Genomic DNA, 230,686 nt, shown 5'->3' on the forward strand with positions numbered 1-230,686 from the left:
TTACATATTACTTTAGAAAAGAGATGCTTAATTAGACTTCAATTAAGCATTAGCTATACTTCAACTAATGCCCTTTTGGATGTCAAATAACGCTTAGTTAGAATGCTGTTAAGCATCAACAGAATTCCAGCTTGTGCAGTTATTTGACAAAAAAATGGAATTTGGGGATTTAGAAACAAGGATATTACATTCCATATTAATATGTGTTTTCAGACAGGGATTGTATAATATATATGTGAGCTCATAGAAACAGATAACAATCTCACAACTGTCAACAATAGAATCCCAAAACTGTTATGCAAGTCGGCAATATTTTTTCAAGTAATAAAAAGGGTTCTTCCGTTAAATGTGTGGACACTTTTCGTATAGCTTTAACAAAAGAACAAAAGTTATGCATTAAACAAAAACATAGCCAAGACAGTCTTGGTTGTCTACTTTATTATCATTCTCCAATGCAGAAAACCTTTTCATGTTAATACTTTTAAAATCGCAGACAATGACTTGAAAAATCATGACATAATTTCAGGTAAAACACGTACAAATAAAGGCAAAAACACGTATAAAAGGCAAGTTTGCAACCAACAGTAAATCAGTTAGTTATAAAGCCGTACAAGAAAAGGTGCTTAATTGGACTTCAAAAGGGCGTTAGTTGGACCTCAAAAGGGCATCTATTGCAAGTCAATCAGGCGTCTTTTCAAAGCCAAAAGACCATGTGTTAGCTTTGAACTGCATGAAAATAGTTTACAAACATTGGTGGGTATGGGAATAAGTTGTTTGTAGAAGACGGAAGGACATGGCATCTGTTTGCCTTTTCTGCATTTATTATCTTGTTCTTTATCCCCCATTGTAAGACCGTCTGATTTTGGATAATAATACCATACAGGTGTATAAGCCTTTATTCTGTTTCCAATCTACGCATTTAACGGAAGAACTAGAAAATACCCTATACAGACTGAAATTTGCACCTTAATTCAGCTGTTAATCAACAAATATTATCTACCTTTGCATATGAAATCAAAAAACATATCTGATGAAGAGATTATTCTTGTTGCTTCTGTGTTTAGGAGCCATTGTTACACATAGTTTGGCACAGAACGCCAAACAAGCACAAGATACTACAAAGGTTTATTATGTTGCTGCAGATGCAATGCCAAAGTACCCGGGAGGCTATGGAGCATTACGCGCCTACCTCACTTTGACGCTGCGTTATCCTGATGATGCACAGAAAGCTGGTGTAGAGGGAAAACTTTTGATGTTATATACTGTCACGAAAGATGGCAGCATAAAGAACATCTCCGTCAAAGGATGTTCATTGGTTACCCCTGATGGTCAAAGATGTGATAAAGGCACTGGGGGCAAACTGTGGAAACAGAATAAAAAGTATGCGAAAGCCTTTATTCAGGAAGCCAAGCGAGTCATCAGCCTGATGCCTAAATGGGAACCGGCAATGCTGAATGGGAAGGCGGTAGAAGTAGCTTATTCTTTGCCACTCAACTTCAAACTTCGGTAAACACAGCAGGCATGGGAATGAGCTGTATTGCTCTTCGGTTTCATAAGTGAGTTAAATAAAAAAGGTAATTCTTATAGATTTACCCCTTTAAAGCTTACAAAACAAAAAGAAAACTCCTTTAAAGATATGAACAACAGATACATGATGCGCGGCGTAAGTGCTGCCAAGGAAGATGTGCATAACGCCATCAAGAACATTGACAAAGGTCTTTACCCACAGGCTTTCTGTAAGATTATCCCTGATATTCTTGGTGGAGATCCAGAGTATTGCAACATTATGCACGCTGATGGTGCTGGCACAAAGTCTGCCTTGGCTTACATGTATTGGAAGGAAACAGGCGACCTTAGCGTATGGCGCGGTATTGCACAGGATGCTATCGTTATGAACACAGACGATTTGCTCTGTGTGGGTGCGGTAGACAATATCCTTGTTAGTTCTACTATCGGTCGAAACAAGATGCTTGTACCGGGCGAGGTTATCTCTGCCATCATCAATGGCACTGATGAACTCTTAGCTGATATGCGCGAGATGGGTATTGGTATCTATCCTACCGGAGGTGAGACTGCAGATGTTGGCGACCTTGTTCGCACAATCATCGTCGACTCAACAGTTACCTGTCGTATGCGTCGTGAGGATGTGATTGACAATGCAAACATCCGTCCGGGTGATGTGATTGTAGGTCTTTCTTCTACCGGCCAGGCTACGTATGAGACACGCTATAACGGTGGTATGGGTAGCAATGGTCTTACTTCTGCACGCCATGATGTGTTTGCAAAATATCTTGCCGAGAACTATCCGGAAAGCTATGACCATGCTGTACCTGAAGAACTGGTCTACAGTGGCAAGTATAAACTGACCGATTCTGTTGAAGGAAGTCCTGTCAATGCAGGTGAGCTGGTGCTCTCCCCTACCCGTACATACGCTCCAGTCATCAAACGATTGTTAGATGAATTGCGCCCAGAGGTGCATGGTATGGTACATTGTACAGGTGGTGCACAGACCAAGGTGCTGCACTTCGTAAATGAGAACTGCCGTGTTATCAAGGACAATATGTTCCCAGTCCCCCCACTTTTCCGTGCTATCAAGGAGTGTAGCGGTACAGACTGGAAGGAAATGTATCAGGTATTCAACATGGGACATCGCATGGAAATCTATGTCCGACCGGAGGTTGCTGAGCAGGTTATTGCCATCAGTAAATCGTTCAACATCGATGCACAGGTTGTCGGACACATCGAAGAAGGCAAGCGCAGCTTGACGATTAAGAGTGAGTTTGGCACATTTGAATATTAAGATATTATGACAATAAAAGAAGCCATACTGGTAAGTTTAAAGGATTTTCCTAAAGGAGCACTTTCGAAGGAGGTCTATCAAAACATAATAGATAAAGATATCTTTAAGTTTAACAAAAAAGCTAAGACACCTGACGCAACTGTATCTGCTAATTTGGTTACAATGGCTAAGAAGGGGGACACTCGTATTGGGCGTTTTAAAAATGAGAGGAATATATACTGTTATTACCTTAGTGAATATTCTAAGAATATAGGAAATATCGCCTCCTCACAAACTCAAAAGAATACAATATCTGATGTAACATTTCATGAGCGAGACCTTCACCCTCTTCTTTGCTGTTTTTTACAGCATCAAGGAATTATGGCAAAGACCATCTTCCATGAGAAGTCTAAGAAAGATGATGAGCACCAGAAATGGATACATCCAGATATCATCGAAGCAAAGTTTGTTGAACAAACAAATACTATCAGTAATTCATTGTTTAAAGCAATAAGTAAGAAAGATTCTTTACGACTATATTCATATGAATTAAAACGCAAGATTGATAATGATTATGAACTTAAAAAATGTTTCTTTCAGGCTGTTTCTAATTCTAGTTGGGCTAACAATGGATACCTCGTTGCTTTCGAAATCAATGAAGACCTTAAAGATGAGCTTGCACGTCTTAATCATTCTTTTGGTATTGGTTTCATTCTACTGAAAGCTAATCCATACGAGAGTCAAATTTGGTTAGAAGCTAAAGACCGACAGATAGACTTTAAAACAGTTAGTAAACTTTGCGAAATTAATCCAAACTTTAAAGATTTTATTAAATCTGTTGAGGCGACATTAACAGCAGACGAGACGCATTTTACAGCATCGAAAGCCGCATTAGAAAATATCTGTGACAAATTTCCAAAGTCGGATGGAGATATACAGAAACACTGTATAGATAAACATATCCCAACTAACGAAGAAGAGTTTACAGAAGAAATATAATAAATTCTCTAAAAGATTATGATAGATAATAACAATATACTACAGAAGCTCGACGGACTTGAAGCCCGTTACGAAGAAGTATCAACGCTTATCACTGACCCTAATGTCATTGCTGACCAGTCACGTTATGTGAAGCTGACAAAGGAATATAAAGACCTTGGTGACATTATGGATGCTCGCCGCCGTTATATCAACTGTCTTACCACGATCAAAGAGGCAAAGGATATTATTGCCAACGAGAGTGATACAGAGATGAAGGAGATGGCACGTGAGGAATTGTCAGAGAACGAAATTCTCCAGCCGGAACTCGAAGAGGAAATCAAGTTGTTGCTTGTACCAAAAGACCCGGAGGACGCTAAGAACGTTCAGATGGAGATTCGTGGTGGTGCTGGTGGTGACGAGGCTGCACTCTTTGCGGGCGACCTCTTTAATATGTACAAACGCTATTGCGACAAGAAGGGATGGAAACTCTCTATCACAGCCGTATCGGAAGGTACTGCTGGTGGCTTCAAAGAGATTGACTTTGCCGTTGAAGGTGACAACGTCTATGGCACTTTAAAGTATGAGTCAGGTGTTCACCGTGTACAGCGTGTGCCTGCTACCGAGACACAGGGGCGTATGCACACATCTGCTGCGACAGTAGCTGTACTGCCTGAGGCTGATAAGTTCGAGGTAAACATCAATGAGGGTGACATAAAGTGGGACACTTTCCGTTCCAGTGGTGCCGGTGGTCAGAACGTAAATAAGGTTGAGTCTGGTGTTCGTCTGCGCTATCCTTGGAAGAACCCTAACACTGGTGAGGTTGAAGAAATCCTCATCGAATGTACCGAGACACGTGACCAACCAAAGAATAAGGAGCGTGCGTTGAGCCGTCTTTATACTTACATCTATGACCACGAACATCAGAAGTATGTTGACGACATTGCAAGTCGTCGTAAGACTTTGGTTTCAACTGGTGACCGAAGTGCCAAGATTCGCACCTATAACTTCCCACAGGGACGTGTTACCGACCACCGTATCGGGTTTACAACTCACGACCTTCAAGGTTTTTTGAATGGTGAAATCCAGGATATGATAGATGCTTTGACAGTGGCAGAGAATGCTGAAAAGCTGAAGGAAACTGAGTTGTAATACCTTAAATAAAGTAGAACAAAATAGTATATTAAACTTTGTATCTACAAGAAAAGCAATATCAAAGTATAGGGGCACATGGTTCGTATATCTGCATTACACGTTATTCATGGAAACAAGAGTCATGTGCTCCTGCAAATTACTACTGATAATCATTAAATATTCTCTTTTGATAAATCTAAAAAAGACAATCTTTATGAACAGACAACAGTTAATAAATGAAATCTTCACAAAAAAGACATTCTTGTGTGTGGGACTTGACACGGATATAAACAAGATACCAGCATATTTGAAGAATGAGGATGACCCCATTTTTTCTTTCAACAAGGCAATCATTGATGCAACAGCACCTTATTGTGTTGCCTATAAACCCAATCTCGCTTTTTATGAGTGCTATGGTCTGAAAGGTATTTTGGCATTTGAAAAGACCATCCAATACATAAAGAAAACCCACCCGAACCACTTTATCATCGCTGATGCTAAGCGTGGTGATATCGGCAACACGTCAAAGATGTATGCCCAGACTTTCTTTGAAGAGTATAATCTTGATTCTGTTACCGTTGCTCCATATATGGGCGAAGACAGCGTAAAACCATTCCTTGAGTATGAAGGAAAGTGGGTTATCCTGCTTGCACTAACGAGTAATAAAGGTAGCCATGACTTCCAACTGACAGAGGACAAGCAGGGAGAACGTCTCTTTGAGAAAGTCTTGAAGAAGTCACAGGAATGGGGAACAACTGATAATCTTATGTATGTTGTTGGTGCAACACAGGGTAAGATGTTTGAGGATATTCGTCGTATGGCTCCAGAACACTTCTTGTTGGTACCTGGAGTTGGTGCACAAGGCGGAAGTCTTCAAGAAGTTTGTAAGTACGGAATGACTAAGGACTGTGGTCTGCTTGTCAACTCATCACGTGGCATTATTTATGCAAGCACAGACACTGACTTTGCTGAGGTAGCAGCAGTAAAAGCAAAAGAGTTGCAGGAAGAGATGGCTGTTGAATTGGAAAAGGTATGCAAATAAGTTTCTCTGTCGATAAATCACAATTGCACAGAAAGCGTTTGCTTCGCATAATAAAGCATCAACAGTCAGAGGGAACGTTTTAAACTCGTTCTATTTTCATATATTAGAGATTATTGGTGACCGATAAACTTTTCTCCATATAAGTTATTGTCAGTGTCTTACGATTATTATTGTTATGACAATAATAGACCTCTCGTCTCATTTTCAACCAATGTGTTGTTGCCCATCACAAGTGGTGTTATTGGTAAAAACCAATCGTGTTGAGTGCTAAACACCTTGCAATATGTTGCTGGGACAGAATCAACTTGTTATTAGGTAAGAGTTGTACTACCAAAAGTAAACAAAACTCGTCTGATTAAGAGGCTTACTTTTACAAAGATAACACGATATTATATATTTAGCGTTTACATAGAGGAAAGCATAAATCATACTTCCTGCTGCATCGTTCCACAGGGGCTATACAAAGCAATAAAAGAAAAGCAGGAGATAAACCTTTATCATAGAGGCTTATCTCCTGCTTCTTATACTTATTTATTTTAGATTCTCATTCCTTTCAGAATCTCATTCATTTTCTGTTTTGTTTCAATGCGTGTGGGAACCAGAGGAAGACGTAGAACATTCTTAATCATCCCCATATCACTTAGCAGAGCTTTACAGCCGGCAGGATTACCGTCAACAAACAGGAGCTTGTAAAGTTCAGTAAACTGATGATGAATCTTGCGTGCAGGCTCATACTCACCATTAAACTCCAGACGTATCATGCGGGAGAACTCCTTAGGCAGTGCATTACCAATAACCGAGATAACACCTACCGCACCACTTGCTATCATCGGGAAGGTTAATGCGTCATCGCCACTGATAACCTCAAAGTGCTTTGGTTTGTTCTTGATAATCTCGTCAACCTGTTCCAAGTTGCCTGATGCCTCTTTAATAGCAACAACATTGGTGAACTCTGAAGCAATGCGAACTGTTGTTTCTGCGGTCATATTGACACCCACGCGACCTGGCACATTATATAATACAACAGGAAGAGAGCTTGCCTGTGCTATTGCCTTAAAATGCTGATAAAGTCCTTCCTGACTGGGTTTGTTATAATAAGGACAGATGCTGAGAATACCGTCAATACCACTCCAATCAGTCGTCTTGATTTCTTCTACAACAGCTGCAGTATTGTTTCCACCACAATATTTCAGAATTGGCACACGTCCATTGACAACTCGTTTGATAACAGCGGTCAGCTCATTCTTTTCTTCATGTGTCAAACAAGGTGCCTCACCTGTAGTAGCAAGAATGCAGAAGAAGTCTGCACCATTATCCAGATGATAGTTAACCAGGTTTACAAGTGCATCATAATCTATACTGCAATCTTCCTTGAATGGAGTTATCAAAGCTATACCTAATCCATGAAAAACATTCTGCATAGTAATTATCGTCTTTAAGAGACTCACGGTAAAGACTCCTCGGGGAGTAAATGCGTAGTCCTATTCATATTAAACGCTGAAAGTGCGTCTATCAATATCGTTGCAAATATAGCAAATATTTATCAATAACCAAAGACTTTTACCCTTTATCTTAATGGGGGACGCTTGAACTTAGCGTGACCCAATCCAGAGGAATATCATTCCAAGGAGGACAAAACACAGGTCGAGTGCCTTTGCCTTTAAATTCTTCTCTCTAAACAGTACTGCACCACATAAGAACGACACAAGTACCGAGCCACGACGTACCATTGACACAATGGAAATCATTGCTCCAGGTAATGAGAGCGCATAGAAATAAGCAAAGTCTGCCATTGACAGGAATATCGAAATCAATAGGATTGACCATTTCCAAGAGAAACGAGCTGTTCGTTCTGTTTTCTTGCGCTGTTTGACGATATAGATAAGGAGAACAATACCCATCATAAGACATTGATAGATGTTATACCAACTTTGTGCCATCATGCGGTCGAGTCCTACTCCACTATTTTCAGGACCTGTCATAAGGTATTTATCAAGCAGACCACTACAAGTACCCATCAAAGCTGCCAATACCAGAAAGAATATCCATTTGTTATGTTTGAAGTCAATGCCCTCTTTCTTGCCGCTTCTTGCCAATAAAAACAGGGAAATCACTGCAAGACTGACACCAATCCATTGCCAGCCGTTCAGTCTTTCACCAAAGACAAGCATTGCACCAACAAGTGTCATGACTGGTCGTGTGGCGTTAATCGGACCGACTATCGTCAAGGGTAGCTGAGCAATAGCAAAATAGCCGAATACCCAGGAAAGAAGTACAATAACACTCTTCAATATTATCCAGCGGTGCATTTCCCAACCACCTGAACCAACATGGAAGATACTGGAATCAAGTACGTTTGTGTATTGGGACAATAATATCAACGGCAGGAAGATTGCCGAACAGAAGAGCGTGTTGAGAAATAATACAGGTATGACATCATTTCCACGAAGAGAAAACTTCTTCGACGTATCATAGAGTCCCAGCAATGTTGCTGAGACAAAAGCCAAAAGAATCCACATAAAGCTCTTATCCTAATACTTTACTTCCCAAAGGAAGAGAGCGTTACCGGGCATACTTTCGCCAGCATCGCTTCTTGTACCTCCATCAACAATCTTCTTAAAATCATCCAATGACAGTCTATCTCGACCAACATCAACCAATGTTCCAACCACAGCACGTACCATGTTACGCAGGAAACGGTTAGCAGTTATAACAAAGCACCAATTTGTGATGGTACCACCTGATGTCAAAGCAAATTCTTCATTGGCAGGAATCCACCGTGCCTCAGTCAGATTACAAATAGTAGTCTTCACATCAGTTCCACTCTTGCAGAAACATTTAAAATCTTTCTCTCCTATCAAATAGGCTGCAGCCTTATTCATCTTATCGAAGTCCAAAGGGTAACGAAGCTCACACGAATACTGGCGTGAGAAGGGTTGCTTACCCGTATGAACATAATAATGATAGGTGCGTGAAGTCGCAGAGTATCGTGCGTGTAGACCTCCCCTGACAGGCTCAATCCTGCTTATGGAAACATCACGTGGCAATAATCGGTTTACTTTATACACAAGTTGTTCACACTCAAAAGGCATCTCAGTATCAAAGTGAGCAACCATCATTCTGCCATGAACACCTGCATCGGTGCGTCCTGCACCTGTTACGGTGATTGTCTCTCGCAAGAGTGTAGACAAAGAACGCTCCAATACTTCCTGCACAGAAATTCCATTAGGCTGTATCTGCCAGCCATGATAGGCTGTACCATCGTATGAAAGGGTGATAAAATATCGTTGCATAACTATCTGCAAAGATACAAATAATTACTTAAATTCTATCTTCTCTGCGAAAAAACTCCATAACAACCATACAGTCATCAACATGATATAGTAGATAATCAGTTGCAAAACTGTGACATGCAGATTGTCAATGCTTGCCCCGGGAATGTTTGCAAGCCAGTGAAGAGATGCGTTCAACCATTCTGTGATAGTACAGATAAGTTTTCCAACCAAAGAAGATAATGCCGGTAAAGGATTAAGAAGCAACATACAGAGTGTTGCAGAAACTATAATCATTGTTCCAGGTACAGCGATGAGGCTACTGATAGCAAAGACCAAAGATACTCTGTTGAAGTAAAAGGCAACCAATGGAGCTGTTCCTAACTGTACTGCCATAGAGACTGCAACCATTCTCCATAACCATCTGATTACCAAAAGACTCTTTGTTTGTGGTAAAGGTATAGCTTCATATATGAGTGGATAGAACAGCATGATTGCCCATACCGACATGAAAGATAATTGAAAGCCTACATCGAAAAGATTGAAAGGATTGCCGATGAGCATAATGACGGCTGCCAGTGCTAATGTGTTTACTGATAAGCGTTCTCGATTCAGAAGCGTAACGAAAGAATAGATGGTCAACATTACTGCAGAACGCACAACAGAAGAGGACATTCCGACCAGAACAACATAGCTCCACACTGCCAACAGAATGAGAAGCTCACTTACACCTTGCCTGAACGTCCTTGGTAGTAATCGTTCACACCAACTCATCAAGAGCATCAGCAAGCCATACAATATAGTTAGATGTAAGCCTGACAAGGCAAGGACATGACTTGCACCTGTTATAGAATAATCTTCCTTTATATCTTTGTTTATCAACTGCTTGTCCCCAAGTGTCATCGCAGAAACTATGGCTAAATTACTTCCATCAAGATTATTCTCCAACTGCTTCATCAGCTTCTGTCTGTAGATGCCAGCAGCTAAGGATGTTCGTTGAAGAAAACTCATCGGTCGAAGGTCCACCTTCACTTTCTGCCATTGGTCATAGCGGATAAATGTCTCAGCAGCATATCCATGGAACTTCAACCATCTCGCATAATCAAAGGTTGCATCCGAGAAGTTCATAGGTTCTTCAAGATAGGCATAAGCCTCTATACCATCTCCTATGTGCAGTGATTGGTAATGATTTGTTATTGTGTCACGAAGGATGGCAGCCTTGACCTTCATCGGCTCCTCTTCACCCATTATTATTAAGTCAGTCTGTATCACTTTTCCATGAACAACAGGATTACTGAGAAGAACTGCCTTGAATGTTATCGTTTGGTTTGGAAGCCTTATTTGCATAGTTTGTTTCTTCATTGATACAGATGTAGCCCCCATCAGAAAGACAATGAGAAGCAGTAGCAGACTTTGAGTATACTTCCACTGCCACACAACAAATGTTATAATAACTGTACATACAGTCATTATCCACCACCACGCAGGCTTAATGTCAACAATATCCCCCACCGTAATACCCAATACCAAAGGGGTGAGTAGCTTTACAGAGGGATACATCAGTAAGTCCATCTTCTTCTTCACAGCATCAATGTTTTCATGTGTCAGCTGCAAATGTAAGAAAAAGAACTGAAAAAAAACAAGAATGTAACTGCTTATCTTGCAAGATTTACAAATAATCAGTATCTTTGTCGCCATGATATTCTACTTTTCTGGTACAGGTAACAGTAAATGGGCTGCAAAGACGTTGGCTTTGGAAACAGATGACATGCTTGTTTCCATCCCGAAAGTAATCAACAGTGATTGTTCTTTTACTTTAAAGAAAGATGAACACGTTGGCTTTGTCTTTCCTATACATGGTTGGAGAATTCCCCGTATCGTAAGAGAGTTCATTGATAAATTATCACTGAAAACAGAACAAAACGAGATTACATCCGTTAAGCATTATTGTTTCTGTATGGTTACGGCTGGCGACTCTGTTGGCAAAGCTATAGAACGCTTCCAACAATTGTTGACGAGCGTATCTGTAGGTAAGGATTTATCACTTGAGGCAGTATGTTCTCTGGTTATGCCAGAGTCGTACGTTGGTTTGCCTGGCATGGATGTTGATACGAAAGAGAAGGAATTATCAAAGAAAAAGGCAGCTTCGGAACAGCTGAAATCATTTTCAAACGCTGTAACACGGCATTTATGTGCGGATAAAGGCCAGCCATGGGGATGGGAACATGTTAAACGAGGTCCTGTCCCTGCCTTCTTCTCTGGTCCAGTTGGGGGATTCTTTGAACGTTTCCTCATCACTGACAAGCACTTTCATGTAGAGAGCAGTCGATGTGTCAAGTGCGGTATCTGTGCTAATGTCTGTCCTGTTGATGATATCAAAGGTGGCTTGGGCTATGAGCCGGAGTGGTTACACAATGACAAATGCCTTACCTGCTTCTCATGTTATCACCACTGTCCACACCATGCTATTGAGTATGGTAAACGTACACAGACGAAAGGACAGTATTTCTTTAATAAATTAAGTAAACTAAGTTAAGTAAACAATATGGTAAAAACAGTAAAACAGCTATTTCTTATAGCATGCTTCTTGCTTTGCTCCCTTGGCTCTTGGGCAGCAAAGGCACAATCTTTTCCTGTACAAGTAAGACAGGCAGACGGAACAACCATTACCGTCATCTTGCGAGGTGACGAGCATATCAACTGGTACACGTCACTTGACGGCGTACTGCTTGTGCAAGGCGCTGACAATAGCTATTATGTGGGACATGTTGCAAATGATGGAAGACTTGTTGCAACTAAGCAGCTTGCACATGAAACAATATCCCGTTCACAGGCAGAACGTAACTTGATTGGCAAGCAGGATAAGGAAAAATTCTATTCTTATGTTAATAAGATTGTAGAACAATCAGAAAATTCATACGAGAACAGTCCGCTTACAAGAGGTGTTACAGTAGGCACAGGATATAACGGTGTACCCTATTTCCCTCACACAGGAAGCCCAAAAGCACTTGTTATATTGGCAGAGTTCCAAGACACAACATTTACCATCCAGGACACAAAAAAGATATTCACAAACTATTTAATGAATGAAAGTCATTTCACAGATACCCGCTATAGCCAGAACCAAAACTACAAAGGTGTACGTGGCTATTTCAAGGATTGTAGCTATGGGAAGTTCACCCCTATCTTTGATGTCGTAGGACCTATCAAATTACCAAAGGAACATGCTGTCTATGGGGCAGATAATGATAGAATGGACTTACTGCTTGCTGATGCTTGTAGTGCTGTTGATAGAATGGTAAACTTTGCAGATTATGACTCAAATAATGATGGTATCGTTGACTTGGTTTATATAATCTATGCTGGACATTCTGCCAATTTTAAAGATAATAAAGTAACAAATATCTGGCCTAAGTCTGGAACTATTAATATCTCAAATAAGTTTGACGGTAAAAGTATCCGACGCTATGGAGTTAGCAATGAACTGAATGGAAGCGATAAGACGTCTAAGAATAACAAAAAAATTAATGGCATTGGATTATTCTGCCATGAGTTCTCCCACACTCTCGGTCTTCCAGACATATATGCTTATCATACTGACGCAGAAAACCAAGATGACCAAGGTATGGAATTCTGGGATATTATGGATGGTGGAACAGGAGTACGTGGCGGACGTGTACCTTCGTCTTATCTTGCTTGGGAACGTGAAGTAATGGGCTGGATGAGCATTGACGAACTGACAAAAGACTGCCATGTTGATAAACTAAAGAGTATCGACAACGGTGGTAAGGCTTATAAGATTCTTAATAAAGATGTAAAAAACGAATATGTTGTGTTGCAAAGTATTCAGAAAGGAAACTGGAACCAAGGCTGGGGAGACGAAACATACGCAAAAGGTTTACTTGCCTATCGCATCTCATATCCTTCTGACAAAGTAAATATCTTTGATTATCCAAACAATATAAAAGGCAAACCACGTGTAATTCCTATACCTGCTGATGGGAAAATATTGGCAGCTGCAAACGCTGGAGGATCATTGAAAAAATATGCAGAGCAACACAACAATGACCTCTATCCTTATAAGGGGAAGAATCGTATTGCGGGATTTAAAATGTACAATGGCACTATACTGCCCAAAACTGTATTGAACATTGTTGAGAATGATGGTTCAGATTCAAATAACCGCTATGTCAGCTTTGATTTCAAGGAAGGTATTGTCACAGGTATTCACTCTGACCCAATCATTGAAACTAACACATCCGACAACCGTATCTACACCCTCGACGGTAGATTTGTCGGCACTGATGCTTCGGTATTACCTCATGGAATTTATATTCAGAACAAAAAGAAGTTTATGAAGTAATATAAGACTTTAGAACATATAACAAGCTGCCTTTTGATGAATCAATTCTTCAAGAGGCGGCTTTGCTTTTATTTAGTTATTTTACATGAACCTGTAGGCATAAGGCAGGAATGCAGATAAGGTGGTAGTAGATAATGAATGTGAGACTTTCTCTGCCAGTTATATCTCTAAAGTTTCCCACCCTAATAAATAGATAGGAAAATAACAGTTTGTCGAATTTTCTTTGTAAATTAGTAATCGCTAAAGAACTGATTTTAAAGACAACCTCAATTCCGCAGCGTTTTTCCTTGTGAGGCGATTTTATATGTTGAGATGTTTTTTTTGGCTCTATATGTTGACATGAGGCTCTTCGGGGCTTCTTGAGGCTTGCCTAAGCATACCCCCCACCCAAACCAATGGGGAACATGATAACCACAAAGAAATGCTGCTTATTCAAGAATACTTCAGAGTAGTATGCTTTATTTGACCTTATTTCCGCAACATAATTTCTTGTGAGAAACCCAAGTGCCTGAGAAACAAAGTCCTCAAAACACTTGGATATGTCAGAATTTTCACCTATCTTAGTGCTATCAAAATAATAAACAAGCAAAAATCTGACATGACAAAGGTAACAATTAAAAACGAGAATATCACTTCCTTCGGAGGAATTTATCACATCATGGACGTTTTTTCAAGGTTGGGCCTTGAAAAACTTACCGAATCCGTGTTGGGCAGACGCGGAAGCAGCGGCAAGGCTTTCAGTCATGGAAGCATTCCAGACTCTCTCTTCTTCAGCTACCTTTGTGGTGGGGATTGTCTTGAGGACATCAATGCGCTTACAGGACAGTTCAGGCAGAGACCTGGTACGCTGTTACCCGGTGCCGACACCGTGGGGCGCGGACTGAAGGAGCTTGCCGAAGAGAATATTGTCTACAAGAGCGAGACATCAGGCAAGTCTTATAGTTTCAACACTGCAGAGAAGCTGAACATCTTACTTTTACGGATGATACGGAGAATGGGGCTTATAAAGTGTTCTTCCATTAAATGCGTGGACACTTTTCGTATAGCTTTAGCGGAAGAGCCGAAGTTATGCATTATACAAAAACATAGCCAAGACGGTCTTGGCTTCCTACTTTATTATCATCCTCCGACACAGAAAACCTTTTCATGTTAATACCTTGAAAATTGCAGACAACAGTTTGAAAAATCATGACATAATTTCGGGTAAAATACTTGCAGATAAAGGCTAAAACACGTGTAAAAAGCAAGTTCACAACCAACAGTAAATCAGTTGGTTATGGAGTCGTGCAAGAAAAGGTGCTTAATTGGACTTCAAAAGGGCGTCAGTTAGACCTCAAAAGGGCATCTATTGCAAGCCAATTGGGCGTCTTTTAGAAGCCAAGAGACCATGTATTGGTTTTGAGTTGTATGAAAATAGTTTACAAACATTGATTGATATAGTAATAAGTTGTTTGTAGAAGACGGAAAGACATGGTATCTGTTTGCCTTTTCTGTATTTTTATTTTGTGCTTTATCCCTTTATGTGAGACCGTCCGATCTTGGATAGCCATACCATACAAGCGTATAAGCCTTTATTCTGTTTCCAATCTACGCATTTAACGGGAGAACCTTATAAAGGCAGGCAGCCATGTTGACCTGGACTTTGACCACCAGTTTATTCCAGCTTACAAGTTCGACGCAAAGTATTCCTACAGGCAGGATCATGGTTATTTCCCGGGCTGGGCTTCCATCGGGCGCATCATAGTCGGAGGTGAGAACCGTGATGGAAACACCAATGTGAATAACTGGAATATATGCCCTTTTCCCTCATGGCTGAGAACATGGCTTTCATGATGGTTACTGCCATGCTGAAGAACTTCTATCTCTATCTCGTCCGCCATATCAGCGAAAAGGTCAAGCCGTTGAAAAAGACGAGCAGGCTGAAAGCCTTTATCCTGCATTTCGTCAGCGTGCCGGCAAAATGGGTGAGAACAGGAAGGCGGAACGTCCTGAACCTGTATACAAACAAAGCATACTACTCTGAAGTATTCCTTGAATAAGCTGCATTTCTTTGTGGTTCTCATATTCCCCATTGGTTTGGGTGGGGATTTCATGCTTAGGCAAGACTCAAGAAGCCCCGAAAAATCTCATAACAACATATAGAGCCCCAAAAAGACATCTCAACACATAAAATCGCCTCACAAGGAAAAACGCTGCGGAATTGAGGTTAAACTAAAAAGGTACCTGCATGCCCCCTGCTGGACGTGGCGGTAATGGCTCATCATTCATCTTACTTCCAATGATCTCGCCACCTAATGGGTCGTCTGGCATAGGAGCAGAGAAAGCAGCATCCTCAGGATTGGCAAAGCGAGTATACTCACCGCGGAAGTTGAGAAGCACATCACCCGTTGCACCCTTACGGTGCTTGGCAATGATAATCTGCGCCATTCCATGAAGATCATTTCCTTTCTCATCCTGTAGGATATGATAGTATTCTGGACGATGTACGAAAAGAACCATATCGGCATCTTGCTCAATAGCACCAGACTCACGTAAGTCGCTTAGTTGCGGACGTTTACCTTCGACTCCTTCACGTTGTTCTACAGCACGACTTAACTGTGACAACGCCAAAACAGGAATATTCAATTCCTTTGCAAGTCCTTTTAAGGAACGGCTGATAGTTGAAACTTCTTCCTGACGACTGTTGAAACGCATTCCGTTGGCATTCATCAACTGCAAATAGTCAATCATAAGAATCTGGATGTTGTGCTCACGAACGAGTCGGCGAGCCTTTGTTCGCAGTTCAAAGATAGAAAGACCAGGGGTATCATCGACATATATTGGTGCACCCTGCATTTTACGAATGTTTGAGTCGAAACGTTCCCACTCATCAGGTGTCAGCTGACCACTGAGAATTTTATTACCAGGTACAGAGCAGACATTGGAAATCAAACGGTTCACAAGCTGCACATTGTTCATCTCAAGAGAGAAGAATGCAATTGGCTTACGGTAGTCAATAGCAATATTCTTGGCAATACTAAGCGCAAAAGAAGTCTTACCCATGGCAGGTCGACCAGCGATAATAACCAAGTCAGAAGCCTGCCAGCCTGCAGTAATCTTGTCCAGATCATGGAAACCACTCGGAACACCTGTCAGACTACCCTTATTGTTAGCAGCTTTGAGCAACAGCTGGTGCGCCTGTTCCACAACTGTATCAATCTGCACGTAATCCTGCAGCATGTTCTTCTGAGAGATTTCAAACAGTGCCCCCTCAGCTTTCTGCATCAGTTCGTCAACATCAACCGTTTCGTCAAAGGCATCAGTCTCAATCATTGAGGCAAACTGGATAAGCTGACGTGCCAGGAATTTCTGTGCGAGGATATGTGCATGATACTCGATGTGTGCAGATGATGCCACATTAGAACTCAACTCCACGACATAAGCTGGTCCGCCAATTTCCTCCAGCGTACCCTTATGCCGTAGCTCTTCAACCACAGTCATAATATCAACAGGCTTTTCCTGAAGATTCAACGACTGTACCGCCTCGTATATTTTCTGATGACGGGACTCGTAGAAAGTTTCCGGCTTGATGATTTCAGACACGACCGTAAAGGCATCCTTATCTATCATAAGAGCACCTAAAACGACTTTCTCTATATCTGTTGCCTGCGGCTGGAGATGTCCAAATGTTGTGTCAATAGGAGCCTGTTTGGTCCTACGACTACTTTTACTATTACTACTTCTTTCTGGCATACGCCGGCAAAATTACAAAAAATATTCCATTTCTAACATCAATATACTAACCTTTTATTATCTTTGCAAAAAGAATTCTTAAAACAAAATTTTAGACTATGATTACCTTTCCTTGCTGCAAAATCAACCTTGGATTAAACATTGTTGCAAAACGTCCAGACGGCTATCATGACCTTGAAACCATATTCTATCCTGTTCCACTATGCGATGCACTCGAAATAAAGAAGATGGATGAGGAGTTTCCCTCTCCCACCCCTATTGATTTGAAAGTAACAGGTAATATTGTTGAATGTGACGAAAGCAAGAATCTGGTTGTGAAAGCATATAATCTTATAGCACACGACTATGAACTTCCTCGTGTCCATGCACATCTTGTCAAGCGTATTCCTATGCAAGCCGGACTTGGAGGCGGTTCTTCTGACGCAGCTTATATGATCAGGCTGCTTGACGAGCGTTTTCGTCTGAACATGGGGAATGCCGAGATGGAACGCTATGCAGCTCAATTGGGTGCTGACTGTGCGTTTTTTATTCGTTCAGAGATTGCTTTTGCAACAGGTATTGGAGATGTTCTTGCACCTGCAGACGATGAGAACAATAACTTAGAAGGGTATTATCTTACACTTGTAAAGCCAGATGTAGCTGTGTCAACAGCAGAGGCTTACGCAGGTATAACACCTGAGAAACCTGCAAAATGCTGTCGTGATATAGTACGCCAGCCTATTGATACGTGGCGTGCTGAACTGACAAATGATTTTGAGAAATCTATCTTTGCAAAATATCCCGTGTTGGCTGCTATCAAGGAGAAACTGTATGATAGTGGTGCCTTGTATGCACAGATGTCGGGAAGTGGCAGCACTATCTTCGGGCTTTTTGGACAGAAGCCTACGAATATAAACGAGTTGTTCCCAGATATGTTTACATATTGCGTCAGACTATAAATCCCCCGATTATCTAAGATGGAAAAAGCATTAACCGTTTACAAAGCATCAGCAGGGTCGGGAAAGACATTTACATTAGCGTCAGAATACATCACTTTAGTGGTGAAGAATCCACAGGACTATAAGAAGATCCTTGCCGTTACCTTTACAAATAAGGCTACGCAGGAGATGAAAACCCGTATTCTTTCCCAACTTTATGGTATTGCACATAATCTGCCGGATTCGCAAGCATACCTTGAACAAGTGTTGAGGAAGACCGGGCTGCCTGAAGCAACCATTCGTGAAAAGGCAGCCGATGCGCTGTCGCTACTCACCCATCATTATAATGAGTTTCGTGTACAGACGATAGATGCTTTCTTTCAATCGGTCTTACGTAACCTTGCACGTGAGTTGAATCTTACGGCTAACCTCCGCATTGATCTTAATGATGAGCAGGTGGAGGCACAGGCTGTTGACGAGCTAATCAACAGTCTTGAAGAAGGAGAAGAGGTTTTAGGGTGGATTCGTGATTATATTGATAAGAATATCGAAGATGATCAGGGGTGGAATGTCATAGGACAGATAAAGGACTTTGGAAAGAATATCTTTAAGGACTTTTATAAAGACCATAAGTCAGAACTTGATAACTGTTTCAGTGAAAAGTCGTTTTTTAACGATTTCATCACAGATTTACGCAAGAAACGTGCACAGGCTTTAAAGAAGTTGAATGACCATGCAAAGCAGATGCTGCAGAAAATACGTGAAGCTAACGTAGACAATCAAATATTATTCAATGGTAAGTCGAGAGGTATTTATCCATATATTGTCAGATTCACAAAGGATATTCCATCAAATTGCAATGCACCAAAATATGTAAAAACCTGTATAGAGAATGTTGACAAATGGGCATCTGGCGATTGTACCGCAGAAGAGAAAGCTGCTATTATTGAACTTGCTTCAACTTCATTGGGTGCGGATTTGGAACTCTTGGAAAAATATAGAACAGAAGGATGGAAGGAGTATCAATCCTGTAATCTAACACTCAAGCATCTGTCCCAACTCCGCCTGTTGCACGCAATCTCAGAAGCTGTTGATGAGATAAACAAAGACGCAAACCGATTTATGCTAAGTAACACACAATCACTGCTTAGCACACTGATGAAAGACTCTGATACACCTTTTGTATTTGAAAAAATGGGAGCTTACTTGAAACACATTATGATTGATGAGTTTCAGGATACCAGTACAATTCAATGGGACAACTTCCGCAAGTTGCTTGATAACTGTATTGCGCAAGTTGAGTCTCACAATCTGATAGTGGGCGATGTAAAGCAGAGTATCTACCGTTGGCGGCAGGGGGACTGGAAATTGCTGAACAACATCGAACATGACTTCCCTGAAGAGCAGATAAAGATAGAACCGCTTGACACGAACTACCGTTCAGAAGAAAATATTGTCCAATTCAACAATGTTTTCTTTGCACATGCAATAAAACAGACAATAAAAGAATTGGAAACAGATAAAATCAAAGATGCTGACCAGCTGACAGAAGCATATAAGGAAATAGAACAGATATCAAAAAAACAAGATCAGAAAGGCTGTGTCCGTATCAAGCTCTTCTACTGCGGCAAAAATGAGAAAGAATATAAAGAGAACGTTCTCAATGAACTTACCTGTAATGTCCGTAAACTTTTGACATGCGGTTATAGTCAGAAAGACATTGCAATTCTTGTCCGTTCAAAAGGAGTGATACAAGACATTGCTGATAAATTCCAAAATGAATTTGGAAGAGACGTCAGCATTGTCTCTGATGAGGCTTTCCGATTGGACGCATCCTTAGCTGTCAATGTGATTGTATGTGCGCTTCGTCTCCTTACACATCCTGATGACAGGCTTACTGCAGCTAAACTCGTCAAACTATATCAACAACAAGTTTTACAGACAAGGAAAGGCAACAATGATTTGTTTGTTAATAATAATACAGACTTAAATAGTTTGTTACCAAATGATTATATAAATAAATTCGAGTCTTTGTTAAGGATGTCACTTATGGATCTTGTGGATGAAATTTACTCACTTTTCAATCTTGACAGACTTGAAGGACAGAGTGCATACGTCTGCACTTTCTACGACACACTGAATGAGTATCTGCGTGACCATCCTGCAGATATTGACGATTTCATCGAAGAATGGGAGACCACACTTTCAAGCAATACAATCCAAAGCGATGAAGTTGACGGTATACGTTTGATAACCATCCATAAAAGCAAAGGTCTGGAATATGATAATGTTCTGATTCCTTTCTGTGATTGGGATTTGGAGAAGCAAACTGGTAATACGATATGGTGTCCTGGTGAGAATAAGGAGAAACCATACGGAGAATTACCGTTGATTCCTGTGGATTTCTCAAAGAAAAGCATGATAGGTACTGTTTTTGAAGATGATTATAAAGAAGAGCATCTACAGAATACCGTTGACAACATGAACCTACTCTATGTGGCATTTACACGTGCTGGAAAGAATCTTTTTATTACAGGTAAACGGGCAAGCAGTAAAAGGATCAAGGAACTTCAAAGTGGTGACACTGCGTCCAACCGTTCTCAGATTATACAATTAATCATTCATGATATTGTGGAAGAGCTAAGTGGTGCATTCCTTGATGATTCTGGGGAGAAAGAACCGCTCAGTTTTGAGTTTGGTAGTCTGCCGGATAGTGTGCAAGATAAAGAAAAGAAAAAAGTTTCAGATAATCCATTTGAGGTCATTCCAGAGACACACAAGTTGAAAATAGAAACATTCCCCCACCCTGTCAATTTCCGGCAAAGTAATAAAAGTCATGACTTTATAAATTGTGAAGATATAGAGCCAACTGATGCAAATCGTTATATTAAGGTGGGAAATATTCTTCATCAACTGTTTTCAACTATTCTTACCGAGGCTGATATTGAACCACGTTTGAAAGAGCTGGAACAAGAAGGTGTCATATATAATGATGAGATTACATCAAAAGAATTGCAGGATAAAATCACATGTGCTCTGAAGAATGAGAAAGTGAAAGGCTGGTTCAGTCCACACTGGAAGCTCTTTAATGAATGTACAATCCTTGAATACGATGGGAATAGTGGAGAAGTCCATGAGCACCGTCCTGACCGTGTAATGACTGATGGAAAGGAGATAATAGTCATAGACTTCAAGTTTGGAAAACCGAGGGAAGAATACCATGAGCAGGTGCAACGATATATGAAGTTACTTACAAGTATGGGGTATCAGCATGTGTCGGGTTACATCTGGTATGTAGTTAGAAACGAAGTGATTCCAACTCCTCTTCTTCCATTAAGGGATGAATAAAGGGGGGGACTATAGTCTAATTTATTACCACTGTTTGATAATGATTTTATCACTACTTGGTAATACTATTACCAGACATTAGTAACATCACTTCATAACAAATATAAACAGGAATTCTGTTATTTTCTATTCACTAACAGCTGTTTGTGTGCACTTGAAACAGAACTGAAGTGTGATTTACATCTACTTAACATTTCCTCAGTAATGAGGTCTAACATAAAATTATGAATACATTTCTCGAACACGTAGCAGCAGACCTACTGAACAAATATGGCAATGACATGGCTCATGTAGCTGTGGTCTTTCCGAATAAGCGTGCAGCACTCTTCTTGAACCAAGCATTGGCTCGAATGGCTGGTGGTCCTGTCTGGAGTCCTGCATATATTACGATTTCCGATTTCTTTCGTCAACATTCAGAACTCACAGTTACTGATTCAATCAAAAGCATCTGCGACCTCTATAAAAGCTATATAGAAGTAACAGGTAACGGTAATGAGACATTAGACCACTTCTATGGTTGGGGACAGTTGCTTTTGACTGACTTCGATGATATCGACAAAAACATGGCAGATGCACGTTTGGTTTTCTCAAATATCAGTAACCTCAAAGAACTTGATGATATTAGCTATCTGAGTGATGAACAGAAGGCAGAATTACACCGTTTCTTCGCTAATTTTGATGATGGTCCAGAAGGTATAAGAGAAAGATTTGTTACCTTATGGACTCATTTAAATGATATATATAATAACTTCAAGCAAAGACTTAGTTCTCAAAAACTTGCATACGAAGGAATGCTTTATCGTGAGGTTGTTGAGAAGGCACAAATAGAAACAAACTACGAACATTATATTTTCGTTGGTTTCAATGTTCTTCAGAAAGTTGAACAGCTACTGTTCAAACGATTTTTGAAAGAGGGTAAGGCAAGTTTCTATTGGGATTATGACCGATACTATATGAAACCAACCAACGAGGCAAGTAACTATATTCGTCGCTGGCTTGATGTTTTGCCCAACGTTTTGCCCAACGATGACGATGAATTGTATGATAATCTTGGAAAGGAGAAGGAAATAAACATTATTTCTGCCCCAACAGAGAACCTGCAGGCACGTTACATTACAGAGTGGTTGCGGGAGAATGAAAGATATAAGGATGGCAAACGAACGGCTATTGTTCTTTGTGACGAACATATCCTGCAAACCGTTATCCATTGTATTCCTGATGAAGTTAAAACTTTAAATGTGACGACAGGGTATCCTCTACAACAAACACCAATAGCATCGATGGTTACACAGTTAATAGCACTTCAGACAGAAGGCTATTCTGTGCAAGAACAAAGCTACAGACTTCATCACTTGAACAGGGTCTTACGTCATCCGTACGGAAAATATCTGATACCAAAAGTAACTGAAGTCATCGAAAGGCTGAATAGAGAAAGACGATTTTACGTGAAGTCTAAAGAAGGCTCTGTCTTTGAATATCATCCAAGTGACAAACAACATTTACCCGAGCTTGTCAACTGGCTGGCAGAAACAGTCCGTTTCATCGGTGTGAATGGTGCTGCTGACAAAGATCAACTTTTTGAAGAGTCTGTATTTCGCATGTACACTTTACTCACAAGGTTGACAGACTTGATGGCAAATGGTGATCTTGATGCTGACAAGACCATCTTCCGTCGTCTGTTGATACAACTTATCTCATCAACAAGTATTCCTTTCCACGGCGAGCCTGCTCGTGGTGTACAGGTAATGGGAGTACTTGAGACGCGTAACCTTGACTTTGAGCATGTGCTTGTCCTTTCTTGTAATGAAGGTAATATGCCAAAGGGAATAGACGATGCGTCGTTCATTCCTCATCTTATTCGTAAGGCATACAATTTAACAACAATCGACAATAAAGTTTCAATATATAGCTATTACTTTCACAGTATGATTCAGCGGGCAAAGGATGTTACCTTCCTTTATAACAACTCTACGCAAGGTAGTCAGACTGGCGAAATGAGTCGTTTCATTCTACAGCTGATGGTGGAATGGAATCACCCAATCCATCGACTTACACTGCAAGCTGGGCAAGAGCAGATGCGTTGTGGAACTGAAGTGGTAATTAAAGATGAAGCTGTTTTGAAAAAACTCGATGAAATCAGCTATTTCTCTCCAACAGCCATCAATACATACATAAACTGCCAGTTGAAGTATTACTTTAGATATATTGCTGGAATAAAAGAATTTGACGATATAGATGTAGATGATGTTGACAACAGAATGTTTGGTAATATTTTTCATGCTGCAGCACAACTCATGTATGAGAAGTTGCTACCAAGAGATGTTATTACAGTAAAAAATATTGATTACATACTTAAAACTGGTAAGAGTGTCCAGTCAATTACATCAGGCAATGCTGAACTGACATTGGATGACGTTGTTGACGAAGCTTTTGCCATAGAATTGTTTCACCAACAACCGGGAAGCAGGAAGCATCCGAAACTCAACGGACTTCAACTCATCAACCGTGAGGTTATCATAAAGTATCTACACCAATTACTGCGAATTGATCGTCGTTCCGCTCCACTTCGTGTAATAGGACATGAGTTTGACGTGAAGAGATCATTGACAATTAATGTGAACAAATCAGAGAAACAGATAGAAACTGGTGGACGAATAGACCGTCTTGATGAAATTTTCATCGATAGTGACAACGCCCGCCTACGAGTTGTAGACTATAAGACAGGTGGGAAAAGAGCGGAATCATTGAAGAATATAGATGAAATCTTTGATTCCAAGAATATAGATAAAAAGAGTGATTATACTATGCAAGCCATGCTTTATAGTCTCATTGAAGCAAAATTTGATACTATCCGTAATCCTAATCACCGTCCCGTAAGTCCTGCTCTGCTCTTCATCCAGCATGCTGGAGGTGAAGATTATTCCCCTGTTATCTCTATGGGGCAAAAGGAGATTACAGATGTCACGGTATATGAAGAAGATTTCCTCAGGAATCTCACCAGAATACTTGAGGAAATCCATAATCCAGATATAGCCTTTTCGCCGACAGATGACCTAAAACGATGTCAGTATTGCCCATATAAAGAAATGTGTGGCAGGTGATGGATAGGAGGTTATAAGCAATGATAAGTGGTTACAAGTGTTGTAGCAGTAAGTGCTAATAAATACTTATAAGCAATTATAATTACCCATAACGCCTAGAATGGTTACCCGACGACCTTAAACTTGGCGAATTTCAGCAGAAGTTGTTTTCGCCCAGCATTACGGAACTCTACTGTTGCTTTAGCATTTTCACCAGTTCCCTCAAGACTTAGCACTTCCCCAATGCCAAATCGCTGATGCTCAATAGTTACTCCTACACTAAGTCCTGCTACGGAAACTGATGATGAAACAGGCGATGAAGGTGAAGAAACAGGCGAACTATCTGATGATAAGATTCTGCCGCCATTCGTTATTACCGATGACAGACGCTTAAAGTTAGCGCCTTCTGCTATCAATCTGCGTTTTGCACGTTCTGACAACGGGTCGACAGCTGCTTCTGGACGCTTGCGCTCAGTTATCTTTGGTTTTGGATCAGCTCGGAACTGACTTGCAACAGGATTTGCATTCTGCCATCGTGAACCCATCTGGCGATATTCCTGTCCCCAAGGTCTACTACCTGTGTAAGCCCTGTTCGGTTCATACTCACGAAAATCATCTCCAGTATCTTCACGTCTCCAAGTACTTTTTGAGCTATTATCCTCATCCCAAGGCATTTTATGGCATTCTCTTCCAAAAGTACTTGAAGCATTATCTTCTATATGAATCAGTGTTGGGTCAAAGTCGTTGAGGAAGCGGCTGGGATTATCAATCTGCATTGTTCCATAACGAAAACGATTCTTCGCATTTGTCAAAATACAATGCCGTTTGGCGCGTGTAATAGCCACATAAAGTAACCGTCGCTCCTCTTCTATTTCACGTCTTGAGCCTGCGGACATCGGACTGGGGAAGATGTTTTCCTCCAATCCAACGACAAATACTGTAGGAAATTCCAGTCCTTTTGCCGCATGAATTGTCATCAATGTTACTTTTGGAGTATCATCGTCCTCTTTGTCTGCATCAGTATATAACGCCACCTCCTGAAGGTAATCAGTCAGGTAGACATTTTCCTCCCTACCCTCTTCACGCCCCGAATCAACGAAACTCTGCATTGCTGACATGAACTCCTCCAGGTTCTCCCGACGGGCTAAGTCTTCTGGTTCACTGCCAGAATGAATGTCGGCACTAACCCCACTTTTTTCGATAATCTCTCGTCCAAGTTCATAAGCATCTTTCAATGCTACATTCTTGATGAAACCACTGATAAGTGTTCTGAATGCAAACAGCTTTGTCATTGTACCTTTATTTACATCCAGTCCGTACTCTACAGGATTGGCAATTGTATCCCACAGTGAGACAGTATTTCGCTGGGCGCAATCAATGATTTTCTGAACAGTTGTATTACCAATTCCACGTGCCGGATAATTAATGATACGGCGGAAGGCTTCTTCATCATTGGGATTGGAAACCAAACGGAAGTAGGCTATAATATCTTTTATCTCCTTACGCTGATAGAAAGAAAGCCCACCGATAATTTTGTATGGAATTCCCTGTTTGCGGAACTCATCCTCAAAAGAACGACTCTGAGCATTTGTACGATAAAGAACAGCAAAGTTACCATAATCACATTTGTCATTGCGTTTGATACGCTTCAGCTCATTTGTAACTACCATTGCCTCTTCCCTGTCGCTGTAACAAGGCTTGTAAAGCACCTTGTCCCCTTCAGCTTCCTTTGAATAAACATCCTTGGGAATCTGTCGCTGGTTGTGTTTCATCAACGAATTGGCAGCCTGAACGATAAGCTGTGTAGAACGATAATTCCGTTCCAACTTGAAGAGTCTTGCATCATCAAACTTATTCTTGAAGTCAAGGATATTGTCAATGTTAGCACCACGGAAAGAATAAATACTCTGATAATCATCCCCAACGACACAGATACGACGGTGTGTCTCTGCCAGCTGGCTGATAATGCTCACCTGCGCATAGTTCGTATCCTGGTATTCATCCACAAGGATATATTCAAACTGCTGCCCATACTTTTCTCTAATCTCCCTATGATCTCGGAAGAGCAAGTAAGTATAAAGCAGAATGTCATCAAAATCCATGGCATTTGCCTGTCGGCATCTTGCTTCATATGCTTTGTAAATCAAGTGGATTGCAGGCATACGTGCAGTACGGTCACGTTCAATTAAAGCACGGTCTTCAGCATATTCAGTCGCTGTTATGAGATGGTTCTTTGCCATTGAGATAAAGTTATGCACTGATGCCGGCTTATATGCTTTCTCGTCAAGACCTAAGGCTTTTACAATGCTCTTGATGAGTGAGCGGGAATCATTTTCATCATATATGGTAAAATTACTTTCAAAACCAATTGCTTCCCCTTCACGTCTCAGGATGCGTGCAAAGATAGAATGGAAGGTGCCCATGTAAAGTCGCTGTGCATCTCCTGCTGTAGTTATCTGCGCTATTCGCCCTTTCATTTCTCTTGCAGCCTTGTTCGTAAACGTAAGAGCAAGGATATTCCAAGGCGCAAGTCCCTTATTGAGCAAATATGCAATCTTATATGTCAATACTCGTGTCTTGCCTGAACCAGCACCAGCAATCACTAGTGATGGACCTGTGCAATATTCAACAGCTTCACGCTGGTTGTCATTCAATGCAGCAAGAATTCTCTCTTCCCTATCTTTGTCTAACATCTTGTTTTCTTAAAGGAATATTCTTTATAATTTAATTGAACAGAATAATATAAAAACTTAATATTCAACGTTGTTAATGTTCTTCCGGAAAAGATGGAATGAATGTCATCTGATGTTCAATCTGTCCAATTCGCTTGCGCATATAGGGACCAGGATTCTTTGATGAAAAACGGCGTGGGTTTGGTAGTGTAGCCGCTATGAGGGCACAATCTCGTCGGCTAAGCTGTATAGCTTCCATACCGAAATTCTGTTCAGCGCAGGCTTCTACTCCATAGATTCCATCTCCCATTTCAATAGAATTCAAATAAACCTCCATGATACGCTGTTTACTCCATAGCGTCTCAATAAGGAAGGTGAAATAAACTTCCAACCCTTTTCTTATCCATGAACGTCCCTGCCAGAGAAAGACATTCTTTGCCGTCTGCTGGGAAATTGTTGAACCTCCACGTAGTTTCTTGCCTTTCTTAAGATGGTCTTCAGCTGCTTTCTCAATAGCCTTATAGTCAAAACCATGATGGGTAAGGAAACGTTGGTCTTCACTTGCCATCACTGCTACTGGCATAGACTTCGGCATCTTCTCCAAGGGTATCCAGTCATGATAAAGTTTCACCGGCTCTCCCTTTCCTATTTGCTCAAAACAACGGCTGAGCATCAAAGGGGTAAAATACACGGGAATGAAGCGGTAGACTACCACTGCCAGTATTGTTGAAATAAAGGTCAAGGCAAACAGCCACCTTATCACTTTAAAAATCTTCTTAACCATAGGAAATGAGTTTACTGTCTGCAAAGTTACTAAATCTTATCCGATAGCAAGCGGGTAAGAGATAGATTTTTCCTTTTGAAAAGTTTGGACGGAGCACCCAAGTGGGTTAAACTCAAACTGACCCTAATATTTGCTTTTAATCCAAGTTTAACGGTCAAAATTATTTTTCATAAATTTTCAGGGTGTTTTGAGGACTGCCAATACCCTAAGTGTTTGATAATCAGATGTAGCGTTTTCTGAAGATGGTCCAAATCTGATTTGTAGGACATCAGCATATCAATTTTTTGGTTCATACGTTAAATGAGTGTACACTTTTCGTATAGCTTTAACGGAAGAACCGGAGTTATTATTAAATAAAACATAGCCAAGACGGTCTTGGCTACCTACTTTATTATCATCCTCCGACACAGAAAACCTTTTCATGTCAATACTGTGAAAAGGCAGACAATGGATTGAAAAATCATGACATAATTTCGAGTAATACACCTACAGATAAAGGCTAAAACACGTGTAAAGAGCAAGTCTGCAACAAACAGTAAATCAGTTAGTTATAACGCAGTGCAAGAAAAGGTGCTTAATTGGACTTCAAAAGGGCGTTAATTAGACCTCAAAAGGGCATCTATTGCAAGCCAATTGGGCGTCTTTTCAAAGCCAATAGACCATGTATTGGTTTTGAGTAGTTTGAAAATAGTTTACAAACATCGAGCGATATGGGAAGAAGTTGTTTGTAGAAGGCGGAAGGACATAGCATCTGTTAGCATTTTCTGCATTTTTATTTTGTGCATTATCCCTTTTTGTGAGACCATCTTATTTTGGATAGTCATACCATGCAGGTGTATAAGCCTTTGTTCTGTTTCCAATCTATGCATTTAACGGAAGAACCATTTTTTTGTTACTTTGCACCCATGCACGCAAATGTACAGACACGTTTTAACCCGGCAACCGGCAATAAGGCTCCTTATTATAGACTTAAGGAGTCATACCGTGATGTGACCGGACATGTACATTCGCTCATCCTAATCAATATCGGTTTTGAGCCTTCTCTCACAGCCGTGCAGGTGCAGAAGATCGCTTTTGCATTGACAGAGCGTTTTAAGGACAGTGGCACTAATCCTTTGTTCGACAAGCAGCCGGAGGGACTTACCGCATTGGAACAGGCAAAGGCTGATGAGTTGTGGCAGCAGATGAAAGAGGAAGGTGGCATTGACAGGTTCGACAAGAAGGAACAGAGGACAAACACCATATGTTGCCAGTTGAAGCGAGAAGGCGAATCCTGCTACTGGACCGAAACAGTGCGGCGGATGAGAACACAGAAACTTGTAACCACAGAAGGCAGGAACCCGCTGGGACACATCTTACAGATGCGACAATGCGGTAATCCCTCAAAGCTGGCAGCTGCTATTTACGATAAATTGAAATTAAAACATGCACCATTCGGAAAAATAAAAATTTGTAGGACACAGAGTCCATAGCCAAAACTGCTAAAGTGCGATAACAGCGAGATTGTACGATGATAGGTGTTAAACTTGGGCTAATGACCTATTTGAGTTGAAAGAAACAGTTGTCAGAGAAGTGAGTCCTTTGTTGTTGCACTTTCTATACCTGTCCCCCGTTTCACCTAATTAAGCCAACTCTGCCAGTTCCAGCCAACGAAGTTCCAGTTCGTCAAGTTCATCCTTAAGGAGCGGCAGACGCTTGCTCTTTTCTGTAAGCTCATCTACTGACAGACTACCCGAACAGAGTTCTTCTTCAAGGCGTTGCTTTTCATCTTCTAATTGGGCTATTCTGTCCGAAAGCTGTTCATACTCACGCTTTTCCTTGAAGGACATCTTTCGTTTTGTATTGTTATGGTAGTCTTTTTTGGGTTCGTTTGCTGCAGGATTAATGTTTTTAGCTGGCTTTTGCCGTTCTTCTTCTTTTGACTTCATTTTCAGGAACTCACGGTATTGTGTGTAGTTTCCAGGAAAGTCCTGTATTTCGCCGTCACCCTTGAACACAAGAAGATGATCGACAACCTTATCCATAAAATAGCGGTCGTGTGATACCACGATGACACATCCGGGGAAGTCCTGCAGATATTCCTCAAGAATCTGTAAGGTCTGAATATCCAAGTCGTTGGTTGGCTCGTCAAGTACTAAGAAGTTGGGATTTTTCATCAAAACCGTACAGAGATAGAGCTTTCGTCTTTCACCTCCTGACAACTTATACACATAGTTGTGTTGCTCCTCCGGAGAGAAGAGAAAGTGGTTGAGGAACTGTGATGCTGTCATGTGTTTTCCTCCACCAAGATCAATGTAATCGGCAATATCCGTGATGACGTCGATGACTTTCTGATCTTCACGGAACTTTAACCCTTCCTGTGAGAAATATCCGAAGCGGACAGTCTCTCCTATGTCGAACTTACCGTTGTCTGGTGCAACCTCACCAAGCAGCATTTTTACAAAAGTGGATTTGCCAGTTCCATTATTGCCGACAATTCCCATCTTCTCAAAGCGGGAGAAGTTGTAGTAGAAGTCGTTTAGAATAGTCTTGTCGTCAAACTTCTTCGACACATACTGACACTCAAATATCTTGCTTCCGATGTACACGCTGGATGATTTCAAACGCACCTGTCTTTCCTCAATCCGTTGTTTCGCCTTTGCTTCTAATTCATAGAAAGCCTCCTCACGATACCGTGCCTTGTGCCCACGTGCCTGTGGCATACGGCGCATCCATTCCAACTCTGTCCGATAGAGGTTGTTTGCACGTGCCATTTCAGCCCGCATGTTATCAATGCGTTCCTGCCGTTTCTCCAAATAATAAGAGTAATTGCCACGGTAGGTATATATCGTGTTATTGTCTAATTCTAAGATAGTATTACACACATTATCAAGGAAATAGCGATCGTGAGTAACCATGAAGATGGTCTTGTTGCCACGGGAAAGATATCCCTCCAGCCATTCAATCATCTCCAAGTCAAGATGGTTGGTTGGCTCATCAAGTATAAGGATATCAGGTTCCAGAATAAGAACATTTGCCAAAGCTACACGTTTCTGCTGTCCGCCGCTCAATTGTCCCATTGGTTGTTCGAGGTCATAAAGCTTCAGAATGGTAAGAATCTGCTTTGCCTTCAGAATGCGTTCAGGGTTTCCTTCATGGTTGAAACATGCGTCCAGTACGCTTTCCTTTGGGTTGAATCTGGGACTTTGGTCCAACATTCCTACCCGTAGGTCATTACGATAGATGATAGAACCACCGTCATAGCCCTCTTTTCCTGTAAGAATAGAGAGCAGAGTGGACTTTCCCGTACCGTTTTGAGCCACGAGACCCACATGCTGTCCTTCTGCAATGGAAAATGAAATATCTTTAAAGAGAACCTGCGCACCGAAACTTTTAGTCAGATTCTGTACGTCAAGATAAGGAATCTGTGCCATAAATCTTAGCCTAAGTTCTCATTTATCTGATCAATATAGTCCAGCACTTCATCCCTTCCTGCCTTTGTTTCAGAGGAAGTAATGAAGTAAGGAGGGAGAGCTTCCCATCTGTCTTCCAGCTTCTTCATCCATAGCAAGGCATTCGACTTGGCTTTTGCAGGCGACAGTTTATCCGCTTTTGTAAAGATGATAGAGAAAGGAACATTGCTTTCCCCTAACCAATCAACAAACTCACGGTCAATCTTCTGCTGTTCATGACGGATGTCTATCAACACAAAGACGTTAACAAGCTGCTTGCGCTGAAGAATATATTGTGAAATCATCTGCTCCAATTTGTTCCTTACTGTCTTTGAGCTCTTGGCATAACCATAACCGGGAAGGTCGACTAAATACCATTCGTTATTGATGATAAAATGGTTGATAAGCAGCGTCTTACCAGGCTTGGATGAAGTCTTTGCTAACCTCTTGTGATTGCAAAGCATGTTGATAAGACTTGACTTTCCGACATTTGAACGTCCGATAAATGCGTATTCAGCCTTTGTATCTTCAGGACATTTAGATACTGTTGGCGATGATATGGTGAACTCTGATTTCTTTATAATCATATCTTGATGGGTATATGTTATATGTACCTTTTTCTGCAAAGTTACTAAAAAGTTAACAGCTAAGGGTGGTCAGTTGATAGTTTTTTCGTATTTTTGCAGAAATAAGCTGTGCTCGGCAAAGTGGGAACAGGCTGCTTTTGCCACTGTTTGCATTATTTTTGAGAAAACAAAGCGTAAATGAAACAAATTAACTGGGGATTTATCGGCTGTGGGGAGGTTACGGAGAAGAAGTCCGGACCAGCTTTCAATGAAGTAATGGGGTCGCATGTTGTGGCTGTATTCAGTCGTAGCGAATTGAAGGCACGTTCGTATGCTGAGCGTCACGGTATCCGGAAATGGTACACTGATGCGCAGGCATTGGTGGATGATTCCGATGTAAATGCTATCTATATTGCTACACCGCCTTCGGCTCATGCCACCTTTGCCATAATGGCTATGCGTGCTGGTAAACCTTGTTATATAGAGAAGCCATTGGCTGCCTCTTACGAGGATTGTGTGCGTATCAACCGTGTTTCTGAACAGACTGGAGTACCGTGCTTTGTTGCCTATTACCGCCGTTATCTTCCTTACTTTAAGAAGGTGAAGGAGATTGTTGATAAAGGTGAGATTGGCAAGATTCTTACAGTGCAGGTTCGTTTCGCAGTTCCTCCACGTGACTTGGACTATGAACAGAATGTACAACTGCCGTGGCGTCTTCAATCGCATATTTCTGGTGGTGGTTATTTCTATGACCTTGCTCCTCATCAGCTGGACCTTTTACAGAATCTCTTTGGTGTCATAGTCAAGGCGCATGGCTATACAGCCAATCGTGTAGGTTTTTATAATGTAGAAGACACTGTTAATGCTGTGTTCCGTTTTGAGAATGGCTTGACAGGTAGTGGTGCATGGTGCTTTGCCGCACATGAGAGTGCACGTGAGGATCGTATTGAAATATTCGGTACAAAGGGCAGATTATCATTCTCAGTCTACACTTATGCGCCTATCCGTCTTTGCACAAGTGAAGGTGAAAGATACATTGAGGTGCCCAATCCTCCATACGTACAACTTCCTATAATTAAATCTGTTATAGAGGATATGCAGGGATATGGTGCCTGCGACTGTACGAGTATCAGCGCAACCCCAACCAACTGGGTGATGGACCGCATCCTTGGAAAGATATAAGAAGTGCCCGTCGGGGCATGTGTATTCATTTTAACAAATTGCATGAAGCTGACTTTCAATTACTATTTCAGCCTTTGTTTTCTCCTTTTCCTGACAGGAGGAGCCAAAGGGTATGCGCTGTCAAAAACGGCCATATACAATAGTATAGTGGGAGAATGTGACAGCGGGAGCGTGCACCCACTCAGACAATCAATGGATACTGTTCGATGGATGCGTAGGGATACAACATCGAAAAGGGCTAAACGTCAGCAGAACAGAGAAGGGGGATTTGTCCATAAGTTCAATGAAATTGATACTACCTATATTGAGCCACAGAAGTATAACTTTGCCTTTATGTTGCAGAATACAAATACCTACGAGGTGTATCGGCTGAGCAGTTCGAGTGGGCAGAGTATAACCTTCGCTCCGGAAGCCACGGTGCGCATCGGACCTTACTTCGGTTGGCGATGGATTTTTCTCGGTTATACGCTTGATATAAAGCATTTGGACTTCTGGCATAAGAACAACAGTTCCCGACAGGAGTATGACCTGAGCCTATACAGCTCGATGGTTGGTCTGGACATCTATTACCGCAAAACAGGAAATGATTACAAGATAAGACAGCTGTATCTTGGGAAGGATGTCAATACTGACCTTGTACATGGCATTGAGTTTGGTGGATTAGCTTCTATAATCAAAGGGTTTAATCTGTATTATATCTTCAATCACCGTCGTTTCTCCTATCCCGCAGCATTCAGCCAGAGTACGATTCAGCGCCGTTCAGCAGGGAGTCCGCTGTTGGGCATAGGCTATACCCGCCACAGCCTGGATGTCAACTGGGGAGAATTAAGCAGTATCATTACAGACCGTCTTGGATGTCAGCTTGAAAACAATCCGATAGACAGTACGCTGATGTTCAGCCAGGTGAAATATACGGATGTGTCCGTCAGTGGTGGTTATGCCTACAACTGGGCGTTTGCTCATAACTGGCTGTTGGCAGGTTCACTGTCCTTAGCCTTGGCTTATAAGCGCAGTACGGGTGATGTTACGCACCGGAGTTTTTCTTTCAGTGATTTTAAGTTCAATAATATAAACATCGACGGTATCGGTCGTTTCGGACTGGTCTGGAACAACAGCAGGTGGTATGTTGGTACAAGCACTATCCTTCATGCCTATAATTATCGTCGAAGTAATTTTTCTACAAATAATTTTTTTGGAAGTGTAAACCTCTATGCTGGATTTAACTTTGGAAGGAAAAAGAAATAAGATAACAAGGATTTTTGATATGAAACGCAAATATATTCTTATCGGTTTTGCTCTCTTTATCCTCTCTGCATGTGGAGCCAAGACAGAACAAGGCAGACAGCAGCATGTAACAGATGATTCCGTAGAGACATCACGACGCAACTTATATGCTGACCTTACTACTTTGTCAGCACCAGACAGCGATGTTCTGCCTGATTATACCGACGATTATACCAAGGCTGACAGTGTATTGGTGTGTCAGATTTTACAGGAGATTGTACCACAGCGACAGGAGCTTTCTAACGGGCAGCTTGTAATGAAGATTGCACGGAAGTTTATTGGCGTGCCATACGTAGCTCATACTTTGGACAGAAATGAGGAGGAAAAACTGGTTGTCAACCTGCACGAATTGGACTGTACCACATACGTTGAAGCTGTAACAGCTCTGACGCTTTGTGCCAGAAAGGGTGAGACACGTTTTTCTGACTATGTCCGTCAGTTAGAACAGATACGCTATCGTGGCGGCAAGATGAGCTATGTGAACCGTCTGCATTATTTCCACTGGTGGCTTGAAGATAATGAGCGTATGGGCTTTGTCTCGGAAATTGATTCTCCAAATCCGCCTTTCACAGCTGTTCAGACGTTGAAAATCAACTATATGAGTCTGAATGCAAGGCTGTATGATATGTTGAAGAACAATCCCGGACGTGTTGAAGAACTGAAGAAGTTGGAAGATGCTACTAACGGGACAAAGCTGCGCTATATTCCCAAGAGTCTGCTCTGTAACAGCAGACTTCTTCGGGAGGTCATTCATGATGGTGACATCATTGCAATCGTTACCAGTAAACGTGAACTTGATACGACACATCTCGGCTTTGCCATATGGCATAAGGACAGACTTCACCTGATGAATGCTTCTAATCTTAGAAAGAACGGCAATAGAGTCGTTGACCCAATAGAGACCCTCTACAACTATATGATGTCCCGCCCGGCTAATCTCGGAATACGAGTTGCCCGAATCAAGTGATATGTAAAAGAACAAGCTATGACAACGCTGAAACTGATAATGCCCCATACCAACCAATGTTTGTAAACTATTTTCATACAACTCAAAACCAACACATGGTCTTTTGGCTTTGAAAAGACGCCCAATTGACTTGCAACAGATGCCCTTTTGAGATCTTACTGACGCCCTTTTGAAGTCCAATTAAGCACCTTTTCTTGCACGACCTTATAACTAATTGATTTACTGTTAGTTGCGAACTTACTTTTTACACGTGTTTTTGCTTTTATCTGTAGACATTTTACCCGAAATTATGTCATGATTTTTCAAGCTGTTGTCTGCGATTTCAAAGTATTAAAATGAAAAGGTTTTCTGCGTCGGAGGATGATAATAAAGTAGGTAGCCAAGACGGTCTTGACTATGTTTTATTTAATAAATAACTCCAGTTCTTCCGCTAAAGCTATACGAAAAGTGTCCACGCATTTAACGGATGAATCCTTAATTGGCATTCAATTAGTGCCTAGTTGAAGTCTAATTAATGCTTAGTTGCAGTGCTATTAAGCACCTTCTATTTTTCCGTTTACGTAATTGATTGATATAATATTAGTTATATAAGTAAAAAGCAACCGTTCTTTTCAGTGCTTTTGAACAGAACGGTTGCTTTATTTTGCAAATATAATTCAGTACAAATTACCATGCAGAATTAGATGATCAACAGGGGCTGGATTTTTACACAATGGTAAGGCACACTCTGTTTCCAGACCTTACTGTTATCATAAAAATGCTGTCGGACTTGCCCCTGTATGGTTTTATTCTTGCAAAATCCTATTTCTTCATCTTTGCCTTGCGGGCATACTCAAAGAGTGCATTAGGAAGGTGGCAATAGCCGGTAGGGTGTTTGTCAAGATAGTCCTGATGATATTCTTCTGCCTTATAGAAGTTCCTCAACGGTTTTACCTCCACAGCAATCTTCCCGTTGATATGCTTCTGCTCCTCCTCAAAAACTTTCTTGATTGCCGGCAGGTCAGCCGGGTCGGTGTAGTATACGCCTGTTCGATACTGACTGCCACGGTCATTTCCTTGCTGGTTCACACTGGTAGGATCAATGGATTTGAAGTATAAGCCCAGCAGAAACTCCAGACTGATAACCTTTGGGTCGTAGCTGATGTGTACAGCCTCAGCAAACTGTGTCTTGTCTGTACACACCTCTTCGTATGTAGGGTTCTTGATGACGCCGTTAGCATAACCCACTTCAGTAGCTGTAACGCCTTCTATCTGCTTTAGGTAGTGCTCTGTTCCCCAGAAGCAGCCGCCTGCAACATAAATTTCTTTCATAGGTCTGACTAATTTTATATATGCTCCGTAGCCTTTCGCCTTCATTTCTTCGAGCGGAATGAAACGCAATGAAGCACTGTTGATACAATATCTTTTTCCTCCAGACTCGGCTGGACCGTCGTCAAAGACGTGTCCCAAATGAGCCTTGCCGGTCTTGCTCCGCACTTCCGTACGCAGCATGCCGTGTGATGTGTCTGTATGGCTCGTGACAAGTTTCTTGTCGATAGGCTTCGAGAAAGCGGGCCAACCACAGCCGGAGTCAAACTTATCTGTCGACGAGAAAAGCGGTTCGCCGGTTGTAATGTCTACATAGATACCCTCTCTGAACTCGTGGTCATACTCATTAGTAAAAGGACGCTCAGTAGCCGCCTGCTGGGTTACGGCATATTGTTCTTCAGTAAGTGTCTTCCGCAGGGTAGCATCATCGGGGCGTGTGAACTTTGTCTTTGGAGCAATGATAGAATCTGTTTGTGTCATAGCTGTCTTCGTCTTATTTGTACAAGATACTGTTCCCGTCATAAGCAGGCTGCAGGTGGCAGCTTCAACAAAGGTGGGAAGAATCAGTGTACCCAGTATGGATAAAATGTTACGCATAGTTTGTAGTGTTTATAATGTGATTAAAATATAGTCAAGGGATAAAAAGGGTGTATCAGAATCCAGTTCGTCGGATTCCGAAACACCCTTCTTTATATTAATTATGTTTACTGTTTCTGTAAGAAACGGTCAACCTCAATAGCTGCCATCGCACCTGTACCAGCAGCTACGACACCCTGGCGATAGGTTGGGTCTGCCACATCACCTGCTGCAAAGACACCCTCTATGTTGGTTGCTGTAGACTTTGGCTTGGTAATGATGAATCCATGCTCGTCCATTTCCAGCTGACCTTTGAACAGGTCGGTGTTAGGTGTATGACCGATAGCAAGAAAGAAACCGTCAATGTCAATATCGTACTTCTCTTCGTTTTCTTCACCCTTAAAGCGAACGAGATGAGCACCTTCAACACCGTTCTCTCCAAAAAGTCCGAGCGTATTGGTGTTGTAAAGGATTTCGATATTATCCTTCTCTGTCACACGCTTACGCATAATCTCTGCAGCACGCAGATAGGGCTTGCGAACAATCATATATACTTTCTTTGCCAGAGCAGAGAGATACATTGCCTCTTCGCAGGCCGTATCACCTCCACCGACAACGGCTACTGTGCGCTTACGATAGAAGAAGCCGTCGCAGGTTGCACATGCACTGACTCCCTGTCCACGGTATTTCTCCTCGTCAGCCAAGCCCAAGTACTTTGCACTGGCACCTGTTGCGATGATGACAGTTTCAGCTTCAATCTGGTTACCACGTTCGTCTTCGAGAAGGAAAGGACGGCTGCTGAGGTCTGCCTTTACTATAGAACCGTCACGAAGGTCAGCACCATAGAGTTTAGCCTGCTGACGCATCTCTTCCATCAGCTGGTTGGCATCAATGCCTTCATGGAATCCAGGGAAGTTTTCCACGATGGTTGTCGTTGTCAGTTGTCCACCAGGTTGCAGACCAGAGTAGAGTACTGGCTGGAGATTAGCACGCCCGGCATAGATAGCTGCAGTGTAACCTGCGGGTCCGCTGCCAATTATCAGGGTTTTTACTTTTTCCATATCTATATATAATGTGTCTTTTGCCCGTTGTATAGGAGGGTAATCCTAAGATGGGCCGGATTAATACTTTGTACTTATTACAATACAAACATTATGCCAAATAGTCTGCCAAGTCCTTTGAAAAAGTCATTATAAATTCTTTAAAAAAGATGGAATGACTTACAAACAAAGGATAATTGGAACTTTTGATAGGCTGTGATGGAATTATGAAAGGAGATGGAGGGCAGTTGTTAGATGATGATAACTTTAAGCTATAGCTGCCAATTTGTCTCCTTTTCTTTCACTGTCCGATGGTTAGTGACAATCAGCCTGGGAAAGTTGGGGTAGGAAGTTACTCCATCGGGAACAATCCAAAGAGACGGTCATCAATCATGTCAGTGACACGTTTGAAGTCTTGCGGGTTTTCCTGGAAATCAGTTGTGTCGCCATCAACAATCATCAGATGCCCTTTATACGATTTAATCCATTCTTCGTACCGCTGATTAAGACCACGGAGATAGTCTATTCGCATTGTCTGCTCGTAATCACGTCCACGTTGTTGAATATGGTCAATGAGGCGTGGGATAGAACAACGGATGTAAATCATCAAGTCTGGCAGTTTTACCAGCGAGAGCATGAGGTCGAACAGGTCTGTATAATTCTTGAAGTCACGTTCTGACATCAGTCCCATGTCATAGAGGTTAGGTGCAAAGATACGCGCATCCTCAAAAATAGTACGGTCTTGGATGATTGTATCAGTTGACTGCGAAATCTCTACAACGTCACGGAAACGCTTGTTGAGGAAGTATATCTGCAGATTGAAAGACCATCGTGTCATGTCTTTATAGTAATCTTCTAAGTACGGATTGTTGTCAACTGGCTCAAAGTGAGCTTTCCATCCGTAACGTTTAGCAAGCATCTTGGTAAGTGTTGTCTTGCCTGCTCCAATATTTCCTGCGATTGCTATGTGCATAGTGTATGTATGTGAATCCCCACATTTCCAATCTTTTCCTCTCTATGGAGGGGCTATTGATATGTATGGTGGGTTATAGTTTCTTTTTTATATGGTTATGTTAATCCTCTTGTCGGTACTCTGTCTTCTTCCTTATTGAGGAAATCAAGGATTAGAATAGCTGGCTTCTTAAAACAAGCCGAACAGTTCCCTGTCTATCTTGTCAGTAATGAAACCAAAGTCTTTCGGGCGGTGTTGGTAGTCGAGATGGTCGACATCAATCGTCAGAACACGTCCTTTATATTTTTCTTTGATAAACTCATCGTAACGCTTGTTGAGGTTCTCAAGATAGTCCAAAGGCATCTTCTGTTCATACTCCCGCCCACGTTTCTCAATGTTTGAAACAAGGTGACTGACCGAAGAACGAAGATAAATCATGAGGTCGGGGAAACGGACAGCATCCGTCATGTCCTCGAACAGTTCCATATAAGTTTCGTAGTCACGGTCATCAAGGTTTCCCATAGCATAGTTGTTTTCCGTAAAAACGTATACTCCTTCATAGATGGAACGATCTTGTACAACCGACTCGTTACTCCGGCTTATCTCAAGCAGATCCTTGAAACGCTCCTTCAGGAAGAACACTTCCATTGGGAACGACCATCGTTTTATGTCTTTATAATAATCCTCCAGGTAGGGATTGTAGTCTACTGACTCAAACCTTGGCTTCCAGCCATAGCGTTTGGCAAGCATGGTTGTGAGTGTTGTTTTACCGCTACCTATGTTTCCTGCAATTGCAATGTGCATAACATAATGTCCACATGTCCACCTCTGACTTCTTTCTCCAACGGAAGAGTATCAGAGATGTCATGTGGAGAATAGTTGTTTATACTTAAAATTGATTTCTTGCCTTACCTATACAACCATTGGGCATCTGAATATGTAGCATAGCACAGACCGTCGGTGCAATATCTACGATATGTGTCTCAATGCTGGTTGAGCCATGTTTTACGTTCCATCCGAAGAGTACGAACGGGATGTGTGTGTCGTATGGGAATGGCTGCCCATGTTGTGTTCCGCGAAAATCAGGTGAGTCCTTTCCGCCAAAGAACTGCGGACGTGTAACAACACCGATTTCACCCGAACGACCACGGAAGTAACCGTTTTCCATGCGTTCCTTAGTCCATTGAGGCATTGTTGTTTCGGAGACTTTCTCTTCATCAAAAACGTAAAGGAACTGTGGGTCTTTCTTCAACCAGTCTACAGACTCGTCAATCACCACCTGTTTCTTCAACCCTGCTGCTGAAATCACTGAGTCGTTGAGATAGAACTGGTAATTATCTTCACCCATTACCGGGCTTATACCGAACTTTCCTTGCAGATGTTCGTTGAGACCTTTTACCGTCTGTTTATAGTCCCAGCCACCAGCTGGAATACGATGCTCACGCATATAGTTGTAATTGTGGGCAGCGCCATGATCGGCCGTAAGGAAAAGCAGGTAATTACCTTCGCCCACTTCCTTATCAAGAACTTTAAGAAACTGTGCCAAGTCCTTGTCTAACTGCATATATACATCATAGTTCTCTTTGCCACGTGTGGAGAATCTATGTCCGATAATATCTGTTGATGAAACGCTCACTGTGAGCATATCCGTGTCTTTTCCCTTGCCAAGTTTCTCATTTCTCAATGCTGCTTCAGCCATCTTGAATGTCATGGTCACACCCTGCGGAGAGCCCTTGATATCAAACTTGGGGGAGGTATGGTTCTTCGCATTGAAGTCTTCAACCCACTGTGGCAGCTTATCCATGTAGAATGTAGAAGTAACAAAGCGTCCTGCCGATGTATCCCACCAGTAAGCACCATCAGCAGCATGCCCTGCAGGAAGAATTGATGCACGGTCCTTCAAAGCCACACCTATCACCTTTGAGCGGAAGTCTGTGGCTATCTGGAGTTCATCTCCAATCGTAGACGCAAGCATGCGTCGTGGGCTCATCTGCCCTTCAGAACTGTCTGAACCGACACTTTTAACGGTCTTATCACCGCAGCAATAGACACTCTTGTCATCTTGATAAAAGTAGTTTCCGGCAATACCCGTTATTGCTGGAACCGACCCTGTGTAGACAGAACTATGTCCAATAGCAGTTACTGTTGGCGCATAGTTGATATGTGTGTTCTCATAAGAGAAACCTTGGTCGATTAATCGTCGCAAACCATCGTTACCATATTCATTGTAATAGTAGTAGAGATAGTCCCAACGCATTTGGTCGACAACAAGACCAACAACCAGCTTTGGTCGTTGTATCTGTGCATTGGTAGCTGTAGCAATCAGCAGTCCAGCTACAAGAAAAAGCAGTTTCTTCATTTTAGGTCATGTGTTTGAATAATGATGCAAACTTACATTTTTTATACAACTTAACTAATAGATTATCAGTATTTTGTATTTTATAATGTTACCGTTTTTTTTCTTTCCTCTTTTTGTTGTTATTAGTTCAGTAGGACACTGAACGATGTGCAAAGATAATAAAAACATTTCAGACCAACCAAACAATGATAATAAAACTTCTAACCTCATAATATTTATAGTACAGCAACCTAATAATATATACTGTTTGTCTTTATTTCAATAGTCCGTTAAATTTTTGCAGTTTATTAAGTTTTCACCCAAAAGCCAACAGAAATTGTGGCAGAAAACAAATATGATAAGTATCTGAAAAAGAGTAGATTAAACAACAATATATAACATAATAAAATCGGCTATCTCATTGAATTTCAGTAACTTTATAGATGTAAAAAAACAATAAAGTTTATGCTGATAACCAATTTGATTAGCCGATATATGAAGCTCTGCAAAGCAGCATTTAGTGCTGAAGATGGAGCAAAGTTAAACAAAAGTATTCAGACAAACGTCATGGAAATGCTTTTTCTTTTGATGGTCATCCCAAGGAGATGCAATTTCACGCAGATGGGACGCTATGGCAATCGTGGCGAGCAGTGCTATCGGCAGACGGCAGAGCGCAGCGTGAACTGGCTCGAGATGAATATGTGGCTGAGTGCTTTCGCCTTCAAGGAGGGTAAGGGTCGCAATGCCATTGTCATCGATCCAAGTTTCATAAAGAAGTCCGGGAAGCAGACCCCATACGTGGGTACGTTCTGGTCCGGCTGTGCAGGTGCTGTAAAGCACGGTCTTGAGATCCTCGGTATCGGTGTGATAGACGTGGACCTGCATGAGTGTATGATGCTCAAGGTCGTGCAGACCACATTGGAAAAAGGTGAGCAGAAAAACGAGATGAGCCTGTACGACTGGTATGCCAAGGCATTGGAGGACGACATAGTAAGGCTGCAGCGTATCTGCAAGGTTCTTGTTGCCGACTCAGCCTTCTCCAGAAGGTCTTTCATCGACAAGGTAATGAAGATGGGATTCCATGTTGTGAGCCGCCTGCGTCATGACGCAGCCTTGTTCTACACATGGGACGGGGAACCCACGGGAAAGCCCGGCCGTCCCCGTGTCAAAGGTGACAAGATTGACGTGAGGAACATTGATATGTCTAAAGTCGAAATGCTTGAGCTGGAGGAGACCTCCGGCAAGGTCTATGCGCTCAAGGCATGGTGCAAGTCCTTGCACAGGGTCGTTTCGCTTGTCATCCACGAGTTGCCTAATGGCAGTCGGCGCTTGTATTTCTGTACGGATGAGAGCATGGACGGACGCGATGTGGTGGAGTATTACACCACACGTTTCCAAGAGGAGTTCTGCTTTCGCGACGCAAAGCAGTTCCTCGGCCTTACAGATTGTCAGGCACGCGACAAGAGAAAACTTGACTTTGCCTTCAACTCTTCATTCACGGCACTCAATGTGGCCAAAATCATGTGCAAGGAGCTTGGCACGTCCATCGGTCGACTTAAAGCGCAGATGGTCAATGCCTACTATGCGCAACGAATTATTGACGTGTTCGAGAAGAACCCGAACACGACATTAAATAAAGAAAGTATTAATGAGATATTTAGTTTCGATACTGACGCAGCATAAAAATTAACGGAGTATTGATTTATAGTACGGCAACCTAATAATATATACTGTTTGTCTTTATTTCAATAGTCCGTTAAATTTTCGCAGTTTGCGAAGTTTTCACCCAAAAGCCAACATAAATTGTGGCAGAAAACAAATATGATAAGTATCTGAAAAAGAGTAGATTAAACAACAATATATAACATAATAAAATCGGCTATCTCATGGAATTTCAGTAACTTCCTTAATTCCGCAGCATAATTTCTTGTGAGAAATCCAAGTGCCTGAGAAACAAAGCCTTCAAAACACTTGGACATGTCAGAATTTTCACCTATCTTAGTGCAACAAACATAACAAGCAAGCAAAAATCTGACATGACAAAGGTAGCAATTAAAAACGAGAATATCATTTCCTTCGGAGGAATTTATCACATCATGGACGTTTTTTCAAAGCTGGGCTTTGAAAAACTTACCGAATCCGTGTTGGGCAGACGCGGATGCAGCGGCAAGGCATTCAGCCATGGAAGCATCCTGGGCTCTCTCTTCTTCAGCTACCTTTGCGGTGGGGATTGCCTTGAGGACATCAATGCGCTTACAGGGCAGTTCAGGCAGAGACCTGGTACGCTGTTATCCGGTGCCGACACCGTGGGGCGCGGACTGAAGGAGCTTGCCGAAGAGAATATTGTCTACAGGAGCGAAACCTCCGGAAAGTCCTACAGTTTCAACACTGCAGAGAAGCTGAACACCTTACTTTTACGGATGATACGGAGAATGGGACTTATAAAGGCGGGAAGCCATGTTGACCTGGACTTTGACCACCAGTTTGTTCCTGCCCACAAGTTCGATGCAAAGTATTCCTACAAGCAGGATTTTGACTATTTCCCGGGCTGGGCTTCCATCGGGGGCATCATAGTCGGAGGTGAGAACCGTGACGGAAACACCGATGTGAAATTCCATCAGGAGGACACGCTTCGTCGCATTATGGACCGTGTGACCTCCGAGCTTGGTGTGGTGATAGAGCGTTTCCGTGCCGACTGCGGGTCGTTCTCGAAGGAAATCATCCGAACCGTAGAGCCGCGCTGCAACACGTTCTATATACGTGCTGCCAACTGCGGCAGCCGACACGAGGACTTCCGCCAGCTGGAAGAATGGAAGAGCGTTGAGGTTGGTTATGAGAGATACGATGTCACCTCCGTCAGCATGGACGACCTCATCGAAGGAAAGTCATACAGGCTTGTCGTACAGCGTACTCCCTTGAAAGACAAGCACGGCAGGGAACAGACGGATATGTTCGGAGTGATATACACATACCGCTGTATCCTTACCAACAACCGGACATCTGCCGAGAAGGACATCATTACATTCTACAATGAACGTGGAGCGAGCGAAAAGAACTTCGACATACAGAACAATGACTTCGGCTGGGCACATCTGCCCTTTTCCTTTATGGCTGAGAACATGGTTTTCATGATGGTTACTGCCATGCTGAAGAACTTCTATCTCTATCTCATCCGTAATATCAGCGAGAAGGTCAAGCCGTTGAAAAAGACAAGCAGGCTGAAAGCCTTTATCCTGCATTTTGTCAGCGTACCGGCAAAATGGGTGAGAACAGGAAGGCGGAACGTTCTGAACCTGTATACAAATAAAGCATACTATTCTGAAGTATTCCTTGAATAAGCAGCATTTCTTTGTGGTCCTCATATTCCCCATTGGTTTGGGTGGGGGATTTCATGCTTCGGCAAGACCCAGGAAGCCCCGAAGAGCCTCATATCAACGTATAGAGCTCCAAAAGACATCTCAATATATAAAAAAATCTCACAAGAAATTATGCTGCGGAATTAAGGAAGTTTTTCAAAGCCCAACTTTGAAAAAACGTCCATGATGTGATAAATTCCTCCGAAGGAAGTGATATTCTCGTTTTTAATTGCTACCTTTGTCATGTCAGTTTTTTGCTTACTTGTTATGTTTGCAGCACCAAGATAGGTGAAAATTCTGACATATCCAAGTGTTTTGAGGACTTTGTTTCTCAGGCACTTGGATTTCTTGCAAGATTTTATGCTGCGGAATTAAGGTAATAAAAAAAACGGGCTGATTGTTTTGCACATTCAGCCCTTCTTATTTCCTTTGTAGTTGCAAAATTAAACAATGAAATAAGATGAGCAAAAGTACACATTCTATCGGACAGCCGCTATATGCTCAACTGTTAAACTATTTTAATCGTGATGAAATCTTCTCTCTGAGCCAAGCCCTGGGAGGTGAGCACTATATAAAGAAGTTTGACGCATGGCATCATCTTGTCGTCATGCTTTATGCAGTAATGATGCGTTTAGACTCTCTGCGTGAGATAAAGACCTCTCTCTTTGCTAATGTTAATCGCTTTAATCATCTTGGTTTAAAGCATTTTCCTTGTCGAAGTACCTTGTCAGATGCAAACAAACGTCGAGATTCTGAGATATTCGGTTCGATCTATATGGACTTATATGAGAAATACCGCCATGAGCTTTACTCGGACAGCCGAAATTGTGGACAGCCCAAATGGCTGAAGAATCTGAAGATAATAGATTCTACGACAACAAGTCTGTTTTCTAACCTGGTCTTTAAAGGTGTAGGACGTAATCCCAAAACAGGTAAGAAAAAGGGTGGAATAAAAGTACATACAGAGATATTTGCCAATGAGAATGTTCCAAGCGATATCAAGTTCACATCCGCAGCTGGTCATGACCAATTTGCACTTATTCCGGAACGGTACGCCAATGAGGAGCTGATTGCTTTTGACAGGGCCTATATCAACTATTAAAAGTTCTCAGAACTGACGCAAAAAGGCGTTATATATGTAACTAAGATGAAAAGTAATCTTAGCTTTGAAAGAATTGCCGATACGGATTATGAGATGACTACGGATTATGGAGCTGTACGTGTAGAAAACATTCTCTTCCATAAGCATACAAAGGAAAAAGATATCTACCATAAAGCAAGAAAAATCACATATCAGGATAAGACTAAGAAAGGGAAAATCAGATTAATATCTCTGCTGACCAATGATTCTCAGATGTCGGCAGAAGATATTATAGCCATCTATAAGAAACGATGGCAAATAGAGACCTTATTCAAGCAAATAAAACAGAATTTCCCGCTAAGATACTTCTATGGAGAGAGTGCGAATGCTATAAAAATACAGATATGGATTACGCTTATAGCCAATCTGCTTATAACACTAGTGAAGAACAAAATAAAGAGACCCTGGAGCTTCTCAGGCTTGGCAACAATGATAAGGATTCTACTCATGAGTTATGTCTCAATACAAGGATTCTTTGAGCAGCCACATAAAGATTGGGATAGATTGATTACCCAGGTAAAAGCCCCGCCAGAAGAGCTGTCATTATTCTAGGGGGGCTTGGAATTTGAAATCAGAACTAATCATGCGTATTTCAGCAGGATTGAGAGAGAATATTGCAGCATGGAGAGGTTTTATCGGACAGCAATAAAAGAAAGTATTAATGAGATATTTAGTTTCGATGCTGACGCAGCATAAAAATTAACGGAGTATTGAAAAAAGCCTTTGATAGTTTGTTTGCTACTCGGGCGAATTGTAGAACCAGCCGATAAGGTCATTGAAAGGATTAGAACGGAAGTCCGACCGCAAAATGGAACGTAAAGTCGCGTTTCAGATTCGGATGCCATAAGGCATAATGCTCTTCCGTACTTGTATAGGCTGGATTAATTGCCTTCATGCCACCGTCAAAACGAAGAATGAAATAGTCAAAGTTCAAACGTAGACCGAGACCGTACGCGACAGCCAGCTGCTTATAGAAGTCCTTGAAGCGGAACTGTCCGCCAGGTTGATCCTCATAGTTGCGAATGGTCCAGATGTTTCCAGCATCTATGAAGGCTGCACCATCAAGTTTCCAGAACAGATGAGTACGATATTCAGCATTCAAGTCGAGCTTCATATCACCCGTCTGATTGATGAAGTCTATTCGCCCGTCAACTCCACGGAATTTACCTGGTCCCAACTCTCTCACACTCCAACCACGCACAGAGTTGGCGCCGCCGGAAAAATAACGCTTCTCAAATGGGAGTACAGTACTGTTGCCATAAGGAACAGCTATACCGAATCCACCATGCAAAGCTAAAGAATTACGGTCATCAAAGTGTAACATCTGCGTATAATCAAAATCGAACTTTGCATATTGCGCATAGGCAATATTAAACAGTGTCCGCTTTCCCTGACTGTTCTCCTTGAACTTGAATATACTACTCAACCCGTTTAAAAGGTTTCCTGCCAGTTCCGCTTTTGCCCTGAAAGCATGGCTGGAGCTGCTATAATGGACTCCGAAACCTGTACGCATAATGAACAGATCCTGATAATTATATCGAAGAATAGCATTACGTGTTGTTGCATTATCAAGATAATCACGTTTGAAAGTCTCGCTTATCCACGGCATATATACATAACTGAGATTAAGGAGATCAAAGTCATATGTCAGATGGTGTACAGGATTTGTCCAATGATACCTCCATGCTGAAGAGAATACCCGGCGATAGAACTCTGGTCGGTTCTGTAGATTCCAGCCTACAGTAACTTCCGAGGTGGCATTACTCCTCCTCCTGAAGTTCTTGGATATGAAAGGAGCCAGGAAGCGAGGGAACTGCAGGCGTGCCTGTATGCTATACTCCTCATAGTTACTATTCTTATAACCCTCCAGACCTTTGATTGCTTCAAAAGCTGCACGAAACTCCAGACTTAAATGTTCACTGCCTCGGAAGAGGTTACGATTCTGGTAAGAAAGAACTGCTGCAGCACCGAAGTCGCCTGCTGTATTCGTTCCTTCCGGCTGGAAAGAGATAGTGTTGGGCTTATTATTGGAAACCTGAATATCTGCATCCAGATAATGTGTAGAGGATGTTGTATAAGCGAATGACTTTCCAATAACCAGACTATCATAACGGGGAACTTCCCGAAAGTTGATGCTCGTGTAGCGTACAGCACCAAGGCGTGAGAAGTTGTTATAAGTCTTCTGTAGGTCAGTTGCTGAGAAATACTTTCCTTTTTCTATCAAAGTGTTATCTTCAAGAACACCTTTCCGAAGATGAAAGCCCGTGGCATCGCCGGGAATAAAGTTTACATTATTGATAACATACCGTGGATGCAGTGTTGGATTGGCGTTGCTGTTCTCAACATATTTCATCAAGTGCAGTGTTACATTTACATGTTGCCTGCCTTGGGTAGAATCGGCAGTGTAATACATGAAGTCCTTATGAAAACGATAGAATCCCGAGTCATTCAGGATACGGGTAAGACGTTTGCGCTCATCATCCAACGATGTGACAGTAAACTGGCGTGGACGTTCCGTATCTGACATGAGATGAGGAGAAAGCACCTTTGCTATGATTGAATCATCTATGTCATAATTGAAATGGTCAATGATGTAAGGTTCACCCGGATGAAGCCTGTAAACAGCTGTCACTTTCTTTCCCTTGACCTTTCTGTCAAGGTCAACCGAGGCATTCATATAGCCCATGTTCTGCATCGCAACAGCCAGATCCTCACAGGATAAACGTGCCTGTAGTGTATCATATAATACAGGCTCTTCACCCATTCTGCGCAACGTTCTGTTAATCCACTTTGTTGTGTCCTGTCCCGCCATTGCATAGGTCCCCAATGGAATCTTGAAAAGTGAGAACCAACGTGAGTTGCCTTTCTGACGTACATACTGCATTAAAAGAGATGAATTCACATCCTTTTGGTCAGAACGCAATTCAACTTTATCCAACAGGTATTGTCCTTCTGGAATGAATTTCTCTGATGAACATGCCATGACAACAAGCATAATCAGAGCAATAAGAAGCGATGTAAATAACCTATGTAATCTTGAAAACGACATTAATATCCTATTTTTTTAGCGAAAACAACAGTAGCTGGGATAAAAAAAGCATCTTTCTACTTTCCAAACGCAGCTTATTTTATGCAAAAAAATGCAAGTGAGGGCAAAGAAAGCGTGCTTTCAATTTGCCGAGCGCAGCTTATTTTATGCAAAGGTAGTAAAAAGTTAAGAGTAATAGATGGCGACTGGATAGTTTTTTGTAAATTTGCGAGGTGATATCAAAGAATAAGATAAAACTTATCCGCTCTCTCGAGACGAAGAAAGGACGGGAGAAAGCCGGACTATTTGTGGCAGAAGGACCAAAAGTTGTCCATGACCTGCTACACGAGGGATTTGTGGCAGAAGAGATTCTGGAAGATATCGAAGACATCAAAAAAGTCTCATTCCTCCAGCATCCACAGCCTGTACTGGGTGTTTTCCAGATGCCTACAGAAGACAAGGTGAATTCAAATGATTCCTCCAACACATATAACGAACAGATTGATAACCAACTTGTTCTTGCACTTGACGGTGTGCAAGATCCTGGCAACCTTGGAACTATCATAAGAATTGCTGATTGGTTTGGGATTGAAAACATATTCTGTTCGCACGAGACAGCAGACTGCTGGAACCCAAAGGTTGTTCAGGCTACGATGGGAAGCATTGCAAGAGTAAAGTTACATTACTTGGACTTAAACAAGCTGATAGAACATCTCCCCACCGGCTATCCTGTTTACGCCACCCTTCTTGACGGCAATAACATCTACGGTCAGCCACTCACCCAACATGGCATGATTGTAATGGGAAATGAGGGGAAAGGTATATCACCAATGCTTCGGACAAAGATTAACCGCAAGTTACTGATTCCTAATTATCCACCAGAGCGTGAAACAGCAGAGTCTTTGAATGTTGCAATCGCCACATCTATTGTCTGTGCAGAATTCAGAAGAAGATAAGAAGAACGCATCTCAAGCACAAAGTAACATCCTAAACCTAAAATTAACGAGTATGACAGACTTAGATAAATTGGTCCGACCTAATATCCGAGAGTTCCTCTCTTGTACAAATGCAAGAACAGAACAGCCCACCGGGCAATTCCGGCAAATCATGCTTGATGCCAATGAAAATCCATATAACAAGCCGTTCAACCGTTATCCATCTGACTCACAGGAAGAATTAAAAACACAGCTTGCAAAGTTGAAGGGTGTTACAGATAATGAGATTTTTCTCAGCAATGGCTCAACAGAAGCTATTGACATGTGCTATCGCATCTTCTGTCAGCCTCGGGTTGACAATGTTGTTGCCATTGAACCTACATGCGGATTGTACCGACAGTTTGCAGCATTCAATGATGTTGAGTATCGTCCAGTTCTCTTAGATTATGATTTTCAGTTGGATGCGATACGACTTCTTAAAACTTGTGACAGACATACGAAGTTGATTTGGCTTTGTTCGCCTAATACACCAAATGGAAACTTATTGGATACTGTGGAAGTAGAGAAGGTTCTAAAAACATTCAATGGTATTGTAATTATTGATGAAGCATATTCCGACTTCTCCCGTCAGCAGCCTTTCCGTGAACGGCTGGCAGAGTTCCCAAACATGATAGTTCTCAATACTTTCTCAAAAGCATGGGCCAATGCAGCTATCCGCTTAGGTGTTACATGCGCACAGGAAGCTGTCATTGACTTATTCAACAAGGTAAAGTATCCTTATAACATCAATCAGCTTACACAGGAGCAAGCCGTTGATGCCCTCAAACACCGTTATGACATAGAAGACTGGATAAAAATTCTGCTGCTGGAACGCCAACGTATGATGAAAGCCTTTGAGAGTCTGGCTTGCTGCGAGCAGGTTTATCCATCAAATGCTAATTTCTTTCTGGCTCGGATGAAGGATGCACAAGGCGTGTATGACTATCTTACGGAAAAAGGTATTGTGGTACATAATTGCTTCAAAGAACCATTGTGCGACAACTGTTTGCGAATAACAATAGGGGCAAAAGCCGAAAATGCAGAAATTCTTGGAATTCTCAGATATTATAAGCCTACAAAGTAGTCTCATACTATAAGAGACAATTCGTTGACGAATCCTATCCTGATAGGAAAAAAATATCAGAACAGATAACTCTAATACATAAGAACCCTCTCTCCCATCATAAATTTCCTTTTGCATCTTACCTCATTGGTTCGGAGCAGGATAGATTTTTATTGATGAAAAAAGGCTGAAATAGACTGTACAAAACTGTTTGTTTGTCATATTTTTTCCTTGTCTTATTTTGTATTGACGCTCATTTGCATCCTAATTAAGCCCAAATTGAGATTCAAAAGATGCTTAATTGAAGTCTAACTAAGGCTTAATTGAAGCCCAATTAAGCATCTTTTCTTACACGGTCTTATAACAAACTGAAAATGTGTTAGTTACAAACATGGATACAAAGGGTATTCTTCTCTTTATTTACATAACAAAGCCAATAATTTATGTAATGTTTTTTCACAACTGTAAATACGGAGAAAGAGAACCTGTTTCTATTTGATATTAAGGTGGAAAAAACACTGATGAAAAAAGCTGATTATTCTCTTGACTGATTACATCTACAGTAAACTGCATGTCTGAAGTAATTCCTCTGACTGAAGAGAACTGAACCCAACAGAGGGACTTCTACCCTACCTTGCTTCTTCTGACCATTGTATGGACAAATGGGAATGCCAGCCGCAGTTTTCACTTAGCTGCTACGTTTTCAGAAATAAGGCTGTTAGTTGCGAATTATTTTCACGAAAACAAACTCATTCTCAACATGAAAACAATTCGCAACAGTTACTTTGCTTTTAGAAACAGCATATTGCAGGATTCATGGCAGTACATTGGCATCTCGAAAACTGATCACAAATCAGACACTTAGAGTCAACGCATGAACGTCGTCGACTAATAAACACGAGGGCCGAAAATAGTTGTTCCGACACGAACCATAGTCGAGCGGCATTCCACGGCAATATCATAATCATGGCTCATGCCCCATGAACGCTCCTTAAACTCCGAATCCTCAGCGAAAAACTTTGCCTTCAGCTCATCAAAAAGGTCAGCCGCCAAGGTCATTTCCTTCTTGATTTGGTTACGGTCATCCACGTTCGATGCCATCATCATCAAGCCTGAGATATGCACATTCTTGAGTTCCTTCCACTCGCCACTTTCCAATAGTTCACGGCATGCGTCAGGACTGAATCCATATTTACTTTCCTCTTCTGCGATATGCAACTCCAGTAGGACGTTGATGATACGGTCATACTTTGCTGCCTGCTTATCGATTTCCTTCAACAGCTTCAAGGAGTCTACTGCCTCAATCATAGAGATATAAGGAGCTATGTACTTCACCTTATTAGTCTGAAGATGACCGATGAAATGCCATTCAATATCCTTTGGAAGGCTCTGGACTTTACGTGTCAATTCCTGCTCCTTACTCTCGCCGAAGATACGCTGCCCCTCACGATAAGCAGCTTCTATATACTCATTAGGGTGAAACTTACTGATGGCAACCAACTTCACGCCATCAGGAAGATTCCCAAGCACTTCGTGTAAATTATTTGCTACATCATACATAACGGTAAGTTTCTTTCCTTTTTACTGATTTACTTGTCGAACTCTGGCTTCTCTTCCTTCTCGTTCTTCTTGCCGTCACGATGCTCGAAGACATCCATAATCTTCGTTTCAGTGATGGCAGCAATTTCATAATCAATCATAGTTGAGCCCATCACCTCATCCACATGCTTGACTGCACCGTTCACAGAATGTGCCTGTACAAGATAAGTTACAGAAGAACGTTTTTCCTTCTCGGTCTTCTCATCCAGCGTAATAAATGCAAGTCTTGCCTTGAACCACTTATCGTCAGTATCAATATCACTGAAGAAAATCTCACCGTATGGAGCTGGCGAAATTGCTTTCACGTCAAATTCACCGCTGACATAATGTGACATTTCCTCGGTGATAAACTCTTCAGCCTCAGAGAAACTGAAAGCATCTACCACATACTGTTCAATGACCTTCTTGTTCTGACCGTCTTCCATGGCCTTGTCATATCTTACTCTCGTCTCGAACCAGGAACTTGTTCTACTTCTCATAATTAATCTTTAAGTTTTTAAGCCCTGCTTTCCCGTCATCAGACGAAGACGAAAAGGAGAGCAACAGGCGGTTTTTATAGTAGTGCAAAAGTAGTAAAAATTCTGCGTTAATCTGCTAAAAGTGCGGTTAAAATAAAAAAAATGTCTATCTTTGCATCATAGTATAGAATATAAGGGCAGACGGATTTCTGCTCTCTCCATCATCAGGAGAATAAACAAAGTCATTATGCCGGAAATATCAGTTCGTGGGCTTGAAATGCCGGAGTCACCTATCAGGAAGCTGGCTCCACTTGCCGCTGATGCAAAGAAGCGTGGTATTAAAGTTTACCATTTGAATATCGGTCAGCCAGACCTTCCTACGCCGCAATGCGGACTGGACGCACTGAAGAAGATTGATCGTAAACTTTTGGAATACTCACCGTCACAAGGTTACCTTTCTTACAGGGAGAAACTCTGTGACTTTTATAAAAAATTCAACATAAACGTTGCACCAGATGATATTATTATTACAGCTGGTGGTTCTGAAGCTGTGCTGTATTCATTCATGGCGTGTCTGAATCCTGGTGACGAGATCATAGTACCGGAACCTGCATACGCCAATTACATGGCATTTGCTATATCGGCAGGTGCAAAGATAAAAACCATCGCAACCTCCATAGAAGAGGGGTTTGCACTGCCTAAGGTTGAGAAGTTTGAAGAGCTTATCAACGAGAAGACACGTGCTATTATGATATGTAACCCGAACAATCCTACGGGTTATCTGTACACAAGAAGGGAGATGAACCAGATTCGTGACCTTGTAAAGAAGTACGACCTTTACCTCTTCTCTGATGAAGTTTACCGTGAATACATCTATACAGGCTCGCCCTATATCTCATCAATGCACCTACAGGGAATAGAGAACAATACGGTACTTATCGACTCTGTTTCAAAGCGTTATAGTGAATGTGGAATACGTATAGGTGCGCTGATTACGAAGAATGAAGAGATACGTAAGGCTGTTATGAAGTTCTGTCAGGCACGTCTTTCTCCCCCACTGATTGGTCAGATAGTTGCAGAAGCAAGTCTTGATGCACCGGAATCCTATTATCGTGATGTCTATGATGAGTATGTTGATCGCCGTAAATGCCTTATTGACGGTTTGAACCGCATCCCAGGAGTTTACTCTCCTATCCCGATGGGTGCTTTCTATACCGTAGCCAAACTCCCTGTTGACGACTCTGAGAAATTCTGCCGTTGGTGTTTGGAAGAGTTCAGTTATGAAGGAGAGACCATAATGATGGCTCCAGCCAGTGGCTTCTACACAACACCAGGTGCCGGTTACAATCAAGTCCGCATTGCTTATGTTCTGAAACGTGAAGACCTACAGCGTGCTTTAACCGTATTACAGAAGGCATTGGAATCATATCCAGGCCGTGTGGAAGAGGATTGATGAGTAAATAGGTGTTGAATGTTAGGAGATAGATGTTGAAAGTTGAGTGATAATGAATTGTGCTATTCATTGCTATTCTTTTTTCCATACTGTAATTTTCTCCCTCCACCACAGTAATTCATCAACACCCAACACTCATCACCCACCACCCACCACAGCAATTCATCAACACCCAATATTCATCACCCACCACCCACCACAGCAATTCATCAACACCCAACACTCATCACCCACCACCCACCACCCAACATGAACTATCCGCTTTTTATTGCTCGCAAGATATATAACGGAGGAGACAAGACACGAAAGGTATCGAAGCCTGCCATCCGCATCGCTACAGTAGGTGTAGCAATTGGATTGGCTGTTATGATAGTGTCCGTCTGCGTTGTATTGGGCTTCAAGCACTCCATCCGTGACAAGGTAGTGGGCTTCGGAAGCCATATAACTGTGGCTAACTTCCTCACATTACAAGGTTACGAGCAGCACCCTATCCAAATGAATGATTCACTGATTAAGGTTCTGAAGGCCGTTCCTAGTGTAAAACACGTACAGCGATACGCCTACACCCAGGGCATATTGAAGACCGATGACGATTTCTTAGGTGTCGTACTGAAGGGTGTAGGAGCAGACTTTGATTCCACTTTCATTTATGATAATATGGTAGAGGGTAGCCTGCCTCGATTCTCTGATACGGAGAATCAACAGAAGCTGGTCATTTCCAAAACTATAGCCGATAAGCTCAATCTAAAAGTTGGACAACGGATATTTGCCTATTTCATCAACGACCAAGGTGTCCGCACACGTAAATTTACAGTTGCAGGCGTCTATGCAACAAATATGAAGCAGTTTGATGCACAGATATGTTTTACCGACCTGTACACTGTCAACAAGCTAAACGGATGGGAAGCCGACCAATACAGCGGAGCAGAACTGCAGGTTTATGACTTCTCTCAGCTTAATCCTATATCCCTCAACGTGCTTAATAAGGTTAAGAACACGGTTGACCATTATGGCGAGACATACTCTTCAGAGAACATAATAGAGCTGAATCCGCAGATATTCTCATGGCTTGATTTGATGGATATGAACGTATGGATAATCCTTACACTTATGATTGCCGTAGCGGGTGTTACGATGATATCAGGTCTGTTGATTATCATTCTCGAACGCACCAAGATGATTGGTATATTGAAAGCACTTGGTTCACGGAACCGTCAGATACGCCATATCTTCCTTTGGTTTGCTACCTTTATTATTGGCAGAGGTCTGCTTGTAGGCAACATCATAGGACTTGTCATTATCTTCTTGCAGAAGTGGACTGGAACTATAAAGCTCGACCCGCAGACTTATTATGTAAGTACCGTGCCCGTAGAGGTAAACCTTCCGCTGATTGTCGCCCTCAACTTTGCCACACTATTGGTATGTGTTGCTGTTCTGATTGCGCCAAGCTATCTCATCAGCCACATCCATCCAGCCAAGTCAATGCACTACGAGTAAATAACAGAAGCCATACCTTCTGACAGAAAACTAAGTTTTGTAAATTAAAATACAAGACTTGAAAACATATAGATGGTTATTTGCATTCCAATCAAGGCTCAATTGACATCTTATTAAGGCTTAATTGAAGCCCGACTAAGGCTTATTTGAAGTCCAATTAAGCATCTTTTCTTGCATAACTTTATAACCAACTGGTTTTCTGTTAGTTGCAAAGGTGACTCCAAATCTGTTTTTCTTAGATTTTCAACTTATTTGAACAGCTTAGTTATGTAATAAAATTTCAGAATCTATTTATTGCAAGAAAAAGGTAAAAGGAAATCGTAAGGGATTTCGCAAGAAAGAATATCAGTAGGGATGTACTGCTTCTGCAGCTGCATATAACATTTGTTGGAACACAAAATAATATGCTCCCTATACCGTTAGGGTATATGAATTTATATTTATCTGATTATAAAATAAATAAAACAAGGAAACTAAGCTGTCACATTAAGGTTGTTGCTACTTTCTATAAAGAACTTATATAATGGTCAAGTAAAATTAACACATCTGTTAATAAGATTTATAAGCATAAGTAACGCTTTTACCTGTAAGGATTCCCTTAATATGATTATATGTGTAAGCATAGTGACAACCGACAATGCAGATGGGATACCACAGGACTGCATTGGCGGCTGTCAGCAATTACAACCTGTTACCTTCCTTGGGAAATACGACAGACGGCTTAAAGGTCTTTGCCTCCTCAAAATCCATCAGTGCATAGGAGATGATAATGACCACATCGCCTACAACAACTTTCCGCGCAGCTGCACCGTTAAGACAGATGCAACCACTTCCCCGCTCACCTTTGATAATGTAAGTTTCAAATCGTTCGCCATTGTTGTTATTGACAATCTGAACCTTCTCGCCGGCAATCAAGTTGGCAGCATCCATCAAATCCTCGTCGATCGTAATACTGCCCATATAATTAAGATTTGCTTCTGTAACTGTAGCACAGTGCAACTTGCTTTTCAAAACCTGAATTTGCATTTCTATTCTTATCTTCTATATTTAATATGGTCTATAAGCCGGATAGGTGTCTTTCCACAATAAACGGTGATACATCCAACTACATACGCTTCCCACGTGTTAACCTCAAGGAGCGTATTACCATCAACAATCTCAAAATATTCAACCTCAAGCCCGTCAACAGCATTGATGTCAGCAACAACCTTGTCATGTGTCTCTACAACGCTGTGTGTCATGGAGTATTCCACACTTTCACTCAACACTTCAAAGATTCTTGGCGCAATGGAACGCTCATCAGCAGCCAGCAGCATATTACGCGAACTCTTTGCCAGTCCGTCAGCATCACGCACAATCGGACATTCTACGATTTCCAGCACATCTTTCATTCCTATGAAATCGACAAGACGCTTGATGACAGCTATCTGCTGCCAGTCTTTCTCACCGAAATAGGCTCTGACAGGTCGTACTATATAAAACAACCTGCTGACAACCTGACAGACGCCATTGAAGTGACCGGGACGCTTCGCCCCTTCCATCACTGTCGATTGTGGTGGAAACTCATAATGGCGATTATCAGGCTCAGGGTAGATTTCTTCGACAGAAGGTGCAAACACATAGTCCGCTCCACAATCCTCTAATAGCTGGCAATCAGCCTCTAACGTGCGAGGATAGCGCTCCAGATCACCTTTGTCATTAAACTGGGTTGGATTAAGAAAAACGGAAACGACAGTCACGTCGTTCTCTTCAACACTTCGTTTCACAAGTGATGCGTGTCCTTCATGCAGAGCCCCCATCGTAGGAACCAATCCGACAGTCTTGTTTTCCTTGCGACAGTAAAAAAGCTCGTTCTGAAGTTCAACAATCTTTTTAAAAACTTTCATCAGTGACTAATAATTTATCGCTGCAAAGTAACAACAAAATAATTAAATAGACGAGAATTTAATTAAATAATCTCAACGAAAGCGACTTTTTATCTGTTTTCAACTGAAAGCGAGAGCTGTCTCGTTTTTTTTTCGTACCTTTGCACAAAATAAGCTGCGCCCGGAAAAATGAAAACAATCATTCTTTGCGCCCGCTTGCATTATTTGCAGAAATTAAAATTCTAATATTTAAAGAATGAATGGGAAAGAAAGTATTATTTGTTAATCAAGAAATCATGCCGTATGTGCCTGAAACAGAGATGTCTCTCTATGGCTCTGAAATGCCACACAGCATGCAGGATGCTGGATTTGAAATCCGCACTTTCATGCCAAGATGGGGAAATATAAACGAACGTAGAGGACAGCTGCATGAAGTTATCCGCCTTTCGGGGATGAATTTGATTATAGACGATACCGACCATCCACTTATTATCAAAGTGGCAAGTATTCCGCAGACACGCATACAGGTTTATTTCATTGACAATGAAGATTATTTCCAGAAACGTCCTGCCATGACAAAGGATGAACTGGGTAATGACTATCCAGACAACGGTGAGCGTGCCATTTTCTTTGCACGAGGTGTCCTGGAAACGGTCAAGAAGCTGAGATGGACTCCTGATGTAATTCACTGTCAGGGATGGATGTCATCCGTTATCCCGTTTTATGTAAAGACCGCTTACAAGGATGAGCCACAGTTTGCTAACTCCAAGGTAGTGACTTCAATCTTCGCAGAGCAGCCACAGAACAGCCTGGGTACGAACTTCAAGCACTGTCTGGAGTTCCGCGAGGCAAAGGCAAAACACCTGAAGAAGTATGGTGATGACTTTGACTTCATGGAATTGGGTAAACTGGCTATCGACTACTCTGATGGAGTAATCGGTACAAGCAACAAAGCAAGCACAGGACTTGTCGACTATGCCAAGAGCAATGACAAACAACTCCTGGAGCATGCCATTGATGATGCGGAATTAAAGGAAAAGTATTCAGAGTTTTACAATAAACTGTTCTGAGTTTCTCAGGATTTTTACAAGAAAAGTTCTAAATGAGAAGAAAAATCATTGCAGCTTGTATGTTTGCAGCCTGCCTCGGCATTGTATCGTGTGATGATACAACTAATTCACTTGGAGGCTCGCTGATTGACAATGGTGACAAGCTTTCCATAAAAGCAGATACCTTCAGCGTTGCATCTGAAACTATGCTTGCCGGCAGAGTTGTTGCACGCTCTGCAACAGGTTATTTAGGAAGAATGGATGACCCGGAAACGATGACAACTGTTACGGGTAACCTGATGTCACAGTTCCACGTGCTGAGTAATTATGAATTGCCTGCAAAGGATTCTATCATGAGCCGTGATGTTAACAACGAGATTATTGCTGACTCATGTGACATAAGATTGTATTACAGCACTTACTATGGCGATTCACTCAGCCAGTTGAAACTGACCGCATATGAGCTTGCTAAACCTGTAGAGGAAGGTAAGGCTTATTATTCCGATTTCGACCCTGAGGCAAAAGGATATATCCGTACAGCAGCCAAAGGAGGTATAGCAGAGAAGCGTTCTTTTACTTTGACAGACCACACAGAGGCTGACAGCATCAGAAAAAAGAAAGGTTATAATCGCAATATTATTATCCGTCTAAACAAACAATACAAAGACAAAAGCGGTGTAACATACAACAATTACGGTACTTACCTCCTTCGCAAATATCAGCAGAACCCAGGTGCATTCCGTAATGCCTATCGTTTCCTGCATGAAATCTGTCCAGGCTTCTATTTCAAGATAGATGGAGGTTCGGGAGCAATGGCACACATTCAGATGGCACAGCTGAATATTTACTTCAAACATAAGCAAAAAGGCAAGGTAACGGAGATTTCAACTAACTTTGTAAGCACTGAAGAGGTCTTGCAATTGACGAATTTCTCCAATGACAACACCCGTCTGCAACAGTTAGCAAGTGAATCGGGGCATACCTACCTCAAGACGCCAGCAGGAATGTTTACCAAACTGACATTGCCGATGTCTGACATTATGGCAGGACATACGAAAGACTCTATAAACTCGGCTAAAATCGTACTCTATCGGGAAAACAACAGCTCTGCATCCAACTACCTGTTTGGAATACCAAAGAATGTTCTGATGGTATCGGCAGACAGCCTGCAGTCATTCTTTGAGAACAACCGTCTGCCAGATAACAAGACATCGTTCCTTGCTACTTATAATAGTACAATGAATGCATACGTATTCAACAATATCTCTGGTATTATCAACCTCTTCTCCCATAACAAGTCTATGCCTGCATGGGGTAAAGTTGTAATTGTACCAGTTGACCTGCAGACCGTGACACAAGGTTCTGGCAATAATAAGCAGGTAAAGGTGACGAAGGTTTCTCATGACATGGGGCTCTCCAGCACCAAACTGCTTGGAAATACGGCAAATGGAAAGAACATTCTGATTTCTGTTATATACGGTAAATTTAATGGCAGATAACTTCTTAGAGCATCATCGCGAAGAATATGAACAGCGCAAGGCAGCCTGGCTTCGCAAGAAGAAACATCTTGGACGTCAGCCTAAAGTCAGACTACAAAAACCTGATGATGAGGCATTATGAAAGAATATAAATGTAGAATCGGACTTACAACATGCGTGTATGTCCGATTCTTTTGCTTTTGGCACACCTTTTGTTTATAAACACCTACTAATACTGGACATATTGTCCATATATAAAAGTAAAGAAAGGTTAGGATATGATGAATCAATTTTCCCCAAAGGTCTCGGAAATACTTTCATTCAGCAGAGAGGAAGCGGAGCGGCTGACAAGCAAGTCGGTTGCCCCAGAGCATATTATGCTCGCCATTCTGCGAGAGAAGTCGGGACCAGTCTGGGAACTTTTCAACCAATGTAAAGTTGATATTGACAACCTCAAGAAAGAAATAGAAAAGAAGATACAGGAGCAAACAACAGAATCTTCAGCGTCAGTTCCCGATATGCTCTTGAACGAACAGGCTAACAACATCTTGAAACTGGCTGTCCTTGAAGCTCGTTTACAGCATACACAGACAGTGGATATTATCCATCTCTTCCTCGCTATCCTGCACGACTCTTCAAACAATGGTGCAAAAATGGTACTGGAGGACAGTGGATTCAACTATAACAACGCAATATCGATGTTACAACAACACGCAAACCAGCCAAAGAATGGTATTGGCATGGCTGATGAGGACGAAATGGATGACGACATGATGTCTTCATCTGCATCATCTTCTGGAAGTAATGCAAAGACAACACAGGCACCCCGTACGAAGTCTAAAACGCCAGTACTTGACAGTTTTGGAACTGACCTTACACAAGCTGCTGCCGATGGAAAGCTCGATCCTGTAGTAGGAAGAGAGAACGAAATCATGCGTGTAAGTGAGATTCTCGGACGAAGAAAGAAGAATAATCCAATTCTAATCGGTGAACCTGGTGTTGGCAAGAGTGCTATAGTTGAGGGGCTTGCACAGCTTATCATGAAGCACCTCACCTCTCCCATCCTCTTTGACAAACGTGTCATCACGCTCGACTTGACAGCTGTGGTTGCTGGTACGAAATATCGTGGTCAATTTGAGGAGCGTATCCGTGCGTTGATTAAAGAAATTGAGCAGAACCCTGACATCATTATTTTCATAGATGAGATTCACACGCTGATTGGTGCTGGCTCTTCACCTGGTTCAATGGATGCAGCTAACATCCTGAAACCAGCTTTGGCAAGGGGAACAATACAGTGTATTGGTGCAACAACCTTGGACGAGTACCGTAATTCAATTGAGAAAGATGGAGCCTTGGAGCGTCGTTTCCAGAAGGTACAGGTTGAGCCGACCACAGTTGAGGAGACACTGCAGATTCTTCAAAATATCAAAGACCGCTATGAAGCGCATCATCATGTAAGCTATACAGAAGATGCACTGAAGGCTTGTGTGAAGTATGCAGAAAGATATATTACAGACAGATTCTTCCCAGACAAGGCGATAGATATTATTGACGAGGCAGGTTCACGTATCCATCTGCAGCACGTTAAGGTGCCGCAGGCTATCCTGGATATTCAGAAAGAGATTGAAATGGCACAGGATAAGAAGCAGGCTGCCGTGAAGAACCAGAACTTTGAACTGGCTGCAAGTTTCCGTGACAAGCAGACTGAACTTGAACAGAAGCTCAAGGATGAACAGGAGAAATGGCAGAAGGGAGACTCTGAAGACAAGGTTGAAATCAGTGAAGAAGACATCGCTGACGTTGTTTCAATGATGACGGGCGTGCCTGTACAGCGTATGAAGGAAGCTGAAGGTGTCCGGCTGAAGAATATGGACGCAGAACTGAAGCTGGTTGTCATTGCACAGGATGCCGCCATAGACAAGATGGTAAAGGCTATCCAGCGTAATCGTGTAGGACTGAAAGACCCTAACCACCCCATCGGTGCCTTTATGTTCTTAGGTCCTACAGGTGTTGGTAAGACTTATCTTGCCAAGCGACTTGCAGAGATGATGTTCGGTTCTTCAAAAGCATTGATTCGCATTGATATGAGCGAATATACCGAAAGCTTCAATACTTCACGCCTTGTTGGTGCACCTCCGGGCTATGTAGGCTATGAGGAAGGCGGACAGCTGACGGAGAAGGTACGTCGCCATCCCTACTCTATCGTCTTGCTTGACGAGATAGAGAAGGCTCACGGTAATGTATTCAACATGCTTCTGCAGGTGCTTGATGAAGGTAGATTGACTGATGGAAACGGACGATTGATAGACTTCCGCAATACGGTAATTATCATGACATCAAATGCAGGTACACGCCAGCTGAAGGAGTTCGGACAGGGTGTTGGTTTCAAGGCAGCAAGTTTGAACGGTCTATCACAGAGTGAGGGCGATAAGGAACGTGCACGTGCCATTATCCAGAAGAGTCTTAGCAAGCAGTTCGCACCAGAGTTTCTCAACCGTTTGGACGAGATTATCACCTTCGACCAGCTGGACCTCGAGGCTATCAAAAAGATTATTAACATTGAACTCAAGGGTTTGTTCAAGCGTGTGCATGAACTGGGCTACGAGATGGAGATAACGGATGAAGCCAAGGAGTTTGTTGCTACCAAGGGTTATGACGTTCAGTTTGGTGCTCGTCCATTGAAGCGTGCTATCCAAAACCATATCGAGGATGGACTGAGCGAACTGATTCTCTCAGGCAATATAAAGGCTGGTGATACTATCAAGATAACGAAAGAGAAAGACTGTGAGAAGTTGAAGTTTGAAGTGGTTTCAGCTGAATAACATCAAAGTGTTAGAGAATATCTTACCGTATTCTCACAAAGAATGTCATAAAAAATTCATTCTTCAAGATGAATTGATGCTTACTTACATTCCAATTAAGCCTTAATTGACGTTCAATAGATGCTTAATTGGAGCCTAAAAGGTGCTTAGTTGCAGTCCAACTAAGCACCTTTTCTTATGCTGTTTTAGCTGTTTCTACAATCGAATGAAGTTCAAGAAAAGCGTCTGCTCCGAAGTCGGAACGAAATGTACATGAGTTCTTCAGTTTGATTTTCAGCTTGCGTATTCCCCGTTCGCTTCCATTATTGTCAGAGGGTATCATCGGATTTTCAAGGAAACTGAAAATGTAGTCTCTGCATTTGACCAGGCCTTTTTTGAACGTAATGAACTTTTTACCAAGCCCCTCTATATTCTGTTTGAGTAGATTGTCTAAACGCCGGGTCCATGACACCTTGTCTATGACGTCGTTCGGATTGGCGTTCCGCTCGTGAATGGCTTCACGGAACAGACTGGTTACTTTCCCGGACCACTCCTGCTCGGTGTTCAACTCTGAAAGATATTGCAGTTCGCGAAGCAAGTGGGCAAGACATACCTGATGATTGAGGAAATGGAGTGCAAAGTATGCGCTATGGCGGTCAGTAACGGCAGTCATTCGTTCCAAGCTGTCGCCAAACCTGTCTGCCAATACCTTCGATCCTCTTCCATCAGCACGGAAAAGCAGTGTGTAATAAACTGTCTGTGCTATCCAGGCCCAATCGGGTCTTTTGTTACAGTACAAGCCACTCTCATCGAAACCAAATACTGCTGATGACTTGATATGTTCTTTGATCTTATCAATCACGGGGTGCGCATTTCTCCTTGCCTCATTCACCCGGTTCACCAGCGAGCCTTCACTTGGAGTGAGACCGAATACCTCACGCAAAAGACTTGCTATACGACCGTATGGAAGAAATTGCACGACACTCAGATAAACCACCAGAGCCTTTACGCTTGAATCATATACCACGTTGTCTGACCGCCGTCCCGGTGCCGTCCGAATACGTTCGCCACAGTTCTTGCATACCATCATACAGTGTCGGATTTCCTTGATTACGGGCTTGAACTCTGGAATGGAAATAACCTGAGTCACATAATCAAGTACACGCTCTGCGCCTGACAAAGATTCTCCGCAACGAGTGCAATAGTCAGGTACCTCATCGATTGTCTCGTCAGGTGCGGAAGAGCAAGACAACTTATGCCCATCATGTCCCTTTTGTCCCCCCGGCTTCTTACCACTTGGCTTACGGAGGCTTCCTGTTCTTCTGACAACCTCATCCTTCATACGCTCCTTGCCTGGCGGAGTGCTGCTGTTATTAGAGTTCTTGTCGGGGGCTTCATACTTGGCCAAGCGTTCCCGTAAGTTTGTAAGTTCCGTGTCTTTCTTGCGGATTTGGAGGTTCAGAGCATTTATGTTACGGTTCAATTTGACATTCTCGGCATACTGCCGGTTGACAGTTTCACGCAACAACCGCATCTCTTCCGTCATGTCTTGTAACACTTTTGATATGTCCGTAACTTGCTCTTTCATAGGTATAAAGGTACAAAGTAAATCTGAAATACGCAAGAAAAACGAGCATCTTTATAGCCTTGATACGAAGATTTTAGAGGAGAGAATACAGACTGGTCAATACCGATGAATAGTTACGATATATTCAGCTCAACGGCAACTTAGGAGATGTACCTGTCAGAATCTTCCTCATCAAGTATGGTAGAAACTCCGCATGGAACGTCCTGCTCACCACGGATACTACGATGTCTTTCGTAAAAGCCTTTGAAGTGTATCAGGTCAGATGGAACATAGAGGTGATGAACAAGGAGACCAAGCAGTATCTCGGATTAGGAGGCTATCAAGGTTGCGACTTCAATGGTCAGATAGCCGACGCAACGCTGTGTTACCTTACATATACCGTCATGGCCTTGGAAAAGCGGTTCACAGAATATCAAACCATGGGCGAACTCTTTTCGGACATGGAGGACGATCTCATGACACTCACGTTATGGAAGCGAGTTCTTGCCTGTATCGAACGCATTCTTCGCATTTTAGGAGAAACACTTGGGGTGACACCCCAACAGCTTATGGCTACGATCAGCGGCAACGACAAAGAAATGAGCAAAATCCTTGTAATGACTGAGCATTGGAAAAATGGGATGAAGTATATGGACAGACTACGTAATTCCTGTTAGGCATGTGTTAAAAATCAATGGATATGGGGAACGACAGGCAAAGTAAATGAGAAAAGCCAGTGTTTTAAGGGGTGGGAAACTTTAGTTAATAATAGATTACCTTTAACGGTAAATTATACTTACACAAATTGTTGATATTCTTACTTAAAACAAGGATAAAAGGGTTTTCAAATTCAGAACTATAACTATCACACAATCAGATAGTTGTAAAACTACACAAGAAAAGGTGCTTAATTGGACTTCAACTAAGCCTTAGTTGGGCTTCAATTAAGCATCTTTTAGAGGTCAATTAAGGCTTTATTGGAACGTAATTAGACATGACTAATTTTTAAAAAGATGAAATATTATGACAAAACAACAAAGAAGGTAAAAGAGCAATAACCCTTTTACCTTCTTTGCTTTTATACTTTATATATCTCTCAGTCTTTTAGAAGCGATAGCCGAATGTAAGGAGCAGCTGACTTCTGTTATTCTGCACCTTTGTACCCGTTGCAGTGTTTGACTCAAGCACTTTCGTGATTTTACCTGTAGCGGGATCTTTCTTATTCATTTCAACATTTCTAATATCAGAGAATGGATAGAAATCACCATCCTGTGCACTGTACTGATAAGCCAAATCAACAGTGAACTGCTGGAACTGATAACCAACACCTAATGTAAAACGGTTAATATCCTTCCAGTCAGTATAATCAGTTGTTGAAGAGTATGCAGTTCCGAAAGAGGCAATGCCCGGGTCTTTCTGTCCATCGCTTGAATACATCGGACTTACATAGTTGTAACCCAGACGCAAAGAAAGATTTGTTACCGGCTTGTATTCTACACCTAACTTCAAAGTATTGACAGCCTTCAATACCTGCCGAGTATGTTCGTTCATGTTTCTGTCAGGACTTGATGACTCATAATAATCGCCATAATAGTCATAGTAACCGCCATCGTTGATTCGGCTGTTGATACGACTGTAGTCCTCGCATTCATAAGTTACACCCAAGGCAAGGTAATTACCAACAGTGTGACCAAGAGAGAAACCGAACTTCCAAGGTGTCCACATCTTGTAATCGTATGAATTAGATATGGTCTTGTTAGGATTTACTGCACCATTATAATAAGCAAGACTTGTTACGTTTGATGTCGTCAGGTCATACCATGTTGGAGACTTGACATAAGCACCGATTCTGAAAGGTGATTCGGCAACAGGACGAACAATAATACCAGCTGTTATATCAAATCCAGAACCGGTTATCTTTCTGTCATCAACGACTTTTGCTCCTTTTGAACCGGCAAATCTTTCCATATACTCACTATACGCATTGTAGTGAACATCCTTTATACCGAAGGTAAGACCGAGATAAACCCTGTCATTGAGGTTACCACTCACGGCGAAATCGTAATTACCGATATAACCTGTATGCGAACGGTTAAAATCATACGCTGTAGCAGGTTCATAGTTATAAGTTGGATTGGCAGCGTTATTACTCGGAATCAGTGTGTTCCAGTAAAGGTAATCAATCTGGCTCCATGTGTATGCTACGGATTTGCCAGTTGCATTTACATAACCAATATACTCACCATTCTTGTTCTTGTCAACATAAAAACCGCCGGTACTTTCATCACCAAGCATACCTTTTATATAGGACTGCTTGTTCTGTGAGCTGCCATTAAGCGAGTTGGCAGCATTGAGGATGTAATCAAAGTTCTTCCCCTTATGATAGTTGAAACCGAAATTAAGGAAAGACTTCTGCCCCGTGCGGGTTGTATATACACCACCTATCTGGTCAAAACTTGGATTAGTCTTATTGCCATTGGCAAACTCCTTACCATTTGACTGCATGACAAGACCACCACTTACACTGATGTTGTTACGACGGAACAAACCAAGACCAGCCGGGTTGGTACCAATCGTAGAAACATCAGCACCCAACGCCTCCATGGCTCCACCCATACCAACATAGCGTGCAGTACCGTTCAGGTCTTCTCCTGCTAATTTCGCATTCTCGTATGTCTCCTGTGCATTAGCTGACAATGCTGCCAGCAACGATACGGCAAAGAATATATATTTACTTTTCATAAGGCGATAACAATTATTTAATAAACTCCAAAACTAACTTATCTATGACCACCGAAGCCACTACGTGAAGAACCAAAGCTGCTGCCTCCACCGCGTGAACCTCCAAAGCTGCCACCACCGGCATTACCTCTTGGTGCACCGCCAAAGCTACTTGATGGCTGTGAGAAGGTAGAATTGTTAGGACGTGAGTAAACCTGGCGTGTCTGATTCTCATAACCATTCTGCCGTGCACCACCAAAGCGGTCATGGTAAGTATCCATGTTGCTTCGTGGGGCAGCTGTATTGCCATATCGGTTTACACTGCCACGATGTGTAGAGTAATTCGGTCGTCCGTTATAGTAGGCATCTGACCTTGTCTGAGAACCAAAACTTCTTGGCGAGTTACCCCAGTGATTGGCAGTACCCGTGTGACCATTATAAGCATAATAGCCGCTTCTTCGGTATCCATAATATGGATAACTCCATCCGTAACCATAGTACCTGTTCCAAGGACTGTACCATCCATAACCTCCATAACCATAATAATATGGATAACCTCCATAATATCCATAATATGGATAGCCACCGTAATAACGGTAATGACCATAATAAGGATAACCACCATAATAGCTGTAATACCATGGGTCATCCCATCTGTCATACCAGCCACCATAATAAGGTGAATGCCATCCCCAACCTACATAGACTGATGAACGACCGGCAAACCAAGGGTCATAATAGCCACCCCAGAAGCCTTCAAAGCGGCGCATTCTCCTGCTGTATGCAAAATCATCATCAACACTTTCATACTTGCGGGTGAAGCCCCCGTAGATTGTGTCCAGTACAACAGAGTCGCCATGCAGCGTAGAAATACGTGACATGAAGATGTCGTTTCCTAAAGAATCAACACCAACCTTCTTGTATTTGTACTGTCCACGACGGTTATATTCATCATTGGACTTGCCGATACCGCTATAATAGACTGGGCGGTCATCCTCCATCCTATTCTGTTGATAAGCAGATTGCTCCGCTTTTGATGGGGTAAAATAGAGGTCATCCTGTGCCATCGAGAGCAATGGCATAGCTCCAAACAAAACCGAAAGTAAGACTAATCGTTTCATATACCCTTTTATTTAAATTACACTTGATTTAACACCAGAATATGTATATACACACTCTTTATAATGCAAAAATAAGACAACTTTCATTGCAAATATACGGATTTTCCCTAATCCATAGTAGGTTTTTCCCTATTTTTTATAAATTTGCAGTAGAAATTTAACACCAAGATGAAATATATACAAGTAAAGTTTACAGCAGAACCTGATTCTCAGGATGTAAGAGACATTATCGCAGCTCTTGCAGGCGAAGAGGGGTTTGAATCCTTCACGGATGAGCCGGACGGACTCGTCGGCTATTGCCAGGAAAATCTTTTCAATCAAGAAACACTCGGACACACCTTACAGAACCTACCTGTTCCTAATGTAAAGGTGACATTTACGGCAAGTCATATTGAAGACAAGAACTGGAATGAGGAATGGGAGAAGGGTGGTTTTGAACCTGTTATTATTGATAACCGCTGTGCTATCGTCTGCAAGAACATGGAAGATGAAGCCACTGCTGCACAGAACTCACTTGACACAATTCCTATGAAGATTGTTATTGACGCAAAGCAAGCCTTTGGAACTGGTACGCATGAGACGACACAAATGATTGTCTCTTTACTGCTGAGCCAGGACTTGACAGACAAGAGAGTACTTGATTGCGGTTGTGGTACGGGAATTCTGGGCATTGTTGCAGCAAAGTGCGGGGCAAAGGAAGTTGTATGCTATGACATTGACGAGTGGAGTGTACGTAATGCAGAGCATAATGCTGAACTGAATGGCGTAGAATTAGATGTGCTTGAAGGTGACAAGAGCGTGTTATCACATGTCAGTGGCGTCTTTGATGTCATCATGGCAAATATTAACCGCAACATCATCCTTGAAGACATAGAGGATTTTGTCAGCGTAATGACAACTGATTCAAAAATTATTTTGAGTGGATTCTATGAGCAGGATGCGGAATCTATTCTACAGAAGGCTGCCGAACTCGGTCTGAAAGAGAGTCAACGCCTGTTGAATCATGACTGGTGCTGCCTACTTCTTGAGCGGGGATAACCTCCTCGGGAATAAGCAGTTGCTGTAAATCGTAGAAGCTACCATTGTAGATATCCAGGTCTACATAACCCTTAATACCTGGCAGCTTTCCGGCATCGGTATGCTGCCAGAACTTCCAAGCACCTTGATACTCCATCTGATCCACGTAATAATGTGCTATCCAATAAGGATAATCGTCAAAGCGGGAATCAGAAAGATACTGGTCCTTAAACTTATAATAGGTATAGATAATAGGCTTCACATGATACCTGTCTTCTACGATATGAAGCCACGTAAGAATATTCTGCTGAAACTCTTCCGTACTGATATTCTTGGGCTTGTGCTCCACATCAAGTACAGGTGGCAGGTCACCTGGCTGCAGCTGAACCATGGCAAGAAAGAAATAAGCCTGCCGGCGTGCTGATGAGTTGTTGCTCCAGAAATGGTAAACACCACGTATGAAGCCCGACTCCTTCGCATTATAGAAGTTCTCCCTGAACTTCATGTCAAGATGACTGTCGCCCTCTGTTGATTTAATGATAATAAAGCGAATGGGTGAACGGTCAATCATTGCATTGCGAAGCCTGTTCCAATTAATTGTTCCTTGATAGCGGCTTACGTCAATACCATGAATTGTATAGCCCGCAGGATAGTCCGGGTCGCCATAAATAGCCCGCCATCTGAATCCTGTCGGGGCAACAAAAAAATAATAAAACAGAAAACTGTAAATGGCAGAAAGGCACAATCCTCCAACCCATCTCATCCAACCTGGCGTCTTTGTCCAAGCCTTTAATATTGAATGAAACACTTTGGGGATAAACATTTTCTTCCTTCTTGATAATTTAAAGTTCTATTTTATTGCTGCATTAACATAAACTTTCGCATTTCTTTTCATGAAAAAAACAAATTCTCTTCATGAAAATAAATATTTCTTTTCATGAAAAAAAGAATTTCTTTTCATGTAAATAATTTAGCGTTCTGTCATAATAATCAGACATCAGATATATGTATTCAGATGTAATCAACCACTGTCAAGAGTGCAACTGAAGCGCTGCTTGCATCGCAACAAGTACCTTTCTCTTCAGCGAACTTATATCAGGCAGCTGACCAAAGGATAATCATTACTGATGTGATATTACCATGCAATATTCCAGCATCAGAAACAGGGGTTGCATAAAACAAAAAGAAGAAACAGAGGATATGGCTATCCCCTATTCCTTCTTTATGATTATATTTTACTTAGCCTGCTCCAACTCGAGCGTCATAGTAGTCTGGTCACATACTGAAGAAGAGCCCCAGTACTGGATAGGACCAGGATAAATGTAGCTGGTTTCCTTTGCCCATGTCTCACGCTGTGCAGCAAAAGCCTTGAACGGAGCACCGTCAAGCTCAACGAGAGCCTTGCGGATAACAGGCTTCATCTCACCGTTACGCTTCTCCATGTTCATCATCATTGTGATTGGCACACCTCCTGCCTTCCATTGGTCAGTACCAGCTGTTGTGTTCTTGACAATTGCCATATAACCGGTCTTGCCGTTAGCAATCAGTTGAGCTGCTGATGAACCGAGTGCATAGCAGTAGTCTGCATCGAAGTTAGAAGGAGCTGCACAGCGACCCTCATAACCGAAGAAGTGATGCTGAGGAGCGAAATTGCCAACGAACTTACCTTCCTGCTTCCACTGGTCAAGTTTGGCAGCGACCATTTCAGAGATGAGCTTTTCAGTCTCAATGAGAGAAACCTGTACGTTACCATGTGGGTCACGGTCAAGTGAAAGCTGGCGTGCAACACCCTCTGGAAGAGTCTCAAAAGTAGTCTTATTCTCTGCAGACAGATGTGCAAGGATATAGTTTCTCTGTTCATCCTTATCAAGATCCATGTAGTCTGCACCGTGAGCAGCCAACAAGTCGTTCAACTCCTGAATCAGACGACCAATAGCAGGAACAAACTCGATAAGACCTTCTGGAATCAGAACGACACCGAAATCGTTGCCCTGTGCTGAACGATGAGCGACAACACCAGCGATGTACTCAACGATATCGTTCAATGTCTGGTCCTTAGCCTCAATCTCCTCGGAAATCAAGCAGATGTTTGGCTGGGTCTGCAAAGCACACTCAAGGGCGATGTGAGAAGCAGAACGACCCATCAACTTAATGAAGTGCCAGTATTTACGGGCAGAGTTACAGTCACGCTCGATGTTACCAATCAGCTCTGAGTAGGTCTTGGTGGCTGTATCAAAACCGAATGAAGTCTCAATCTGGTCGTTCTTCAAGTCACCGTCAATCGTCTTAGGACAACCGATAACCTGTACACCATACTGTTTAGCTGCATAGTACTCAGCCAACACACAAGCATTGGTATTAGAGTCGTCACCACCGATGATTACAACAGCCTTGATATCCAACTCACGGATAATCTCAAGACCCTTCTCGAACTGACTCTCCTTCTCCAGTTTGGTTCTACCAGAACCAATCATGTCAAAACCACCAGTATTACGGTAAGCCTGAAGGTTCTCTGCAGTAATCTCGATATAGTCATGGTCAACAAGACCACCTGGACCCATAAGGAAACCATAAAGACGGTTCTCAGGATTCAACTTCTTAATCTCATCAAAAAGACCAGAGATAACGTTGTGACCACCAGGTGCCTGACCACCTGAGAGAATAACACCAACATTCATCTTGGCATTGTTAGCTGAGTCAGCTGGCTCAAACTCAACGAGAGGCATTCCGTATGTATTAGGGAACAACTTCTTGATATCCTCCTGATTGTCAACACTTTGTGTAGGAGCTCCTTCCTTCACCTTTACTGCACCCTGAAGAGCTTTAGGCAACTTAGGCTGATAACTTGCTCTTTCCTTCTGCAATGCGCTAATTTCCATGTGTTTACTTTAAATGATTAAATATAATAATTTACTTAATATTCATTCCGTTCTATTTGTAAATAAAGCCAACAAGAGCAATATGGGTTTATTACCAGTTTGCCGAGTGCAGCTTATTTTCTGCAAAAATAATGCAAACGAGGGCAAAGGAAATTTGTTTCCAGTTTGCCGAGTGCAGCTTATTTTCTGCAAAATTACTTTTTTTATCCGACAATAGAAAAGAAAAGACGGTAAATTAAAAATTTAACTCTATTTTTATGTAAGAAAGACTTGCTTTTCTATTTTTTTATTTATCTTTGAACGATAAATGTAAAATATAGCTATTTAGGATTAATATGAGCAACAAAAGAGATTTGAAACGCACCATCAATTACATTTGTGGTGACTTGTTCACAGAGGGTATCGCAGCATCTCTCTATGGTGAGAATCGTGACACGGAGAACATTGAAGCTATTCTCACTTCAATTCTGGTCATGCACAACAACTACATCAGACGTGTGTCTCATGTTCAGCCAGGCATGCCTGCCAAAGTCTATTTCAAGGACTTAAAGGAGAAATTCAGCAAAGAAGTCAATGAAATTATTGACCAAATCAATAACCTCGCATAATGTTACAGGCTTTCTCTAAGTGGCTTCTTTATAGTTTTATGGGGTGGAAGAAGGATGTCAGGTTTACATTACCTGACAAGGCTATCATTTGCCTTGCACCTCATACGAGCAATCGTGATTTCCTGATTGGTCAGCTTTATGCAAGAGCAGAACGGCAAAGGAGTAACTTCCTTATGAAGAAGGAATGGTTTTTCTGGCCGCTTGGTCTTATCTTCCGTAAACTCGGAGGAATCCCGGTGTGGCGTGACAAGCATACGAGTATGACCGACAGATTAGCCAACTATGCCATAAAGGCAGACTGGTTTCAGCTTTGTATCACCCCCGAAGGGACCCGAAGTCTTAACCCGGAATGGAAGAAGGGCTTTTATTACATTGCACTGAAAGCACAGCTACCCATCTACCTTTACGGCTTAGACTATGAAAAGAAGCTGATTCAGTGCTCCAAGATAATAACGCCATCAGGCAACCTGGAACAGGACATGAAGGAAATCAAACTGTATTTCAAGGACTTTAAGGGTAAACATCCTGAACTGTTTACGATAGGAGAATTAGAGAAATAATGAAGATAAAACTGCTGTGTACCGCACTTGCTGCATTGTCGTTTATGAACACTTATGCACAGACGGGTAAGCCAACATGGGGAAAGACTAACTATGATGATGCTCCATGGGTGAAAAATGTGTCTCGACCAAATGAAATTACAGAGGGACTGCAGAACAAGCATCTCTCTCTTTGGTCATCGCATGGTAGATATTATGATGCTAAGAAAGGTGGATGGAAGTGGCAACGCCCTACTCTATTCTGTACGACAGAAGACCTTTACACGCAGACAATAGTCCTCCCTTACCTTATACCTATGCTTGAAAAAGCTGGTGCCATCGTCTTTACTCCACGTGAGAGGGATTGGCAGAAGAATGAGGTAATCGTTGACAATGACAATCGCAGCAACTACAAGGAAGAGAGCCTGAAGAAAAAATGGGAGAGCACATCCACTCCAGGCTTCGCCTTGCATTATGGCTCTTACAGGGATGGTGAGAATCCATTTACTGCCGGTACAGCCCGACAGGTAAAGGCAAGGAAACGTAAAAGCAAGATAAGCTCTGTGGTCTATCAACCGACAATCCCCCAGAGTGGACGTTATGCAGTATATGTAAGCTACCAGACGCAGAAGAAAAGTGTGGATGATGCAGAGTATATCGTATTCCACAAAGGACAGGAAACGCACTTCCGTGTGAACCAGCGTATGGGTGGTGGCACATGGGTTTACCTTGGTACTTTTGATTTTGACAAAGGAAACAGTATCAACAACTCTGTTGTGCTTACCAACCACAGTTCTCACAGAGGTGTTGTCACTACTGATGCTGTACGTTTCGGCGGCGGTATGGGTAATATTGTACGTGGCGGCACTGTCAGTGGACTGCCCCGTTTCCTTGAAGGGGCAAGATACTCAGCACAATGGGCTGGTGCACCTTGGAATGTGGTCAGCAAGAGTAACGGTTCAAACGATTATAATGATGATATTAACTGCCGTTCATTGATGACAAACTGGCTGGCAGGTGGTTCCTGTTACCTTCCAAGCAAGAAAGACGGAAAGAAAGTACCTATCGAACTAACGTTAGCTGTACATAGTGATGCTGGTGTAAAGGCAGACGGCAGCTTCGTAGGTACATTGGGCATCTGTACGACACAGGAAGGCAACAGTACTTTGGGAAACGGTCTTTCACGTAAGGCTTCAAAGACATTTGCAGAGCAGTTAGTTGCCAATGTAAAGAAAGACTTGGACAGAGCCTTCCACATGAACTGGACAACACGTTCCGTATGGGATCGCAACTATAGCGAAACGAGAATGCCTGAAGTTCCATCAGCCATCATAGAGACGCTTTCTCATCAGAACTTCCCGGATATTAAGTTGGGACAGGACCCTAACTTCAAGTTTACATTTGCACGTTCTATCTATAAGACAATCTTGAAGTATGAAGCAAACATGCACGGCAAACGATACACCGTCCAACCACTTGCTCCGAACAGCTTCAAGATAGAGTATGTATCATCAAAGAAGGTGCGACTGCAGTGGAAGCCTACTACTGACGCCAATGAGACAACTGCAACGCCGACATCATATAACGTCTATGTGGCAATAGGTTCACAAGGCTTTGACAACGGAGTGAATGTGCGTAACCCACATTATGAAATGGAACTACAATCAGGGGTAGTCTATAATTTTAAGGTGACAGCCTGCAACCGTGGTGGAGAGAGTTTCCCGACAGAAACCCTTTCGGCTTTACGTAATGAGGGGGCAAACAAGACAATTCTTATTGTCAATGCCTTTTATCGCCTTTCTTCCCCTGCTGTTGTCAATACAGGTTCGGAACAGGGTTTTGACTTTGAGGCTGACCCAGGACTCAGCTATGGACCTGTTGCTGGATGGTCGGGAAGACAAGCCAACTTCAACAAGGCAATGATGGGCAAGGAAGGTCCTAACGCCTTAGGTTATGGCGGTGAGGAACTTGTAGGTAAAATAATTGCCGGCAATGATTTCAACTACGTCAAAGAGCATGCAGAAGCCCTGCGCCATGCAGGCAGATATAATGTAGTCAGCTGTAGCAGCAAGACTGTAGAAAATGGTGAGGTGAACTTATCCAAATATGCTTTGGTTGACTTGCTCCTCGGCAATGAGAAGAACGACGGGTATAGCTTGTATTATTACAAGACGTTCAAGCCGGCACTCCGCCAGCAAGTTACGAAATATCTGAATGGTCGTGGAAAACTGTTTGTAAGCGGTTCTTATCTTGCATCAGACATGCAAGGCAGCGACGAACAGGATTGGTTAAGAAACAACCTCAAAATAATGTATGATGGTGCCAACACTGACAATTACAATCCTATTGTCAGCGGAATGGGAATGTCATTCGATGTCTATCGCACTGTTAATGAGCAGCATTACGGTGCTTATACACCTGATAACATTCTGCCTGCCGACAATGCCTTCAGCGTATTGACCTATTCTGACGGACACACTGCAGGGGTGGCTTACAAAGGTACTGATAACTGCGTATTCACGCTGTCATTTCCCTTCGAGTGTATCAAGGACGCTGCCACACGTAACAGCATTATGAAGGGTATTGTCAGTTATATGATGAGTAAATGACAATTAAAGAAAATAGAATAATCTAAAAGCATAAAGAATATGTATAAAATTCAAGCAAACGCTTCAGGCACACGAAGCATCGAAGTCAACGACAGCCATCTGGAGACAATCCGTAAGTATTCTCTTCTCTCTGGACTGATTGATTCCAATGGCATTATTGATGAGGACATCCTCGACAAACTGAGATTCAATGTTCGTGGACTTCTCGAGTCTGAACCTGGCAAAGACAAGGATTTACTGGATTTGTGTCTGGATGTCATCTATAATCAGAACATGAAAGCCATCGGACTTGGAAACCTCGTTGCCCTCTATAAACAGTGGGCTGCAGAGCATCAGGAAACAGATGATGCCGACGAAGAGAGCCTTATGGCTGAATAAATATATCGTTCGTCAACATGATTTATTGATAGCAGGAAATAGATAGACTTTGTTAGCTGAGAGCAGGAAAGCAAGACAAAGTACAGCCATTAAATACACCTATGGCAACCCATTTTCAGCGAACAGTTTTACCAACCATTGGTAACTATGTTATTAACAGTTGGCAAAAAATCTTTAATGATGTTTAATAAAGAATACTATCCAGCTATGTTCCATCCGCTTCCATTATAAAGAAACAACAATTAAATATCAAATCATTTGAGTTCACAAAAGCAAAATACAAAAAAAACAAAGCAGAATACAAGAACTGCAATACAGAATACAAAATCTGCATCTCCTGCCCAACGAAAAAACTGGGAGAATGCTTCTGGGAAAGAAGAGAAGATAACTAAGCCTTCAAGATTCCAACTGACCGACTTCCTTCCAACAACAAAGAAAGAAGTGGAACTGCGTGGATGGGAACAGCTTGATATCATCCTCTTTTCCGGCGACGCCTATATTGACCATCCTGCCTTTGGTGCAGCTGTCATCGGAAGAACACTCGAAGCTGCCGGCTATAAGGTGGCTATCGTTCCGCAACCCGACTGGCATGGAGACTTCCGTGACTTCAAGAAATTAGGGCGTCCACGCCTCTACTTCGGCATTTCACCTGGTGCAATGGACTCAATGGTGAACAAGTACACTGCCAACCGTCGTCTGCGTTCTGAAGATGCCTATTCGCCTGATGGCAGACACGACCTACGCCCAGAATATCCAAGTATTGTCTATGCCAATATCCTCAAGCAGCTCTATCCCGATGTTCCTATTATCTTAGGTGGCATTGAGGCTTCACTCCGCCGTCTCACCCACTACGACTATTGGAAAGACTGCCTTCGCAAGTGCATTCTCTGTGATGCCCGTGCCGATACGATTATCTATGGCATGGGGGAAAAGCAAGTGGTAAGCATTGCGAAGGAACTGGAAAACGGAGTGAACATCAAAGACTTGAAGTATATCCCACAGACGGTTTATCTCTGTAAGGAAACAGAGATTCCAGACGGAATTAAAGAGGATGACATCGTACTGCATTCACACGAATCCTGCTTACACAATAAGAAATATCAGGCTGAAAACTTCAAACATATAGAGGAAGAGTCTAACAAGAAACACGCACAGCGTATTTTGCAGGCTGTAGACAACGTGTATGCTGTAGTAAACCCACCCTATCCTACAATGACGACAGAGGAGGTGGATGCAGCTTACGACCTGCCTTACACACGTGAACCTCACCCGAAGTATCATGGCAAGACAATCCCGGCCTACGAGATGATTAAGCATAGTGTGAATATCCATCGAGGATGTTTTGGTGGCTGTGCTTTCTGCACCATCTCTGCACATCAGGGTAAGTTCATCAGCTGCCGTTCGAAAGAAAGTATTCTAAAGGAGGTGAAGAAGGTCATTGAAATGCCCGACTTTAAAGGTTATCTCTCCGATCTCGGCGGACCGTCAGCCAATATGTATGGTATGGCAGGAAAGAACCAGAAAGCGTGCGAACACTGCAAGCGTCCCAGCTGCGTGAATCCGGAAATATGTCCTAACCTTGAAACCGACCATACCAAACTGCTTGAAATTTATCACGCAGTAGACAATTTGCCGGGAATCAAGAAGAGCTTTATCGGATCTGGTGTGCGCTACGACCTCCTGCTGCACAAGAGCAAGGACGAGAAGAGTAATGAAGCTGCCAGACAATACACCCGTGAACTGATAACACGCCACGTCAGCGGTCGTTTGAAAGTTGCACCAGAACATACATCAGACCGTGTATTGAAACTTATGCGCAAGCCTTCATTTCAACAGTTCTATGCGTTCAAGAAGATCTTTGACCGCATTAACCGCGAGGAGAATATGCGCCAGCAGATTATTCCTTACTTCATTTCTTCTCACCCTGGCTGCCATGAGGAGGATATGGCGGAACTGGCAGTGCTGACAAAAGACCTTGACTTCCATTTGGAACAGGTGCAGGACTTCACTCCTACCCCTATGACTGTTTCCACAGAAGCATGGTACACGGGCTATGATCCTTATACACTCGAACCAATCTTCTCTGCAAAAACACCGAAGGAGAAACTTGCCCAGCGGCAGTTCTTCTTTTGGTATAAGCCAGAGACACGTCCTGATATTGAACGGGAACTGAAACGAATCGGTCGTAGTGACTTGATAGCCAAGCTGTATAACAATATACCCAAGCACCATCCACGTGCCGTCTATGACCCTAAAGCCATAGGTAGCAGTCCTGGTATTACGCATAAGAAATGTAAAGGGCGTGAAGAGCAGCCAAGTGATATTCGCAGGAAAACAGCCAAACACAATGGTAAACAGCCAAAGAGTTTCAACCCGAGCTTTTCTGGTAACCATCGTCGCAGACAAAAATAAAATATCTACTGTCTCTGGAATTGAGGTGCAATATGATTAAGACTATATATAAAAGACATCCAGCTGAAAAGCAGGATGTCTTTTGTAGTCGATAGGGGAATCGAACCCCTATGCCAAGATTGAGAATCTTGTATCCTAACCGTTAGATGAATCGACCAAGGTTATTTTATCTCTGTAAAGAGTAATTTGGAAAGTAGTCGATAGGGGAATCGAACCCCTATGCCAAGATTGAGAATCTTGTATCCTAACCGTTAGATGAATCGACCAGAATGCATTTGAGATTATGAGATAAAGCGGAAGGAGGGGGATTCGAACCCCCGGTACGCGAATGCGCACGGCAGTTTAGCAAACTGCTGGTTTCAGCCACTCACCCATCCTTCCAAGATGGTCTATAACCGAATTACCAAACATTATCTCAAATGCGAGTGCAAAGATAGTACTTTATTTTCATACCTCAAAATTTTTCGTTGTCTTTTTCTTTTATTCTATGAAAAAACACAGCAATGCCAATAATATTATTGATAGAAATAGAATATATCTGTTTTAGAATAGAAAATGTAAGTACAGTCTAATCGAATTGAGTTTTCTTGAAAAAAGTTTGCATATATGAAATGTAATAACGACTTTTGTATAACATATTTATTAAGGACGATAGTTTAAACTTCATTTTCTATGCGTTGATTAGCTTCACCTAATTAATCGCCTCACTAAGATAATATAGTGTCTTGAAGAATAAAGAATTGACAGCATGAGGGTAAAAATGATATTACCAGCGTTGCAAGAGGCAGAAAGCCCTTATTGGCGACCAATCAAATACTCGCTTTTCCCACCTTTGGGACTGGCGACACTTGCAGCCTATTTCTCTGATAATGACGATGTAGAGATACAAGATCAACACATTGAGAAACTAAAGTTGGATGATACTCCAGATTTGGTTTGTATTCAAGTCTACATTACTAATGCTTATAGGGCTTACAAGATTGCTGATGAGTATAGAAAAAGAGGTGTGTATGTAGTTATGGGAGGACTTCATGTTACAAGTCTTCCTGATGAAGCTGCACAACACGCTGATACCCTTATATTAGGTCCTGGGGAAGAAGCATTCCCACGATTCATCAAAGACTTGCGCGACGGACATCCCCAAAAACGATATGTGGCAAGTTGGAGAAGCCTTGAAAACATTCCTCCTGTACGTCGTGACCTTATTAAAAGAGAGAAGTATTTCGTACCTAACTCCCTTGTTGTTTCCCGTGGTTGTCCTCATCATTGTGACTTTTGCTATAAGGATGCCTTCTATAGAGAGGGTAAATCGTTTTACACCCGAAAGGTAGATGATGCCTTAGCTGAAATCGATAGCCTGCCTGGCAGACACCTTTATTTCCTTGACGACCATCTCTTAGGCAATCCTCGATTTGCATCTGAACTATTTGAGGGTATGCGAGGTATGGGGAGAGTTTTTCAAAGTGCCTCTACTGTTGCAGCAGTACTAAATGGTAACTTGATAGAGAAAGCAGCTGAGGCTGGCTTACGGAGTCTGTTTTTAGGCTTTGAGACATTTTCTCCAGATAATCTTCGGTCAAGTAACAAACTACAAAACTTATCAAAAGATTATGTAGCAGCTGTTAAACGACTACATAGTCTTGGTATAATGATTAACGGAAGTTTTGTTTTTGGTCTTGATCATGATGACAAAAACGTATTCAAAAGGACTGTTGATTGGGGGATTGAGCATTGCATAACAACAGCCACCTTCCATGTCCTTACTCCTTATCCGGGAACTCGTCTGTTTCAACAGATGGAACGAGATGGACGTATTACGTCTTATGACTGGAGCAAGTATGATACCCGAACGGTTGTGTACAAAACTTTGGGATTGACCGCAGAGGAGTTAAAGCAGGGCTACGAGTGGGCTTATCGTAACTTCTATTCATGGAGTAATATTCTTAAGGCAAGTTTTGGGCACGACAATATAAAACAGCAATTGGCTCATCTCTTTTATATGGGAGGTTGGAAGAAGTTTGAACCTTTCTGGAACTTTATGATTCAATATGGCAACCTCAACCGTATGTTACCCGTATTAGAGAATCTATTAGCCAGTACGAATGGGCATAAAATAAAGAGTAAAATGTCAAGACAAGGCATAGAACTTCTTAAAAAAACCGCATTATAACAACCTGCAATTATAAATATAAAAAGATTATGAGGAAGAAGATTTTATCTTTTTTACTGCTATTCATGGCTATCTTAGGTTTTGCAACATGGCAGTATCGTTTGTTAAGTATCTTACTATTTGTATTGATAAACAAGAACTGGATTAAGTCTCATCCACTGCTGTTACGGTTTAAGCAATCTTATAAATTGCTGGTATCAACACTAATAATAGCCATTTTTATTGCTATCCCAAACTATTATCAGCGCGGAAGAATACAATTAGCATACATTGATAAGACAGGTAAACATATTGCGACACCGATAAATATCTACCTTCTAAACGTAATATTTTCAGAGGAAGAAATAATGAATGTAGGCATGAAAGTTTCTGCAATTATACCTCCAACTGGAGAGCCGACTTTGATTAAAAAACTTGGAGGACGTTTTATCCGTGAGGCTCAAAATGACTTCTGGAGCGGTAAGGCGTTAAGTTTTTACGCTCAATACAATCAATTGTCATGGCAATTCAGCAATCCTGGCTCATTTGCTATAGCCCAAGCGTATAATGAACAGTTTGGGACAAACTACAATGGTATTTATATAACAAAGCCACAACATTACACTTCTTCAAAAAAATACCCTGTTGTATTATTTGCCCATGGGCTATTTGGGCAGTTGGGAACTTTATCAAGGACTTTTCTCAAGTTTGAAAAAATGCTTCATTGTTAGCATTGCAACACGCAATCTTTCAGGTATCTTTAGTAATGAAGACATTAACAGAATATTCAAGTTTTACCTTCCCATGCTTAAAAAAGAAGGATATAGCATTGATGAAAGTCGATTACATTTAATTGGTCTATCAAATGGCGGAAGTGCATCTAACATTGCACTACGAAGTTTTGATAATAAATTTCAGACTATCACATACATTTCCACATCCTGTGATGTCGTTAAAAAGACGCATTCAAAAATACTTTTAATAGGTGGAGGAAAAGATAACAGCTCTAAGAACCTCCCAACTTCTGCAAAACGACTACAAAGATGTGGAACGAAAGCTGTGCTACTTTTTGATGAGAAAGAGAAACACTACATGTTGATACATCAAAAAGAAAGAACAATAGCTTTCCTCAATCATGAATTAGAATTGAATTAAATCATTAACTGTAATAACACTATAAATATTTAACAATACACTCTCTACGATTGAATATAATTAGACAAGTGAACTACTTAAGCAAAGAGGTTATGTTTGATTTGTAACAGTATTCTACTTTTCTAACAACAAAGTCAATACAACAAAGCCATATTTTCTAATGTATTAAACGCCCAACACTATTGGTGCTTACCATCAACACGATATGTGCGAAGCATCAACACACATGTAAAAGATAAGAAACAAGAATTGTTACGGTCATTATAACCTATAGAAAAGATAGGTATGTCAAACCTATGTGAGACATGACTATCAGAAAGGGTTATACCAAACAAGGAAGTAATCTTTATCCCTTTCTATGATACAATTCTATAAAAAAACCAGCCGTAAATGACGACTGGTTTTATCATGTCTATTTAAAAAGTAACTGTAAACCTACAAATTACTTCTTCATACCTTTGTAAGCCTGGTTCATACCCTTAACAACATCGTCTGTAATGTTGTAAGCAGGATCAGCATAAAGGATATTATCACCACTCTTAGCAAGAATGATACTATACTTCTTATCCTTATTATACTCCTTCAGATAGTTATGCACGCTGTCAGAGAGAGCTTTGTTATACTTAGCAACCTCGTTCTGATACTCAGCACCAAGACGCTGCTGTAAAGCATCAGCATCCTGAGCCTGCTTCTGGATACTTGCCTGAATCTGCTGTGCCTGTGCCTGTGTGTATTTGTTTGCCTGGATGTTCTGCTGGAAGTTAGCAGCAGCTGCCTGGATAGCCTTCTGCTTGCCGGCAAGCGTACGCTGGATGTTAGCTTCTTTTGCCTTAATCAGTTTTGTCACGTCCTTCCAATAGGTGTACTGGCTCATGATAGAGTCAATCTCAATGTAAGCAATTTTCTGACTGGCAGCTGCAGGAGCGGCTGTTTCAGTCTTGCTTGCTGTCGTGTCATTCTTTTGCGGCTGGTTGTTGCATGCAATGAAAGCGAATGCTGCCATGGCAAGCACTGCCATATTGCCAAATGATTTCTTCATTATCTAATAGTATTTTTAATTAATTATATCTGTTTCAATATGCTTTATTTTTCATACGGGCTTCCTTGTCCTGCTCAATGACGCAATGGATGCCTATTTCTTTCAGATAGGCATTATCCGATACGTGCTGCGATTGAAATTCCCCGTCTTTCTCGAATAAGACACGTACTCCGAGGAGCAGCATGGCTATAGCAATTATTAACAATGTGAACAATAAAGTTACAAACATTTTCTCTATCTTTGCATTTATATTGACCGCAAAGGTAATATAAAACAGTAAGATTACAAAATAAAATATTATTAAAAATGGCAAATGTAGAATTAAAACCTGCTTGTGTCTTCGAGCAGTTCGCTAAAATCAACCAGATACCACGACCATCTAAGCATGAAGAGCAGATGATTACTTATTTACAGGAGTTTGCAAAGGATCGCAACCTTGATGTAAAGGTTGATAAAACCGGCAATGTGCTTATTTCAAAACCAGCAACAAAGGGCATGGAGCATGTACCGACAGTGGTACTTCAGAGCCACATGGACATGGTCTGTGACAAACTTGTTGATATCGAATTTGATTTCCACAAGGATGCTATCCAGACCTATGTTGATGGCGAATGGCTGCATGCCAAAGGTACTACGCTCGGTGCTGATGATGGTATCGGCATTGCCTACGAGCTGGCACTCCTTGACGCTGACGATATTGAACACGGTCCTATTGAATGTCTCTTTACACGTGATGAAGAAACTGGACTTACAGGCGCATTTGGTCTGGAAGCCGGCTTCATGACAGGAAAGTATCTTATCAATCTTGATTCGGAAGATGAAGGGCAGATTTTTGTAAGCTGTGCAGGTGGCAACAGTACGACGGCAACTTTCCGTTTCGACCGTGAGGATGCACCTGAAGGTTATTTCTTCATGGAAGCAAGCCTGAAAGGTCTTGTGGGTGGTCACTCTGGCGATGATATCAATAAGAAACGTGCCAATGCAATCAAGTTGCTTGCTCGCTTCCTTTATGCCGAGCAGGCGAAGATGGATCTCCGTCTGAGTCAGTGGAATTCCGGCAAAATGCACAATGCTATACCTCGTGACGGTAAGGTTCTCTTCGCTGTTCCTTCAGCAAACAAAGAGACTGTTAAGGCAGACTGGAATATCTTTAGTGCAGAAGTTGAAGACGAGTTCCATGTTACTGACACCGCAATGGTATGGAACCTTGAAAGTGCAGATGCAGCACCAGTTATGCCAAAGCAGATTTCTCATAATGTTATCCTTGCTTTGCAGGCACTTGACAATGGTCCATTGACCAACTGTCAGGATGAAGCCTTAGCTTATATGGTTGAAACATCAAGCAATGTTGCAAGCATACAGACAGAAGAGAACAAGTTAACAGTTGTATCATCACAGCGTTCAAACGTAATGAGCAACTTGGCAAACATGACTAATACAGTTCGTGCTTGTTTCGAATTGGCTGGTGCAGAGATTGTAGTTGATGATAGCTACCCAGCATGGAAGATGAATCCTAACTCAGAGTTAGTACATGTTGCGGTTGAGCAATATAAAAATATCTTTGGTAAGGAACCACTCGTTCTTGGAATCCATGCTGGTCTTGAGTGTGGTCTCTTCTCAGAGAAGTATCCACAGTTGGATATGATTAGCTTTGGTCCAACACTCCGTTATGTTCATACACCAGACGAGTGTCTCCTTATACCTACTGTTCAAATGGTATGGGATCATCTTCTTGCTGTTCTTAAAAACATCAAGTAATAGGAAATAGCTATAATATAAAAACACGAGGGTGTGTCAAAATTGACACACCCTCATGTTTATGCTCATGAAAATAAATCAGAAATTACCCTCTTTTCACTGTAACGAAGATAATAAAACGGTAACAAAAGGTGGGTTTACCTTTCTAAAAGACTAACATATTTACAGCCAACAAACCTATTCTTCCATGCTATTATACCCATTTTATTACAGGGCAAAGTAATGAATTCATAGAAAGACAAACCATACTCTGCAAATTCAAAGAGCAATAAAAAATGTCCACAGCAGAGTAATCTGTTCCGCTGTGGACGAATATTAGAACAACTATGAAAAGGAACATGTCAGCCTGTTCATAGAGCTAAATTTGTCTGAATATTTATTTTACTGTAACACGACGCTCACGAATCAGCTTTATCAGACGCAATAAGTCGTTGTAATGAAGGAGGTCGATGCCTTCACTCTGCATCGCCTGTGCTTTGCAGAACTGTTCGACTGTATCCAGATGCTGCATAAGATAGAGCATAATGTCTGAACTGTTTGCACGGTCAGCAGCCGTAGGTTTCTCTTTCTGAATAGGATTGAGAAGACAGTTCATCTGGTCAACATAGCTGCGCTCAAGCAATCGGCGTGTACGCACCTGCATGTCATTGAGCCCTACCAGCGGCTTCCATACACTACGGAACATATCACCCAAATAGTCCTTGAACTGGTATGCACCTGCTGAACGCTGGTCTTTATAGATTTTATCCATAATGGTGCCACCCATGAGAATCCTCAAGATACGATCCTGATAACTGCTTATCTCACCTACTACATCAGTACCTGCAACATCAGTCATTGATGAAGGATAGAGCCAGAGCGGTGCTTCAAACACATGGCGACCAATATAATCAACAGCATCCCTGCCTTTGCTGGCTGGTGCAATCTCGTATGGTTTCTTTCCAGGCATGTTGTTCAGGTATCGTCCACCAATATTCTTCAAGACATGATTAGTGTAACGTCCATACTGGCCGACAACACTTCTCCACATTTCCATGCGGTCATCATACTGGTCATTAGGCTGGTTTGTCCACTCTGGCAGTCCTGTAATGATACGTTTGAGGTTCTTTATACCATAATCACTTGCCTTCACATTGTCATCACCAAGGTCTTCTGTCTGTGCACGTGGGTCTTCATTCTTACCTTCACCACCAAACCACAGACGTGGATTCTTGGCAAGGATGGCTGTTGTCTCGGTCATCAGCTTCTCCTTTTCGTCCATCTCGTCCTTAAACTCGGGGCGATACTGATACCCCCAACGGATTGCCCACTTGTCGTAATCATTCACCCGGGGGAACAAACCTCGCTCTGAGATTCCGTCTTCGGGTTGTGCAACATAGTTGAAGCGGGCATAGTCCATGATACTGGCTGTGTGTCCGTGCTCCTCAACCCACTTCTTGTCGCGCAGCTTCTCTACAGGAGTAGCATGACTGGCGCCCATATTATGACGTAAGCCGAGCGTATGTCCCACCTCGTGACTTGACACAAAGCGAACCAACTGTCCCATGAGCTTGTCATCCATGTGTACTGTACGGGCACGTTTATCCAATGGGCTGCATTGCGTGAAGTACCACTTTGTCAGCAGATTCATCACGTTATGATACCAACAGATATGACTTTCGATGATTTCACCACTACGCGGGTCAACAATACGTGGGCCGTATGCGTTCTCTATCTCAGCCGGAAGATAGCGCAGGACATTGAAACGTGCGTCGTCAACACTCATCGTCGGGTCGTCAGGCCATTCCCTTGCCTGTATAGCATGCTTGAAACCTGCTTCCTCAAAAGCAACATTCCAATCCTCGATACCCTGCATCAGATAGGAAACCCACTTTTTGGGCGTTGCCGGGTCAATGTAGAATATGATGGGCTTGACAGGCTCTGACAGCTTACCCTTTGCGTATGCCTTCTTGTCTTTAGGCTCCAGACGAAAACGGGAAATGAACTGTTCTCGGTCGGTCTTTGTCTGTTCATCACTGAAGATGGTGTATCTGTTGGTGAAATATCCCACACGGCTGTCCCACACACGCTTACGCATCGGCACCTTGGGCAGCAATACAACACTGGTATTCAGTCCGACAGTCATCGAACCGGTCTGTGAAGCAGGAACGGAGGAAGGTGTACTGGCATAGGTACGTGTGGTAGCTATTTCCACATTGATTGGATAAACCTTCATCGTATCAATGAAAGTACGATCAGCCTGTAGCCCTCCTAACTTCAGCTGTTTAGAGTTGTTGGAGGAGAAGCTGAGTATAGCATTGTCTTTCGAAAACAACGGCGTGACATCAATCATCTGTGCCTGTGTGTTCTTGTTGCGTCCGATAACCTTGAACGAAGCAACAATCGGGTCAGCCGTAGAGGCTTTCAACGTGCGCGAAATGCTACTCTCAGGGTCAGCTTCCTGCGAAAGGACATAGGCACGGAGCAACATAGTCTTGTCATCACGCTGCTCAAAATAAACCGTCTGCTGGTTCACTGCCTCTCCTGCAAACTTACCGAAGTTCTGCGGAACAGCCGTGAAACGGGTCACAGCAAGCAGATAACGTCCGATAATCGTATCTGGAACTTCAAAATACCAATGATCTTCTATGTGCCTTACGGTAAAAAGTCCTTCACTGACACTACCCTTCTTCTTAATCAACTGTTCGTAAGCAGAAGGTTTTTCTTTCTCTTTTTCAGTTGTTTTATCTTTCTGAATATGTTGTTTTGTGGTATCTTTCTGCTGTTCTATAGTATCGTTTACAGCACGATAGCCATACCTGTTACCTGCCACTCCTACACCACATCCGAGCATAAGAACCAACAGGCAGGTTGTTGCTTTTCTGTTGATTGACATAATATTATTTGTAGCTTTGCATAAAAACTTTAGAAAGTACATGTGGGCAACCCAACGACTGCCCTCCTTATTAACTTTACTTCAAAACACTTGCCTTACGAACATGGACATCCGTGAGCGGTCGGTCATTCGCATCAACAGGCTGCTGCTGGATATGTTCAACGACATCCATCCCCTCAAGTACCTGTCCGAAAACCGTGTATTGTCCGTCCAGATGAGGCGTACCTCCCACCTCTTTATATATCCTACGCACCTCAGGCGTCATCTGCACCGTACTGTCTGTATGTGCATTCAGTCGTTCCTGTGCCCAATCGAGCTGTCCGTCTGAAAACCTTATTCCCCATACTATATAAAACTGTGAGGCTGATGACTCCCGCTTCGGATTGACATCATCGCCCTCACGTGCTGCTGCAACTGCGCCACGGCGGTGCAACAGTTCAGGATAATGAATCTCTGCAGGAAGCGAATAACTTTCAGGCGTATCACCCAAAGCCTGTCCCGGCTTTGCCGTCTTCGACCCCATGTCGCCCGTTTGTATCATAAAGTCCTTTATGACACGGTGGAACAACACACCATCGTAGGCTCCACTGCGCACCAACCTTAGGAAGTTGTCACGATGGAGTGGCGTTTCATTATAAAGCTGGATACGGATATTTCCGCTATCCGTTTCCAACAACACCTCATGACGCAGCGTATCTATCTGCGTCTGTGCCTGTATATTGGCTGCTATCAGAGCCAGGAAAAGTGAATATAATATCTTCTTCATCTTTTTCATAAATATTAATTCTCGGCAAAGATAAACATTTAAGAACAAATATCCTAATTGAAAAGCTATAAAAAAGTTGTTGAGAGCACACATATATCAAGGAAAGAACGTACCTTTGCACGCTGAATAAAGATTCTAACAGGTATCTACAGCGAATTATCTTCACGATAAAAATAATTTCTTTTCATGAAGAAAAAGATTTTTTTTCATGAAGAAAAGGATTTCTTTTCATGTAAATAATTCGCTGATAATATATTTGCAAGACTGGAACAAAGGAGTAAAAACCTTTATTGACAACTGGATTTCAATGAGTTAAGATTAGGTGTTCATGAGCGATTACCAAGTATATTCATACCATTATTTCTGTTAGTCTGCCAGTTTGAAGAAAACATATAGGAAGCTATATGACTGATGAACAATGGGGAATGAAGAAAAAACGGACTGAAGATAACAGGTGAAACAAGGACAAAAATAAGAAAGATGTGTATATGCGTTTAATGATGTCCCCCAACTTAACGCCTGTCAAGTATAGAAAAAAGAAAATGACACAAACAAACAGTATATTCCAACGCCCGCTATGGGTAACTGTATTTGCCCTCACTGCTGCTATAGCGTGGGGATGGGCTTATCCACTAATCAAGTTAGGATTTGCAGAATTTGCTATTACATCTGACATGACAGGCTCGAAAATGCTTTTTGCAGGCATCCGTTTCTGTCTCTCCGGACTGATTGTCCTGGGAATGGCGAGTGCTAAAAAACGGGACTTCAAAGTAAGAAAACCTGTCGACTGGTGGTATATTCTGCTCTTCTGCATGATGAATACCACGCTGCATTATGCCTTCTTCTACTTCGGACTCTCACACAGCGAAGGTTCCCGGGCAGCAATTCTCAACTCATTGAGTGTTTTCTCTGTGGTCATCTTCGCTTGTACTTTCTTCAAAAGCGACCGCATGACCGTGAAGAAAGTCATAGGTTGTGTTGTGGGTTTTGCAGGTATCCTCTCACTGAATTTAGGTGGCGCAGAGAGCGGACAGTTCACTTGGTTAGGTGATGGAATGATTATTCTCAATGCCCTTTGCGGTGCAGCAGCTTCTTTGCTCACACGGGGATTAGGCAAACGTGTTGACGTATTTGTCGGCACTGGCTACAGTCTGGCAATAGGTGGTGCGTTGCTGATTGTCCCCGGTCTTCTCATGGGTGGCGAACTTCCGCAGATATCCATCTTGGGAATTACGTGTCTTCTGCTGCTTATAGCCATCAGTACACTCGGTTTTACACTCTACAACAAACTGCTAACCTGCAACCCTGTCGGTAAAGTTGCCATCTATAATTCCCTCATTCCTGTTGTCGGGGCAGTCACCTCCTGCCTTTGCCTCAACGAAACCTTTTATATTAAGTATGCAATAGCAGGGGCATTGGCAGCCGGAGGAATATACATTATCAACAAAAGCTAGAACCCTCCAAACTCGTCAATTCGATGGTCAGCACCCGAATGGGAAAAAGGCGGAAGCTCTCAACACATAGTCAGACTGCTTTTCTATCTTTGTATCTCTCAGAAGCATACAGACACAACCGCAAAGTTTACGTCTATTATCATTCTCACAACAGCAATAATATAGCCCCCTTATATGAAACCAGTCATATAAGGGGGTATAAAGTGCCAAGACGGATAATATTGGATGCTCACATTGAAAACAGATGTAAGACCGAGTAGGTCTTGCGCTATGTAACTATCATTTAATCAACTTGTATGATATAAAACTTATAAAGTGGTGCTTAATTTGACTTCAATTAAGCCTTACTTGGACGTCAACTAAGCATCTATTGGACGTCAATTAGTGCTTAGTTTGAATGCAATTAAGCATCAGTAGTTTTATGGAAGAAGAAATATTTTGTCAAAAGTGTTATGAATTCCTCTCACTATCTCCTTTTCACCTTTCCCGAAGGAGGAAGAATAAATGTCATAATACCGTTACAGATTTCAAAAATACCACCTTTACATTTCCTGTTTTTGCCATTTCTTCAAACCAAGTTCTGAACTCTTTTTGATGCAGTCTTCCCGAAATGATAAAGTGACAATCCGCAAGAATGCACAGCTTGTACATCCCTACGGATTGCCAATTAACAGTATGGTTGACATTTCTTAAGCTGGACAAAGTGTCCAAAGATGTTCCAGCCTGAATAGAATGGAACAGGATTTGAGTATAAAATTCTCACCTTTAGAGAATGATGTTCATGTGGCTTCTCACCAAATTCTTCCCCCAAGATATTGAAAAAGCTACTTCCGCTTATTTGCTTGTAGTCAATCCACTGCGTTTTGGACGCTTGTATGACCGGTAATCATCAAGTTCAATCTCAACATCCGGTTCAGCGAGTTCGCCCACTCTTGGCAACAGGAACTTCATGTACTTGATATTCAGTCCGCGTTCAATCCACTGATTTTCGTAATAGGTGTGTATACCAAGAATCTCACGTGTCTTCTCGTCCATTTTAGCCTCATCCACACTAGCCTCCCCCAGTTCATTCCCATAAAGGTCTTCTGTACGGAAGAGAACAGGAAGATGGTTCACATTGACCATATATGTAGTATAAGTGAAGAGGAAATTAGAATCAGTTTTCAGATGAACGATACCATTGTCCACCAGGAAATGACGATAACGATTCATGAAGAAAGTGGAAGTCAGTCGCTTATGTGCGTTCTTCATCTGTGGATCCGAGAAAGTAAGCCATATTTCCTGCACCTCATCTTCACCGAAAAAACGGTCGATAATCTCAATACTTGTGCGCAGGAAGGCTACATTCTCCAATCCTTCACCCAGTGCCTGTTTGGCACCGGTATAGATACGTGCGCCCTTGATGTCGACACCGATAAAGTTGATGTTCGGGTAAACACGTGCAAGTCCGACAGTATATTCACCTTTTCCGCACCCCAACTCAAGTAGAATCGGGTTGTCATTATGGAAATACTGTTCACGCCAATGCCCTTTCATCTCGAACGGAATCTCACTGATTACGCTGAAAGGATACTGAAAGATGTTCTTGAACGTCTCCATCTCTGCAAATTTCTGTAACTTACCTTTACTCATAGGTGCAAAGGTACAACAAAAATAAAGAATTAAAAGAGTGTATGTCGTATTAAATTCAAATCATCTTTATAGATAAGCATACATTTGAAAAAAATCATTATCTTTGCACCATACGGTCTCAATTCCGCAGCGTTTTTCCTTGTGAGGCGATTTTATATGTTGAGATGTCTTTTTCGGCTCTATGTGTTGTTATGAGGATTTTCGGGGCTTCCTGGGTCTTGCCGAAGCATGGAATCCCCCACCCAAACCAATGGGGGATATGAGAACCACAAAGAAATGCTGCTTGTTCAAGGAATACTTCAGAATAGTATGCTTTATTTGTATACAGGTTCAGAACGTTCTGTCTTCCTGTTCTCACCCATTTTGCCGGCACGCTGACAAAATGCAGGATAAAGGCTTTCAGCCTGCTTGTCTTTTTCAACGGCTTGACCTTTTCGCTGATATGGCGGACGAGGTAGAGATAGAAGTTCTTCAGCATGGCGGTAACCATCATGAAAGCCATGTTCTCAGCCATGGGGGAAAAGGGCTGATGTTCCAGTTATTCACATTGGTGTTTCCGTCACGGTTCTCACCTCCGACTATGATGCTCCCGATGGAAGCCCAGCCCGGGAAATAACCATGGTCCTGCCTGTAGGAATACTTTGCATCGAACTTGTGGACTGGAACAAACTGGTGGTCAAAGCCCAGGTCAACATGGCTGCCCGCCTTTATAAGGCTCTCCCGTTAAATGCGTAGATAGGAAACAGAACAAAGGCTTATACACCTGTCTGGTATGACTATCCCAAAACAGACGATCTCACAAAAAGGGATAAAGCACAAGATAAGAATGCAGAAAAGGCAAATACTTACCATGTCCTTCCGTCTTCTACAAACAACTTTTTCCCATATCACCCAATGTTTGTAAACTATTTTCATGCAACCCAAAACCAATACATGGTCTTTTGGCTTTGAAAAGACGCCCAATTGGCTTGCAATAGACGCCCTTTTGAGGTCTAACTGACGCCCTTTTGAAGTCCAATTAAGCACCTATTCTTGCACTGCTTTATAACTAACTGATTTACTGTTGGTTGCAAACTTGCTTTTTACACGTATTTTTGCCTTTATCTGTAGGTATTTTATCCGAAATTATGTCATGATTTTTCAATCTATTGTCTGCGGTTTCAAAGTATTAAAATGAAAAGGTTTTCTGCATGGGAGGATGATAATAAAGTAGGTAGCCAAGACCGTCTTGGCTGTCTTTTTGTATAATGCATAACTTCGGTTCTTCCGTTAAAGCTATACGAAAAACATCCACGCATTTAATGGTCCTGTAAGCGCATTGATGTCCTCAAGACATTCTCCACCACAAAGATAGCTGAAGAAGAGAGAACCCAGGATGCTTCCATGGCTGAAAGCCTTGCTGCTGCATCCGCGTCTGTCCAACATGGATTCAGTAAGTTTTTTCAAAGCCAGCGTTCGAACTAACGCCCTTTAAGCGTTCAAATAAGCCTTAGTTGCACGTCAATTGAGCCTTATTTTATCAGACAGTAATATCATCAAATATAAGTTGGTAATTTATTAGGTTATCCACAGTTTTATGTGTTTATAATGATGTCTTTATTTCATGTTTATTCTAAGCTTAATGAATATTGTCAAGTATGAAAAGCCCTCATTAGTCTATCTACTTTAGCAAAAGAAAGACAAACGAGGGCTGTTATGAAAATATAGTTTAGAGTTTTCCAATCTCTGACAACAAGTCTGCTACATCTTCAGGGGTGTTGAACTGCATTCCCTCTTCCAGTTCTTCATCTGAGAGTTGATTAAGAAGTTCCTTAGCTGATAATTTATCAAAACGAAACTCACCACTGACATTGGTCTTAGCAAGCAAAATTATGAGAATTTGATGACGATATTCTTCTATTGACATAATTAACTTTTCATTTTATATTTTGAACTTTTATGATATGTATATCTATGAGTCATTGTACACATTCTGCCTTAATATATATTTTTTCAATACTGTATGAGCAAGCCATGTTTTGCCCTTTTGAGAAGGAGGATATGTTCTTGCTGACTGTTTCTTCCTATATCAAAGGGATTAAGGTTTTAATATAAAGTGCGGATGTGCTTCATCTCCATAGTCTTTATGATATAGAAAACTATCATACTCGAAACCAAGGAGATTATAGGGTGATGTAAGTTGGTTGCGGAGTATATAGCTTGTCATCGCACCACGACAGCTCTTGGCATAGACGCTAACAGCCTTCAGACGGATACCTTGATCTACCATAAAGAGCGGCTGGATGACATGTACCTCCTTTAAAAGTCGTTTCCAGTCGAATAGATGCTGGAACTCTTCTGTAGCCAGATGTACAAGGATACCATCATCAGCTTTCACAGTTTCGATGAGTATATCTGTGAGGTGAGGCTTCCAATACGCAAACATATTTTTCCCTTCTGCTGAGGGAAGTTTGGCTTTACCCTCGAGACGATATGGATGAATAAGGTCTAATGGACGTAAGAGACCATAGAGAAAACTTGTTATCCAGAGGTGTTTGTCAGCATAACGGAAGTCCTCTTGGCTAAAATCCTGCGCCTTGAGACATTTATATGCCTGCCCGTAGTAGGCAAGGAGGGCTGGGATAAATGATTCCTCATTGAAGAAGTCCTGATAGCGCAGTTTGTTCTCAAGTGCTATCTTTTCATTACATGGAATGGTTTTGGCAAGGTCTTCGACGGAAAGTTCACCCAGTTCTAACGCCAGCTGCCCCGCTTCCTTTTGGAAACGAGGCAGGTGAGTGTCGGGAGTATGTACCGTTGTGGCACTGTTCATTATCTTAGCGGATGCTAATAGTATCTGCATTTGATTAGAATCTTAGGAGTTAAGGAGTGAAATAGAGTTAAGATAATATTTTTATACTTGCTATGATTTTAACAGCTGGAGGAGTTAAGTCCTTGCCTGCTGTAAGCAGTCCCTACTGTAGCAAGGCGGTATAACTCCTCTGAACTTTTAATATTTCAATCCCATATTATAAAGGATGAAGCCATAGATATCAGCCTGTTCTTCTAATTGCTTAGACAATGGCTTACCACTTCCATGTCCCGCTTTGGTATCAATGCGGATGAGCGTCGGAGTGTCGGCAGCATTGGCTGCCTGTAGGGTAGCTGCAAACTTGAAAGAGTGAGCAGGTACAACGCGGTCATCATGGTCGGCAGTTGTTACCAGTGTAGCTGGATATTTTGTGCCAGGACGGAGGTTGTGGAGTGGAGAGTAAGCACGAAGATAATCGAACATCTCCTTTGATTCTGCACTTGTTCCGTAGTCTGGTGCCCAGTTCCAACCGATAGTAAACTTATGATAGCGCAACATATCCATTACACCTACCTGTGGGATACATACCTTGAAGAGGTCAGGACGTTGTGTCATACAGGCACCTACGAGCAACCCACCATTTGAACCGCCTACGATGGCGAGGTAGTCCTTGCTTGTATATTTGTTCTCGATAAGCCATTCTCCAGCAGAAATGAAATCATTAAAAACATTCTGCTTCTGCATCTTTGTACCTGCAATGTGCCACTCCTCTCCATATTCGCTTCCACCACGTAGGCAAGCCTGTGCATAGATTCCACCATTCTCAATGAAAGGAATACGGATGGATGAGAAATATGGAGACATGGCTATGCTGAAACCACCATAACCATAGAGAAATACTGGGTTCTTGCCATTACGCTTTAAGCCTTTCTTGTAAGTGATGAAGAGTGGTATCTTAGTGCCATCCTTACTTGGATAGAATACCTGCTCGCATACATAATCAGACTCTTTGAACTTGACCTTTGGAGCAGCATAAACCTTGCTGTTGGCTGTGCTGAGGTCATACTGGTAGATAGTGGTTGGTACAGTGAATGAAGAGAAAGAATAGAAAACTTCTTTGCGGTCTTTCTCACCATAGAAACCAGCACTACCCAATGTCGGCAGTTTAATCTCAGAGAGTTGCTTTCCATCCATAGAATAAACATAGACGTGGCTGGATGCATCTTTCATATAGGTGAGTATTATCTTGCCATCAGCGAAAGTAACACCTTCAAGCATATCCTTGGACTCTGGCACAAGTGTCTTCCAATCGCTGAAACCAGGGTGCTTGAGGTCGGCAACCATGAGTCGGTTCTTCGGTGCACCATCATTGGTAAGGAAGTACATTTTATCACCGATGGTCTCAACAAGATTATACTGCAGATCAAGATTGGAAGTCATCTGGATAAACTGGCTGTCAGGCTGGCGGAGGTCACGCACGTAGACTGTGTTACCGGAGCCTGCACCGCTTTCATAGAGGAACATCATCGTTTCTTCTTCATTGACGCTGACAGAATAGAAGCGCATAGGGTTTGCCGGATTCTGATAGAAGAGGACATCTTCAGACTGTGGGGTGCCAATCTTGTGATAGTAAATCTTCTGGACTGAATTCACATTACTGAACTCATGTCCTTTCTGTGGTGTGTCATAGGAACTATAATAGAAGCCATCACCTTGCCACGCTGCACCAGAGAACTTTGCCCAAGTGATGTGGTCATCAAGAAGTTTTCCAGTCTTGGCATCCATAACATAGAATTCCTGCCAGTCACTTCCACTGCGTGAAATAGCGTAAGCAGCATACTTGCCGTTATGAGAGAAGTAGATTCCCTTCAACGCAACGGTTCCATCTGTCGACAATTGATTGGGATTAAGGAATACACGTGCGTTCTTCTCGTCTCCAAGGCGGTCCATTATATAGAGTACGCTTTGGTTCTGTAGACCGTCATTCTTGTAGAAAAGCCACTTATCTATGGGTTTAATATAGGAAGGAGCTGATACTTTCTCATAATTTGCCAATTCCTTCATACGTTTCAGAAGTTTCCCACGGAACGGAATACGAGAAAGATATTCCTGTGTTACCTTGTTCTCAGCAGCTACCCATTCAGCTGTAGCTTTAGAACTGTCATTCTCTAACGGGCGATAAGGATCGGCAATCTGAACACCGAAATAGGTGTCTACAGTGCCATCCTTTGGAGCTTGTGGATACGCCAGCTTCTGTGCCATAATGCTTGTAGCAGACAATAATGCTGCGGTCAGTAATACTTGTTTCTTCATATAGTAAAGATTTGAATGAATGTTAGTTGTTTGTGAATTGGGCTAATTAGGCTAATAAGCCCAATTAGCCTGATAGGAAACCTATTTCAAACTTTCTTGATACCACTCGTAGAGTTTCTCAACACCAGCTCCGATTTCTACTTTGTGCGTCCAGCCGAGACTGTGTAGTTTCTCTACATCAATGAGTTTGCGAGGAGTGCCATTTGGTTTCTCAGCATCCCAGACAATGTCTCCTTCAAAGCGAACAGTCTTCTTAACAAGTTCAGCAAGTTCCTTGATGGTAAGCTCCTTGCCTGTACCAACATTGATGTGGCAGTTACGAATTTCGCCCAATGATGGTATGGCACCACCACGACCTTCAGAATTATTGCGGTCAACTGCTCCGTCAATCTTTGCACCATAGAAAACACTTGAATACTTCTCAATGCCGATGATGTCCTTGAAGTCTACATTCAGCAGGACATGAACACTGGCATCAGCCATATCCTCACTCCAAAGGAATTCGCGTAGTGGACTACCGTCACCCCATAGGGTTACTTTGTTATTCTCGATGCCATAGAAAGCAAGTGCTTTCAAGATACGCTCCTCTGTATTCTTACCATCAACATTACCCTCACCAATCTCAGCACGCAGCTTATCGGTTGGGTTAATTGGACGCTTAGCCATATCGTTACGGATAGCATCCCAGTCATCCTCATGAATAAGCTTAGCAAGATAAATCTTACGCATCATAGCTGGCATTACATGAGAGTTCTCCAAATGGAAATTATCATTAGGACCATAGAGGTTTGTTGGCATGACTGCTATGTAATTAGTACCATACTGAAGGTTGTAGCTCTCACACATCTTCAGTCCAGCAATCTTGGCAATAGCATACTCCTCATTGCTATACTCCAATGGGGAAGTCAGCAGTGCATCCTCCCGCATTGGCTGTGGAGCATCCTTTGGATAGATACATGTACTACCAAGAAAGAGAAGTTTCTCTACTCCATGAAGGTAACTTTGCTCAATGACATTGCACTGCATCTTCATGTTCTGCATGATGAAGTCTGCGCGATAGAGGAAGTTTGCCATAATACCTCCTACGAAAGCAGCTGCGAGAACAACTGCATCAGGTTTCTCTTCATCAAAGAAACACTTTACAGCCTGCTGGTCTGTTAAATCCAGTTCTTTATGACTTCGTCCAACAAGATTCTTATATCCTCGCTGAAGGAGGTTGTTCCATATTGCTGAACCAACCAATCCGTTGTGTCCAGCGATGTATATCTTACTATTTTTGTTCATTGCATATTTTGTCGAATAGACTATAAAAAGTAATAATAGCTGATAGTAAGCGATGACAAGGAATCGCCAACTATCAGCATAAGCGGTAATTACCCCTCACCATAAGAGGGGGATGGAAAAAGAGTTTTACTTAACGATACCCTTCTCCAAATACTCAGCAAGGTTAGTTCTAACCTTTTCAGCTGCACCTTCAGATGCAACCTTAGCCATGTCGCTGTCCACCATAATGTTGACAAGTTCCTCAAAGCTGGTGCTGTTAGGATTCCAACCGAGCTTCGCCTTTGCCTTTGTTGGGTCTCCCCAAAGGTTAACAACATCAGTAGGACGATAGAAGTCTGGACTAACCTCAATAAGAACCTTTCCTGTAACCTTATCGATACCCTTCTCGTTCATACCCTCACCCTGGAATTCAAGCTCAATACCTACACGCTTGAAAGCATAATAGCAGAAATCACGTACGCTGTGCTGAACACCGGTAGCTATGACGAAGTCTTCTGGCTTCTCCTGCTGAAGAATCAACCACATACACTCTACGTAATCCTTAGCATATCCCCAGTCACGAAGCGAACCGAGGTTGCCCAAATAGAGCTTGTCCTGCTTACCCTGCTTGATGCGTGCTGCAGCAAGTGTAATCTTACGGGTAACAAAGGTTTCGCCACGACGCTCACTCTCATGGTTGAAAAGAATACCAGAGCAGCAATACATATTGTAAGCCTCACGATATTCCTTTGTAATCCAGAAACCATACTGCTTAGCTACAGCGTATGGGCTGTAAGGGTGGAATGGAGTGTTCTCATTTTGTGGAACTTCCTCAACCTTACCATATAGCTCAGAGGTAGAAGCTTGGTAGATACGACAAGTCTCTGTCAAACCTAACTGACGAACTGCCTCCAAGATACGCAATACACCTACAGCATCAACGTCAGCAGTGAACTCTGGTGAGTCGAAACTAACCTGTACGTGACTCTGTGCTGCAAGGTTGTAAATCTCGTCAGGACGCACTCTGCTGATTACGCCGATGATACTCATAGAGTCGCCAAGGTCGGCATAATGCAAATGGAAATTAGAACGTCCTTCCAAATGAGCAATTCGCTCACGGAAATCTACTGATGAACGACGGATTGTACCATGCACATCATAACCTTTTTCGAGTAATAACTCTGCCAAATAGGAACCATCCTGACCAGTGATACCTGTAATAAGTGCTTTTTTCTGCATTGTATTTCTTTTAGCGTTTATAATTTTCTTAATGATTGGTACAAAGATACAAATTATAATTTATATTTAAAGATTTTCGATGAATATAATATTTATATATTGTATTGTATATCTTTTAAGAGAATGTAGAATGAGTAGATTATATGCTTAAATGAGACGTTGCAATCCTTTTCTGTGAAACTTTATGAGTGGCTTCACAAATTCTCGTATCAGTTACAGATTATTAAAATACAAGCATGCAATCTATAGCTGTTGGAATAAAAAACAACTACTTATTAACTAAAATCTCCCACTTGTATAAAACCTTACCGTAAGTCTTTGAAATAGAGGCGTAAAAATAAAGAAATGTCGATTATTTTTTGTATATTTGTATTACTAAACATCTGATATACAATATAATAACATTTATGAATGCAAATATACAACAGATTTCGGAATTGGAGAGGGTTCTAAGTGTTAAAAATGCAACAAACTGGTCCTTTCTATCACTCTTCGGCAAGTTTGCCCTTGGCGGAGTCCTGTCCAGACATTCCTTAGACAAGAAGCGTGGTGTAGACATAGTCCAGCTGACTCTCTTGCTCATCCTTTTCCGCATCAATCAGACGACGGTCGGAAGTATATATAATGACCGCTTCTACGATTTGCTTGAAACAGGAAAGAACTGCTACTACCGTCTCACGAACCGTGGCGAGATGAACTGGCGCATCCTCCTGTTAAGTATGGCCTGCCGCTTCTGGGCGATAATGCGGAAGCCCCATTGGATAGCAAATGCTACATCATTGACGATACACAGAGGAAAAAAGAGATTCCATCTTAACCCAAGTTTAACGGTCAAAATTATTTTTCATAAATTTTCAGGGTGTTTTGAGGACTGCCAATACCCTAAGTGTTTGATAATCAGATGTAGCGTTTTCTGAAGATGATCCAAATCTGATTTGTAGGACATCAGCATATCAATTTTTTGGTTCATCCGTTAAATGAGTGTACACTTTTCGTATAGCTTTAACGGAAGAACCGGAGTTATTATTAAATAAAAACATAGCCAAGACGGTCTTGGCTACCTACTTTATTATCATCCTCCGACACAGAAAACCTTTTCATGTCAATACTGTGAAAAGGCAGACAATGGATTGAAAAATCATGACATAATTTCGAGTAAAACACCTACAGATAAAGGCTAAAACACGTGTAAAGAGCAAGTCTGCAACCAACAGTAAATCAGTTAGTTATAACGCAGTGCAAGAAAAGGTGCTTAATTGGACTTCAAAAGGGCGTTAGTTAGACCTCAAAAGGGCATCTATTGCAAGCCAATTGGGCGTCTTTTCAAAGTCAATAGACCATGTATTGGTTTTGAGTAGTTTGAAAATAGTTTACAAATATCGAGTGATATGGGAAGAAGTTGTTTGTAGAAGGCGAAAGGACATAGCATCTGTTAGCATTTTCTGCATTTTTATTTTGTGCATTATCCCTTTTTGTGAGACCATCTGATTTTGGATAGTCATACCATGCAGGTGTATAAGCCTTTATTCTGTTTCCAATCTATGCATTTAACGGAAGAACCAATTTTTTGTTACTTTGCACCCATGCACGCAAATGTACAGACACGTTTTAACCCGGCAACCGGCAATAAGGGTTCCTTATTATAGACTTAAGAAGTCATACCGTGATGTGCCCGGACATGTACATTCGCTCATCCTAATCAATATCGGTTTTGAGCCTTCTCTCACAGCCGTGCAGGTGCAGAAGATCGCTTTTGCATTGACAGAGCGTTTTAAGGACAGTGGCACTAATCCTTTGTTCGACAAGCAGCCGGAGGGACTTACGGCGAGATTGTACGATGATAGGTGTTAAACTTGGGCTAATATTAAAATGCTTATAATGAACCATCAAATATGTATAGAAAATAAAAGACCGCAGGAAAAACCTGCGGTCTTTTTGAATATATCTTTATAGAAATTAATTCTTAAAGAAATCCTTGACAGCCTCATTTGGGACCATCTGCTCATCGAAAACGTAAGCGCCAGTCTTAGGGCTCTTAACCATCTTGATAACCTTTGAATATGCGCGACCATCCGTTGAACCTTCATGGAGGGTAGCGACCGCTTTCTTTGCCATAGTTTAATCTGTTTTAACTATTAACTATACTCTTTGTGAGCGAGCTTACTTAATCTCCTTGTGAAGAGTTACCTTCTTAAGAACCGGATTATACTTCTTGAGCTCAAGACGCTCTGGAGTATTCTTACGATTCTTTGTAGTCACGTAACGGCTTGTACCAGCCATACCACTATTCTTCATCTCGGTACATTCCAAGATAACTTGGACTCTGTTTCCTTTAGCTTTTTTTGCCATGATATTTAGTCTCCTATTACCTTAATGTCCTTCCAGTCAACATAACCCTTGGAAACAGCCTGCTTGAGAGCTGCATCAAGACCTACCTTGTTAATAAGACGAAGACCAGCAGCACTAATCTTCAGCTCAATCCAGCAACCTTCCTCTACATAGTAGAACTTCTTGCTGAAGAGGTTAACATCAAAGCTTCTCTTTGTACGGTGCTTTGAGTGAGACACATTACAACCGAGCTGTGCCTTCTTTCCTGTGATTTGACAAATCTTAGACATTTCTATCTTTGTTTTGTGATTCGTTAATTGATACCTATTCCAAACAGGGTGCAAAATTACAAAAAAGTTTCAAATAAGCAAAACTTTCACTACGATAATTGCTGATTTTAAGCTTTTTTGCAGGTTTATTCGGACTTTATATCCATATCATTCAGGAAATCAAGCATCAAACGAATAGCCTTATTAGTTGCAATGGCAAGGTTAATGTCACGTCCAAAGTCTTCTGTGAGCTTGAAGGTTCTTACCTCATCCTTGTTTCCATAAGCCAACCAGATTGTACCTACAGGATTATCCTTTGTGCCACCACCAGGACCTGCAAAACCTGTTGATGCGATTGCAAAATCCACACCGATTGCTTTAATGGTACCCAGAACCATCTCACGGGCAACTTCCTCAGAGACAGCTGTCTGTTCCTCAAGAACTTCGTGAGAAACGCCGAGTAACTTTTCCTTAACCTCATCGGTATAGGCTACGACACCACCTTTATAATAATCAGAAGAACCAGGAATGGCAATGATTGCCTCACTGATACGACCACCTGTGCAACTCTCTGCTGTACCAATTGTTAGTCCTGAAGCATAAAGGATGTCACCAATCTGTCGAGATATAATCTTACTTTCAAAATCCATAATCTTTATTCTTTATAAGGGGCTTTTACTTTATTATTACTCAAAGGTTACTTTACTGAACACAGGGATATCCATCTGCGTAAAGTCGTTGTCCTTATACTTGAATGTTCCTACACTGGCAATCATGGCAGCATTATCAGTTGTATAACTGAACTTTGGTATATAGATTGTCCAGCCATAACGCTCAGCATGATCATGGAAAGCATTACGCAGACCATTATTAGCCGACACTCCACCAGCTACAGCAACATGCTTAATTCCAGTTTCTTTAACAGCTAAACGCAACTTCTTCATGAGTATGTCAACAATAGCATGCTCAAGGCTGGCAGCAATATCTTCTTTATGATGCTCGATAAAATCTGGATCATCCTCTACCCACTTTCTCATGTTGTACAAGAACGAAGTCTTTAGACCCGAGAAAGAGTAATCAAATCCTGCAACATTAGGTTCGGCAAACTTATACGCTAACGGGTCTCCCTGACGTGCCAACCTGTCAATGATAGGACCACCAGGATACCCCAGCCCCATAACCTTTGAACACTTGTCAATCGCTTCACCAGCCGCATCGTCTATAGTCTGACCGAGTACCTCCATGTCATTATAGGCATTCACCTTGACTATCTGGGAGTTGCCACCAGATACCAAAAGACAGATGAATGGGAACGGAGGCATGTGATTGTCGTCATCAGTTTCCTTGATAAAGTGCGCCATGACATGCCCCTGCAAGTGGTTCACCTCAATCATCGGAATACCCAATGAACGTGCAAAACCCTTTGCAAAGTTCACTCCTACCAACAGACTACCCATCAGTCCGGGACCACGTGTGAAAGCTATCGCCGACAGTTGCTCCTTTGTGATGCCTGCACGCTTCAAAGCCTGGTCAACAACAGGAACCACGTTCTGCTGATGAGCCCTTGAAGCAAGTTCCGGCACAACGCCTCCATAAGCCTTATGCACCTCCTGTGAGGCTGTGACATTACTGAGAATCACACCATTCTTCAACACGGCAGCACTTGTATCGTCACAGCTGCTTTCTATGCCTAATATATATATATTTCTTTCTTCCATTTTCAGTTAGATTCTCTCCGAAGAGAACTAAGGACATTAGTGTGTCAGAATTTCCAATCCATGCTCTGTCATCAGGAAGGTATGTTCCCACTGTGCAGAAGGCTTCTCGTCACCAGTGATGACTTCCCAACCGTATGGATCATCTGCATCAATAAAGACTTTCCAAGTTCCCATGTTAATCATCGGCTCAATGGTAAACACCATACCTGGAACAAGTAACATTCCAGTACCTCTATGCCCGAAGTGAACGATGTCAGGTTGTTCGTGGAACTCAACTCCTACACCATGACCACAAAGGTCACGAACAACACCATACCCGTTCTTCTCGGCATGCTTCTGGACAGCGTGACCTATATCACCGACAAAACAATATGGCTTGGCTGCTTCAGCTCCTATCTCAAGGCATTCCTTAGCAACACGCACCAAACGTTCCTTCTCCGGGGTTGTCTTTCCACCAACGATGAACATACGACTTGCATCTGCAAAATAGCCATCAACTATCGTTGTCATATCAACATTGATGATGTCACCTTCTTGAAGTACGTCTTCTTTCTTAGGAACACCATGGCATACCACCTCGTTGATACTTGTGCAGACGCTCTTAGGATATCCTTCATAATTCAGGCAGGCAGGGATTGCGTTATGATCCTTGCAATACTGCATGCAGATATCATCAATCTCCTGTGTGTTCATTCCCACATGTATAGCATCAGCAACAGCATCCAGACAGCCAGTATTGACCACTCCACTTCTCCGGATACCTTCAATCTGCTCAGGTGTCTTAATCATGTCACGTGTAGGAACCAGTTTGCCCTTCTTCTCGAGAGCCATTATCTTTAAATCCATATCGGTAGGCTCCTGTCCCGGAAGACAATGCCATCTTTTCTTTTTCAACTGCATATCATCAATATTATCTTATTGCAATTATAAAGCAAACAAGTATAAGAAAAAAACTTATCTTCTTATATGCCTACTTAGTCTCTGCAAAAATACTATAATTCAAAGACATAACAAAATAATTCAAGTCCTTTCTTCCATAACAATAGTCCGTTAAATTTTCGCGGTTTGCGAATCTTTCACCCAAAAGCCAACAGAAATTGTGGCAGAAAACAAATATGATAAGTATCTGAAAAAGAGTAGATTAAACAACAATATATAACATAATATAATCGGCTATCTCATTGAATTTCAGTAACTTTATAGATGTAAAAAAAAAATAAAGTTTATGCTGACAACCAATTTGATTAGCCGATATATGAAGCTCTGCAAAGCAGCATTTAGTGCCGAAGATGGAGCAAAGTTAAACAAAAGTATCCAGACAAACGTCATGGAAATGCTTTTTCTTTTGATGGTCATCCCAAGGAGATGCAATTTCACGCAGATGGGACGCTATGGCAATCGTGGCGAGCAATGCTATCGGCAGACGGCAGAGCGTAGCGTGAACTGGCATGAGATGAATATGTGGCTGAGTGCTTTCGCCTTCAAACAAGGCAAGGGTCGCAATGCCATCGTCATAGACCCAATCTTCATCAAGAAGGCTGGGAAGCATACCCCATACGTGGGTACGTTCTGGTCGGGCTGTGCAGGTGCGGTAAAGCACGGTCTTGAGATCCTCGGCATCGGTGTGATAGACGTGGACCTGCATGAGTGCATGATGCTCAAGGCTGCGCAGACCACATTGGAAAAAGGCGGGGAGAAAAAAGAGATGAGCCTGTACGACAGGTATGCCAAGGTGTTGGAGGACGACAAGGTAACCTTACAGCGTATCTGCAAGGTTCTTGTCGCCGACTCAGCCTTCTCCAAGAGACCTTTCATCGACAGGGTAATGAAGATGGGATTCCATGTTGTGAGCCGCCTGCGTCATGACGCAGCCTTGTTCTACACATGGGACGGGGAACCCACGGGAAAGCCCGGCCGTCCCCGTGTCAAAGGTGACAAGATTGACGTGAGGAACATTGATATGTCTAAAGTCGAAATGCTTGAGCTGGAGGAGACCTCCGGCAAGGTCTATGCGCTCAAGGCATGGTGCAAGTCCTTGCACAGGGTCGTTTCGCTTGTCATCCACGAGTTGCCTAATGGCAGTCGGCGCTTGTATTTCTGTACGGATGAGAGCATGGACGGACGCGATGTGGTGGAGTATTACACCACACGTTTCCAAGAGGAGTTCTGCTTTCGCGACGCAAAGCAGTTCCTCGGCCTTACAGATTGTCAGGCACGCGACAAGAGAAAACTTGACTTTGCCTTCAACTCTTCATTCACGGCACTCAATGTGGCCAAAATCATGTGCAAGGAGCTTGGCACGTCCATCGGTCGACTTAAAGCGCAGATGGTCAATGCCTACTATGCGCAACGAATTATTGACGTGTTCGAGAAGAACCCGAACACGACATTAAATAAAGAAAGTATTAATGAGATATTTAGTTTCGATACTGAAGCAGCATAAAATTTAACGGAGTATTGTAGCAGAGAGAGAGGCCTTTATCTCACGCGGAGAGTCTAAACGCATCATTACTGCATAAAGCATGACGACAAGATGATGCCATGCGTCAAACTTCTTTATATAGTGTTCACCTCCCAGGGCTTGGCTCAGAGAGAGGATTTCATCACTATTAAAATAGTTTAACAGTTGAGCATATAGCGGCTGTCCGATAAAAAAATATGATTTCGGTCTAAATGCTTAAATTACAAGGCTCTGCGATAAAACACAGGTCGTATAGGTAACGATTTAGAAATGAGCGAAGTGCACTGATACACAATATTTTGAATAGCCAAAGAACGCTCACTATTTCACTTACAAAGATAACCCTTTTCGAGGAAAAGTGAGCGTTTTTTCATGTTTTTCTTCTTGTCAGTGAAAGAAAAAAGCGATTATAGTCGTTGTGAGCGGTTACGATGAATGAGCTGTTGCCGTACTCGTATCGCCACCTGCTTTTGGTGCATCTTTACTACGGTGCCATCATAGAAGCCATCTTGCGGAGCATCAAACAAATATTGCACAAAAGAGGTAGAAGCTATTAAAAAATCTCTGGATAAAACTTAGCTCCTCTTCATAGACCTTGATTTCTCGTTGTTGTTCTGAGATTGTTTTGTCTTTTCCCTTGATGGTATCCTATAAGAGAATCACCTTCCTACGGATTTCGTTCTTCTCCTTCTCTTTGAGGGGCGTTGTTGTCCTACCTTCTTTCTCTAATTCCGTAATACGCTCAAGTTCAGCGTTTCCAAAGAACGAGTAGAGAGTTCCTTCTACTCGCAGTTTACTTAATGCTTTTATACGTAATTACATTTTCTCTAAATAAATATGCTTCTGACGAACCCAAATCAACCATCCGGTTTAAAATCCAAATATAATCGTCAATTAGTTTTTTGTCGTTTTTGATTTTTGAAATGTGATTGTAGAAAAGTCTTTTAATCATTCTATCTGATGAAACTGATGTCAAAGATAACGAGGTCATAGGATTTGATTTGAAAACATCTGCCAGCCAACTGATACCTTCTGGTAAAAATTCTTTTCCACCAATTGTTGAAAACACATTTATTACTGATGAAGCATTGCTTTTTCCTTTTTCAAGAAATATTTTTTTGTAAAACTCTTTTTTTCCATTCAAAACACTCCAATTATTTTCATTGGGATTACCTTGATAATCCCATAGCAAATATCTAATGTCCAACAGAAGTTTTTGAATTAGCGGGTGTGTTCCATCACTTGGGATTAAATCAAACAGAACTTCCCATAGATTCCAAAAGTTGGTCTGTTGCTGTGAGTATTTTATTTGGTCTATTTTTAAATTTCCATTGTCATATAATTTCAATACAAAATAATCCAAAGTAGTATTCACAAATTGAAACAAATCGTCTCTTCCAAATCTTTGTCTTTGCGTATTTTTTGACAATGAATTGACCAATGTAGTTAAAACAGATTTTGAAAAATCAAAATTTGCGTCCAAAAATAAATTGGCAAGATATTGTTCAATATCTGAAATTGATTCGTGATGAAATTGTCGAGATTCTCTTCCTCTGTTATATGAATAATCTTCTTTTTTAGTTAAGTCGCCAAGAACTATCGGTAATATGTGGTTTATGAAATCTGTAAAATCTTTATCTGCTGTGTCGTATGGCGTAATTACAAAGGCTCTTGCAAGTAAATATCCCTCACACTTTTCTAAACTAATTTCTGAAAGGTCAAACTTTAAATTCTTATTGGATGAAATTTGTTGAACAAATTTTTCTTCCTTGTCCAGCACTTCCTTTAAACTATCTTCATCTTGGTGTCTATGAGATTTAGGATTAGCTTTTTTGTAACAAGCATACTTAATGAGACCAAGCCAAACCCTTTTTGCTTCATTAGGAAATTGTTTGAAAAATACTTCTCTAAAGTATTGTATGATTTTGTCAAATTCGTGTTTAGCAAAGGGGGCAAATAGCATTGAAATTATCATTGCTATTATTCTGTCCCTATCTTCATCACCTTCCACATTTTCCATCAGCAAGTGAAAAGAAGATAAAGCAATATCTTTTTCCAGTATGTTGATGCTCATATTAAGGCTATGTTCTCTGTTAAATTTATATTGTAGAATAGAAACTATTGCATCAGTAATTATTTCTATACACTTTGTTTTTTGCTCTTCATTTATGTTTGTTGAAAAATCTCTCAGTCCTAATACAGCTAACGTAATTGGTCTGTCATAAAGGATATTTAAGGATTTTGATGAAGAATATTGTTCATAGCAAGATAACCAAGATGAAAAATCAATAATTTCTTTCTTTTCGTAAGTTTTTGAAAGTTGTCCTGAAATATTCAAAGACTTTGTATCTGCTTCAAAACTTTCTTTATTGGATTCAATAAACTTTACAACTTCATCATCGTATTCAGGTTGAATAGGAAAACCACCAAGTTTTTCATCATATTCTCCAACTTTTTGGTTTCTGATATCCATTTCAATTAAATTCTTTTTCCATATAACATCTTTACCATCATATTGTGCTTTTAGTTTGTCAATTATTTGGTGAATTTCTTTGTTTAATTTTCTAACATTAAATTGATAGTCTAAAATAAAATCTCGAAGCCCTCTTTGATATTTTTTTCTATGTGGAAGTTGATTTGATTCCAAACGCTCTTTTTGTGCAAATGAAATACGTCCATCCATTGAGGCAAGCACTGAGCTTTCTTGAAGTGCTCGACTTAAATCCCACTCATAAAATTCCTTGACAGACAATAATGACAACATCGCCTCTTCAACTTCTCCGGGATAAGCAATAGCAACGCTCGTTAAAACCGCTATTGGAGCAATATTATTGCTGTTTTTAAGAACATAATCAAATATAAACTTCAAGTTCTCTCTACTAACATCTGTCTTTCTTTTAGCCGTTTCTAATAAAAACTTCTCAAGGCTCATTAGCAATGATTCCAATGCGTAGTTTGTAACGCTTAAACCTCTGTAAGCCGCCCATAATTCCCACGCCGCATATAGTTCTGTTTTTGTTCCGTCATTCTGTTCTATTTCAATTTGAGAAATTTTATGCTTATATTCACAAGTAGCGTTTACATAAAATTCAACCGAATAATTGATAAAATCAATGATGAACTTCAAACCAACGATTGGATGAATCCACAATAAATTGTAAAAAGGCGTTTTGTAAATTCCCGAAGGGAAAAAGGAATGTCTATCTCTTATTCCCCAACATTCTTCATAACTCAAAGAATTCCTTGCCAATATGCCAAATCTATCTTCAGGAAAATCTTCTTTTTGGGGTGGTATATATTTCCAATTTTTCCAAGCTGTTTCAATAATCAATTCAGGCAATTCTTTTATCAAACGCAGGTTTCCTATACCTGAAAGACTACTTTCAATTACATTTTCGTAAAAAGAATTTAATCTCCAAGATTCCCGATTTTCTTTCTTGGTAAATGCTCTTGCAATAAGTTGTTTAATTTCTTCCTTTGAAATTGAAGCCAAGTCAAATAAAATTGAAATCAAGTTTGATGATTTACCTTTGACATTTTCCTCTTGCCAAAATTCTTTTTCTTCTTCAACTTCTTTCAAATAGGTTAGGACAATAGATTTTGCCGCCTCTAATTCTGCGTTTTCAATTTTTTTGTATTGAAAAAGTAATCGGTAATACCAATTAGTGAGAAAATTGAGTATTGTAAGTTTTATTGATTCTAATTGAGTATTGTTCTTTTGAATAAAAAACAATGCTTCTTTCCAACCCGAACCAATCGGCAAAAGCAAATTGCTGTTGTTCGTTTTTTGGTCGCTTTCTTTGCAGCAAGTTTTTATGATATGCAAACATCTATTGAAGAAAACAGAGTTGTCTTCAAGAAGTTCTTTTTCAAAAGAAGTAAAAAATGAATTACTGTTTTCTGACTTAAATACAGCTACCAACAATTCATCTGCCCAATATTTCTCAATAGTTTGGTCAGCAATTGTTACCTTGATCAGTTCATTTATTTTACCATTGTTGTCAATTAAATAGTCTTCCACCCAAAGACGAAATGCTCGTCTAATAGCCGGCTCGTTTCCTAAATTGTTGAAAAAATCTTTTGGATTTGGAAAGTCTTCAAACTTTGAAGAAACATATTTTACTAATGCCCAATCTTCTAATATATCGTGAGTGGGAGAATACTTTCTGTTGTTGTTTTCCTGAAATACAATTTCATCATTTTCTAAACAGGCTATAGCCTCTGCATCAGACTTATCAGGTTTAGTAAAGAGTTTCATTTCCTTTGCTCTCTTTACTGCAATTTCTTTAAAGGCTTCTTCACGTTTAAGTGGAAGTCCATTTTTTGTATTGGTTGAATCTACAACTAATGAATTCCATAACTTGTCTTTAAACTCTGTCTGCGAAACATTAGCATAATCATCGTTTGTTTTACTAATTGCTAAGATTGAGAAGTCCAGATATTTTGGACTTTGCAACAACTTTTTGACTTTGTCGTTTTTTAGAACACTATTTAACTGCGGAAACTTTTCAGCTACAAGTTTTAATTCTTCTTCATTAAGCGTTGGAATGTCAATTATACATATATTGTCTTTATCAATACCAAATTTTAATGTAATTAAATCAATCGCATATTTCCGTGACGAAGCAATTAATTTAATTTCTAGGTGCTCTTTAAGTAACGCTAATAACTGTTTAAAGGCACATTCGGGGTCTGCTTCCAATAGCTTTTCCAAGCTATCAACGAAAATAATTTTTTCAGGAATAAGGGAGATACATGAGAAAATATTTTGTATTGTTTCATTTACCCCTTGACTTGAGAAAACATTGGTGAGCGTAGATTCATTGAATTGGTCTGCTCTGAAAACAAACACACTTGCATTAGGATAATCTTTTTCAAGGATCTCTTTGATTTCAGCTGATTTCCCAACTCCAGGTTTTCCTGTCACAATCGTTAGTTGGGAATTACTTAGACCAACTAAAATTTTTTCTCTTAATTCTGATCGTTGTAAATGAAATTCGTTTTCTCCTTTTCCAATATAAGTTTTTATTGGTCGTAAAATCTCATTGCTGTCTGATTTAAGTTTTTCAACGGCTTTGAAGTATGGAGTTAAATGTGTGTTATCAAAATGCTGAAAGAAATCTTTATCTTTAATACTTTCAAGTGTCACACTTCCACCATTTGGATTAAGCGTAGCAACATAAGCAAAAATACTGTCCCAAATATCTTTTTCGGTTGTTGCCGAATTTTTGTTTTTACTGAGCTTAATCAGATTGAGAAAATATGTTTTATCAATACTCCCTTCGTTTAGGAAATCATATTCCAAAACATCAACACATTTCAAAAACTCCCAAAGTTCTTTATCTGTCAAATATGTATTTTTATTTGCTTCTTTTAGCACCTCACGAAAAACATCTAATCGGTCTTTCTTTCCTTTTATCCTGTTTACTTCGGTAATAAAATCTGCTTCTGTTGCGTGATTTTTTGCCCAATTAAAAAGCGATTTAAGATGATTTCTTTCATCTTTAGTTAAACCATTCTTTATTATAATAAGTTTATCTTTTGATTTGTCAAAAATTGAAGTATTATTATAGTCTTTCCAAAAAGCATTAATTACCTCTTTGAATATTTCATTATCAACAGTAAATGATATATCGTGTTTTACCTGAATCAATATACGATGTTCACCACTTGCTGATTTTGCCGTAACCATAAAATCATCAGTTTCATAGCCTCTGTTAGTTACTTGTAGTGCAACCTCCGATAATTCACCAGAATCAAGACATGGAGCATTACCATGAATGATAAGAGTTGTAAGAAACGCCGTTTGAACGAGTTGTTCAAAGTTTGTCCCACCTCCTCCTTTTTGAAATACGCTTCCCTTTTGTGACATATTAATTTATCCCTTTAGTATCCTCCCCATTTTAGACAACAGGTTGGTGTTTATTTTACTGTTACAAACCTACTTTTTTTCCTTTCCCTTAATTCCGCAGCATAATTTCTTGTGAGAAATCCAAGTGCCTGAGAAACAAAGTCCTCAAAACACTTGGATAAGTCAGAATTTTCACCTATCTTAGTGCAACAAACATAACAAGCAAGCAAAAATCTGACATGACAAAGGTAGCAATTAAAAACGAGAATATCACTTCTTTCGGAGGATTTTATCACATCATGGACGTTTTTTCAAAGTTGGGCTTTGAAAAACTTACCGAATCCGTGTTGGGCAGACGCGGATGCAGCGGCAAGGCATTCAGCCATGGAAGCATTCCAGGCTCTCTCTTCTTCAGCTACCTTTGTGGTGGGGATTGCCTTGAGGACATCAATGCGCTTATTGGGCAGTTCAAGCAGAGACCTGGTACGCTGTTACCCGGTGCCGACACCGTGGGGCGCGGACTGAAGGAGCTTGCCGAAGAGAATATTGTCTATAAGAGCGAAACCTCCGGCAGGTCTTATAGTTTCAACACTGCAGAGAAGCTGAACACCTTACTTTACGGATGATACGGAGAATGGGGCTTATAAAGGGTTCTTCCATTAAAAGCGTGGATGTTTTTCGTATAGCTTTAACGGAAGAAGCTGAAGTTATGCATTAAATAAAAACATAGCCAAGACCGCCTTGTCTACCTACTTTATTATCATCCTCCGATGCAGAAAACCTTTTCATGTAAATACTTTGAAAATGCAGACAAGGGATTGAAAAATCATGACATAATTTCGGATAAAATATCAACAGATAAAGATAAAAATACGTGTAAAAAGCAAGTTTGCAACCAGCAGTAAATCAATCAGTTATAAGGTAGTGCAAAAAAGGTGCTTAATTGGACTTCAAAAGGGCGTCAGTTAGACCTCAAAAGGGCGTCTTTTGCAAGTCAATTGGGCGTCTTTTAGAAGCCAAGAGACCATGTATTGGTCTTGAACTGCATGAAAATAGTTTACAAACATTGATTGATATGGGAATAAGTTGTTTGTAGAAGACGGAAAGACACGGTATCTGTTTGCCTTTTCTGCATTTTTATTTTGTGCTCTATCCCTTTTTGTGAGACCGTCTATTTTTGGATAGTCATACCAGACAGGTGTATAAGCCTTTGTTCTGTTTCCTATCTACGTATTTAACGGGAGAGCCTTATAAAGGCGGGCAGTCATGTTGACCTGGACTTTTACCACCAGTTTGTTCCTGCCCACAAGTTCGATGCAAAGTATTCCTACAGGCAGGACCATGGTTATTTCCAGGGCTGGGCTTCCATCGGGGGCATCATAGTCGGAGGTGAGAACCGTGACGGAAACACCAATGTGAATAACTGAAATATATGCCCTTTTCCCTCATGGCTGAGAACATGGCTTTCATGATGGTTACTGCCATACTGAAGAACTTCTATCTCGTCCGCCATATCAGCGAAAAGGTCAAGCCTTTGAAAAAGACAAGCAGGCTGAAAGCCTTTATCCTGCATTTTGTCAGCGTGCCGGCAAAATGGGTGCAAACAGGAAGGCGGAACGTTCTGAACCTGTATACAAACAAAGCATACTATTCTGAGGTATTCCTTGAACAAGCAGCATTTCTTTGTGGTTCTCATATTCCCCATTGGTTTGGGTGGGGGATTTCATGCATAGGCAAGACCCAGGAAGCCTCGAAAATCCCCATATCAACATATAGAGCCCCAAAAAGACATCTCAACACATAAAATCGCCTCACAAGAAAAAACGATGCGGAATTGAGGTCTTTTATCAAACGCAGGAACTTACGGCTTCCAGCAACATTACAACGCTCACCTACATTGACAAAAGATATTTCAGGAGACAGCCCGGAACTGCTCAAGCCCCGACAGGATCATCTCCTTCGGAGCATCAACAGGCACATGCGTTTTCTTTCCTTCAACTATCCTGGTGTAACCAGCAATGAACTCTTCAGTTGTCCCACAACAGCCGCCTATGATATTTACAAGACCATCATCTACAAAAGCAGCCATCTGTGACACCATTGTGTCAGCTGTCTCGTCATATAACCCCATTGTATTAGGCAATCCGGCATTGGGATGAACACTGATGAAATAAGGTGCTTTAGCCGCCAGCTCTTTAAGATAAGGGCGCATTTGTTCTACACCGAACGAACAGTTCAAGCCAACAGAAAAGATTGGATAAGAAGAAACTGAGGCAAGAAAGGCATCGAGTGTCTGCCCACTGAGTTGTTCTGCCAGAAAGGTCAGTAATCGTCACTGACAGCATGACAGGCAGGTCAACACCAGCTTTCTGCATCTCTGACAATGAAGCATCAATGGCAACCTTTGCATTAAGCGTATCAAAGATTGTTTCAATCAAGACAGCGTCAATCCCACCTTCTATCATTGCAGCGACCTGTTCACTGTAAGCAGCAAACAGGGAATCGTATGTAAGGTCACGCTTGGCAGGGTCGCTGACATCAGGCGACATAGAACACGTCTTGTTCGTAGGACCAATACTACCTGCAACGAAACGAGGCTTATCAGTTGTAGAAAACTCATCAGCACACTCACGGGCAATCCTTGCACCTTCAAAGGCTATATCACGTGAAAAGTTCTCCATGTGATAATCCCCTTGGGAAATACGCTGGGCAGAAAATGTGTTTGTGCTGATAATGTCTGCACCAGCTGCTAAATAGTCGTTCCTTAAAAAGCCCATTTTGTCGAAAAGTCAACCAAAACTGACTTTTCGATGATAGTTTTTGTAAAGCACAAAAGAGCTCTCATAGCTCTTCTGAAGTTATATGCTGCAGCTGCCAGCATTATATTCATAGCATCCCCTTTCACACCTTTATAAAAGTTGCGAGATAATCTGTAATCACTTTTAAGATGTCCTATGGTAGGCTCTATTCCTGCCCGCTTGCAAAACAGTTTGTGTTTCTTTTTCTTTTGATAGTAACTATCTTTGTCTTTAGGGGCTTGTGGTATGAGTATTTTTGTTGTTCCAACCAGATCTGTTCCTCTATATCCTCTGTCTCCTGCCAAGTTATCAATGCGCTTGCCTGTCATTCTTTCGGTTTGTTGTAAGGATGCTTCTATGGTATGCCCATCATATTCATTCCTAAAAGAAACGGCAGCAAGAATAATTCCTGATAGCGAACGGATAAAGGAAGCTTTGTTGCCAAACTCATACTTCTTATGTTCCTTACCCTTACTGATGCATTGTACTTCAGGCTCGTGAAGAGAATATATCTTATTACGACTGTTACGTTTTTGAGAAAGGACCTTATAGAAGAGCTCAAACATCTTTTCATAGCCTTTCCTGTCAGGAAGATTACGGTCAGGTTCTCTGACCAAACGACCGGCTATGGTGCGCAGACTCCGGTCAGCCTTGACAGCCTTCCTGTGACTCCTGGGGTGATTGCGAAAACGTTGGTTGCGAGAGATTGCTTTCAGTGTCCTTTGGTAGCTCTGACGTAAAGGAAGTTTCTTCTCACGAACGATTTTGAGCACTCGATTGATTATCTTTTTATGCAACTTCGCATCCGTTGGGTAAGTGATATTCTTCTCCTGTACCGTAGAATCTATAAAAGCTGTGTTAAAATGATCCTCATTATCATTCTCAGTATTGACACGGATGCTCTCAGCAAGAATGACTTCAATTCCTTCTTCGCCTATACGATTGCGGAAGTGAACCAAATCAGAAGCTTCGCAAGGTTCTTTAGGAAGAAACTCCAGTTGACCACAGAAATACTGATAATAAGCATTTTCACTCCACTGTAAAACAACACTTTCGTCAGAGATATTACGCAAGTGTTTCAAGATTAAAAGTCCGCACATCAAACGAATAGGATGCGCAGGGCGACCATTTGTACTACAATACAAACGAGAGAAGGAGTTTTCAAATCTACGCCAGTTGATTTTATTACCAAGCGTATAAAGGGGGTGATTGTGATTGAGCATATCCTCTAAGGAAGAGAATAATGATAATTGATTAGAGGTCCTTTTTAACATATATTTCTGCAAGTTTTATACTGTAAAGGTACAAAAACTTGCAGAAATATACAAATAAATAGAGAGATAATTAACTGTAAATCAGTATAATATAATGTATTTAAGGAACGACTATGTAGATCAATTAGTTTTAGATATTATTCATAATTATACAGAAATATCTGATATTACACGAGAGATAAAAATGCAACTACTCAGTATTCCGATATTAGATGTAGTTATAAATGGCAAGCGTAGTCCATTAATGATTGCAGTACAACAAACTACAGCCTCACTTGCTAAATGCTTTGCTGGTGAAAGCAAACGCATCAGTTACCCGGAAATGTAAAAGTAGTATGACAGGCTTTGACCGTTTCAGCGAGTACCGAATTATGTGGATTCTTGTATTCTTTGATTTACCAACAGAAACCAAGAAAGAGAAGAAAGCCTATATTGACTTCCGCAAATCTCTTATAAAGGATGGATTCACTATGTTTCAGTTTTCCATCTATGTACGTCATTGTGCAAGTATGGAGAATGCCGAGGTACACATGAAACGAATTCGAGCATTACTGCCAAAGTCAGGGAAAGTAGGAATACTCTGTATAACAGATAAACAATTTGCCAATATTCAACTGTTTTATGGTGAAAAATCCCAAGCTCCCAATGCACCTGGACAGCAATTAGAGTTGTTCTAATCTATACACCTCGAAGTATAAGTATCCAATGCATATATGCCACTACAAAGATAATCCCATTATTTTATAAGCATCCAATATTATCCGTCTTGGCACTTTACACCAAACCAACGATTTTTTTTGTAAGGATACTTCGGATTTCAAACAAAAAAAAGACTCATTCATATTCAATAGGAAAAAGAAAGAACAGCACGCTATCCATCTGTCTTTTCACTTTAAAACTGAAACAATCCGTAGGAATACGCAACTATGCATATCTACGGATTGTCATTTAAAGAACCTTGGCTGACTGATTCTGCATCTCCTCAGCATAACTAAATACCTGTTTCTACATTTAAACACATTCTATAAAATCTTTGGCAATAAATTCTTTTTATGAATGCAGTCAGCTCTTTGTTCTTTTATTTTTACAAACACTACTCATCTGTAGTATCTAAGACAGCGTGAAACATTCCTGCATCTTTAAAAACGATAACCAAATCCAAGATTAAGATAGATGGGGTAAAGCCCAAAACTGATAGTCTTGAACCCACTTTCAAAGATGTCATTGAATGCCCACGTGAGGTCTGCATTTACTGTAAAATGGTTGAAAGCACGCCATGTTGTTCCCAATTGCCCACCCCATTGGAAGTGACGAAGGTTGGAAGAGAAGTCGTAAGAAGCAGTACTACCATCAGTGAAAGAAAGTTTTTCACCTACTGGCGTTCCTTCCCTCAGATAACCGTCACTCACATGACCAGAGAACTCACCGTCCAGCTTGATGGATGAATACAGACCTGCACGCATCTTCCATCGCTCATTGATGCGATAATTCGCCACAAGAGGGATAGTTAAAAGCGTTGTGTTGTAGTTTGTCTTCACATAACCCGTCCAGTAACCAGCCACACGACTACCGTCATTGATAATCTCCATGCTGTAGTTCTTTACCGTCGCTCCTGTTATCATGCCTTTCTCTTCAAACTTCAGTCCAGCAGAAATACCCCACTTCCGGTCATTGCCAAGCCATTTGGTCACCGTTCCTTCCAATGTCCCATTTAACTTCGGGCTGTAACTGTTTATCTTTCTGATTTCTACAGGAAGAGGAAGAGGTGAAACACCACCAAAGTTTATACCAGCTTTTACCTCATATTCCCATCCATTATACTCTGAAACAGTTAGAAGCTGTGTGCGATCCGTCTGTGCCAGAGCTGTAATTGTGTAGCTTAAAGCTGCAATTGCGATTGTTATAATTCGTTGTTTCATTTGTCTTATTTATCATTAATGTCACATTGTTATTTCCGTCCCCCATCTATTCTGAGAACAGCTGCAGCTCGTCAACATATAGCGTACTGCCAATGGCACCATTGAATGTTGCTCCATCTTTACTTGATGACATGATAATCGCAAGACTATACTTACCATTCTTCAGTTTCTCAGTATCAACAGTACGCCCATTCACCGGCTCGAATGGTATGGCGAAACGGACCCAGTCATCAGTCTCCTTCCAGTCTTTGAGCTGTGCAAGGAGGACGATACGGTCACTTGTAAGTGAGTTGGTTCCATCAAGATAATCAACTCCATCACCTGTTTCAAACAATACGGCATAGATTGCCAGACTGTCTTTTCTATCTTTAATTTCCTTTTTATTCTTGTCTTGGAACTTCGCACCGGCCTTATACTTATAGTATCCGATAAGCTGCTTGGGTACTTTATGGAAAGGAAGACCGAAGTGGGTTGACTTTGCGGCATTCTTCAAATCAATCTGAAATGTACCAATAAAGAGATTACCAGCTGCAATGGGAGCACCGAACATGGCACCAAGAAAGCCTGTGCTCACTGTTGTCAGCTTTACGCATTTCCCTTTGTATCCATCTTCCGCCTGGCTTGTAGGAAAGTCAGAAGCATTACTGCTGCCCAAGGTAAAAGCTACACCAGCATTCCCGCTACCCCACTCTATGGTGTTACCATCATAAGTCTTGTCAATGAAAGTATGGTATTTGTTTCCTGCACCTTCCTTGAGCGTCTCAAAGTGATAGTCCGTTGCAACGTCATTGGTTACAAACGCAACCTTGTAGGTCTTCTTCCACTGTCCGTCCTGTGACGTTACCGTATAGTTCTTTGGCTGTGTAAAATCTAATTCTGTACCACTTTCCGGTTCTATCTTAGCACCTTCGGTGATATTGAATTTCGGTGATAGATGGCTCAGGTCTTCCCATCCATTCACGTAGAAAAGTACTTCATTATTCGTTATAACCGGCTTTCGTATAAGCGTTGTTCCATCAACTGTCACTCCAGTGATATCAGCTTCAGAATTTAAAGCCTCTTCCTTGATGCAGGAAGAAAGTAATACTCCTGCCACCATGACAAGAGACATTGATCTAATTAACTTCATTAGATTATCTTATTAAATATTTTAAAACACTAATTTCCTGTGCAAAGGTAAATAAAAAAACTTACGTAGCAAAGAATCACGGGTATATAGCCGTTACTGTAAAACCTGTTACAATTGGATTTAAATACAGGCTTGAAAGCTATATCTCAATATATATGGGTCTTCCGTTAAATGCGTAGATTGGAAACAGAATAAAGGATTATACACCTGCATGGTATGACTATCCAAAATCAGATGGTCTCATGGATAAAGTACAAGATAAAAATGCTGAAAACAAATACCATGTCTTTCCATCTTCAACAAACAACTTATTCCCATATCAACCAATGTTTGTAAACTATTTTCATGCAACTCAAAGCTAACACATGGTCTTTTGGCTTTGAAAAGACGCCCAATTGGCTTGCAATAGATGCCCTTTTGAAGCCTTACTGACGCCCTTTTGAAGTCCAATTAAGCACCTTTTCTTGCACGACTTTATAAATGATTGATTTACTGTTGGTTGCAAACTTGCTTTTTACACGTGTTTTTGCCTTTATCTGTAGGTGTTTTACCCGAAATTATGTCATGATTATTCAATCTGTCGTCTGCATTTTCAAAATATTAAAATGAAAAGGTTTTCTGCGTCGGAGGATGATAATAAAGTAGATAGCCAAGACGGTCTTGGCTGTCTTTTTGTTAAATGCATAACTTCAGGTCTTCCGTTAAAGCCATACGAAAAGCATCCTCGCTTTTAACGGATAAACCATATATATCGGCATAACAGCTGTATCTATCAATTAAAAAATGTAACTTTGCATCCATAATGTATCACCTTGATAAAACAGAAAACAAGTATGAAAAAAGTATTGGTAACAGGTGCAAACAAAGGAATCGGCTACGGCATCTGTAAGTTTTTAGGTAAAAACGGCTGGCAGGTAATCGTCGGTGCGCGCAACAGCAAACGTGCAGAAGATGCAATGAAGACTCTGAAAGCTGAGGGAGCAGACGTGATTGGCTGGCAATATGTGAACCTTTCGGATAATACTTCCTTAGAACAAACGGCTAAGGAGATAAAGGAAAAATATTATGACTTGGAACTTCTGGTAAACAATGCGGGCATTCCCGGTGACATGGAAATGGCAAGTTATGATTCGGAAATGCAGGATGTAGCAGAGACCATACAGGTAAACTATGTCGGTACATTCTGCCTGACAAAGGCACTTACCCCCTTGTTGTCGGCCAATAAAGGGCGGATAGTGAATATTACGGTTCCTTCCGAGGTTAGTCCTTATTGGCATCCGATGTCCTATGTAGCCAGTAAAGCAGCACAGAATGCAATGACAAGCATCATGGCAATGGAGTTTGAGAAAAACAATATACCTGTTGAAATCTTCAATATACATCCAGGTGCAACGACAACTGACCTGAACAATCATTACACCGGACCAGGCTCTCATTCCATAGATGTGGTCAGTGAGAAGATTGCTGCAGTCATTAATGACGGCAAGAAACACCAAGGCGAGTTCATTGAACTATATCCTATTGTAGATGAAGGACGCTAATCCAGTATAAAGAAACTACACTTTCACGGAATTCTTTTCATGAAAAGAAATATTTATCTTCACGAAAAAAAATATTTTTCTTCATGAAAAGAAATATTTATCGTCATGAAGATAATTCGCTGTAACCGCTTTCCATAATACTTCCAGCTTGCCCCGGATAAGCATTAAAAGCTACCTATAGCCTGCCAAAGAGTGTCATTTGGCAAGGGTGACTCTATACATATTGTCTCCTTTGAAACGGGATGGATGAACTCGACACGGTGACTCAACAGACAGATACTACCATCAGGATTAGAACGTGGGGCACCATATTTCAAGTCACCTTTTATAGGACAATCCATATTAGACAGTTGACAGCGGATCTGATGATGGCGACCTGTCATGAGGTTAATCTCAAGTAACGTGTAACGGTCAGACTGATTGATTACCTTATAATGCAGGATAGACTTCTTGGAAGTCGGCACTTGATGATTATAAGCGTAACTCTTATTCTGCCGCTCGTTACGCACAAGCCAGTCGGTCAGTGTTGCCTCCGGCTCGAAAGGCGGACGTGTAACTATTGCCCAATAGGTTTTATGCACCTCACCATTGCGGAACATATTGTTTAACCTTATGAGTGCTTTTGAAGTCTTGGCAAAGATAACCAATCCTGCTACGGGACGATCCAGCCTATGAACAACACCCAGAAACACGTTGCCGGGTTTCTGGTATTTCTCTTTTATCCATCGTTTGACAATCTCAGACAATGGTTCGTCGCCCGACTTGTCACCTTGGACAATCTCGCCTGCTTCCTTGTAGACGATTATAATGTGGTTATCTTCGTAAAGTACTTCCATAGCAAGAAATGTCTTTCCAAAGGATGTGTTAAAATGATAATCGATTTCAAAAAGAGATACACAGCTCCTGTGTCTGTTATCACGCTACAATAGCAGATACAAGAGCCGTATGTCCGTTTTTATATGTTATGCTGTTTGGGCGAGATATACCTTTCAAAGATATAGGCATCAGCATTATAGAGCAAACTGTATCTACATCCCTACAGCTTATATCCTCCTCACCATTCCAATGTCTGATGACCATTGGGCTGGGAGGAAAAGGATTTACATATTCATGCCACCATCAACCTGGATAACCTGACCAGTAACATAGCTTGACAGATCAGAACCAAGGTAAACAGCAGTGTTGGCAATATCTTCAACAGTACCGCCACGACGGAGAGGAATCTTTGAGATCCATTCCTTGCGGATATCCTGTGGCAAAGCCTGTGTCATAGCAGTATCAATGAAACCAGGAGCAATAGCATTAGCACGGATTCCCTTAGGTCCCATCTCCTGACCAACACTCTTTGCCAAAGCAATAAGACCAGCTTTTGAAGCTGCATAGTTAGCCTGACCAGCATTGCCATGAACACCAACAACACTTGCCATGTTGATAATGCTACCGCTACGCTGACGCATCATTACAGGTATGGAAGCGTGAATGAAGTTGAAAGCACTCTTGAGGTTTACTGCAATGACTGCGTCCCACTGCTGCTCTGTCATACGAAGCATAAGACCGTCTTTTGTAATACCAGCGTTGTTTACAAGAATATCGATAGAGCCGAACTCCTCCTTAACCTGCTTTACAACCTCTTCTGTCTGTGCAAAGTCGGCAGCATTACTTGCATAAGCCTTTGCCTTTACACCCTTGGCAGCAATCTCTGCTTCGGTAGCCTTACCGTTCTCATCAATAACGAGGTCAGTAAATGCAACATTTGCACCTTCCTCTGCGAACTTCAATGCGATTGCCTTACCAATACCGCGCGCAGCACCTGTAATAAGGGCTGTCTTACCTTCCAATAATTTCATGTTGTTTTTATTTATATTGTTAGTTTATAAGTTTTAAGTTTACAAACAGACGGGTTGACAAGATACCTGACAAATCAACATGTCATCTGAATATCCTCTCCTATCTCTTTGAAAAAAGATTTATTTCAACCCACTTTTTCCTAATGCACCATATACAACCTTTGCTACAAGTGGACGTGAAGATTCTTCTGTCAATCCATGTCCCAAACGACCATAGATGAACGGAACCTCAAGCCCCTTGATACAATAATGGGTAATGTCAGCAACCAATTCTACGTTATCAATATCAAACTCTCCATCTTCCTTGGCATCAGAATAAACCTTGCGGAAGAGTTCTATCTCATCCTCATCAAAGTTCTTGCGAACTTTCTCCACCATCCAAATATTGCGGAAGAACTCTGCACGTAGGTTACCATTACGCATAACAGTCTCCTTTATCATACTAAGATGTGTATAAATAAGTTCGATGATCTTATCCTGAGGGCTGATTTTCTTTGCTGCAACTTCATCCAACTTGTCCGACAAACGCTCCAACTCCGATTCAATCACGGCATAATACACATCATCCTTACTCTTGAAATAAGTATAAAGTGTGCGCCTGCCCTTTCCTGAAGCCTTCGCAATATCGTTCATCGTCGTGTTGGCAATGCCGTTCTTTGCAAAGAGCTGGCGCGCTACATCAACAAGTTTTTGTCTGGTCTTCGATATTGACATACCTCTTTTATTTATCTGTTTTACGATTTGCACATTACAAATCCTATGTGCAAAAGTATAGATTATATCCGATATTCGCAAATTTAAACGAACAAAAGTTTATCTTTTTTAATCTTTTTATCCAATCAGTTGTTCGTTTTTACGGTTGAAAACATCTGTACATTCTACAGTATCATTTTAGAAACAAAAGCGTCAAGAACTTATATTCAGACGAAATCGCCCAATACGATACACTTCTTCTTACAGTATGAAGATAAAACAGTTTTTGGTTAAGTAATAGAACATTCTGCCACTAATCATCTTAATTGTTTTGAAAAATGCAAAGCTATATGCAGCTTTAAGCTGACGATAGAAAGAAACATATAATAAGTGAAAGAAAAAGATGAACGGAAAGGTTGTCTGACATAAGGCAACATCATAAAGAACAATGTTTACAGTACAGCCTATAATTTGTTTGGGAGCAAAAGACGCTGTGAACAGTATCATGTGCTTATAGGTTATGTAATAAAAAATCATCACAGACAAAAGCGCATTGATGCTTACTTGCGTTCCTATAAAGGCTTAACTGCCGTTCAATTAAGCCTTAGTTACGTTCCAATTAGTGCTTAGTTGCAGTATAATTAAGCACCTTTTCCCATGAAGATTTATATCCACATGATTACATGTTAGTTACAAATCTAATAGGAAAAGCATTTCTATGTAGAGCTTCTGGTTCTTTTATGTGTTTATTTTATAAGGAAATTTCCTCTCTCCTGCCAGTGTGTTACCAGTGCCTGCACAATGATTTTCTTAGACCATAATCAGAACTTCCACTAAATATCAACAACGCCATTCTTTCTTAATACTATACCAAGTCGTAAAAGAGCAGCTTAGCCTGCATGATATTAAAAAAATTATCCCCCGATTCACATCGAGGGATAACAACAACACAAACACAAAATAAAGCAGGATACACCTGCAATACTGTTTTGCTTACTAATCTAGACTTTATTAATCGTAAAAAATGATTCTTACATAACACCGTCAGCTCTCAGCTTCTCTTGCCACTTCCAGGCAGATGCAAGAACGTCTGCCAGCGGCGTGTCAGCCTTCCAGCCCAAGACGGTATTGGCTTTGGTACAGTCGCCCCAAATCTTCTCAATGTCGCCTTCACGACGTGGACCAAATTTCCAGTTCACTTTTACACCAGTAGCCTTTTCAAAGGTATCAACAATCTCCTTGGTAGAATTGCCACTACCTGTACCAATATTGAAATATTCTATCTTCTCAGTGTCTTGGTCAAGTACACGTGCCATGGCAGCAACGTGAGCTTTTGCCAAATCCACAACATAAATATAATCACGGATACATGTTCCGTCTGGTGTGTCGTAGTCGTTACCGAAAATCGTCAACTCTTTTCTGATTCCCATAGCTGTCTGTGTAACAAAAGGAATCAAGTTGTTAGGCACACCGTTTGGCAACTCACCAATCAAGGCAGATGGATGAGCGCCGATAGGATTGAAATATCTCAAGACAATGCTCTTGACATTTGCACCACTATGGATATAATCAAGGATTATCTGCTCATTGATTTCCTTTGTATTACCGTATGGAGAAGTTGCCTTCTGATGAGGTGCATCTTCTGTAACAGGCAGGTTCTCAGGTTTTGGCTGTCCGTAGACTGTACAAGAACTTGAGAAGATAATGCCCTTTACATTATATTCCGGCATAAGCTCCAGAAGATTCACCAGTGAAATAATGTTGTTCCTGTAATACATCAAAGGCAACTGAACACTCTCACCGACTGCCTTGGAAGCTGCAAAGTGGATAATACCCTCTATCTTCGGGTATTTGCGGAAGACATTTTCTGTAGCCTCACGGTCACGAAGGTCTACCTGCTCAAATGCCGGGCGTACCCCCGTTATCTTCTCTATACCATCCAACACTTCAATTTTCGAGTTGGACAGGTCGTCAACAATAACGACATCATATCCAGCCTCAATCAGTTCAACACTCGTGTGTGAACCAATAAATCCTGTTCCACCAGTGACAAGAATTGTTTGTTTCATTTTCTTTAGTTTTTTTACTAGTGATGCAATAATTTTAAATTAAACTTCATATATCCCTTTATTAATAAGGGTTTCAGATCGTTCTTTGATTTTTTGATTTGAAAATGACAGCGTAACTTTGCAACCAAAACTGCATTGTTATGAACGTCGGTCGATATGTGTTTTCACAAGTTGTGAAGTACATACCTCGTTATCAGTTCGACAAGTGCGTGAAGAAGTACCGTGGCGACTGGCATGTCAAGGATTTGACTTGTTACAACCAGCTTCTGCACCTTTTGTTTGGACAGCTGACGAGTTGTGATTCTCTACGGGACATCTGCCTGTGTCTTGGTGCCCACAAGGACATCCTCTACCATCTTGGATTTGGCAACACGGTCAACCAGTCATCACTTTCCCGAGCTAACGACAATCGGGATTACCGCATCTATGAGGAGTTTGGCATCTATATGATAAATCTGGTAAGACCTTTATACACAAGGACCTCGATACCAGATGTCACTATAGACAACGTACTTTACTCCCTCGATTCCACGACCATCTCCACAAGTGTCAAACTTGCGACATGGGCTTTAGGAAGATACAACAAGGGGGCGGTGAAGATGCACACTCTGCTTGACTTGCGCGGGAGCATTCCAGCAAACATCCACATCACGGATGGCAGATGGCATGACAGCAACGAACTTGAACTGACTGCGCCGGAGCCTCTTGCCTTCTATATGATGGACAAGGCCTATGTTGACTTCGATGAGTTCTTTCGCTTCCATTTGGCTGGAGCCTATTGGGTTACCAGACCGAAGGACAACATGAAATACGAGATTATTGGTCATAGAAAAGACTTCTCCCGAGAGGATGGTATTCGAGGCGACTTTACCATTCGCTTGACTCAGCCAAAGACTCATGCACTTTACCCTGAGCCTTTCAGGGCAGTCTGCCACTATGATGAGGAGACGTGTGAAGAAATAGTGTTCATCACTAACAACTTCGAGATCAGCGCAGTGGAAGTGTCCGTCCTGTATAGGCACAGATGGGACATAGAGGTGTTCTTCAAGTGGATAAAGCAGAACATTGTCGTGAAGACCTTGTGGGGGTATTCCGAGAATGCAGTCCGAATCCATCTCTGGGTTGCAGTCATCGCCTATCTGCTTGTTGCAAGAATAAAGGCGGACAACAAAAGCCCATACACCATTACGGAAGTGGCAACGCTGATAAGAGTTTCTGCTTTGGAGAAAACTCACCTCAGAGATTTAATCACTAAGCCGAGAACCTCTGTCATTTACAATCAATATGTCAAAGAACTACCTCTATTTGATAATATGTAAAACTTAACGCGATTTTATCGCATCAGTACTATAGTTTTTTCTTTAGTTAGGCTGATCTGTAACTATCAGTTATGCTGCAAAGATAATGTTTTTTTTATAACCTTCAAAAAAAGAGCGTAAAAAAGTACGTACCTCTTTACAAAATCGAAAACTTTTTGTATATTTGCCATTGTTATAAAATAAATACATACCAAGACATGACAGAGACCGGACAGACTCAGCAACAGATCGAGCGCTTTCTGAAGAAAGTTGCACAGAAATTCACCGCTACAGATTGTGACATGCCTATGACTGATATTCATTTACGTGCTTCACAGGACAGTGGCGATCTTATGGCTTTTGATGACAGTGATGTTGAAATCACCCGCTGTGTCATTACACAATGGATTGACAACAAGAGCGACAACTTCTATCAGGAAGCAGCTGCTACTCTGCGCTCGGAGCTTAATCGGATCAAAAACATTATAGACAATCTTTCTGTCATGAAACCCTATAGTTTCATTCTTGAAGATGATGACAAGAATAATGTTGCTGAACTTTATCTTGTTGATGATGACATTGCCATTATTGGGGGAGACCTCATGGAGGGCTTGGACAAGGAGCTTGACGGCTTCCTGCAAGACTTATTGAGCAGAGAAGAATGAAACAAAGGGTCTTAACATTCCTCTGTTGCCTGGCTTGTCTTTTTCCTGCCTCGGTCTCTGCACAGCGGCATGAGATAAATGATGCGAATATACGCTCTCTGAAGGTGATAGCAAACCAGAAATGGCTGGATTTGCCTGTAATGGTGCTCAACTCGGGAAGAATTAGCATTGACTTCGATGATTTAACGCATACTTATCGTCGTCTGACTTACCGTTTGGAGCATTGTGAGGCGGACTGGAAACCTTCTACAGGACTGTTTGAGAGTGATGTCGTAGATGGTTTCATTTCCGGAAACACAATAGATGATGTCAAGGAATCTACACTGACAAATACACTTTACACACATTATCATCTGGATATTCCCAATGACAAATGCCGTCCTAAGCTGTCTGGCAATTATCGTTTGTATATATATGATGATAACGAACCGGAAGTCCCTTTACTGACGGCTTGCTTCATGCTTACAGAACCTGCAGGACGGTCAATGGGAGTAAGGCTGAATATTACTTCGCAGACTGACCTGTCCATCAACAGTAAGCACCAACAAGTTGAGATGCAAGTGGACTATGGGAATTATACCGTAAGTAATCCTCAGCAACAAATCAAGACTGTTGTAATGCAGAACCGCAACTGGCTTGAGGCACGATGGAACAGTAAACCGCAATATGTCATGGCAAACGAATTGCGTTGGACACATAACCAGGATTACATTTTCCGGGCAGGGAATGAGTATAGGAAGTTTGAGATACTATCAACAGATGTCACGTCTATGGGGGTTGACCGGATTGGATGGGATGGTAAGGACTATCATGCTTATCTCTTTCCCGCATTGCCCCTGCTGAATTATATTTATGACGAGGATGCTGACGGTGCGTTTCTTATCCGCAACTCAGACAACATAGAAGTAAATACCACCAGCGACTACATGCTGACACACTTCCAGCTTAACACTCCCTCACCCTATCCTTACAGAATATTCTTGAATGGTGACTGGACTTACGATCGTTTGCTTCCTGAATATGAGATGACTTATAATTCTACAGAGAAATGCTATGAAGCTGTGGTTCCATTGAAGTTCGGTTATTACAACTACCAGTTCCTTGCCGTAAACGAACAAGGAAAACCTGCTGCTTTCAGCGTAGACAACAGTCATTATCAAACGGAAAACAGTTATCAGGCACTTGTTTATTTCCGTCCACAAGGAGGAAGAACAGACAAACTTGTTGGATATGCAAATGTAAAGTTTATAAAAAACAAAAGCATCGAGGACTAAACGCAGTAATGCTATAATCCCTATGCTGTAAAAGGATATAACACCTTTTATCCGATAGATTATCTTTTAGTGCTGTCCTGTAAACATTTCCCGTATAAATTAGTCATAGGCGTCTTACTATGACATGAATAATCATAATAACCCTTTCTTCCCGTTTTCGGCTGATGTGTTGCTGCCCATCACACGTGGTGGTGTTGGTAAACACCATTGGTGTTGAACACTAATCACTTTGCGATATGTTGCCGGAATACAGACATCTTTTACTTACCAAGCAGAGTTATACTACCAAAAGTAAACAAAACTTATTTGAGATTGTCATCTAAACTCTATTAAGCGAAACACCTCTCCCTCCAAACCTATAATAGAATCAACACCAATCCTCTTTCCGTTGTCCATGAGTATCATGCGCTCACTGTCACGAATAGCCTTGACAACACCTGTAACAGTAAGATAACTTCCACCTTCCTTGTGTGCATCAGGCTGGAAATAAGTAATTGAAACAGTCGGACGTTCTGCTAAATTAGAGAAAAGAATCGAGAGCTTGCGGTCCAGCAGCTCTCGGTCATCCTCCATCATCTCAACTTTCGGACTTGTATAGCGTGCCGTTTCCGCGACAACTTCCCCATAACTGGTAAGGGCTGCAAAGGGTGCAAACTGTGCTGCACGACTATAGAGCCTCATCTGCGGATGCCGCTTTGAAACGTGATGCGGAAGATGGATTATATCATCGTAATTATCTGTCATGCCTTATGTCCTCCTATCTGTTTGTTTCGATCCCTTGCCGTTGACCCTTCATCAAAGTTCAACCCACGGAGCAGAGAATTCTTTCCAAATCTGTTTTTGATGTTGATAATGGTTTCCTGTATCCTTCGTTCACGTACCAACTCAGCTGCTTCTACCTCCTGTTCCCTCCTCACTGCTTCATAATCAGTAAACATATCAAGCTCAACAGGTTTATGTGTCTTTTGTTTCATCCGTTCTTCGCTAATGACGTGATTTGTTGAGATACTCAGTCTTCTGATTAATAATCTTTTGTCAACAACCTCGTCATAAAGTGCAAGAACAGCCTCCCCAATTAGGCGGGCGGAAGACGTAAAGCGATGAAGATTGGCTGTTCCGTGAGCACTCTTCGGCACTTTACGTCCATACCAGTCAACTGCGACAGGACCAGCATATCCCTTTCCAGCTGATGACGTCAAACTTTCACGGTCGTAACCAACGTACAAAACGAGTTGGTCTGTTACACAACGTTTCTCTACCAAGTCCAGCGCAATGGCATCTGCCATCTCCTGCACTACGACTCTTGCCTTACGAAAAGTGTAAGCATCCTGTAGCACCTGACCACTGCTCATCGAACAACTCTCCGGTCGATAAGCCTTGACCATCTCCATCGTACAGGGTTCCCATCCCCAAGCATGATCAATAAGCAGCTCTGCATTTACTCCAAAAAGTTTATAGAGCAGTTCCTCCTGATGGATGGAACAACGTGCAATCTTGCCCATCGTGTCAATACCATAGGAATACAGACGCTGTGCTATACCCCTTCCTACACGCCAGAAGTCTGTAAGCGGACGATGATTCCAAAGTTTCTCACGATAGCTTTTCTCATCCAATTCGGCAATACGCACGCCGTCCTTATCGGCAGGAATATGCTTTGCAACAATATCCATCGCTACCTTACAAAGATACATGTTCGTGCCTATGCCCGCAGTTGCTGTAATACCCGTCTCACGCAAGACATCACGTATCATCTTCCTTGCCAGTTCATGGGCAGTCATCCGATAGCTGTAAAGGTAAGAAGTAGCATCGATAAACACCTCGTCTATTGAATACACATGTATGTCTTCTGGTGCAATATACCGCAGATAGACATTGTATATCTTCGCACTGTACTGGATATAATGCGCCATACGGGGCATAGCTGTCACATAATCGACTGCCCAGTCTGGGTGTTGTTCCAGTTCTTTTGCATCGTATGACTTTCCTGTAAACGTTTTTCCCGCTGAAGTTCTCCGTTCCTCATTGACCTCTCTCAGACGTTGTACGACCTCAAACAGACGTGCACGCCCAGGCAGACCGTATGCTTTCAGAGAAGGTGACACGGCAAGACAGATGGTCTTTTCCGTCCTCCCCACATCAGCAACGACAAGATTGGTCGTCATCGGATCAAGTTCACGTCCCACACATTCCACACTTGCATAGAACGATTTAAGGTCTATAGCAATGTAAGTTCTACTGGATGATTTTCTCGATGAAGACATTGATAGCAGGAGTGAAAGGAAATTAAAGGGGTTAAGATTATATTTTACTGGAAGTTAGAAAGACCAAAGGAGTTATATCGAGTCAAGACAAGACAACAGCTTGTTGGAAGTTAGAGGAGTCAAAGGGAATTAAAAGACTTTAGTCGTTACCTTCTACTTATGAAAAAGACTCAGAAACAAAGTATTGCCCCAACTTCTTTAACTCCTTTACTCCATCAACTTCTCTCACTCACTGTTACACTCCTTTAATAATCCTTCTCAGTGTAAGTTTCATCCAGCAACACCTTCGACGGAGCTTTGCCAGAATGATAAGTATATCTGAAATTGAAGCCGGCATCCTTGTAAGCCTTTGTACCAGGGTCAGCCTTCAAAGCATCGCCTAAGGCTTTCCTTAACTCTGACCTTTTCGCAACAATGACCTGTTCATTGTCAGCCTTGTCCAAAAGTGTATGATAGTAATGAATCGTACGGGAAGAGGCTTCAAACACCATACTGTCCATTCGGGTATCATTAACCACTGGTGTTGGGCATTTCTTCTCCGTGTATTCCTTACATTCCTGTGCCGCCCTTTCCTCCAAGCTACCGTGACAGGCAGTGAGAGAGAGCAGCAGTACACCTGCATAAAATAACTGTTTCATTCTCATTCAACTAATATTAAAAGTGGTTCAGAATACTCATACAAAGAAAACACTCTTTATATATCCCTCACCGAATATCTGTTGCAAAGATAAGAAAAAATAGATTCTTCTGTTAAATGCGTAGACACTTTTCGTATAGCTTTAACAAAAGAACCGAAATTATGCATTATACAAAAAGACAGCCAAGACAGTCTTGGCTGTCTTTTTTATTATCATCCTCCGACACAGAAAACCTTTTCATTTTAATACTTTGAAAACGCAGGCAATAGATTGAAAAATCATGACATAATTTCGGATAAAATATCTACAGATAAAGGCAAAAATACGTGTAAAAAGCAAGTTTGCAACCAACAGGAAATCAGTTGGTTATAAACCCGTGCAAGAAAAGGTGCTTAATTGGACTTCAAAAGGGCGTCAGTTAGACCTCAAAAGGGCATCTATTGCAAGTCAATTGGGCGTCTTTTAGAAGCCAACAGAGCATATATTGGTTTTGAGTTGCATGAAAATAGTTTACAGACTCCGATTGACACGGGAATAAGTTGTTCATAGAAGACTGAAAGACATGGTAACGGGTAGACATCGTTCTCATTTGCCTTTTCTGCATTTTTATTTTGTGCTTTATCCTCCTTTGTGAGCCCATCTGATTTTGGATAGTCATACCATGCAAGCGTATAAGCCTTTATTCTATTTCCAATTCCATGCATTTAACGGAAGAACCAAAAATTAGGTAATTTCTTATTTTAACATTCTTAATTCTCAATAATTATGACTATATTTGCACTTTGAAAATATAGACAAACTGATGAATCATATAAGAAATTTCTGCATTATTGCCCATATCGACCATGGTAAGTCAACCTTGGCGGATCGTCTTCTTGAATACACTCAGACGATTAAGATAACAGGAGGGCAGATGCTTGATGATATGGATTTGGAGCGTGAACGTGGCATTACCATTAAGAGTCATGCTATCCAGATGGAGTACACGTCAGACAAGGAGAAATATGTTCTGAATCTTATTGATACTCCGGGGCACGTCGACTTCTCCTACGAAGTATCACGAAGCATTGCAGCATGCGAAGGAGCTCTACTCATCGTCGATGCAACGCAGGGAGTACAGGCACAGACCATCTCCAATCTCTATATGGCAATCGACCACAACTTGGAGATTATCCCTGTCATCAACAAGATTGACATGCCAAATGCCATGCCAGAAGAGGTTGAGGACGAAATTATTGACCTTATAGGATGTGACCCGGAAGACATTATCCGTGCCAGTGGAAAGACAGGCGAGGGTGTGCCAGAGATTCTTGAAGCCATTGTCAAGCGTATTCCTGCACCAACAGGAGACACCAAGGCACCGTTGCAGGCACTCATCTTCGACTCCATCTTCAATTCTTTCCGTGGTATCATCACACTCTGCAAGGTTGAAAATGGCGTCATTAGAAAAGGCGACAAGGTAAAGTTTGTACAGACAGGAATGGAATACACAGCTGATGAAGTTGGTGTGTTGAAGATGAACATGCTCCCAACCCAACAACTGTCAACAGGTGAAGTTGGATACATTATCTCAGGTATAAAGAATGCAACAGAGGTAAAGGTGGGTGATACCGTTACCCACATAAACAACCCATGCCAACAGGCCATTGAGGGATTCCAAGAGGTTAAGTCGATGGTCTTCGCAGGAGTCTACCCTATTGACCCGAATGATTATGAGGGGCTCCGTGCTTCATTGGAGAAACTCCAGCTCAATGACGCAGCACTTACATTCCAGCCAGAGAGCTCACAGGCACTGGGCTTCGGTTTCCGTTGTGGTTTCTTGGGATTGCTCCACATGGAGATTATTCAGGAACGACTGGACCGTGAGTTCAATATGGATGTCATCACTACCGTACCTAACGTAAGCTACATGGTGTATGACAAGCAAGGAAATGAAAAAGAAGTGCATAATCCATCAGGACTGCCTGACCAGACAATGATTGATCACATTGAAGAGCCTTATATCAGAGCATCTATCATTACATCAAGTGAGTACATCGGTCCTATCATGACACTCTGTCTTGACAAGCGAGGTGAGCTCGTCAGCCAGAACTACGTGAGTGGAAACCGCTTGGAACTCATCTTCATGATTCCATTGGGCGAGATTGTTATTGACTTCTATGACAAGCTAAAGAGCATCTCCAAGGGATATGCTTCCTTTGACTATCATATCGACTCGTTCCGTCCTTCCAAACTGGCAAAACTCGACATCCTTCTAAACGGAGAACCAGTCGATGCACTTTCAACACTGACACACGAAAGCAATGCCGTCGTATTCGGAAGAAGAATGTGCGAGAAGCTGAAAGACCTGATTCCACGTCAGCAGTTTGATATTGCCATCCAGGCGGCAATTGGTGCCAAGATTGTTGCACGAGAGACCGTAAAACAGGTGCGCAAGGACGTTACAGCCAAGTGTTATGGTGGTGACATCAGCCGCAAGCGCAAACTTCTGGAGAAGCAGAAGAAAGGTAAGAAACGCATGAAACAGATTGGAAACGTACAGGTTCCACAAAAAGCATTCCTTGCAGTATTGAAATTGGACTAAAATTCAAAGAAATAAGAAAGGATAGGAAAATGAAAGAATTGGTAAACGACACCAGGGATATTGCACGTGAATTAGCACGTAAATACAGTACGATGACCCATGACGAATTGGATGTACTTGAAAGTATCCTCGTACCAATGAAATTTGCCAAAGGACAGATGATCCTCAGTGAAGGTGAAACCTGCAAGCACTTCTATTATATTGAGAGAGGACTTATACGCCAGTTCTATTTCAAGAACGGGAAGCAGATTACCGAGCATTTAGGAGAGGACCGAAGCATCTTCATGTGTATAGAAAGTCTTTTCCGTGAAGAGCCTACTAAACTACAGGTGGAGGCTTTAGAGCCGACTTTGGTTTATGCTTTGCCTAAACACAAGCTGGAGCAGGTGGCACTTCATAATGTAAACATCCAGATTCTCTACCGTAAGATACTGGAAGAGAGTCTTATCACCTCACAGATTCACGCTGACCTTGTACGCTTTGAGACTGCACAGGCACGCTATAAGCGAATGTGCAAACTTAATCCTCAGGTTGTCTTACGTGCGCCACTGGTCTATATTGCCAGCTACCTACAGATGACACCTGAGACTTTAAGCCGTGTCCGCTCATCAACATTGCTTGATGACTGACCAGGCTGTGTACCAGACAGAAATCATCAAGGAACACCCATAAGAAGTTAGAGGAATTAAGCAATTACCTTATTATCTGCAGATTGAAGCAGATGATAGAAGAAGGTAATGGCTTAATTCCTCTAACTCCTTTTATTCTATATGACACCTTATATTGTTAGGACATGACATGTAAAGAACACTTACAAACCAAACAATCCGTTCTGCCTTACTCTTCCAATGCTCCTGCATAACTGACAATCCTCCCCTCGCTTGTTACACCTTCAATAACAAGGCGATACCCCGAACGACAGACAGAAGGCAACAGCAATCGGAAAGAACGCCCACGCAAAGAAGGCAACCACACTGGGATGCGCTGGTTGGGAGTAAAACATTCCGGAACTTGATAGCCTAAAGTTGTAAATATCTTCGTGTTCGTCAGCGGAACATCATCAGTCTTGAAATCACCTTTCTTTGTCGTTATAGAGATGACACCCATACCACCAATGGCTCCCCAGATAACCGTAGAGCCGCCCTTGAAAACATCTACTCTTTCAACATCCGCCATCTGGATATTGTCTAAGTCATAATCCTCATTGACAAATATCCCATCTATCGCAACCGCTGCGGGACGTCTGCCTCCAACCGTCGCACCACCTCGCACATAACACTTTCCCAAATCCACCGTCACACCGGGAATCCTGCGTAACAGTTCATGCAGACAGGTTGCCCCGATACTTTCAATATCCCGCAACCCAAAGGAAAAATCGGCTGTCCGGGCATAAGCATCGGAACGGGAAGCATACGCCGGTTGGTGGCTGAATACATGAACCTCATCCATCAGGACACCATCTTTCGGCATATCCAGCATAGCATCAACGCGTGTTGTGTCATGCTCCGTCCATTCAAACGAGGGGAACTGCCCTGCATAAGGAGGGAAGTCTTCCTCATCCAGTAACAGCTTCACCCACGATTTTCCAGCCTTTGTAAACGCATTCAGAACATATTGTGTCCCTTCAGGAAAGTCCATTCCCTCAAAAGAAAAGCGTCCTTGCGCATCGGTCTTTGCCATTGCATAAAAACCTTTGTCGGGTGAAATGAGATTTACGACTCCTTCTTTTATCGGTTTATGACCAATCAGTGTCTCAACCCTTCCTCGTATCACAGCCGTTTTTTCTATGCCAATCCGCCCCTTCTTACAGCCTCCTCGGATTACGTCGTCCATTCGATACCGTTTCCAGTTACAGCCGCCAGCCAATCCTTCAGCTTCTTTACTTGACAAAATAGATGCCGGTTCTTCCGGACACCCAGCTACATCCATATCAAACAGCAAATGGGAAAGGATATTCGACCGTCCTTTCACATCATTCATACCTGCATATTCCACACGCACAGAGACATCCATTGTCTCTCCTTCCCGCAATCCATCTGCCGTAATAAGACAAGGAAGCATTCCGTCATCAGTAGTATCTGAAGCATCCCACTTCGCTGAAATCGCACAATGTTCTTTCTCCGGGTACAAAAAAAACAGTTTCTCAACGACTGTTTTCAAGTTTCCGTCAAGAAGTTGAAAAGAGTAAATACCACCTTGGGAAAGACTATCTCTACAGAGAATGACATCCTTTCCTTCACTTATCTTTCCAAAGTAAAGTGGAATGGAACGACAGTGTACAAATAACCTGTATTCGTTCTTTACAATATTATTTCCACTACTAATACTTACTTTAACACTATTACTTAATCTTTTTACATTCAGATATATATCTATTTTACTAAAACTTTCACTTAAAGTATCATCATACTTAAAAGGCAAGAGCTTTCCATGTCCGCCGATAAAGATACTTTTCAGACTTTCATATCCTTCTAAGTTCAACATATTCTGCGTATAGCTACGTAACATATAACGTCCTTTCGCCACCCCTTCCGGAATGTCTATATACCCCACGAAGTCCTGATTACTCCGCAACAGACGTACACGTTTCACAACAAGGCGTTCCGGGTTAAGGAGTTCAACATATACATAACGGCTCATACTATCTGTTTGATGAACCACAGCATTCACCAGAAAGACACGCAGATTAATCCTCTGTCCTGCCTGATAGCTGTCTGCATCGGTAAAGACGTATGTCTTCTCCTGTGGGAACAACTGTACCTGTCGAAGAATACGGCTCAAAAGGACGTTGTCAGTCTGCGCATACAATGCTGTATGAACACATATCAGTAATATGGTGAAAAGTAGTTTTCTCATATACATGGGCATCAGTTAGTCTGTCTCTACATTAGGTTCTCGGTAACGAAAGTAATTGTCTGTAGAGTTTTATGCAAACTTACATAAAAATCTTAAATTAAACATCAGTAAGATGAAAAAAACACGCTCTTTAAAAAAAATATACGAATAATAATAATCAAAACAAACGTTCTATCCGCTCTATACGATAAGAAACAACTGTATTTTAAAGACAGGATAAAGACTATACATATAACTCAGAAATCTACTTCATGAAACATTATTTGTCATAATAAAATCATAACAGGAAATCTGTTGATGATGATTTGCACTCAAATTAAGCCCAAACTGTCGGTCAAAAGATGCTTAATTGAAGCCTAACTAAGGCTTAATTGAGATCCAACTAAGCACCTTTTCTTGCATAGTCTCATAACTGACTGATTAACTGTTAGTTGCAAATTATAGGAATAACCCTTTAAATCAATGTCCTTATAAGAAAACAACAACTTGTTTTGTAAAACAATTTCAAACCAGCATATTACCATCTTTAAGGAGCACTAAAGCAGCTATCAAGCGATAATAGACTTTACTCTAAGCGACATTTGCTACTGTTCCCTCCTTTGGAGGGGCTGGAGGAGATTTTGTTTTGAAAACATCTTCAAAGGTTCTGCCCCCATACTGTCCATATTACAGAAACATTTTGTAAATTTGCAGTTCAAAAGACTGTAGCAGGCAAGACAAATAAGGATTGTGCAACCATACAGGTTGCTTGCAATAACTACACTGCTACAAATGCCTGCAAATAACGCAAAGAGAAGATAAAACAATGATATATCCCAAGAACTTTGAGCAGAAGATTGGTTTCACGGAGGTGCGCTCACTCCTGCGTGCACGCTGCCTGTCGCCTTTAGGCAAGGAACGGATTGATGCGATGAGCTTTTCTACTGATGCCACACAGGTAAATACTTGGATGGAAGAAATCAGAGAGTTTCGTAGAATACAAGAAGGACAGGACGACTTTCCATTAGATAATTTCTTTGATGTACGCGAAAGTGTGGCACGGATTCGCTTGGAAGGAACCCACATGGAAGTGGAAGAACTCTTTGATTTGAAGCGTTCATTAGAGACAATCATTGCTATTGTGAACTTTCTGAGTCGTGGAGAAGAGACCGAACAGGGCGAAGTACGACATTACTACCCTACTCTCTATAATCTTGCAGATGGCATTGCCACCTTCCCATTGCTTGTTCAGCGCATTTCACAGATTATCGACAAATTCGGCAAGATGCGTGACAACGCCTCACCAGAACTGCTCCAGATACGTCGAGAGCTTGCCCGCATAGAGGGAAGTATCTCACGGACACTATACGGAATTCTACGTGCTGCACAGGGAGAAGGACTTGTTGAGAAGGATGTTACACCTACCTTGCGTGACGGCAGAGTGGTCATCCCGGTTGCACCGGGCTTGAAACGTAAGATTTCGGGTATTGTACACGATGAAAGTGCTACGGGTAGGACGGTTTATATTGAGCCTACCGAAGTTGTTGAAGCTAATAATAAGATTCGTGAACTTGAGAATGAGGAGCGAAGAGAGATGATTCGTATCCTCACAGACTTTGCCAAAAAGGTACGTCCGAACGTGCGCGAGATTCTTGACTCATACAATCTTATGGCTTCAGTAGACTTCATTCGTGCGAAAGCTGAGCTTGCCAGACTCTTTAAGAGCTTTGAGCCTCAGGTGGCTGATACGCCTCATATTGATTGGATAAGAGCCATCCATCCTCTGCTTCAACTGTCTTTGGAAAGAAAGAATAATAAGAAGGTAAATTCTTCATTATCTGAGAGTAATGAAGAAATAGATAAAGTTTCTAATGAAGTTGAAAACAAGCAAGAGTACGATACAATATTAGAGGAAGAGAACGAGACACGTAATGTTCCTTCAAGTGTTGTCCCTCTCGACATTCAACTCACCAATGACAAACATCTGTTGATTATCTCTGGTCCGAATGCTGGTGGTAAATCTGTTTGTCTGAAGACGGTAGGACTGCTTCAGTATATGCTTCAGTGTGGTCTTTCCATCCCTGTTGGTGACCGTTCTACAACTGGTATCTTTACGGATATTATGATAGACATCGGTGATGAGCAAAGCATTGAGAATGATCTCAGCACCTATTCTTCTCACTTGATGAATATGAAGATAATGATGCGTCGTGCTTCTGATCGTACGCTTATCCTCATTGATGAGTTTGGAACAGGTACAGAACCACAGATTGGCGGAGCCATTGCAGAGTCAGTTTTACGTCAGTTCTGGCGGAAACATGCTTGGGCGGTGATTACAACCCACTATCAAAATCTTAAGCATTTTGCAGAAGAACATCCGGGAACAGCCAATGGTGCGATGCTCTATGACCGTCACGAAATGCGCCCACTCTTCCAGTTAGCCATCGGCAGACCGGGCAGTTCATTCGCTATTGAGATTGCTCGAAAGACAGGAATACCAGAGGAAGTTATCCGTGATGCATCAGAGATAGTTGGCTCTGATTATATCCAGAGTGACAAATACTTACAGGATATTGTTCGAGATAAACGTTATTGGGAAAACAAACGTCAGACCATTCACAGCCACGAGAAGGAGCTGGAGAAGCGCATCAGTCAATATGAAAAAGATATTGCAGCATTAGAACAAAGTCGTAAGGAGATTCTCAATCGTGCCAAGGCACAAGCTGAAGAGATTATCAAGGAGAGTAACCGCCGTATAGAAAACGCTATCCGTGAAATCAGAGAGAAGCAGGCTGAGAAGGAGGAAACCAAACGTATTCGTCAGGAACTGGCTGCTTATGAAGCAGGATTGACGGATGGAGGCAAGACTGAAAAGGCTGATTCATCCAATAAGAAGAAACTAAAAAGTAGCGGATTACTCTCTGATGACGACTTCCAGAAGAAGGTTGATAAGATCAAGAGCCGAAAAGAACGCCACGAACAGCATCTGAAGGAAAAGACAAGCAAGCAACAAGCAGCTGCCGAAGCATTGAAGAATGCTGTGCGTAAACAGCAAGGTGGAGGTATTGTTATGGCTGGTGATTCTGTGCGGATAAAGGGTCTTACGACCGTTGGAAAGGTTGAATCAATTGAAGGAAAGCAGGCAACGGTGATCTTTGGAGGAATGAGAACAAAGATGGCTGTAAGCCGTCTGGAGCACGTAGACACAGCTACTATTCAGCCTGAACAAAAGCAATTCCAAGCATATAATTATAGCCGTGAGACACGTGAGACCATTGACAAGCATCGCAATCAGTTCCATCAAGAGTTGGATGTACGTGGCATGAGGGCTGATGAAGCCTTGAACCAGGTGCAATACTTTATAGACGATGCCATCCTTGTTGGGGCAAGTCAGGTGCGTGTTCTTCATGGAAAGGGCAATGGAATACTTCGTCAGCTAATCCGACAGTACCTTGGCAGTGTTCCTAACGTTACAAACTATCGCGATGAACACGTACAGTTTGGTGGCGCAGGTATAACGGTTGTGGAGCTATAAGTTAGTTGACAAGTAAACAAGTTCAGGAGTTTACGAGTTGATTGCTTTATTCTATGACAGATAAAAAGTATAGGCAATAAATTGATAGTGCAAGCGTTAGAATATTAATATGAACTACCTAAGGCTTTTACACATACTTCGCAGACAGAGACAGAATCTTCTCTTAGCTGTTGGTGTCACTATGATGCTGACTGCATGCGGTATAGATAGAAACATAAAGAAAGGTGAAAAACACCTTTCCTTGGGCGAGTATTATGACGCTGCGACCCAATTTAAGACCGCTTATCAGCGTACATCACCTAAAGATAGACGTCAACGTGGAGAGTTATCTTTGAAGATGGCTGGATGTTACGAGCGTATTTCGTCATCTCAACGAGCAATCGCTGCCTATAGAAATGCCATTCGTTATAAATTGGACAATGGTGAGACGCATAAGCGTTTGGCTGACAATCTGATGAAGGAAGGTAGCTATGCGGAGGCTGTTAAGGAATATCGAATAGCACTTGATTCGATGCCTAACAATCAACTCATTGCTCAAAAAATGCAGACTGCACCAATAGCTGCAGGCGTGAAAGAGCGTGGTTCAAAGTATATTGTGAAGCGAATGGACGTGTTAAACTCACGCCGACAGGATTATTCACCAATGCTTTTCGGTGATAAATACGAACAGCTGTATTTCACTTCAACACGAAATGAAGCGAAAGGCGACGAATTGAGTGGTATTACGGGTGCAAAGGCTGGCGACATATTCCTTAGTGAAAAGGATGATAAAGGCAAATGGAGTACCCCAAAGGCTATTGAGTCTGCATTGAATACAGAGGCTGATGAGGGAACACCTGCTTTCTCAGTAGATGGTAGGGAGATGTATATCACACAGTGTTTGACTGACCCCAGCTATCCTCGTTATGCCCAGATTGCTGTCAGCAATCGTTCTGATGCAGCCTGGGGAAAGGCTACAAAGTTGGAAATCAGCCGTGACACACTGTCGAGCTTTGCCCATCCTGCAGTTTCACCAGATGGCAACTGGCTTTATTTCACCAGTGATATGCCAGGCGGGAAAGGTGGTCTTGATATTTGGCGTGTACGTCTTACAGGTGGTACAACGGGAGGTGTTGAAAATCTTGGAGAGCCTATCAATACACCCGGAGACGAAGAGTTCCCTACTTTCCGACCAAATGGTGACCTTTATTTCTCAAGTAACGGACATGGTGGATTGGGTGGTCTTGACATCTTTATAGCTAAGGTTGGCTATGACCGGCGCTATCACTTAGAACATCCGGGATTCCCCCTTAACTCGCAAGGTGACGACTTTGGTATGACTTTCGAGGGCATTCACAATCGTGGTTTCTTCTCTTCAAACCGTGGTGACGGGCGTGGCTGGGACCATATTTATAGTTTTGAACTCCCAGAAATCATTCAGACCGTCAAGGGATGGGTCTATGAAATGGATGGTTATGAGTTACCAGCTGCACAGATATTCATGGTAGGTGATGATGGAACCAATAAGAAGTTAGCTGTCAAAGGAGATGGCTCTTTCGAGCAGGAAGTACAACCCGGTGTTAATTATATCTTCCTTGCAACCTGCAATGGTTACTTAAATCATAAAGAAGAAATAAAGGTGGGTACAGTTGAAAACTCCAAGGTACATACGCTTCAGTTTGCTTTAGCAGGAATAAATGTACCTGTATTGATTGATAACATCTTCTATGACTTTGACAAAGCGACACTTCGTCCAGAATCAGAGAAGGCTTTGGATGCTCTTGTTAACCTACTCAAAGAGAATCCAAACGTAACGATTGAACTTTCAGCCCACACCGATTACGTTGGTTCAGCTGATTATAACAAACGCCTTTCACAACGACGTGCAGATGCTGTAGTGGCTTATCTTACCACACATGGTATCGTTAAAGAACGTCTCACGCCTGTTGGATATGGCAAGGAGCGTCCTAAGAAGATTCGCAAGAAGGTCACAGAGAAGTATTCTTGGTTGAAGGAAAACGATGTACTTACCGAAGAATTCATCAAGAAGATCGATAAGGAGAAGCAAGAGATAGCCAATCAATTGAACCGTCGAACTGAGTTTACGGTCCTTCGTACCACATACGGTATGTTTGATGAGAAGGGAAATCTCAAGCAACAACCAAGACCTAAGAAGAAAGACAGTCTCGATGATGATGGAATGATAATTATTGACATTCCCTAAGCGATATGACAAAAGATTATAGCCAACCATATCAGGCAACACAATCTCCTTGTTCTTTTGCCCATGACGAGCAAGAAACAAGAGATGTAGAAGAAGTAGAAAAGAAACTTCCTCTTGCCTTTACGGCTTATACTCGTAACCTTTTCGGAGATGAACTCTATCAAATATTTCTGAAAGGGTTGCAAGCAATTCCTCCTGTAAGTATCCGTCTTAATCCTTTTAAGTTGTCCGAGGGAACGAATAAGATTAATCCTGAGTTAAGTCCTCGACCCATTCCTTGGTGCAAAGAAGGCTTCTGGTTGGAAACAAGACCTAACTTTACGTTCGACCCACTACTCCATGCCGGAGTTTATTACGTGCAGGAAGCATCGTCTATGTTTCTATCTCATGTACTGCAACACTGGGTAAAACAGCCTGTTATGGTACTCGATCTTTGTGCTGCACCAGGTGGGAAAACAACTTGCACACGTACTTCTTTGCCTGCAGGTTCTTTCCTTTTCTCTAATGAACCGATAGGAAAACGAGCACAGATATTGGCAGAGAACGTTCAAAAGTTTGGTCATGAGGATGTTGTTGTTACAAATAATTATCCCCGTGATTATAAGAAATCAAAGCTAATTTTCGATGCCATCATAGCTGATGTACCTTGCTCAGGAGAAGGAATGTTCCGCAAAGACCCACAATCTATTGAGGAATGGACCCCACAGAATGTGGAGAACTGCTGGCAGCTACAGCGTAGTATCATTGCAGACATATGGGACAACCTGAAGCCTGGGGGTATTCTCATCTATTCCACCTGCACCTTCAATGCCCACGAAGATGAAGAGAATATTGCGTGGATTCTCAACGAATATGATGCAAAACTCCTCTCTGTGCCCACAGAAGAAGCATGGAATATAACAGGTTCACTCATCGGTAACCCACTCAAGGATGGTCAGGAGTTTCCTGTCTATCGTTTTATCCCGGGCAAGACACGTGGAGAAGGAATCTTTATGGCTATCATTCGTAAACGTGGAGAGAATCAAGCTCTCAAGTATAAGACAACTGTAAACTCCGACAAAGCTGTCACTGAAGCACATAAACGTCTCCGCATACTTTCACATGGTGTAAAAGAAGGTATACAAAAAGGGAAAACTATCATACCAGACCATACATTAGCTCTCTCCCTCTCAACTGACAAAACTGCTTATCCTAATGTAGAAGTTGATTACCAGACAGCCATCGCCTATCTTCGACACGAGGCCATCGTATTATCTTCTGAAGCCCCACGTGGCATAGTTCTTCTTACTTATAAAGAACATCCAATAGGTTTTGCAAAGAACCTCGGCAACCGTGCCAACAATCTCTATCCACAGGAATGGCGCATAAAGAGTACACATATCCCAAACGAACCTCTGGTGCTTCTGTAACATAAAAGAAGATAAGAATAAACTTAAAAATGATATACCCCTGCAATATCTAAGAAATAAATAGACTATTATGCAACAATATTTAAACCTCCTCAACCGCATCCTTACAGAAGGAACACAGAAAGGTGACAGAACAGGAACGGGAACTTTATCTATTTTTGGTCATCAGATGCGCTTTGATTTGCGCGATGGCTTTCCACTGCTGACTACCAAGAAGCTGCATTTGAAAAGTATTATTTATGAATTACTATGGTTCTTACGTGGCGATACGAATGTGCGCTACCTACAGGAACATGGTGTAAGAATATGGAATGAGTGGGCTGATGAAAACGGAGATCTCGGTCCTGTCTATGGTCATCAGTGGCGTTCATGGCCTGATTATAAAGGAGGTACTATTGATCAGATTAAGAATGTAGTCGATATGATCAAGCATAATCCTGATTCACGTCGTATGTTAGTTACTGCATGGAACCCAGCAGAAGTGGATAACATGGCTCTTCCACCTTGTCACTGTCTCTTCCAATTCTATGTTGCTGATGGTAGATTATCACTCCAACTCTATCAGCGTTCAGCTGACAGCTTCCTCGGTGTGCCGTTTAATATTGCTTCATACGCTCTTCTTCTGCAGATGATAGCACAGGTAACAGGGCTTGAGCCGGGTGATTTTATCCATACTACTGGCGACACACATCTCTATATGAACCACCTTGAGCAGGCTAAACTACAGCTTACACGTGAACCACGTCCACTTCCAAAGATGAAGATTAATCCTGATGTTAAGGATATCTTCGACTTCAAGTTTGAAGACTTTGAACTGACTGATTACGACCCGTTGCCACATATACCGGGAGTCGTTGCAGTGTAAAAAGCCTCCCTCAACCCCTCCAAAAGGAGGGGAGTGCAAATAGGAGGTAGTTTATCTCTTAGCTTTAAAGTCAATTATAGTAGCCAAGAACTTTATATCCTTCACCAACCTGATAGCCTAATAGGCACTCCCCTCCTTTGGAGGGGTTGGGGGGAGGTTCTTAAACACAATTATGGAAATAAATATTATTGCAGCAGTAGCAGCCAATCGCGCCATTGGCTATCAGAATGATATGGTCTATTTCATTAGCGAAGACCTAAAACGTTTTAAACAACTAACAACGGGACACACCGTTATCATGGGACGTAAGACATTCCATTCACTACCAAAAGGCGCCCTGCCTAATCGTAGGAACATTGTACTTAGTAGAACGGAAACAGACTTCCCTGGTTGTGATGTCTATTCTTCACTCGATGAAGCTCTCAAGCATATTGGTGCAGAAGAACAGGCTTTCATCATTGGCGGAGCAAGTCTTTATAAGGAGGCTCTCACCATTGCAGACCGACTCTATCTTACCGAGATAGCAGCTATCCCCCCACATGCTGACGTCTTCTTCCCTGCTTATGACGATGGAAGATGGACTGTAGAATCACGTGAAGAACGCCCTGCGACAGATAACAATCCTGCTTATGCTTTCGTAAATTATGTGCGGAAATAAGCCTCATCCCCAGAGGGTGTGTCAAAATGCAAATTAATAACTTGATAACTTTCAAACTATAAGTATTTTTTCTTAAAAGCAAAGAAAAAGACCATTTCTTTACTCAAAATCGAGTACAGAAATGGTCATTTTTAATGAATTGTTTCAAACTGTAAGATTATCAAAATGGTATATGCATTTAGACACTCCCTCAATAACAAACTGACCCATGATAAGTCAATCAATGAATAAAGGCAGCAGTAACGGAGTAGCCCGTTTACTGCTGCCTTTAAATTATTTGTTAAACTGCCCGTTTAGAACTTTGCCATCTTAATAGCATCGATAGCACACTCATCCCCCTTGTTTCCAAGTCTGCCACCGCTGCGGTCCTTAGCCTGCTGCAGGTTGTCAGTAGTAAGAAGACCATAGATGACAGGGATGTTCTGCGATGCGTTGAGGCGTGCTATGCCGTATGTAACACCTTCACAGATATAGTCGAAGTGAGGCGTTTCACCACGAATAACACTTCCAAGAATGATAACAGCATCAAAACCGTCATTCTTAGTCATCATCTGTGCACCGTAAATAAGTTCAAAGCTACCTGGGACAGTCTTGATATGAATATTCTCTGGGATAGCACCATGCTTCTCAAGTGTTTTTACAGCACCATCAAGCAACGCACCAGTAATCTCCGGGTTCCATTCAGCTACGACAATGCCGAAACACATGTTGCTTGCGTCAGGTACGCTCTGTGCATCGTAGTCGGATAAATGATGAAGTTCTGTTGCCATAACTGCTTAGTTGGAAGCACGCTCAATGTACTTGTCAATATCCTGATAGACAGGAGAGTTGACGTAAGTCTTCTTGATATCCTTGTAGATTTCAAGTGCTTCAGCCTTCTTTCCCTCACTTTCAAGGAGGATGCCAGCCTTGCGCAATGCCAGAGGAGCGATACTGAGGTTGGTATTGTCAGCTGCTTCAGAGTTAGCCATCTTTGCTGCTTTCTTGAAGCACTCAACAGCCTTGTCGTTCTGGTTGTTGTTGGCATAGATGTCACCAAGTGCCATCTGTGATGCCGGACTGATCATCTCATCGTTGGATGTGCTGAACTTTTCTGCATTCTCCAATGCCTTTGCCCAGTTTGGTTTAGACTGGTGAGCATAGCAAAGTGCTACATAAAGGTTTGCAAGATTGCCGGCGTCAGTGCTGCTGTAGTCGCTCTGTACCTTCTGGAAACCGGCAAGTGCCTGGTCATACTGCTGACTGTTGAAGAGCATCTGGCTCTTAGCCAACTCTGTGCTTGCTTCAGCCTCATGAGGAGCAGAGATATAGTTCTTGTAAAGGATAACACCTGCTACGACTACGACGACAGCAACTAAGGCGATAAGGAAAGGCTTCTTGTATTTCAAGAAAGCGGCTTCAGAATTGTTAAGGGTATCTTCGTATGTACCCTGTTCTTTGTTGTTTACCATTTTTATGTTATGATGTTTTTATTTTATTCCAATCTGTAAGGTGCGTATTATAGCGGGACAAAATTAATCAAAAAGTTGCATATATTGAAATTTATCAACGACTTTTTTCTTTTATTGAAAGGAAATGAGTTAACTTTGCAGGGAAAGGAAAGATGTATGTGGATTTTAAGATGTTATAGGATAAAGCCTGATGTTTTTTCAGGGAGGAAGTCTTACCACTGGCTTATCTTTCTGTGTAATTGTAGGGAATGCAGATTCCAATCATTCCCTTGACTCCAAAAGTTATAAAACAAACACGATGCAATTAGACAAGCTATCCATCATAAACTATAAGAACATACAGGCGGCAACGTTGGATTTGTCACCCAAGCTCAACTGTTTCATCGGGCATAATGGTGAGGGAAAGACCAATCTCCTTGATGCTGTTTATTACCTCTCATTCTGCAAGAGTGCTTTCAATCCAAAGGACTCGGAGGTGATGCGCCATGAAGCAGATTATTTTGTGTTGGAAGGCGATTACACCACTGATGCCGGTGAGCATGAGCAGGTGTATTGTGGGATGAAACGTGGTACGAAGAAGCATTTTAAGCGTAACAAGAAGGAATACAGGCGATTGTCTCAGCATATCGGACTGGTACCGTTGATATTTGTTTCTCCTGCCGATGCGACGCTCATTGAAGGGGGAAGTGAAGAACGGCGGAAGCTGATGGATGTTGTTATTTCACAGTATGATACACCTTATATAGAGTCACTCAGTCGGTACAACAAGGCGTTGCAACAGCGTAACAGCCTGTTGAAACAGGAGGAAGAACCCGATTCAACACTTTTGGAACTGCTTGAGATGCAGATGGCAGAGCATGGCGAAGTTGTCTATAGAAAACGTGCAGCCTTTGTGGAAGAGCTTATGCCTGTTTTCCAACGTATCTATCAGACCATCTGCAGTGACCGTGAACAGGTGTCGCTCGAATATGTCTCGCATTGTCAGCGTGGTAGCTTGCTGGATGTTATACAACGTGACCGTGCAAAAGACCGTATCATGGGCTATTCGCTTCATGGTACGCACAAGGATGATTTGGTCATGAAACTTGGAGGATATCCAATGAAACGGGAAGGAAGTCAGGGACAGAACAAGACGTATGTACTGGCTTTGAAGCTCGCACAGTTTGATTTTCTGCGCCGTACGGCTGGTAACAACACTCCGCTGCTATTGCTTGACGACATCTTCGATAAACTTGACAGCAGTCGGGTGGAACAGATTGTGCGCCTTGTTTCCGGGGATGATTTCGGTCAGATATTCATTACCGATACTAACCGTGACCATTTAGATAAGATTCTGCAGGGAAGCGGATTCTGTTATAAACTGTTCTCTGTGGAAGGTGGAGAAATCAATGAAAGGGAAGGGTAAGGCTTATGTTCAGAAGGAAAGTACAGCCATTGGATGATGTTCTCAATCAGTTCCTACGACAGGGGGGACTTGAGTCTCCGCTGTTGCAGAAGCGTGTCGTGGATGCCTGGGATACAGTGGCGGGATCTGCAGTTGCACGTTACACGCAGGAGAAATTTATCCGAAATCAGACCTTGTTTGTAAAGATAACGAACCCAGCCTTGCGTGCTGACCTCAGTATGATGCAGTCAGAACTGGTGCAGAAACTCAATGCAGCGGTAGGATCAATGGTTATAACCGAAGTGAGATTATATTAAGAAAGCACAGATTAAAAATGAAGGATGGAAAAACAGGATAATATTCCTCAATCCCAGCCCTTTTCCCATAGAGGGGAAGTAAATATCATGAGGGTCTCCATTCATTTGGTTCATCCGTTAAATGCGTGGACACTTTTCGTATAGCTTTAGCGGAAGAAGCGAAGTTATTCATTAAATAGAAACATAGCCAAGACGGTCTTGTCTACCTACTTTATTATCATCCTCCGACACAGAAAACCCTTTCATATCAATACTTTGGAAACACGCAAGCAACAGATTGAAAAATCATGACATAATTTCGGATAAAATATCTACAGATAAAGGCAAAAACACATGTAAAAAGCAAGTCTGCAACCAACAGTAAATCAATTAGTTATAATGTAGTGCAAGAAAAGGTGCCTAATTGGACTTCAAAAGGGCGTCAGTTAGACCTCAAAAGGGCATCTATTGCAAGCCAATTGGGCGTCTTTTAGAAGCCTAAAGACCATGTGTTGGCTTTGAACTGTATGAAAATAGTTTACAAACGTTGGTTGGTATGGGAATAATTTGTTTGTAGAAGACGGAAAGACATGGTATCTGTTTGACTTTTCTGCCTTTTATCCTGTGCTTTATCCCTTTTTGTGAGACCATTTGATTTTGGATAACTATACCATACAAGGTGTATAAGCCTTTGTTCTTTTTCCAATCTACGCATTTAACGGAAGAATCATTCATTTGGGGAGTATTATCTTCATTTCAAATCATTTACGTAGATTATTTTAAATCAGAGAGTTGAAAAACCTTTTGGGTTGCTGTTTGATAGATTAGAAGAACAATAGTCACGTTTCAGGAATCCAATAGGATTTATGAACAAATGAAAGCGAATTCTCTTAATGGTTGATTTGGGATTATTACGTCATTGATTGATAAAACATGATTTGGATGTAATTTTAAGCAGCATAGTTGATTTTTTGGAGGGAAGTTAATGCTGGATATGGTTTTATGAGTCTTTGTTTTATTCTGAATAACTGTAACTTTGTCATTGTGAAGTAATAGTTGATTATTTCAATATGAATATACTTTTTTTCTTGTAGTCTAAAACAAATGTCTTTCCCCATAGAAAAGAGGCATTGACACGTGGTTCTACATTTCCATCCAAAACAAAATCTAACAAGAAAATGTTTTGATCGATTTCCATGCTGACTTTTTCAGCGAGTCCCACTTTCTTAATCGTTATTTTGTGGGCTATATCTCCACGCATACTTTCAATTTGCTTCGTTGCTGTAACTCCGAAGTTCATTGGTAGATAATTATGTTTGCTGCCAGTATCAAGAAGTATTCGTGTTTTCTTTCCTGATATTTTGCCATTCAGATAAATAAAGTTCAAAGCTGCATCCTTATAATTCTCGTGGTTTTTCCATTTGATTGCACTTTGGATTTTAGGCAATGTTTTTTTTATGTGAGTTAGAATATTCTTTTTCAAGTCAAAGCACCATAGCTCTTCTTTCAGTATGCTTCCTCCTAAAATGAATTTAGGAGCATGTTCTTGAAATTTACCAGCCAGGTCAATAACATAACATCGTGTTTCGGGGTAGACAAGACCTCCTACAGAGATACTGTCTAAGTTTAAGACAAAAGATTTAATCTTACCTGATGCGTAGCCTATTGCCGCATTACTTTCTGTTGATATGATATGGCATGAGTCCGCTGCAAAGGTAGAGTCTATAACGCAAACTGAAGCTCCAGTATCTATTAATGCCTGAACATTTTGTGTAGTTCCATTATGTGAAACCGTCACATTGGTGTACATAAAGTAGTCTTTTATAGTCAAGGCGTTCTGTGCATGAAGACAAAGTGCCAATGACATAAGCAAGCTAAAGATAAGTAAGGAACGGTATTTCATAACTATATATTTTTGTGATTTCTGCCTAAAGAATTACATCATATTGAACAGGAATAAACAGTTTCACGCCTTTCAGTTACAAGTTTAAGTATAGTTCTGATATTTCTTTCTCAATATATTCAGCTGTTTCATCGGAATAGTTTGCAACTTTTTCCCTTTATGGATATATGAAACCTCGTCGCAGACATCGATCAGGGCAGAGATGATATGCGATGACAGAGCGGTCTTGTTCCACATCTTGATGTTGTTAACTAATGCAAAGATATAAAATTAAAAATGATATATGATGACAAGATAGTATCTTGGTGAGTTGCCGATAAATATTCCACTGATGAAGAATCCAAACAAGACTATCAGTGGAATGAACACTTTTAGTTCTTTTAAAAGCCGTATCAGTGTCCTTAATCGAAGGTGTAGATATAATCCTATCATTTAGTTTGTAACCTGGTTATTTATAGTAATCATCTTGGATAGTACAAAGGTACATTAGATATTTTATGCTTTCCAGGAAAGTATGTTAAATTACATGAACACTGTATGGAAGTTACATTATAATTATGCTATTTCTTTCTGCGGAATAGTTACATCTGTGTTATTTGGTCATATATTGCATAGTGTAGTTGGCTTGGAATGTATATTTGGCATAAGCATATCTTGAAGTATAAGTAACTCAAATCGTTTGTCAGGAGAGCATAAGGTTTAATCAGAGACGAGCTAACGAGCTTTTACAATGCAACTAAGTACTTCTTCTCGTATTAGTTTGTAATATATTGATAGTCTATTGGTTGCAAACTTGTTGGAAAGTGACGTGATAGTTTTTCTGGTTTTATCCTCCAAAATTCTGGAGTGGTATATAGAAGCGAGCTTGTGAGGAACCTTTTTACCCTTTTCTGTTTTTGCTTTTTTACCTTTCTAAAGTCTTCTATTCCATTTTTTTTGTGTTACTTTGCAGTCTATTATTTAAATTTGCTGATGTTTTAATCCTGTCATATAAGGTATATATTCTTGGGAAAGCTATCAATGACTAATGTAATGAACATGAAAAAGGGCTTGAAGTGGCTGGTTGCCATTGTGACAACTCCAGTCATATTGTTTCTTGTCCTTGTTGCCCTGCTTTACTGTCCACCTGTACAAAACTGGGCTGTAAAGCATGTGGCAGCGTATGTTTCAGAAAGTACGGGGATGGAAGTAAGCCTTGAACGCATCACCCTCTCCTTCCCTTTAGACCTCCAGTTGGATGGGTTAAAGATACTTCGGCAGAACGACTCCATTCTGACCAGGAAAGATACGGTGGCTGATGTGCGCCGTCTGGTGGCAAATGTAGACCTGCTGCCATTGTTTGAGAGTAGGGTGGAAGTAAACGAACTGACATTTACACAGCTGAAAGCAAATACAGTCAATCTTATAGGCGACCTCCGTATTCGTGGAGATTTGCAGCGTCTGCACATTGTGAGCCATGCTGTAAACCTTGTCGGTGATTCTATTCGTGTGAACAAAGCCGACATAGAGGGGGGCTGGATAGATATTGCGTTGGGTGATACTGTTCCCGAAGACCCGAACAAGCAGAAACCTCTGTGGCGTGTCAACATAGACCAGCTCAATATAGCCAGAACCGACTTCCACCTTCACATGCCTGGTGACACGATGAGTGTTCGTGCCAATTTCAAGAAGGCAATGGTTCAAGGAACAGAACTCTTGCTGCATGATAACATCTACAAGGTGGCGAATGTGGACTGGCAAGGAGGTGAATTGGACTATGACCAGAATTTTGTCCGCCATACTGGTGCAGGTTTTGATGCAGCACACATTGCCATGCGTGACATTAATCTTGGTATGGATTCTTTTCTGTATGCTGCTCCTGAGATACGACTACGGGTGCGCACTGCCAATATGCGCGAGCAAAGTGGACTTGTAGTGAAGGATTTTCGTGGAGTATTCTCAATGGATTCTACGAGTATTAGTCTACCAGAGCTATATTTCCGTCTTCCTGAAACTGAACTCTCTGGGCGTTTCAAGATGGATATGAACGCCTTTGATGATACGGATCCAGGGCAGTTCTCAACTCGGATGGATGGTTATTTGAGTTTGTCAGACCTCCGACCATTCCTTACCTCTATACCTAAGAATGTTTATCAAGCAATTCCTGCAAGCCGGATAACAGTACAGGGGTTACTTGAAGGAAATCTTCGTTCGGCTTCGTTCCGACAGCTTCGGTTGGCTATGCCTGGTCATTTCGACCTTACGGGTACAGGCTGGGTTGCTGATATGATGGCTGGTACTGGTCATTTTCGTAGTGATTTAAGATTGAAAGGAACGGCAACCGACCTGAGTTTTGTTTCTAAGTTGCTGCCACGTGATATGCGTAAAATGATTGCTTTCCCACGTGGAGTAGGTGTAAATGGTAATATTCATGTCCGTAAGACGCTTTACACTGGTAATGTACTTTTGACGCAAGGTGGCGGTCGCATTCATGTAGATGGTGCTTATAATACGGATACAGAACTTTATCGACTTACAGCTGATGCTACAGCGTTCCCTCTCCAGCTGTTCCTACCCAGCATGGAACTATCAGCGTTCTCCGGGACAGTGAAGACACAAGGTCGTGGAACTGATTTCCTAAATCCGAAGTCATCTACGAACCTCAGTTTATGTATCCGTAGTTTTAAATATGGAAAGTATGTACTTGATGGTCTGAATGGTGATATTTCCAAGCATGGAGAGCTGTTGTCGGCACATGTTAAGAGTACGAATCGGATGTTAGGTGGCGACTTTACCTATAAAGGAAAGTTAAAGTCAAAACTTGTCGATGGACATTTGCGTGGCTGGTTGCATAGGGTGGATCTGCATGCAATGGGACTAATGGAAGAGAAGTATGTTGTTTCCACCTGGGCAGATGTTGATGTGCAATCAGATATGGGAGACAATCATCATGTGGCTGGTCCACTTCACTCGTTCCGACTTTCACAGGAAGGTGGAAAGAAGCCCCGTCTTCTTGCGGCTGGAAATTTTGATATACGGGCTGATGTGCGCTCTGGTAATCTTGATGCTCATGTAAAAGGAAATCTTTCCCAAGCTGATTTGCAGGCTCTTGGATTTATAGATAAGCATTATCTGACCTCAGCTGCAGCTGATCTTTCTCTTCATTCTGACATGAAGGATTACTATGCTGTGGACGGATATGTAGACAATCTTGTGCTAAGTGAACTGCGAAAAGGTGAGAGTGTGACATTGGCAGAAGGAAGTTTCAAAGTAGATGCTACGATGCGTGGCAATCAGATAGACGGCTCTGTCAATGGAGTATTCCCACGTGTAGACCTTTATCAGTTGGGGGTTGTGGACAAGGCTATGTCAAGTAGTTTTACAGCTAACACGTCATTCTCTATGTCGGGGAAGGATGACATGAACGTCCGTGGTATGATAGGAGGCCTGCGTGTTACCGACCAGCATCACACTTATACACCGGGTGACGTGAACATAGACCTTATGAGTCGACGCGATACAGTACATACTGTTGTGAGTGGTGGGGATTTCCATCTCAGTACGGCTTTCAATAGCAGTGTGAATCAGTTGGCAGAGTCGGGACAAAGAATCTACAAGACACTACGGGAACAGCTCACAAACCGTCGCATTGATCAGTCGGCTATACTTCGCCAGTTGCCTACGGGACATTTTACGCTCCATAGTGGGCGTGACAACCTGTTCTGTAATTTACTTACACAGGAAGGATATACTTTCAGTCAGGCTGATATTAATGTTACTTCCTCACCCATGAAGGGACTTGATGGGCGGATAAGTATTGACTCGTTGGTGTATAATGATGTGCATCTTGACAGCATTAGAGCCGACCTTTCCAGCGTTGATGGACAGCTTAATTATACTTTGTCGTTGAAGAACTCCCCAGCTAATATCTATCCTTATCATGGTTATCTGCAGGGTACTCTCTATGAGCATGGGCTAAAGACGCATGCGACAATCCTTGACAATAAGGGAAAGACTGGTTTTGACTTAGCTCTACAGGCTGCAATGAAAGGTAGGGGAATACAGCTTTCAATCACATCTCCCCAGGCAATATTAGGTTATAAGTCGTTTGCTGTCAATGATTCAAACTATTTCTATATCGGGCGTGACCGTCGTCTGTCAGCTAATCTGCGTCTTCAGGCAGCTGATGGGACAGGTTTGCTCGTTTCAACAGAGGATGCTGATACGACCTCTCTGCAGAATGTTACGCTTTCAATGAACCATTTTGAACTGGGCAGCCTCTTTGCAGTATTACCTTTCGCACCGAAGATGTCTGGTGTGATGGATGGTGACTATCACCTTATCCAGACGGATAAAGAACTTACCGTGTCAAGTGATTTGACCATCAGGAACCTTGTTTATGAGAATAGTCCTATGGGAGATGTGGGCACGCAGTTTGTATATATGCCTAAGGGGGATGGTTCACACTATGTTGACGGTATCATAACGCAGGACGGAAAGGAAGTTGGATTGCTCTCAGGAACCTATAACAATGAAGGTGCAGGTCTGTTGGACGCAACTTTGGAAATGAACCATTTTCCATTGAATTACGTGAATGGTTTTGTTCCCGACCAGCTTGTCGGTCTTGAGGGAACAGGAGAAGGAACGCTGACGGTAAAAGGTCCGCTGAACAAGCTGGATGTAAACGGGGAGGTTTACCTTGATTCATCTTACTTGGTGAGCATTCCTTACGGCATAAAGATGCGCTTTGCAGACGACCCCGTCCTAATACGCAACAGCCATATAGCGTTCGAGAACTTTGAACTCTTTGCAAGTAATGGTGCACCACTTGATATTGCAGGGTATTTGGATTTCTCAAGTCTCTATAATATGAAACTTGATGCACGGATGAGAGCAAAGAACTTCCAGGTCATCAATGCAAAGAAAAACCCTCGTTCTGAGGTGTATGGCAAGGCTTTCGTTGACTTCATGGGGCATGTTAGAGGACCTCTGACTAATCTGCAACTGGGTGGTAAACTTGATGTTCTGGGTAATACGGATATAACCTATGTGGTGCGTGACGGTACGTTGACCACTGATGATGAGTTGAAAGACCTCGTCCATTTCACCAACTTCAATGATTCTACGCTTGATGTTGTCAAGCGTCCGGATATTACTGGTTTTACGATGGCTCTTGAGGTAGATGTTGATGAGCAGGCGCATGTGTTCTGTGCGCTGAATGCTGACCAGTCTAATTATGTCGATTTCTTTGGAGGTGGTAATCTTCTTCTGAACTATGACCCGACGAATGGAGTACAGGTCCGTGGACGATATACGCTGAGTGATGGTAAGATGAAGTATTCACTGCCTGTAATACCACTGCGTACATTCAATATTCATGATGGAAGCTATCTTGAATTTACAGGTGATCCGATGAAGCCGACACTGAATATAACAGCTACAGAAGATGTCAGGACGAGTGTGTCCAGCGGTTCGGGCGAAGGCAGAATTGTTGACTTCAAATGTGGTGTAAGCCTTACCAAGCAGTTCCCGAAACCTGGTGTAGAGTTTATTATCAGCGCACCGGAGGACCAGGAAATGCAGAATATTTTGAATACGAAGGGTGTTGAGGAACGTTCAAAACTTGCCGTTACAATGCTGGCGTCAGGTATGTATTTCGATGGTGAGAGTTCGGCAAGTGCCAACACTGCCATGAGCGGTGCATTGGCAGGCTTCCTTCAGACCCAGGTAAATTCCATCACGGGCAAGGCTCTCAACTCTATGGGACTCGATTTGACCGCAAATATGGAAAGTGCTGCGGATGTGAATGGAAACTTGCACACTGACTATACCTTCAAATTTTCTAAGCGTTTGTGGAACAATCGTCTGCGTATTATCATGGGCGGACGTGTTTCGACAGGCTCACAGTTCTCTGAAGAGAATGGTGCTTACTTCGATAACTTCTCGCTCGAGTATCGTCTGAACCAGAAGGAAACAAAGTATCTGAAGCTCTATTACGAGCGTGAGGCATACGATTGGCTTGAAGGTAGCTTGAGCGAGTTCGGCGCTGGTTTTATGTGGCGGCGCAAATTACGTCATTTCAAGGACATCTTCCGTTTCAAAGAAGATACGCCTGTTATGTTGCCACAAACAGAAAAGCCTCGCCGTGATACTTTAATTAATTTTGTGAATGAAAAGAAAAAAGAATGATATAAGATCTATAGGTTGGAAAGATATTATAGGACTGTTAAGTTCTATAGTCTTCCTGTTTGTACTTGCAGCCTGCAGTACAACCTCTGCCATTCCTGATGGTGAACAGTTGTACACGGGCATGAAGTCGACAAAATATAGTAATTATCAGTCGAACAAGCATTTCTATGATGTGAAGGAGGAACTGGATGTGGTGCTGGCAACTAAACCCAATGCTGCTTGGCTGGGTAGTCCCAGTATGCGGTCACCCTTTCCAGTAGGTCTATGGATATGGAATGCTTTTTCACAGGATACGACACGGTTCAGCCGCTGGATGGTACGTGCTTTCGGTTCGTCACCAGTATTGATGAGTTCCACTACTCCTGACCTGCGTGTCACGGTGGGCGAGAACCTATTGCGTAAGCGAGGCTATTTCAATGGAAAAGTGAGTTATGAGAAACTTGCACAGCGTAATCCGAAGAAGATGCGACTGCAGTATTCTGTGGATATGGGACGTCTGTGGAGACTTGACAGCGTGCAGTACACCAACTTTCCTCCCACAGCTGACAGCCTGATAAGGACAAATCTTGACGATGCCGTCATACGTAAGGGTGATGCCTTTGATGTTGCAACACTTGAGCAGGAGCGGAAACGAATAACAGAACTCTTCCGCAACAACGGCTACTATTATTATCAGAACAACGATGCAAGTTATCTTGCTGACACGTCAAAAGTACGTGGCTTGGCTTCCGTTCGTCTGCAGATGGCAGATTCTGTCAGTGATAAGTCATTGAGGAAATGGAATATCGGAACCATAACCATCAATCTGCAGCGTCAGATTATGGATACTCTTACCCAACAGCAGCGTTTCCGCGATGTCATTGTGAACTATAACGGCTCACGTATCCCACTGCGCCTGCGTGCCATTGCCAATGACTTGAAGATATGGCCTGGTACGCTTTATAATAATGAATTATATGAAAAGAGCCAGCAACAGCTGAACAGCAGCGGACTTTTCTCTGCAACCAGCTTTACGTTTACTCCTCGTGACACCACTGATACATGCAATGTCTTGGATATGGCGGTTGATTGTATCTTTGATAAGCCTTATGATTTCTATGTCGAGGCTTACGGAAAAGGCAAGACCAGTGGAAGATATGGACCCGAAGCTGTCATTGGTCTGACGAAACGTAATGCCTTCCGTAGTGGTGAGAAGCTGAATCTGCATGTGCATGGTTCCTATGAGTGGTCATCGAACAGTGATGATGACGGGAAAGACCGCCTCGGGGTGAATAATTACGAATATGGTGCTGAAGCAAGTCTGCAGTTTCCACGCCTTGTCAATCCTTTTATAACGCCACCACGAAAGCGATGGGAACGTGAGGAAAGGAAGATTGCTGCAGCAGCTGAAAAGGGGATTGTCTATACGCCGAGAGCTCCTCGTTCCTATTACATGACACCGTCTACAACTTTGAAGGCATCGGTGGATGTGTTGAACCGTGCCAAGTATTTCAAACGACATGTCGTGTCAGGTGAGCTGACTTACCAGTGGCAACCTAACGAACGCAACAGCTATTCGTTTTCGCCATTGTCCCTTACTTATGAATATATGCATAAGGTAACTGACCGTTATCTTGAGTTGATAGACAGCGTTCCTTATCTTGAGGTGTCGTTGGCTGACCAGTTCATTCCAAAGATGATCTTTCAATATACCTTCATGAGTCCGTCTCGTTATCAAAGTCCTATCAAGGTATGGACAACGGTGAGCGAGGCTTCAAATATCTTGTCAGCTGGTTATGCTGCCTTTGGTAGACATTGGAGTGAAAAGAACAAGCAGCTTTTCAAGAATCCTTATGCACAGTTTGTCAAGGTAGATGCCAATATGACAAAAGTGTGGAGTATAGCCGAGAAGAGCAGTTTAGCTGCGCACGTCAATATAGGCACATTATGGGCATACGGCAACAGTCGTTTTGCTCCTTATACAGAGCAGTTCTATGTAGGTGGTGCCAATAGTATCCGTGCTTTCAATGCCCGACAGATTGGTCCGGGACGTTATCGTTCCACACAGCGACGTCGTTCATACGTTGAGCAGACAGGTGATATTAAGTTCCAATTCAATCTTGAGTATCGTCCTCATCTTATGGGTTCACTTTATGGAGCGGTTTTCCTTGATGCAGGCAATGTGTGGACAATGCACTATGATGATGGTCGTCCGGAAGGTTATTTCAAGATGAAGAATCTTTTTAGAGAGATGGCATTTGGCACAGGTGTTGGTCTGCGCTATGATATTGGCTATTTTATGCTTCGCGTGGATTGGGGTATAGGCTTGCATGTGCCTTATGAAACAGGTAAGACCGGCTTCTATAATATATCAAAATTCAAGGATGCACAGGCTTTCCACTTAGCTATCGGGCTGCCTTTCTAAGTCTGTTCAGTCATAAATCACTTAGCTCCGTTAATTTGATTAACGGGGCTGAATTGTTTTATAAGGATATGTTGATAGGCTTGTAGTAGGGGACAAGTAAGGGAATCTTTTATATATCGAATTCATGAAATTAGTTTTTCATGTAAGTAGAATGCGAAAAAAAATACAATATTTACATGGTTAAATGTGTATTTTTCCTTAAAAACAGGTGATGGTGACGTGTTGGTAACTGACAGATACACAGGTGGTTGTAAAGTCATGCAAGAAAAGGTGCTTAGTCAGCCTTCAAAAGGGCGTCAGTAATACGTCAAAAGGGCATCTATTAGACCTCAATTAAGCCTTAATTTAAGTGCAAGTAAGCGTCTATAGGAATCGGAAAAGTGAAAATATCTGACAAATTATGGAACGGAAAAGGCTTTCTACCCAATTCCTCCCATAGGAATGGGGGGAAGTACTGTGACATTCTGTTAGTTTAGTTGTTCTTCTATGCTATTTGTTGGTTTTTATCATCATCTTTCACATTGAAACTGGATGCACCCTTCCCTGTTGCAAACTTCGAAATATCCTTACATACTTTCCATTATTCTTGGTTGAAAATATGATATTAGAAGAGTAATTTTACATGCACACAACAAACAATAAATCAACAACTTACAGCATATTGTTGACAACAGGTGCTTAATTGGACTTCAATTAAGCCTTAGTTTGGCTCCAATTAAGCACCTATTGGACGTCAATTAGTGCTTAATTCAAATGCAATTAATCATGAATTCGATTTGACAATATGAAATATTAAGACAAAATCACCACACTGATTCTTCGCTGAAAAGAAAATATGTTGCCACTGTAATTCCCTATAAGTTTCATGGAAGATGTCCTTATTTTCTTAACTTTCAAATCTCTCTTTTTCATTTTTAACTTCGTACCCTTCCGACTTTAAAAAGGATGGGATAAAAGGACTATTAGCCTACAGGAGAGGTAACAGTCCTTTACTTCCTTGCTGATTTCATGAATTCATAAAACCATGTCTACTCCTCAATCTACAAGTATATCGCAATTTGTCTACAAGATAAAGAATCGCCTGCCAAACCTTTTCTATACGTACTCTTCACCTTGCAGGAATACCCGCCGTACAATAGGAGTAGTATAGGCGTATGGGATAAATTCAATAGACGGGATTCTATCTGTAATAAAGAAGTTTGCTACCTTCCCACGTGTGATAGAACCATACTCGTTGCTCAATCCCATGGCACACGCTCCGTTCAGGGTTGCTGCGTTGATGGCTTCAGCAGGCATCAAACGCATCTTGATACAGCCAAGCGAAACGATAAACTTCATATCGCCCGACGGAGTAGAGCCGGGATTGTAATCACTTGCAAGTGTAAGTGGCAGTCCTCTATCTATCATCTTCCGTCCTAAGGCAAAGGGCAGATTAAGGAAGAAGGAGGTTCCAGGAAGAGCGGTAGGCATAGTCTGACTATCTTTCAGGATCTTTATTTCTTCCTCTGTCATACTCTCTAAATGATCTACTGACAGCGCCTTATACTCTACGCCGACCTCTACACCACCGGACGACTCCAACTCGTCAGCATGAATTTTTGGTCGCATACCGTATTCTGCACCAGCTTTAAGAATGCGTGCAGTCTCTTCAGGCGTGAAGAAGCCCGTATCACAGAAAACATCAATGAATTCTGCTAAATTATCCGCACCCACTGCCGGTATCATTTCGTTGATTATCAAATCAACATACGCTTCCTGTCTGCCTTTATATTCACGTGACACGGCATGTGCGCCAAGGAATGTTGAGACCACTTTCAGGCGTGTAGTCTCCTTGATGCGACGGATAACACGGAGCATCTTCAGTTCGTCTTCCGTGTTCAGACCATACCCGCTCTTTATCTCTACACAACCTGTTCCTTTCCTAATAATTTCATCAACACGTTTCATTGCCTGCTGATACAGTTCGTCCTCGCTCAATTCATGAAGGCGGTCTGCAGAGTTAAGGATGCCACCACCTCGCTTAGCTATCTCTGCGTAGCTCAGTCCACAGATTTTGTCAACAAATTCTTGTTCCCGACTGCCAGCATAGACAATGTGTGTATGGGAGTCGCACCATGAAGGGAGAACAGTTCCTCCTTCTGCATCAACAACTTCATCGGTACCAGAAGATGGCGGACAATCATTCATCTTACCATAATCTGTAAAGCGTCCGTTCTCTATGACGAGATAAGCATCTGGCAGCGTGTGAAGTTCTGCCATCTCTTTACCTTTTAGGAATAGCTTTCCGTCGTGGTCTATACCAGCAAGTAAACCGATATTCTTTATCAACAGTCTTTTCATTTCAAGTGTTTTCTCTAAGCTATAAAAGTATGGGTATGTAGGAATTCAAATAAAAAAGGGGCTGTACCAAAACTGTTATAAATCTTGATACAACCCCTTGAAACTTGCTTATTTGCGCAGGAACTCAACCGACTTGGCAATATGAGGTGCCATAAACTCGTCTGTATCGATGAAAGGAACATCCTTACGATAAGCCTTGTGGATAGCTTCTATGGTAGGAGATGACTTCAACGGACGACGGAACTCAAGAGCCTGTGCTGCATTGAAGAGCTCAATGGCAAGTACCCATTCGGTATTCAATACAACCTGATAGAGTTTCGTAGCTGCGTTGGCACCCATACTGACGTGGTCTTCCTGTCCCTGTGAAGACGGGATGCTGTCAACGGATGCTGGTGTACAATAAGTCTTGCTCTGGCTGACAATGGATGCAGCCGTGTACTGTGGGATCATAAAGCCACTGTTCACACCAGGTTTAGCCACGAGGAAACTCGGCAGGTTACGTGTTCCAGACACGAGCTTATAGATACGACGCTCAGAGATATTACTCAGTTCGCACAGGGCAATGGCAAGGAAATCCATGGGTTGTGCGATAGGTTCTCCGTGGAAGTTTCCGGCAGAGATGACCAAATCTTCATCAGGGCAGACCGTCGGGTTATCCGTTGCTGCATTCACCTCGACATCTATCACTGACTTAACATAGGCAATAGTATCCTTTGATGCCCCGTGAACCTGCGGCATACAGCGGAATGAATAAGGATCCTGTACATTTACTTTTGGCTGCTTGATAAGCTCACTTCCTTCCAGCAATTCTCTTATCCGTGCTGCGGTGTCAATCTGTCCCTTATGGGGACGAACGGCATGAACAGCATGTGTGAATGGTTCTATACGTCCATCGTAAGCCTCAAGGGACATTGTTCCGATGACATCAGCCCACTGGCTCAAGCGTTCACTCTGTAAGAGTGCCCATACAGCAAAGGCATTCATGTTCTGCGTACCATTAAGCAGGGCAAGTCCTTCCTTAGAAACGAGTTCGATAGTATCCCATTTCATCTTCTTCAAAATGTCAGCACCAGAGAGAATTTTACTTTTATATTCAACTTCACCCATACCGATAAGTGGCAAAGAAAGGTGAGCCAAAGGAACAAGGTCGCCCGACGCGCCCAGAGAACCTTGCATATATACAACAGGATAGATGTCGTTGTTGAAGAAATCTATCAGTCGCTCTACGGTCTTCAGCTGGCAGGCAGAGTAGCCATAGCTGAGTGACTGAATCTTGAGCAACAACATTATCTTTACAATCTCATTAGGAACACGGTCACCTACACCACATGCATGAGACATCACAAGGTTCTTCTGTAACTGTGAAAGACTGTCCTTATCAATGGATATCTTACAGAGAGAGCCGAAGCCAGTCGTCACGCCATAGATAGGCGTCTCTGATTCTTTAATCTTATTGTCGAGATACTCTCTACAACAGATAATACGCTGACGAGCATCTTCTGAAAGTTCAATCTTTGTACCGTTCTTGATAATCTCGCCTATCTGTTCTATAGACAGATGCTCGGCACTAATCTGATGAATTTTGTTCATAGTTTCTACGGATTAGAAAATAGATTTATTTGATTAAAAAGCTGTATTGATAATATCATCATCAACGAAGTTAGGAAGGGTAACACAGAGGTTCGGTGTACGTTCCATCTCTCTGCGGATGGCATCAATAGAGCCTATGTTGCGTGCCCAACTGCGACGTGCGATACCATTATTTACATCCCAAAGGAGCATCTGACGGATATGACGGTCAGAGTCTTCACTACCATCAATGACCATACCAAAGCCACCATTGATAACTTCTCCCCAGCCAACACCACCACCATTGTGAATAGATACCCATGTTGCTCCACGGAAGGAGTCGCCAATGACATTCTGTACAGCCATGTCAGCACAGAACTGTGAACCGTCGTATATATTGGAGGTTTCGCGGAAAGGTGAGTCTGTTCCAGAAACATCATGGTGGTCACGACCAAGGACGATAGGACGGGAAATCTCCCCCTTACGTATTGCTTCGTTGAAAGCCAAGGCTATCTTTGTGCGTCCTTCAGAGTCAGCATAAAGGATTCGAGCCTGTGAACCAACGACTAAATGGTTCTTTCCTGCCTCTTTAATCCAATGGATATTATCGTCAAGCTGACCGATAATGTCTGGAGTTGCAGTCTTGCGCATTTCCTCCAGCACCTCTGTTGCAATACGATCTGATGTTTCCAAATCCTTTGGATTGCCTGATGAGCAAACCCAACGGAACGGTCCAAAGCCATAATCGAAGAACATCGGACCCATAATATCCTGTACGTAAGAAGGATAACGGAACTTACCATCAGCCTTTATGATGTCAGCTCCTGCACGGCTTGACTCCAAGAGGAAAGCATTACCATAATCAAAGAAGTACATTCCTTTGTCTGTCAGCTTGTTAATAGCAGCAACCTGACGGCGTAAAGACTCCTGAACTTTCTCCTTGAAGAGTTGTGGTTCTTCTGCCATCATACGCTTAGACTCTTCTAATGACACGCCAACAGGATAATAACCGCCTGCCCACGGGTTGTGAAGAGAGGTCTGGTCACTTCCTAAATCAACGTGTATGTCTTCTGCTGCCAAACGTTCCCAAAGGTCAACAACATTGCCTACATAAGCCATAGAGACTGTACGCTTCTCTTCAACTGCCTTCAATGCTGCAGGGATAAGTTCATCGAGCGAAGTATATAGTTCATCAACCCAGCCTTGGTCATAACGTTTCTGTGCTGCAAGCGGATTGATTTCCGCCGTAATGCTTACTACACCTGCAATGTTACCAGCCTTAGGCTGTGCACCAGACATACCTCCTAAGCCAGAAGTGACGAAGAGCATGCCTTTAATACTGGTCTCTCCTTCCTTCAATCGTTTGCGTGCAGCATTCAGAACGGTGATAGTTGTACCATGAACGATTCCCTGTGGACCGATATACATATAGGAACCTGCTGTCATCTGTCCATACTGGCTTACGCCTAATGCATTGTCACGTTCCCAATCGTCAGGCTTGGAATAATTTGGTATTACCATTCCATTCGTTACCACTACACGTGGTGCATTCTTATGGGAAGGGAAGAGTCCGAGCGGATGACCAGAATACATAACCAACGTCTGTTCATCTGTCATCTCACTTAAGTACTTCATCACAAGGCGATATTGCGCCCAGTTCTGGAATACAGCACCATTACCACCGTATGTAATCAGCTCATGTGGATGTTGTGCAACAGCCTTATCGAGGTTGTTCTGAATCATCATCATGATAGCTGCCGCTTGTTCAGACTTATGCGGATATTCGTCAATAGGACGAGCATACATTTCGTATGTCGGACGGAAACGGTACATATAGATGCGACCGTATTGGCGTAATTCCTCCGCAAACTCCGGTGCCAATGTCGCATGAAACTTCTTTGGGAAGTAACGCAAGGCATTGCGCAAGGCAAGTTTCTTCTCATCTTGTGTGAGAATATCCTTACGCTTCGGAGCGTGGTTGATAGCTGGATCGTATGCTTGAGGTTCTGACAAACAGTCTGGTATACCAGCACGAATATCTTTAACAAATTCTTCTTTCGTCATAATTGTTTAAGTGTTTTATAGATAAGTATATAGAACTCAAAAACGGGATGTTATATCTAAAATAGGGATGCACGGAATGTATTTCCGATAATGGTTGTTTCTGACAGACACACGAACAGTGCGTCCCTACATTAGAAGACCATGGTTTTAGCACTCCCTTTCAAAAGTTTTATTCTGACAAAACAGACAAAGATGCCTGTCCGATAGACTATAAAACTTAATATAAGGAGAAAAGGTATCAGAGCTTAGCTTCGACCACCTTCATAATCGCAGTCTCTGCTTCATTTGCCAGTACAATCAGCTGGTTTGCTTCGCCAACCAATCGTTCTGCAACAGCCTTATCTTTCAAGCCAGAAGCGTTGATTTTCACGTTCAGACCAGCACCCAAAACAGCTGCACGGGCTGCCAATACGCCAACACCAGCATCTGAAACACTGTTCGGATTGCCTTCTTCTGCCATTGCACTACAAAGTTCAAACACCTTGAACGATGCTTTCATTGTATGTAGAGGAACTTCCGTTGCGAACAGTGTTGCCTCCTGTATGGCTGCAGAGCGCACTGCCTTTTCCTCATCAGTACCTTTAGGAAGACCGAAGGCAGACATGATACGATTGAATGCCTCAGTATCTTCATCAACGAGTACCATCAATTCAGCTTGAATAGCCTGACCCTTTTCAGCCCAGTTGCCGAACTCTTCCCAGCGTGCATCCCAGCCAGCCTTATGACTGGAAAGGTTTGCTACCATTGTGCCTAAGGCTGCACCTAATGCACCCATATAGGCAGAGATAGTACCGCCTCCAGGTGCTGGAGACTCACGTGAAGTCTCATCAACAAACTCCTTGACTGTCAAATCAATGAGCTTAGGTGTCTTGTTGGCATCTTCCAACAGATATTCAATCACTTTTTCACGTGGATTGAAAGGTTTTAAATCATCAAGCCCCATTGACTTAATGACAATCTTTATGATGTCTTCTTCGGGAATACCTGTTGAACGTTCCTGTTTCTTCAAGAAGTAAGTTCCCGCCTCAAGAAGTGTACGCTTAGGGATAAGACCAACTATTTCAGTACCCGTCACACGAATACCACGGTTCTGAGCACAGCGACATACCTCGTCAAAAGCAACATGAAGTGGAGTAACATTGATGTCTGTTATATTCATAGATACCTGTGCGATTCCATATTCATCAATGAACCATCCGATAGCCTTTGTAGCCTTCAACGTACCGGGTTGCATGATAACTTCTCCCTTCTCATTTTTCATAGGCTTACCTACAGGCGAACCGCCTTCACGCATCGGGCGACCTTTCTCTCTCACATCAAAGGCAATAGCATTCGCACGGCGAGTGGAGGTAGTATTGAGGTTAAAGTTAGTAGCAATCAGGAAATCACGTGCACCAACAGCTGTACAGCCAGTCCGTACCAACTGCTCATCCCATTCACGTGCACCATAGTCAGGTGCTTCTGCAGCTTCTGTCATACGCTGGGGAAGGGCTTCATACTCTCCCTTGCGACAAACGGCAAGATTCTTGCGTCCAGGAGTCTTGGCAGCAGCCTCATAGCAATAGCAAGGAATCTGTAGTTCATTGGCGATACGCTCAGCCAACTGACGTGCCAGTGCAGCACATTCCTCCAAGGTGATGCCTGCAACCGGAATAAGAGGACAAACATCTGTTGCGCCCATACGTGGATGAGCACCGTGATGCTGGCGCATGTCAATAAGCTGTGCTGCCTTCTTCACACAACGGAAAGCAGCCTCCACAACCACAGATGGTTCGCCTACGAAGGTGACAACAGTACGGTTAGTTGCTTCTCCTGGGTCAACATCCAGAAGTTTCACGCCTTTCACACGTTCAACTTCATCAGTAATCTGCTTAATTACATCCTTGTCGCGCCCTTCACTGAAATTAGGGACACACTCGATGATTTGTTTTTCTCGTACCATATATACTAAATATAGATTTAAACAATTGAGAGTTTAGGTTTTCGAGTGTAAAAATACAAATTTGTTTTTGTAATACAAAACTTTTAATGCAAAACTATTTAAATTGCATTTTACAAGCAGTATTTTGGCGAACAGGGCATGGATGGACTAAGTATACCCTTACTTTGTAAGGCAAACCAAAGATACAAGCAGGCATTAATTTTAGAGTAAGTGATACGCTGTTGCAGTTAAGAAATTCATTCGTATTGCCTACTCTGAAATATCTTTACACAACTCGCCTTTCATGTTGCCTGAAAACATATACTTCAAAAATCCACTTATGTGCAAGTTAAGATTCAATTAGTCAGCTAATTATAATACAGCAAAAATAAGAGATACTTGACTGGGCACTAACTAAGCGTTACCTGAAGTCCAACTAAGCACATATTGGACGTCAATTAAGCCTTAGTTAGAATGCAAGTAAGCACCAATAGATTTCCTGTGATGAAATTATATTGACATAATCGTATCAGATTTAATAACCAGAGATTATTAATCTGCCGTAACAGTCTTAAACTTCATCTTTATAGGATAAAATGTCAAAGGGCACAGCAAATAGTCTGCTGTGCCCTTTGACATTCACTTTCAGTGAGATGTTTGAGCTTGATTTTTGGGTTGTCGCCTCACGGCGCCACCCAATCATCTTGCATCATTGTTATCCTTTAATCAATCTTCTTTGTTACCTTAACTAAACCTATCTTACTAAAACCTGAACAATCTCTTTTGTTCTACCTTAAACTAATAACTAAAAACCTAAATCTATTACTACTAACCTAAACAATCTATATTTGTCTTTTGACGATGCAAAGGTACGACTGTTTGCGTACACAGCAAAACTTTTTCAAGTCTTTTTTCATCGGGCATGATATTTATTGACCTACATCAAGACATTTACAGGCTTCATCTGAAAAAAAGATACAAGAGTAGGAAAACTTCGTCAATGCAAGAATAAAGAGGTTACTGAAAGGAAAAAACGCCACATACGCTCTCTATTCATGATAATCAAGCCGCAAGAAGAATCAAGGTAAAACGAAAAGGAGAACACATCAAAAGACAGAGCTGCAGAAAACACACGTAGGGACGCACTGTTCGTACGCCCCTACATCTATATTAATCCCTCTTTGCAAAGGTATGATAAGTCGTCACACCTTATTATATCAGGTACTGACTTGATATACTCTCATTGTTCAGAACACGCTGGATAGTCTCTGCAAACATCTCTGCAACGGAAATCTGCTTAACCTTTGAGCACCGGGCTGTATACGGGATTGAATCTGTGAAAACCATTTCCTCCAATGCAGAAGCCTCAACACGCTCCGTAGCAGGACCACTCATCACACAATGAGAAGCAATGGCACGGACACTCTGCGCACCGGCTTCCTTCATGATATCAGCAGCCTTGGTGATAGTACCGGCTGTGTCAACCATATCATCGACGATGATAACGTTCTTATCCTTCACATCACCAATAATCTGCATCGTATCAACAACATTCGCACGTGCACGGGTCTTGTTACAAAGAACCAGCGGACAACCAAGATACTTGGCGTACGTATTGGCACGCTTTGAGCCACCTACATCAGGACTGGCAATGACAATATCCTTCAGGTTAAGACTCTGAACATAAGGAAGAAGCACACCACTGGCATAGAGATGGTCAACAGGAACATTGAAGAAACCCTGAATCTGGTCAGCATGTAGGTCCATTGTCATCAGACGGTCGATACCTGCAACACTCAGCAAATCAGCCACTAACTTTGCACCAATGCTGACACGTGGTTTATCCTTACGATCCTGACGAGCCCAGCCGAAGTAAGGCATAACAGCGATAATCTGACGGGCAGAAGCACGCTTGGCAGCATCAATCATCAGGAGAAGCTCCATTAGGTTGTCAGAACTCGGGAAAGTGCTCTGTACAAGAAAGACATCCTTGCCACGGATACTCTGCTCATAGGAAACGACAAACTCACCATCAGAGAAGCGGGTCATTACCAAGTTGCCAAGCGGACAGCCGAGGCTGGCACAGATTTTCTCAGCAAGGTATCTCGTCTGTGTACCGGAGAATACCAAAAAAGAGTTGTTTTCACTCATTTCTTTTAGTTGTTTATATTGATAACGTAAGATCTATCGTCAAACTACATACTGTTAACAGAGGGCACGTAACTTGCGGAAATGATCAATGATGGGTGCAAAATTCTGTTCGCTGTGGATACAGAACTTGTCCCAAAGATCATTCCTTACCACCACCCCACCGAAATCAAGCTCACGCAGAATGGGTATGTCATCCAAGGTCACACCACCCATCGCATAGACATATCGCCCGAGAAGTCCCTGCCTGCAGGCTTCTTCCAACTCAAGGTCAGACAGGACACGCTCTTCTTCAGCCGACGTTTCCCGTGGCTGATGGATATTCTTCAGGAAGACATAATCCGACTGTTTCTTCATTGCTTTCAGCTGCATCACGTCATCGCACGTCCTGCTCAATACGCCACGATAGCCATGAGGCGCAGCAACATTGGAACCATCCAGATGGATACCACCCAAAGAGAATTCCTCCTTCGTATAAAAATGCTGATGTACTGTGATTTTACGATGATATTCGGAAGGCAGAAGCGAAAGAAGACGCTCCAAATAAAGTGGGGACATATCTGCCTTCGAGATATGGAGGCTGTCTAAGCCTTCCTCGAAAAGCATACTCAAAATCTTATCTTCTTCCACAAAAAACGTGGACTTAGTCATAATGACCAGCTTCATGCCTTTAGTTTATTTGTATTGCAAAGGTAGAGATTATTTCCGATAACTGCAAATTTTTCCTTATATTTGCACTATGAAAGTAAATCCATTGACATACTCCGAACTCTCCCGCCCAATGTATGTGCTGGAAGAGGCACGGCTGAAAGAAAATCTAAAGCTCATCGCCTATGTGGCAAAAGAGGCTGATGTGGAAATTATTCTCGCATTTAAAGCATATGCCCTATGGCGTACCTTCCCCCTTTTCCGTGACTACATCAAGGCAACAACCGCATCCTCACTCTATGAAGCCCGACTGGGTTTTGAGGAATTCGGTGCTCCTACACATACCTTCTCACCGGGCTATACCGATTATGAGATTGATGGTATAGCTCGCTGTTCATCCCACCTCGTCTTCAACTCACTGACACAATACGAGCGATACCATATCCGTGCCAAGATGGAAAATGAGAAACTAAGTTTTGGATTACGTGTGAATCCAGAGTATTCTGAGGTGGAAACGCTCATTTACAACCCCTGTGCACCGGGTACACGCTTCGGAATATCTGCCGGAAAACTGCCGGAAAAGCTGCCAGAACACGTAGACGGGTTCCACATCCACTGCCATTGCGAGAGCGGAAGTGACGTCTTCGAGCGTACACTGTCACATATTGAAGAGAAGTTTGCCAAGTGGTTCCCTCAACTGAAGTGGATCAACTTCGGTGGCGGACACCTTATGACCCGCAAGGACTATGACATCCAACGTCTGATACGCACATTACTGGAATTCCACAAGCGTTATCCGTGGCTCAAGGTCATTCTTGAGCCAGGTAGTGCCTTTGTCTGGCAGACGGGACCGCTCGTAGCACAGGTGGTAGACGTAGTGGAAGATCATGGAATCAAGACTGCTATTCTCAATGCCAGCTTCACTTGTCACATGCCCGACTGCCTTGAAATGCCTTACCACCCTACCGTCCGCAATGCACGTCTTGTCGATGAGGACGGCTCAGCAAAGGGCGAATATACTTACCGACTGGGAGCCAACAGCTGTCTGAGTGGTGACTGGATGGGCTCATGGAGCTTTGACCATGCACTACAGGTGGGCGAAAACATTATCTTTGAAGATATGCTACACTATACAACGGTCAAGACAAATATGTTCAACGGCATCACTCACCCATCCATCGCCCTACTCCATACAGACAACGAACTGGAGATTCTGCGAGAATATACTTACGAGGATTATCGTGACAGAATGGACTAATGGCACATTCTTTGCTACTTTGACAAAGGAGTTAATTCATAAACAGAGGAGGAAAGATTATGGCATTTATAGACTATTATAAGATTCTTGGCGTTGACCGAAACATCCCACAGAAGGACGTGCGGGCAGCCTACAGAAAGCGGGCAAAGCAGTTTCACCCGGACCTACACCCGAACGACCCGAAAGCAAAAGCCAAGTTCCAGGCACTGAGCGAGGCGTTTGAAGTGATTGGTGACCCGGACAAGCGTGCCAAATACGACAAGTATGGTGAACAATGGCGTAATGCTGAAGCCTACGAAAATGCTGGCGGCTTTGGTGGATTCCAGGGCGGACAAGGTGGCGGAAATCCATTCGGAGGATTCGATTTCAGCAACTTCGGCAGTGGTGGCGGTGGTTTCAGCAGTTTCTTTCAGGATCTCTTTGGTGGTGGAAGCCGGCGTCGTTCATCAGGATTCAATACGGGCAGGACACACGGACAACAGCATCCGGGACAGATGGAAGCTAATGTCGGCATTGACCTCTACACAGCTTTGTTAGGCGGCGAGGTCGTCATACAGCTCTCTGGGGGTCAGAAAGTAAAACTGAAAGTAAAGCCTTTGACACAAGGCGGAACAAAAGTTCGTCTGCGTGGCAAGGGCTATGACCGTGGAGACGGCACTTTCGGAGACCTTATCATTACATACAACGTGAAACTTCCAGACCATCTGACAGAGCGACAAAAAGAACTAATTGAACAGATGAGGCGTGCGGGATAAGAGCCAAAGAATGACCGTTTTCAAATTATTTTCATGAAAAGAAATATTTTTCTTCGTGAAAAGAAATAATTATTTTCATGAAAAGAAATTATTTTCTTCATGAAAGAAATTTGCAAGAGGGAACTTCTACAGATGGTAGAGGTTCCTTTTTTGATGCTGTAAGAACAATGTATATATGTTAACACATGGATAATAGAACATACCAACAGCTGGAAACATCTACATTAATCTTATAAGCAGCTATTTCATAGCTGGACAAATAAGAGCGTCTATCACCTACTGAACAGCGATGAAGAATCTGTAAAACCCAATCAGTTCATTAGAGTCTGAATAGATTTTGTTTGACTGTCGAGCAAGTTTTTATCCTTCTAACAAAGGTGTAGCGGATTATACAATTTGCAAAAGGCATACAAGATGCCGACAAAACACAAAAGATACTTGGAAGTAATACTATAAAAAAAGAAATGACGGACGTCCTGGTTTTTAACTGATTAGGGGGGATAATGCAGAAGACAGGTAAACAAAAAAGTTGGAGATAATCACTGTACATAGTATATCTCCAACTTTAGAATGTGCATTAACACCTATTCGTATAAATTCTCCTGGAGGAAATCTCTCAGAAACTCAGCATACTTACCCACAACAGCTGCAGCAAACTTCTGTCCTTTCTCAGTCGTAGCAGTACGGGGATCACCGATACCAGTGTCAGCAGACACCTTTCCCCAATCACGAGGAATCCACACACTACCGCTCTTCAATGCCTTAACGGCAAAGCCACCAGCCTTTCCTTCACCAGCCTCAGCAAGATCAACAAGCTCTGGATGATAGTGCATCATGACCGATGTCTCCAGTTCATCAGCGTGATCTCCCGGATTCTCAAAGAAATCATGTGCAGGAACCATCTTAAACCATTCACTTGTAGCAATGGTAAAGTCGGGAAATTCAATCATCAGATCACGAATCATATTCTTGAACGAGTTTCCCCCATGTCCGTTGACAATAAGCAGTTTGCGCAATCCCTGATGATGCAATGACGCTACTATATCAGCAAGAATGGCTCGCTGTGTCTCATAACGTGCATGCACACAGAAAGCAAGCTCCCGTTGTCCGGGGTTCTGTGCACCCAAAGTAACAGGTGGCATGACCATGGCACGTACACCATACTCATCAGATGCCTTGAGAGCTGCATCAACAGCAATGTCATGAGAGAGAATACAGTCTGTCAGATAAGGCAGATGATAATTGTGCGGCTCAGTTGCACCCCAAGGTAACAGTGCAAGATCATAATGCTGCTGGCATGTCGTTCCATAGTTTGAGACAGAGAGATCCACCTCCCGTGTCCTGAGTATTTGTTTTCTATCCATATATAAGAATAACAAAACAGCCCAATATTCCCTATCTCCTTTACAAGCCTGCAGGCATGGAAAGGAGAAACAAGTGGGGAATACTGGGCTGCTATATGATTGTTAGAACTTATTGCAACGCTCAAAGAAACCGATTTCCTCGAGTTCCTTTTTCATACGAACTTCTTCCTCGTCAGTCATGTTCTGGAATGGAACACGGTTAGGACCAAGGTCAAATCCCATCAGTTTCATGATGCGTTTGCCGCCAACGATATTACCACGGAAGTGGCATATGACATTAATAACCTCCTGTGAGAAGTTCTGCTTCTCACGTGCTGTTTCGATGTCACCCTTGTTCCATGCCTCAATGATGCCAGTCAGTTCACGACCATTATAGTTGGTTGTACCACCGATACCACCCTTTGCGCCTCCCTGTGCCAGACTTGGCAGGATGGTTTCGTCCTGTCCATGCAGCATATCAAACTTACCATCCTTGTAAAGACGGCACTGGTTATACTCGTAGAGACTCTCGAAAGTGTACTTGATACCTGCGAAATTAGGAATATGACCGTCAACAGCCTTCAGCAGTTCAAGCATTGACAGGAAAGCACCATTGAAGGCTGGAATATGATAGTAATAGAACGGAAGTGAAGGAGCTGCAGCTGCAATCGTCTCACAATACTTCACCAACTCCTCAATACGACCAATCTTCGGGAATGGAGGTGCCATTGCACCGATACCCCATGCACCAATCTTCTCTGCATGCTCAGCAAGGCGGACACTCTCACGCAAACAGCAACTGCCCACATGTACGATGACCTTAAAGCCTTCCGGTGCTGCCTGCATCCAGCGTTCAGCCAACTGCATACGTTCTTCCGTTGTGAGCATATAGCCCTCACCAGATGATCCATTGATGAAAACTCCCTTCAAACCGTTCTTCTGCAACATAGCAGCATAAGCCTCTATAGGCTCAAGATTGACATCGCCATTAGCATAGAATGGCGTGAACGGTGCGTCAATTAATCCGATAATCTTTTCCATAAGCAATGTTGCCTCCTCCACCTTGAGCTTCAATCAGAAAAGACTGACAGGTGAAAACAGGCGGTTATATATGATAATAATAAGCGATTGTAAGCTGTTTCTTATTCCATATTGTCGGTTGTAGGCTTCAAACAGGAGAGCTGTAAAACCAAAGCCAGAACCACGATACCACCCAGAATGGCAAAACCAAGACCGAGGTTGCCACCATCTGTCCACTTACCTAACACCTGTGTAACGGCAGCACCAGCAAATACACCTGTCATGTTCATGATACCGTATGCTGTACTACGGTATTTTGAAGAGATGAACTGACAGAGTATCGGCATATTATTAGCGTCAAACATACCGTAACCAACACCAAAGCACAAGCCTGCTCCGACAACTGACACAAAGCTATGACCAAAGCCCAAAAACATAAGAGCAGGAACGGTAAGACCAAGACCGATGGCACTTGTATATACACGTCCACGCAAATTGCGCTGTACCCAACGGTCAGAAATGATACCACCCATGATAACACCGATAAATGAAGATACAGCAATTGTAATCGTAGACATCGGTCCTGCACTTGACATTGGAATATCCAAACTGCTGGCAAACAATGTCGGCAACCAGTTCTTCGTAGCCCAACCTGGCAGACTTGGCACGGCAAAGTAGAAGAGTATCACCCAGAAAGCCCATGTAGAGAATACCACAGACAAGCCACGTAACGGATTCTTACTTGGTTTTGCTTCACCCTGTGATGCTTCTTTCTGTCCATGTTTGGGATTCTCTTTCAGCAGCACGAGCAATACAAGTGAGTAAACAATCCCAATGATACCAAACCAATGGAAAGCAGCATGCCATGAGAACATAGCGGCAAGTGTAGCACCAAAGCCACCAACAGCCTGACCAACATAGAGACCTGTCATGTGAATACCGATTGCCAGCGAGCGTGATTTACCCTCATGCCAGTCAGCAATAAGTGAAAGAGCAGACGGAATATAGAGAGCTTCACTGATACCCATGAATGCACGAAGCCAATAAAGCTGTTCAAAGTTCTGGGCATAACCCATGAGATAGGTCACAGCAGACCACACGAAGATACTGCCCACAACAAGCCATTTACGGTTGACACGGTCGGCAATGATACCAGCAAACGGACTTACAAGACCATAAATCCACAGGAACACAGCCATCAGTGCACCGAAGGCTTCTGCATGGTTCAGCTCAGCGATATCAACTTTCATGGCTTCCTGCATGGTAGACAACATCTGTCGGTCCATATAGTTAAGCAATGCCACAAACCAAAGGAGGGCAACAAGTACCCAAGGATAATATTTTTTCATAAAAAGATTAAAGCCCCTCCCCACACCTCTACCCCTCATGGGAAGATGTAACAGAATGCCTCGTGGGGAACAATGGGGATTATTAAATTATTTAAATGCCCTTATAAATCCCTCTAAAGAAAAGGGTATTATCAGACTGTAACAGGCGGTAAAACCCGATGATAAATTCTTACATACAATGAACGATCTTCACTGATAGTTCCTCCCTCACTGAAGGAGGAACAGAGAACAGCTTTCAGACGTCAACGCTTCGGATATTTCACAATCTTATTGCTCCGCACCCTTGGCTTCAACTCGCCACCTATCACGTACAAACCATGCTGAGTCTGTGCCAAAGCTGCTCCGGCACGTGCCGTTTCATGACTCTTACAGAGTACCTTCCAACCATCCTTACTATATAATAAGGTGTAAGGATTAAAGCGATACCACTCTATAGGGTGGATCAGATAATCAGGTTGAGGATGATTAACTGCAGATAGGAAAACATCCTTATTGACACCACCCATCACTAAAAACTGGTCTTCATTAAGGTTAATAGCAGTACCACCACCTACGAAAAGCGGCTCACCCTTGTCATCTTTCGGCTCTTCGAGCAGCTGCCATTCATCAGTAGTTTCATCATATATGCAGCCGTCTATCGCCAACTTTGCCTCTTCGCCATTAGCAGCAGGAGCAAAGCCGCCAAAGAGACAGAATCTCTTTTCACCCATACTACCTGCCACAGGCTGCACACGTACAATACCAGGAAAAGGCTTTACGTCCATCCAACCAGCCGAGAGATTATCCAAATCAAGCCGCAAGACACGATTGGAAGCCTTGCCATCCATCACTCCTCCTGCCACATAGAGATGTCTGCCCACCAAAGCACCAGTCATATTATCAGCCGTGCAGGGCAGTGAGGGAAGAGTTGAGAGCTGAGCCTTACCATCGACAAGGCTGACATGGTAAACTTTCCCGCAACTCCCATCGTTGTTCATTCCACCGATGATAACCATACTGTTATCGCACGTAATGGCGACACCATAAGCCAATGGCTCTGGCAGACTGCCAATCTGCTTCCAACAGAGCTGATTACCCTCATCAGTTCTGGTAGCATATATCCCACTGTAGTACACTTTCTTACTGTCTGGTGCCAGCGTGTTTACAGGAAAATTACAACCGCCTGCCATTATCAGTTGATTGTCAATACTACCTGCATAACAAGCAGAAACTCCATGTTCTATTCCTACTTCATCAGTAGGAAAGCCACGCATCAGCATCAAGCTATCGGTATCAGAAGCATTTGCACCCAATCCCGTCAATAAAGTTATCATTGTCATTATTAGGTTTTTAATTCTCATCATTTTAGGTTAAAAATATTGCTTGGGTTATCCCCATCTTACAATAATACAACTATATAGTATTTTTTACGTACAGCATAATCTAAAAAAACACACCGTAATCATTCCTCCCACTAACCATAAGTTGTTTGAGTATTGCTAACATTTGAGTATATAAATCACATGGACGGGGTTATCAAACCATCTATTACAAATTCTTTTCACGAAAAGAAATAATTATTTTCATGAAAAAAAATATTTTTCTTCACGACAAAAAATATTTTTCTTCATGAAAAGAATTCGCCGTTTACCTCAATGTCGGTACAATAGCAAGGTAAACTACGTCATGATCCGTACAGTTCTCAAACCAATGGAAGTGACTTTCTGGACAATAATGCAACTGCCCTACTCTTACCACCTCTATCGTATCATCATAATGAACAGTCAATTCACCACTGATAACATACATAACCTCAAAAGAGCCTACATGCTGGTGCTTTCCACTACTTGCACCTGGACGCAAAGTAGAGTACATAATGCGAGCCTGCTCGTCTACGAAAGCACGCATATCCAATTTACCTTCACCACCTTTGAAGGCTTCTATATGCTCTTCAGCAATCTTATCAAAATCTATAACCATAATGTTTGAATTTGTTTTTATGTAAAGATAGTGCAAGCGAGAACAATGAAAGTTCACGTTCTAATTGCCGAGCGCAGTCTATCTTATGCAAAGATAGTGCAAGCGAGAGCAATGAAAGTTCACTTTCTAATTGCCGAGCGCAGCCTATCTTATGCAAAGATAATAAAAAAAGCAGAGACCCCAACAGGAGTTTCTGCTTTTTATATAGTTTTCTTCTACTGATTAGAAGGTGTAACGCAAACCAATCTGACCACGCCAGCGACTGTAATAATCACTGTAGTTACGTGTTGCATAACCACCAGTAAACTGATAGCGACCATTTCTCTGGTAACTTACCGGGCTGTAGTAAACTCCGAAGCCATCGCCATAGGTGTGTCCCCAGTCCTTATTCAGCAAGTTACCAACATTGATGACGTCAAGGCTCAACTCAAGAGAGTTAATCTGACCACCCACCTTAAAGCTGTACTTCTGTGCGAAGTGTACGTCAAAATGATGTTCAAAAGCAAGGTTATCAGCAAAACGCTTGTAGTACTCACCACGATGTTTCTTCATGTATGAATCATTGCCAATCCAATACTTCATCAAGGCACGCTGCATATCAGCAGTCAGCTTGTTACCAGCAGGAGCAAAGTCGGCACCAAAGACCGCCTTTGTAAGTGCATTAGCAGAGAAGTTGGTCTCCTCAAACTGCATCTTGTCAATCTGGGCATCTGTAGGAATAAAGAACAGGTCGTTTCCATTTGCACCATCCTCGTTGACATCACCGTAGTAATAGAGACTATATGGAGAACCGCTCTTCGCCTGGTAGATAAGACCTACCGTTGTCTGCCACTGCTTCTGAGAACCATAGTTTACATGGTAATAAGCAGATGCCTGAATGCGGTGAGGAATATTATAAGCAGAATTGCCCAGCTCCGGGTCGTTAGGATTACGATAAGTGTAATTGAATCTCCAGTTACTCTCTGCTACAGAAGAACCACCATTATTTACACTCATTGCCTTTGTCCAAGTGTAGCTTGCCATCAAATCAAGACCGAAGTTGAAATGCTTTTCAGCCTTCAGACTCAAGTTCACAGTGTAGCCCTTTGACGTATTGCTCAGCTTATAGATATTTGTAAAAGGACTTCCTTTCGTCACCTTAGAATAAAGTGGACGATTATCTTCTATCGGTGCACCAACACTACCATAAACTTCTCCAAAGGTCTTACCCGTCTGTTCGTAAGCAAGGTTCTGATAAAGAATATCGTTCAGTGTCTTTGAGTAGATGGCCTCAGCAGTCCAGTTGATACCCAACAGGTTAAAGTCGAAACCAAGGTTGAAACGGAGGTTCTGTGCATACTTGAAGTTACGATCATACACGTTGATGGTCTGACTTCCTAACGCTTTCAGCTTATTAGCATTTGCGTCCTGACCATTTGGATTAAGCAACAGTTCCAATCCTGTTGGAGAGTTAACATTAAATGTTGAAAGCTGAACACCCGTGTTAGAATAGTTATTGCTAATCCATACGAATGGGATACGACCTGTAAACACACCGGCACCACCACGGAGAATGTATCTACGGTCACGATTGATGTCCCAACGGAAACCTATACGGGGACTCCAAAGTGGAGTACTTGCCAGACGCTGATTAGTCTTAACATTCCAACCCTTCGTTTCAGCATACTGAGCGAATGGCTCATTAGCTGTAGGGGTGTCAATAATAATAGGAATATCCATACGCAAACCGTAAGTCAGCTGGAAGTTGGTTGTTGCATCCCACTTATCCTGTGCATAGAAACTCAGCTGAGCTGCACCGAATGAAGCCTCCCAGCGTGGGTCGCCTGTTACGTCTACATTTGCATGACCATAACGATACTGGTTGATATAAGCCTTTTTCGGATCTAATTTACCTGCAACATAATCGTTATAGTAGTTTACGAAAGAATCATAGTTCTTGAAGGTATAACTACCAAAGAGATCCTGAAGGAAAAGATTTGTAAACTTATACAACTCATTGTGCGTACCGAATGTAAAAGTATGGTTACCTTTATACCAAGTCAGGTTATCCTCAAGAGTATAGATGTCCTGATCCAAGCGGTTTGCCATAGAAGAACGCTCAATACCTAAGTTTACTGAACCGCCACCGACATTATTGACTGTCACATTAGGGTACTCACCAGTGATAGCACGATTATCTCTTACACGGACATAGCTGGCACGAGCCTCATTAGCAACAGATGGAGAGAGACGACTCTGTAACTCTGCAATGAATGAATTGGTAACACTCTCAAATGGGAAAGCATAACTCTTACCATTAACAGATGTTCTTGAACCGGCATTGTTCAACTGAACAGCATTGACAAGGCTCCAACGTACAGACGCCTTATTGGTTTCATTGATATTCCAGTCAAGTTTCAAACCAGCCTTATCACTCTTGGTATAAATATCATCAGTAGAAAGAGCTGTAGGGAAGTTCACACCCTGACGATTTGCTATATCAGCAATCTTCTCCAAGATATCATTTGCCTTTGCAGCATCCACGGCAGAATGCTCTGAACCTAAGGTATAAAGATTAGGATAAGTTTTGTTGGTCTTCTCATAGTTTGCAAAGAAGAACAACTTATCCTTGATAATAGGACCACCCAAGGTTACACCAATATTATACTCCTTCTGCTTGTTGAACTTTGGAGCATAACCGCCGTCAGCAAGAGGATACTTTGAACCAACCAGACTCTGGTTGTTGCCAAAACCATACACACTACCATGGAACACGTTGGTTCCGCTCTTGGTAATTGCATTGATGGCACCACCCGTAAAACCACCCTGACGGACATCAAAAGGAGCAACGTTCACCTGAATCTGCTCGATTGTCTCCATTGAAACTGGCTGTGCACCAGCTCTACCTCCATTCGTTCCGTCACTTGAAAGACCAAACACGTCATTGTTTGCCGCACCGTCTATCATAAAAGAGTTGTAACGGTTGCTTGTACCAGCAAAAGACATTGCACCACTATTAGTGGTCGTCAGCTGTGGATTCAGCCGGGCAACATCAGCGATACCGTGGGTAATACTTGGCATGTCAGCAATCTGCTTTGAGCTGATGCTCTGTGCAGCACCAGTCTTGGTGGCATTGACACCCGCACTACCTGTCACAACAACTTCCTGAAGTTCCTTGGAATCATCCTGAAGTGAACAAGAGAGATCTTCCGTCTCTCCAAGACGGAGCATCACATTCTCAAAGGTCTTTGTCTTCTGACCAATGTAAGCCACACTCACCTTGTACGGACCACCGACACGCATACCTTGAATAGTATAACGACCGTCAATGTTCGTCACAGCCCGGTAAACAGTCCCTGAAGGCTGATGGGTTGCCGTAATGGTAGCACCGATGACATCTTCGCCCTGAGACGTTACCTTACCACTGATTCCTGATGTTGTAATCTGTGCCATGACCGTAGTTGTCATTGCAAGCAACAACGTAACCAAGAAGAGTAATCTTTTCTGCATAGTTAAGCTAAGAGATTAAATTGAAATAATAACGTTATTTAAATATATGCTGCAAATTTAAGCATTTTTTTTGATACATACACCGAGATATGTGAAAAAAATATTACTTACTGTTCTTCATTCAATACTGGTCAACATCCATTATCAACTGTCAGAATAAAAACAGCTTACACTCTACGTGCAAGCTGTGACATCATAACGGCACTAAGCCCTGCCGTCTCTGTGCGTAAACGACTGTTACCCAATGTAACACTCTCAAAACCATGTTCCAAAGCAAAGCGAACCTCATCAATGGAGAAGTCACCCTCGGGTCCGACCAGTACGGTAATATCATCTCCCACCGAAGGCTTATTATCTGATGACTTCTGACTATCCGAGGGAGACGAAATTGCATGTGAAACATTATTGATTACAGTAAAGAAGTCTTCCCGTAGAATCTCGGGATAACAATGGCAGATAAACTTCTGCCCTGCATTGGAACAGTTTTCTATGAACGTATGGAAAGGCATCATCGGATTAACAGCAGGTTTCCACCCTTTACGACTTTGCTTTACTGCCGATATAACTATCTTCTCAATACGGTCTATACGCAACGTCTTGCGCTCTGAGAACTTACAATCTAAGAAGCTGATTTCATCAAAACCAACTTCAGTAGCTTTTTCTGCCATCCATTCCATACGTCCCATGTCCTTCGTCGGGGCTATGGCAAGGTGGATTCTACCATGCCATACAGGTTTCTGTTTCAGGGTCTGTTTGATGGTATAGATACATTTCTTCGGTGTCGCCAGTGCCACTTCTGCCTGATAGAAGTAACCTTCACCATCCATAAGATACATCTCGTCGCCTTCCTTCAGCCTTAGCACACGCATAGCATGAACTGCTTCCTCGGCAGGTAATTCAGTTTCATTCGCAGCATTGGGAACATAAAAATATCTCGCTTCCTTCATTATCTGTTTTTATAGCGGCATCTTCCATGTAAAGGACATGCCTATAAAAGAGCTGCCTTTACGGAAGAGTCCATTACTTTTAAGGCTCCTTTCCCCTGTTCTTCATCTCATCCCGGAGCATAGAAGCCAATTCATAGTTCTCATCTTCTATCGCTTTCTCCAAGGCATGGCGCAACATCTCAAGGCTTAGTGCATTGACTGGCAGTGCTATCTTGTTCTTGCCAGTACTGTTGTCAACACTCTGCCGGTTGAAGAGATGTTCTTCCATAAAAATATTCAGCTTTGCTACATGTGCCAGAAGTACAGCATCCGAAGCACGTATGGGCATAAGACTTAGGTCATCTTTATTCACCAGGAGTGCCTTATACTGTCCGTCAATGATTGAGTTGAAAAGTATTTCATAATGCTCACTCGTCATCAGTGGATTGACATTACAAAGCACTTCGGGCAATAATCTTTCTGTGATTGATTTATCGCCTGTCCGTAAGCCAAGTTCATACTCCATGCGACTATCACACACTATGGCAATCTGCCTTGTGTGCGAAAGATTGGACAGAATAAGAAGTCCTAACTCCGGACCTCCTACTATCTGCGAAATTCCCACATATATCAGCTGAACTTTACTCATTACTATTTACAATCGTGCTTACACTTTAGACACAAGTAGCCTTAACATGTTGGCTCTTACACCTTCTTCGGACGGAAGATTACAGCGAACGAGACTCCTACAACAAAGGCATAGCCTGCAAAGATGAACCAGCAAGACTGCCAATCACCGACTGTCAGGACATCGCCATTCACAACTTTCTGATACGTATGGGTATTAACTACAGCCTGAGCTGTCAATGTACCAATTGTTGCGCCAATACCATTGGTCATCAACATAAATAAGCCCTGTGCTGACGAACGAAGAGCAGGCTCAGTACTGTTGTCAACGAACAGTGAACCAGAAATGTTGAAAAAGTCAAAGGCCACACCATAGATAATCATTGACAGTACGAAAAGTAATATACCCGGAAATCCCGGATTACCAATACCAAAAAGTCCAAAGCGTAAAACCCATGCAAACATAGCCATCAGCATTACATTCTTGATGCCATAATGACGCATAAAGAACGGTATAAGGAGAATACAGCAGGTCTCACTTATCTGTGAAAGACTGATAAGAATATTGGCATGCTGCACACCGAATGAATCTGCAAACTCTGGCTGAGCACCGAAGCTGAACAGGAATGGATTGGCAAAACTGTTGGTTATCTGAAGGCTTACACCTAAAAGCATTGAGAAGATAAAGAAGATTGCCATCTTCTTCTGCTTGAAGAGTGTGAAAGCACGCAAGCCAAAGGCATCAATAAAGCTCTTTTGGTCAGTTCCCTTACTTACCTCACAGTTAGGCAACGTAAAGGTGTAGAGGAAAAGAACAATACTTACTACACCAGAAGTAATAAACTGATTCTGGTTGCTCTGGAAGCCCAAAAGGTCAACAAGCCACATGGTAAGGATAAAACCAATCGTACCGAACACACGGATTGGTGGGAAATCTTTTACAGTATCCATACCAGCATTGCTCAGAGCACTGTAGGCTACAGAGTTGGTAAGTGCCAACGTCGGCATATAGAATGCTACAGAAAGTGAATAAAGTGTGAAGATAACAGAAAACTCTGCATGTTCACCTACACTCAAGCCATAACCTGCCGTGGCAAACATAAACAAGCCGGCAAGCAAATGACAGAAGCCTAACAGGCGCTGGGCAGGAATCCATCGGTCCGCCACGATACCCATCAAGGCAGGCATGAAGATAGACACCACTCCCTGCATTGAATAGAAATAACCAATCTCAGCACCAATACCGATATTACCAAGATAGCGACCCATAGAGGTCAAATAAGCTCCCCACACTGCGAACTCCAAGAAGTTCATCAACGCTAAACGTACCTTCAAATTCATGCTATAAGTTATTAATTTATGAGCACAAAAGTAGTGATTTTATCAGAAACCTCCAAATGTGCAATCAATTTTTACTATCGAAAATCTTTTCCTGTCCAGTTTAATATCTGTGGCTTCAGTAATGCTTCGACCAGCCGTGCCTCCTTCTTTGAAAGCAAAGGATAGTTCCAACTTAGTGACAATGAATTGTCATCAACCGACAGATGATACTCTTTCATACGTGGAACTGCCAAGGATTTCAAATCAGAAAACTCCTCATCGCTCATCGAATCGGGTTTTACGATATCCTCTTTACACGCAACGACAGAGGCTTTCCCGTGCCAATGCAGGTCGAACAGACACAATTTGCTTTCTGCAGCCGGAGCTTTCCATGTCTGTACCAAAGCAAGGGTATTATTATCCAACAACTTGACTTCCAACAAACTGGACTTACTTAATTTAACCAAAAGATAATTACCTGTCATGCGCTCAATACGAACGGTATCCCCCAAAGCATTCTTGACCACAGGCTCAGCCCTCATATCGACATAATCTGCCAGTTCTGTACGCTGGCTCTTGGTCAGATAAGGCGTGATGCTATCTGGCATATCTATCCATACTTCACGCAGGCTCTGAGCAGAAGCACATAGCCAGCATGCAAGCAAGCATATAAGTGTCAATGTCTTTTTCATAATGAAAAAAATTCTTCTATTCTATTCTTAATTTGATTCTTCATCATCTGAAAATCCCTGCAAAGATACAAAAAAGAAAGAAGAAACGAATAAAAAGCGAAATCGTTTTGCCATCTCTACCTTTTCTTTTACCTTTGCCGACAGAAATCAAAGATAAAGTAACAAATATGAAATGTCCAAAATGTAACAATGAAGTAAACGAGCAGGAAAAGAACTGTCCTAACTGCAACTCGCCACTGAACAACAATGACAAGAAGAATGGTCCGACATTAAGCCGAGGACTGGTTGTCTTCATAATCATTGGTACTATTTTCCTTGTCGCCTTCGGTTTCTACTATTATGGTCAGCACAAGAATGACCCGGAATATACACAGACTGCCATTGAGCCAGACTCAAACCTGGCTGACAACGATAAGGCTAAGTTCGACACAATTGCAATAGATATAACAGCCAAGGATTCTGCTGACAACCAGGAGGAGGAACAGGCAGAAAAGGTATTCAACAGTATCCGCAGAAGTAACCGCACAAGCCATAAGAGCAGTCACGAAGAATCATCTTCAAGCAATTCTGACAGGCAGAGCAGTAGCCCAGAACACTCTTCCAGCTCTGCAGGTGAGATACAACCTATAGCTCCTGCTGCTTCCAAGCCCCGTATTGAATCAATTGAGATGGATTAATGAAAATTATTCGAACAAAATATCTACCACCCAAGAATTACGATGCCATCAATATCCTTGGAGTTCTTTTTGCCCATCCTGGGGTTGAGCTTACCAAGGAGTTAATCAATCATGAGCGTATCCACACACGACAGATGTTAGAGATGCTCATACTTCCTTTTTATCTATGGTATCTCATAGAATGGCTCATTCGTTTGCCGATGGCTGGTAATGCCTACATGAACCTTTCCTTTGAACGGGAGGCGTACCAAAACATGAATGACCTTGATTATCTTTCTCATCGACGGCTATTTGCGTGGATGCGGTATTTGAAGTCAAAGTAATTGAAGGGGAATAATTGCTAATCAGCCTAATTAGACCACATAGGACTAATTGGACAGATAACTCCTACTCTATTCCAACAATCTCCAGCACATCACCATCAACCCTGAATCTTACATCCTTACCACCGAAAGGCATACCATAAACACGTTCGGTATCATGTTGATACTGCGGACGTGGATCCTGCGCAAGCACTTCTTTCAATGCAGCAAGTTCCTCTTTCTCAAAACATCTGGCATACTCATCAGACATCATTACTGACAGTTTCTGCCATGCTTTCTTATCTGTAAAACCGCCCTTTGCCTCTGGATGGCTATCAACATACGGAATATAAGGCTTCACATCATAGATTGGCGTACCATCCATCAAGTCAGCCCCAACAACCTCTATTACACTATCAGTTATCTGCTTAATCCGGACTGAAGACAGTCCAAGACCATTCGGGCGAAAGGGTGAACGCGTAGCAAACACTCCCAGACGTTCATTACCTCCCAAACGTGGAGGGCGAACGGTAAGTTTACCGTCATCAGTAGATTTGTTAGCCGAAAAGCCCCAGATCAACCACAGATAATCAAAACCTTCCAGTCCACGCAGAGCCTCCTCACGCTGGTACTGAGGTTCAAAAACAATCCTCCCGACAAGATTGTCTGCCAAGCCACTTTGACGTGGAACACCGAACTTCGAAGTCAGTGGCGAACGGAAAAAAGCGATGGGTCTAATCTCTTTCATGCAGACAAAGGTAATATTTTACGCTGAATTGCTATAAGATAAATGATTTTTATTTATCTTTGCAAGCGAATAATACTATCAAACAATGGAAAATAAAGCGAATCAAAACATTGACCTTCCTGAGAATGCTTTCAGGGAGTTGAAAGATGGCGAAGAGTACGAGCCGGTCATGTCGCCGCAGAAAACCTATCGTGAAGTAAGCCCGTGGTCTATCACATGGGGTATTCTCATGGCTGTCCTGTTTTCGGCTGCAGCTGCCTACCTCGGTCTGAAGGTAGGACAGGTATTTGAGGCAGCCATCCCAATCGCCATTATCGCTATCGGTCTGTCATCAGCCACAAAGCGCAAGAACGCATTGGGTGAGAACGTCATTATCCAGAGTATCGGTGCCTGCTCAGGTGCTGTAGTTGCCGGTGGCATCTTCGTTATGCCAGCCATCTATATGCTCGAGCTGGAAGCCGACTTCTTCAAAATCTTCATTGCAGCAGCTTTAGGAGGCATACTGGGCATTCTCTTTTTGATTCCTTTCCGCAAGTATTTTGTTAAGGATCAGCATGGTAAATATCCTTTCCCTGAAGCAACGGCTACCACACAGGTACTCGTAAGCGGTGAGAAAGGCGGAAGTCAGGCAAAGCCCCTGCTCCTCGCTGGTCTTGTAGGTGGACTCTACGATTTCATTGTCGCAACCTTTGGTTGGTGGAACGAGAACGTAACCAGCCGTATGATAGGCTTAGGCGAGACTATTGCCGACAAAGCAAAGCTCGTCTTCAAGGTCAATACCGGTGCAGCAGTCCTCGGGCTTGGCTATATCATCGGTCTGAAATATGCCTTCATCATCTGTGTCGGCTCACTGACCGTATGGTGGCTCATCGTACCGGGAATGGCTCTTATCTTCCCTGACACAGTATTGAATCAGTGGGACCCATCTATCACAACAGCCGTAGGACAGATGGCACCGGAGGCTATCTTTAAGTCATATGCTCGCTCAATCGGTATCGGTGGCATCGCAATGTCAGGTATCATCGGTATCGTGAAGTCATGGGGCATCATCAAGGGTGCTGTCGGTCTGGCTGCACGTGAGATGAAAGGTAAAGGCAGTGGACAGGATGAAGTTATCCGTACACAGCGTGATATTTCGTTTAAGATTATTGCTTTCGGAAGTATTGCCACACTCGTTGTCACCTTCCTCTTCTTCTATCTTGGGGTGATGGACTTCAATCTGCTCCATGCAGTTGTGGGCATCTTGCTCGTTGCAATCATAGCCTTCCTCTTCACCACAGTAGCCGCTAATGCCATTGCTATCGTAGGAAGCAATCCTGTATCGGGCATGACACTGATGACCCTCATTCTTGCCTCAGTCGTGATGGTAGCAGTCGGACTGAAAGGCAATGCCGGCATGCTGGCTGCTCTCCTTATGGGTGGTGTTGTATGCACGGCACTCTCAATGGCCGGTTCATTCATCACCGACCTGAAGATTGGCTATTGGCTTGGCACAACTCCTAAGAAACAGGAAACTTGGAAATTCCTCGGTACTATCATCTCTGCAGCTACTGTGGCTGGCGTAATGATTGTATTGGATAAGACCTACGGCTTCAACTCCGGCAAACTGGCAGCTCCACAGGCGAATGCCATGGCAGCTGTCATCAAACCACTGATGAGCGGACAGGGTGCACCTTGGATTCTCTATGGCATCGGTGCAGTTATCGCTCTCGCACTCGACCGCTGTAAGGTTCCTGCCTTGGCTTTCGCCTTGGGTATGTTTATTCCTCTGGAGTTGAATATCCCATTGTTAGTAGGCGGCACAATGAACTGGTACGTAACCACACGTTCTAAGAACGAAGCTGTCAACAAGGCACGTGGTGACAAGGGAACACTCCTTGCTTCAGGCTTCATTGCCGGTGGTGCACTGATGGGCGTTATCTCTGCTCTGCTGAAGTTTGGCGGCATTGAAGTCGATTATTCAGCTTGGTGGGAAAATCATCTCTCTGAACTGCTCTCCCTCGTGGCGTACGCAGCATTGATTCTCTACTTCATCCTTGCTACCAGACTTAGCAAGAACGAGCAACCGGAATAAAATCTAACCTTGTCGGACAAAACACTTTCGTTTGTCCGCAAGGGTTTGTAAAAATCCTAAAGGAGGCTGTATCAAAATGTTCCGATTCTGATACAGCCTCTTTTCTTTCGCTGTTTGATAATTAGATCCTAACCCGTCGTTGAGCACAATATCCATTATTGTTATCAATCATATTGCTTTCTGACATCTTATACTTTCTTGTAGGCATCTTGTATGTCGTTCTCACTTGACGCTGCTCGCTACGCCTTCGTTACAAAAACAAACTATCTGCTTGACAATAAAACTAAATCAGTTCAGGTTCTAATAAACCGATTAGGGTTAAAACTGCACATACAACTATTTGAATTTTCTTTACACAATTTCCTACAAACCTTGAGTAAAAGTCAGGAAATACCGACACAACCACCTCCTTTGTAACAAACAGATTTGCAGATAGTTACGAAACACGCAAAGAAGAAGTGCTTAATTGGACTTCAAAAGGGCGTTAGTAAGCCCCCAACTAAGCATCTTTTGGACGCCAACTAAGGTCTAATTCAAGTGCAAGTAAGCACCAGTAAAATTACAGGACATGAAATATCATGACAAAACACGCATCACAGTCCCATCTTAAAAACAAAAAAAGCATGGACTTATCAGCCCTATGCTTTTGTAATCACAGCAAGAATCCTTGCTGGAATATATTACCATAAAACGATTACGAAACGTTTATCTACGTCCGTGATAACCCATTCCGTGCTTTTCATCATGCGTAAAGCGGGTGCTGAAATCAGGCTTATCCATCTCTATCGGGTTCGCATTAAGTTCCGGCTCTCCCATCCACTCTACTATCTTATCTACCCACAAAGCAGCTCCCTGACGTGTGGGATGAATACCATCTGCACGTGAAGCAATGACGGAACTACTGTCGAAGAAACGTCCTTCTCCCGTACAGTCACGAATGACATTAACGATGGTACGGTCCTTTACTTTCTGCCAAGGAAGCGGTCCGACCCACACGTATGGGATATTGCCAACACGACTAAGAATAGTCTGGATTGCCGTTTCACGTCTGCTATAATCCTTGTAACCTAAGTCGTTGGTACCCAAACTGATAATTATATATGTAGGACGCACCTTCTCAATTTGGTACTGAAGGTCGGCTGCTATTGCCCAGTCGCGTGTCGTACTACCGTACCATACGATGGAATGGAACTCAAAGCCGTTCTTTACAGCATAATCATTGAAGCGTGTTCCCAGACCGTCAGCCATGGAATCGCCGACAAGCAGGACAACCTGGTTACGGCTCTCGGCAACTTGTGCCACATGCGTTGTGGATACAGGAAGAGGTGCCATCGACATCTCTTCAGTCTCAGCCAGAATTTTCTGCGGTGCAGCCTGTGCCGGCATTGCATCAGGCTCTACCGACTCAGTCGGCTTTACCTCCCACGCATCAATGCTGGCAGCATCCTGTGCCCAGGTCATATTCGTTAAAAGAAGAAGTAATAATACAATGAAATACTTTACTGTTCTCACAATCTCTTATTTTATGCGTTGCATGGCATGATTATGCCGCCATATCTCAACGCTGTTAATAATATTCTGCCATAATATGTAGCATCCTGGTCCCACTGATGAGAGAGGGTTCAGATATGTATAGGCTATCCAAATGGCAAAAGCAGTATTCTTCTGTCCCAATCCCTGTCCTGCATTGATAGTGCTATGGAAGAAATGACCGATATACCTGCCTACTGCAAACTGTATCAGGCAAAGCAAAAGAGCCAGAGCAGCTATCAGCAAGAGGAAACTGACAGATACATCAGCATGGACTATATTCTTCACCGTAGTGCCTGAAACGATGAGCAGCGAACATCCCCAAAGATAATAACTAAGGTCATTCACACTGATTACCCATTGATAGAACCTGTGCAGGACATGCCAGTGCTTCGTTATATATGCCAGAAACATTGGTACTACCAAGACCAGGCACACCTTGTAAAGGATGAGCATGAAGGCACTCCAGAACGTCATACCAGCCCCTGGTTCAATCAAAGGAAAGCATACTGGGATAAGAATAGCACAGATGAAGTTGGAGAGGAACATATAGGTTGTCATCTCCTCAAGGTTTCCACCTAACTTCTGTGTCACCACTGCTGCTGCAGAGGCACAGGGACCAATGATACATGTGAGGACTGCCTCAAGCAATATAAGCGGCTCACCTGTGACATGGAAAGTCAGAATTGCACCAACAACTATCGCTACAAACAACATTTGAAAGATACCTATCCATAGATGCCAGCCAACAGGAATGAGCTTACGGAAATCCACTTTGCAGAAGGTGACGTACAGGATGAGGAACATGAACAACGGGAGAACTGTGTCAAGAACGGGGGCAAAGAAGTTTGCAGCACCATCCAAGGCTGGAATAAAGGCAAAAACGAGATACAACAAGGTACCCGTAACTATTGAAACAGGCAACGTCCAATCCTTTATAAACCGAATTATTCTCCTCATTTTATCATCAACTCAAGCTGAGTCCACCTCCTTTTAAACAGGAAGTCGGCTGCAAAGTTACGAAAAAAGACTGAAAATCAGCAATGTAATTCAAATTTAGTAATCTTGATTAAGAGTAATTCAAAGTCCTGAAACATGACTTTTATGTTCGGAATCCTTTGTTTACCATGCTTCTGCCAGCCTGGACACAAAGTTCAAAACACGAAGTTAAGAATGAAAATCAATCCTTACTTTTAAACTAAAAAACCAAGTCATGAATGGCAATCACACCTGTTCAAAACCTAAGTTACAGATTGAATAGAACAAAAATCCCACCAACTTCACAGTCAGTGGGATTCATTGAAGTATATATGAAGCTATAGAAAAGCGATTTACTTCTATTATCTTTCGCGCAGACCGCTTACTGCACCAGTGCTATTCTTCGCATAGTCGTTCTCCTTGGCAGCACCGAAGGAAGCCTGCTTTGAAGCCCTTGTCAGACTATTAGATGCCTTTGCACTTGCTGGTTTCTGGCGGGCAAGGTCGAAGCTCATGACATCCGTCGTGTTCGTACTGCGTGCCGTACCATAGAAGGTGTCATATCCCTTTGCCTGCTCATAGCCTAAGTGGAAGCCTTCAGTTGTCGAATTCAAGTTGAGACGGAAGATAGTTCCACTCTTGGTGTACTTGATATAAATATCTCCGTTACTATCAACATTCCAGGAGAAAGCCAATGTCTGCTGATTTCCAGATGCGTCAGTATCCACCTCAACACCATTTCCCTGAAGCGAATTAGAGGAAGATTTGTACTGGAAGAATTTCATATTAGCACTGAAACTGGTACGTATACGTTGATGGGTGTTATCATCCGTGTACTCAATCGTCATATCACCCTCCCACTCACCAGTAAGTGTCTGTGCCTCAGCAACCAGTCTGTTTACCTGCGAGTTTTCCTGCTGGCGGTAGCTATTACTCCAATTATAATAGCCGTTATTACCGACAGCTTCCATGAAAGCATAGAACTCTGAAGTTGTTGCTTCTGGATAGTAATAATAGAACCAGTTGTAAGCCGTATAATAACTTGAGCCATTTGGGTACTCATACAGATAGTTCCGTACGGCAGCACTTACCAGACTATTATAATAATAATCGTCACCCCAATGGTCATCATCACAACTCGTGAATGTCAAGGGACTTGCAACCAAGGCAAGTGCCAGGAATAATTTAGTGATTCGTTTCATACTCATATCCGTTATTATTAATTATTCATTGTTTACTGTTGCAAAAATACACAAACATTATAAAGATAAATGCGTAAATTCACTATTTGCCAATAGGGAAAACCCTACTATCTTCTATGGAATCCATAATCCCAAATCATGACATGCAATGTTCACTACGTGCGGAACAGGATTTCGCTTCTTATTCTACAACATAGAACATCTGAAAACAAGGGAACTATTGGAACGGTTATCAACAGAACGTCAGAACAGACGAAGCATACAGACTACCAGACAACAACTCTATTCACTCATAATTCTATCAGCTCCTTTTCAAATAATCACAATTTTGAAATAACAGTTTATGAACGATGAATTAACCTTAATACTATAAAATCTTTTAAACTATGAAGGCAGAAACAAATAAAATTCGTACATTTGCAAGATAGAAAGAATAAGTATTTTAAAATATATAAAGAGAAGATTAAGACACAGAAATGAGAACAGTTTATGAATTCTCTGTCAAAGACAGAAAAGGTAAGGCGGTATCCCTGAAAGAGTATGCTAATGAAGTTCTGCTGATTGTAAACACAGCTACCAAATGCGGCTTCACACCAACCTACGAGCAGTTGGAAGCACTCTATGAGAAATACCATGCACAGGGCTTTGAAGTACTGGATTTCCCTTGTAACCAGTTTGGTCAGCAGGCACCGGGCACAGACGAAAGTATCCATGAATTCTGCAAACTTACCTACGGCACAAAATTTTCACGTTTCAAGAAGGTAAAGGTGAACGGCGAAGATGCTGACCCTCTCTTCAAATTCCTCAAGGAACAGAAGGGATTTGCTGGTTGGGACGAGTCACACGAGCTTTACCCAATCCTCGACAAGATGCTTTCTGAGGCTGACCCTAACTACAAGGAGAGCGCAGAAATCAAGTGGAACTTCACTAAGTTCCTCATTAACAAGAAGGGTCAGGTAGTTGCTCGCTTTGAACCAACAGAGAGCTTTGAGAATATCGCTAAGCAGATTGAGGAGTTATTGTAGGATAAAGGATTGCAATTAGTTCTATCCTAATTAAGATAATAGCTATTTGCAAGATTACATATAACGAAACGATAAAAGGCAAAGAGTTTAGTACTCTTTGCCTTTTATTATTTAATCACACTTATTGTTGTCCGAAAAGCAGAAACCAGCTTACTTCATCTTTTGGTGTTACTTGTGGTAGTAAAACTCTTTCCTAACAACTGTTTACTTTCACGATGGTAAGATATTGCAAGGTAAATGGCACTCAGCACCAATGATGCTTACCAATAGCACAACACGTGCTGGGCAACAACACATAGGTAAAACACGCAGAGTAAGTTTCCAGCTTACTTCATTTCGGAATACAAACCCTACTTTCTTGCAGGGAGAAAGTAGCATGCGGAAAAAGTAATCAATCCATTCAACATCAACAACTCGTAGCCAAACTTATAACCAGTAGTCTTTGAAACGATTGTATCTAACGCAAAACAAAGAAGTGGACTGGCTACTGCTATATATGGTGTCAACTTATCATTCACTGCTCGCTTTGTACATAAGCCAAAAGCAAAGAGACCTAAGAGCGGTCCGTATGTATAAGAGACGATGGTGTAAATGGCATCTATCAGACTCGTTGAATTGACATAGCGGAAAACAAGGATAAACAGCACAAACACAACAGACATACCAAGATGCGCCTGCTTACGTAGTTTTTCATCTTTTCGTCGGTTACAGATGTCCACACAGAAGGTGGTGGTCAAGGCTGTCAAGGCCGAATCGGCACTGGAGAAACAGGCTGCAACAATGCCTATCGTGAATAGGACGACAACCAGCGTACCTAACTGTCCGCCGGCAACAGCCTGAAGCATCAGGTTGTCAGGCATATCAGGTAGTACCTGCCCTACCCTGTTGAAATACATCATCAGCAACACACCTAAGGAAAGAAAGAGCAAGTTGGCTGGCGCAAAGGCGAAGCCATAGGTACACATATCCTTCTGCGCTTCACGCAAGGTCTTACAGGTAAGGTTCTTCTGCATCATATCCTGATCCAGCCCCGTCATCACAACCACAATAAAGATACCACTGAGAAACTGCTTCCAGAAGTTCTGTTTGGACACCCAGTCATCGAAAACAAAAACACGCGAATGACCGTCATTGGCTATTGCCTGAGCGGCTTCAGAGAGGTTCATCCCAAGCGCATCCACCACCTTATATATAATAAGGAGAAGTGCAAGGAGCATGCAAAGCGTCTGGAAAGTATCTGTCAGCACAAGTGTCCGTATACCTCCCCGTCGTGTATAAAGCCAAATCAGAGCCACAAGGACTACCACCGTTACAGGAAAGGGTACGCCGTATGCATCTAACACAAAACGCTGAAGAATCATACAGACGACATAGAAACGCACGGCGGCACCTGTCATCTTCGACAAGAGGAAGAAGGAGGCACCGGTCTTATAGCTCCGTCTGCCCAGACGACTCTGCAGATAAGAGTAGATTGTCGTCAGTTTCAGCCGGTAATAGACAGGAAGCAAGAGAAATGCCACAGCAAAATAGCCAAGGATAAAACCTAAACAGGTCTGCATATAAGTCATATCACTCGTCATCACCATACCTGGCACGCTGACAAAAGTTACACCGGAAATGCTTGCGCCAATCATCCCGAATGCTACAAGATACCACGGCGACTGTCCGTTTGCACGGAAGAAAGCCTCGTTGTCAGCCTTATGTCCGGTGATTCTACTAATTAACAATAAGATGCAAAAATATGCAAGAATAGTACCGATTATAATCATAGTGACGGCAAAATTACTAAAAATATTACCATTCCATGCATTTAGAAATTCTTATTTTGTAACTTTGTAGAATATCATCCTATCCGATGACATTTATCCATCGTTTAAACTGTAACAGTATGGCTCAGAAAAGATTTCTACTTAATGAACAAGATATACCTACACAGTGGTATAACATTCAGGCTGATATGCCGACCAAACCGCTTCCTCCCCTCAACCCGGCTACACGTGAGCCGATGAAAGCTGAGGACCTTGCCGAAATCTTCAGCATGGAATGTTCCAGACAAGAACTTGACTGTGAGCACGCCTGGATTGATATTCCCGAGGAAGTACTGGACATGTATAAGTACTATCGTTCCACGCCTCTTGTCCGTGCTTACGCCCTGGAGAAGGCCCTGGACACACCGGCACATATATATTTCAAGAATGAAAGTGTGAATCCTCTGGGCTCGCACAAGGTCAACTCTGCCATTCCGCAGTGTTACTATTGCAAGAAGGAAGGCGTGACGAACGTGACGACTGAGACGGGTGCGGGACAATGGGGTGCTGCACTGTCATACGCAGCAAAGGTTTTCGGACTTGAAGCAGCTGTCTACCAAGTGAAGATTTCAATGCAACAGAAGCCTTACCGTTCGCTGATTATGAGGACTTTCGGGGCTATGGTTGAAGGCTCTCCTTCAATGTCTACACGTGCAGGAAAGGACATCGTCACACGTGACCCGACACATCCCGGCTCATTGGGAACAGCCATATCTGAAGCTATCGAGCTTGCAAGGACAACACCTAACTGCAAGTATACCTTGGGCTCGGTGTTAAATCATGTTGCACTGCATCAGACCATCATCGGACTGGAGGCTGAAAAGCAGATGGAGATGGCAGGGGAATATCCCGATAAGGTCATCGCCTGCTTTGGAGGTGGCAGTAACTTCGGTGGTATCGCATTCCCTTTTATGCGCCATAACATCCTTGAAGGAAAGCAGACGGAGTTTATTGCAGCTGAGCCGAACAGCTGTCCGAAGCTGACACGTGGCAAGTTTGAATATGACTTCGGCGACGAAGCCGGTTACACCCCATTACTGCCAATGTACACGCTCGGTCACGATTTCAAGCCGGCAAACATACATGCAGGCGGCTTGCGCTATCATGGTGCAGGCGTCATCGTCAGTCAGCTTCTCAAAGACGGATATATGTACGGAATGGATATACCGCAGCTGGAAAGTTTTGAAGCAGGTATCCTGTTCTCCCGGACAGAGGGAATAATCCCGGCACCAGAGAGCTGTCATGCCATTGCAGCAGCTGTACGGGAAGCAAAAAAAGCAAAGGAAACGGGCAAACAGGATGTCATTCTCTTTTGTCTTTCGGGACATGGACTTATTGATATGACCGCTTATGACACCTATATCAATGGTGACTTGAGAAACTACACGCTCTCTGACGAAGACATAGAAAGAAACCTCGGAACACTTCCACAAGTGTAATTACAAAGCCAAACATCAGATTTTCAATGTATTAAACACCTAAATAACTTATAGAAAGTCAAGCCATTACCACATGCACATAAGGCAGATGACATGAAGAAGAGGAGCGGTGCGACCCCCGACAATTCATGAAATAGTCTTCAACACCTGTGGATTAAATGGCAAAACATCCATTACAAAGAGCTCACAAAGACATTACAATAGAGTTACAAAGGCTTTGTAATAATATTACAGACGCTTTGTAGAACTTCTACAAAGCGTCTGTAATATTTTGTAGACATCCTTTTAGTCTTTACTGTTCCCCTATCCTGCTTGCTTGTAGTGCTGCACCAATCGCCGTACAATACTCCGAGTACTTTGGAATGATAAAACGTACATCATATATCTTCTCCATCACAGGGAAGAGAAGTTCACACTGTGGCAGCAAGGTAAGGTTTCCAATAAGTACAAAGTCACGTATATCACTGTTCAATGCACTCAATATTGTCGCAGAACCAATAGACTGCAACACCAGACCAATCAATCCCAGAGCAATATCCTCACGGCTGGCATTTGCCTGTGCATTGGCAAAGAGCGAAGCTGTTGCGTCCATCGGCAATCCCGGGAGAGGATTGGTAGATATATCCTTGATTTGCAGATTGATACGGGAAATATCACCCTTCATCGCCAAAGCAATGATTTCCTTCACATCATCCGTCTTCAATAGCAGGCGGGAAAGACCGCTCAATGTTCCGCCACCAATACCGATACCACCTATATGGCGTATCTTGCTGCCATCACAAAGCACAAGAGAAGTACCCGTACCCATGGAGACAACAATCATGCGCTGCAGCTTTGACTCAAACTGGGCACCCAAACCATCAGCCAGAAACTCGTCAGCCTTTGCTGTAGGGAGCCCATAGACAGGCTTATTGATATAATGGGCTCCCACGCCAGTGAGCATTACCTGCTCTACATCAGACAGCTCTATCCTATTGTCATACAGATACTTTCCAAAAGCTCCATACAAGGAAGTCACCGGGTCTGTAGCCTTGATGCGCAACGGCTTGATAACCTTTCCTTCTCTGATTCCAACAATCTTGGTTGTCGAAATCCCCACATCTATACCAATGGAAATCTTCATATACCTTATATATATTTATACTGGAGCTTCGTAAGCTCCACGCCATAGGAGCTGAAGAATCTATCAGAAACTGTGAGGATTCATGTCAATACCAGACCTTTACACTGTCAGGTTTCACACGTAAACTGGTTACAGCTGCACTCCTTACAACTTCCTTATATCCATAACTCCTGCTAAATCTGAAACATGAGTAATTATGTCACAAAGGTACGAAAAAGCTGAGAGTTTAGAACAGATACTGAGAGATTTTGCAAAAAAGACTCAAAAATATTTCTCTATTAAGCTGAAAATGAGTATCTTTGCATTCCGTTATAACGAGAGAATAAAATAATCATCAATAAAGAACAAAAAAGAAATGACGAAAGCAGATATCATCAATGAGATAGCGACATCTACTGGCATCGCCAAGAAGGACGTTTCAGCTGTGGTTGAGTCTTTTATGGACGCTATCAAGGACAGCTTGTTGGAAAAGAAAGAAAACGTTTACCTGCGTGGATTCGGCAGCTTCATCGTGAAGCACCGTGCGGAAAAGACTGCTCGTAACATCTCAAAGAATACGACTATCACTATTCCGGCACACGATTTCCCGAGCTTCAAGCCAGCAAAGAGTTTCATCGAGGATATGAAGAAGTAAATTAAACATAAATACAATAACAAATTAAAACAAATTAAAGCTATGCCAAACGGAAAGAAGAAAAAGGGACACAAGATGGCTACGCACAAGCGTAAGAAGAGATTAAGAAAGAACAGACATAAGAGCAAGTAAGCCCCCCGAGGCTGAAAGCGTTTATAACAGACTTTCAAAACATGACGGGGCGTGTCATCGCAATATACTTCTCTTCCCTGGAAGTGCGACGACAGGTTCCGCTTTTTATTACCTATAAGCATCGTTTAGCACCGTTATACATAACACCCGGACTGCAAAATGATGGTTATAACAAACGAAGAAGATGACAAGCGAAGTAATTATTGATGCCCAACCGAAAGAAATTTCGATAGCACTGCTCGAGGATAAGCGACTGGTTGAATACCAGCGTGAGCCAAGAGAGGCGAGCTTCTCGGTTGGAAACATCTACGTGGCAAAAGTCAAGAAACTGATGCCGGGGCTTAATGCCTGCTTTGTAGATGTAGGTTATGAGCGTGACGCCTTTCTTCATTATCTTGACTTAGGGAGCCAGTTCAACTCCTATGCGAAGTATCTGAAACAGGTTCAGAGCGACCGCAAACGACTTTATCCCATCCAAAAAGCCAGTCGCCTGCCCGATTTGCAAAAGGACGGAACCGTCCAGAACACCCTGCAAGTAGGGCAAGAGGTGATGGTACAGATTGTCAAAGAACCCATTTCCACCAAAGGACCACGCCTCACAGGCGAAATATCATTCGCTGGCAGGTTCCTGGTGCTCATACCTTTCGGGCATAAAGTCAGCGTTTCATCTAAAATCAGAAGCGGAGAAGAACGTGCACGCCTCAAACAGCTCATACAGAGCATTACACCCAAGAACTTCGGTGTGATTGTCCGTACCGTAGCTGAAGGGAAGCGCGTTGCCGAGCTTGATGCTGAGATGAAAGTCCTCCTGAGCCGTTGGAATGACGCTATCACAAAGATACAGAAAACACAGGACCGCCCTCAACTCGTCTTTGAGGAGACCGGGCGTGCTGTCGCAATGCTGCGTGATCTCTTCAATCCAACCTACGAAAACATCTACGTCAACGACGACGAGATATGCACTGCCGTTCATCACTATGTTTCTCTAATAGCCCCTGAAAAGGCGGGCATCGTGAAGAAGTACACAAGCAAGGTGCCGATCTTCGACAACTTTGACGTTACGAAGCAGATAAAATCCAGCTTCGGAAAGACCATCAATTATGGTCATGGCTGCTACCTCATCATCGAACACACTGAGGCTATGCATGTTGTAGATGTGAACAGTGGTAACAGAACAAAGGAAAAAGCACAGGAGCAGAATGCTCTCGACACCAACCTCGGTGCTGCTGATGAATTAGCCCGACAGCTCCGACTGCGTGATATGGGCGGAATCATTGTCGTTGACTTCATCGACATGAATCTTGCTGAAGACCGCCAGATGCTGTACGAGCGTATGTGCAAGAACATGCAGAAGGACCGTGCACGCCACAACATCCTTCCACTGAGCAAGTTCGGACTGATGCAGATTACCCGCCAGCGTGTACGCCCGGTAATGGATGTTGATGTAGACGAGAACTGTCCTACCTGTTTCGGTACTGGAAAGATTCGTTCAAGCATCCTGTTTACCGATCAGTTGGAGCGTAAGATTGACCGACTGGTAAACAAGGTTGGAGTAAAGAAATTCTATTTACATGTCCATCCATACGTTGCAGCTTACATCGACAAGGGTCTTATTTCCTTGAAGCGCAAGTGGCAAATCAAGTATGGACTCGGTGTAAACATCATTCCTTCACAGAAACTTGCCTTTTTGCAATATGAATTCTATGATGCAAAACAGCAATTCATTGATATGAAGGAACAGAACGATAAATCCTGAGCAAACAACTAAGTCGTTAGATAGAACGAAGGTTAACAACATTGGAAATCCACTACTTATATATATAAGGTAGTGGATTTCTTTTTAGACAGCATATACATAAAGCCCAGAATTAAGACATAGTTACGAGGAAACATTATTTGGCAAGTAATAAAGCAATGGGTTAATAGGAGTTTACATCACCACAGAAATAAGATTGAGGGATTATTATTCCTAAAAACTTTCCACTCCTATCCTCCTCCAGCAGGAATACTTTTGTAAAATATTTCTTACACCCTACTTTTACTGATGACGGTTTGCATTCCAATTAAGCCCAGATTGACTTCCAAAAGGTGCTTAATTGGAGTCGAACTAAGGCTTAATTGAAGTCCTATTAAGCACCTTTTCTTGCATACTCCTATAACCATTTGATTATATGACAGTTATAAACACAACATCAAAAGGACAATTGCACCCTGTTTCAGCAAGAACATCAACAAGCCATGTAAAAGTATTTCAAAGCCAAAAAGCACTGAGCAGCCCTTATTCCAGTCTATGAAAAAAGGGAATAAAGTTCAAAACGATAATCATACAACCACTTGCGCCAGTCTGAAACACAAAAAAACGCCCTCATCCATCTGAAAGCAGACAGGCAAGAGCACTTTTCTTTCTTAACAACAAGTGTGTTTTAAGCAGGAATAACCTTAAAGCGGATACGGAACGTACGCTTCTGCTCATCCCAGTTAGTACCCAACATTTCAAAACGTCCAATCTGTGCAGTTGAACGTACATGCTTGCCAATACAAAGGCAGACATCAAAATCGCCTATACGAACCAGTCGCAACATCTCTGAAGCATCCTCGGGAAGTTTGTCAATGTTGACACCCTCTGGAATATTATTACGGTCAATCATTTCAAAAGTTACCGGCAGGTCTTCAGCTATCAGACGGTTCATTTCGTCCTCTATCGCCTTCTCTTCCTTACGGTTCGGCTTATGATCAAGGACGAAGGTCATCTTACTCTTCTTTCGCTCGATGTGAGCATTACTGCTGCGCTCTGCACCAAACATACGAAACATAACCTGATTCAAGAGATGTTCTGCCGTATGAGCAGGAGGAAACTCCTCTTTGTTGTGCGTATTCAATACGTAATCCACGGTCTTGGTCTTTATATTAAACTTGTAAATTCTTCCAAAGTTTGCCGCCACATCTAATGCTATCTGCCCGTCACGTTTCAATTCTACTACCTTTGTAAAGCCTGAAAGCAAATCAGTCATTTCAACTTCCTGTTCGGGCAGACCGAGGAAATCATACGCATGAGACGGAACAGTTACATTGACATGTACCCGTTTCTGGTCGAAATTGGCAACAACCAGCAACACTTCTTCATCAGCCTTACGCAGGAAAGCAAACTGCTTGCGTGGGTTGAACTGATAGCTCTGGTTATTGACATACATAAGATCAAAAGTCTGTCCTTCCCTGACTGCTTTCTCACGATTGCAGAAACGGAGGAGTCCCTGATACACGAGCGACAGCTTCTTCTCGTCTGTGGTCAGCGCATCATGATTAAAGAACCCTTTATAAACGGCATCACTTGCCCAATAGTCAAAGATGGTTGAACGCCCGTCCTGCCCCGAGAATCCCTCCTTGTCCATCCCCTTTTCGCCAAATTCCTGCCCTGCATAAACCATGACAGGATTCTGCTGGAGGAGCGCAGAAACTATCATTCCGGGAACTCCCTTCCAAGGATTACCGGCGAAGAAATCGAAGGCTATGCGCTGCTCGTCATGATTTTCGAGGAAGTAAAGCATGTGGTTGCGAATGTCATCAACCTGCTGCCACTCATGTGTGATGGACGAAGCAGGACGCTCATCACATATCACACCACGAATACAGTCGTACAGTCCCACCTTGTCATACAGATAGTCAAAGCCCGATTCCACATACATGCGATACTGGTTAGGGTCATAGACCTCACCAATGAATATCATTCCGGGATAACGTTCCTTGACCTGCTGCGTTGCATACGCCCAGAACTCGTGCGGAACCATCTCCGCCATGTCACAACGGAAGCCGTCAATGCCCTTCTCAGCCCAGAAGAGAAGGATATCAGTCATCTTCTTCCATGTGGAAGGAACAGGATTATAGTGATAGCTCCTGCCGCCAGCATCGCAATAATCTACACCGTAATTCAGCTTGACTGTCTCATACCAGTCATTCTGCTGTGGATGAGAGTCGAAGCGGTCGTTACCTGTACACTTTGCAGGATACTCATAATAAGGCTCAGCATAGTGGGCATAGTCATTCTCAACAACACCCGAGAGGTCAAGCTGTTCGCCTGGACAATAGTAAAAGTTGTTCTGAGAATCAAAATGTTTCCCGGTATCATCGCCCTCTCCAAGATCCTCAACACCTTGTGGCTTGGCTATACTCTTATATTGACGCGCAACATGATTGGGCACAAAGTCTATTATCACCTTCATGCCTTCTGCATGAGTGCGGGCTACAAGAGCCTCGAACTCTGCCATACGCTCATTGACATCAACCGCAATATCTGGGTCAATATCATAATAATCCGTAATGGCATACGGCGAACCGGCACGCCCCTTTACCACACGGGGATTCTGTTGCGGTATGCCGAAAGTAGAATAGTCAGTACACGTTGCATGGCGGATAACACCTGTATACCAAAGATGGGTGACACCGAAATCATGGATGCGCCGCAGCACCTCCTCATCAAAGTCATTCATCTTTCCTGCACCGTTCTCAGCTAATGTACCATTCTCTTTCTTTGCAAGGTTCTTATTACCGAAAGTACGGGTGAAGACTTGATAGATTACTAATTTAGTTTTCATATAAAATCCCCCTCTAACTTCCCCGAAAGGGAAAAGTAAAAAGGATTTAAACTTACATTACTGTAGGTGTATCAGATAACAAACATTAATCCTACCTGACACACCTACATCAATATTCTTATGTTTACTCTCTTATAAGATTTCCCTCCTTTCAGAGGGATTGGGGAAAGTTAATCTACACCGTGTGCATTAACATTCTTGTCAATACGACCGAGCATACCCTGCAAAGCCTTACCTGGACCGCACTCGATGAACTCGTCAGCACCATCAGCAATCATATTCTGTGCACTCTTAGTCCAACGTACGCTTGATGTAAGCTGAGCTATGAGGTTCTTCTGAATCTCAGCTGGGTCTGTATGTGGCAAAGCATCTACGTTCTGATATACCGGGCACTTCGGAGCATTGAACGTTGTTGCCTCAATAGCTGCCTGCAACTCATCCTTAGCTGGCTGCATCAACGGTGAATGGAAAGCACCACCCACCTTCAATGGCAACGCACGCTTAGCACCAGCTTCCTTCATCAGCTCACAAGCCTCATTGATACCCTCGGTTGAACCAGAGATAACTAACTGACCTGGACAGTTGAAGTTGGCAGCAACACAAACCTTGCCATCCTTTGAAACAGCAGCACAGATTTCCTCAACCTTCTCATCGGACAGACCGATAATGGCTGCCATAGTACCTGGATTCTGCTCACATGCCTTCTGCATGGCATTGGCACGTGCTGCAACAAGTTTCAAACCGTCCTCGAAACTCAGTGCGCCAGCTGCAACAAGGGCAGAGAACTCTCCCAAAGAGTGACCAGCTACCATATCAGGCTTGAACTCATCGCCTAAGCAAAGTGCAGAAATAACACTGTGGAGGAACACTGCAGGCTGAGTTACCTTAGTTTCCTTCAGCTGCTCATCAGTACCTGCAAACATAATCTCGGTTATCTTGAAGCCAAGAATCTCGTCAGCCTTATCGAAAAGTTCTTTTGCCAATGGGTTGTTCTCATAGAGTTCCTTACCCATACCAACGAACTGAGATCCCTGTCCAGGGAAAACAAATGCTTTCATATTCTATTACTATTAATTGTTTAAATGTTAATACACTACGGACTGCAAAGATACAGAAAATAAAGGAGATAAAGAAGAAATGAGCCCTAAAAGCCAACATTACTTTATAAAGAGGACACCTTCTAATACTCCCTCTTTATCCTCTTCTATCAGACAACAACATAGACTTGTCAGGTAGAAACAAGTATTCTTACCATAGAAAACAACAGAGTGCGGCTTCTTGGCTTTATAAATCTTCTTCAGTTCTGCAACCGGCATAGAGATAACATCCTCCATCTTCTTTCCTCCAATCGTATAAGGAAGTGTCACAGAAAGAGTGTCATTTCTTGTGGCACATGTAATATAACGTGTATTATACTCATATTTCACCACTCTGAAAGAAGTATATCCCTCTGGAATTGTTAAGGTTGAACCAGAAACATTATACTGAATATCTATAAAAGACTCATCATCTACAGCTGTATCTGCAGACACAGACTCCTCATCCACATAATCATACGACCAAACATTCCATTCTTCAACAATTCCGTCTGTACCCAGACTATCATAATTATCTGATAAATAGCTAAGTTTATCCACGATGAGACCAGCTTGATATCCATCTAATTTCTTCAACAGCTTTTCAACCTGTAGTTTATCCATAGGGAACTGTGTAACTCCATGCTTGCCAGCTATCCCAATGACATCTCTTCTCAACTGGTCACGCGTAAAGGTATAGACATTATAAGGTAATACGGAAAGTATCAGCAACGAAACTGCAAACGAGCTTGCTATCCACGACAAACGCTTTGCTTTCAATACATAAAGACCAATGCAGACGGCATAACACCAAAGGTTGAAAGCAAGCAGATAAATACGCAATACAGATACTCCATAATCGCTGAAACGACGGATAATTCCTATTGTCATCAACAGCAACAAAGGCAATACGACCAGCGGAAGATAGCGTAAGACAAACTTATCAAAAGGTTTCTTCTCTGCCCGGAAGTTCACAGGATAAAGCAGACCGACGATGATTATCGTCAAGAACATAAGTGCCGCTACCAACCAACTTACCCATCCATCAGGTAATGTCCACGTGATAATTATCTTAATGACATAAAAATACAATGTTACAAGATAGATAAAGTGCAATGGGATTATCTGGAAGTGTATGACTTCATTCATAAACTTATGCTGCATCCAATCACGAACAGCATACATCTCTTCGGCTGATGGAGTCTGCAACACAACTAACGAAGGTGCTAAAAAAACAAAACAAAAGACCAGAAGATAGGAAATCTGCGTATTACCGATATAGAATCCAAAGAGATAAACAAAAGACTGTAGCAACAGCTCCAACCCCAAGAACAGTATACCCGAGATAACGATGGCTAAGCCAATATGCCCAAGAATGTTCAAGGTAAAACTGATAGCAGGTCTGTCATCCTTCTGACCATAGAAAGGAATGATAAAAAGTCCCAAAACAATTGCCACACAACATGCTATACAGGCAGCCGTCAGAGTACCACTCAACGGATAATTACAAGCAAAGAAAGCACAGATGCCAGCCCAAATAATATTTGCCGAGGCTATTACTGCCAACTGTTTACCCTTGCCTTTACCCTCCACAAACAAATGAATCATATAGGAAAGCACTATCCCTGACAAAGACCACAGGGACATAAAGAAGTCAAAAGCCTTACAATCATATTCCAAATATCTGCTGACTAAAATACAGAAATACACAGTCGCTATCACAATGTAAACAAATGTCACAGGAAAACGTCTGGTCACCTTTGAAAGCCGGGCAGTCCAGTCAACAAGGTTCATTCTCTTAAATTTCACCATAAGGGTAGTATTTTAAATAAGTAAGATATACTCTATCAGCTGCACAGAAAGAGATTTCCCGAACATAGCTGAGTCGATTGCAAAGCAAAGATAAACATTTATCATGAAGTACAAAGAAATCCACAGAGAAAATAAATTATTGATGTCCAACAAATATCATTCTATCACCCCCACTTACACTTCGAATTATATGCGCTCATCTTATTATTGGTTCTTCCGTTAAATGCGTAGATTGGAAACAGAATAAAGGTTTATACACCTGCATGGTATGGCTATCCAAAATCAGATGGTCTTACAAGGGAGGGGCAAGGTAAAATGCAGAAAAGGCAAACAAATACGATGTCTTTCCGTCATCTGCAAACAACTTATTCCCATACTAACCGATGTTTGTAAACTATTTTCATGCAGCTCAAAGCTAATACATGGTCTTTTGGCTTCTAAAAGACGCCCTATTGGCTTGCAATAGATGCCCTTTTGAGGTCTAACTAACGCCCTTTTGAGGTCCAATTAAGCACCTTTTCTTGCACTACTTTATAACTGATTGATTTACTGTTGATTGCAGACTTGCTTTTTACACGTGTTTTTGCCTTTATCTGTAGGTATTTTATCCGAAATTATGTCATGATTTTTCAAACCGTTGTCCGCATTTTCAAAGTATTGACATGAAAAGCTTTTCTGCATCGGAGGATGATAATAAAGTAGGTAGCCAAGACCGTCTTGGCTATGTTTATATTTAATAAATAACTCCGGTTCTTCCTTTAAAGCTATACGAAAAACATCCACGCATTTAACGAATGAACCTTATTATTTTCCTGCCACAAGCCCTTGAAAGTGTACATAAACTCTACGAATATAAAGCGTTTGACCTCAATTCTATTTTACCCAGACCTGCAAAAGTCTTATTGTTTTACCAGAGGCACTCTATCACTTCATCTTTTGAAAAAAGCAGAAAACGCCGTTAAAGATAAAAAGAAAGATAAAAGATTTACAACTGAAATCCATGTCATACCAACTGTAAGCATACGACTACTTGCTTCAAAATGTTCCACAGAAAACTAAAGAGAACTTCCTTTATTCTTATAATAAAAGGGGAAATAACACACTTATATAATTAAAATTCATTATCTTTGCGCCGTGAAAGGAAATGTATAAACTCAAAATCTACCAATTAAACAAATAACTAAAAACTATGAGTATCAGAAGATCATTAGCTGCGGCGTTTATCCTTGGCAGCTTATTCTTACCATCAACAGTATCGGCACAGTTCAACTGGCCATACAAGGTAACCAATGGGACAGCAATTACTGATGTGCCGAAACGTGCAGCAGGACAGGAAAGTGCACTGAACATGACCACTCCGAAAATGAAGGCGGTACGCGTAGCATTTGTCGGACTGGGAATGCGCGGACATGATGCCGTAGAACGTTGGACGCATATCCCTGGCATCCAGGTGATGGCACTCTGCGACCATGAACGTGACAGAGCAGAGAAATGTCAGGAATATCTGCGCAAGGCAAGTATGCCCGCAGCCGACATTTACTCTGGCGAAGACGGATACAAGGAACTGTGCAGGCGCAAGGATATTGACCTTGTATATATTGCTCCGGACTGGAAGCATCACTTCCTTGTTGCAAGCGAGGCTATGAAGAACGGCAAGCATGTTGCCGTGGAAGTACCTGCGGCTATGAATCTTTCTGAAATATGGCAACTCATCGACCTCTCTGAAAAGAAGCGTCTGCACTGTATGATGCTTGAAAACTGCTGCTATGACTTCTTTGAGTTGAATGCTCTGAACATGGCACAGCAGAAAGTCTTTGGCGAAGTGCTTTACGTTCAAGGTGCTTATCGCCACGAATTGTCACAGTTCTGGGATTCTTACTGGAAGAAAGATGCACAGGACAAACTTGGCTGGAGACTGGATTATAACCAGAAGTTCCGTGGCGATCTCTATGCCACACACGGCTTAGGTCCTATTGCGCAGGTACTGGACATACACAGAGGTGACAAGATGAAGACCCTCATTGCAATGGACACAAAGTCAGTCAACGGCAAAAAGCAGGTTGAAAAGATGACTGGCGAACCATGCACGGAGTTCCGCAACGGCGACCATACCACAACACTCATCAGCACTGAGAACGGAAAGGTTATCGAAATCCATCATAACGTAATGACTCCACAGCCTTACAACCGTATGTATCAGCTTACAGGTACAAAGGGATTTGCGAACAAATATCCTTTTGAGGGATTTGCACTTTCATCTGACGAACTAAAGAAATCCGGTGTCACACCATCTTCTGACAACCTTTCAGGACACTCCTACCTTTCAAAGGCTGACGCACAGGCATTGATACAGAAGTACGAAAGCCCAATCGTTGCCAAGTACGAGAAGCAGGCAAAGGAAGTCGGCGGACACGGCGGTATGGACTTCATCATGGATTCACGCTTAGTTTACTGTCTGCAGAACGGTCTTCCTTTGGACATTGACGTCTATGACCTGGCTGAATGGTGTTGTCTGGCAGAGTTAGGTTCTATCTCCATGGACAATGGCAATATTCCTGTAGAGGTTCCAGACTTCACACGTGGACAGTGGAACAACATCAAGGGATACCGCCACGCATACGCATCTCCTACGGATGAAGCACAGGCTGCAGCTGATGCTATGGACTTCACAACCAAACTGAAGGAGAAAGGCAAGAAGTACTGGGAGAAGGCTGACAAGGCAACAAAAAAGAAATAAACCTCTATATTTAAGATATGCAAAAGCCGTAACACTCACAGAATGTTACGGCTTTAATTTTATACTTTAACGTTATAAGACTTTCCTTTACATTCAAAGTCTTATATACTTTTTTTACTATGCCTTACCATACTGACAATATTGAAGCTCTCTTCCATATTCTACCGATGTGTTGATAGTAAGCACATGCGGTGTTGATGGCAAGCACATGTGGTGCTGGGTGCCAAGTACCTTGCAATATGTTACCGGGACGGGATCAGCTTGTCGTCAGGAAAGGGTTGTCCTGTCAAAAGTGAACAAGGGGACAGTAGATATTTTGCGGGAGATACGCATATAGTTTAGCAAGGCTTATCTGATTAGGAGACTTGTCTTCCAGAGCTGATACGATATTATCTGTTTAAAAGAGAACTCGCATTTGGAGCGTATGCTGTTTCTATCTTATCGGGCAGCAATAACGAAAACCTGACAAGGAATGTTAAAGGTGGATAAAATACGGATGAGAAACTTGCATGTACGGGGTTATCTTTCTATATTTGCAGTATATATTTGCGTATATATTGTAGGAAACAATATTTCATTATACAACAGATTGCAATTCTTCCTCTTCTTTCAGAGCAAGACTGTTCACAGCCGCACAGAGGAGACTTCAGGAAGTTGTTTGAGGTTTTCTCTTTTTTGTCCCTTGCAGGATGATGCAGAGTTGCCTCTTTGATCATTATTTACTAACAACTTAAAATTTTTCAATTATGGGTTCATTCAGAGCAACATTGGAATTAGGTGGCAAGGAGTATGACGTACTCTATTCCAACTACGAGTTCAGCCGCAACACTGACAGCAAGGGCAAGCCTTCATCAAGCATCTCGGGCGGCCGCGTAAGCGTGACGGTAGAGTCAACGGACGACACGACGGCCATCGAGGCCATGCTCAACAGCCAGTTCAAGGCCGTCGAGGGCAAGATAGTCTACAAGAAGACAGAGGAGGACGCGAAGATGAAGGAGATCTGCTTCAAGAATGCGTACATCGTCCACTACAAGGAGACGCTGAACGTAGAGAACGAGACTCCTATGACCATCGCGATGACCTTCTCTGCGGAGACCATCACGGTGGGCAATGCGGAGCTTGACAACCGCTGGCCACGCACATAAGGCGACGGGCGGCGGGGAGGGCATGTCAGGGAGCAGGTCTCCCGGCATGCCCTCCTGCCTTATGCCTACATCCCTTTCCTTATGATCATCCCTTTCCCGACAGACATCACCACAGTAAAAACGATACGACATGGCATTTCCCGACATACGCTTCACCGTGACCATCGGTGACACTGCAATCCCCACCTTCAAGTCCTTCCGCCTGGAACAGCGCATAGGCGACCATCATTACTTCGAGCTGGTCCTCGACCTCGAGACCGGCAGCAGCCGCTTCTCACATGACATGGGCGGCAGCTCCGACTGGCTCGGCGAGCCCCTGACCGTCCGCACCGACGGCAGCACCTCCTTCCTGGGCGTGGTGACGAACGTACACATGCACCGTGAGGACAGCGAGTTCGGGCATCTCGTCGTGTCCGGCTACTCCGCCACCTACCGCCTGGAGACCGCCCCCGGCAACTTCTCATGGACAGGGAAGAAGATAGGAGAGATCGTCAGCCAGCTCTGTGATGCCGCAGGGGTCGGGGCAAAGGTCAATGCAGCCTATGACGGCACGCCTGACTATCTCTGCCAGTACGGCGAGTCCCAGTTCGATTTCATCCGCCGTCTTTCCGCACAGTACAAGGAATGGCTCTACTATGACGGCACATCCCTCGTCTTCGGGAATCCCAAGACACTTCCCGACTCGGTCTGCCTTGAGTTCGGCACCACCCTCTCTTCGCTTGACATCGGCATCCAGACGCTCGCCCGCCCCAAGAAGGCCTACAGCTACCACTCCTCGTCCGACCAGCAGATGAACGAGGCGAGCCCGTCGGAGACGGCCGGCCAGGACCTCCTTGCCCGCAAGGCGGTGGCAGCCTCGATGAAGCTGTTCAGCGTCCCGGCACGCCAGTATGCCGAGCAGCGTGTCAACTCCGGTCCGGAGCTGGTGGACTACATGCGCCGCAAGCAGTCGGCAGAGACGGCGGAGAGCCACTACGTCACCGCCGAGAGCCGTGTGCCGGGTCTGTGCGTGGGCAGCGTCGTCAAGATAGACAGCTCCTTCTACCAGTCCTTCAGGTCCCTCTCCCGCAGGACGCTGGGCGAGTTCATCATCACCGAGATCGTGCACGAGGTGGGTGAGGACGGCTACTACCGCAACCGTTTCAAGGCACTCCCCTCCGCCCTTGAGGTGATTCCCGTGCCCGATGTACGCATCCCCCATGCCGAGACGCAGATGGCTACGGTGACGAGGAACGACGACCCCAGGGGCAGCGGCCGCATCCAGGTGCGGATGAACTGGCAGGCTGACGACATGAACACGAACTGGATCCGGGTGATGACACCGGATGGTGGTAGCAGTAGTGACGTGAAGAGCAACCGCGGCTTCGTATTCATCCCCGAGGTAGGCGACCATGTCCTCGTCGGCTTCCGCCACGGCGATCCCTCCCGTCCCTATGCCATGGGCAGCTTGTTCAACGGATCGACAGGTGGTGGCGGCGGCAAGGGCAACAACTGCAAGAGCCTCACCACACGCAGTGGCAGCACTCTTAAGCTCGATGACAGCACAGGTAATGTGCTTCTTGCTGATAAGACCGGACAGAATCTTATTACGTTCGATGGGAATAATACAGTAACAGTATCTTCTGCCACCAATATCCATCTGGATAATGGTAAAGCCTCTATAAAGATGGAGGGAGATGTGATAACGATTAAGGCGAATACCATATGTATTGACGGGGCAACAAGTACAACTTGTCAGTCAGGAGAAAGTGACAGTGTCGTTATTACCAGTGGAACTGGTGTCGACATAAAAGGCGTTGATATAAATGCGATAGCAGAAACCAATGCTGAGATTTCAGGTGGAAGTAAGAGTGTACTGTCATCTCCTTCTACATCCATCAGTGGAGATGCCGATGTTACTATTAATGGAGGTTTGGTCAAGATAAACTCATAAGTATGGCGGCAGGAGTTTCAATAGCAAGTGAATATGGGAAGCTACAGGACTTGTGGCGAAGTATAGAACGTGATGAGGAGTGGCGGCTTGCCATTTGGAATGCTCAAGTAGAGGACGTGGACATCATTGACAAGTTCATGGAAGTTGAACGTTCACCTGCCGGAGAGTTCACTGATGTTTTTTTTCGTTTTGACACATCCTATCAAGGTGATGCCAAGGTCTTTACCGAGTCTCTTTGGGAAGAGTATATCAGTTGGTTTAAGGAGGAGTTACCAGAAGAGTTCGATATTATGGCAGCTTTGAAGAAGGACGGTCGTCTTTATCAAGATTATCAACCAGACAGTTCGTTAGAGCATACGGCTGAGAATCTATGGAGTGAGCTGCTACGCTTCAAGTCATGTATAAAAGGACTTGAAACACGTCATTTCTGTATTTATATCCCCCCTGCTTCTTATGAAGGTATGGAACTGACCCCTTGGCTTACCAATGTTTTAGACAGTATACCCCAAGGTATTCGACTTGTAACAATTGACTATGCCGCTCAACGCAAGGTTAAGCTGGGCTCGACAAAGAAAGTAATTCTTTTAGAGCCGAAACTCAACATGTCTGATGCCATACGCAATGCGATGGATAAAGAATGTGGCTCGTATGACTCCACAAATCTGAACAGTCTTTATACCCGCCAGATTCGTACCGTACTGGACTGTACGTCCAAGAAGAGTGAATCCATACTTGACAAAGAAGTTGGTAAACTGATTGATTTGTCACATCAGTTAGATAGTGAGGATGTAACCCTTACAACTCCTATTGTTGCAGCACAGGCCTACTATATCATTCAGAACAATGACAAGAGTCTTCTTTATTGTGACCGTACCATCAAGGAGACAGAAAGAAGGATGAGACCTGATGACCTGACAGCATATTCTATATGGAAAGTAGCCCTGTTTCAGAAGGCAGCTATATTCGTAGGTACAAAGAAGCATGACGAGGCTATACCCTTGTATGAACAGGTTGCAGCAGCTGCTGCTAAAAGAGGTGATATATTGTATGTCCTTGAAGGCTATCGTATGAGTGCATATCTGAATTATGAGCTGGGAAATGTTGAAGGGGCGTTTATCCGCTCCCTGTTGGCACTTGAAGCTGGGAGCCATCTTGACATGAAGATGAGGCGAGCTTCAACTTTTGCGTACGCCGCTTCTATGGCATTGCGCTTTTGCAAACAGGTGAGAGACAAACAGGATATGACCGTATTAGAGAAACAGTTGGAGCAATGGCTAGGTTCAGACTGGCGTGAGCTGGTATCAGCCTTTGACAAGCAGTCGGGCAGCAACCCTCGGAAGTTCTCAATTTTAACTAAAAACAAGCAGAAATAACACAATGGCAATAGAAGGAAATCCCTTAGTACTTGCAGAACGAGTGTTCGGCGACCTTTTCGGTAAGGCAAAAGACTCGATAAATAACTTGCAGAAGGATCTGGCAAGTGTTCTGCCAAGCATGCCAGGCATGCCTGTAGGTAAATATTTTGACTTGGCTTTAGGTGTAGATATACATGCGACGACCTGGCCTCCGTCACCAGCCCTCCCAGTACCGGCCTGTGCGATGGTATTCGACCTTATGTCCGAGATCATGTCGTTGGTTGCTCCAGCGCTGCCATCACCTGAGAGTGGGCTTGGGGCTATTGCTGTGTCAATATTGAAAGGCATGGCACCGTCCGTGAAGGTACATGGTCGTTGGATAGCTCAAGCGGGAATCTCCATGGTACAGCTGCCTGCTGTTGTCATACACATTTTTCCTGTTACCTCACCTTTTGCTGATGCCGAGATGTGGATGGGAAGCTCTACGGTACTTGCAGACGGAGGTCCTTGTTCAACGCAGTTCCATCCTGCCCTTTCATGCAACACCTACGGTTTTGCACCGCCTCCGAGACTTCATCCGGGGAAGTTCAAGAAACCAAGCACCTCACTTTTCCTGCCCACACAGTTACTTTCAATTATAACTTCTGGCGGAAAGCCTGTCCTTGTGGGTGGTCCGCCGACGATAGACCTTTTCCAGCTGGGAATGAAAATCGGACTCAAGTGCCTGACCAAGACCAAGGCTTATCAGAAACTCTCAGAAGCATTTGAGAAGACTCCCCTGGGAAAGATAAACAAGAAAATGAACTGCTGGCTCTTCGGAGAGCCAGTAGATGCCGCTACGGGGCGGGTTTACCATACCAATACTGACTTTGAACTGCCCGGTCCGATTCCATTGGTATGGGAACGTACTTATTACAGCGATGCGGATATAGCGGGAACACTAGGCTACAACTGGCATCACAGCTATAACATGAGCATACGGGAGGAAGCAGGGCTTGGCATGATATTCCGCCATCCCACCGGACGAGAGTCAGGCTGCCCGTTCTTGCAAACAGGTGAGAGCTTCTATGACCAGGAGGAACATCTGGAATGGAAGCATACGGAAAACGGTTACACCATCTATTGCGATGACGAGGGAGTGTACTATCACTTTTCAAGTGTCCAGCGTGCAGGCGGACTCCGGATGCTTAAGGAGATTTCCACTGCAGACGGCTTCAGGATTCTTTTCCGTTACACTGCAAATGGTGCTCTGAAGGAAATTGTTGATTCACGTGGCGAGACCCTCTACGTGAATACTGACCGCCAGGGACGTATAGAGAAAGTCTTCAGACGGGCGGATGGCAAGGACATTCCCCTCGTGGGCTATCACTATGATGCATCTGGCAATATGGTCTCCACTGAGGATTCTTCTGGTACGAGGAAGTTCTTTTATTATGCCGGACACCAGCTGGTCAAGCTCACCAACCAGTCAGGTATGAGCTTCCACTGGGAGTACGACGGTGAAGGGGAAACCTCACGCTGTATTCACACCTGGGGTGATGACGGCGTGATGGAATACCATATTGAGTATGGTGATGGCTTTACCAGGACTACCAATGGACTGGGACATACAACGGAGTACTACTATCACGACAATAAGCTGATTTACAAGATAGTGGATGCCAACGGCGGTGTTACCCGCCAGCATTACAATGAGTTCAAGGAATTGGATGTCGTGGTAAACCCCGAAGGCTACAGTCGCCGTACCGTATTCAACAACTTCGGCCTTCCTGTGGAGATAACGGATGAGAACGGGTCGAAGACAAGGCTTTCCTATGATGAGCGTCGGAACCTTACGTCCATCATTACCGGCACCGGGCGCAGGACGTCATGGGAATATGATGAATATGACCGTGTGGTGAAGCGCAGACTGCCGGACGGCAACAGCTTCAGCTATACCTATGAGGGAGGTGCGCTGAACACCATCACCGACATGGAGGGTCGCATCTACACGTTGAAGTTCAACAGCCGGCAGGAACTCCGGCAGCTTGTATTCCCGAATGGCATTCACCGGACATGGGACTATGATGAGCGTGGAAGACTTGTCAAGGCAACGGATGTCAAGGGCAACGTGACTTCCTATGGCTATGATGATGCAGACAATCTGATACGTCTGCAGGAACCGGATGGCAATGTGCACGAGTTCTCCTATGATACCTCGGGCAACCTTGTCGTGGCTTCTGACCGGCTGCGCAAGGTGGAGTTCGAGTACGGACCGCTGGGAACGCTCATCGGCAGGCGACAGTTCGACCATCATGTGCGTTTCCGTTATGACGGTGAGCTGCAGCTGCGCGAGATCATCAACGAGGGCGGCGAACGCTATTCCTTCCGTCTTGACGGACTCGGCCGTGTCGTGGAGGAGACGGGCTTTGACGGACTGCAGCGTAAGTACCTTCGTGATGGTGCCGGCAGGGTAATACGGGTTGTCCGCCCCGGAGGCAGGCAGACTGAATATGAATATGACGGTGTGGGAAATATCCTGCAGGAAACACATCATGACGGGCGGACAAGCTGTTTTGCCTATGACGGGGACGGACAGCTGCTACGTGCAGAGAACAAGGAGATGAAGGTTGCCTTCAAGCACGACACAGGGGGGCGGATAGTGAAGGAGACACAGGGCGAACACAGTATCATGCGCAAGTATGAGCGCACAGGACGACACGTGCATACTGAGAGCAGTCTTGGCGCAAGCATTGACTATGCCCACGACAGGGATGGCAACCTCAGTGGGATGAACAGCGGAGGATGGTCAGCCAGATGGCAGCGTGACAGGGTAGGCCTGGAGACGGAGCGTGAACTTACAGGCGGAGTGCATGTAAGGACGCATCATGACAGCCTTGGACGTGAGACCTACAAGTCGGTGGGTGCACGCAATGTCGAGCAGTTCCGCCGCAGCTATACCTGGGGCATCGGCAACCGTCTTCATGCAACCGAGGACGGTCTTACGGGTCGCCGGGTCCGCTATGACTACGACGAGTTCGACAATCTTCTTTCCGCCGAGTACAGGCAGGGGAATGACGTGGAGCGTATCTACCGTATTCCTGACCGTATCGGCAACCTCTTTGAGACACGTGAGAAGGATGACCGTAAGTATGGCACGGGCAGCAGGCTGGCGGAAGACCGTGACTACTTCTATCACTATGACTGTGAGGGCAACCTCGTGTTCAAGGAGTTCAGGACGCTGGACTGGACTGGCATGTCCGTTCCGCTTGGCGGACAGAAGGCGCACCTGCAGGAGGAGCTCGGCATAACCTTCCGTGCCTTTGGTGCAGGCTGGCGTTATGACTGGCAGAGTGACGGTATGCTGTCGAGGGTCGTCCGTCCTGACGGCAAGGAAGTGTCATTCGCATACGATGCGCTGGGCAGGCGGACCGAGAAAACCTATGAGGGTGTCACTACTCACTTCGTGTGGGACGGCAATGTTCCGCTGCACGAGTGGCAGGAAGTTGCTGCTGATGCCGGAAAGGCAGATGTCACAACCTGGCTCTTTGAGCAGAACACGTTCATTCCTGCTGCCAAGCTCGCTGCCAACGGCGAGAGCTTCTCCATCGTGTCTGATTACCTCGGCACTCCCCTGCAGGCATTTGACAATAACGGCAACAAGGTATGGGAGCAGGAACTTGACATCTTCGGCAGAAAGAGGAAGGGAAACAATAAATCCTCCTTCATTCCGTTTAAGTACCAGGGGCAGTATGAAGACGTTGAGACTGGGCTGTACTACAACCGATTCCGCTATTACGAACCTAATACTGGAACCTATATCAGCCAGGACCCGATAGGATTAGAAGGAGATACCCTTAACTTATATAATTACGTTGTTGATAATAATGACGGAATTGATCCTCTAGGTTTGTACAATCCTTATGGACATAAGAAGAATGGACAATTCAAAAAGAAACCTGGTGCAAAACCAAAAGTCAAACCAAGTTTACATGGTAATTCTAGATCGTCTACCAAACCTGCTGTATTGTATGCCATGTATGATGGAGATGGTAATTTCCAGAAATGGGGCATTACAGATAAAGTAAAGAACCCTAAATCTGGTCGTTATGGCAATTCTTTACCTGATGACTGGGATGTTAGAGAGATGAGTCGAGGAAAGAGAACTGATATGTTGGATTTAGAAAGAGAATTGTCTGAAAAGGTTCCAGGTCCTTTAAATCATGAAAGTTGGGCTGGAAGCAAAAAAGGTGAGACGTTAAGTAATAAGGCCGAAGCTATATATAAGAAAGCAAATCATTGACATTTAATCGTTTGACAGATGGAAATTATTGTAAGTTCTGTAATAGGTGGGCAACTAGTGCCTGAAGTTGGGATGGAGAAAAAACTACATCAAATAATAATTGAAATGAGGAAATCTCTAAAAAAACAGTTTGTAAATAATTCCTTTGAAGGGCTGTCCAAGATAAAGATCAATTTATACATTAGTGGAGATCTGTCAGAATATTGCTCCAAATCAGGAATAACAAAATATCGATATTTTCAGAAAAAGAATGAATTTATTTCCGAGTTTTGTATTGATAGATATTATTGGAATTCTGAACCAATGCTTGATACGAAAAAGAAATTTCTATTGTTTTTAGAGAGTTCATTTATAAATTTAGGGATTTTGATTAAGGAAAAACTAAAATCTAAAGGATATAACTTTGATAGTGAGATGTTTAAAGAAATAGCTTTAAAAAGCCTAATAGCACTATAGAATGGACAACGACAATGAATGTTATTGATGTTTCATAGACCTTGAAGGGTCTTACGGAATTTGGAGTAATATCGTTTAATATCTGATTATCAACAACTTTTGTAAATTCTATTCTTTTATTTCCCTTTATTTACTGAGTATTAAAGAATATAATATGTTTAAATTAGAATTTAAAGCAAATACTATCGTAGCTAAAAAGAATAGTAAGGACAATTATTATATGGTTGGTTTTGCAGATGACAAGTATAATTATAAGAATTATATATTGTTTCAAAGACCAATTATGTTGGATGACGACGACGATCCAGATGCTGACTTAAATGGACTATATGCTGAATGTAATGGTGATATATGTTATAATGCTTGTAAGTCAGTACGAATGACAAGTAAGAGTTGTGTGTTTATTGTTCAAGATAGTACTATCATCGTAGATATAGAAAATATAAAGATAAACAAACGTTTTATAGAATATAGCAAGAGTATCTTTAAGGACTTGTTGGTTCTTGACCTTTAACCCTTTTTGCTCCTATTATTTAGTACAATATTCTTTTGTTTAGGAGCTTAGGGGAAGGATGACCGCAAGTATGGCACGGGCAGCAGGCTGGCGGAAGACCGTGACTACTTCTATCACTATGACTGCGAGGGCAACCTCGTGTTCAAGGAGTTCAGGACGCTGGACTGGGCCGGTGTGTCCGTTCCGCTCGGCGGACAGAAGGCGCACCTGGAGGAGGAGCTCGGCATAACCTTCCGTGCCTTTGGTGCAGGCTGGCGTTATGACTGGCAGAGTGACGGTATGCTGTCGAGGGTCGTCCGTCCTGACGGCAAGGAAGTGTCATTCGCATACGATGCGCTGGGTAGGCGGACCGAGAAGACCTATGAGGGCGTCGCTACTCACTTCGTGTGGGATGGCAATGTGCCGTTGCACGAGTGGCAGGAAGTCTCTTCTGATGCCGGAAGGGCAGATGTCACTACCTGGCTCTTCGAGCAGGACACGTTCATTCCTGCTGCCAAGCTCGCTGGCAACGGCGAGAGCTTCTCCATCGTGTCTGACTACCTCGGCACTCCCTTGCAGGCATTTGACAATAACGGCAACAAGGTTTGGGAGCAGGAGCTCGACATCTTCGGCAGGAAGAGGACGGGCAACAATAAATCCTCTTTCATTTCGTTTAAGTACCAGGGTCAGTATGAGGACATTGAGACGGGGCTGTACTACAACCGCTTCCGCTACTACGAACCGAATACTGGAACCTATATCAGTCAGGACCCGATAAGACTTAATGGCGGGCTATTGCTATTCGGATATGTTAGCAACTACATTAGTCAGGACCCGATAGGGTTATCGGAGGGAGATAATTTATATTCTTATGTACAAAATCCAACAATATGTATAGATACGTTTGGATTATCTGGGTAAAGATGGATGGGGAAAACAAAAAAAGATGGGACTCCATACAAGAAACCTGGTCCCTAAGCCCAGAGGAACAGGAGCACACAATGCAAAAATAGAAGAAATTATTAATCGAGAAGCATCAAAACCAGGTATTACTCATATCGGTGGCGGGTCAAAGAGTGAAATAACTATCAATACCCCAAATGGTAGTAAACCTTATCGAAGAATGGATACTTCATTCCAAAGAGCAGATGGTAGTATTTATCATATAAATGTTGGTAGGACGTTGAATGATGATAAGGCAGGTATAAAGAGAGAGCGATTAGCTCTTGAAGATGATCTTAATGATGGACATGACGTTTCGTTTGAAGGTTATGGGAGGGATTCGAATTTTAGAAAAAACAAAAAAACAGACACTCATTAATTGCTTATGTCTTATATAAATGTTATTATGCCTTTAGTTGAGTTTGTGCCATATATTAACGATATGGTCGTGAAGTATGATTGTGTTGTATATTTAAGGGAAAAGAAAACAAAAGATGTTTTTTATACAGCAAAACTCAATATGGCAAATTATAGAAGTGTTATTGGTGATGGTATAGAGGACAAGTTGTTTTTCTTTGTCTCTTTAAAAGATTACAACGAAGCAGGTATTTCTTTTTATGATGATGAAGTATGCAAGGGAACTATTGAAGGAATAGGAGGAAGGGCAAATGAAAACGAAGTTGAGTTGATTTCATTGCGGTTGATTTCTAAAGAACCTGAAGGAGAGATTAAAAGACTATTTAATGCCATAAGGAATAAACTAAAGAAAGATCCAACTATAGGCGTTGGTGTTCAAAGTGGCTCATCGAGGTATCCTAAATTCTTTTATCAGAAGTCGCTGACAGACAATAAGGTCTTTAAGTTTGACCTCAATAATGACAAATTGCCTGTTATCAAGCCATTGTAGTAGATATTAAACTCAAATCGGTAATTAGAGATTTTGGAGAGAAAAGCGTTATGAATTGCTATCAGTTATTGGAGAAAATATATTACTTCACGCATTACAATTACCATACATCTTGAATTTCCTGACAAAATGAAAGCGAAATTTTCTAATGACCGCATTTGGGTTAAAGTGTTGCTACAGATTGAAATTCCTCGGCTAAGCGAGGATGTTGATATAGTTTCTATACGGAAAATATTAAATGAGTATGTAAATTCTCTTATTCCTCGGATCAATATCCAAGATTTAAAGGATTGGAGTCTTTTGATATGGGTAGCTTTCCGGTCTACAAATGGAATCGGCGTTTTTAAACGAGCAAGACGTTACCCTTCAGATAAAGAATTTGAATTTTCGATTTCTGTTACTATCCCAGATGATAATCAGGCTTCGTATGGTCTTTCCAAAGTAAAAGAAGCATTCTACACACCACTGAATGATAAAAGTTTTTATAGCTTAGAATTTAACTTTGAAGACTACAACAATTTATACGAATACATTCTTGACAGTTCTAAACATGCAATAGATTTGGCCTTTATAAATGGTATTACATGTAATGGCAAAAAGATTAAGTTTCAATAATAATGGTGATACTCTAATGTATTATTAAGGTATGTGAGTTTGATCTTTCAAGAAAAAAGGAATCATTAACAGCTGAAGCAACAATTAAATGATCAGATTTAGGTACAGGAACAGATACAAACGCTGCATCTAGGAAGTATGCAAGAAGTCTTGGTAATGCAGATGATGATGCTGGTCACATAATAGGAAAACAGCTTGGAGGTTCAGGTGGAAAGAAAAATGTTTTCCCACAAAACTTTCATGTAAATAGAGGCGAGTTTGCACAGGTTGAAGGACGTGTTGTCGATTTCGTTGACTTACATGGGCAAGCTGACATTCAAATAAAATTCCAGTATAAAAACGGTGGAACGCGTCCAACAAAAATAACTTATACTGCAACCGCACCAGACAAGAGCAGAATTAAGAAAACGTTTAAAAAGACTCATTAATGTAAATTAAATATGGACAAGATTGAAGTTGCTAAAAATAGACTCTCTAATTTCATTAAAGCAATGAATTTGTGGGAAAAAGAATGTAATAGGAATGAAGAGGAAGATATTGACGAAACAGAGCAGTTTAGGTTACAAAAACAAATGCTTACTGATATCTTTTCAGAATATTGCACAGAAAGAAAAAGGCAAAATGGACGTCCTAACACTATATCGTATGGGGCAGAAGGCTCATTTGAGTATGACCCTGAAGAAGAGAGAATAATTAATACAAATGAGTGTGAAAATAAGGTGTTAATTACCACGAAAAGAGAGAAGCCTATGCAAGAAGAGTTTATTTACACTTTGCTATGGAAAGGGGGAAACTGGTTATTGGATTCCAAAAAAAGATATTCCAGATGGAAAAACAAGTGGGAGGTCGTCTCATTGTAAATCTCCACTCTTCAAATCATCCAATAATAAGTTGCATTTGACAAAATCAAGAATTTCTTTAAAATGGTAATGTAACAGAACAGATTCTAAACACTGAATTTTATACGCAAGTTCAACAGCCGGCAGGAACTCCGGCAGCTTGTCTTCCCGAATGGCATTCACCGTACATGGGACTATGATGAGCGTGGAAGACTTGTCAAGGCAACGGATGTCAAGGGCAACGTGACTTCCTATGGCTATGATGACGCTGACAATCTGATACGCCTGCATGAACCGGATGGCAATGTACACGATTTCTCCTATGACACCTCGGGCAACCTTGTCATGGCTTCCGACCGGCTGCGCAAGGTGGAGTTCGAGTACGGACCGCTGGGAACGCTCATCGGCAGGCGACAGTTCGACCATCATGTGCGTTTCCGTTATGACGGTGAGCTGCAGCTGCGCGAGATCATCAACGAGGGCGGCGAACGCTATTCCTTCCGTCTTGACGGACTCGGCCGTGTCGTAGAGGAGACGGGCTTTGACGGACTGCAGCGTAAGTACCTTCGTGATGGTGCCGGCAGGGTAATACGGGTTGTCCGCCCCGAGGGAAGACGGACTGACTATGAGTATGACGGTGTGGGCAATATCCTGCAGGAAACACATCATGACGGGCGGACAAGCTGTTTTGCCTATGACGGGGACGGACAGCTGCTGCGTGCAGAGAACAAGGAGATGAAGGTTGCCTTCAAGCACGACACAGGGGGGCGGATAGTGAAGGAGACACAGGGCGAACACAGTATCATGCGCAAGTATGAGCGCACAGGACGACACGTGCATACTGAGAGCAGTCTTGGGGCAAGCATTGACTATGCCCACGACAGGGATGGCAACCTCAGCGGGATGAACAGCGGAGGATGGTCAGCCAGATGGCAGCGTGACAGGGTAGGCCTGGAGACGGAGCGTGAACTTACAGGCGGAGTGCATGTAAGGACGCATCATGACAGCCTTGGACGTGAGACCTACAAGTCAGTAGGTGCACGCAATGTCGAGCAGTTCCACCGCAGCTACACCTGGGGCATCGGCAACCGTCTTCATGCAACCGAGGACGGTCTTACGGGTCGCCGGGTCCGCTATGACTACGACGAGTTCGACGATCTTCTTTCCGCCGAGTACAGGCAGGGGAATGACGTGGAGCGCATCTACCGTATTCCTGACCGTATCGGCAACCTCTTTGAGACACGTGAGAAGGATGACCGTAAGTATGGCACGGGCAGCAGGCTGGCGGAAGACCGTGACTACTTCTATCACTATGACTGCGAGGGCAACCTCGTGTTCAAGGAGTTCAGGACGCTGGACTGGGCTGGTGTGGCCGTTCCGCTTGGCGGACAGAAAGCGCACCTGGAGGAGGAGCTCGGCATAACCTTCCGTGCCTTTGGTGCAGGCTGGCGTTATGACTGGCAGAGTGACGGTATGCTGTCGAGGGTCGTCCGTCCTGACGGCAAGGAAGTGTCATTCGCATACGATGCGCTGGGCAGGCGGACCGAGAAGACCTATGAGGGTGTGACCACTCACTTCGTGTGGGACGGCAATGTTCCGCTGCACGAGTGGCAGGAAGTTGCTTCTGATGCCGGAAAGGCAGATGTCACCACCTGGCTCTTTGAGCAGAACACGTTTATTCCAGCTGCCAAGCTCGCTGCCAACGGCGAGAGCTTCTCCATCGTGTCTGATTACCTCGGCACTCCCCTGCAGGCATTTGACAATAACGGCAACAAGGTATGGGAGCAGGAACTTGACATCTTCGGCAGAAAGAGGAAGGGAAACAATAAATCCTCCTTCATTCCGTTTAAGTACCAGGGGCAGTATGAAGACGTTGAGACTGGGCTGTACTACAACCGATTCCGCTACTATGAACCGAGGACGGGAAGTTATATTAGTCAAGACCCGATTGGATTAGCAGGTGACAATCCAACATTATATTCGTATGTAGGAGAACCAAATAAGTGGATAGACCTATTGGGATTATCAAAAACTCCGACATCTACACTGCAAAAAAAATGGGAAAATCATGTCGGTTCTAAGCATATACATTCTGATATACATCATGGTTTTCCAGAGGAATTTTCAAGCAGATTTAAAAATATAGCAGATATTGATGTAAATAATCCGAAGTATTATTATAATCTGCCTAAATCTAAACATACTCGGAAGCCTGGTATCCACACAAATAGTTCACGTACAGGAAAAAATTGGAATAAAACATGGTCTGGTATTTTGGATCGGGTTGAAAAGATGAAATTATCTAAGAATGAAGCAAAAACCTTTCTTGAGGCAAGGCTAAGGGAGCTTGCACGGAAAGAACGGATCAGTAAATATAATTCGGAAGCTGTAAAAAGAATTGGTAACCATTAAACATTGAGTTTATTATGATTTTTAGGAAACTATCGGAATATGAAGTATTAGAAAGAATGGAACAAAGAAAGGTAGTACTTCGGAAATTGGATAAGCTACCCTTATTAGACAAGTTCTACCTTTCCTTCGTCTCAAAATACGAAGGCATAGAGATTACACCTGACATTGAAGTGTTTGGATATGAGAAAGCGTTATGCGAAAATCGCTATTTGGCAGCTAATTATGGCAATATAAGTGAAAAAGTTTGGCTAGTTGGCACTTCTGGACAAGGCGATGAATGGTTTATAAACAGGGAAAACAACTTTGTGTTATTCTATGATCATAATCAAGGGGAATATTCTAACATTAGCCAGTTTACATGTTTAAACATTTCATTTTGCAATTTTCTACAAATGGCTTTTTTATACCAAGACTTAGAAGAATTGTTGGACAAACAAGGACCTGTAGATAAGACTCTGATTGATAATTTTATTAAAGAGGTTAATTCCATACACCCTGATCTATACACGACCTACCCTTATAAGTATTTCTGATTTTATAGAGAAGGAGCAGGAGCTTGACATCTTCGGCAGGAAGAGCAGCAATAACTCCTCCTTCATTCCGTTTAAGTATCAGGGGCAGTATGAGGATGTTGAGACGGGGCCGTATTACAACCGCTTCCGCTACTATGAGCCGAATACAGGAACCTATATCAGTCAGGACCCGATAGGATTGGCTGGAAATAATCCCACGTTGTATGGATACGTAAACGATATTAATACACATTTGGATGTTTTAGGACTCACTATAATTCCTACAGTTACAAGGGGTGCAAACAAGGAAGTATTAACAGCGGAAGCGACAATTAAAAGATCAGATTTAGGTACAGGATCAAATACAAACGCTGCATCAAGGAAATATGCAAGAAGTCTTGGTAATGTAGATGATGATGCTGGTCACATGATAGGAAAACAGCTTGGAGGTTCAGGTGGAAAGAGAAATGTTTTTCCACAAGACTTTCATGTGAATAGAGGTGAGTTTGCACAGTTTGAAGGACGTGTTGTCGATTTCGTTGACTTACATGGGCAAGCTGACATTCAAATAAAATTCCAGTATAAAAACGGTGGAACACGCCCAACAAAAATAACTTATACTGCAAACTGCACCAGATAAAAGTAGAATTAAGAAAACGTTTAAAAATACTCATTAATGTAAATTAATTATGGACAAGATTGAAATTGCTAAAAACAGACTTTCCAATTTCATTAAAGCAATGAATTCGTGGGAAAAAGAATGTAATAAGATTGAAGAGGAAGATATTGACGAAACAGAGCAGTTTAGGTTACAAAAACAAATGCTTACTGATATCTTTTCAGAATATTGCACAGAAAGAAAAAGGCAAAATGGACGTCCTAACACTATATCGTATGGGGCAGAAGGCTCATTTGAGTATGACCCTGAAGAAGAGAGAATAATTAATACAAATGAGTGTGAAAATAAGGTGTTAATTACCACGAAAAGAGAGAAGCCTATGCAAGAAGAGTTTATTTACACTTTGCTATGGAAAGGGGGAAACTGGTTATTGGATTCCAAAAAAAGATATTCCAGATGGAAAAACAAGTGGGAGGTCGTCTCATTGTAAATCTCCACTCTTCAAATCATCCAATAATAAGTTGCATTTGACAAAATCAAGAATTTCTTTAAAATGGTAATGTAACAGAACAGATTCTAAACACTGAATTTTATACGCAAGTTCAACAGCCGGCAGGAACTCCGGCAGCTAGTATTCCCGAATGGCATTCACCGTACATGGGATTATGATGAGCGTGAAAGACTTGTCAAGGCAACGGATGTCAAGGGCAACGTGACTTCCTATGGCTATGATGATGCAGACAATCTGATACGCCTGCAGGAACCGGATGGCAATGTGCACGAGTTCTCCTATGATACCTCGGGCAACCTTGTCATGGCTTCCGACCGGCTGCGCAAGGTGGAGTTCGAGTACGGACCGCTGGGAACGCTCATCGGCAGGCGACAGTTCGACCATCATGTGCGTTTCCGTTATGACGGTGAGCTGCAGCTGCATGAGATCATCAACGAGGGCGGCGAACGCTATTCCTTCCGTCTTGACGGACTCGGTCGTGTCGTGGAGGAGACGGGCTTTGACGGACTGCAGCGTAAGTACCTTCGTGATGGTGCCGGCAGGGTAATACGGGTTGTCCGCCCCGGAGGCAGGCAGACTGAATATGAGTATGACGGTGTGGGAAATATCCTGCAGGAAACACATCATGACGGTCGGACAAGCCGCTTTGCCTATGACGGGGACGGACAGCTGCTGCGCGCTGAGAACAAGGAGATGAAAGTAGCCTTCAAGCACGACACAGGGGGGCGGATAGTGAAGGAGACACAGGGCGAACACAGTATCATGCGCAAGTATGAGCGCACAGGACGACACGTGCATACTGAGAGCAGTCTTGGGGCAAGCATTGACTATGCCCACGACAGGGATGGCAACCTCAGCGGGATGAACAGCGGAGGATGGTCAGCCAGATGGCAGCGTGACAGGGTAGGCCTGGAGACGGAGCGTGAACTTACAGGCGGAGTGCATGTAAGGACGCATCATGACAGCCTTGGACGTGAGACCTACAAGTCGGTGGGTGCACGCAATGTCGAGCAGTTCCGCCGCAGCTATACCTGGGGCATCGGCAACCGTCTTCATGCAACCGAGGACGGTCTTACGGGTCGCCGGGTCCGCTATGACTACGACGAGTTCGACGATCTTCTTTCCGCCGAGTACAGGCAGGGGAATGACGTGGAGCGTATCTACCGTATTCCTGACCGTATCGGCAACCTCTTTGAGACACGTGAGAAGGATGACCGTAAGTATGGCACGGGCAGCAGGCTGGCGGAAGACCGTGACTACTTCTATCACTATGACTGTGAGGGCAACCTCGTGTTCAAGGAGTTCAGGACGCTGGACTGGGCTGGTGTGGCCGTTCCGCTTGGCGGACAGAAAGCGCACCTGGAGGAGGAGCTCGGCATAACCTTCCGTGCCTTTGGTGCAGGCTGGCGTTATGACTGGCAGAGTGACGGTATGCTGTCGAGGGTCGTCCGTCCTGACGGCAAGGAAGTGTCATTCGCATACGATGCGCTGGGCAGGCGGACCGAGAAGACCTATGAGGGTGTGACCACTCACTTCGTGTGGGACGGCAATGTTCCGCTGCACGAGTGGCAGGAAGTTGCTTCTGATGCCGGAAAGGCAGATGTCACCACCTGGCTCTTTGAGCAGAACACGTTTATTCCAGCTGCCAAGCTCGCTGCCAACGGCGAGAGCTTCTCCATCGTGTCTGATTACCTCGGCACTCCCCTGCAGGCATTTGACAATAACGGCAACAAGGTATGGGAGCAGGAGCTTGACATCTTCGGCAGAAAGAGGACGGGCAACAATAATTCCTCCTTCATTCCGTTTAAATATCAGGGTCAGTATGAGGATGTTGAGACGGAGCTGTACTACAACCGCTTCCGCTACTATGATTCGAGTACGGGTAATTATATCAGCCAGGACCCGATAGGATTGGCGGGTGGTAATCCGACATTATATGGCTATGTTTTTAATTCTAATATAGAGCTAGATATTTTAGGGCTCATAATTGTTTATAGGGCACTAAACGGAAAACAGGAAGAACAGGCATTAAATAATACATCCATTCAGCCAAAGAACAGCTCTGCTAATTACTCCATCCAAGAGCATATAGATAATGGAAACTTAGAAACGCAATATATCTCTACGACAAAACGACAAGAAATAGCAGAACGCTATGCGAGTCCAAACCCTAAAAGAGGGAAGACAGAGTCAAGTACTATTATAGAAATTGACACAGACAAATTAAACCCAAAGAAAGTATGTGATGTTTCTAATGGGATTAATCCAGAAACAGGAGTCCCTCTTAATAATCCAGTAAGAAAGTGGGCAAGGAAAGACTCAGAAGTTCTTATTCATGGAGATATTCCTAATGACGCATATAAAATTCATAAAAAAGGAGGAAATCATTAGAATGGAAGAGACGTGTTATCTAAAAGAGATTGAAAGAATAAAATCTATATTAGAAGATTATTATAACAAAGACTTTAATTCAGAAGAGGAGGATTTTCGTGTAAACAAGTTCAACAAAGAACTAATAGAGAAACTGATCGTTAATGTAAAACATGATGATACAATGGCTGTTTCCAACAAAAGCTCTCTAATCAAGGAAGCACTTGTGCTCTTAGCAAAGAATACCGGGTGCGCAGAGGACGAGGTGATTTCTGAAGAAATACTAAATCGATTGTTGCTTACACAAACAATCGTACAGCAGGACATTGAATTTTATTCTAATCTAAAATCAACTAGAAGATGGATCTAATTTTATAGCAGTCCAATATTTAACAGCATACTTTCCTATGCGGGTTCTTTTAAATAGATAATATCGTATTGTACTAGAAGAAATAAGCCACCTGATAAAATAAGTATTGTATGCTTATGGTATTACAACCGGCTTCACGTAACCGAGGACGGTCTTACGGGTCGCCGGGTCCGCTATGACTATGATGAGTTCGACAATCTTCTTTCCGCCGAGTACAGGCAGGGGAATGACGTGGAGCGTATCTACCGTATTCCTGACCGTATCGGCAACCTCTTTGAGACACGTGAGAAGGATGACCGTAAGTATGGCACGGGCAGCAGGCTGGCGGAAGACCGTGACTACTTCTATCACTATGACTGCGAGGGCAACCTCGTGTTCAAGGAGTTCAGGACGCTGGACTGGACCGGTGTGTCCGTTCCGCTTGGCGGACAGAAGGCGCACCTGGAGGAGGAGCTCGGCATAACCTTCCGTGCCTTTGGTGCAGGCTGGCGTTATGACTGGCAGAGTGACGGTATGCTGTCGAGGGTCGTCCGTCCTGACGGCAAGGAAGTGTCATTCGCATACGATGCGCTGGGCAGGCGGACCGAGAAAACCTATGAGGGTGTCACTACTCACTTCGTGTGGGACGGCAATGTTCCGCTGCACGAGTGGCAGGAAATTGCTGCTGATGCCGGAAAGGCTGATGTCACCACCTGGCTCTTTGAGCAGAACACGTTTATTCCTGCTGCCAAGCTCGCTGCCAACGGCGAGAGCTTCTCCATCGTGTCAGATTACCTCGGCACTCCCCTGCAGGCATTTGACAATAACGGCAACAAGGTATGGGAGCAGGAGCTTGACATCTTCGGCAGGAAGAGGACGGCCAACAATAAATCCTCCTTCATTCCGTTTAAGTACCAGGGTCAGTATGAGGACATTGAGACGGGGCTGTACTACAACCGCTTCCGCTATTATGAACCGAATACTGGAACCTATATCAGCCAGGACCCGATAGGATTGGTGGGCGGAAATCCGACACTATATGCGTATGTTGGAAGTCCTAACAACTGGTATGATATATTTGGCTTACGACCATTCGGGCATGCTGTGGGAGATATTGGTGAGAAAGCTGTAATTAATGACCTTAAAAAGAACGGTTATGAGATTATAGACGTAAAGTACGGCTCTAACAACGGTATTGATGTGCTTGCCAAGAGTCCAAGTACAGGGAAATATGATGCTTTTGAGGTGAAGTCTTCGACAGTAGGCAAATATAATCTTTCTGAAGCTCAAATGGATCCTGAAAACTTTGTTAAGACACGAGTGAATAATGCTGTAGCAAATGGCAAAATTAATAAGAGAACTCGCAGGGATATCATGACTAATTTAGGGGATAGAAAAGTAGCCTATGTGGGTATAAAGCGTGGTGAAAAAGGGAAATTGTATGCAGATTCCATCAGGTATGAGAATTGGGATACAGAAGCAAAAAGGGTTCTGCTGGATTTAGTGTGAATTAACTTATGTCTAGCCCACCGTAGAAAAATAGAATAGCAATCCTGTATCTCTCGGCAGTTCCATATCCTCTGTCGATGGTCTTTATCTCTTGAATGGAGCCGTTGGTTCTTTCGGCTTTGCCGTTATTTGCACCTGTGACCATGGCTCTGACAATGCCTTTAAGGTGTCTCTTGAACATGAAGACCACCCCGTTGATTTCCTCTATGTTGTACCGCAATGCATCATCCATCCGGCGCAGCAACATTCCGTAAGCTTCCATGTCACCATGGTACTTGAGATGTAGGAGGTCACGAAAGAGTTCTTTGACTTTCCAAGCCTGCGAAACCTCATATTCCGCATCTTCAAGCTTGTTGAAACGAGCCTGGTCGTTGGTGGTATATTTGGACTGGTCCTTTAACCACAAATATTTGGTGTGTCTCAGTTCCGGGAAGTGCCTGACCTCACGTTTGCGAACTTTGTCAACGGCGTCGTTCAGATAGGTGACACAGTGGTACATGTCGTGGCAGTGGCTGGCGTTAGGGAAGTACTTCTTCGCTCCGTCAATGAAGGCGTCCCACATGTCCGTGCATACGGTCTTCACACCTGCTCTTTGCTCTTCAG

166 protein-coding genes, 3 tRNA genes and 12 pseudogenes (1 of these 181 only partly in view) are annotated in these 230,686 nt (G+C 42.6%); 93 read left to right on the forward strand and 88 right to left on the reverse strand.

Translation table 11 applies throughout. From position 1 onward, the window contains the following. The first annotated feature begins 1,030 nt into the window (after positions 1-1,030). From ADJ77_RS08965 to pyrF, 5 genes are all read left to right on the forward strand, one after another. Complete coding sequence (locus ADJ77_RS08965; protein WP_025079052.1) at positions 1,031-1,510, forward strand: energy transducer TonB; 480 nt, start codon at positions 1,031-1,033, stop codon at positions 1,508-1,510. A 126-nt stretch (positions 1,511-1,636) separates the two neighbouring features. Further along, positions 1,637-2,800 carry an AIR synthase-related protein gene (locus tag ADJ77_RS08970; RefSeq protein ID WP_025079051.1) on the forward strand — a complete coding sequence of 388 codons (1,164 nt, stop codon included), beginning with the start codon at positions 1,637-1,639 and terminating at the stop codon, positions 2,798-2,800. 6 nt (positions 2,801-2,806) lie between these two features. Continuing rightward, on the forward strand, positions 2,807-3,778 hold the full coding sequence (locus tag ADJ77_RS08975) for a hypothetical protein (RefSeq protein WP_050696308.1): 972 nt from the start codon (positions 2,807-2,809) through the stop codon (positions 3,776-3,778). Between the two features lie 18 nt (positions 3,779-3,796). Beyond that, a complete protein-coding gene (gene prfA / locus ADJ77_RS08980; RefSeq protein ID WP_025079049.1) occupies positions 3,797-4,909 on the forward strand; it encodes a peptide chain release factor 1 in 1,113 nt (370 codons plus the stop codon). 196 nt (positions 4,910-5,105) lie between these two features. Next, positions 5,106-5,933 carry an orotidine-5'-phosphate decarboxylase gene (gene pyrF / locus ADJ77_RS08985; RefSeq protein ID WP_025079048.1) on the forward strand — a complete coding sequence of 276 codons (828 nt, stop codon included), beginning with the start codon at positions 5,106-5,108 and terminating at the stop codon, positions 5,931-5,933. A 536-nt stretch (positions 5,934-6,469) separates the two neighbouring features. Here pyrF and dapA read toward each other — a convergent pair. The 4 genes from dapA to ADJ77_RS09005 form a co-directional block, all read right to left on the reverse strand. Next, the gene (gene dapA / locus ADJ77_RS08990; protein ID WP_025079047.1) at positions 6,470-7,354 is read right to left on the reverse strand and encodes a 4-hydroxy-tetrahydrodipicolinate synthase; all 885 of its coding nucleotides are present in this window, start codon (positions 7,352-7,354) and stop codon (positions 6,470-6,472) included. A gap of 171 nt (positions 7,355-7,525) precedes the next feature. After that, positions 7,526-8,452 carry an EamA family transporter gene (locus ADJ77_RS08995; protein WP_025079046.1) on the reverse strand — a complete coding sequence of 309 codons (927 nt, stop codon included), beginning with the start codon at positions 8,450-8,452 and terminating at the stop codon, positions 7,526-7,528. Positions 8,453-8,464: 12 nt separating this feature from the next. Continuing rightward, on the reverse strand, positions 8,465-9,226 hold the full coding sequence (gene truA, locus ADJ77_RS09000; RefSeq protein WP_050696309.1) for a tRNA pseudouridine(38-40) synthase TruA: 762 nt from the start codon (positions 9,224-9,226) through the stop codon (positions 8,465-8,467). A 24-nt stretch (positions 9,227-9,250) separates the two neighbouring features. Continuing rightward, positions 9,251-10,789, reverse strand: a complete 1,539-nt coding sequence (locus tag ADJ77_RS09005; RefSeq protein ID WP_050696522.1) for a ComEC/Rec2 family competence protein — start codon at positions 10,787-10,789, stop codon at positions 9,251-9,253. A gap of 112 nt (positions 10,790-10,901) precedes the next feature. On the opposite strand from ADJ77_RS09005, the gene ADJ77_RS09010 reads away from it, so the two are divergent. From ADJ77_RS09010 to ADJ77_RS14580, 5 genes and pseudogenes are all read left to right on the forward strand, one after another. Next, a complete protein-coding gene (locus ADJ77_RS09010; protein ID WP_050696310.1) occupies positions 10,902-11,741 on the forward strand; it encodes an EFR1 family ferrodoxin in 840 nt (279 codons plus the stop codon). Between the two features lie 9 nt (positions 11,742-11,750). Next, the gene (locus ADJ77_RS09015) at positions 11,751-13,568 is read left to right on the forward strand and encodes a M6 family metalloprotease domain-containing protein (protein WP_025079045.1); all 1,818 of its coding nucleotides are present in this window, start codon (positions 11,751-11,753) and stop codon (positions 13,566-13,568) included. Between the two features lie 598 nt (positions 13,569-14,166). Then, a pseudogene (locus ADJ77_RS09025) lies at positions 14,167-14,586 on the forward strand (IS1380 family transposase); the annotation flags it as partial. 614 nt (positions 14,587-15,200) lie between these two features. Further along, positions 15,201-15,347 (forward strand): annotated as a pseudogene (locus tag ADJ77_RS14575) (IS1380 family transposase); the annotation flags it as partial. A 14-nt stretch (positions 15,348-15,361) separates the two neighbouring features. Further along, entirely contained in the window at positions 15,362-15,607 is a 246-nt protein-coding gene (locus ADJ77_RS14580) for a hypothetical protein (protein WP_234398183.1), read from the forward strand. 172 nt (positions 15,608-15,779) lie between these two features. Here ADJ77_RS14580 and dnaB read toward each other — a convergent pair whose 3' ends face one another. Beyond that, on the reverse strand, positions 15,780-17,300 hold the full coding sequence (dnaB, locus tag ADJ77_RS09035) for a replicative DNA helicase (RefSeq protein WP_025079134.1): 1,521 nt from the start codon (positions 17,298-17,300) through the stop codon (positions 15,780-15,782). Between the two features lie 98 nt (positions 17,301-17,398). On the opposite strand from dnaB, the gene ispE reads away from it, so the two are divergent. The 3 genes from ispE (at position 17,399) to ADJ77_RS09050 (ending at position 24,666) form a co-directional block, all read left to right on the forward strand. Next, on the forward strand, positions 17,399-18,238 hold the full coding sequence (ispE, locus tag ADJ77_RS09040; protein ID WP_025079133.1) for a 4-(cytidine 5'-diphospho)-2-C-methyl-D-erythritol kinase: 840 nt from the start codon (positions 17,399-17,401) through the stop codon (positions 18,236-18,238). An 18-nt stretch (positions 18,239-18,256) separates the two neighbouring features. Next, on the forward strand, positions 18,257-21,565 hold the full coding sequence (locus ADJ77_RS09045; protein WP_025079132.1) for a UvrD-helicase domain-containing protein: 3,309 nt from the start codon (positions 18,257-18,259) through the stop codon (positions 21,563-21,565). Between the two features lie 224 nt (positions 21,566-21,789). Further along, the gene (locus tag ADJ77_RS09050; RefSeq protein ID WP_025079131.1) at positions 21,790-24,666 is read left to right on the forward strand and encodes a PD-(D/E)XK nuclease family protein; all 2,877 of its coding nucleotides are present in this window, start codon (positions 21,790-21,792) and stop codon (positions 24,664-24,666) included. Positions 24,667-24,770: 104 nt separating this feature from the next. Here ADJ77_RS09050 and ADJ77_RS09055 read toward each other — a convergent pair whose 3' ends face one another. Both ADJ77_RS09055 and mtgA read right to left on the reverse strand, forming a co-directional pair. Next, the gene (locus ADJ77_RS09055) at positions 24,771-27,338 is read right to left on the reverse strand and encodes an ATP-dependent helicase (RefSeq protein ID WP_050696311.1); all 2,568 of its coding nucleotides are present in this window, start codon (positions 27,336-27,338) and stop codon (positions 24,771-24,773) included. Between the two features lie 73 nt (positions 27,339-27,411). Then, positions 27,412-28,101, reverse strand: coding sequence for a monofunctional biosynthetic peptidoglycan transglycosylase (mtgA, locus tag ADJ77_RS09060; RefSeq protein ID WP_025079130.1), 690 nt, complete (start codon positions 28,099-28,101; stop codon positions 27,412-27,414). Positions 28,102-29,006: 905 nt separating this feature from the next. On the opposite strand from mtgA, the pseudogene ADJ77_RS14585 reads away from it, so the two are divergent. After that, positions 29,007-29,333: pseudogene (locus ADJ77_RS14585) on the forward strand (IS1634 family transposase); the annotation flags it as partial. Positions 29,334-29,723: 390 nt separating this feature from the next. On the opposite strand, the gene abc-f reads toward ADJ77_RS14585, so the two are convergent. After that, on the reverse strand, positions 29,724-31,514 hold the full coding sequence (abc-f, locus tag ADJ77_RS09070; RefSeq protein ID WP_050696312.1) for a ribosomal protection-like ABC-F family protein: 1,791 nt from the start codon (positions 31,512-31,514) through the stop codon (positions 29,724-29,726). 5 nt (positions 31,515-31,519) lie between these two features. Beyond that, positions 31,520-32,119: a ribosome biogenesis GTP-binding protein YihA/YsxC gene (gene yihA / locus ADJ77_RS09075; protein ID WP_025079123.1), complete on the reverse strand. Its 600-nt coding sequence runs from the start codon at positions 32,117-32,119 to the stop codon at positions 31,520-31,522. A 177-nt stretch (positions 32,120-32,296) separates the two neighbouring features. Between yihA and ADJ77_RS09080 the strand changes: the two genes are divergently transcribed. The 3 genes from ADJ77_RS09080 to ADJ77_RS09090 all read left to right on the forward strand — a co-directional run bounded on the left by ADJ77_RS09080 (position 32,297) and on the right by ADJ77_RS09090 (position 35,531). Next, the gene (locus ADJ77_RS09080; protein ID WP_050696313.1) at positions 32,297-33,280 is read left to right on the forward strand and encodes a Gfo/Idh/MocA family protein; all 984 of its coding nucleotides are present in this window, start codon (positions 32,297-32,299) and stop codon (positions 33,278-33,280) included. 210 nt (positions 33,281-33,490) lie between these two features. Next, positions 33,491-34,525: a DUF4421 domain-containing protein gene (locus ADJ77_RS09085; RefSeq protein WP_394330602.1), complete on the forward strand. Its 1,035-nt coding sequence runs from the start codon at positions 33,491-33,493 to the stop codon at positions 34,523-34,525. Positions 34,526-34,544: 19 nt separating this feature from the next. Next, positions 34,545-35,531, forward strand: coding sequence for an N-acetylmuramoyl-L-alanine amidase-like domain-containing protein (locus ADJ77_RS09090; protein ID WP_025079125.1), 987 nt, complete (start codon positions 34,545-34,547; stop codon positions 35,529-35,531). Between the two features lie 801 nt (positions 35,532-36,332). Here ADJ77_RS09090 and ADJ77_RS09095 read toward each other — a convergent pair. From ADJ77_RS09095 to ADJ77_RS09115, 5 genes are all read right to left on the reverse strand, one after another. Next, positions 36,333-37,436, reverse strand: a complete 1,104-nt coding sequence (locus ADJ77_RS09095; RefSeq protein WP_025079126.1) for a bifunctional methionine sulfoxide reductase B/A protein — start codon at positions 37,434-37,436, stop codon at positions 36,333-36,335. Between the two features lie 107 nt (positions 37,437-37,543). After that, positions 37,544-38,476, reverse strand: coding sequence for a thioredoxin-disulfide reductase (gene trxB / locus ADJ77_RS09100; RefSeq protein ID WP_050696314.1), 933 nt, complete (start codon positions 38,474-38,476; stop codon positions 37,544-37,546). 331 nt (positions 38,477-38,807) lie between these two features. Continuing rightward, positions 38,808-39,428, reverse strand: coding sequence for a deoxynucleoside kinase (locus ADJ77_RS09105; protein WP_025079127.1), 621 nt, complete (start codon positions 39,426-39,428; stop codon positions 38,808-38,810). A 168-nt stretch (positions 39,429-39,596) separates the two neighbouring features. Next, positions 39,597-40,211 carry a deoxynucleoside kinase gene (locus ADJ77_RS09110; RefSeq protein ID WP_025079128.1) on the reverse strand — a complete coding sequence of 205 codons (615 nt, stop codon included), beginning with the start codon at positions 40,209-40,211 and terminating at the stop codon, positions 39,597-39,599. Between the two features lie 85 nt (positions 40,212-40,296). After that, positions 40,297-41,766 carry an alkaline phosphatase family protein gene (locus ADJ77_RS09115; protein WP_050696315.1) on the reverse strand — a complete coding sequence of 490 codons (1,470 nt, stop codon included), beginning with the start codon at positions 41,764-41,766 and terminating at the stop codon, positions 40,297-40,299. Between the two features lie 474 nt (positions 41,767-42,240). On the opposite strand from ADJ77_RS09115, the gene ADJ77_RS09120 reads away from it, so the two are divergent. The 4 genes from ADJ77_RS09120 to ADJ77_RS14210 all read left to right on the forward strand — a co-directional run bounded on the left by ADJ77_RS09120 (position 42,241) and on the right by ADJ77_RS14210 (position 46,794). Continuing rightward, positions 42,241-43,428, forward strand: coding sequence for a transposase (locus ADJ77_RS09120; protein WP_244148582.1), 1,188 nt, complete (start codon positions 42,241-42,243; stop codon positions 43,426-43,428). Between the two features lie 353 nt (positions 43,429-43,781). Next, positions 43,782-45,083, forward strand: a complete 1,302-nt coding sequence (locus ADJ77_RS09130) for an IS1380 family transposase (RefSeq protein ID WP_050696317.1) — start codon at positions 43,782-43,784, stop codon at positions 45,081-45,083. A 478-nt stretch (positions 45,084-45,561) separates the two neighbouring features. After that, positions 45,562-46,203: a DUF4372 domain-containing protein gene (locus tag ADJ77_RS14205; RefSeq protein ID WP_042741117.1), complete on the forward strand. Its 642-nt coding sequence runs from the start codon at positions 45,562-45,564 to the stop codon at positions 46,201-46,203. A gap of 12 nt (positions 46,204-46,215) precedes the next feature. Next, positions 46,216-46,794 (forward strand): transposase, encoded by a 579-nt coding sequence (locus ADJ77_RS14210; RefSeq protein WP_262499356.1) that lies wholly within the window; start codon positions 46,216-46,218, stop codon positions 46,792-46,794. A gap of 232 nt (positions 46,795-47,026) precedes the next feature. Here the strand turns inward: ADJ77_RS14210 and tamL (ADJ77_RS09145) are convergent, their stop codons facing one another. Beyond that, positions 47,027-49,291 (reverse strand): translocation and assembly module lipoprotein TamL, encoded by a 2,265-nt coding sequence (gene tamL, locus ADJ77_RS09145; RefSeq protein WP_050696318.1) that lies wholly within the window; start codon positions 49,289-49,291, stop codon positions 47,027-47,029. A gap of 212 nt (positions 49,292-49,503) precedes the next feature. Between tamL (ADJ77_RS09145) and ADJ77_RS09150 the strand changes: the two genes are divergently transcribed. Both ADJ77_RS09150 and hisC read left to right on the forward strand, forming a co-directional pair. Next, entirely contained in the window at positions 49,504-50,226 is a 723-nt protein-coding gene (locus ADJ77_RS09150; protein ID WP_025079160.1) for an RNA methyltransferase, read from the forward strand. A 52-nt stretch (positions 50,227-50,278) separates the two neighbouring features. After that, positions 50,279-51,328 carry a histidinol-phosphate transaminase gene (gene hisC / locus ADJ77_RS09155; protein ID WP_025079159.1) on the forward strand — a complete coding sequence of 350 codons (1,050 nt, stop codon included), beginning with the start codon at positions 50,279-50,281 and terminating at the stop codon, positions 51,326-51,328. An 867-nt stretch (positions 51,329-52,195) separates the two neighbouring features. On the opposite strand, the gene ADJ77_RS09160 is transcribed toward hisC, so the two are convergent. Both ADJ77_RS09160 and ADJ77_RS09165 read right to left on the reverse strand, forming a co-directional pair. Then, positions 52,196-52,867 (reverse strand): YggS family pyridoxal phosphate-dependent enzyme, encoded by a 672-nt coding sequence (locus tag ADJ77_RS09160; protein WP_025079158.1) that lies wholly within the window; start codon positions 52,865-52,867, stop codon positions 52,196-52,198. 29 nt (positions 52,868-52,896) lie between these two features. Next, the gene (locus tag ADJ77_RS09165; protein WP_025079157.1) at positions 52,897-53,385 is read right to left on the reverse strand and encodes a DUF4494 domain-containing protein; all 489 of its coding nucleotides are present in this window, start codon (positions 53,383-53,385) and stop codon (positions 52,897-52,899) included. Positions 53,386-53,611: 226 nt separating this feature from the next. Between ADJ77_RS09165 and ADJ77_RS09170 the strand changes: the two genes are divergently transcribed. Next, positions 53,612-54,817 carry a pyridoxal phosphate-dependent aminotransferase gene (locus ADJ77_RS09170; RefSeq protein ID WP_050696319.1) on the forward strand — a complete coding sequence of 402 codons (1,206 nt, stop codon included), beginning with the start codon at positions 53,612-53,614 and terminating at the stop codon, positions 54,815-54,817. Between the two features lie 249 nt (positions 54,818-55,066). After that, a complete protein-coding gene (locus ADJ77_RS09175) occupies positions 55,067-56,314 on the forward strand; it encodes an ABC transporter permease (RefSeq protein ID WP_025079174.1) in 1,248 nt (415 codons plus the stop codon). 681 nt (positions 56,315-56,995) lie between these two features. On the opposite strand, the gene panD is transcribed toward ADJ77_RS09175, so the two are convergent. Further along, complete coding sequence (panD, locus tag ADJ77_RS09180) at positions 56,996-57,340, reverse strand: aspartate 1-decarboxylase (RefSeq protein WP_025079173.1); 345 nt, start codon at positions 57,338-57,340, stop codon at positions 56,996-56,998. Positions 57,341-57,348: 8 nt separating this feature from the next. Further along, positions 57,349-58,200 (reverse strand): pantoate--beta-alanine ligase, encoded by an 852-nt coding sequence (gene panC / locus ADJ77_RS09185; RefSeq protein WP_025079172.1) that lies wholly within the window; start codon positions 58,198-58,200, stop codon positions 57,349-57,351. A 239-nt stretch (positions 58,201-58,439) separates the two neighbouring features. Between panC and ADJ77_RS09190 the strand changes: the two genes are divergently transcribed. From ADJ77_RS09190 to ADJ77_RS09205, 4 genes are all read left to right on the forward strand, one after another. Next, on the forward strand, positions 58,440-59,249 hold the full coding sequence (locus tag ADJ77_RS09190; RefSeq protein ID WP_025079171.1) for a glycogen/starch synthase: 810 nt from the start codon (positions 58,440-58,442) through the stop codon (positions 59,247-59,249). Positions 59,250-59,281: 32 nt separating this feature from the next. Beyond that, complete coding sequence (locus ADJ77_RS09195; protein WP_025079170.1) at positions 59,282-60,727, forward strand: DUF4270 domain-containing protein; 1,446 nt, start codon at positions 59,282-59,284, stop codon at positions 60,725-60,727. Further along, entirely contained in the window at positions 60,717-60,848 is a 132-nt protein-coding gene (locus ADJ77_RS09200; RefSeq protein ID WP_025079169.1) for a hypothetical protein, read from the forward strand. Before ADJ77_RS09195 ends, ADJ77_RS09200 begins: the two co-directional genes overlap by 11 nt. A 136-nt stretch (positions 60,849-60,984) precedes the next feature. Beyond that, a complete protein-coding gene (locus tag ADJ77_RS09205; protein WP_025079168.1) occupies positions 60,985-63,528 on the forward strand; it encodes an ATP-dependent Clp protease ATP-binding subunit in 2,544 nt (847 codons plus the stop codon). Positions 63,529-63,703: 175 nt separating this feature from the next. Here the strand turns inward: ADJ77_RS09205 and tnpC are convergent, their stop codons facing one another. Continuing rightward, positions 63,704-65,095 carry an IS66 family transposase gene (gene tnpC, locus ADJ77_RS09210; RefSeq protein WP_050696320.1) on the reverse strand — a complete coding sequence of 464 codons (1,392 nt, stop codon included), beginning with the start codon at positions 65,093-65,095 and terminating at the stop codon, positions 63,704-63,706. Positions 65,096-65,211: 116 nt separating this feature from the next. On the opposite strand from tnpC, the pseudogene ADJ77_RS13425 reads away from it, so the two are divergent. Further along, positions 65,212-65,741: pseudogene (locus tag ADJ77_RS13425) on the forward strand (IS4 family transposase); the annotation flags it as partial. A 437-nt stretch (positions 65,742-66,178) separates the two neighbouring features. Here ADJ77_RS13425 and ADJ77_RS09220 read toward each other — a convergent pair. Both ADJ77_RS09220 and ADJ77_RS09225 read right to left on the reverse strand, forming a co-directional pair. Continuing rightward, positions 66,179-67,816: an OmpP1/FadL family transporter gene (locus ADJ77_RS09220; RefSeq protein ID WP_025078957.1), complete on the reverse strand. Its 1,638-nt coding sequence runs from the start codon at positions 67,814-67,816 to the stop codon at positions 66,179-66,181. Between the two features lie 38 nt (positions 67,817-67,854). Beyond that, complete coding sequence (locus tag ADJ77_RS09225; RefSeq protein ID WP_025078958.1) at positions 67,855-68,916, reverse strand: hypothetical protein; 1,062 nt, start codon at positions 68,914-68,916, stop codon at positions 67,855-67,857. A gap of 168 nt (positions 68,917-69,084) precedes the next feature. Between ADJ77_RS09225 and prmA the strand changes: the two genes are divergently transcribed. Next, complete coding sequence (gene prmA / locus ADJ77_RS09230; RefSeq protein WP_025078959.1) at positions 69,085-69,954, forward strand: 50S ribosomal protein L11 methyltransferase; 870 nt, start codon at positions 69,085-69,087, stop codon at positions 69,952-69,954. Here the strand turns inward: prmA and ADJ77_RS09235 are convergent. Next, positions 69,863-70,696: a glycoside hydrolase family 25 protein gene (locus ADJ77_RS09235; RefSeq protein ID WP_234398163.1), complete on the reverse strand. Its 834-nt coding sequence runs from the start codon at positions 70,694-70,696 to the stop codon at positions 69,863-69,865. The genes prmA and ADJ77_RS09235 overlap by 92 nt on opposite strands. A 472-nt stretch (positions 70,697-71,168) precedes the next feature. Further along, positions 71,169-72,812, reverse strand: a complete 1,644-nt coding sequence (locus tag ADJ77_RS09240) for a diphosphate--fructose-6-phosphate 1-phosphotransferase (protein WP_050696321.1) — start codon at positions 72,810-72,812, stop codon at positions 71,169-71,171. A gap of 335 nt (positions 72,813-73,147) precedes the next feature. Between ADJ77_RS09240 and ADJ77_RS09250 the strand changes: the two genes are divergently transcribed. The 5 genes from ADJ77_RS09250 (at position 73,148) to ADJ77_RS09270 (ending at position 79,358) form a co-directional block, all read left to right on the forward strand. After that, positions 73,148-73,420, forward strand: a complete 273-nt coding sequence (locus ADJ77_RS09250; RefSeq protein WP_025078961.1) for a hypothetical protein — start codon at positions 73,148-73,150, stop codon at positions 73,418-73,420. Further along, the gene (locus ADJ77_RS09255) at positions 73,420-73,980 is read left to right on the forward strand and encodes a 1-acyl-sn-glycerol-3-phosphate acyltransferase (protein ID WP_050696323.1); all 561 of its coding nucleotides are present in this window, start codon (positions 73,420-73,422) and stop codon (positions 73,978-73,980) included. Before ADJ77_RS09250 ends, ADJ77_RS09255 begins: the two co-directional genes overlap by 1 nt. Further along, positions 73,980-76,568, forward strand: coding sequence for a golvesin C-terminal-like domain-containing protein (locus ADJ77_RS09260; protein WP_050696324.1), 2,589 nt, complete (start codon positions 73,980-73,982; stop codon positions 76,566-76,568). Before ADJ77_RS09255 ends, ADJ77_RS09260 begins: the two co-directional genes overlap by 1 nt. 39 nt (positions 76,569-76,607) lie before the next feature. Beyond that, positions 76,608-76,946: a hypothetical protein gene (locus ADJ77_RS09265; protein ID WP_025078962.1), complete on the forward strand. Its 339-nt coding sequence runs from the start codon at positions 76,608-76,610 to the stop codon at positions 76,944-76,946. Between the two features lie 258 nt (positions 76,947-77,204). Beyond that, complete coding sequence (locus tag ADJ77_RS09270; protein ID WP_050696325.1) at positions 77,205-79,358, forward strand: YgiQ family radical SAM protein; 2,154 nt, start codon at positions 77,205-77,207, stop codon at positions 79,356-79,358. Between the two features lie 85 nt (positions 79,359-79,443). Here ADJ77_RS09270 and ADJ77_RS09275 read toward each other — a convergent pair. From ADJ77_RS09275 to ADJ77_RS09285, 3 genes are all read right to left on the reverse strand, one after another. Continuing rightward, a tRNA-Glu gene (locus ADJ77_RS09275) sits at positions 79,444-79,515 on the reverse strand. A gap of 37 nt (positions 79,516-79,552) precedes the next feature. Further along, positions 79,553-79,624 (reverse strand) — tRNA-Glu (locus ADJ77_RS09280). A gap of 28 nt (positions 79,625-79,652) precedes the next feature. After that, positions 79,653-79,739 (reverse strand) — tRNA-Ser (locus tag ADJ77_RS09285). 379 nt (positions 79,740-80,118) lie between these two features. Between ADJ77_RS09285 and ADJ77_RS09290 the strand changes: the two genes are divergently transcribed. From ADJ77_RS09290 to ADJ77_RS14220, 3 genes are all read left to right on the forward strand, one after another. Then, entirely contained in the window at positions 80,119-81,528 is a 1,410-nt protein-coding gene (locus ADJ77_RS09290) for a B12-binding domain-containing radical SAM protein (RefSeq protein ID WP_244148583.1), read from the forward strand. A 29-nt stretch (positions 81,529-81,557) separates the two neighbouring features. Next, positions 81,558-82,238: a hypothetical protein gene (locus ADJ77_RS14215; protein ID WP_234398164.1), complete on the forward strand. Its 681-nt coding sequence runs from the start codon at positions 81,558-81,560 to the stop codon at positions 82,236-82,238. Between the two features lie 73 nt (positions 82,239-82,311). Next, the gene (locus ADJ77_RS14220) at positions 82,312-82,662 is read left to right on the forward strand and encodes a hypothetical protein (RefSeq protein WP_244148584.1); all 351 of its coding nucleotides are present in this window, start codon (positions 82,312-82,314) and stop codon (positions 82,660-82,662) included. Positions 82,663-83,104: 442 nt separating this feature from the next. On the opposite strand, the gene ADJ77_RS09300 is transcribed toward ADJ77_RS14220, so the two are convergent. Next, positions 83,105-83,701: an OmpH family outer membrane protein gene (locus ADJ77_RS09300; RefSeq protein ID WP_025078964.1), complete on the reverse strand. Its 597-nt coding sequence runs from the start codon at positions 83,699-83,701 to the stop codon at positions 83,105-83,107. A 306-nt stretch (positions 83,702-84,007) separates the two neighbouring features. Between ADJ77_RS09300 and ADJ77_RS09310 the strand changes: the two genes are divergently transcribed. Beyond that, positions 84,008-85,459 carry an aminoacyl-histidine dipeptidase gene (locus tag ADJ77_RS09310; RefSeq protein ID WP_025078966.1) on the forward strand — a complete coding sequence of 484 codons (1,452 nt, stop codon included), beginning with the start codon at positions 84,008-84,010 and terminating at the stop codon, positions 85,457-85,459. Between the two features lie 376 nt (positions 85,460-85,835). On the opposite strand, the gene ADJ77_RS09315 is transcribed toward ADJ77_RS09310, so the two are convergent. Together ADJ77_RS09315 and ADJ77_RS09320 are read right to left on the reverse strand one after the other, a co-directional pair. Next, complete coding sequence (locus ADJ77_RS09315) at positions 85,836-88,334, reverse strand: zinc-dependent metalloprotease (protein WP_025078967.1); 2,499 nt, start codon at positions 88,332-88,334, stop codon at positions 85,836-85,838. Between the two features lie 76 nt (positions 88,335-88,410). Beyond that, positions 88,411-89,100 carry a peptidylprolyl isomerase gene (locus ADJ77_RS09320; RefSeq protein ID WP_025078968.1) on the reverse strand — a complete coding sequence of 230 codons (690 nt, stop codon included), beginning with the start codon at positions 89,098-89,100 and terminating at the stop codon, positions 88,411-88,413. Positions 89,101-89,642: 542 nt separating this feature from the next. On the opposite strand from ADJ77_RS09320, the gene ADJ77_RS09325 reads away from it, so the two are divergent. Next, a complete protein-coding gene (locus ADJ77_RS09325; RefSeq protein ID WP_025078969.1) occupies positions 89,643-90,554 on the forward strand; it encodes a DMT family transporter in 912 nt (303 codons plus the stop codon). 834 nt (positions 90,555-91,388) lie between these two features. Here ADJ77_RS09325 and trmB read toward each other — a convergent pair. The 9 genes and pseudogenes from trmB to gmd form a co-directional block, all read right to left on the reverse strand. Beyond that, entirely contained in the window at positions 91,389-92,186 is a 798-nt protein-coding gene (gene trmB / locus ADJ77_RS09330; RefSeq protein WP_050696326.1) for a tRNA (guanosine(46)-N7)-methyltransferase TrmB, read from the reverse strand. A gap of 118 nt (positions 92,187-92,304) precedes the next feature. After that, positions 92,305-92,700, reverse strand: coding sequence for a hypothetical protein (locus tag ADJ77_RS14590; RefSeq protein ID WP_025078970.1), 396 nt, complete (start codon positions 92,698-92,700; stop codon positions 92,305-92,307). Between the two features lie 29 nt (positions 92,701-92,729). Beyond that, positions 92,730-92,876, reverse strand: a pseudogene (locus ADJ77_RS14595) (IS1380 family transposase); the annotation flags it as partial. 585 nt (positions 92,877-93,461) lie between these two features. Then, positions 93,462-93,611 (reverse strand): hypothetical protein, encoded by a 150-nt coding sequence (locus tag ADJ77_RS13825; protein ID WP_167336713.1) that lies wholly within the window; start codon positions 93,609-93,611, stop codon positions 93,462-93,464. Between the two features lie 283 nt (positions 93,612-93,894). Continuing rightward, positions 93,895-94,092: a hypothetical protein gene (locus ADJ77_RS09340; protein WP_025079200.1), complete on the reverse strand. Its 198-nt coding sequence runs from the start codon at positions 94,090-94,092 to the stop codon at positions 93,895-93,897. Between the two features lie 171 nt (positions 94,093-94,263). Continuing rightward, positions 94,264-95,028 (reverse strand): YaaA family protein, encoded by a 765-nt coding sequence (locus ADJ77_RS09345; protein ID WP_025079199.1) that lies wholly within the window; start codon positions 95,026-95,028, stop codon positions 94,264-94,266. Between the two features lie 147 nt (positions 95,029-95,175). After that, positions 95,176-97,290, reverse strand: coding sequence for a prolyl oligopeptidase family serine peptidase (locus ADJ77_RS09350; protein WP_050696327.1), 2,115 nt, complete (start codon positions 97,288-97,290; stop codon positions 95,176-95,178). 81 nt (positions 97,291-97,371) lie between these two features. Continuing rightward, on the reverse strand, positions 97,372-98,574 hold the full coding sequence (locus tag ADJ77_RS09355) for a GDP-L-fucose synthase family protein (protein WP_025079198.1): 1,203 nt from the start codon (positions 98,572-98,574) through the stop codon (positions 97,372-97,374). Positions 98,575-98,700: 126 nt separating this feature from the next. Next, the gene (gmd, locus tag ADJ77_RS09360; protein ID WP_025079197.1) at positions 98,701-99,792 is read right to left on the reverse strand and encodes a GDP-mannose 4,6-dehydratase; all 1,092 of its coding nucleotides are present in this window, start codon (positions 99,790-99,792) and stop codon (positions 98,701-98,703) included. A gap of 407 nt (positions 99,793-100,199) precedes the next feature. Here gmd and ADJ77_RS09365 point away from each other — a divergent pair, with 407 nt between their 5' ends. Together ADJ77_RS09365 and ADJ77_RS09370 are read left to right on the forward strand one after the other, a co-directional pair. Beyond that, positions 100,200-100,709 carry a hypothetical protein gene (locus ADJ77_RS09365; protein ID WP_050696328.1) on the forward strand — a complete coding sequence of 170 codons (510 nt, stop codon included), beginning with the start codon at positions 100,200-100,202 and terminating at the stop codon, positions 100,707-100,709. A gap of 666 nt (positions 100,710-101,375) precedes the next feature. Continuing rightward, positions 101,376-101,616 (forward strand): annotated as a pseudogene (locus ADJ77_RS09370) (IS1634 family transposase); the annotation flags it as partial. Between the two features lie 132 nt (positions 101,617-101,748). Here ADJ77_RS09370 and ADJ77_RS13440 read toward each other — a convergent pair. From ADJ77_RS13440 to map, 6 genes are all read right to left on the reverse strand, one after another. After that, positions 101,749-101,907, reverse strand: a complete 159-nt coding sequence (locus ADJ77_RS13440; RefSeq protein ID WP_004370499.1) for a DUF4295 domain-containing protein — start codon at positions 101,905-101,907, stop codon at positions 101,749-101,751. Between the two features lie 45 nt (positions 101,908-101,952). After that, positions 101,953-102,141 (reverse strand): 50S ribosomal protein L33, encoded by a 189-nt coding sequence (gene rpmG / locus ADJ77_RS09375; RefSeq protein WP_025079227.1) that lies wholly within the window; start codon positions 102,139-102,141, stop codon positions 101,953-101,955. A 5-nt stretch (positions 102,142-102,146) separates the two neighbouring features. Continuing rightward, on the reverse strand, positions 102,147-102,410 hold the full coding sequence (rpmB, locus tag ADJ77_RS09380; RefSeq protein WP_008822408.1) for a 50S ribosomal protein L28: 264 nt from the start codon (positions 102,408-102,410) through the stop codon (positions 102,147-102,149). 125 nt (positions 102,411-102,535) lie between these two features. Then, entirely contained in the window at positions 102,536-103,039 is a 504-nt protein-coding gene (locus tag ADJ77_RS09385) for a CinA family protein (protein ID WP_025079226.1), read from the reverse strand. A 36-nt stretch (positions 103,040-103,075) separates the two neighbouring features. Beyond that, positions 103,076-104,107: a tRNA (adenosine(37)-N6)-threonylcarbamoyltransferase complex transferase subunit TsaD gene (gene tsaD / locus ADJ77_RS09390; protein ID WP_025079225.1), complete on the reverse strand. Its 1,032-nt coding sequence runs from the start codon at positions 104,105-104,107 to the stop codon at positions 103,076-103,078. Positions 104,108-104,143: 36 nt separating this feature from the next. Next, positions 104,144-105,007 (reverse strand): type I methionyl aminopeptidase, encoded by an 864-nt coding sequence (map, locus tag ADJ77_RS09395; RefSeq protein ID WP_050696329.1) that lies wholly within the window; start codon positions 105,005-105,007, stop codon positions 104,144-104,146. A 325-nt stretch (positions 105,008-105,332) separates the two neighbouring features. On the opposite strand from map, the gene ADJ77_RS09400 reads away from it, so the two are divergent. Continuing rightward, a complete protein-coding gene (locus tag ADJ77_RS09400; RefSeq protein WP_050696330.1) occupies positions 105,333-106,550 on the forward strand; it encodes a transposase in 1,218 nt (405 codons plus the stop codon). Positions 106,551-106,553: 3 nt separating this feature from the next. Here ADJ77_RS09400 and ADJ77_RS13450 read toward each other — a convergent pair whose 3' ends face one another. Together ADJ77_RS13450 and ADJ77_RS09405 are read right to left on the reverse strand one after the other, a co-directional pair. Beyond that, positions 106,554-106,757 (reverse strand): DUF4372 domain-containing protein, encoded by a 204-nt coding sequence (locus ADJ77_RS13450; protein ID WP_081784465.1) that lies wholly within the window; start codon positions 106,755-106,757, stop codon positions 106,554-106,556. A gap of 604 nt (positions 106,758-107,361) precedes the next feature. Further along, positions 107,362-112,440: a hypothetical protein gene (locus tag ADJ77_RS09405; RefSeq protein ID WP_050696331.1), complete on the reverse strand. Its 5,079-nt coding sequence runs from the start codon at positions 112,438-112,440 to the stop codon at positions 107,362-107,364. 218 nt (positions 112,441-112,658) lie between these two features. On the opposite strand from ADJ77_RS09405, the pseudogene ADJ77_RS09410 reads away from it, so the two are divergent. The 3 pseudogenes from ADJ77_RS09410 to ADJ77_RS14600 form a co-directional block, all read left to right on the forward strand. Beyond that, positions 112,659-113,078, forward strand: a pseudogene (locus ADJ77_RS09410) (IS1380 family transposase); the annotation flags it as partial. A 612-nt stretch (positions 113,079-113,690) separates the two neighbouring features. Then, positions 113,691-113,837, forward strand: a pseudogene (locus ADJ77_RS14495) (IS1380 family transposase); the annotation flags it as partial. An 11-nt stretch (positions 113,838-113,848) separates the two neighbouring features. After that, positions 113,849-114,088 (forward strand): annotated as a pseudogene (locus ADJ77_RS14600) (IS1380 family transposase); the annotation flags it as partial. 77 nt (positions 114,089-114,165) lie between these two features. Here the strand turns inward: ADJ77_RS14600 and ADJ77_RS13465 are convergent. Together ADJ77_RS13465 and ADJ77_RS09430 are read right to left on the reverse strand one after the other, a co-directional pair. Further along, positions 114,166-115,175: pseudogene (locus ADJ77_RS13465) on the reverse strand (homocysteine S-methyltransferase family protein); the annotation flags it as partial. A gap of 8 nt (positions 115,176-115,183) precedes the next feature. Continuing rightward, the gene (locus ADJ77_RS09430; protein WP_050696302.1) at positions 115,184-116,491 is read right to left on the reverse strand and encodes an IS5 family transposase; all 1,308 of its coding nucleotides are present in this window, start codon (positions 116,489-116,491) and stop codon (positions 115,184-115,186) included. A gap of 79 nt (positions 116,492-116,570) precedes the next feature. Between ADJ77_RS09430 and ADJ77_RS13470 the strand changes: the two are divergent. Both ADJ77_RS13470 and cas2 read left to right on the forward strand, forming a co-directional pair. Next, positions 116,571-116,819 (forward strand): annotated as a pseudogene (locus ADJ77_RS13470) (type II CRISPR-associated endonuclease Cas1); the annotation flags it as partial. Between the two features lie 7 nt (positions 116,820-116,826). Continuing rightward, complete coding sequence (gene cas2, locus ADJ77_RS09435; RefSeq protein WP_025079161.1) at positions 116,827-117,168, forward strand: CRISPR-associated endonuclease Cas2; 342 nt, start codon at positions 116,827-116,829, stop codon at positions 117,166-117,168. A gap of 462 nt (positions 117,169-117,630) precedes the next feature. On the opposite strand, the gene ADJ77_RS09440 is transcribed toward cas2, so the two are convergent. Further along, positions 117,631-118,410 carry a porin family protein gene (locus ADJ77_RS09440; RefSeq protein WP_025079162.1) on the reverse strand — a complete coding sequence of 260 codons (780 nt, stop codon included), beginning with the start codon at positions 118,408-118,410 and terminating at the stop codon, positions 117,631-117,633. 46 nt (positions 118,411-118,456) lie between these two features. After that, the gene (locus ADJ77_RS09445; protein ID WP_025079163.1) at positions 118,457-119,539 is read right to left on the reverse strand and encodes a PCMD domain-containing protein; all 1,083 of its coding nucleotides are present in this window, start codon (positions 119,537-119,539) and stop codon (positions 118,457-118,459) included. Between the two features lie 833 nt (positions 119,540-120,372). Here ADJ77_RS09445 and ADJ77_RS09450 point away from each other — a divergent pair. Beyond that, on the forward strand, positions 120,373-121,080 hold the full coding sequence (locus ADJ77_RS09450; protein ID WP_050696524.1) for an SDR family NAD(P)-dependent oxidoreductase: 708 nt from the start codon (positions 120,373-120,375) through the stop codon (positions 121,078-121,080). Between the two features lie 164 nt (positions 121,081-121,244). Here ADJ77_RS09450 and ADJ77_RS09455 read toward each other — a convergent pair whose 3' ends face one another. The 4 genes from ADJ77_RS09455 to galE form a co-directional block, all read right to left on the reverse strand. Beyond that, positions 121,245-121,916 carry an RluA family pseudouridine synthase gene (locus ADJ77_RS09455; protein ID WP_025079164.1) on the reverse strand — a complete coding sequence of 224 codons (672 nt, stop codon included), beginning with the start codon at positions 121,914-121,916 and terminating at the stop codon, positions 121,245-121,247. Between the two features lie 264 nt (positions 121,917-122,180). After that, positions 122,181-122,927: a 3-oxoacyl-[acyl-carrier-protein] reductase gene (gene fabG, locus ADJ77_RS09460; RefSeq protein WP_025079165.1), complete on the reverse strand. Its 747-nt coding sequence runs from the start codon at positions 122,925-122,927 to the stop codon at positions 122,181-122,183. 120 nt (positions 122,928-123,047) lie between these two features. After that, entirely contained in the window at positions 123,048-123,641 is a 594-nt protein-coding gene (locus ADJ77_RS09465) for a TetR/AcrR family transcriptional regulator (RefSeq protein ID WP_025079166.1), read from the reverse strand. Positions 123,642-124,651: 1,010 nt separating this feature from the next. Further along, positions 124,652-125,689 (reverse strand): UDP-glucose 4-epimerase GalE, encoded by a 1,038-nt coding sequence (gene galE, locus ADJ77_RS09475; RefSeq protein ID WP_050696334.1) that lies wholly within the window; start codon positions 125,687-125,689, stop codon positions 124,652-124,654. Between the two features lie 140 nt (positions 125,690-125,829). On the opposite strand from galE, the gene ADJ77_RS09480 reads away from it, so the two are divergent. The 3 genes from ADJ77_RS09480 to ADJ77_RS09490 all read left to right on the forward strand — a co-directional run bounded on the left by ADJ77_RS09480 (position 125,830) and on the right by ADJ77_RS09490 (position 128,926). Next, positions 125,830-127,008: an IS4 family transposase gene (locus ADJ77_RS09480; RefSeq protein ID WP_025079277.1), complete on the forward strand. Its 1,179-nt coding sequence runs from the start codon at positions 125,830-125,832 to the stop codon at positions 127,006-127,008. Between the two features lie 197 nt (positions 127,009-127,205). Further along, positions 127,206-127,652, forward strand: coding sequence for a hypothetical protein (locus tag ADJ77_RS09485; protein ID WP_025079240.1), 447 nt, complete (start codon positions 127,206-127,208; stop codon positions 127,650-127,652). Further along, a complete protein-coding gene (locus tag ADJ77_RS09490; RefSeq protein WP_025079239.1) occupies positions 127,649-128,926 on the forward strand; it encodes a type IX secretion system plug protein in 1,278 nt (425 codons plus the stop codon). The genes ADJ77_RS09485 and ADJ77_RS09490 overlap by 4 nt, the downstream gene beginning before the upstream one ends. Before the next feature lie 315 nt (positions 128,927-129,241). Here ADJ77_RS09490 and ADJ77_RS09495 read toward each other — a convergent pair whose 3' ends face one another. The 3 genes from ADJ77_RS09495 to ADJ77_RS09505 all read right to left on the reverse strand — a co-directional run bounded on the left by ADJ77_RS09495 (position 129,242) and on the right by ADJ77_RS09505 (position 131,831). Next, on the reverse strand, positions 129,242-129,670 hold the full coding sequence (locus ADJ77_RS09495) for a hypothetical protein (RefSeq protein WP_025079238.1): 429 nt from the start codon (positions 129,668-129,670) through the stop codon (positions 129,242-129,244). Next, positions 129,667-131,187 (reverse strand): Y-family DNA polymerase, encoded by a 1,521-nt coding sequence (locus ADJ77_RS09500; RefSeq protein WP_025079237.1) that lies wholly within the window; start codon positions 131,185-131,187, stop codon positions 129,667-129,669. Before ADJ77_RS09500 ends, ADJ77_RS09495 begins: the two co-directional genes overlap by 4 nt. Positions 131,188-131,432: 245 nt before the next feature. Beyond that, positions 131,433-131,831: a hypothetical protein gene (locus tag ADJ77_RS09505; protein WP_050696335.1), complete on the reverse strand. Its 399-nt coding sequence runs from the start codon at positions 131,829-131,831 to the stop codon at positions 131,433-131,435. A gap of 796 nt (positions 131,832-132,627) precedes the next feature. Here ADJ77_RS09505 and lepA point away from each other — a divergent pair. Both lepA and ADJ77_RS09520 read left to right on the forward strand, forming a co-directional pair. Beyond that, the gene (gene lepA, locus ADJ77_RS09515) at positions 132,628-134,409 is read left to right on the forward strand and encodes a translation elongation factor 4 (protein ID WP_050696336.1); all 1,782 of its coding nucleotides are present in this window, start codon (positions 132,628-132,630) and stop codon (positions 134,407-134,409) included. Between the two features lie 29 nt (positions 134,410-134,438). Beyond that, positions 134,439-135,038, forward strand: coding sequence for a Crp/Fnr family transcriptional regulator (locus tag ADJ77_RS09520; RefSeq protein ID WP_025078329.1), 600 nt, complete (start codon positions 134,439-134,441; stop codon positions 135,036-135,038). 208 nt (positions 135,039-135,246) lie between these two features. On the opposite strand, the gene ADJ77_RS09525 is transcribed toward ADJ77_RS09520, so the two are convergent. Beyond that, positions 135,247-137,265 (reverse strand): TonB-dependent receptor plug domain-containing protein, encoded by a 2,019-nt coding sequence (locus tag ADJ77_RS09525; RefSeq protein WP_244148587.1) that lies wholly within the window; start codon positions 137,263-137,265, stop codon positions 135,247-135,249. Positions 137,266-138,070: 805 nt separating this feature from the next. Between ADJ77_RS09525 and ADJ77_RS09530 the strand changes: the two genes are divergently transcribed. The 5 genes from ADJ77_RS09530 to ADJ77_RS09550 all read left to right on the forward strand — a co-directional run bounded on the left by ADJ77_RS09530 (position 138,071) and on the right by ADJ77_RS09550 (position 145,914). Next, complete coding sequence (locus ADJ77_RS09530) at positions 138,071-140,779, forward strand: endonuclease MutS2 (RefSeq protein ID WP_050696338.1); 2,709 nt, start codon at positions 138,071-138,073, stop codon at positions 140,777-140,779. A 109-nt stretch (positions 140,780-140,888) separates the two neighbouring features. Continuing rightward, positions 140,889-142,982, forward strand: coding sequence for a PorE family type IX secretion system protein (porE, locus tag ADJ77_RS09535; protein WP_025078328.1), 2,094 nt, complete (start codon positions 140,889-140,891; stop codon positions 142,980-142,982). 5 nt (positions 142,983-142,987) lie between these two features. After that, positions 142,988-144,391, forward strand: a complete 1,404-nt coding sequence (locus ADJ77_RS09540; protein ID WP_050696339.1) for a methyltransferase RsmF C-terminal domain-like protein — start codon at positions 142,988-142,990, stop codon at positions 144,389-144,391. 70 nt (positions 144,392-144,461) lie between these two features. After that, positions 144,462-145,256: a thymidylate synthase gene (locus ADJ77_RS09545; RefSeq protein WP_025078327.1), complete on the forward strand. Its 795-nt coding sequence runs from the start codon at positions 144,462-144,464 to the stop codon at positions 145,254-145,256. A gap of 172 nt (positions 145,257-145,428) precedes the next feature. After that, on the forward strand, positions 145,429-145,914 hold the full coding sequence (locus tag ADJ77_RS09550; RefSeq protein ID WP_025078326.1) for a dihydrofolate reductase: 486 nt from the start codon (positions 145,429-145,431) through the stop codon (positions 145,912-145,914). A 293-nt stretch (positions 145,915-146,207) separates the two neighbouring features. Here ADJ77_RS09550 and ribH read toward each other — a convergent pair whose 3' ends face one another. Both ribH and ADJ77_RS09560 read right to left on the reverse strand, forming a co-directional pair. Next, complete coding sequence (gene ribH, locus ADJ77_RS09555) at positions 146,208-146,684, reverse strand: 6,7-dimethyl-8-ribityllumazine synthase (RefSeq protein WP_025078325.1); 477 nt, start codon at positions 146,682-146,684, stop codon at positions 146,208-146,210. A gap of 6 nt (positions 146,685-146,690) precedes the next feature. After that, positions 146,691-147,365, reverse strand: a complete 675-nt coding sequence (locus tag ADJ77_RS09560) for a tetratricopeptide repeat protein (protein ID WP_025078324.1) — start codon at positions 147,363-147,365, stop codon at positions 146,691-146,693. 298 nt (positions 147,366-147,663) lie between these two features. Here ADJ77_RS09560 and recF point away from each other — a divergent pair, with 298 nt between their 5' ends. Then, positions 147,664-148,770 (forward strand): DNA replication/repair protein RecF, encoded by a 1,107-nt coding sequence (recF, locus tag ADJ77_RS09565; RefSeq protein WP_050696525.1) that lies wholly within the window; start codon positions 147,664-147,666, stop codon positions 148,768-148,770. A gap of 5 nt (positions 148,771-148,775) precedes the next feature. Next, a complete protein-coding gene (locus ADJ77_RS09570) occupies positions 148,776-149,066 on the forward strand; it encodes a DUF721 domain-containing protein (RefSeq protein ID WP_025078323.1) in 291 nt (96 codons plus the stop codon). Between the two features lie 1,039 nt (positions 149,067-150,105). Here ADJ77_RS09570 and ADJ77_RS09580 read toward each other — a convergent pair. Next, positions 150,106-150,948, reverse strand: coding sequence for an aspartyl protease family protein (locus ADJ77_RS09580; RefSeq protein WP_050696341.1), 843 nt, complete (start codon positions 150,946-150,948; stop codon positions 150,106-150,108). 1,032 nt (positions 150,949-151,980) lie between these two features. Here ADJ77_RS09580 and ADJ77_RS09585 point away from each other — a divergent pair. Together ADJ77_RS09585 and tamL (ADJ77_RS09590) are read left to right on the forward strand one after the other, a co-directional pair. Further along, positions 151,981-157,116, forward strand: a complete 5,136-nt coding sequence (locus ADJ77_RS09585) for a translocation/assembly module TamB domain-containing protein (RefSeq protein ID WP_234398116.1) — start codon at positions 151,981-151,983, stop codon at positions 157,114-157,116. Continuing rightward, positions 157,097-159,520 carry a translocation and assembly module lipoprotein TamL gene (gene tamL / locus ADJ77_RS09590; protein WP_025078320.1) on the forward strand — a complete coding sequence of 808 codons (2,424 nt, stop codon included), beginning with the start codon at positions 157,097-157,099 and terminating at the stop codon, positions 159,518-159,520. Before ADJ77_RS09585 ends, tamL (ADJ77_RS09590) begins: the two co-directional genes overlap by 20 nt. Before the next feature lie 1,095 nt (positions 159,521-160,615). Here tamL (ADJ77_RS09590) and hutI read toward each other — a convergent pair. The 6 genes from hutI to ADJ77_RS09620 form a co-directional block, all read right to left on the reverse strand. Next, the gene (gene hutI / locus ADJ77_RS09595) at positions 160,616-161,860 is read right to left on the reverse strand and encodes an imidazolonepropionase (RefSeq protein ID WP_050696342.1); all 1,245 of its coding nucleotides are present in this window, start codon (positions 161,858-161,860) and stop codon (positions 160,616-160,618) included. Positions 161,861-161,968: 108 nt separating this feature from the next. After that, positions 161,969-163,450 (reverse strand): histidine ammonia-lyase, encoded by a 1,482-nt coding sequence (gene hutH / locus ADJ77_RS09600; RefSeq protein ID WP_050696343.1) that lies wholly within the window; start codon positions 163,448-163,450, stop codon positions 161,969-161,971. Positions 163,451-163,483: 33 nt separating this feature from the next. Beyond that, the gene (locus ADJ77_RS09605) at positions 163,484-165,493 is read right to left on the reverse strand and encodes a urocanate hydratase (RefSeq protein WP_050696344.1); all 2,010 of its coding nucleotides are present in this window, start codon (positions 165,491-165,493) and stop codon (positions 163,484-163,486) included. A gap of 238 nt (positions 165,494-165,731) precedes the next feature. Next, the gene (gene ftcD, locus ADJ77_RS09610) at positions 165,732-167,435 is read right to left on the reverse strand and encodes a glutamate formimidoyltransferase (protein WP_025078319.1); all 1,704 of its coding nucleotides are present in this window, start codon (positions 167,433-167,435) and stop codon (positions 165,732-165,734) included. 1,191 nt (positions 167,436-168,626) lie between these two features. Further along, on the reverse strand, positions 168,627-169,565 hold the full coding sequence (locus ADJ77_RS09615) for a ribose-phosphate pyrophosphokinase (protein ID WP_025078318.1): 939 nt from the start codon (positions 169,563-169,565) through the stop codon (positions 168,627-168,629). A gap of 54 nt (positions 169,566-169,619) precedes the next feature. Continuing rightward, complete coding sequence (locus ADJ77_RS09620) at positions 169,620-170,228, reverse strand: thiamine-phosphate pyrophosphorylase (RefSeq protein WP_025078317.1); 609 nt, start codon at positions 170,226-170,228, stop codon at positions 169,620-169,622. A 73-nt stretch (positions 170,229-170,301) separates the two neighbouring features. On the opposite strand from ADJ77_RS09620, the gene nspC reads away from it, so the two are divergent. After that, entirely contained in the window at positions 170,302-171,468 is a 1,167-nt protein-coding gene (gene nspC / locus ADJ77_RS09625; RefSeq protein WP_050696345.1) for a carboxynorspermidine decarboxylase, read from the forward strand. 59 nt (positions 171,469-171,527) lie between these two features. Continuing rightward, complete coding sequence (locus ADJ77_RS09630) at positions 171,528-172,223, forward strand: DnaJ domain-containing protein (RefSeq protein ID WP_050696346.1); 696 nt, start codon at positions 171,528-171,530, stop codon at positions 172,221-172,223. A gap of 584 nt (positions 172,224-172,807) precedes the next feature. Here the strand turns inward: ADJ77_RS09630 and ADJ77_RS09635 are convergent. From ADJ77_RS09635 to ADJ77_RS09680, 10 genes are all read right to left on the reverse strand, one after another. Then, a complete protein-coding gene (locus tag ADJ77_RS09635; protein WP_025078316.1) occupies positions 172,808-173,587 on the reverse strand; it encodes a creatininase family protein in 780 nt (259 codons plus the stop codon). 102 nt (positions 173,588-173,689) lie between these two features. Beyond that, positions 173,690-174,607, reverse strand: a complete 918-nt coding sequence (locus ADJ77_RS09640; protein ID WP_025078315.1) for a dihydrodipicolinate synthase family protein — start codon at positions 174,605-174,607, stop codon at positions 173,690-173,692. A 101-nt stretch (positions 174,608-174,708) separates the two neighbouring features. Then, on the reverse strand, positions 174,709-175,935 hold the full coding sequence (locus ADJ77_RS09645) for an MFS transporter (RefSeq protein ID WP_025078314.1): 1,227 nt from the start codon (positions 175,933-175,935) through the stop codon (positions 174,709-174,711). A 242-nt stretch (positions 175,936-176,177) separates the two neighbouring features. Further along, the gene (locus ADJ77_RS09650) at positions 176,178-177,248 is read right to left on the reverse strand and encodes a cyclically-permuted mutarotase family protein (protein ID WP_456238383.1); all 1,071 of its coding nucleotides are present in this window, start codon (positions 177,246-177,248) and stop codon (positions 176,178-176,180) included. A gap of 313 nt (positions 177,249-177,561) precedes the next feature. Further along, positions 177,562-177,894, reverse strand: a complete 333-nt coding sequence (locus ADJ77_RS09655; RefSeq protein ID WP_025078312.1) for a cupin domain-containing protein — start codon at positions 177,892-177,894, stop codon at positions 177,562-177,564. A 222-nt stretch (positions 177,895-178,116) separates the two neighbouring features. Beyond that, entirely contained in the window at positions 178,117-181,383 is a 3,267-nt protein-coding gene (locus ADJ77_RS09660) for a TonB-dependent receptor (RefSeq protein ID WP_050696347.1), read from the reverse strand. A gap of 167 nt (positions 181,384-181,550) precedes the next feature. Beyond that, complete coding sequence (locus tag ADJ77_RS09665; protein ID WP_025078311.1) at positions 181,551-182,330, reverse strand: RsmE family RNA methyltransferase; 780 nt, start codon at positions 182,328-182,330, stop codon at positions 181,551-181,553. Positions 182,331-182,409: 79 nt separating this feature from the next. Further along, entirely contained in the window at positions 182,410-182,958 is a 549-nt protein-coding gene (locus tag ADJ77_RS09670; protein WP_025078310.1) for a bifunctional nuclease domain-containing protein, read from the reverse strand. A 56-nt stretch (positions 182,959-183,014) separates the two neighbouring features. Continuing rightward, the gene (locus ADJ77_RS09675) at positions 183,015-184,277 is read right to left on the reverse strand and encodes a nucleoside permease (RefSeq protein ID WP_025078309.1); all 1,263 of its coding nucleotides are present in this window, start codon (positions 184,275-184,277) and stop codon (positions 183,015-183,017) included. A 74-nt stretch (positions 184,278-184,351) separates the two neighbouring features. Then, complete coding sequence (locus ADJ77_RS09680) at positions 184,352-184,948, reverse strand: DUF3256 family protein (protein WP_025078308.1); 597 nt, start codon at positions 184,946-184,948, stop codon at positions 184,352-184,354. Positions 184,949-185,115: 167 nt separating this feature from the next. Here ADJ77_RS09680 and ADJ77_RS09685 point away from each other — a divergent pair, with 167 nt between their 5' ends. Further along, a complete protein-coding gene (locus ADJ77_RS09685; protein WP_025078307.1) occupies positions 185,116-185,625 on the forward strand; it encodes a zinc ribbon domain-containing protein in 510 nt (169 codons plus the stop codon). Then, a complete protein-coding gene (locus ADJ77_RS09690) occupies positions 185,625-185,948 on the forward strand; it encodes a hypothetical protein (protein WP_050696348.1) in 324 nt (107 codons plus the stop codon). Before ADJ77_RS09685 ends, ADJ77_RS09690 begins: the two co-directional genes overlap by 1 nt. 64 nt (positions 185,949-186,012) lie before the next feature. On the opposite strand, the gene tsaA is transcribed toward ADJ77_RS09690, so the two are convergent. Then, positions 186,013-186,675 (reverse strand): tRNA (N6-threonylcarbamoyladenosine(37)-N6)-methyltransferase TrmO, encoded by a 663-nt coding sequence (gene tsaA, locus ADJ77_RS09695; protein ID WP_025078306.1) that lies wholly within the window; start codon positions 186,673-186,675, stop codon positions 186,013-186,015. A gap of 85 nt (positions 186,676-186,760) precedes the next feature. Between tsaA and ADJ77_RS09700 the strand changes: the two genes are divergently transcribed. Further along, on the forward strand, positions 186,761-188,749 hold the full coding sequence (locus ADJ77_RS09700) for an OPT family oligopeptide transporter (protein ID WP_025078305.1): 1,989 nt from the start codon (positions 186,761-186,763) through the stop codon (positions 188,747-188,749). Between the two features lie 705 nt (positions 188,750-189,454). Here the strand turns inward: ADJ77_RS09700 and ADJ77_RS09705 are convergent. From ADJ77_RS09705 to ADJ77_RS09715, 3 genes are all read right to left on the reverse strand, one after another. Continuing rightward, the gene (locus ADJ77_RS09705; RefSeq protein WP_025078304.1) at positions 189,455-190,261 is read right to left on the reverse strand and encodes an SGNH/GDSL hydrolase family protein; all 807 of its coding nucleotides are present in this window, start codon (positions 190,259-190,261) and stop codon (positions 189,455-189,457) included. 6 nt (positions 190,262-190,267) lie between these two features. After that, on the reverse strand, positions 190,268-191,239 hold the full coding sequence (locus ADJ77_RS09710; RefSeq protein ID WP_025078303.1) for a bile acid:sodium symporter family protein: 972 nt from the start codon (positions 191,237-191,239) through the stop codon (positions 190,268-190,270). 380 nt (positions 191,240-191,619) lie between these two features. Further along, entirely contained in the window at positions 191,620-192,459 is an 840-nt protein-coding gene (locus ADJ77_RS09715) for a hypothetical protein (protein WP_025078302.1), read from the reverse strand. Between the two features lie 476 nt (positions 192,460-192,935). Between ADJ77_RS09715 and ADJ77_RS09720 the strand changes: the two genes are divergently transcribed. Then, entirely contained in the window at positions 192,936-193,484 is a 549-nt protein-coding gene (locus tag ADJ77_RS09720) for a glutathione peroxidase (RefSeq protein ID WP_025078301.1), read from the forward strand. Positions 193,485-193,834: 350 nt separating this feature from the next. Here ADJ77_RS09720 and ADJ77_RS09725 read toward each other — a convergent pair whose 3' ends face one another. Beyond that, positions 193,835-195,253 carry a sodium:solute symporter gene (locus ADJ77_RS09725; RefSeq protein WP_042740935.1) on the reverse strand — a complete coding sequence of 473 codons (1,419 nt, stop codon included), beginning with the start codon at positions 195,251-195,253 and terminating at the stop codon, positions 193,835-193,837. 119 nt (positions 195,254-195,372) lie between these two features. On the opposite strand from ADJ77_RS09725, the gene ADJ77_RS09730 reads away from it, so the two are divergent. Next, positions 195,373-196,731 (forward strand): TrpB-like pyridoxal phosphate-dependent enzyme, encoded by a 1,359-nt coding sequence (locus ADJ77_RS09730; RefSeq protein ID WP_025078300.1) that lies wholly within the window; start codon positions 195,373-195,375, stop codon positions 196,729-196,731. Between the two features lie 292 nt (positions 196,732-197,023). Here ADJ77_RS09730 and coaW read toward each other — a convergent pair whose 3' ends face one another. Continuing rightward, a complete protein-coding gene (coaW, locus tag ADJ77_RS09735) occupies positions 197,024-197,854 on the reverse strand; it encodes a type II pantothenate kinase (RefSeq protein WP_050696349.1) in 831 nt (276 codons plus the stop codon). A 337-nt stretch (positions 197,855-198,191) separates the two neighbouring features. Between coaW and ADJ77_RS09740 the strand changes: the two genes are divergently transcribed. Next, positions 198,192-198,488 carry an HU family DNA-binding protein gene (locus ADJ77_RS09740; protein ID WP_262500022.1) on the forward strand — a complete coding sequence of 99 codons (297 nt, stop codon included), beginning with the start codon at positions 198,192-198,194 and terminating at the stop codon, positions 198,486-198,488. Between the two features lie 316 nt (positions 198,489-198,804). Beyond that, on the forward strand, positions 198,805-200,376 hold the full coding sequence (locus ADJ77_RS09745; RefSeq protein ID WP_025078299.1) for an Rne/Rng family ribonuclease: 1,572 nt from the start codon (positions 198,805-198,807) through the stop codon (positions 200,374-200,376). Positions 200,377-201,043: 667 nt separating this feature from the next. Here ADJ77_RS09745 and ADJ77_RS09750 read toward each other — a convergent pair. The 3 genes from ADJ77_RS09750 to ADJ77_RS09760 all read right to left on the reverse strand — a co-directional run bounded on the left by ADJ77_RS09750 (position 201,044) and on the right by ADJ77_RS09760 (position 206,097). Continuing rightward, entirely contained in the window at positions 201,044-203,209 is a 2,166-nt protein-coding gene (locus ADJ77_RS09750) for an alpha-amylase family glycosyl hydrolase (RefSeq protein WP_025078298.1), read from the reverse strand. 170 nt (positions 203,210-203,379) lie between these two features. Further along, positions 203,380-204,267: an ACP S-malonyltransferase gene (gene fabD / locus ADJ77_RS09755; protein WP_050696351.1), complete on the reverse strand. Its 888-nt coding sequence runs from the start codon at positions 204,265-204,267 to the stop codon at positions 203,380-203,382. A gap of 99 nt (positions 204,268-204,366) precedes the next feature. Continuing rightward, the gene (locus tag ADJ77_RS09760) at positions 204,367-206,097 is read right to left on the reverse strand and encodes a DUF4153 domain-containing protein (RefSeq protein ID WP_050696352.1); all 1,731 of its coding nucleotides are present in this window, start codon (positions 206,095-206,097) and stop codon (positions 204,367-204,369) included. Positions 206,098-207,286: 1,189 nt separating this feature from the next. On the opposite strand from ADJ77_RS09760, the gene ADJ77_RS09765 reads away from it, so the two are divergent. The 20 genes and pseudogenes from ADJ77_RS09765 to ADJ77_RS14385 all read left to right on the forward strand — a co-directional run bounded on the left by ADJ77_RS09765 (position 207,287) and on the right by ADJ77_RS14385 (position 230,083). After that, positions 207,287-208,834 (forward strand): Gfo/Idh/MocA family protein, encoded by a 1,548-nt coding sequence (locus ADJ77_RS09765; RefSeq protein WP_025078296.1) that lies wholly within the window; start codon positions 207,287-207,289, stop codon positions 208,832-208,834. Between the two features lie 746 nt (positions 208,835-209,580). Then, positions 209,581-209,979 (forward strand): type VI secretion system tube protein TssD, encoded by a 399-nt coding sequence (tssD, locus tag ADJ77_RS09770; protein WP_025079278.1) that lies wholly within the window; start codon positions 209,581-209,583, stop codon positions 209,977-209,979. Between the two features lie 283 nt (positions 209,980-210,262). Continuing rightward, positions 210,263-211,912 (forward strand): type VI secretion system Vgr family protein, encoded by a 1,650-nt coding sequence (locus ADJ77_RS09775; protein ID WP_244148594.1) that lies wholly within the window; start codon positions 210,263-210,265, stop codon positions 211,910-211,912. Positions 211,913-211,914: 2 nt separating this feature from the next. Further along, positions 211,915-213,285: a hypothetical protein gene (locus ADJ77_RS09780; protein ID WP_025079230.1), complete on the forward strand. Its 1,371-nt coding sequence runs from the start codon at positions 211,915-211,917 to the stop codon at positions 213,283-213,285. 4 nt (positions 213,286-213,289) lie between these two features. Beyond that, positions 213,290-217,549: a DUF6531 domain-containing protein gene (locus ADJ77_RS09785; RefSeq protein WP_050696354.1), complete on the forward strand. Its 4,260-nt coding sequence runs from the start codon at positions 213,290-213,292 to the stop codon at positions 217,547-217,549. 18 nt (positions 217,550-217,567) lie between these two features. Next, positions 217,568-218,005 (forward strand): Imm12 family immunity protein, encoded by a 438-nt coding sequence (locus tag ADJ77_RS09790; protein ID WP_025079236.1) that lies wholly within the window; start codon positions 217,568-217,570, stop codon positions 218,003-218,005. A gap of 154 nt (positions 218,006-218,159) precedes the next feature. Next, a complete protein-coding gene (locus tag ADJ77_RS09795; protein ID WP_025079235.1) occupies positions 218,160-218,519 on the forward strand; it encodes an Imm10 family immunity protein in 360 nt (119 codons plus the stop codon). Between the two features lie 138 nt (positions 218,520-218,657). Then, positions 218,658-219,419: an RHS repeat domain-containing protein gene (locus ADJ77_RS14440; RefSeq protein ID WP_025079234.1), complete on the forward strand. Its 762-nt coding sequence runs from the start codon at positions 218,658-218,660 to the stop codon at positions 219,417-219,419. A 25-nt stretch (positions 219,420-219,444) separates the two neighbouring features. Further along, positions 219,445-219,819: a hypothetical protein gene (locus ADJ77_RS09805; RefSeq protein WP_154663395.1), complete on the forward strand. Its 375-nt coding sequence runs from the start codon at positions 219,445-219,447 to the stop codon at positions 219,817-219,819. Between the two features lie 27 nt (positions 219,820-219,846). After that, entirely contained in the window at positions 219,847-220,347 is a 501-nt protein-coding gene (locus ADJ77_RS09810) for a hypothetical protein (RefSeq protein ID WP_234398195.1), read from the forward strand. A 129-nt stretch (positions 220,348-220,476) separates the two neighbouring features. After that, on the forward strand, positions 220,477-220,962 hold the full coding sequence (gene imm9, locus ADJ77_RS09815; protein ID WP_025079231.1) for an Imm9 family immunity protein: 486 nt from the start codon (positions 220,477-220,479) through the stop codon (positions 220,960-220,962). 167 nt (positions 220,963-221,129) lie between these two features. Then, positions 221,130-221,390 (forward strand): annotated as a pseudogene (locus ADJ77_RS14500) (DNA/RNA non-specific endonuclease); the annotation flags it as partial. A gap of 12 nt (positions 221,391-221,402) precedes the next feature. Next, complete coding sequence (locus tag ADJ77_RS09820) at positions 221,403-221,822, forward strand: NTF2 fold immunity protein (protein WP_050696355.1); 420 nt, start codon at positions 221,403-221,405, stop codon at positions 221,820-221,822. A 222-nt stretch (positions 221,823-222,044) separates the two neighbouring features. Beyond that, positions 222,045-224,213 carry an RHS repeat-associated core domain-containing protein gene (locus ADJ77_RS09825; RefSeq protein WP_082224162.1) on the forward strand — a complete coding sequence of 723 codons (2,169 nt, stop codon included), beginning with the start codon at positions 222,045-222,047 and terminating at the stop codon, positions 224,211-224,213. 56 nt (positions 224,214-224,269) lie between these two features. After that, complete coding sequence (locus ADJ77_RS09830) at positions 224,270-224,746, forward strand: SMI1/KNR4 family protein (protein WP_244148588.1); 477 nt, start codon at positions 224,270-224,272, stop codon at positions 224,744-224,746. Further along, positions 224,673-225,365: an RHS repeat-associated core domain-containing protein gene (locus ADJ77_RS13485; protein WP_082224163.1), complete on the forward strand. Its 693-nt coding sequence runs from the start codon at positions 224,673-224,675 to the stop codon at positions 225,363-225,365. Before ADJ77_RS09830 ends, ADJ77_RS13485 begins: the two co-directional genes overlap by 74 nt. A gap of 49 nt (positions 225,366-225,414) precedes the next feature. Beyond that, positions 225,415-225,834: an NTF2 fold immunity protein gene (locus tag ADJ77_RS09840; protein ID WP_050696358.1), complete on the forward strand. Its 420-nt coding sequence runs from the start codon at positions 225,415-225,417 to the stop codon at positions 225,832-225,834. A gap of 222 nt (positions 225,835-226,056) precedes the next feature. Beyond that, positions 226,057-228,246 (forward strand): RHS repeat-associated core domain-containing protein, encoded by a 2,190-nt coding sequence (locus ADJ77_RS09845; RefSeq protein ID WP_082224164.1) that lies wholly within the window; start codon positions 226,057-226,059, stop codon positions 228,244-228,246. 1 nt (position 228,247) lies between these two features. Next, complete coding sequence (locus ADJ77_RS09850) at positions 228,248-228,595, forward strand: hypothetical protein (protein ID WP_050696526.1); 348 nt, start codon at positions 228,248-228,250, stop codon at positions 228,593-228,595. 231 nt (positions 228,596-228,826) lie between these two features. Continuing rightward, positions 228,827-230,083 carry an RHS repeat domain-containing protein gene (locus ADJ77_RS14385; RefSeq protein ID WP_050696359.1) on the forward strand — a complete coding sequence of 419 codons (1,257 nt, stop codon included), beginning with the start codon at positions 228,827-228,829 and terminating at the stop codon, positions 230,081-230,083. A 1-nt stretch (position 230,084) separates the two neighbouring features. On the opposite strand, the gene ADJ77_RS09860 is transcribed toward ADJ77_RS14385, so the two are convergent. After that, positions 230,085-230,686, reverse strand: partial view of an ISL3 family transposase gene (locus tag ADJ77_RS09860; RefSeq protein ID WP_167336715.1) — the 3' portion only. Its footprint extends 328 nt past the window's final position; 602 of the gene's 930 nt are visible here — the last part of the coding sequence; its start codon lies off the right edge, out of view; it ends in the stop codon at positions 230,085-230,087.

It is taken from the genome of Prevotella fusca JCM 17724, assembly GCF_001262015.1.
Lineage (GTDB): Bacteria > Bacteroidota > Bacteroidia > Bacteroidales > Bacteroidaceae > Prevotella > Prevotella fusca.

Excerpts from the sequence above, each read along its gene's own strand:
- ADJ77_RS08965 (WP_025079052.1), top strand. The coding sequence starts at position 1,031 with ATGAAGAGATTATTCTTGTTGCTTCTGTGTTTAGGAGCCATTGTTACA.
- ADJ77_RS08970 (WP_025079051.1), top strand. The coding sequence starts at position 1,637 with ATGAACAACAGATACATGATGCGCGGCGTAAGTGCTGCCAAGGAAGAT.
- ADJ77_RS08975 (WP_050696308.1), top strand. The coding sequence starts at position 2,807 with ATGACAATAAAAGAAGCCATACTGGTAAGTTTAAAGGATTTTCCTAAA.
- prfA (WP_025079049.1), top strand. The coding sequence starts at position 3,797 with ATGATAGATAATAACAATATACTACAGAAGCTCGACGGACTTGAAGCC.
- pyrF (WP_025079048.1), top strand. The coding sequence starts at position 5,106 with ATGAACAGACAACAGTTAATAAATGAAATCTTCACAAAAAAGACATTC.
- dapA (WP_025079047.1), bottom strand. The coding sequence starts at position 7,354 with ATGCAGAATGTTTTTCATGGATTAGGTATAGCTTTGATAACTCCATTC.
- ADJ77_RS08995 (WP_025079046.1), bottom strand. The coding sequence starts at position 8,452 with ATGTGGATTCTTTTGGCTTTTGTCTCAGCAACATTGCTGGGACTCTAT.
- truA (WP_050696309.1), bottom strand. The coding sequence starts at position 9,226 with ATGCAACGATATTTTATCACCCTTTCATACGATGGTACAGCCTATCAT.
- ADJ77_RS09010 (WP_050696310.1), top strand. The coding sequence starts at position 10,902 with ATGATATTCTACTTTTCTGGTACAGGTAACAGTAAATGGGCTGCAAAG.
- ADJ77_RS09015 (WP_025079045.1), top strand. The coding sequence starts at position 11,751 with ATGGTAAAAACAGTAAAACAGCTATTTCTTATAGCATGCTTCTTGCTT.
- ADJ77_RS14580 (WP_234398183.1), top strand. The coding sequence starts at position 15,362 with ATGCCCTTTTCCCTCATGGCTGAGAACATGGCTTTCATGATGGTTACT.
- dnaB (WP_025079134.1), bottom strand. The coding sequence starts at position 17,300 with ATGCCAGAAAGAAGTAGTAATAGTAAAAGTAGTCGTAGGACCAAACAG.
- ispE (WP_025079133.1), top strand. The coding sequence starts at position 17,399 with ATGATTACCTTTCCTTGCTGCAAAATCAACCTTGGATTAAACATTGTT.
- ADJ77_RS09045 (WP_025079132.1), top strand. The coding sequence starts at position 18,257 with ATGGAAAAAGCATTAACCGTTTACAAAGCATCAGCAGGGTCGGGAAAG.
- ADJ77_RS09050 (WP_025079131.1), top strand. The coding sequence starts at position 21,790 with ATGAATACATTTCTCGAACACGTAGCAGCAGACCTACTGAACAAATAT.
- ADJ77_RS09055 (WP_050696311.1), bottom strand. The coding sequence starts at position 27,338 with ATGTTAGACAAAGATAGGGAAGAGAGAATTCTTGCTGCATTGAATGAC.
- mtgA (WP_025079130.1), bottom strand. The coding sequence starts at position 28,101 with ATGGTTAAGAAGATTTTTAAAGTGATAAGGTGGCTGTTTGCCTTGACC.
- abc-f (WP_050696312.1), bottom strand. The coding sequence starts at position 31,514 with ATGGCACAGATTCCTTATCTTGACGTACAGAATCTGACTAAAAGTTTC.
- yihA (WP_025079123.1), bottom strand. The coding sequence starts at position 32,119 with ATGATTATAAAGAAATCAGAGTTCACCATATCATCGCCAACAGTATCT.
- ADJ77_RS09080 (WP_050696313.1), top strand. The coding sequence starts at position 32,297 with ATGAAACAAATTAACTGGGGATTTATCGGCTGTGGGGAGGTTACGGAG.
- ADJ77_RS09085 (WP_394330602.1), top strand. The coding sequence starts at position 33,491 with ATGCGTAGGGATACAACATCGAAAAGGGCTAAACGTCAGCAGAACAGA.
- ADJ77_RS09090 (WP_025079125.1), top strand. The coding sequence starts at position 34,545 with ATGAAACGCAAATATATTCTTATCGGTTTTGCTCTCTTTATCCTCTCT.
- ADJ77_RS09095 (WP_025079126.1), bottom strand. The coding sequence starts at position 37,436 with ATGCGTAACATTTTATCCATACTGGGTACACTGATTCTTCCCACCTTT.
- trxB (WP_050696314.1), bottom strand. The coding sequence starts at position 38,476 with ATGGAAAAAGTAAAAACCCTGATAATTGGCAGCGGACCCGCAGGTTAC.
- ADJ77_RS09105 (WP_025079127.1), bottom strand. The coding sequence starts at position 39,428 with ATGCACATAGCAATCGCAGGAAATATTGGAGCAGGCAAGACAACACTT.
- ADJ77_RS09110 (WP_025079128.1), bottom strand. The coding sequence starts at position 40,211 with ATGCACATTGCAATTGCAGGAAACATAGGTAGCGGTAAAACAACACTC.
- ADJ77_RS09115 (WP_050696315.1), bottom strand. The coding sequence starts at position 41,766 with ATGAAGAAACTGCTTTTTCTTGTAGCTGGACTGCTGATTGCTACAGCT.
- ADJ77_RS09120 (WP_244148582.1), top strand. The coding sequence starts at position 42,241 with ATGAAGCTCTGCAAAGCAGCATTTAGTGCTGAAGATGGAGCAAAGTTA.
- ADJ77_RS09130 (WP_050696317.1), top strand. The coding sequence starts at position 43,782 with ATGACAAAGGTAGCAATTAAAAACGAGAATATCATTTCCTTCGGAGGA.
- ADJ77_RS14205 (WP_042741117.1), top strand. The coding sequence starts at position 45,562 with ATGAGCAAAAGTACACATTCTATCGGACAGCCGCTATATGCTCAACTG.
- tamL (WP_050696318.1), bottom strand. The coding sequence starts at position 49,291 with ATGTCGTTTTCAAGATTACATAGGTTATTTACATCGCTTCTTATTGCT.
- hisC (WP_025079159.1), top strand. The coding sequence starts at position 50,279 with ATGACAGACTTAGATAAATTGGTCCGACCTAATATCCGAGAGTTCCTC.
- ADJ77_RS09160 (WP_025079158.1), bottom strand. The coding sequence starts at position 52,867 with ATGTATGATGTAGCAAATAATTTACACGAAGTGCTTGGGAATCTTCCT.
- ADJ77_RS09165 (WP_025079157.1), bottom strand. The coding sequence starts at position 53,385 with ATGAGAAGTAGAACAAGTTCCTGGTTCGAGACGAGAGTAAGATATGAC.
- ADJ77_RS09170 (WP_050696319.1), top strand. The coding sequence starts at position 53,612 with ATGCCGGAAATATCAGTTCGTGGGCTTGAAATGCCGGAGTCACCTATC.
- ADJ77_RS09175 (WP_025079174.1), top strand. The coding sequence starts at position 55,067 with ATGAACTATCCGCTTTTTATTGCTCGCAAGATATATAACGGAGGAGAC.
- panD (WP_025079173.1), bottom strand. The coding sequence starts at position 57,340 with ATGCAAATTCAGGTTTTGAAAAGCAAGTTGCACTGTGCTACAGTTACA.
- panC (WP_025079172.1), bottom strand. The coding sequence starts at position 58,200 with ATGAAAGTTTTTAAAAAGATTGTTGAACTTCAGAACGAGCTTTTTTAC.
- ADJ77_RS09190 (WP_025079171.1), top strand. The coding sequence starts at position 58,440 with ATGGGAAAGAAAGTATTATTTGTTAATCAAGAAATCATGCCGTATGTG.
- ADJ77_RS09195 (WP_025079170.1), top strand. The coding sequence starts at position 59,282 with ATGAGAAGAAAAATCATTGCAGCTTGTATGTTTGCAGCCTGCCTCGGC.
- ADJ77_RS09200 (WP_025079169.1), top strand. The coding sequence starts at position 60,717 with ATGGCAGATAACTTCTTAGAGCATCATCGCGAAGAATATGAACAGCGC.
- ADJ77_RS09205 (WP_025079168.1), top strand. The coding sequence starts at position 60,985 with ATGATGAATCAATTTTCCCCAAAGGTCTCGGAAATACTTTCATTCAGC.
- tnpC (WP_050696320.1), bottom strand. The coding sequence starts at position 65,095 with ATGAAAGAGCAAGTTACGGACATATCAAAAGTGTTACAAGACATGACG.
- ADJ77_RS09220 (WP_025078957.1), bottom strand. The coding sequence starts at position 67,816 with ATGAAAAGTAAATATATATTCTTTGCCGTATCGTTGCTGGCAGCATTG.
- ADJ77_RS09225 (WP_025078958.1), bottom strand. The coding sequence starts at position 68,916 with ATGAAACGATTAGTCTTACTTTCGGTTTTGTTTGGAGCTATGCCATTG.
- prmA (WP_025078959.1), top strand. The coding sequence starts at position 69,085 with ATGAAATATATACAAGTAAAGTTTACAGCAGAACCTGATTCTCAGGAT.
- ADJ77_RS09235 (WP_234398163.1), bottom strand. The coding sequence starts at position 70,696 with ATGAGATGGGTTGGAGGATTGTGCCTTTCTGCCATTTACAGTTTTCTG.
- ADJ77_RS09240 (WP_050696321.1), bottom strand. The coding sequence starts at position 72,812 with ATGGAAATTAGCGCATTGCAGAAGGAAAGAGCAAGTTATCAGCCTAAG.
- ADJ77_RS09250 (WP_025078961.1), top strand. The coding sequence starts at position 73,148 with ATGAGCAACAAAAGAGATTTGAAACGCACCATCAATTACATTTGTGGT.
- ADJ77_RS09255 (WP_050696323.1), top strand. The coding sequence starts at position 73,420 with ATGTTACAGGCTTTCTCTAAGTGGCTTCTTTATAGTTTTATGGGGTGG.
- ADJ77_RS09260 (WP_050696324.1), top strand. The coding sequence starts at position 73,980 with ATGAAGATAAAACTGCTGTGTACCGCACTTGCTGCATTGTCGTTTATG.
- ADJ77_RS09265 (WP_025078962.1), top strand. The coding sequence starts at position 76,608 with ATGTATAAAATTCAAGCAAACGCTTCAGGCACACGAAGCATCGAAGTC.
- ADJ77_RS09290 (WP_244148583.1), top strand. The coding sequence starts at position 80,119 with ATGATATTACCAGCGTTGCAAGAGGCAGAAAGCCCTTATTGGCGACCA.
- ADJ77_RS14215 (WP_234398164.1), top strand. The coding sequence starts at position 81,558 with ATGAGGAAGAAGATTTTATCTTTTTTACTGCTATTCATGGCTATCTTA.
- ADJ77_RS14220 (WP_244148584.1), top strand. The coding sequence starts at position 82,312 with ATGCTTAAAAAAGAAGGATATAGCATTGATGAAAGTCGATTACATTTA.
- ADJ77_RS09300 (WP_025078964.1), bottom strand. The coding sequence starts at position 83,701 with ATGAAGAAATCATTTGGCAATATGGCAGTGCTTGCCATGGCAGCATTC.
- ADJ77_RS09310 (WP_025078966.1), top strand. The coding sequence starts at position 84,008 with ATGGCAAATGTAGAATTAAAACCTGCTTGTGTCTTCGAGCAGTTCGCT.
- ADJ77_RS09315 (WP_025078967.1), bottom strand. The coding sequence starts at position 88,334 with ATGTCAATCAACAGAAAAGCAACAACCTGCCTGTTGGTTCTTATGCTC.
- ADJ77_RS09320 (WP_025078968.1), bottom strand. The coding sequence starts at position 89,100 with ATGAAGAAGATATTATATTCACTTTTCCTGGCTCTGATAGCAGCCAAT.
- ADJ77_RS09325 (WP_025078969.1), top strand. The coding sequence starts at position 89,643 with ATGACACAAACAAACAGTATATTCCAACGCCCGCTATGGGTAACTGTA.
- trmB (WP_050696326.1), bottom strand. The coding sequence starts at position 92,186 with ATGAGTAAAGGTAAGTTACAGAAATTTGCAGAGATGGAGACGTTCAAG.
- ADJ77_RS14590 (WP_025078970.1), bottom strand. The coding sequence starts at position 92,700 with ATGGCTGAGAACATGGCTTTCATGATGGTTACCGCCATGCTGAAGAAC.
- ADJ77_RS13825 (WP_167336713.1), bottom strand. The coding sequence starts at position 93,611 with ATGTTGGACAGACGCGGATGCAGCAGCAAGGCTTTCAGCCATGGAAGC.
- ADJ77_RS09340 (WP_025079200.1), bottom strand. The coding sequence starts at position 94,092 with ATGTCAATAGAAGAATATCGTCATCAAATTCTCATAATTTTGCTTGCT.
- ADJ77_RS09345 (WP_025079199.1), bottom strand. The coding sequence starts at position 95,028 with ATGCAGATACTATTAGCATCCGCTAAGATAATGAACAGTGCCACAACG.
- ADJ77_RS09350 (WP_050696327.1), bottom strand. The coding sequence starts at position 97,290 with ATGAAGAAACAAGTATTACTGACCGCAGCATTATTGTCTGCTACAAGC.
- ADJ77_RS09355 (WP_025079198.1), bottom strand. The coding sequence starts at position 98,574 with ATGAACAAAAATAGTAAGATATACATCGCTGGACACAACGGATTGGTT.
- gmd (WP_025079197.1), bottom strand. The coding sequence starts at position 99,792 with ATGCAGAAAAAAGCACTTATTACAGGTATCACTGGTCAGGATGGTTCC.
- ADJ77_RS09365 (WP_050696328.1), top strand. The coding sequence starts at position 100,200 with ATGAATGCAAATATACAACAGATTTCGGAATTGGAGAGGGTTCTAAGT.
- ADJ77_RS13440 (WP_004370499.1), bottom strand. The coding sequence starts at position 101,907 with ATGGCAAAGAAAGCGGTCGCTACCCTCCATGAAGGTTCAACGGATGGT.
- rpmG (WP_025079227.1), bottom strand. The coding sequence starts at position 102,141 with ATGGCAAAAAAAGCTAAAGGAAACAGAGTCCAAGTTATCTTGGAATGT.
- rpmB (WP_008822408.1), bottom strand. The coding sequence starts at position 102,410 with ATGTCTAAGATTTGTCAAATCACAGGAAAGAAGGCACAGCTCGGTTGT.
- ADJ77_RS09385 (WP_025079226.1), bottom strand. The coding sequence starts at position 103,039 with ATGGATTTTGAAAGTAAGATTATATCTCGACAGATTGGTGACATCCTT.
- tsaD (WP_025079225.1), bottom strand. The coding sequence starts at position 104,107 with ATGGAAGAAAGAAATATATATATATTAGGCATAGAAAGCAGCTGTGAC.
- map (WP_050696329.1), bottom strand. The coding sequence starts at position 105,007 with ATGCAGTTGAAAAAGAAAAGATGGCATTGTCTTCCGGGACAGGAGCCT.
- ADJ77_RS09400 (WP_050696330.1), top strand. The coding sequence starts at position 105,333 with ATGCTGACAACCAATTTGATTAGCCGATATATGAAGCTCTGCAAAGCA.
- ADJ77_RS09405 (WP_050696331.1), bottom strand. The coding sequence starts at position 112,440 with ATGTCACAAAAGGGAAGCGTATTTCAAAAAGGAGGAGGTGGGACAAAC.
- ADJ77_RS09430 (WP_050696302.1), bottom strand. The coding sequence starts at position 116,491 with ATGTTAAAAAGGACCTCTAATCAATTATCATTATTCTCTTCCTTAGAG.
- cas2 (WP_025079161.1), top strand. The coding sequence starts at position 116,827 with ATGACAGGCTTTGACCGTTTCAGCGAGTACCGAATTATGTGGATTCTT.
- ADJ77_RS09440 (WP_025079162.1), bottom strand. The coding sequence starts at position 118,410 with ATGAAACAACGAATTATAACAATCGCAATTGCAGCTTTAAGCTACACA.
- ADJ77_RS09445 (WP_025079163.1), bottom strand. The coding sequence starts at position 119,539 with ATGAAGTTAATTAGATCAATGTCTCTTGTCATGGTGGCAGGAGTATTA.
- ADJ77_RS09450 (WP_050696524.1), top strand. The coding sequence starts at position 120,373 with ATGAAAAAAGTATTGGTAACAGGTGCAAACAAAGGAATCGGCTACGGC.
- ADJ77_RS09455 (WP_025079164.1), bottom strand. The coding sequence starts at position 121,916 with ATGGAAGTACTTTACGAAGATAACCACATTATAATCGTCTACAAGGAA.
- fabG (WP_025079165.1), bottom strand. The coding sequence starts at position 122,927 with ATGAAATTATTGGAAGGTAAGACAGCCCTTATTACAGGTGCTGCGCGC.
- ADJ77_RS09465 (WP_025079166.1), bottom strand. The coding sequence starts at position 123,641 with ATGTCAATATCGAAGACCAGACAAAAACTTGTTGATGTAGCGCGCCAG.
- galE (WP_050696334.1), bottom strand. The coding sequence starts at position 125,689 with ATGAAACAAACAATTCTTGTCACTGGTGGAACAGGATTTATTGGTTCA.
- ADJ77_RS09480 (WP_025079277.1), top strand. The coding sequence starts at position 125,830 with ATGAACGTCGGTCGATATGTGTTTTCACAAGTTGTGAAGTACATACCT.
- ADJ77_RS09485 (WP_025079240.1), top strand. The coding sequence starts at position 127,206 with ATGACAGAGACCGGACAGACTCAGCAACAGATCGAGCGCTTTCTGAAG.
- ADJ77_RS09490 (WP_025079239.1), top strand. The coding sequence starts at position 127,649 with ATGAAACAAAGGGTCTTAACATTCCTCTGTTGCCTGGCTTGTCTTTTT.
- ADJ77_RS09495 (WP_025079238.1), bottom strand. The coding sequence starts at position 129,670 with ATGACAGATAATTACGATGATATAATCCATCTTCCGCATCACGTTTCA.
- ADJ77_RS09500 (WP_025079237.1), bottom strand. The coding sequence starts at position 131,187 with ATGTCTTCATCGAGAAAATCATCCAGTAGAACTTACATTGCTATAGAC.
- ADJ77_RS09505 (WP_050696335.1), bottom strand. The coding sequence starts at position 131,831 with ATGAGAATGAAACAGTTATTTTATGCAGGTGTACTGCTGCTCTCTCTC.
- lepA (WP_050696336.1), top strand. The coding sequence starts at position 132,628 with ATGAATCATATAAGAAATTTCTGCATTATTGCCCATATCGACCATGGT.
- ADJ77_RS09520 (WP_025078329.1), top strand. The coding sequence starts at position 134,439 with ATGAAAGAATTGGTAAACGACACCAGGGATATTGCACGTGAATTAGCA.
- ADJ77_RS09525 (WP_244148587.1), bottom strand. The coding sequence starts at position 137,265 with ATGAGAAAACTACTTTTCACCATATTACTGATATGTGTTCATACAGCA.
- ADJ77_RS09530 (WP_050696338.1), top strand. The coding sequence starts at position 138,071 with ATGATATATCCCAAGAACTTTGAGCAGAAGATTGGTTTCACGGAGGTG.
- porE (WP_025078328.1), top strand. The coding sequence starts at position 140,889 with ATGAACTACCTAAGGCTTTTACACATACTTCGCAGACAGAGACAGAAT.
- ADJ77_RS09540 (WP_050696339.1), top strand. The coding sequence starts at position 142,988 with ATGACAAAAGATTATAGCCAACCATATCAGGCAACACAATCTCCTTGT.
- ADJ77_RS09545 (WP_025078327.1), top strand. The coding sequence starts at position 144,462 with ATGCAACAATATTTAAACCTCCTCAACCGCATCCTTACAGAAGGAACA.
- ADJ77_RS09550 (WP_025078326.1), top strand. The coding sequence starts at position 145,429 with ATGGAAATAAATATTATTGCAGCAGTAGCAGCCAATCGCGCCATTGGC.
- ribH (WP_025078325.1), bottom strand. The coding sequence starts at position 146,684 with ATGGCAACAGAACTTCATCATTTATCCGACTACGATGCACAGAGCGTA.
- ADJ77_RS09560 (WP_025078324.1), bottom strand. The coding sequence starts at position 147,365 with ATGGTAAACAACAAAGAACAGGGTACATACGAAGATACCCTTAACAAT.
- recF (WP_050696525.1), top strand. The coding sequence starts at position 147,664 with ATGCAATTAGACAAGCTATCCATCATAAACTATAAGAACATACAGGCG.
- ADJ77_RS09570 (WP_025078323.1), top strand. The coding sequence starts at position 148,776 with ATGTTCAGAAGGAAAGTACAGCCATTGGATGATGTTCTCAATCAGTTC.
- ADJ77_RS09580 (WP_050696341.1), bottom strand. The coding sequence starts at position 150,948 with ATGAAATACCGTTCCTTACTTATCTTTAGCTTGCTTATGTCATTGGCA.
- ADJ77_RS09585 (WP_234398116.1), top strand. The coding sequence starts at position 151,981 with ATGAACATGAAAAAGGGCTTGAAGTGGCTGGTTGCCATTGTGACAACT.
- tamL (WP_025078320.1), top strand. The coding sequence starts at position 157,097 with ATGAAAAGAAAAAAGAATGATATAAGATCTATAGGTTGGAAAGATATT.
- hutI (WP_050696342.1), bottom strand. The coding sequence starts at position 161,860 with ATGAAAAGACTGTTGATAAAGAATATCGGTTTACTTGCTGGTATAGAC.
- hutH (WP_050696343.1), bottom strand. The coding sequence starts at position 163,450 with ATGAACAAAATTCATCAGATTAGTGCCGAGCATCTGTCTATAGAACAG.
- ADJ77_RS09605 (WP_050696344.1), bottom strand. The coding sequence starts at position 165,493 with ATGACGAAAGAAGAATTTGTTAAAGATATTCGTGCTGGTATACCAGAC.
- ftcD (WP_025078319.1), bottom strand. The coding sequence starts at position 167,435 with ATGGTACGAGAAAAACAAATCATCGAGTGTGTCCCTAATTTCAGTGAA.
- ADJ77_RS09615 (WP_025078318.1), bottom strand. The coding sequence starts at position 169,565 with ATGAGTGAAAACAACTCTTTTTTGGTATTCTCCGGTACACAGACGAGA.
- ADJ77_RS09620 (WP_025078317.1), bottom strand. The coding sequence starts at position 170,228 with ATGAAGCTGGTCATTATGACTAAGTCCACGTTTTTTGTGGAAGAAGAT.
- nspC (WP_050696345.1), top strand. The coding sequence starts at position 170,302 with ATGAAAGTAAATCCATTGACATACTCCGAACTCTCCCGCCCAATGTAT.
- ADJ77_RS09630 (WP_050696346.1), top strand. The coding sequence starts at position 171,528 with ATGGCATTTATAGACTATTATAAGATTCTTGGCGTTGACCGAAACATC.
- ADJ77_RS09635 (WP_025078316.1), bottom strand. The coding sequence starts at position 173,587 with ATGGATAGAAAACAAATACTCAGGACACGGGAGGTGGATCTCTCTGTC.
- ADJ77_RS09640 (WP_025078315.1), bottom strand. The coding sequence starts at position 174,607 with ATGGAAAAGATTATCGGATTAATTGACGCACCGTTCACGCCATTCTAT.
- ADJ77_RS09645 (WP_025078314.1), bottom strand. The coding sequence starts at position 175,935 with ATGAAAAAATATTATCCTTGGGTACTTGTTGCCCTCCTTTGGTTTGTG.
- ADJ77_RS09650 (WP_456238383.1), bottom strand. The coding sequence starts at position 177,248 with ATGATAACTTTATTGACGGGATTGGGTGCAAATGCTTCTGATACCGAT.
- ADJ77_RS09655 (WP_025078312.1), bottom strand. The coding sequence starts at position 177,894 with ATGGTTATAGATTTTGATAAGATTGCTGAAGAGCATATAGAAGCCTTC.
- ADJ77_RS09660 (WP_050696347.1), bottom strand. The coding sequence starts at position 181,383 with ATGCAGAAAAGATTACTCTTCTTGGTTACGTTGTTGCTTGCAATGACA.
- ADJ77_RS09665 (WP_025078311.1), bottom strand. The coding sequence starts at position 182,330 with ATGAAGGAAGCGAGATATTTTTATGTTCCCAATGCTGCGAATGAAACT.
- ADJ77_RS09670 (WP_025078310.1), bottom strand. The coding sequence starts at position 182,958 with ATGAGTAAAGTTCAGCTGATATATGTGGGAATTTCGCAGATAGTAGGA.
- ADJ77_RS09675 (WP_025078309.1), bottom strand. The coding sequence starts at position 184,277 with ATGAATTTGAAGGTACGTTTAGCGTTGATGAACTTCTTGGAGTTCGCA.
- ADJ77_RS09680 (WP_025078308.1), bottom strand. The coding sequence starts at position 184,948 with ATGAAAAAGACATTGACACTTATATGCTTGCTTGCATGCTGGCTATGT.
- ADJ77_RS09685 (WP_025078307.1), top strand. The coding sequence starts at position 185,116 with ATGAAATGTCCAAAATGTAACAATGAAGTAAACGAGCAGGAAAAGAAC.
- ADJ77_RS09690 (WP_050696348.1), top strand. The coding sequence starts at position 185,625 with ATGAAAATTATTCGAACAAAATATCTACCACCCAAGAATTACGATGCC.
- tsaA (WP_025078306.1), bottom strand. The coding sequence starts at position 186,675 with ATGAAAGAGATTAGACCCATCGCTTTTTTCCGTTCGCCACTGACTTCG.
- ADJ77_RS09700 (WP_025078305.1), top strand. The coding sequence starts at position 186,761 with ATGGAAAATAAAGCGAATCAAAACATTGACCTTCCTGAGAATGCTTTC.
- ADJ77_RS09710 (WP_025078303.1), bottom strand. The coding sequence starts at position 191,239 with ATGAGGAGAATAATTCGGTTTATAAAGGATTGGACGTTGCCTGTTTCA.
- ADJ77_RS09715 (WP_025078302.1), bottom strand. The coding sequence starts at position 192,459 with ATGAAACGAATCACTAAATTATTCCTGGCACTTGCCTTGGTTGCAAGT.
- ADJ77_RS09720 (WP_025078301.1), top strand. The coding sequence starts at position 192,936 with ATGAGAACAGTTTATGAATTCTCTGTCAAAGACAGAAAAGGTAAGGCG.
- ADJ77_RS09725 (WP_042740935.1), bottom strand. The coding sequence starts at position 195,253 with ATGATTATAATCGGTACTATTCTTGCATATTTTTGCATCTTATTGTTA.
- ADJ77_RS09730 (WP_025078300.1), top strand. The coding sequence starts at position 195,373 with ATGGCTCAGAAAAGATTTCTACTTAATGAACAAGATATACCTACACAG.
- coaW (WP_050696349.1), bottom strand. The coding sequence starts at position 197,854 with ATGAAGATTTCCATTGGTATAGATGTGGGGATTTCGACAACCAAGATT.
- ADJ77_RS09745 (WP_025078299.1), top strand. The coding sequence starts at position 198,805 with ATGACAAGCGAAGTAATTATTGATGCCCAACCGAAAGAAATTTCGATA.
- ADJ77_RS09750 (WP_025078298.1), bottom strand. The coding sequence starts at position 203,209 with ATGAAAACTAAATTAGTAATCTATCAAGTCTTCACCCGTACTTTCGGT.
- fabD (WP_050696351.1), bottom strand. The coding sequence starts at position 204,267 with ATGAAAGCATTTGTTTTCCCTGGACAGGGATCTCAGTTCGTTGGTATG.
- ADJ77_RS09760 (WP_050696352.1), bottom strand. The coding sequence starts at position 206,097 with ATGGTGAAATTTAAGAGAATGAACCTTGTTGACTGGACTGCCCGGCTT.
- ADJ77_RS09765 (WP_025078296.1), top strand. The coding sequence starts at position 207,287 with ATGAGTATCAGAAGATCATTAGCTGCGGCGTTTATCCTTGGCAGCTTA.
- tssD (WP_025079278.1), top strand. The coding sequence starts at position 209,581 with ATGGGTTCATTCAGAGCAACATTGGAATTAGGTGGCAAGGAGTATGAC.
- ADJ77_RS09775 (WP_244148594.1), top strand. The coding sequence starts at position 210,263 with ATGGGCGGCAGCTCCGACTGGCTCGGCGAGCCCCTGACCGTCCGCACC.
- ADJ77_RS09780 (WP_025079230.1), top strand. The coding sequence starts at position 211,915 with ATGGCGGCAGGAGTTTCAATAGCAAGTGAATATGGGAAGCTACAGGAC.
- ADJ77_RS09785 (WP_050696354.1), top strand. The coding sequence starts at position 213,290 with ATGGCAATAGAAGGAAATCCCTTAGTACTTGCAGAACGAGTGTTCGGC.
- ADJ77_RS09790 (WP_025079236.1), top strand. The coding sequence starts at position 217,568 with ATGGAAATTATTGTAAGTTCTGTAATAGGTGGGCAACTAGTGCCTGAA.
- ADJ77_RS09795 (WP_025079235.1), top strand. The coding sequence starts at position 218,160 with ATGTTTAAATTAGAATTTAAAGCAAATACTATCGTAGCTAAAAAGAAT.
- ADJ77_RS09805 (WP_154663395.1), top strand. The coding sequence starts at position 219,445 with ATGGGACTCCATACAAGAAACCTGGTCCCTAAGCCCAGAGGAACAGGA.
- ADJ77_RS09810 (WP_234398195.1), top strand. The coding sequence starts at position 219,847 with ATGCCTTTAGTTGAGTTTGTGCCATATATTAACGATATGGTCGTGAAG.
- imm9 (WP_025079231.1), top strand. The coding sequence starts at position 220,477 with ATGAAAGCGAAATTTTCTAATGACCGCATTTGGGTTAAAGTGTTGCTA.
- ADJ77_RS09820 (WP_050696355.1), top strand. The coding sequence starts at position 221,403 with ATGGACAAGATTGAAGTTGCTAAAAATAGACTCTCTAATTTCATTAAA.
- ADJ77_RS09830 (WP_244148588.1), top strand. The coding sequence starts at position 224,270 with ATGGAACAAAGAAAGGTAGTACTTCGGAAATTGGATAAGCTACCCTTA.
- ADJ77_RS09840 (WP_050696358.1), top strand. The coding sequence starts at position 225,415 with ATGGACAAGATTGAAATTGCTAAAAACAGACTTTCCAATTTCATTAAA.
- ADJ77_RS09850 (WP_050696526.1), top strand. The coding sequence starts at position 228,248 with ATGGAAGAGACGTGTTATCTAAAAGAGATTGAAAGAATAAAATCTATA.